Raw genomic sequence first — 230,686 nt, 5'->3', positions numbered from 1 at the left:
ATCGGAGGAAATACCATTCATCCTAAGCGGAGACAGCAAAATAAGCCCGTTTAAGGAACGTAAACGCGAAAGAGCTACATAGGCCTGCCCAGGGGCAAAAACCTGCGATACATCAAGCACAGCTTTGTCAAAGGTCAGGCCCTGGCTTTTATGAACCGTGATCGCCCACGCCAATTTGATAGGGAAGTGGGTAAACGTTCCTAAAAGTTCCTCTTCGACTTCCTTGGAATTTTCATTGATTTTGTATCTAATGTTCTGCCATTCATAGCGTTCCACTTCGATGGTCTTATTTTCGTCCGGAAAATGGACCAAAATTTCATTTTCGGCCAGCGATTTGACAATCCCCATCTTTCCGTTGAAGAACTGTTTTTCCGGCGAAATATCATTCTTGATGAACATGATCTGGGCTCCGACTTTAAGCTGCAGATTCGGATCAACCGGGTAGATTTTCTCTGCGAACTCGTCTACAATCAAGGGTTTATAGGTGTATTGTTTTCCTGCCAATGCCGCAAGTGATTCCGAGTTAATGGCATCCGCTTTAGCATTGTGCGTGGTCAGAATAATGTATCCTTTATTGGCCTTGACATCAAAATCTGGCTTGACAAACCGATTTAAAATTTCGATATCATTTTGTTGGATCGTATTGTTCCGAAGGTTGTTCAATACCGAAATGAACTGATCGTCAGTCTGTCGGAAAATCTTATCCAATTCGATGTACAACGGCGGATACTGCTGAACAACGTGTGAATGGAAAAAGAACATTCCCCGGTAGTAGTTCTTCAAAACCTGCCATTCATCCTGTTTGACAACGGGAGGTAATTGTAATAAATCTCCTATAAATAATGCTTGCACGCCACCGAATGGACGCTCGTCTCGCCGCACTTTACGCATCATAAAATCAATCGCATCAAGTGTATCGGCACGGAGCATACTTACTTCATCAATAACCAGGAGTTCCATGTTTCGGATCACGGCGCTTTTCTGACCGCTCATTTTGAAATGACGGGTTAAGGAAATTGGATTTTCAAATTTCACCATCTCCGAAAAATGGGGCAGTGGTTTGGTATCCGGAACAAAAGCAGCGAAAGGCAGTTGAAACATCGAATGGATAGTGACTCCGCCCGCATTAAGCGCGGCGATTCCCGTGGGTGCCACAACGACCGTATTTTTATGAGTGGTAGCAATGATTTCACGAAGAAGGGTAGTTTTCCCTGTCCCTGCTTTACCAGTGAGAAAAATTGACTTATTGGTTTGATTAATAAACCGAAGCGTAAAAGAGGCAGCATTAGATAGTTGTTCCATATGGCGTATAAATTAGCGTGTGAAAGTACTAAAAATCAAAAGAAGTACCAATAAAAAAGCCCCCAATCGGAGGCTTCTACATTATTTTTTTTCTTCTTCTTTCTTAGCTGGTTCCGGACCTTTGTAGTTGTCATTCAGCTCTTTAATAAGAATTTCGGTGATATCATAACCGTCTTTTGCATACAAAACTGTAGCCGACATATCTCCTGTTCCGTAGATATAATCGTAACCGTTCTTCTTGCCATATTCCTTGATATAGGTTTTGATACGTTTTACCAAACTATCGTTTTCCTTACCGCTTTCCTCCTGAATCGTACGGATCATGGATTCCTGTTTCATGCCTAATTGCTGCTCTCTTTTCTGCAGTTCAGCGCCCTTAGCCTGCGCCCAAGCCGGTCCCTTTAACTGTGCGTTTTGCTGAAAAGCAGCTGCCTCGCTTTGAAATTGAGAAGCTTCACCACGAAGTTCGCGGCCCATTTCTTCCGACTTTACCTTGTATTTATCTTCTATGCTTTTCGCTTCCTTGTTTTCTTTCAACAATTTTGAAATATCTACATAAGCTGTTTTCGTTTTTTCAGCAGAAGGTGCGGATTCTTTGTTACATGAAATAATTGCCAAAGAAGCAATCGATAGTAAGATCAGTTTTTTCATTTTTATAAATCAGTTAATTTTTATGTAAAAGTAATAATTCCTTTTAAAGTTCCAAATTTTGAAAAATTTCAGTTTTCAAAAGAAAATTTTAGTAAAAAATGCAATATAAATTTTATTTATCACCTTTGAAATGGATATAAATTCACTTTATCGAAACAGGATTAATATAAAGCCTTTTAAGACACTTTTAAAAATCTGTCATAATTTGATATACCAAAGCGCGTTTTCGCTAAAAATAACGGCTTATTTCGATTTTTAGTTGTTTTTAATGACGTAAATATGCGAAGAATACTCAAAATTTTGCTTTGCCTTCAAATTTGACTGCAATCCGATAAAAAATCCTTTGATAAAATTCATTTTTCCATTTTTGTATTTTTCGGACAAAAGCGAAACATAAAAACTATCGAAAATCATCGGAAGCACTTTTACCAGTTTCATATTTTGCTTCACAAATAATTTTTCGATCGCAATTTTTGAAAAATGCCAAAGGTGTCTTGGTACATCATAGGCAGCCCAAAATTTCCCGTAATAATGCGCATCATACGACTTATAGTTCGGGACCGCAATTAAGATCGTTCCTGAAGGTTTCAATAAACGCTTTAACTCTGCAATCTGATTTTCCAAATCGGGTACGTGTTCTAAAACGTGCCACATTGTGATTACATCAAAAGAATTATTTTCCAGCGATGCCAAATCTGTAGCGAACAATACACCTTTACTTAGCGCGATTGTTTTTGCTTTTTCACTTGGTTCGACTCCGGTACAGTTCCAGTTTTGATTTTTTGCTTCCTGAAGAAAATCTCCGGTTCCGGCACCAATATCTAAAAGTTTTCCTTTTTGCGGTTGCAATGAAGTGATCAATGCCACTTTATCACGAATTGCTTTTCGTTTTATAAAGTGATATGCCTTTTCAAACAACGAACGCTTTCCATCGGTATGAGAAATATAATCCTCACTTTCGTAATATCCGGAAAGTCTATCCAATGCCGGTTGTGGGTGCGTTTTTAAAAGTTGCAATTCTTCATCCAAAAGCAACTCAAAATTTTCTCCCGATACCGAATAATCTTTTACGCTGATAAAAACCTTATTGTTTGAAAAATTCATTTATAAAAATATTTATTTTATAGATTCTCTTTATTTACAGGGCTTACTGCCGTAGTTTCACGTGGAACATTTACGAAGGCAGCAAGCATCAAACAGCATTCAGTGATCAGTGTACTGCTAATTTGCGCACTACAAAGATCACTCCTTTCTGTTTTATCTACCCATGTGGATTAGTAATATGGAAATATCGGCAGGCGAGACCCCACTGATTCGTGATGCCTGTGAAATGGTAACCGGACGAATTTTTTTTAATTTTTCACGGGCTTCAAAAGAAAGTGATTTTACCACATCATAATCAAAATCGTCGCGGATTTTCAAATCTTCCAAACGATTTAATTTATCGGCATTATTTTTTTCCTTTTCAATGTAGCCCGAATATTTTACCAAAATTTCCGCTTGCTCGATTACTTCACGATCCAAATTGTGTTCGTCGATATAATCGGTTACTTTTTCGAATTTTACAAAATCTTCCAAATCCAATTGTGGTCTTGAAAATACTTTGAACATTTTATCCGGCTGCACCATAGGTGATGAACCTTTACTTTCCAAAACCGGATTTGCTTCTTCGGGCTTCAAACTCGTTTCTTTAAAGAAAGTGACAAAAGCTTCCGCCTGGTCGCGTTTCTTTTCCATACGACGGATTCGCTCTTCGCTGGCCAGTCCAATTTCATACGATTTCGGCGTTAAACGATCATCCGCATTATCCTGACGTAATAAAGTTCTATATTCTGCTCTTGACGTAAACATTCTATAAGGTTCTTCGGTTCCTTTGGTAATTAAGTCGTCAATAAGCACACCTATATAAGCTTCGTTACGTTTTAATATAAAAGGATCACGTTCCTGTGATTTTAAACCGGCATTGATTCCGGCCATCAGTCCCTGGGCAGCAGCTTCTTCATATCCGGTAGTTCCGTTAATCTGACCGGCAAAAAACAACCCGTCGATTAATTTGGTTTCTAAAGTATGTTGCAACTGCGTAGGAGGGAAGTAGTCATATTCGATGGCATAACCAGGTCGGAAGAATTTAACGTTTTCAAATCCTTCCACGGAACGCAACGCTTTAAACTGAACTTCTTCAGGGAGCGAAGTTGAGAATCCGTTCACATAAACTTCTACGGTATTCCATCCTTCCGGTTCTACGAACAACTGATGACGATCCTTATCCGCAAAGCGGTTTATTTTATCTTCAATCGACGGACAATAACGCGGGCCTAAACTTTTGATCCGTCCGTTAAACATTGGCGAACGATCGAAACCTTCTCTTAATAAATCATGTACCAATTCAGAAGTATAGGTCATATGACAATCCTTCTGAGCAGTCAAAGGTTTAATTCTTTCTAAATACGAGAACTTATCCGGATTCTCATCACCGGGTTGAACGATCATTTTGGAATAATCCAACGAACGTCCATCTACTCGGGGAGGCGTACCTGTTTTCATACGACCCGACTCAAAACCAAGTTTTACCAAATCTTCGGTGATTCCGTAGGCTGCACTTTCACCCGCACGTCCACCTCCAAATTGTTTATCTCCGATATGAATCAGTCCATTTAAAAAAGTTCCATTGGTCAGCACCACCGTTTTGGCTTTGATTTCAATTCCCAATGAAGTTCTGATTCCCGTCACTTTTCCATTCTCGGTCAAAATTCCGGAAACCATTTCCTGATAGAAATCCAGGTTCGGGGTCTGCTCCAACATTAAACGCCACTCTTCAGCAAAACGCATACGGTCCGATTGCACACGTGGTGACCACATCGCAGGACCTTTGGATTTGTTCAACATCTTGAACTGGATGGCCGTTTTATCCGAAACGATTCCCGAATACCCACCCAAGGCATCAATCTCACGAACGATCTGTCCTTTTGCAATTCCACCCATGGCAGGATTACACGACATTTGAGCAATGTTCTGCAAACTCATTGTAACCAATAGTGTTTTTGAACCCAGATTCGCAGCCGCAGCCGCAGCCTCTGAACCGGCATGACCGGCACCCACTACGATTACATCATATACATCTTGAAATAAACTCATTGTTCCACGTGGAACGTTTCACCGTTCCAATATTAATTTAAATTATATCTCTATTGTTCCACGTGGAACAATAAAACTTTTTCATCTTCTTTGGAGCGCATTAACTTCTCGTCCTGCTCGCTCTTGTCTTTATAACCACAGTAGTGTAATACCCCGTGTATAACGACTCTTTTTAATTCGTCCCCGAAACTTACCCCGAAATCCTGTGCATTTTCCTTTACACGCTCCACAGAGATAAAAATATCACCTTGTAATATATTTCCTTCAGAATAATCGAAACTTATGATATCGGTCAAATCATCGTGATTAAGGTACTCTACGTTGATTTTATGCAGGTATTCATCGTCACAAAAGATGTAACTTATCTCTCCTTCTTCCTTGTTCTCAGAGGCAATAACACGCGAAATCCAATTTTCGAATTGTTCTTCATTCTCTAATTGGAACTCCGTTTCGTAATTAAAATTTATCATTATTTCTAAAATAGGTTTGCACCTTTTGATTAAAATTTGGGCGCAAAGGTAAGGTTTGTCTATTTAAAATCTCAACACTGTTTAAATAATCTTTCAGCGCCGGCGGAATTTGATTCGCCTGATTATTAAATACTTTCTGATTGCTTTGCGACTGGCGCTTGTTCTCTTCACCCTGTTGCTGGATCGCTTTATCTAATTTCAAAAGTTCATGATTCAGGTTAAGCATCTTCTGCAAGGTTTCGTTTTTAAATCCTTTATTCAGTAATTGCTTTTCAATATCCTGCATCTGCTTGGCCGCATTCTGACCCATTCCACCCATACCTTCTTTTTCCATCGCTTTTTGCAAAGCTTCCCGAAGACGTTGTTGTTCTTTGTAAATTTCCAGTACTTCTCCCGCATCACCTTCACCATCCTGACCGCCCTCACCAGGCTTACTGCCTTTTGTACCATTTTTATCAGGCTGCCCTTCGCCGGGTTTTTGCCCCTTCTTCATACCCTGTTGCATTTTCTCAGCTAGACCTTCCTGCTTTTTAATGATATCTTTCAACTGCATTCCTCCTGAACCTTGTCCTGGTTTCGGTTTTCCTTTACCTTGTCCCTGTCCGGGCATTTCCATCTCCATTTCCATCTGCATCTGATTCATTGCGTCACTCAAAAAATCAGCCAGTTTATTAGCAGAACTTATCGTATATTGTTGATGTGAAACCCCTTTTGAAATATTATTTTCTGATAAATTATCAATGGATTTATCCACATTGTACTGCACATTACCAACCTCTTTCGTAATCATTTCAGAAATCTTTGGATTACGTAACGACATCGCGAATAAACTATCATCTACGTGCTTAAACTGATTTTTAAGATCCTGTTGTTTCTTTAAAAGCTTATTAAAACCGATAGTTCGTGAGGAACTGGATTTAAAATCTCGCATTACATCTTCTTGGGTAAACGAAAAGGCCAAAAGGTTATCCAGAATCTGACGCAACATTTTTACATCTTCTTCCATCTGCTCCATGTCGCCCATCTGCATTTGCATCTTCATCTTCTGACCCATCTGCTGCATCTTCTTGGCAGCTGATTTTTGCTTTGGTTTAGCGCCGGACGGGCTCTTTTTTTGTAATTCTTCCGATGCTTTCTTTAAATCTTCCTCAATACTCTGCTGTTCTTCCTTGTCATTTGGAATATCCATCGGCGCTTTAAGTTCCTTGTTTTCCTTTTCGAGTTCATTCAGTTCTTCCTGCAACTTATCGAAATCTTTATTGATTGCATCCTGTTCCTTTTCAGAATTCTCTTTACTGTCCGATAATTTATCTTCCTTCTTGGAAAGCTCATCTAATTTATCGGCAAGCTGCTCCGCCTTCTTCTCAACATAAAAACGTTTGGTAAGCTCCACCAACTGCTCAAGACTTTTCGTCTGATCCTTAGTATTCTGCTTTAACTTATCTACATTTTCAAAAAGCTCTTCTTCTTTAAGTTTATTGGTTAATTCCTCCAATTCTTTCAAGAGCTTCTCGTTCTTTTCAATTTCTTTCTCATTTTTATCCAGACGTTTCAACAACTCGTCTTTGAATTCATCTTTCTTTTCCGGATTGAATTCCTTTAAATTGTCTTCCATTTTCTTGGAAAACTCCTTCATCATCTGATCTTGCTGCTTCTGACGGTTGATGAAATCCTGAACTTTCTTCTGATCTTTAAAATCAAGATTGGCTTTCTCTTTACCCATCTTCTGCAGCTTATCCAACTCGGATAATTGCTTGTCCTGATTTTTGATCGATTTCTCTAAACTATTGATATTAGAATTCTGTTCCTGCAGGTGTTCTTCAACTTTTTCATTCTCCGTTAATTCGCGATGACTGAAAACCGATGACTTCGTACTTTTGAAATTGTGCAGCGCATCATTATCAAAAATCTCAAAGTAGTAATCATAATCAACACCCTGCTGTAAGCTTAACCCCGAAGGAAAACTATACACAAACTGATCAAAGGAACTTGCTTTAGCCGGTAGGTTTCCACGACGCGCCAGTTTCGGATTATCCTTCGGATAAAACACAACCTGAAGTTTTGACAATCCGTAATCATCAGAAACCTGACCCAAAATCATATTACCTTTCAGTTTCAGACTATCCGGTGCCTGTTCAATCGATATCGTAGGATACTGATCTTTTATAACTGTAATCTGATAATGAAGTTTTTCGTGGTTTCTAACGGCTCTGTTCGATGTAAAAATTTCATAATCAGTATTCAATGAAACATTCTTCGATAAGGCAAAATGAGATTCCGACTTAACAAACGGCACTGATTGCTCATTACTTTTCCAAACCACCTCAGTTGTAGTTAAGGTATTCATCTTCCACGTAACTTTAGAACCCTCCGGAAGTACAGCATTTCCCGTACCTTGAATAACTTCAGACTTTCTTCCCAAATACGACGGAAAATTCACCACCATTTCAAAACTGGCTATCGTAGGAACTGCAACCACCTGTAATTCAAATAAATGCGAAGTAACCTCGTTAGCTGTTAGTTGAAATTCAGTTGTAGATGTAGGTTTTTCAAACTTATATTGAAACACTCCAGGCTTTAACGACTCCAGATAATAACTTTCATCACCAATGTTGATCATTACATTTTCAGGAACGATCTTTCCCTTGGTCTTTACCTGTAAAAGGAAATCCTGACCTTGTTCTGCTGTCAAAGCATTGTTTACAATTTCAAATTCGAATGGGGCAGGAGGTATGTATTGTTTTTGAAAATGAACCATTCGGTCAAAACTCTGCGTAATAACTCCCGAATTACCGCTCACAAAAAATAACAGTAATAACAATAAAGGAATTATAGCATAAGGCAGAAATCTGATGTTCTTTTTAAAGTTGATGGCATTTCCGAAAGGGATTGGTTTCAAAGCACCGGCTTTTTGTTCAATGGACGCCACTAATAATTCGGAAGGTTCTGACTGACTGTTCAGCTGCAGAAAATTAGTCAGCTTATCACTCACTTCCGAAAAATGGTTACCGATAATCTTCGATGCTTCGGCATAATCGATTCCTTTCTGAAGTTTGAACAATTTAAAAACCGGAAACAATATAAAGCGAAGTAACAGGAAAAGTTCAACCGCAATAAACAACCAGAAAAGCACGGTTCTTCCTGATGGCGATAACCACAGAAAGTATTCGACTAGCAGCGTACCTATAAAATACAGCAATCCCAATCCAATAAAAAGCAATGAACCTTTGAGTAACTCATTGGTATAAAACTTTTTAATGAAGTCTTCCAGTTTTTGAAATATCAGATTTTTGCTTTCCAAAATCACTTTTATCTTTATAACCGATAAAACTACAATATAAATCGAAACGAAAGTCAAAAAATTAAGTTAAACCCGGCAAGCAAAATTCTATTCTCTTTTCTCTTTCTTCTATTCTCTGGATTTCAAAACTCAGAAGTTGTCAACATACATTAAAAACAACAAAAAAATATTTTTAAAATTTAAATTAATTGATTTGTTATTATAGCTTGTTAATAGTTGGCATAACTTTATTTTTAAAGGCTTTGATTTGGGTTTATACTTTTTTATACCGGTTTATTAACAATGCTATTTTGGGTTAAAACTTTGTAAATCAATACGGCCTTTTAGGTTATTAACAATCGTTGAAATGTATTTTTTTATCGATGATCTTAATAATTAACAGTGTTGATTTATGTTAATAACCCTGCTTTTTCTTTTGATAAATAAAAAGTAAAATATAAAAACTTCACTAGGATTTTTCATTCGTCTTTTTGATTAGAAAAATATCCGATACCAACAAAAAACAGTTGTAAATTTCTTTCTTAAGTTATCAACAAATGTTGTTAATCGGTAAAAGCCTGTTTTTCAACGATTACAATATTTTAATTAACATCATGAATTTCCCATGTTAATTTGATATAAAATTCATTATAAATAAGAGGTTTTATTAACAATATGGAATATTAAATTCAGGTAAAGGTTATGTAAATCACTTGAAATAAACAGGTTGCTGTTACTTTACGGTTATTAACAAATGTGAAGATCTAATTGTTAAACGTAAAAAACTGTATACTGTAAACTATAAACTGTAAACTTAAAAGTATCTTTGCATAAAATTTACTAAAAAATGTCAAAACCGGTTAGAGTGCGTTTTGCACCCAGCCCGACGGGGCCTTTACATATAGGTGGTGTAAGAACTGCCTTATTCAATTATTTATTTGCCAAAAAACACGGCGGAACCTTTTATTTACGTGTGGAAGATACCGACCAAACCCGATTCGTTCCCGGAGCCGAACAGTATATTATGGAAGCTTTGGAATGGTTGGGCATCGCACCGGATGAAACGGTAGGTAAAAATGAAAAATTCGGACCATACCGTCAAAGCGAGCGTAAACCTTTATATAAACAATATGCCGATCAGTTAATTGAAAACGGTTGGGCGTATTATGCCTTTGATTCGGCTTCTGATTTGGATCAATTACGTAAAAATGCAGAAGAAGAAGGTAAAACATTCATTTACAACCATACGGTTCGTGAACATTTGGATAATTCACTTACGAATTCGGCTGAAAAAGTGGCGGAACGAATTGCGGCGGGTGAAGAATATGTGATCCGATTCAAAACTCCGGTTAATGAAACCTTGCATCTGAAAGACATTATCCGTGGTGACATTAAGTTTGATACTAATTTATTGGATGATAAAGTATTGTTTAAAAGTGACGGAATGCCGACCTATCACTTAGCGAACATTGTAGATGACCACTTAATGGAAACTTCCCACGTGATTCGCGGAGAAGAATGGTTGCCTTCACTACCGTTGCATGAATTATTGTATAGAGCATTCAGTTGGGATGCGCCTCAATTTGCGCATTTGCCATTGATATTAAAGCCGGTGGGTAATGGTAAATTATCCAAACGTGATGGGGATAAATTAGGATTCCCGGTTTTCCCGTTGGATTGGAATGATCCGATTTCTGGAGAAAAATCATCCGGGTACAGAGAAAAGGGTTTTTTCCCGGAAGCCGTGGTGAACTTTCTTGCTTTATTAGGCTGGAATGACGGAACAGAGCAGGAATTGTTCGGATTAGAAGAGTTGGTGACGAAATTTGATTTGAACCGTGTGCACAAGGCAGGAGCGAAATTTGATCCGGAGAAAAACAAATGGTTCAATCAGCATTACCTTAAATTACAGTCGGATGTTTCTTTAGCGGAAAAATTTCTTCCGATACTAACGGAAAAAGAAATAGTTACCAATATCGATTATGTTACCAAAGTCGTTGCTTCGGTAAAAGAACGTGCCACTTTCGTAACCGATTTGTATGAGTTGAGCGACTTCTTCTTTGTGGGGCCAACTTCATATGATGAAAAAGCATCAAAAAACTGGAAAGAAGAAACACCACATTTGATGCAGGAATTGATTTCAGTATTAGAAAATATTGGTGATTTTAGTTCGCTAAACATCGAAACGATAGTAAAAGACTGGATGACGAAAAACGAAATTGGAATGGGGAAAGTAATGCAGCCGTTCCGTTTAAGTTTGGTGGGCGCTTTGAAAGGCCCGCATCTTTTTGACATCGTGGAAATGATTGGAAAAGAAGAGACAACTTTACGATTACAGAAAGCGATCGCAACATTATAAAAAGAAAAAGCCCCGAAAATCTCGGGGCTTTTTTTATAGATTAAATAATAGTTGTCCGGTGAAAATACCTATGTGACCTTTGAAACTGCCGCCATTTTTGGCTTTGATTTCTTCTTCGTTATTAAGGTTGTTCAGAATGTTGTTCAGACCGTACTGGTAATTCAATAAAACACGGACACGTCGGCTACCCGCACTGATCCCCATATAAAGGTTACCGTTGATCTTGGTAATGTCTACAATGTCTTTTGTCGTTAAGTTGATGTTGTTTGCCAAAAGATTGCTCTCATACTTACTATCGAATTTTAATTTATCATTGAACTGAAGTACCGGACCTAGATCTATGGAAACATGATCTTTAATCACATTATAACTAAGCAATAATCGGATTTGTCCATTCATCAGTTTGTATTTCACATCTTCGTTTTGCATCGTAGGGGAAAGTGTAGCTACTGAAAAATTATATTCTGAAAACTGCATCCCGAAAATCATGCTGAAATCATTATAATAATTACCGCGAACCTGCATTCCGGCCGACCAGCCCATTTCGGGTGTGACATCAAAATCCGATGTCGTTATGGTAGCCTGATTCACGCCGGCATAAATACCGATACGGTTTCCGTCACGGTAACCATATTGCGCAAAAATAGGGGAACTGATCATCAGAAGTAAGGCAATCTGTAGCTTTTTCATTTGGAGAAAATCATTAAATTTTGGCAAATGTAAACTTATTTCATCAACAATTGTAACATTTATCTGAAGCATCCGTATAATCTTATAAAATAACTAAACTCATTATGATGGTACCTATTTCTATTTTAGCAGTGATCGGATTCTTTTTGTTTCTGGCCTCTTTTTTTACTGTTAAGCAACAGACCGCAGTTATTGTGGAGCGCTTCGGAAAGTTTAATAGCATAAGACAATCGGGTCTGCAGATTAAAATTCCGGTTTTCGATCGTATTGCCGGACGTGTAAATCTGAGAATTCAGCAATTGGATGTTATCATCGAAACAAAAACCAAAGACAACGTATTCGTAAAAATGAAAGTTTCGGTTCAGTTTAAGGTTTTACAGGAGAAAGTATACGATGCATTTTACAAACTGGAATTTCCTCATGATCAGATTACTTCCTATGTGTTTGACGTAGTTCGTGCCGAAGTGCCGAAGTTGATCTTGGATGACGTTTTCGAAAGAAAAGATGATATCGCCATTGCAGTAAAGCGTGAACTGAACGAGGCAATGACCACGTATGGATATGAAATCATCAATACGTTGGTAACCGATATCGATCCGGACATCCAGGTAAAAAATGCAATGAACCGAATCAACGCGGCCGATCGTGAAAAAACTGCTGCGGAATACGAAGCGGAAGCACAACGAATCCGAATCGTAGCCAAAGCCAAAGCGGAAGCAGAAAGTAAACGTTTGCAGGGACAGGGTATTGCTGATCAGCGTCGTGAGATTGCACGTGGTTTGGTGGAGTCTGTAAATCAGTTGAATGAAGTGGGAATTAATTCTCAGGAAGCATCTGCATTGATTGTAGTTACCCAACATTATGATACGCTACAGGCCGTTGGTGCGGATACAAATTCGAATTTGATTTTGTTACCTAACTCTCCTCAGGCAGCGAGCGACATGTTAAACAACATGGTGGTTTCTTTCGCAGCCAGCAATCAGGTAGGTGAAGCAATGAAAAATGCACCGAAGCGTCTTAAGAAAAAAGACGATCCTACGTCTACGGATTTTAATCCATCCGATCCGCAGTAAGCCGGAAATTAAATAAAGAAAAGAGGTCGAAAGGCCTCTTTTTTATTTTGTGAACTTGTTGATTAGAAACGGAATAATTACATTTTTCAATAATCCTGATTTGCTCACCATTGATCCGGCGTTTTCTATTATATTATGAAGTATACCCATAGGCGTTAGACTTTCCATGGTTTTTTCTACTGTCAGTGATAGTTTGAGCGTAGCAATCTCTTTCTGCAGTTTGAGTATTTTCAAGTCACGGTCAATTTCTTCATAGGAAGAATATACTTTTGGTTTCATAAATCAGTTGTCGTTAAAATAGATTTTTGAAAATTTTTTAAGAACGGTTCCTTCCACAACCTTGTCTTTTATAAGGTAGATGATAAAGCAAAGCACAACGTATATGCCACCAACTGCTAAGAATCCTAGAATATTACTGTTCAGTAACTGTCCCAGATGCAGTGCCAGGGCTATGGAAACAAAAAATAAAAACATCATAAAAAATAGCAACATCAACAGTACTTTTACGACCATTGATGTTGATTTCATCAGTACTTTGAACAACCAAAGTTTGTAATAAGCGATACTGCTATCGATTGCATTTTTAAGGTTGTCCTGAATACTTTCTGCTTTTTCTTTAAGATTTTCAGACGGCATACTTAATTTTTAGCGGTTTCAGCCTGTTTTTTCAAATCGGCTAATTTTCTTTCTAAGGTGTCAATCAGTTCTTCTTTTTTATGATGACTATGTGCAACTAAATGGTCGAATTCGCTTTCAAAATCCGCTTTCGCTCTTGAAAATTTTGCTTTGATATTTTCAGTAACGTCGTGAAGTTTGTGTTTTAAATTGTCTTTTTCGTGATCAATACCTTCTTTGATCTTTCTTCTCGTTTCCGAACCTTTGTCTGGGGCAAACAAAATTCCGAGTCCGGCTCCAATTGCCGCTCCGGCTAAAAGGGCCAATACTGTTTTTCCTGTGTTGTCTGACATGATATTAGATTTTAGTTACTCCCTATAAATTTACGTATTCGGAAACAGGTTTTCTGTTAATCGGCAGTTAATTATTGACCAAAAAAAGCAAAAATCGATTTAAGGCGTTTTTTAGGAGATAAACTACACAGGAATATGGAAACACCTTCGCTATTTTTTTAAGTTAATTAGAATTTATTTATGGAAGTTACTTTTAATAAATAAATTTGATAATTATTTTATTTATAATCGATATTTATAATAATAAAAAAACCTGCCGTTAAAGCAGGTTTTTGATTGATAAAATCTATAATTGTATTTTCTTAGACCATTTCAGAAAGTAAGTGTAAAACTTCTTCATTTTTTTCAGTCGCTTTCATTTCCGAAAGTAAGCTTTTGAAAGTATCAAAATTTTTATAGTCCTTTTTCAGATTTTGAATTCCTTCCAATCGTACAAACGGTGATTCACTTTTCAAGGACATTGTATACAATTTTTGAAGCAGTTCGCTATCCACTTCCGAAGGCACGATCATTTCAGAATGCTTAAGAAGGAAATTCGAAAACAGAAGGGAACTCTTATTATTGGCAACATTTTTCTTCAGCGAATTTTGAAGCAAACTGTAATTGGCGATGGTTTTGATGTTTTCACCAATAGCGTTTTCGATCGCTGCTCTTTCTTCTAAAGTGTTTACCTTGAAGTATTTATTGATTTCCTTCAACGAATTATTGATGGTATTTTCTTCTTTTTTGCCTTTTTCTTCCCAGGAATCTTTCAGGTCTACGGTTTTGTTGAAAACCAAAGCCTCCGGTTTACTGTCTCGGTCTACACAGAAATAACCAACACGTTGGAACTGGAAACTGTTGCCTTCCAAAGCAGTTGATAAGCTCGGTTCTACAAATCCGGTAACCGTTTTTAAGGAATTCGGATTTACAAAATCAAGGAAGTTCTTGTCCTTATGAGTATCCGGTGATTCATCGATGAACAAACGGTCATACAAACGAATCTCTGCCGGAAGGGCATGCGCCACAGAAACCCAGTGAATGGTTCCGGATACTTTACGGTTACTGGCTTCACTTCCGCTTCCGCTTCGGCTGTCGTCATCATAAGTTACATGGATTTCCGTAATTTTTCCATCTGCATCTTTGACAACGCTCTCACCTTTAATTATATAGGCATTTTTCAAACGCACTTCTTTCCCTAAAGTCAAACGGAAAAATTTGTTGCTTGCTTCTTCCAAAAAGTCTTCTCTTTCGATGTAAAGTTCTTTTGAAAAAGGCACTTGTCGGAAGGTCATGGTTTCTTCTTCCGGATTGTTTTCTGCTTCAAGCCATTCGGTTTTTCCTTCCGGATAGTTGGTAATCACCAATTTTACAGGATCGATAACCGCCATTACACGAGGCGCAACTTTGTTCAGATCTTCACGAACGCAGAATTCCAACAAAGAAACGTCAATCAGGTTATCGCGTTTTGCAATTCCGATGGTTTCCGCAAAATTTCGGATGGAAGTCGGCGTATAACCTCTTCTTCGCATTCCGGAAATGGTTGACATTCTGGGATCATCCCATCCGGTCACGAAATTTTCCTGTACCAATTGCAGTAACTTACGTTTTGAAACCACGGTATGTGACAGGTTTCTTCTTGCAAATTCGCGTTGTTTTGGTCTGGTTTTCGCAGGATCATAAACCTGATCAAGGAACCAATCATATAATTCTCTGTGAGGTAAAAATTCTAATGTACAGAAAGAATGTGAAATCTGTTCAAGATAATCACTTTCTCCGTGCGCCCAGTCATACATAGGATAAACGCACCATTTATCACCAGTTCTGTGATGGTGTTTGTGTAATATTCTGTAAATGATAGGGTCACGCATCAGCATGTTGGTCGAAGCCATATCGATTTTAGCTCTCAAAATATGGGTACCCTCTTCGAATTCACCGTTTTTCATACGCTCGAACAAATCCAGGTTTTCTTCTACCGAACGGTTTCTGTACGGACCTTCAACACCCGGTTGAGTCGGTGTACCTTTTTGTTTGGCCATATCTTCAGAAGACTGGCTGTCTACGTAAGCTTTCCCTTTTTTGATCAGTTCAATCGCCCAGTCATATAATTGTTGGAAATAATCCGAAGCATAACATTCCTCTGCCCATTTAAATCCTAACCATTCCACATCACGTTTGATGGCATCTACATATTCCTGCTCTTCTTTGGCCGGATTGGTATCGTCAAAACGCAGGTTTACAGGAGCATTATAATCTATTCCTAAACCAAAATTCAAGCAGATCGCACTGGCATGACCCAAGTGAAGATAGCCGTTTGGTTCAGGTGGAAAACGGAAACGTAATTTATCGTTGGACAAACCATTTTTTAAATCGTCTTCAATGATTTGTTCTATAAAATTCAATGATTTTTCTTTCGTAGACATAGATTTTATGTAATTTTAGCAAAGATAAGTTTAATTCGTCAATTTAGAAATCAGAAGATTTGAAAATGACGGTGAAAAGTAAGTATGGGAGTTATTAAATTAAAAAACATAAGAACGTTTTCTTTCCACGGTTGCCTGGTGGAAGAAGCAAAAATAGGATCGGATTATTCGGTGGATTTGGAAATCAAAGCTGATTTGCGAAAATCCTCATTTTCAGACGAACTGACTGATACAGTGGATTATGTACATCTGAACAAAATCGTAGTCGAAGAAATGGATATCCGTTCCAAATTACTGGAACATGTGGCGCAGCGGATCATTGCCCGTATTTTTAAGGAAATCCCTCAGGTTTCAAGAATTATTGTGGGCGTATCCAAACTAAATCCTCCTATTGGTGGTGACGTTGAGGCGGTTACCATCCAGATTGAAGAATACAGAAGTTAAAAAGTAAAAAACTTTGCAACTCTTGGCGGTTGTGGCTTTGGAACTATAAAAAATTATCCTATATTTGCCGTCCATATGAAGGGCATCGTGTCCGAGTGGCTAGGAAGCGGTCTGCAAAACCGTCTACAGCGGTTCGAATCCGCTCGATGCCTCAAAGAAGAGTTACAGTAATGTAGCTCTTTTTTTTTTATCTAATTTTTAGTAAAAATTAATTAAAGATATCGCGGTTCAAATCCGCACGATACGTCATAGAAGAGTTATAGTAATGTAGCTCTTTTTTTTATCTAATTTTTAGGAAAAATTAATTAAAGATATCGCGGTTCGAATCCGCTCGATGCCTCAAAGAAGAGTTACAGTAATGTAGCTCTTTTTTTTATCTAATTTTTAGTAAAAATTAATTAAAGATATCGCGGTTCAAATCCTCCCGATGTCTCAAAGGAGTTCCGGAAATAAAGTTCTTTTTTATGTTTAATTTTTGAATGAAATTAAAGAAAGAGGATGCGATTCAAAACTCCTTTGCTTCTAAGAAAGAGCTTTATAAATGTTGTTTTGTTTACCAATGGAAGTTTTTGCAGTTGAATTTTGTGACTTCTCCTTTGTCGAAATGACTTTCGCTACTATTTTTAACTATCTTCCTTCCAAAAAAATGTAACTTTTCGTGAATACTATCACTAATTGTTTTAAAGAGTCAACGGAAGCATATTTTCTTTATTAAACCAAAATTTTATTCAAGATGAAATTAAAGCCGCTACTACTGCTGACACTGTTATCAGCAGTATTACTTATAAGTTGGAACAAATTTGAGCAGGAGTGGATAACCGAGAAGCACAAACAATACAAACTGTTATACACGTCAGGCGATAAGAAAAACAAGAAAGAATATCGAAAACTCATTGAAAACGGAATGGCTTCGGTAACCTTTTTTTTCAGTGGGGACTTCAAAAAAGAATTTGCGGTTTTCATACATCCGAGTAGAACTTCTTTGGAAAAAGCCTGGCAAAAAGATTGGAAGATGCCCGATTTCAAATCGGAATGCTGGATGGTGGCCAGCGGTGTGGCAACCAAACTGGATCTGATCTCTCCAAAAAGATGGGATACGGAAGCGTGCGAACACAGTTATTCGGACGGCAAAAAAACACAACATTTGATCACGCACGAGTTGGTCCACGTGTATCATGGCCAGCTAAATGTCAGCCCGGATTTCAGCGATGTTCAGGATATGGACTGGTTCGTGGAGGGTTTGGCGACGTACGCTTCAGGACAATGTGATTCGGACCGGATTTCAGAGGTAAAGAAGGCAATCTCGGAAAATAAATTTCCTAAAAGTCTAGATCAGTTCTGGACCGGAAAAATCAAGTACGGACTGTCCGGTTCGGTAGTGATGTATATTGACAATAAATACGGAAGGGAAACACTTAAAAAACTTTTACCGTTAAATAAAAAAACAGAAGTACTGGCCATCTTAAATTCAACCGAATCAGAATTACTTGCCGGATGGAGAACCTATATGGAGAATTTTTCGGTCACACATTAGGTATAAAAAGAAAAAAGCCCTTACTACAAGGGCTTTTTATATGAATGCAAGTTTAAATTGCTTACTGGGTCTGTTCAATTTTTTCAAGTTGATCTTTAACAAATTCCTTTTCTTTCGGGAACCACCCCTGCAGCATCAGTACCATTCCAAAAACGATCAACAGTATGCTGCTGGCTTTTTTGACTTTAATAATGTTGACCGGTGTTAATTTGCTTCGTAATTGTTTTGCCAGAAGAACTTTTCCGATATCAGTAATAAGATAAGAACCAATTACCGCGGAAAAGAATACCGCCATTCTGGACGTTTCCATACCTAATTTAGGTCCAAAAGTTATGATGATAGCCAGCCAGAAGCCAAGCACACCGATATTGATGAAATTCAACAGAAATCCTTTCATGAACAGATTTAAATAGTTCTTTTTAAGGATGATTTCCTCTACCTCTTCATCCGGGTCAATCAGCTTGTGTGCTTTTCGAAGTTTAAGGAACGTAATCATTCCATAGGTAAACATAATAATGCCACCGAAAATAAACAACGCCGGATCATCTTTAATACTCTGGATAAGTCGGTAACTACTGAAATAGGCCACCGCAATGAAGAAAATATCGGCAATAACCACTCCGAAATCAAAGGACATAGCCGCGCGGAAACCCTTGGTAATACTGGTTTCAAGAAGTACAAAAAAAACAGGTCCGATCATAAAACTCAGAAAGAACCCTAAAGGAATTCCGGTTAGGATATCGTCGATCATTCAAAAAGGTTATATGGGCAAAGGTAAGAAAAATAAAATCCCAAATCTTAAACTCCAAATACCAATAAGGTTTTCGAGTACGATTTGGGATCCGTTGTTTTGAATTTTATTTGGAAGTTTTTTCCAGATTGTGCTGACGGATTGTTCCTCCGGCAATCGTTTTTTGGTTGATCTGGCGCGGATTACCGTAAATGGTAATAATTCCGCCGGCTCTGGTTTTTGCTTCCACAAGATCGGTAGCGGTAACATCAGCCTCCCCGCCGGCGTTAACAGCCACCACGGTTTGTGAACCTTCTAAACCACTGGCTCTTACAATGCCGCCCGAAGAAACTACGATGTCCTGATTTTGGGCCTTTCCGGTTAAACGCAGTTGTCCTCCCGAAGTTGCTTTTATGATGGCTTTTTTCACATCCAGGGTTAGTTTAATTTCCGCACCTTCTTTCGCATTTACCGAAAATTCAACTCCGTCAAAAGTAACCGGACTCGAAACGTAAGAACCTTCACTAGCTTCAACGGTGTCAATTTTTTTAAAATAAACAATCGCTGTTATTTCTTCGCCTTTTAACAATTTGTCTACCGACATTCGGATCTTCAGCTCTCCGTTTTTGTTGACCAATTCCACATCGTCACTGCGGTCTCCGGAAAGTTCTACTTTGGTTTCGGTTCCTTGTACCAACTGCACGGAAATTTTATCAAAAACTTTAACAGTGGTAAAATCGCCTACATTTTTGGTGATTTTTTTTTGTGAAAAACCCAATTGCACTGCAAAAAGCACTGCTACTAAAATTAATTTTCTCATAACCTGAATTTTATTCTTGTTTTCTGATATAATGGAAATCCAATTGTTTTTTAACTAAATCGGCATTCTTCACTTTAACGTAAACTTCGTCTCCTAATTGTAAAATATTATGGGAAACTTCACCTACCAACGCATATTGTTTGTCATCAAAAGTGTAATAATCATCGCGTATTTCTCGGATACGAACCATGCCTTCACATTTGTTTTCAATGATTTCGACATAAATACCCCATTCGGTCACACCGGAAATCACACCAAGGAATTCCTGATCTTTGTGGTCCTGCATGTACTTTACCTGCATGTATTTGACCGAATCACGCTCGGCATTGGCAGCTAAGCTTTCCATTTGGGAAGAGTGCACACATTTTTCTTCGTAATCTTCTTCGCTCACACTTTTTCCGCCGTCGAGGTAATGCTGCAACAAACGGTGTGCCATTACATCGGGATAACGACGGATGGGCGAGGTAAAATGCGAATAATAATCAAACGCCAATCCGTAATGCCCGATGTTTTCCGTAGAATAACTCGCCTTACTCATGCTTCGGATGGCTAAAGTGTCAATTAAATTCTGCTCTTTTTTCCCATTCACATTTTCCAACAAGCTGTTTAGCGATTTAGAAATCCCTTGCTTCGATTTTAAATCAAGCGTATATCCGAATTTAGAAATAACAGTTTGCATGTTGATCAGTTTATCTTCGTTCGGTTCGTCGTGTACACGATAAACGAAAGTTTTCTTTTGCTTTCCGATGAACTCGGCCACTTTTCGGTTGGCTAAAAGCATGAATTCCTCAATCAGGTGATTCGCGTCTTTGGATACTTTAAAGTAAACGCCCACCGGTTCGGCTTCTTCGTTCAGGTTGAATTTCACTTCCACCTTGTCAAAAGAGATAGCACCGGCGGCCATACGTTTTCTGCGCAGGATTTTTGCCAGGTCATCCATTTTCAGTGTCGCATTTACGATGGAATCATCAACAACATATTCTTTTCCGGTGATGGAAATTTCAGTCGGAATTGTATTGTTTCCTTTGGTTTCAATGATATGCTGGGCTTCTTCGTAGGCAAAACGCTGATCCGAATAAATCACCGTTCTTCCGAACCATTGGTTGATTAATTCAGCCTTGTCATTTAGTTCGAAAACCGCGGAAAACGTATATTTTTCTTCATGCGGACGAAGGGAACACGCAAAGTTACTCAGCACCTCGGGAAGCATCGGAACTACACGGTCTACCAAATAGACAGAGGTTGCGCGGTTGTAGGCTTCATCATCCAGAATCGTTCCTTCTTTAAGATAGTGCGACACATCGGCGATGTGAATTCCGATTTCGTAATTGCCGTTTTCCAATAGCTGAAATGAAAGGGCATCGTCAAAATCCTTGGCGTCTTTCGGGTCGATGGTGAAGGTTAAGGTTTCACGCATGTCACGGCGTTTGGCAATTTCTTCAGCCGTAATGGAAGTGTCAATCTTTTTCGCATAAGCTTCCACTTCTAAAGGGAAATCGTATGGCAAACCATATTCGGCCAAAATCGCATGGATCTCGGTATCATGTTCCCCTGGTTTTCCTAAGACTTTAATTACTGAACCAAACGGAGAATCGGCTTTTTTAGGCCAGTCTTCCATTTTTACCAAAACGACGTCACCGTGTTCGGCTTCCCCCAATTTATTTTTCGGAATGAAAATATCGGTATACATTTTGGCGTTGGCTGTGGTTACGAAAGCAAAATTTTTCTGCACGTCGATAACGCCAACGAACTCTTCTTTTTTACGTTCCAGAATTTCGAGTACTTCAGCTTCCGGTCTGCGGGAACTTCTGCGATTATAAATGTAAGCCCTTACCTTGTCACCATCCAGCGCGTGGTTGAGGTTCTGAAACGGAACAAAAACATCGTGTTCCAGATCCGGAGAAACCAAATAACCTGTCTTCCGGCTGGTCATGTCGATAGTGCCTTCGTAATATTCCGCTTTGGAAATCATCTGGTATTTCCCGATTTCGGTTTCCTGAATTCTGTCCTGCGCTTTTAGCAGTTTCAGATCCCGGATGATTTCATTTCGGCTTTTGGTATCGTTGAGCTGCAAGACAGCAGCAATTTGTTTGTAGTTGAAAGTTTTACTCGGTTCTTTAGACAGTATCTTAAATATCTGAGCGGTAAAATCGTGTTGTTTTTTTCCTAATTTTTTAGGTCTCTTACTCATAGTTCATTTCTTAATAATGCTGAAAATTACGAATAAGTATTAAGATTTTTAAGGTTAAAGCTTAATATTTATACTAAAAATAACTTTTGTATCTTTAGGCAAAGCTTTTTTATGATCGAATTTATAACCGTTGCCGTTTTTGATTATCCGCACGAAATTACGGTACTCAAACACCTTTTGGACCAGTCGGAACTTCAGTACTTCTTTGAAAATGAAACCATGACCAACATTGCACCCATGTATTCGCAGGCGCTGGGGGGAATCAAACTGAAAGTGCATCCGGAGGATGTGGAAACAGTTCGCGAAATTTTAAAAAAATTAAAGGACGATTCAAATTTGAGAATCGTTTGATTTATCTTTGTATAAATTAATTGCACATAAATTATCAGTGCAGAAAGACAAAATAAACACAACACAACAATGAAAATCTCCATCGGAAACGACCACGCCGGACCAGACTACAAAAAAGCCATCATAGCACATTTGGAAGCAAATGGGCACACTATCATCAATCACGGAACCGACACTTTTGACAGTGTAGATTACCCGGATTTTGGTCATGCCGTAGCCAATGATGTGGAAAACGGAATGGCCGATTTCGGGATCATCATCTGCGGAAGCGGAAACGGAATTGCCATTACAGCCAACAAACATCAGGGTGTACGCGCGGCTTTGTGCTGGATCAACGAAATTGCGGCTTTGGCCCGTCAGCACAACGATGCTAACATAATTAGTATTCCGGCACGTTATACCAATATCAAACAGGCAGTGGAAATGGTAGATACTTTTTTAACTACCGATTTTGAAGGTGGAAGACACGCCACCAGGGTAAATAAAATTGCTTGTCAGTAAAAAATATGAAAATCCGGTTCCGTTAGCGAATCGGATTTTTTTTAAAATATACTTCAACAATGGAACTGCATCACGACCACAGCATTCACAAACACCACGTGGAAGGCAAAAACCTGGTGTACTCCATTTTGCTGAACGTCGTAATTACGCTGGCACAGCTGGTAGGAGGCATTTTATCAGGCAGTCTGGCGCTGATTTCCGATGCCTTGCACAACTTCAGTGACGTACTTTCACTCCTATTCAGTCTCGTGGCCCATAAATTGTCCCGAAGAAAAGCGACTACAGGTCAGACCTTCGGACTGAAACGCGCCGAGTTGATTGCGGCGTTTGTCAATGCTTTTACTTTGGTTGCCGTCGCCTTGTACTTGATTTATGAGGCGATAAACCGTTTTTTTCATCCAAAGGAAATTGCTTCCGATACGGTAATTTGGCTGGCCTTGTTAGGAATCGTGGTCAATGGTATTTCGGCTTTACTGCTTAAGAAAGATGCCGACCATAACCTGAATATGAAATCGGCTTACCTGCATTTATTCTCCGATATGTTAGCTTCGGTAGCCGTTTTGATCGGGGGGGTGCTGATGAAATACTACCATATTTATTGGATTGACAGCGTGCTGACTTTGGTCATCGCCATTTACTTAATTTTTGTCAGTGCCGATTTACTAAAAAAATCCACCAAAATGCTGATGCTTTTCACTCCGGAACATATTAATATCGAAGAAATTGTTTTTGAAGTGCAGAAAATTCAAGGTGTAAAGCAGCTACACAATATCCACGTTTGGCACCTCAATGAAGAAGAAATACTGCTCGAAGCCCGTTTGGCATGTTCTCATGACTTTTCTGTAAGTCAGTTTAATGCAATCTCCGTTGAGATCGAAAAAATGTTGTTGGAAAAGTTCGGAATCACCAATGTAACGATTCAACCGACATTTCGTGACGATGACCTATAAGTTGATGGTTTAAAAAAATAAATCATTAAATTAGGGTTCAAGTTTCCTTTTAAAATTTCTGTTTGCAGGAAAAATGGAAGACAGTGCTATGCTGCCTTTTTGTTTTTTGTGCTATTCCCAAAGTGCTATTGTCTTAAATCGGCTAATTGTTAAAATATTGTACTATTGGCAATTTAAGATTTGTTTTAAGACGTAAATTTGATTAATTGTCAAATTATACACTAATTTATTCGCAATAATTAAAAAAATAATAGATTTTAATCGGTTTTACAGCGATTTATTGTTTTATTTTGTGAAAGTGCAACACACAACAACTAGTAAGCCTTAACACAACATTTTAAATTTTCTCAACATGATCGGAAATCCAACAATCAACAAATTATTAGTGGCTAACAGAGGAGAAATTGCAATCCGCGTTTTCAGAGCAGCATCTGAATTAAAAATCGATACGGTTGCTGTTTTTACACATGAAGACCGATATTCACTTCACAGATTTAAAGCTGATCAGAGTTTTCAGATTGGGGACGAATCGGAACCACTGAAGCCTTACCTTGATATCGAGGAAATTATCAGAGTAGCCAAAGCCAATCAGGTGGATGCCATCCATCCCGGATATGGATTCTTATCAGAGAACGTAGACTTTGTGCGACGATGCGAAGAAGAAGGAATCATCTTTATTGGTCCGCGCAAGGAAGCCATGATGCAATTGGGCGACAAAGTAGCGGCCAAAAAAGTGGCTATGGAAATAGAGGTTCCCATTATCGCCGACTCCAAAAAAGACCTGAATGTCATCGAAGATGCACTTTCCGAAGCCGAGAGAATTACCTATCCCGTAATGCTGAAAGCCGCTGCGGGTGGCGGAGGCAGGGGAATGCGTGTGGTACGTAATGCCGATGAAATGAAAACCGCCTTTAATAATGCCAAAGGCGAAGCTTTAAAGGCATTTGGTGATGACACCGTTTTCCTCGAAAAATTTATCGATAACCCGAAACACGTTGAGGTGCAGATCCTGGGCGATAATTTCGGAAACATTGTGCACTTATACGAACGCGACTGTTCGGTGCAACGCCGTTTTCAGAAGGTCATCGAAATCGCACCTTCCATTCTTAAAGACGAAACAAAGCAAAAACTATATGATTACGCTTTAAAAATTGCGAAGTACGTTAATTATAACAATGCCGGAACCGTTGAATTCCTGGTGGATAAAGATGAACATGTTTACTTCATCGAGGTAAATCCAAGGATCCAGGTAGAGCATACCATCACCGAAGAGATTACCGGAATCGACATTGTACGTTCACAGATTATTATTGCGGCTGGCTATCCGTTGACACACCGACAGATTTTTATTCACAATCAGGGAGATATTAAATGCAACGGTTGGGCGATTCAATGTCGTATTACTACCGAAGATATCGAGCACGATTTCAAACCGGATTACGGAACCATCATCGCCTACCGAAATGCGGGAGGTTATGGGATTCGTCTGGATGAAGGGAATTGCTATACCGGCGTAACGGTATCTCCGTTCTTCGATTCCATGCTGGTGAAAGTTTCCTCCAGCGGAAGAACCTTAAAAGGCGCTTCCGACCGTTTGCGAAGAACGCTGGAAGAGTTCAGAATCCGAGGGGTGAAAACCAATATGCCTTTCCTTTTGAATGTACTTTCCAATCCTGTTTTCCGCGATGGAAAAGCTACGGTGAATTTCATTCAGGATAATCCGCAACTTACGATACCCGATCCGGAATACTTCAATGACCGAGGTACCAAAATGCTGAAATACCTTGCCGAACTAAAAGTAAATGGGCATCCGGACGTAAAAGAATTCGATGCCGATAAAGTTTTCAGAACTCCGGTTGTTCCTGAAGTAACCCAGACGGATTATCCAAAAGGAACCAAGGATTTGCTTACCGAAATGGGAAGGGAAGCTTTCCTGGATTATATTAAAAACGAAAAGAAAATTTTCTTTACCGATACCACTTTACGTGACGCGCATCAGTCGTTGTTTGCGACGCGTTTGCGTAATTACGACATACTGAAAGTTACCGAAGGTTTCGCTAAGAATTTCCCGCAATTGTTTTCAATGGAAGTTTGGGGAGGCGCCACTTTTGACGTGACCATGCGTTTCTTACACGAAGATCCGTGGGAGCGTTTGCGTCTGATCCGTAAATCGGTGCCGAACATTTTATTACAGATGTTGATCCGAGGAAGCAACGCGGTGGGTTATGCGGCTTACCCGGACAATGTGCTGGAGCAATTCATTATCAAAAGTGCTGAAAACGGAATTGATGTTTTCCGAATTTTCGATTCACTGAACTGGATCGAGGGAATGACCCACAGCATAAAAACGGTTCGCGAAAAAACCAATTCAATAGCCGAAGCCTGTATTTGTTATACGGGAGATTTCATGAATCCGGACCGACAAAAATTCAACCTTCAGTATTATATTGACCTGGCTAAACAACTGGAAGCAGCCGGAGCGCATATGCTAGCTATTAAAGACATGGCCGGACTACTGAAACCATACGCTGCTGAAATTTTAATCAAGGAACTGAAAAAGAATATTTCCATTCCGATTCACCTGCATACGCATGACACGTCATCGGTACAATCCACAACTTATTTGAAAGCAATTGAAGCGGGTGTTGACGTAGTGGATGTTGCTCTTGCTTCTATGAGCGGACTAACGTCGCAGCCTAATTTTAATTCGCTGGTAGCCGTTTTACACGGAACGGAAAGAGAAAATCCGATTAATCTTAAGAAGTTAAACGAATACTCCAACTATTTTGAAGTGGTTCGTGAATATTACTATCCGTTTGAAAGCGAACTTAAAGCAGGAACTGCTGAGGTTTATGATCATGAAATTCCGGGCGGACAGTATTCCAATTTGTTACCGCAGGCACAATCATTGGGGTTGTTGGACAAATTTGAAACCATCAAACAGAATTATGTGGTGGTAAACGAAATGTTCGGCGATATCGTTAAAGTAACTCCGTCTTCGAAAGTGGTGGGTGATATGGCCTTGTTCATGACCTCAAATAATCTAACCGCAGCCGACGTATTAGAGAAAGGCGATACGCTTGCTTTCCCGGAATCGGTGAAGCAGTTATTTAGAGGAGATTTAGGTCAGCCCTACGGCGGATTTCCAAAAAAATTACAGGAAATAATTCTGAAAAAGGAAATTCCATACACGGAAAAACCTAACGCACATATTAAACCGATTGATTTCGATCTGGAATTACAACTGTTCCATCAGAAATTTGATGACAAACTAACCACGGAAGATTTGTTATCGTACATTATGTTTCCTAAGGTTTTTGAAGATTTTTACAGTTTCAGAAAGTATTTCGGTAAGGTGGAAAAACTTCCTACGCCGTATTTTTACTATCCGTTGAAAACCAACGAAGAACTGATTATCAATCTCGATTTAGGGAAAAACATGATGATCGATTTCCGCTATATGAGCGAGCCTAATGAAGAAGGTTTCAGAGAAGTGTATTTCCAGATCAACGGGCAGACCCGAAATATCATGATCAAAGACAATTCGGTTCAATCTGCTAAGGAGACCAATGCGAAAGTTGCGGGATCTGATGATATCGGAGCACCGCTGCAGGGCCGATTGGTAAAAATACTCGTGAACGAAAATGAAGAAGTGGAAAAAGACCATCCATTGTTTGTGATCGAAGCCATGAAAATGGAAACGACCATCTGCGCTCCTAAAAATGGAACCGTAGCTAAAATAATACTGAAGCAGAATATGATGATCGAGCAGGATGATTGTGTAATGCAGATTAAGTAATTTAGTGATGCGGTTGTTGTTCTTACAGCAACCGCAATCACTTTTGAAAATATAAAACCGGTTATGAGTGATCCTCCGTTATTAAAAAAACAATATTATCCCATCAACGAGGAGCTTTATGCTTATCTGGAAAAGTACAAACGCGTGGCAAGAACGAATGTTTTTTACGATGATTTGTTGCGTTTTCAGGGAAGTGTTGTCGTCTATGATAACAACAATGAGGATACCTTATGGGTTCGTGTTTATTACAACGAACTTGAAAAAAAAGAAATCGATTTAAGTCTGAAGAAGATATATACGCTGCTTCATTCCGACGGAGATGAGCGAAACATTATTAATTTGACGGTCGACTACATCGATTTTTGCACCTTCGGAAATTCAAAGCCGTTTCGGGTAAAAATCCGAAACCTTCTGAATGATAATTACACGCACTTTTACGTGAAAATTGCCGATGCTTCCCGAATTTTCGGATTGGAGCTGGAACACATCATGTCGCCGAACAGTATCAATTTTCTGGTGTATAAAGAAACCCTGATCGAAGAACATATTGTGGGCATTCCCGGAGATGTCTTTCTGAAACATCATTTGGATAAATGTACGGAAAACGAAAAAGCACAAATCGCAAAGGAGTTTGTAAAATTCAACGAACGTTGCATGATCGGACTTTTGGGCGATATGCGTTCGTATAATTTTGTAGTCATTCCGATTTACGATTACGACCATATCGTGTATAAAATCCGGGCGATCGATTTTGACCAGCAATGCTATGAAGGCAATTTCAAACTTTACAAACCGCATCTTTTTAAGGAGAATTTTCGTTTTACCCAATTGGTAAAAGACAAGCTTACCAAAGGTTCCATCGAACAATATCAAAACGAGGAGCGATCCATACTGGTGAGAAGAATTGCCGGCTTTGAGGAACGTTTAAGTGAATTATTACAGGCAATGAAAACCAGTGAATTGTCTCCGACCATTAATCTTGAACGTCTGAAACAGGAAACCTATGAGGTGACCTTCGACAAAAATTTCAAAAATGCTAACTCGATGGTTGATATTGTGGAAGCGGCCCTGAATTTCATCAAACGGAATTACCACAGTCACGGCGGATAATCTGTTATTTTATCTGAGGAAAAGAAAATAGTAAACTGCTATAACCTGAATAATAACAATTCCGAAAAACTTCCACAAAAAGGAAAACTTCGAGATTTTATGACGGAATAGTAACATTCCTCCTAAGGCGCCAATGCTTCCTCCAACCAATGCAAAACCCAATAAGGATCTTTCGGAAAATCTCGATTTTTGGTTGATGGCCAACCATTTGTCGATTCCGTTGATCAGAAAAGTAACTGCATTCACCGCTAAGAGATAGATGAAAATTAGAGGCATTTAAAAAACTTTAACGCAAAGATACTATAGCCAATTTAATTTGATACTAATTGGCCAAGTCTCCTTGCGATAAGAATGTTTTCCGTGATTTAGATTTATAAAAAAAGCTATTTCTATAAGTTTGATTTTGTTTAATTTTCGAAATCTAGGTTTGCAGGTTCATTGATTACCTGCAGTTTTTGCGGTTTTTTACCGGTTACCGGTACCGAAGGATCTACTACCTGAAACGACAGATTGTCAAACCACATTTGTCCGGTTCCTCTCAAATAGGCGCCATATGATATTTTTGAGGTGTGTGACGGGACGTCCAAAACAAGTTCATATTTTGTCCAGTCGCTGGTACCGCCAACCGCACGATTGCGCATATTGTCAAAGGAGATAAAGTTTTGTGAATTGGCCTGCTCGATTTTAAACCAGAAACCGGCTCTACCGTCCACGTCTTGCGTTTTAATGTATCCTGATAAACGAACCCGTTGGCCCATAAATTTGTCTGGTTTAAAACTTTGCATCAATGTACCGTAACCGTCGATTAATTTGTCCATGGATTTGATGGTAGCCGCATTTTTTCCGTCCATTCCGGCGCCCTTATCAATTCCCATATCATAACTTTCTGCTTTTGTTCCTGTTTTATACCATCCGGCAGGAATTTCAAAAGAACCGAGATCTGTAAAAGAAATTAGTGTTCCTATAAGCCCCAATAACAGAAAAATTTTAAGAGTAGTGGTTTTCATGTTATAAGATTTTAATTAATATTAGGTTTTTACAGCCAGTAGATTATTGTTGTTAACTCCTGTAAATCAGGGACTTATAAAGTTAAGGAAAATCTGGAAATTTACATTTAGGCGGTCGGTTAATATCGGTAAATGGTAAAAGTTTCGGATTATCTGTACAAGAGAAGATAAAGAAGGAGGAATGCAGAAATTAATTCCAAAAGATGTTATTTTAGCATTCTTATTTCAAAATAAAATGACACTGACCGAATACATCCTGAAGTTCGTTCCGACGGCTTCTAAAAACATAGAGGCGACCCTTCAATTATTGGCTGAAGACTGCACCATTCCGTTTATTGCCCGTTACCGAAAAGACAAAACCGGGAACCTTGATGAGGTTCAGATTGAAGCTATTGCCAAGTACAGCAAACAGTTTTCCGAAATCGTAAAACGTAAGGAAAGCATCTTGAAATCGATTGAAGAGCAAAATGCGCTTACATCCGAACTGAAACAAAAAATAGAAAACAGCTTCGACTTGCAGGAGTTGGAAGATTTCTACCTTCCTTATAAAAAGAAAAAGAAAACCAAGGCCGATACTGCCCGCGAAAATGGATTGGAACCATTGGCGAAAATCATCATGGCGCAAAATTCGGATGATATCGAGTACATCGCTTCGAAATATCTGAACGATAAAGTGGCGAATGAAGACGAAGCTTTACAAGGTGCCCGCGACATCATTGCCGAATGGATCAACGAAAATATCTTCATCCGTAAGAACCTCCGAAGAATGTTTCAGCGTAAAGCTACTATCGCAACGAAAGTGGTAAAAGCAAAAAAAGAAGAGGAAGGTGCAAAGAAATTCGAACAGTATTTTGACTGGAGTGAACCGGTTTCCAAAGCCCCGGCCCACCGATTGCTGGCCATGCTTCGTGCTGAGAATGAAGGTTTCATCAAACTTTCCGTGGAAGTGGAAAAAGAAGAAGCCTTGGATTTTATCGAAGAAAACATCATCAAAAAAAACAACGAGACTACGGGTCAGCTGAAACTGGCCATCAAAGACAGTTACAAGCGTTTGCTGGAACCGGCCATTTCAAACGAAACCCTTCAGGAAGCCAAAGCGAAAGCGGATGTGAATTCCATTCAGGTTTTTGCGGCTAATTTGAGTCAGCTTTTGTTGGCATCTCCGCTGGGTGAGAAACGAATTCTGGCTATCGACCCGGGATTCCGAACCGGTTGTAAAGTGGTTTGTCTGGATGAGAAAGGCGATCTGTTGTACAACGAAACCATTTTCCCGCACGCACCTCAGAACGAAACGGCAATGGCCATGAAGAAAATCCGTTCGATGGTGAATGCTTATAATGTAGAAGCCATTTCAATCGGAAACGGGACTGCCTCCCGTGAAACGGAATTCTTCATCAAGAAAATTGCGTTTGACAAACCGGTACAGGTTTTTGTGGTTTCCGAAGCAGGAGCGTCTGTGTATTCGGCATCGAAAATCGCAAGAGAAGAGTTTCCAAGTTATGATGTGACTGTTCGTGGAGCGGTTTCCATCGGAAGACGTTTATCGGATCCTTTGGCCGAGCTGGTAAAGATCGATCCGAAATCCATCGGAGTGGGGCAGTACCAGCACGATGTGGATCAGTCCAAACTAAAGGAAGAATTAGACAATACCGTGATCCGTTGCGTAAACTCGGTGGGTATAAATATTAATACGGCCAGTAAATCGTTGCTGAGTTATGTTTCGGGTATCGGCGAAAAAATGGCCGAGAACATTGTTACATTCCGAAGTGAAAACGGCCCGTTCGAAGACCGAAAGCAACTGAAAAAAGTACCGCGTTTGGGTGAAAAAGCGTTTCAGCAGGCCGCGGCTTTTATCCGAATCAAAGAGGGTAAAAATCCTTTAGATAATTCGGCGGTACATCCGGAAGCTTATGGCATCGTGGAAAAAATGGCAAAAGATTTAGGGATAAAAGTTGGTGAACTTGTAGCCAACAAAGAAAAGATTAGTCTGATCAAACCGGAAAATTACATTACGAACGATATTGGTATTTTAGGATTGAAAGACATCCTGAAAGAATTGGAAAAACCGGGATTGGATCCTAGAAAAGCGGCAAAAGTATTTGAATTTGATCCGAACGTGAAAACCATAAAAGACTTACGAACCGGAATGGTCCTGCCGGGTATTGTGAACAACATTACCAATTTTGGCTGTTTCGTGGATGTCGGAATCAAGGAAAGTGGTTTGGTTCACATTTCGCAATTGAAGGAAGGTTTTGTTTCCGATGTGAATGAAGTGGTGAAACTGCATCAGCATGTTCAGGTAAAAGTCACCGAAGTGGATGAAGACCGAAAACGAATCCAGCTGACGATGATATTGTAAAAAAAGAATCCCAAACGCCGTAAAGGTGTTTGGGATTTTAATTTGTATAGAAAAAACTATTATTTGTTTTCTTCGTTTTCTTTTTTTGCAGCAGGAGCATCATCTTCTCCTTTAGACGCTTTTTTGAATTCGTTGATTCCGCTTCCTAACCCTTTCATTAATTCTGGAATTTTTTTACCTCCAAAAAGTAAAACTATCACTACAACGATTAAAATTATTTCGGTTGCCCCTAATTTTCCCATGACTATTAAATAATTATGTTTTTGATATTTTAATGCAAAACTGTCGGACAAAGGTATACATAAAAACTATTTGTCAAACAACCAGACAGTTGTTTTTGAGAAAACCGAACTAAATTTATGTTTTCTTTAACCAAAAGAAGAAAAGGATAAAGGAAACCCCACACAATGCATGGCGATATTTTTTATATTTGTGAATCAAACCCGAAGGCATGTCCGGAAAACGACTGAAACGACAATTACTCAAGAAAAAACTCTTCAGCAAGAACCGATTGGTGATACTGAACGAAGATACGTTCGCAGAGATTTTTTCACTGCGGCTGACGCTGATGAATGTCTTCATCGTGGCAACGGTGGGCGCCTTACTGATTATATTCGTGACGACCTATATCATTGCTTTTACGCCGCTACGCGAATACATTCCTGGTTATGCTTCGACAGAATTGAAACGACAGGCGGTCGAATTGGCTATAAAATCCGATTCGCTAGAAAAAGCCATGAAGCGGAACAATGTGTATGTCGAGTCAATTAAAAAAGTACTTAACGGCGATCTGGAATATGCCAAACTCAATGTAGATTCCATTATCGCTGCTGAAAAAATCGATCCGGAAACGTTGGTCATGGAACCTTCCAAAAGTGAAATGGAATTGCGAAAAGAAATGGATAATAAAAACAAGAAGAACTGATGGAGTGGACCGCCGATTTATTGCAGATGCCCCTGTTATGTAGTGTAATTTTTATGCTTGGCGGACTGGTCATGTACCTTTTTCCGCCCAAAAACATAAATTCCCTCTACGGATACCGAACTTCCGGTTCCATGAAATCGATGGAGCGCTGGCATTTTGCCCAACGGTTTTCAGCCTTAAAAATGATGCAGGGCAGTGTTTTACTGTTCTTTTCCTCTTTTTTAGGATTGCTTATAAAAATTAAAGGAGAATTGGCGCTGATTCCAGGAATCCTGCTTCCGTTACTCGTAGTTTTCTTTATTCTTTTTTCCACTGAAAATGCCCTTAAAAATAAATTTCCAAACAACTGATCCGAATGTCTTTAAAAGCTTTCATGGCCAAACAGTTCGCAGCCATCATCCATTATAGAACGCAAAAATGGGTCACTAACCCAGTGGAAACCCAACAACAGGTTTTCAATGATTTAATCGCCGATGCAAAAAACACCCAGTTTGGAAAAGATCATGATTTTTCCGGAATAAAAACCGTTGCCGATTTTGCGGATAAAGTCCCTGTTCGCGATTACGAAGCCCTGCGTCCGTACGTGGACCGAGTGGTGAAAGGGGAAGAAGATATTTTATGGAAAGGCAAACCGATTTATTTTGCCAAAACTTCCGGAACGACTTCGGGAGCAAAGTATATTCCGCTTACCAAGGAATCCATGCCTTATCACATTGAAGCGGCGAGAAATGCGATTCTGAGTTACATTCACGAAACCGGAAAAGCAGATTTTGTAGATGGAAAAATGATTTTCCTGCAAGGAAGCCCCATCCTGGAAGAGAAAAACGGAATTAAGTTTGGACGTCTTTCGGGAATCGTAGCGCATTTTGTGCCCAATTATCTGCAAAAAAACCGCATGCCCAGTTGGGAAACCAATTGCATTGAAGATTGGGAAACCAAAGTAGACGCCATAGTCAATGAAACCTTCCACGAAAACATGGCGGTCATTTCCGGTATCCCGTCGTGGGTGCAGATGTACTTCGAAAAGCTTAAAGAGAAAGCTGATAAACCGGTTGGCGATTTGTTCAAAAACTTCAATCTGTTTATTTACGGCGGAGTGAATTACGAACCCTATCGGGCAAAATTTGAAAGTCTGATCGGAAGAAAAGTCGATTCGATTGAATTGTTTCCAGCATCCGAAGGTTTTTTCGCCTATCAGGATTCCCAAAAGGAAAAAGGGATGTTGCTACTATTGAATTCCGGTATTTTCTACGAATTCATCAAAGCTGACGAATTTTTCACCGAAAATCCAAAACGTTACACTATCGGCGAAGTGGAATTGGGGATTAATTACGTCTTGATTTTATCTTCCAACGCCGGACTTTGGGCGTATAATATCGGTGACACGATTCAGTTTACGAGTTTAAAGCCTTATCGAATTATCGTTTCCGGCCGTATCAAACATTATATTTCTGCTTTTGGCGAACACGTTATCGGGAAAGAAGTGGAAGCAGCTTTACAGGAAGCGATGGAAGGAACCGAAGTACATATCAATGAATTCACCGTTGCACCGCAAGTTAATCCAACGGAGGGCCTGCCTTATCACGAATGGTTCATCGAATTTGATAACGAGCCAAAGAATATGGACGAGTTTGCCTCACGGGTAGATCAGGCCATGCGAAAGCAAAATGTATATTACGATGATCTGATCGCCGGACACGTTTTACGCACCTTGGTAATTAAAAAAGTACCTAAAAATGGATTTCAGAACTATATGAAATCCATAGGTAAACTGGGTGGGCAGAATAAACTGCCACGACTGTGCAATGACCGCAAGATTGCCGATGAACTCGAACAACTTTAGTCAGAAAATGAAGCAATTGATCTTCTTTTTGTTTTTATCAACCCTAGGTTTTGCCCAAACCAAAGGAATCGTTGTCGATGAAAACAACGCACCCATTTCGTTTGTCAGCATTTGGGTGGAGAATGAAAACATCGGAACCACTTCGGAAGAAAACGGTCAGTTTGAGATAAAAGTTTCGGATGAAAACAAGAACCTGATTTTTTCGGCTTTGGGTTTTGAAAAGAAAATTGTAAAAGCTACGGAAGCTGCTACGGTGAAGTTAAAAGCAACGTCTTACGATCTTAAAGAAGTGGTTGTCGTAAACAAAAAAGAAACCAAAACAAGAGAGATCGGAAACGTCGAAAGTGGCTTTCTTCAGGCCTTTGACAATGGTCCGCGAATGGATGCCAAGTTTTTTCCTTACGATCCGTCCTATAAAAAAACGAGGTTTATAAAAAAGGTGACCATCCAGACCGACAGCGGTATCGAAAACGCCACACTTAAAATCCATCTGTATGCCGTTGCGGATGACGGTTCGCCAGGAGAAGATCTTCTGGGAAAAGATTTCATTGTTCCCATAAAAAAGGGCGTGCTAAATCATAAAATCGATGTTTCGGGACTTAATTTAACCATGCCTGTGACCGGTATTTTTGCCTCTTTTGAAAAATTAATGATTGAAAGCAATAAAAAGGAAACTAAGATAGCAGACGGCAACACGCAAAAAATAAAAATACAGCCCACCTATTTCCCCTTCATTTTATACAATTTTACGGAGCGGGATTTTATATATACCTTCTCGGGCGGGAAATGGTTAAAACAAACCAGTGACAACGATGCATCTTCACACAAAAAAGTCTTTGAACCTGCAATAAATCTAATCCTCACCAACTAAAAAATAAAAAACTATATTTGTGGGTTAGAAAATAAAAAAGTTCATGAGAGAATTTAAGAACATTTCGCGCTCACGGGCGCAAGAGTCGTCGGCAGCTATTGAACGACTGTACATTACCATGCGTCATTTGTTTAACCGTGGTTTTTATAAACCGATGGGAGTTTCAGGGGAAACTTTACGTGAAGCATTATTATCATTACGACCGGAAATTTACGGTTCCATCGCCGAAGAAAAGGTAGAATTAAACGGATTGTTGTATGTGATAGAACGACTACCGGTGGGAATCGAAGAATGCCGGTACATCAATTTAACTTCAGACGAAGGGTATTCAAAATCGCATTTTCAGCCCATCGTTCCTCCAAAAAGAAAAAGAAACTGTTACCGCATTGACGACGAACAGATGAACATCGAAATTACGAGAGGACGTTCGGATATCTATGACATTTTAACGCATTTGACCTTCATCTTTATCGAATCGCACAAAATCAAAGACCGCGTGATGATCGATGAAGACGGAAAATTGACCCGCGATTGGGAAAAGCTTGAGCAGGTCGTTCTTCAGAACAAGAAACTGACTTTAATTGACCGCGAGAAAGCCATCTCCCACGCTTCAAGTATTCTGGGACGGACTTTCGCCGAGGTAATCGACATTTATGAAGGTTTCGGAACCAAAGAAAAACCGGATCGTTTTCTGCATGTGATCTATTGGTTAGGGAAACTGGCCATTGAAGAAATTATAGACAACAATAAAAGGACCATTACGTTCAGTCCGATTTTAAGGGAACGTTTGGGACACCATATTTACGGTGAAATCTGGGCGAACAATATCAAAGAAGTTTTAGAACAGAATGATTTGCTGGTTCGACCGATCCACATCATCAGTGCGAACATGCACAGCGTAATGAATTCGATTTTTGCCGAACCGGTGCTGGGAAGCAAATATAAAGGAAGCGATGATTTTCAGATTTTTGGGGATTTGAGTAAATCCGGAAATGATACCTTACGCAAGAAAGTGGAAGAATTTGCGTTACTACACGGAATGATTTCACTGCCGGATACATCAGGAACCAATATCGACGTTCAGATATTTGATACAGCGAAAGTCAACCTGAAGAAATCAGCATTTCCAAGCGCAAAATTCGGGAAAGAACAGCCCGTTCTGATTGTAATGGATTATGCCTTCGGTGAGCAGGCTTTTGAAACGATTGATGAATTGCTGAAGCCTTATAAAACCGGAGACGGAAAAATATTTCTGAATGTGGAATCGGTGTCTATTATGGGTAAAGCCGGAATTCTGCAGGGCGGAAAAGGAGATATTATGATTCCGAACGCCCATGTGAATGAAGGAACGGCGGATAATTATCCGTTTGAAAACGAATTGACAGCCGAGATGTTTGAAGGGAACGGTATTCCTGTTTTTGCCGGACCAATGGTGACGGTTTTGGGAACATCACTTCAGAATAAAGATTTATTGCAGTTTTTCCATGATTCGACTTGGGGTGCCATCGGTCTGGAAATGGAAGGTGCTTATTATCAGAAAGCAGTACAGTCGGCCTCGAAAATACGCAAGAGCATTAATCCGAATGTAAAAGTGCGTTATGCGTACTATGCTTCGGATAATCCTTTGGAAACAGGAAGTACATTAGCATCCGGCGGATTGGGGACCACTGGCGTAAAACCGACTTACCTCATTACAATTAAAATATTAGAACAGATTTTTAACATACATTAATTCATTTTTATGAGCAATAGCCCTCAGGTCAACCCGAATGATCAGGAAATCGATTTAAGTCAACTTTCAAAAAAAATAGGAGATAAGATTCAGTCGTTTATCGATTGGTTGTTTGACGGAATTTTATTCGTCCGAAGAAACATCATAATCATCGGAATTTTATTTGTTGTTGGTGCCGGATTGGGTTTTTATCTGGATACAAGTAGCAAAGTCTATGACCATCAGGTGATAGTGACGCCTAATTTCGGGAGCACGGATTATTTATATGCAAAAATCGACCTGATCAATGCGAAGATCAAAGAAGGCGATACTGTTTTCTTAAAGAAGATCGGAATTCAAAAGCCAAAGAAATTTTCCAAAATAGAAGTTGAACCTATTGTGGATGTTTACCGTTTCATAAACAACAACGAGCAAAATTTCGAAATGTTGAAGTTAATGGCGGAAGACGGTGACTTAAAGAAGATCGTCGAGGATAATCTGACCAGTAAAAACTATACTTTCCATACCATTTCTTTCACTACAAAAGGTCAGACTACCGAAGAAATGACGCTTAAGCCTTTATTGAATTATTTGAATGAAAGCGAATTCTATCAGAAACTCCAAAAAGAATACCTTAATAATATCGGCGAAAAAATTAAGGAAAACGACAGTATAATTGCTCAGATTAACGGCGTAATGGATCAATTTTCGCATGCAGTTGGCACTAATCAGAAAAGTGATAAACTGGTGTACTACAACGAAAATACGCAGTTGAATGATGTAATTAAAACCAAGGAAGAATTGATCACCGAACAAGGATCGAAGCGATTAGAGTTGGTCACTTCTGATAAAATAGTAAAAGACAGCAGTTTCACCTTAAATGTTCAAAACAACGAAATGGTGAACGGTAAGATGAAATTGATAATTCCGTTAGTGTTCATAGGGGTTTTCGTGTTCCTGGGCTGGGCCAGAGATTTTTACAGAAGACAATTGAAAAAGAGAAACCTAATCTAATGAAGAATATTTTAGTAACAGGTGGAGCCGGATTCATCGGAGCCAATTTTGTTCCCCATTTTATAGAAAACAATCCGGAGTATCATCTTGTAAATCTGGATTTACTGACTTATGCCGGAGATTTGGACAACGTAAAAGAAGTAGAAAATCATCCGCGACACACTTTTGTCAAAGGTGATATTTGCGATCGTGCTTTTATAGAAAATCTTTTTCATGAATATGATTTTAAAGATGTGATCCACTTCGCAGCCGAAAGCCACGTTGACAATTCGATTTCAGGACCGGAAGCCTTCATCAAAACCAATGTGATCGGGACATTCAATCTTTTGGATGTGGCGAGAAAACATTGGATGAGCGTGCCTAATCAATATAAAGAAGGTTATGAAAATTGCCGCTTCCACCATGTGTCGACCGATGAGGTTTATGGCACTTTGGGAGAGACCGGTTTATTCTCGGAAACCACGCCTTATGCTCCTAACAGTCCCTACTCTGCTTCAAAAGCGGCTTCGGACATGATTGTAAGAAGCTATTTCCATACGTACGGAATGGATGTGGTTACAACAAACTGTTCCAACAATTACGGTCCAAAACAGCATAATGAAAAGCTGATCCCGACGATTATCCGTAAAGCGATCACAGGAGAAAGCATTCCGATCTACGGCGACGGGAAAAACGTACGCGACTGGTTATATGTGCTGGATCATTGTAAGGGAATCGAACTGGCTTTTCATAAAGGAAAATCGGGTGAGACTTATAATGTGGGAGGAAGAAATGAACGAAACAATTTGTACATTGCCAACACGATCTGTGAACTTCTGAACGAGTTAAAGCCAAAATCAGAAGGACGCTACCAGGATCAGATCACTTTTGTGAAAGACCGTCCGGGGCATGATTTGCGTTATGCCATCGACGCCACAAAGATTGAGACAGAATTAGGCTGGAAAGCCGACGAGAATTTCGAAACCGGAATCCGTAAAACCATTGCTTGGTACTTGGAACGATTGGCTTAAATTTAAAATTTTCGGATCTCATCATTATATAAACTTTAAATTTCGACTTTGCAGCTTTGCAACTTTGAGACTTTGCAACTTAAAAAATGAAAGGAATTATATTAGCCGGAGGCTCAGGAACGCGTCTGCATCCGTTAACATTAGCAGTCAGCAAGCAGTTGATGCCTATTTATGACAAACCGATGATTTACTACCCACTGTCAACCTTGATGTGGGCGGGAATCCGTGAAATCCTGATTATTTCAACGCCGCATGATTTGCCTTTGTTCCGACAATTGTTGGGTGACGGAAGTAATTTAGGATGCCGTTTTGAATATGCAGTACAGGAACATCCAAACGGACTGGCGGAAGCGTTCATCATCGGAAAAGAATTTGTCGGTAATGATAAAGTGGCATTGATTCTGGGTGACAATATTTTCTACGGAACAGGTTTGGCGGAATTGCTTCAGGCCAACAACAATCCTGATGGCGGTATTATTTACGCTTATCACGTGCATGACCCGGAGCGTTACGGGGTTGTTGATTTTGATGCGGAAGGAAAAGTCCTTTCCATCGAGGAAAAACCTTTGCAGCCTAAATCCAATTATGCCGTTCCCGGAATTTATTTCTATGACAACGATGTTTTAGACATTGCCGCCAATATAATGCCAAGCCACCGGGGCGAGCTGGAGATTACCGATGTCAACAAAGAATACCTCAACCGCGGAAAACTTCAGGTGAGTATTCTGGACCGCGGAACCGCCTGGCTGGATACCGGAACATTCCAGTCGCTGATGCAGGCCGGACAGTTTGTGGAGGTGATTGAAGAACGTCAGGGATTAAAAATCGGCGCCATTGAAGAAGCCGCTTATAAAATGGGCTTCATCGATGCAGGTCAGCTAAGAACATTAGCCTCTCCTTTGTTGAAAAGTGGTTATGGCAAGCATTTGATGAGCTTAGTTTCTAATTAATAAACAGTAATTACCCAACATCTTTAATTGGGAATTTTTAAAATAAAATGAATTTCATAGCGACTAAATTATCCGGCTGTTTTATCCTGGAGCCCAAAATAATTAATGATGCCCGTGGTTATTTCATGGAAAGTTTTAATGAACAGACATTCCAAAACGGAACCGGACAACCGACCCATTTTGTACAGGATAATCAGTCTTATTCCACTAAAGGTGTGTTGCGCGGATTGCACTATCAGTGTGGCGAACATGCACAGGCAAAGTTGGTGCGCGTGCTGCAGGGAGAGGTTTTGGACGTGGCAGTAGACATTCGTCCGGAATCGGAAACCTACGGACAGTATGTGGCCGAAATTTTATCGGCAGAAAACCAAAGACAATTGTTTATACCGCGAGGCTTTGCGCATGGATTTCTGGTGTTGAGCGAAACAGCCACGTTCTTCTACAAATGCGATAATTTTTATAATAAGGAATCGGAAGGGGGTCTTATCTACAATGATCCGGCTTTGAACATTGATTGGGGTTTTCCCGAAAGCGAACTGCTGATTTCCGAAAAAGACATGATATTACCTAATCTGGAAAATGCAAGGAAAGTATGGTAGTTCTGGTTACAGGCGCTAATGGACAATTAGGACAGGCATTGCAGTTTATATCCGAGAAGTATTCGGGTATTGATTTTGTTTTTTGCTCTTCTTCCGAGTTAGATATTACAGACAGTGATGTATGCGAATCCGTTTTTGTGAAACACAGTCCGCAGTTTTGTATCAATGCTGCAGCTTATACAGCTGTTGATAAGGCTGAAAGCGAATACGAAAAAGCACATGCAGTTAATGTCGGCGGAGCCAAAAATTTAGCGCAAGCCTGTAAAAAACACAATAGCATTTTATTTCATATTTCTACTGATTTTGTATTTGACGGTGAAAAAACAACACCCTATTCGGAAGAAGATCTTCCCAATCCAACCGGTGTATACGGTCTGACCAAACTGGACGGTGAAGAAGCCATTCAAACCATTTTGGAACAGCATTTTATCATTAGAACATCTTGGGTTTATTCGCAATTCGGAAATAATTTCATGAAAACCATGTTGCGACTGGCTTCAGAGCGAGATAGTTTGTCAGTGGTTAGTGACCAAATCGGTACGCCTACCAATTCGGTTGATCTGGCGGAAGCACTTGTTAAAATGATCACATTTTGCGAAGATCATTCAGATTCAAATGCATATGGAATTTATAACTTCAGTAACGAAGGACAATGCAGTTGGTACGATTTTGCTCAAAAGATATTCGCCGTCAACAAGATTGAAATTACGTTAAATCCGATTCCGACTACAAGTTATCCAACGCCCGCAAGAAGGCCGAAATACAGTGTATTGGACAAAACCAAGATAAAAAAAACCTTTGGAATCGACATAAAAAAATGGGAAGAAGCTTTGCAACCCTCCCCATCTGCTGTGTAGTTTAGGATATTATTTTTTGACTATTTTCTTAGTGATCGATTTTCCGTCGACAGTCTCCAGCTGCAGTAAATACAAGCCTGAAGGCAATGGCGACAGATTAATTTCATTGTTTTGCAGTTTTCCGTTTTGGATTTTTCTTCCGTCAATTCCGTATAGGGTATAGTCTAGCGATTCCGATCCGTTTAAAACATATACGATGTCTGTTATTGGATTCGGATACACAACAAGTCTGTTCAACGCATTATCATCGGCCGTCAATGTTTCTGCTACACCCTGAATACTGATGTTGTTAAAAACCACCTGATCTCCGGTATCGGCCGTCAAATTCGGGCCGGTAAAACGGATACGAAGTTTCAGATTCGGATTATGGTTTACTGCGAGAATCTGTGATAAATCAATTTCTAATTTCTGGTAGGTGGTTGTAATTGGGTAAGAGGACGTTGTCATTCCCGTAGTTATCCAGATCGGTGTTCCCGGGTTAATGGAATAATCGACCGTGATACCTGTGGCCGCACCTTCATCAATAACCGCAAAGGCCAATTTGATATCCTTATAGCCCATTGTCGAAATGTGCAACTGTATTGCATTGTCCAGATTACCACTTTTGAAAGGCTGTTTGATCTGGATGCCTCGCATATTGGAATTTTCATATGTTAAGTTCTGGTTTACGATCGGAATGTAGTTTATCGGACTCGGGTCGTTTCGTCTTTCCATGGAAGCTTTTCGATAGCTCGGATTACCGGTAGCGAAGGGATAACCAACCAAACAGGATTCATAATGAAGCGTTCCTTCTGAAGCTATTTCGAAAGTCGAAGCGATATCGGTTAAAGGTACATCGTTCGGAAGGTCGGTATTCATCATCCAGAAATAAATAACTTGCGGAAGATTTGAATTGCCTGCTGGTGCAAAGTGGGCTGTCACAGAAAAATTTCCGTTAGGTGTAAGGGTTATTTCTTCGGTGGTGGCGGAAGAAGCCCCGCTCCAATGACTGAACACATAGCCCGGCAAAGCGATGGCTTTTATTTTAACCGGAATGTTGTGGAAATAAATTCCGGTCCAGGGATAAGGATTTGCCGTTATTCCCGGGGTACCGTATTTGATATCTATAGTGTTCATTTTTATGTATCCATGAGAGGCATCATCAACATCTAGGGTCGCATTGATGTTCTGACTGATATTGAATTTTTGTCGGATGTGCTGACGCTGGTAACCAGGACGGTCGGTGGCAAATGTTCTTTCGCGGTTCAGATGATAATTCCAATCCGAGTTATTTTCAGGACCTTTCCATCGGAAATACTGATCGTTCATTTCCGGAGCAATAACGGCTGCCATGGCATTGATCTGGCCCACAACTCTGGTGGTGAGGAAATTTGTATTCATCAAATCGGCAAAACGATTGATAAAATCATTTTTAAACGTAGTGTTGGTCAAAAGTTTACGAAGTACCTGTGTTGCCCAAAGTGGCTGGACGTTCGCATCTGTCGTGGTAGCGTCAGCTAAGGTGTTGAAGTCAGCATCGTCAAAAGTACTGGTCACATCGTGGAAGGCCCAACGCCAACGGCCATCATGAGGATAGGGAGCATTTGGATTCAGCGTTGTTCTTTTTCTCCAATACAGCGTGTTATTGGTTAGCCAATCGTCGTTATTCAGATAGATATTACTGATGAAATAGTCCATGAAATTTGCAGTATCCATTCGGGTTTGGATATAGGCGTAATTAGTGCTTGTTGACAAATCTCTTGTTTCAATTTCATTTATGAAAGAAAGGTAATCCACACGGTCTCCTTCATCAATGGAATAATGGTCGTGCAGCAAATCAACCGCATCGATGTCATAGACCAACTTAAAATAGTTGTCATCATAACGTTCCCTCAGGGCTAAAATTCCCCAATATTCTCCATTGACAATGGAAATAACCTGTTGATGTGCTTCGGTTTCCATTCGAAGGTCTTTCACCAGTTCGTTGCATAAGCAATCCCTGAACATGGTATTGTTCCAGTCGCCTCCCTGATTTTTTATAAGTACGCGTTCGTATGCAGTATACGGCTGATCAGAAAACAGCGGATACTCTAATTCGTCTTTCCCATAATTTGATCTTGCATATACACGCAGGGATTTATTGGGATACTCCCTGGAATGGTCCCCATGGATACGAAGGCCCACCTTTTGGTTAATGACTTCCTCACCATTTACAAAATAGTTTAGGTTAGCTATTCGTTCGGTTTCTTCGCCATGCAGACCCCAATTTGCTTCATCATTGTCGGGTTCATCATTGGGATGGGCTGCACGCCAATCGTCGAAGATTTTGCCTGCCACAGAAATACCGTCGACATAATCATAAAATTCGTTTTCATTAAAACTTATGGAAACGACCGGAAGCGTAAATCTATTTTCTCCCTGCGGCGAAATGAAGTAATTTCGGGTCACGGTTTCGCTGGGCAGCGCTCCTGCTTTTATGACTTTTGCTCTTACGACCGTAGCTTTAAAGATGGGGCCGTCAGGAAAGTAATCCGGTGCAAAATCCCAGGTGGTGGATATATTGGCAAGTTTATTGGGTTGCGATGTGCGATCGGCAATTGCAATAGGTCCGCTATAAGTAAGCGTTCTGAAACTGTTTTGATAGAGAGGACCGTAAGGTTGCCCCGGCAGTTCAGGATAGCTTTTTTTATAGGAATATGTTGTTCCTCCAAGGTTATTGGGATTGGGTTCTGATCCGTCCAGCGTATAAAGTATGGTTGCGCCGGAACTGTTGGAAGTTATCGAAAGATTAAATCCGGTGGTTCTGAATTCGGAAGGATGCGAAAATACGGGAGCACTTAAAGCCTCGCTGTAACCGGTCGTCGTATTCACGGCATTTGGCGTTGGTGATGAGAAGAAAGCGAACGTACTGCTTCCGTTTGGAGATCTTCCATACGAAACATCAACTTGTAAAGCGGGCTGAACCACAGTATTTATATTACCTCCCGAAGGGTTGGTAAGTATCAGGGTTTCGCCTGAAATACTGAGTTTAAAATTTGTGTGGAGCGGACTTCCGGCAACGGCCCTGTTTTTATCGGAAGCCCAAACGATCAGATATTGTCCGGAATTCAAGGTGACGCTGGGAAACGTCCACTTATAAAGTGCGGCAGGATCATCGGATAAACCGTGGCCCAGCAGATTTACCGGACTTGACCCCGCGTTATACAATTCGATCCAATCCTCATGACTGCCATTTTCGTCGGTTACAGAAGTACTGTTTGAGGCCATTAGTTCGTTAATGACTATATTTTGGGAAAATAGAGAATCGTAGCTTAGAACAACCATTGCGGTTAGTATCCAAAAAGTAATTTTTTTCATGCGAACAGAATTTACACAAAGTTACTAAATACCTAAATGTCAATTAATTATATCCGACACAGTGCGGTTATAAACGACAATTTACATTTTTTGTCTGACGTTTTTTAAGACCTCATCAGAGGGCTCGAAAACGACTTTTATGACAGGCTGTTCGGCTGGATTAACGTTTCAGGATTTTTTTGGTTTCTGATTTTCCGTCGGATTCCAGTTGAAGTAAATACATGCCGGATGTCAAATGAGACAGGTCAATGGTGTTCTGTTCGATTTGCCCCTGCTGAATCAATTTTCCTTCAATTCCGAACAGTTTATAGTTGATACTGCCCAACTGATGGACAATATGGACGGCATTTGTGACAGGGTTCGGATAGACGACAAAAGCAGAAGTCGAGTGCTCTTCATTGGTTAATGTTTGCGCTGTTCCTTCCACACTGATATTGTTGAAAGTAACATTCTTCCCGGTATCTTCCGTCATGTTAGAACCGGTGAAACGCAAACGTATTTTAAAATTAGGATTGTTGTTTACGGTCGGAATCATTTTCAGATCGGCTTCGATACGTTGATAGGTCGCCGAAATCGGAAAAGCGGAGGTTGTCATTCCCGAAGTGATCCAGATCGGAGCGCCCGGGTTTGTAGCATATTCCAATGTAATCCCGGTTGCGGCTCCTTCATCCATAATTGAAAAAGCGAACTTAATGTCTTTGTAACCTGCTGTCGAAAGATTAAATATCATGGTGTTTTGCAATCCGCCACTTTGAAAAGGCTGTCTTATTTCTAAACCCCTCATGTTTGAATTCGGATAAGCAATGTTTTGGTTCACTTCCGGATAATAATTAAGCGGTGTAGGATTGTTTCGTCGCTCCATACATGCTTTGCGCCAACTCGGACTTGAACTGTCAAAAGGATATCCTGCCAGAGCGGATTGGAACTGCAGGACTCCGGTTGCCGAAATTTCAAAGGTTGATGAAAGGTTTGTCAATGGAGTGTCATTGGGGATGTTGGTATCCATCATCCAGAAATAAATTATTTTAGGAATTTCTGTGCCGGTGTATGGAACGAAATGCGCTGTCAGGGAAACAGCTGCGGTTGGTGTAACAGTGATCTCAGCCGTCGTACTGGTACTGGCACCGCTCCAGTGACTAAATACATAACCAGGTTTTGGTGTTGCTTTTAATTTTATCGGGATACTGTGAAAGTAAATTCCGGTCCACGGATAGGCATCTGCCGGTACTCCCGGAGTGGACGGAAGAATATCGATCGTATTTATTTTGATATAGCCATGGGCTTCATTGGAAACATCTAAGGTTACATTGACATTGCTGCTGATTCCGAATTTATTTCGGATGTGCAGTCTCTGATTGGCCGGGCGGGTGTTTCCAAAATCGTTCACGACATTAACGGCATCCTGCCACCAGAGATACTGGGTGGTTTTCCATCGGTCAAGATGCTCCTGCATTTCAGGTTGTATCCTGTTTTTCATCGCTGTTGAGACTGCTGTAAACCTACTTGGAAGAAAATAGGTATTCATTAAATCGGCAAAGCGATTGATAAAGTCGTTTTTGAAAGTAGGATTGGCCAACAGACTTCTAAGCACTAATGTATATTTAGGTCGGTTAGGATAAGTGGTACTGTTAGGTGCTGTGGCCTGCGCTAAATTATCATGAAGGCTGTTTCCTTGTGAAAAACCAAAGGAATCATCATTGTCCCTTAAGGCAGCGCGCCAGCGTCCGTCCAAGCCATACAAAGCATTCGGGTTATAGGGGGTTCTTTTTCTCCAGTATGTCAGGTTCCAGCCCGGCCAGTCGTTATTGTCATAATAAATGTTGGCAATATAGTAATCTCTCATGTTCTCAACATCCATCATTGTTTTTATAGTCTCATAATTTTCCGGGATCTCCAGGCTGTTATTGTTTAAGAATGTCTCCATATTGTCATAGAAAACCTTATCTCCTTCCGTCGCTCTCAGATCGTCTTCCAGCAAATCCAATTCCGTTTCACCAATTCCGCAGAGATTTTTAAAGTAATATTTATCAATGCGTTCTCTAAGGTTTAATATGCCCCAGTACTCTCCGTTAACAAAAGCTACAGTGGGTTGGTAGGCCATGCTTTCCAGCCCGGTCCCTTTCATTAGTTCATCAGCAAGTTCATCTCGGTACATGATACTGATAAAGTCACTGCCTCCGTTTCTTAAAATCAAGCGGTTAAAAACAGTCTGGTTTTCGTCGGCGAAAAAATGATAATCCATGGTTTCGTCTCCGTAATCCGAATCGGCTATCAATCGGAACGATTTGCTTTGCCAGCTTCTTGAGTTGCCCCCATTGATTCGTACTCCGATATCCTGATTTAAAACTTCCACACCGTTTATAAAGTAGTTTATGTTTGCGGACCGTTCCGAAGGATCATCCTCAATTTTATAGTTTGCGTTGAAATTATAATTGGTGGCATCGACCGTTGGGTGGTCATTGCGCCATTGGTCGAACAATGCTCCCGCTACGAAAATTCCGTTGGTGTAGTCAAAGAGTTTGCTTTCGGTTATACTTAAAGAGGCTACCGGTAATGAGAATTCACTGGCTCCGTTTGGGGTTATAAAATAGGTTCTGGTGGCTGTTTTGCTGGGCAGGGAACCATTTTTAATTACCTTGGCCCTTACCACGGTCCCTTTGAAAATCGGACTTGTGGGTATATAAAAGGGATTGTTATGATGCGTGGATGACATGGACGCCAGCTTGTTCGGGAGTGACGAACGGTTGGCAATGGAAATCGGTCCGCTATACGTAAAGGAACGGTAATTGTTTTGCAATAGAGGACCATCCTGATCATTTGCCATCTCTCGGTATTTGTTTTTATAGGAATAGGTAGTGCCCCCCAAATTATTCGGGTCAGGATCGGAACCGTCTAACGTATAGATAATGGTGGCTCCCGAAGCAGCACTGCTAATACTCAGATTAAATCCGGTACTGGAGAATCCCCCCGCTCTTGAAAATGTTGGAGGATCTAATATTCCGGAATAGGCTGTTGTTGAATTCGGCTGCCCCGGTGTTGGGGCGCTGAAATAAAAGTAGCTGCCTGTTCCGTTAGGAGACTTTCCGTAGGAGACATTGTCCGGTAATGAAGTAGCCGGAAAAGTGGCCAAGGTCGTTGTTGACTGGTTGGTAAGATACAACGCTTCCCCGGTAGCATTAATTTTGAAATTGGTATGCAACGGGTTTAGGGGATTTGTTCTGTTTTTGTCGGAACACCAAACCAAGAGGTACTGCCCTGCATTTAGAGTAACGGCAGGAAACGACCATTTATGCCGTAAAGCCGCGTCATCTGAAAGACCGAAGCCATTCAGATTTACCGGTGTTGCACCGTAGTTGTATATTTCCACCCAATCTTCATAGTTTCCGTCTTCATCTTGGTTCACGGATATGTTGCTGGAAAGGACTTCATTGATGGTGATGCTTTGAGCAGATAGTGGATTGTAGTTTAGGACAACCATTACGGCTAGTATCCAGAATGTAATTTTTTTCATGGCTACTGAATTTGTGTAAATTACTAACAACCTCATTTTTAATAAATTATATCCGAAACAGTATTGCTGGAAATGGGAATTGGCATTTCTTTTGTGTCGGATATTCAAGAGCTGAAGGGAATGTTTTCTAAGCATCCCCTTTTGAGTTTCTGCATCGCTGAATTATCGTTTCAGGATCTTTTTTGTTTCCGATTTCCCGTCTCCTTCCAATTGAAGCAGGTATAAACCGGCTGTTAAATGAGACAGATTTATTTCACCGCCTTCAATAGGACCATTCTCAATCAGTTTCCCGTCAATACCGAATAATTTGTAATCTAAATGGCTTAATCGATGGTTTATGTGAAGCACATCAGTGATCGGGTTCGGATATACTACGAAGTCCGGGGCTGTAATTTCTTCATTTGTTAATGTTTGTTGTACACCTTCCAGGCTGATGTTGTTGAATATGACTTTCTTTTCATTATCCGCTGTCAGATTGGGACCGGTGAAACGAAGACGTATTTTAAAATTAACGTTGTTATTTACCGTCGGAATTGTTTTTAAATCCGTTTGGATTAGCTGATAGCCTGTGGAAATCGGAAAAGCGGAGGCCGTCATTCCTGCGCTGGTCCATACCGGTGTTCCCGAGTTTGTTGCATATTCCAGCGTAATTCCGGTCGGGGCATCTACTTCTGAAATAACAGCAAAAGAGAATTTAATATCCTTGTAATTCAATGTCGACATGTTAAAAATCATAGTGTTCTGTAAACTTCCGCTTTGGAAAGGAGGCCTTACCTGAAGTCCTCGCATATTGGAATATGGGTAGGCGATATTATTGTTGACTTCCGAATAATAATTAAGAGGTGTTGGCTCGTTGGCTCGTTCCATAGAGGCTTTTCGCCAGCTCGGACTTGAACTGGTAAAAGGATATCCGACCAGCGAAGACTGATATTGGATAGAACCTTTGCCGGTTGGTCCGTACGGAAAAGTGGAAGCCAAGGTAGTCAACGGTGTATCGTTTGGAATATCAGTATTCATCGTCCAGAAGTAAACTATTTTCGGTGTAGTCGTATTTGTCGTAGGGACGAAATTTGCTCGAAGCGTGATATTCGCAGTTGGTGTTACTGTTATTTCAGCGTTCGTACTGGTGGAAGCCCCGCTCCAGTTGCTAAAGGCATAGCCGGGTAGCGGAATGGCTTTTACTTTAACCGGGATGTTGTGAAAATAAACACCGGTCCACGGATAAGGAGTCGCCGGTACTCCCGGTGTGGAAGCAAGAATATCAATCGTATTCATTTTGATATAGCCGTGCGCTGAATTGGAGACTTCGAGTGTGACATTGATGTTACTGTTGATTCCGAATTTTTGGCGTATGTGTTGGCGTTGATAACCTGGACGTTCATTCGCAAAATCATGCATATTGTTGATGCTTTCTTCCCACCAGCCATAATCGGCGGCTTTCCAACGGTCCAAATGTTCCTGCATTTCGGGTTGGAGTTGTGCTTTCATCGCTGTGGAAACGGCTATGAAACGGCTTGGAAGATAATAGGTATTCATTAGGTCGGCAAAACGATTGATGAAGTCGTTTTTAAATGCGGGATTGGCTAACAGGCTTCGTAACACTAAAGTCGATTCCGGCGGATTACCCGGATCATTACTGTTCGAATCTGTGGCCACTGCCAAATTATTGTGATTGTTGGTGCCGGTTGTCGAACCGAAGCAATCGTCATTATCCTTCATGGCTGCACGCCAACGACCATCCAATCCGTATAAGGCATTGGGATTGTAGGCGGTTTTTTTTCTCCAAAAGATGGTGTTGTAATGAGGCCAGTCCGTATTGTCGAAATAAATATTTGCAATGTAGTAATCGCGCATATTGTCAACATCCATCTGCGTTTTTATATAATCGAAATTGGCCTGTATGGTCAGTGAATTGTTATTTAGATAATTATAGATATTGGTGTTGTAATGACTTCCAACAGATCCTCTCTGATCATTTTCCATGTAATCCAGATCCGCTTCATCTATCCCGATTACGTTTTTGAAGTAATATTCGTCAAATCGTTCACGGATGCCTAATATGCCCCAATATTCCCCATTGATAAAAGTAATGGCGGGCTGATAAGCTGCGGTCTCCATGCCGGTACCTTTCATCAGTTCGTCGGCAAGGGCATCACGGTAGTAAGTGTCGAAAAAATCACCGCCGGCATTTCGCAAAACCAATCGGTTAAAAACGGCTAAGTTTTCACCGCTGTCATTAAAGAACGGATAATTCATGCTTTCCTTTCCGTAATCGGAACGCGCTAAAAGACGCAGTGATTTGCTTTGCCAGCCTCTTGAGTAGCCTCCGTGTATGCGAATTCCGATATCCTGATTAAGGACTTCAGCGCCGTTTTTAAAATAGTTTATATTTCCGGTTCGTTCCCATGGATCGCCTTCGAGTCTGAAATTGGCATCAAAATTATAAGGGTCGGCATTTACGGTCGGATTGGCATCGCGCCACATGTCGAATGTTATCCCAGCCACATAAATTCCGGTGGTATAATCAAAAAGCTTGCTTTCGGTTAAACTCAGAGAAACTACCGGCAACGAAAACTGATTGCTTCCCGCAGAAGTTATGAAATAGGTTTTTGTTACTGTTTTACTAGGTATAAATCCTGCTTTAGTGGCTTTCGCCCGGACCACAGTTCCTTTGAAAATTGGGCCTGTGGGAATGTAAAAGGGCACGTGGTGATGTGTCGAAGACATCTTGGCCAGATCATTAGGCTGCGACGAACGATCGACTATGGAAATGGGAGCCGTATAGGTATAAGACCGATAATTGTTTGTCAATAAAGGACCGTCTGAATCCGAAGCAAATTCCTGATAGGTATTTTTATACGAATAATTGGTACCGCCTAAATTGTTGGGATTGGGATCGGAACCATCCACAGTATAAGTAATGGTAGTGCCGCTAACCGTATTGGTTATACCCAGCGTTTTACCGGTGGTGTAAAATCCGCCTGCCACTGAGAACACGGGATCCGGTAGTACCCCAGAATAGGTAGTTGTGTTATTCGGTTGTCCTGGGGTGGGCACGTCAAAGTAAAAGTAATTTCCGGTGCCGTTGGGCGACTTTCCGTACGATACATTGTCGGGTAGGGAAGTGGCCGGAAATGTGGACAGTGTTGTCGTAGTCTGATTGGTAAGATACAGCGCTTCACCGGACGCACTGATTTTGAAATTGGTGTGCAGCGGATTAGCAGGATTGGTTCTGTTTTTGTCGGAACACCATACCAGCAGGTATTGACCCGGATTTATGGTGATGGCCGGGAACGACCATTTGTGTCGTAAGGCCGCATCGTCGGAGAGGCCGTAGCCGCTTAAATTAATGGCTGTACTTCCATAATTGTAGATTTCCACCCAGTCTTCGTAGTTTCCGTCTTCATCCTGATTTATGGAAGTGTTGGAAGCAAGTACTTCATTTATGGTGAGGCTTTGGGAGAACGCTATATTGGAGAAAAGGAGTATGACCAGGAGCCGTGTAAATATCGGTTTCATATTCTAACATATTGAAAATTAACTACATAAATTTATTTAATATAAATGGTAGTTGTTGTTTTTTTCGGTTAACAGGTGATATTTACGATGAATGGGATTCGGTAGATTGTGAGTTAATACAAGGCCGGGGGTATTTTTTTAATAAATGAAGCGACTTATGTGTTTTAAGTATTGGCATTTTTTATAGATTTACACCGGTTTTAATCATTAACCATAAGATTTTGCTCATAAATAATCGCGAATGGCTCCAATTAAAAAGATATTTTGTTTAACGCCTGTCTATAATGATTGGGAGAGTTTTTCATTTTTAATTCAGGAAATTAATGAATTGAGAAAGAAAGCCCCCGAATATGATTTTTCTGTAGTAGCCGTTAATGATGGTTCCAGTGAAGAGACTCCCGATGATTTCGGAGCCTTAGGCCTGTCGGTTACCGTTTTAGATCTTAAGATTAATATTGGTCATCAAAGGGCTATTGCCGTTGGGTTGCAGTATCTGTTCAATGAGGTTGAAGATTTTGATTTTGTAGTTGTGATGGATGGTGACGGAGAGGATAAACCAAAAGATATTTTCAGTTTATTGGAAAAGGCGGAAAAGGAGAACAGTAAGAAAATAATTTTTGCGCAACGTCAGAAAAGACAGGAATCGGTGTTGTTTAAAACGGGTTACTTTTTCTACAAATATCTGTTCTATTTTTTAACGGGACAAAAAATCAGCTTTGGCAATTTCAGTGTTATTCCAAAACGATTATTGGGCAAAGTGGTGCATCAGAATAACATCTGGAACCACTATTCCGGCGGAATAATCCAATCGAAAATACCTTTTGACAAAGTGCTTTTGGATAGAGGAAAACGTTATAAAGGGGTTTCTAAAATGAATTTCAGCAGTTTGATTATTCACGGGTTGAGTTCCATTGCGGTTTATTTTGATTTTCTCTCGTTGCGGATCCTGCGTTATTCTTTGTATGGCATCGCCATCTGTTGCATATCGGTTCTGTATGTGCTCTACCAGAAGTTATTTACAGACAACGCCATTCCGGGTTGGGCTTCAAGTCTTATTCTGATTATATCCGGAATCATTTTGCAGTTGTTTTCGGTTACGTTGATTGTTTTGTTATTGCAATTGAGTTCCCGAAAGAACATTACACCACCGGATGCCAAAACATATTTGAATTTTATTGAAAATAGAGAAAATGAATAATATTATCCACTATATAAAGGAGAAGAAAGTATATTTTATATCTTTTGGTTTAATCCTGTTTGGTTTTCATATTTGTTATGGTCTAGGAGTGATTTTGCCAGCTAACATAAATTGGTTAATGTCTGCCTACCATGATTGGGGTCAGCATTACTTGGGCTGGGCCTATTTTAAGGAGGAACCCTGGCATTTTCCTTTAGGGCATATAGAGAACTTTAATTATCCGGCTGGAACCAATGTAGGGTATACGGATTCAATCCCACTATTAGCCATTTTTTTTAAACTTTTTTCGTTTCTGTTGCCAGATACTTTTCAGTATTTAGGATTTTGGTTATTTGCCTGTCATATTTTGGCGGGATATTTTACTGTAAAAATACTTGAAGAATTTAAGGTTAAAAACATTTATATTATTCTTGCGGCTGTTGTTTTAGTTGCCTTTAATCCTGTATTAATTTACCGAGGACTCCATCCGGCTTTATGTGGCCATTGGCTGATTTTGGCCTCGATCTATCTTTATTTTAAAAAATCAACAAATGAAAATGCGAATCAAATCAACAGGAATCAGGTTTTTATATTGATATTAAGCGCATTGATTAACCCGTATCTTTTTTTAATGGTGCTGGGTTTTAATGTGATTCTTCCTTTCCGAAATTATTTTTATGATAAAACAATCTCTATCTGGAGGATGCTAAGTTATATTGTAGTTTCATTAATTTCAGTATTATTAAGTTGGTTTGTTTTGGGAATGATTTCTGTAGGCAACGATGTAAATATGGAAGTTGCTAACAGTTATGGGCTGTACAGTTTCAACCTTAACTCGTTTTATAATTCAAGTGGATTTTCTACTTTTTTGCCACAATTAAAACAAGTAACAGAGCATCAGTATGAAGGGTATGCTTATATGGGGCTTGGAATGATTGTTATTCTGGCAATCAGCGTGTTCTATTCCTTAGTGATGCTGCTTTTTAAAAAGCAAAATATACTCAAAAATAAAGCATTACTGCCTCTTGTAATAATCAGTTTGTTGATTACCTTTTTTGCAATAACCAATAAGGTGACATTAGATGATAAAATAATTTTGGAGTTTGCATTGCCTGAACTGATTTTGAAATTAGGAGGTGTTTTCAGGGCTTGCGGCAGATTTATATGGGTGTTGTATTATATCCTGTTTTTATTTGGAATTATTGTATTTGCAAAAATGAGAATCAGCAATAAGATAAAATTACCTGTTTTAATGGTTTTAGTTGCGTTGCAGATTTATGACACCAAGTTGTTTTTTACTTTCAGAGATTTGCCTGACGGAGATTTTGTATCCGAAAAAATCAACTCGAAAAAACTTTTGGATTTATCATCAAACTTCAAAAGAATCATTACTTATCCCCCTTTTGAAAACAACATGAATTATCATTTGGATTATCAGGACTTGTGTTTTGTTGCATTAAAAAATAATTTGCCAATCACAACGGGTTATGTTGCTAGGGAAACGGGGGAACTAAACAGAAAATTCAGGGACTCGTTAAAAATTAATCTGGACGAAGCTGTAATCAACAAAAATGATTTGTTTATCACTACTGCTAAATATCTGGACGCATTTTACCCACTTATATACAAGAACAAGGTAACGATCAATTATTCAGACGGATTTTATTATTTGTATTCCAAAGAAACTCCGGCCAAGTTTACATTTAAGCAATCCGGGTTTGAAATGATGAAAATAGATTCCGTTTATAAAGAAATTAAGAAAGCCAACAAGATTGAAAAAATAAACAAACCAGTATTCCAAAAGCAAAAAATAAAATACAGTTTGGAAAGCAACAGTTTTGCGAATGACATTTTACAGTTACGCGGTTGGGCTTATTCGACTAACTCCGGAAACAATTTGCAGGATTCAATTTATGTGCTTTTAACCAATGATAAAAGCACGTATCTGATTAAAACAAAATCTTTTGAAAGACCCGACGTTGCCGATGTATTCAAAAATCAGAATTTGAAAAACGCGGGATTTTCAGCTAGTATTTTCACCAGCGGTTTGGGGAATAACCAGTATAAATTAGGTTTGGGAATAAAAGATAAAAACGGTAATTGGACTTATGAGCTTGTGGAGCAAGCTCCGGTGATCGATTTAAAAAAACCTAGTCTTCCGAGAGTAATTTCAGAAAAAATCATCGCTAAGGGCAAGGTAATTGGAAATGTTGAAAAAGCAGAAGAGCAGGTAGGAAATATTTATGTGAGAGGCTGGGCCGCTGTAGAAAATAAGCCGGCCACAAACTCTGTGATAACGCTTGTTTTTATCGGTAAAGATGCAACATACGAAATGGATACGGATAAAATCTTTAGGGAAGATGTTACTGCTTATTACGGAAGCAAGTATAACTACAACGAGTCAGGTTATAATCTGAAAGTAAAAAAGACAAATTTCAAGAGCGGAGTTTATACTATCGCCATCAGGATTACCGACAAATCAAATGTGGTATCTACCTATATTTCTGATAAAAATATTGTCATAAAATAAAAATTCACAAAAAATAAAATATTTTTTAATAGATACTGTAAATATGTATATTTGCAAAAAAAAACGACAACGATGAATAATAAATTTTTGTTAGCAATTTTAGTGGTTTCCACAACTTTTTTTTCCTGTAAAGATGAGAAAACTACAGCGGTTAAAGAAGAGAAAAAAGTAGAAGCAAACAATTCGTTTACTGTAACAATGAACTTGGTTGTTCAGGCCGATGACAACTTCCAGATTTATTACAATGAAGACGGTTCTGATATCTATACTGGTGATAAATTTGTTAATGTTGATGTAAAAGGAAAACCGGAAGCTCAGGAAATAGTTTTTAAATTACCTACTGATGCAGTACCGGCATCATTGCGTTTTGACTTAGGAAGTAATAAAGAACAAAAAGAAGTAAAAATAGTAGATTTTAAAATGGATTATTTGGATAAACATTTTATAGCAAAAGATACTATGTTTGTACATTATTTTGGTAATAATGCTCAGGTTGAATATATAAGAGATAAGGCTATCGCCAAACCTAAACCTATTCCTAACGAAACGTATGATCCGCTTTTTACAGGAACAGAGCAACTGAAGAAAGAAATCGACAAGCTAGTAAAATAATAACATTAAAGGAAGTTCTAAACTTCCTTTTTTCTTTTAAAATCAAGTAGTTGAGATGAACTATAATGACAAAGCCCCGGAGTATTTCAGTAACATCAGAAAAGACCTGATTAATCTGCTGGAGCCGTCACAAAAAAACCTGAAGGTACTTGAGGTTGGTGCGGCATACGGTGAAACCCTAAATTATTTAAAGCAAACAAAGGTAGCCGTTGAAACTGTTGGAATTGATATTTTCGAAGATGTAAAAAACAAACAGAATTATAAAAGTGTTGATCGTTTTATTTTTGGAAATATTGAAGAATTGGAATTATCGGAATTTGAGGATTATTTTGACTTGATACTGCTTCCGGATGTCCTGGAACACCTTATTGATCCGAAAAAGGTGTTGGATAAACTGAATAAAACGCTGAAAAAAGACGGTTGCATAATCGTTAGCATGCCTAATGTCCGTCATTATTCTGCACTATATAAAATCTTTTTCAAAGGGGATTTCCGCTACGAAGAAAGCGGTATTTTCGATTATACTCACCTGCGTTTTTATTGCAGAAAAAACATCAAAGAACTTCTGGAATCCTCCAATTTTGCCGTAATCAAACAGCAGAGTTCCATCAGGAATTATGAGGGAAAATCGATAACCAAAATTATAAACCAGCTTACTTTTGGTATCTTTGAGGAATTCTTTTCTTACCAATACTTTTTTAAAGTAAAAAAAGAGAAGAAATTTGATTAATACAAATGGCGATTCAAGAAAGTACAAGCAACAGCTTTAAAAAGATAATCACTTCCTCAGGAGTAAATTTTCTTTTTCGGATTTTTGGTTTAGGCGCCTCGTTTGTCACCTCACTGTTAATAACACGATTGTTCGGGATTGGCACTTTCGGTAATTATTCGCTTGTCTTTGCCTTATCTCAGATTGTTGCTTTGTTTTTTACGTTAGGTATTCCCAATACGCTGATTAAAATCGTAGGGAACCACAGCTTCGATTATTTGCAGGCAAAACGACTGTTGCTCAACGGCGTAAAAGCTGCATTGTTATTCTCGATTGTCCCGGTTCTTTTTTTTTACTTTGGAAACGGACTCTTGTCAGACGCTGTCTTCAAAAACCCGCAACTGAGCAATTATTTTCTGATTGCAGCGGTTTGTTTGCCTTTATTCGTTTTGCATGAAATCTTTCTTTCTTTTCTGTTAGCGACTAAAAACTTTTTCAAGTACAACCTGTTCATTTTTGTAGTCCCGAATGTCTTACTGATAGGTTTTCTTTTCCTTTTTTCTATTTTGGAATGGAATGACTACTGCACATTTCTGGCTTTTGGATTAGCTGTTTTTTTTACCGTTTTAGCGGAAATAGTGGCAATTTTCGAATTGAAGAAAAACCGCGAAGTAATTCCGTTCAATACAAAGCAGTTGTTAAACGAAGCATCGCCTTTATTGTTCAGTGGTCTGTTTCTGTATTTGCTCAACTATACCAATGTGATCATGTTGGGGATCATGACCGATGAGACCCAGGTGGGAATATATAATTTAGCCTATAAACTTGGCAATGTCGGTTTTTTGGTGATTATCTCCGTAAGCACGATCGTAACGCCGTTAATATCCGAATTATACGGAAAAAAGGACTTTCCTGAACTGAAGAAAGTAATTCACAAGTCGACGAAGCTGGTGGCCGTTTTGTCGGTTCCGCCAGTTTTACTATTGATCCTTTTCAGTAAATTTATTTTGTCCTTATGGGGCGATGAGGTAGTGTCCGGCAGTCTTACTTTGATTCTGGTGTCCTTAGGCGTATTGTTCAGTGCGGTTGCCGGAAATGTGGACCAGATATTAAACATGACCGGAAATCAGAAAATTTTGCGTAACATTATTGCAGTGTGTTTCTTTGTCAACTTGATCTTAAGTTATTTTCTGATTCCGATTTATAATATTGAAGGAGCAGCAATGGCGAGTTTGATCACCAACGTTTTGATTAATGCTTTATGCGTTTTTTACATAAAAAAGAAGCTGGGTTTTTATACTTTATTTTAATATGAAAGTAGAAGTATCTGTAATCATTGTTAATTACAATGGTTTAAAATATCTGAAAGATTGTTTTGATTCTTTGTATGCAAAGCTCAGTTCGGTTTCTTTTGAAATTATCGTGATCGACAATCAGTCAACTGATGCTAGCTGCCGTTTCATTAAAGAAAATTACCCTGCTATTGTTTTGATCGAATCCGCGAAGAATCTCGGTTTTGGTAAAGGAAACAATGAAGCGGTGAAATCGGCTAAAGGTGAATACCTGTTGCTGATTAACAATGATACTATCGTGCTGGACGACATAGCTCCCGTTTTCGATCGTTTGGACGAGAATCCGGAAATTGGGGTTATCGGAATTAACATGCTGGATAAAAACAAAGGTTATCTTCCGGCTTCCGGTAATTTTCCGAATCCGGGAAATATGTTCCAACTGAAAAGGTTGTTAAATACTGCTGGAGAATTCAAAACAGGCGTATTCTCAAAAGACTGCTACGAGGTAGATTGGCTGGGCGGATCGTTTCTTGCCTTATCGAAAGAACTGTATGATGAAATAGGTGGTTTTGATGAAGATTATTTCATGTACGTGGAAGACGTGGATTTCTGCAGAAAAATAGCGGATAAAGGCTTTAAAAGAGTCTTTCTGCCTAATTTCAGTTACATCCACTTTGTTGGTTTTAACAGTTCCAAGAATCCGTTTTTGATCAAAGGATATGAAATCTACATTTCAAAACACTTCCATGGCATGAATAAAATAGTCACCTTACTCGCTTTAAACATCAATAAACGAGTAAAACGGATTAAAAAAGCCTTAAAAATACAGTGATCGTATCAGTTTTAAAATTCGGAAACAATAGCTTTAATTTTTTCACTTGCTGTCCCGTCTCCATACGGATTTGAAGCCTTTGAAATTTGTTGATAGTACGAAGAATCGGTCAGTAATTTTGTGGTTTCCGAAATGATTTTAGCTTTAGATGAACCCACTAAAACAGCTGTTCCGGCTGTTACGCCTTCGGTGCGTTCCGTTACTTCTCTCAGAACCAAAACAGGTTTACCAAGACTTGGCGCTTCTTCCTGAATCCCGCCTGAATCTGTTAAAATAATGCAGCTTTTGTTCATCATCCAGATCAGCTCAGGATAATCCAGCGGCGCTATTAAGTGAATGTTTTTGCGGTTCAGTTTTTTATGTGCAATCTCTTTTATATTGGGATTCAGATGCACCGGATAGCAAATTTCGACGGAATCGTCAAATTGCTCAGCGATTTCAAGGAGTGCCTCACAAATGGATTCAAAAGGTTTGCCGAAATTTTCCCTTCTGTGACAGGTTACCAAAAGAAGCTTTTTTGTGAAATCGATAAAATTGTATTTCTGAAGTAATCTTTCTTCGGACGAAGCATCAAACTTTTGTAAACCGGACAATAAAGCGTCGATGACCGTATTCCCCACAACAAAAACATTCTCCGTCGTACTCTCCGACACTAAATTCTCCTTGGAATTTTCTGTGGGACAAAAATGGATTGCAGCCAATTTAGAAGTCAACACCCGGTTCATTTCTTCAGGAAATGGCGAGTTCATATCGTTGCTTCTTAAACCGGCCTCAATGTGGATCACTTTTATTTTCTGATAAAAAGCGGCCATGGCAGCAGCCAAAACCGTGGTAGTGTCGCCTTGGACAAACACAAAATCAAAATGTTCTTTCAATAGAATTTCATTCGTAATCCGGGAAATCAGGTCCGCCGTCAGCTGATGCAGTGTCTGATTGTGTGTCATGATGTTCAGGTCATAATCCGGCGTGATATCAAAAAAAGACAAAACCTGATCCAGCATTTCACGGTGCTGGGCGGTGACACCAACTTTCACATCATAATGTTCGTCATCAGAAAAAGAATCGATTAACGGAGCCATTTTAATAGCTTCGGGTCGTGTTCCGAACAGGAATAAAATTTTTTTCATTCTTTGTGTTACCCTAAAAAATTAAGAAACGTAAAACTACTAATAAAAACTATATTTGCAATTCATACAAAAATCAAAATGAAGGTACTTTTTCAGACCAGGACGAATTTATATACTGCACCGGGCGGCGATTTAGTTCAGATGCTCAAGACAAAAGAATTTTTGGAGAAACTGGGAGTTCAGGTGGATATATCTTTAGACTTTGAGCCTGATTTGACAGGTTATGATCTGGTACATTTGTTTAATCTGATGGAACCGCAGGATATTTACCTGCAGATGTTAAACGCCAAGCGGCAAAACAAAAAAATTGCTTTATCCACAATTTACGGACTCTATACCGAATTTGAAAGAAAAGCAAGAGGAGGCTTATTTCAAAAAGTGGCCAATGTACTGTCGTCTTATCAGATCGGCTATATCAAAGTGGTAGTGAAGCATTATCACGAAAGCCGTTTTCATAAAGGCGTATTTAAAATGCTTTATAAGGGATATTACGGGTTGATGAAGGAAATTGTGGACAATACCAGCGTTTTTTTGCCCAATTCAGTTTCCGAGATGAACCGCGTGGCCAATGAATTCAAGCTGAAAAAGTATAGTTTTTATAATGTTCCCAATGCCATAGACAGGAAGGTTTTTTCCGGTGATACACAATCGGACATTCCCAATAAATTCGAAAAATATAAAGATTGTATTGTTTGCGCTGCCCGAATCGAAGGCAGAAAATCGACATTAAATTTGGTAAAGGCTGTTAGAGGAACCAATTATACACTGGTTTTGGTGGGTAATGAATCCAAAAACCAGAAAAAATATGTGGAAATGGTTCATCAGGAAGCCGGTGCAAATGTGGTTTTTTTAGGACCGGTGCCGCACGATGATTTGCGGGATCTGTACAAGGTAGCCAAAGTTCATGCCTTAGTAAGCTGGATGGAAACACCCGGTTTGTCTTCGATAGAAGCGGCAGCTATGGGTTGTAATATCGTGGTTACGAAAAAAGGGGACACGTATGATTATTTTGAAGATTTTGCGTTTTATTGTGAACCCGACGATGTGAATTCCATAAAGACGGCCATCGACAAAGCCTACGAAACCCCTTTTGATCCGGAACTGAAAGCAAGGGTTTTGAAAAATTACATTTGGGAAAGGACCGCGGAAGAAACATATAAAGGGTACACAGAAATTACAGGGAGAAAGTGACAAACAGAATGCCGGACACAGTAATACCAGTGGTTTTCGAAAGCACTGCATTAAAACAATAATTTTGAAAAGAAAAAGACATGATTCTTAATGTCAAGCGTACATATTCGTTTTTGTTTATGTTGGTATTGTTATGCCAGCTTTATATGCCGTCATTTCGTTATAATATTGTTTTACAAGGGGCCGTTTTGTTGTTTGTCCTCTTTTTCGAAAAACCAAAAGTTTCGAAATCATTCCTTAGATTGGTTTACCCTATTTTATTCATCCTCTTATTTGGCTTTACAACGACCTTCTTCGCTCCCTATGGAAAAATGGAGATCATAAAGGATTTTACCCACATAATAAAACCGGTTTTTGGAATCGGAATCGGATACTTTTTATTCAGGAGGATTAATGATTTCCGAACTTTTGTTAAGGTCGTAGTAATTGCGGGATTTTTGTGCGCGCTGTATCATTTGATAAAACTTGTTTTATTTGCAGATGAATCGCAAACGGTAAATGATTTAAGAAGACAGGGTTTGGATAATTTCCTCGAATTGTTTGCATTGTTTTTTATCTTTTATACCCCTCGTTTTTTTGAAAAGCCGCTTTTTTCAAAAAGACTCTATACTTTCATAATCAAATTTTTTCTTGTCACTTCCTGTATTTTCTATTTCTCACGGACCATGTTTGTGGTGGGATGGATCATTGCCCTGTCACTTTACGGATACACTAAGTTTACAATGAGAGGTTTAAAGGTGATGGGGCTGGCAGTATTGCTGGTTGCGATGATGTATGCCTATCTTTTCTCAGTAAAATTAAACAGAAACGGATCAGGATTGGAAGCTTTCTTTTTCAAAGTAAAAAACGCCCCTACGGAACTGTTTCAGACCAAAATTGACCGCGAAAACCATAAGGATCTTTGGGATCACTGGAGGGGATACGAAGCGAAACGCGCTCTTGCCCTCATGAACAAGAATCCGTCCAGCTATGTAATAGGAGCAGGATACGGATCGTTGGTGAATTTAAAATTCAAGGCACCTTTAGGAGATGTAAAGGACGGAATGCGGTATATTTCGGAACTGCATAACGGCTATGTCTATATTACGTATAAAACCGGTATCGTCGGGCTGTTTTTTTTAGTGTTTTTCTTATTGAAACTTTATCGGTTCGGCTATAAGTTTCCGAGAAGCGACGAACATTTTTTTCTGATAAAAATGATTTCAGGAATAGGAGTGGTTTATATTTTCACAACACTTACCATCACCGGAATTTACAACCAATCGGATATCATTATCATGCTTTTGGGAGGTTTGATTTTCTTTGAAAACAGTCGGAAAATAGAAAACCATGAAAAAGGTATTTAATTCTGCTTCATTTTTATATTTTTGAGGTTTAGTAAGAATTGAATCAGCGCTTTTGAAAATAGCAATACTTGGGACCCGAGGCGTTCCAAATCATTACGGAGGATTCGAGCAGTTTGCCGAATTTTTTTCAGTTTATCTGGCTCAGAAAGGGCACGAGGTTTTTGTATACAATTCCCATAATCATCCGTATCAGGAGAAGCAGTTCAAAGGGGTCAACATAGTCCACCGGTATGATCCTGAGTTCAAAATTGGGACAGCCGGACAATTTATCTACGACCTGAACTGTATCATGGATTCCCGAAAAAGAAATTTCGATATAATTCTGCAATTAGGATATACCAGTAGTTCCGTTTGGCACTTGCTTCTGCCTAAAAAACCATTGATTATTACCAATATGGACGGATTGGAGTGGAAACGTACCAAGTATTCCAAGCTGGTGCAAAAAGGACTGTTGTATGCCGAGAAACTAGCGGTAAAAAGCAGTGATCATCTGATTTCGGATTCATTGGGAATAAAAAAATACCTGCGCGAAAAGTACAATGAGGATTCCACTTATATTGCTTATGGTGCCAACACGTTCGACCATCCAAACGAATCAGTGATTGCCGGTTACCATGTTGAAAAATACAATTACAACATGATTTTGGCCCGACTGGAACCGGAGAACAACATCGAGACGATTCTTGACGGGATTGTTTTGAGTGAAGATACAACGCCTGTACTTGTCATCGGAAATCATCAGACAAAATTTGGCAACTATCTGAAAGAGAAATTCCACACGCATAAAAACATCAGGTTCATCGGAGCCGTTTATAATCTGGAACACTTGGATAATTTAAGATGGTATTCAAATATTTATTTTCACGGGCATTCTGTAGGAGGCACTAATCCCTCACTGTTGGAGGCAATGGCGTCCAAAGCTTTAATAATTGCTCACGACAACGATTTTAACAGAGCTATTCTTAAAGAAAACGCTTATTATTTTTCCGATGCTGAAGATGTTAAAAAATTAACAATTCGAACCAAAAAAAATGATAACTTGCACCTGATACAAAATAACTTTGATGCTATCGCAAGCGAATTCAACTGGGACAAAATAAATGGCGAATATTTACAATTATTTCAATCAAGCATTTCTCAAAGAAAATAATGTAGCCGTAAAAAAAGAAGGACTGTTAACGTTTCTTCTGGCTGCTATTTTAATATCGATCCCGCTGAATTATGCCTTTAGCAGCATTGCTACCATTGTTTTTATTGTTGTATCGTTCTCTTCCCTGTATAAGATTAAATTTTCATTCAACCGATATTTGATTTTTCCGATCGCATTTTATTTTTTAATGCTGCTTTCCTTATTGTGGACAAGAGATATCGGCCTAACCACGGGTGGTTTAAGGAAAGAACTTGCCTTTCTTTTCATCCCGATCCCGTTTTTCTTTGTGGGGGAATTAAAAAAGATCAACAAAGTACAGATTTTCAGATTATTCAGCTTCGGAATGAGTTTTTTTGGGGTTTACTATCTCTTAAAGGCAGTTTACAGGTATATCGAAACTAAAAACCTATCCGTTTTTTTTTATCACGAACTGGTTACGCAAGACCTTAATGCCATCTACGTTTCGGTTTTCGCCTCCTTTGCCATTTTTTACTTCGTTAGTTTAAAAAACAAAAAACCGTTAGAGAAAACAGCATTCTTCATTTTGATCGCTTTTGTGTTTTTATTGTCTTCCAAAAGCATCATCACGATTGACTTTATTCTGATAGTCTGTTACTATTCCTTTTTTTCGACGATTCCCAATACCGTTAAAATCACGACAGTTATCGCCGTCTTTTTATTTCTTTTTTTCTCGCTGACCTTCGTCAAAGAGGTGAAAGAACGTTTTTTACTGGAATATGAAACGGCTTTTGTCGACAATACCGTTAATAATACGCTGGGCTCTGACAGTGCGAAAGTATACAATGTGAGTTTAAAGCAGGCCTGGTGTAACAGTAAATTCCAACCCAATCAATTTTTTCCGGGAACGGCGCTCAGAGTGTATCAGTTTCGTGTTTTTAAGGAATTACTGATTAGTGACGGCATCTTTTTGACGGGCTATGGACTGGAAGCTTCCCAGAAAAAAATAAAAGACAAAACGGCACAATACGACTTATATTCCGGTTACGGGGATTTTAACTTTCACAACCAATATGTCCAGACTTTTGCCGAACTTGGCATTTTTGGTTTTTTAATTTTAATAGCAATGCTTGCTATTAATCTAAAAAGTGCATGGAGAGATAAAGATTTTCTGCATATTGCTTTTGCAATCACAATGATAGTCCTATTTTTGACAGAATCCTTTTTCTGCCGACAAAGGGGCGTTCTGTTTTTTGTTGTTCTTTACTGTATTTTTGGAGCATCAGTAAGGCCCGCAACAAAAGAGATTACAAATTAAAAATTATGAAGAAAATACTAATTACAGGAGCAGCCGGTTTTTTGGGCTCGCATTTGTGTGATCGATTTATAGCGGAAGGTTACCATGTCATTGGCATGGACAATCTTATAACTGGCGATTTAAAAAATATAGAACATCTCTTTAAATTGGAGAATTTTGAGTTCTATCATCATGATATTACCAAATTTGTACATATTCCGGGCCATTTGGATTATATCCTGCATTTTGCTTCTCCGGCCAGTCCGATAGATTATTTAAAAATTCCAATACAAACGCTGAAAGTAGGGTCTTTGGGGACTCACAATCTTTTAGGTTTGGCACGTGTTAAAAAGGCCAGAATTCTTATTGCATCAACTTCCGAAGTTTATGGAGATCCTTTGGTACATCCGCAGACTGAAGAATACTACGGAAACGTTAACACCATAGGACCGCGAGGTGTTTATGATGAAGCCAAACGTTTTCAGGAATCCATAACGATGGCTTATCACACCTTTCATGGCGTAGAAACCCGTATTGTCCGCATCTTTAATACGTACGGACCAAGAATGCGATTAAATGATGGCCGTGTTATTCCGGCTTTTATCGGTCAGGCGCTTCGTGGCGAAGATTTAACCGTTTTTGGTGATGGGTCACAAACCCGTTCGTTTTGTTATGTGGATGATCAGGTAGAAGGGATTTTCCGCTTACTGCATTCTGACTATCATTTGCCGGTAAACATTGGAAATCCGGATGAGATTACTATTAAGGATTTCGCCGAAGAAATCATTAAACTGACCGGCACCGATCAAAAAATTGTGTATCAGCCATTACCCGTTAATGATCCGATGCAACGACAGCCAGACACTACAAAAGCGAAAGAGATTTTGGGTTGGGAAGCTAAAGTGAGCCGTTCCGAAGGAATGAAAATCACATATGATTATTTCAGGTCTTTATCTGCTGAAGAATTAGCAAAGGAAGAGCACAAAGATTTCTCAAAATATATTTTCTAAAGTGGGTAAAACAGGAAGATATTCAAGCTACTTAAGGCCCTTTTCCTATTTGTTGGACTTAATTATTATTAATGTTCTGGCAAATGTTCTGCTATTGGATTCACTTAATGTTTTTTATTTTCATTTTTTCGTATCCGTTTCCTGGATTATTATAGCCTGGAACGTTGGTTTTTATGAGGTGTACCGCTTTACGAAAGTGGTTGATATTTTTATAAAAATTTTCAATCAGTATGCGTTATTCATCATCCTTAATTTCGCTTATCTGGGGTATTTCCTTAAGTATTCAGAACCTTCCCAAATCATAAAGTTTGTTACCCTTTCGGTAATAATCATCGCAATTGCCAAATTATCGATATTTTATCTTTTGCGACGTTTCCGTGTCGTATTTGGTGGTAATTTCCGAAGAGTAATCATTGTTGGCGACGGGGAAAATGTTTCTGAAATGAGGGATTTTTTTAACGAGAATCTGGATTACGGCTATCATCTTATCTCGGTTTTCGATTTAAAGGAAAACAGGAATGAGGCAATACAGTCTTGTTTTTCATTTGTTCTGGAAAACAGTATTGATGAGATTTATTGTTCTCTTACCGGAATGGATCATGCTGATATTAATCTTTTTATCGATTTTACCGATAATAATCTGAAAGTCTTAAAGTTCTTGCCCGATGATGAAGAAGTCCTGTCGCGGAATATGAAATTTGATTATTACGGCTATATTCCCGTAGCCTCTATCAGGGATATTCCTTTAGATAAGTTGGTGAACATGATTGTAAAAAGGGGATTTGATATTGTATTTTCCTTAATCGTGATTCTGGGTATATTGTCATGGCTGGCTCCAATTCTCGCTATTCTGATCAAAAGGGAATCGTCCGGTCCGGTTTTTTTCAAACAAAAAAGAAATGGACTGAACTACCACGAATTTGACTGCTACAAATTCCGTTCGATGCGGCCTAACGAAATTGCGGATTTGGAACAGGTATCAAAAAATGACCCACGAATAACAAATATCGGACGATTCATCCGCAAAACCAGTATTGATGAATTGCCACAATTCTTAAACGTACTGTTGGGCGATATGTCTGTTGTCGGACCGCGACCTCATATGGTAAGTCATACGGAGATGTACGCCAAAAGTGTCGATAAATTCATGGTACGCCATTTTGTGAAACCGGGAATCACGGGATTAGCACAGACCAACGGATACCGAGGCGAAGTTGAAACCGATACGGATATCATCAACCGAGTGAAATACGATATTTTTTATCTTGAAAACTGGTCTTTGCTGCTGGATCTGAAAATCATTTTTATGACGATATACAATGCGGTCCGCGGTGAAGAGAAAGCCTATTAAAGTTGGCTGATTTCTTCGTTTATGATTTCCATCTGTGTGTCAAAAGAAAAACTTTCCCTGGCGATTTCCTGAATCTGCTTTCTGTGATTTTCATCTGTTTTTTTTAGGTTTGAAAACACGTCGTTAAGTGTTTCGTAGTCTTTCGGAGCGATGACTTCTCCTAATTGATGTTCGGTTATCACATCACCACCTTCACCTCCGGCTATATAGATAATAGGTATTCCGATATGCGCCATCTCAAAAATTTTGGAAGGAACAGAACCATAAATGCGGTTCACCAGCGGAATTAACGCGTAATCTGCTTTTTGGGTTAGTACTTCGTGAAGCGCTGTTCGGGTCAATTCGCCATGAAAGACAATATTTTTATCGGGATGCTCTTTAATAAATTCGATCAGTTCGGCTTTTTCGGCCCCATTCCCGTAGATATCCAGAACCACATTTTCAGGCAAACGGATATTTCTGCAAAGCATCACAATCCCTTGCGCAACGCCTAATAATCCGGCATAAACCACATGGATTTTATCGGATGATTCAATGGTATTCTTTTCCTCCAACTGAAATTTAGGATAGTTACGGTACAAGACGGTTTTCGTTCCGACTCTTTCGTTCACGTGCGTGCAAATTTCCTGGGATTGTCCTAAAATCAAATCCGCTTTTCTGTAATTGTAATTTTCGATTTTTTCCAGCATGCGATAACTGAAACTTTCATTCATAACATTCAGTTCTTTTCCTGCCAAGGGCCACAGATCCGAAACATTCAGGATGATTTTCTTGCTTTTCAGGCGACTCATTGCAACACTAAAAAACGCAACAAAAAGCGGTGGCGACTGAATAATGACCTTCTTCGGGGTTTTCGAAAATAAAAGAAAGATACTTAGCGAAAATGAAAAAGAAAGCATGGAGATCAAGCGGACGATCTTATTTTTGGAATTGCTCGGATAAACCCATGTCCGATAAACGGCAATGCCTTTTTCAACCGATTTGTGTTTCAGCTTTCCCTGATAACCATCAAAAATTTTCCCGTTCGGATAATTGGGTAGCGGACATAAAACCGAGACATTCCAACCTTTATCACGCAGTCCGTGGGCCAATGTTTCAATGCGATTGGCCGCGGCTCCCGTTTCAGGAGGATAATAATTGGATATGATCAGTATGTCGTGCATTACAAGGATAAGTCAAGTAGTACTTGTACAATTCGACTGGCTGTGTGACCATCCCAAAGATCCGGGATCCCAACTTTTTTCCAGTTGTTGTCGGTTATCTTATCCAGGTTTTCTTTAAGGGCATTAAAATCGCTGCCCACTAAGACATTGCTTCCTAAAACACAGGTTTCAGGCCGTTCGGTATTTTCCCTTAAGGTGATGCATGGAATGTGCAAATAGGTAGTTTCCTCAGTGATTCCACCAGAGTCGGTAATTACTCCGGCTGCATTTTTAAGCAGGTAGATAAATTTAAGATAAGGTTGCGGTTCCACAATTTCCAGATTCGGATAGGTTTTACCAAGAGACTCAACAATTGGTCTTGTTCTGGGATGAATCGGAAATACGATAGTGAAATCTTTGGCGAAATCGGTTATGTTGTCCAAATACGATTTCAGGTTTTCTTTATTGTCCACATTCGACGGACGGTGCATGGTTAGTACCAGATATTTCTTTTCCGATAAAGTCAGTGCATCAAAGAAAGTTGGTTTTTCAATGCGTTCCATATTTTTTACCAGGGAATCGATCATGATGTTCCCCACAAAGAAAATGCGGTCGTCTTCAATTCCGGCTTTTCTCAGGTTTTCATTGGCATATTCGGAAGTGGTGAAGAAATAATCGGTAATGCTGTCGGTCACCATACGGTTGATTTCTTCGGGCATGGTCAGGTCAAAGGAACGGATTCCCGCTTCAATGTGCGCTACTTTTATATTGGCTTTTTTTGCCACGATGCTACAGGCCATGGTAGAAGTAACATCGCCTACAACAATCACTAAATCACACGGATTATCTGCCAGTTCCTTTTCAAAACCAATCATGATTCCGGCCGTTTGCTCCGCCTGAGTTCCGCCACCTACCTGAAGATTGGCATCCGGTTTCGGGATGTTGAGTTCTTCAAAAAAAGTTTCGCTCAGGTTTTTATCATAATGTTGTCCGGTATGCACCAAACGGAACGAAATAGCTTTCCCTTCCTTTTGCTGCAGCTGGATCTGATGGATAAGCGGCGCAATTTTCATGAAATTGGGCCTTGCTCCGGCCACTATGGTGAGTTTTATCATTATAGTTCTGATATGAATTGTTTGAGTTTGCCTCGCGCATTGCGAAGTAAACTATTTTTTCTGTTATACGAAAATTGTAGTCCCGGTTCCAGATATTTATCAATGGCTTCCTGAATTCCTTTTATCTGTTCCAAGGTGAGTTCTTTTTCGCTGACATAATCGATTTCAAAGGCATCCGTTTTCGTCTGACGAATGATAAATTCTTTCACATTGCCATCGTCTTCGATGATGCTTTTGGTTACGTAGTAAAAAGTAAGTCCCGGCGATTTTTTTCCGCTTGGCAAAAGTGCAATGTCATTTGTTCTGCCAATCAGTTGCTTCAGAATTGGCTTTTTAGGGGTGCTTTTTTCGTCTAAAATTCCAACATCACCGATATCATAACGAAGAAACGGATGCGCTTTGTTGTATAATGAAGTGATAACGATGCGTCCTTCCTGTCCGTTAGGAACCGGCTGGTTGTCGTCGTCCAAAATTTCAACAAAAAGGGTTTCTGAATTCACCTGCCATTCGCCTTTCGGATTTTGAAACGCGATCAGGTCCAGCTCAGAGGCGCCGTATTCGTTTACGACCGGAATGCCGAATTGTGTTTCCAACAGCTCTTTATCCGAGTCAAAAAGCATTTCCGAAGTCACCATGCACACTTTTAAGGTCGGACAGATGTCTTTCAGTAACAGGTTTTTTTTCTGCAGGAATTTAGCAAACAGAACGATGGAGCTGGTATATCCGTTGATGTAATCAAATTTTTTGGATCTGAAATGTTTCAGCACTTTTTCAAGAAAGCCATCCGACAAATCAAAGATAGGGAAACGGTACCGTTGTCCCAGGAAATCCTTCAGTCGTTCTTTTCTGTAACCGATAAAATCCAATGGAATTCCGTAAAATCGTGCCTGGAAAGACGAATTGAAATCGATTCCGTACCATCCGAAACGGTGAATTATCGAAGCCCAGGTCAGCGCATGTGCCTCTTTATCTTTAGCAAAAACAAAAGGGTCGCCACTGGATCCCGATGTTTTATTGACAAAGACTGATTTTTCGGTATAGCCTTCTGAAAGCCTTTCGGTTAAAGGGCGCTGTAAGTCTCTTTTGGTTAGTACCGGTAAATTGTTCCAGTCCGTACTGTTCTTATCTTCAACCAGTTCTTTGTAAAACAAATTGTTCTCCAGATGAAAGGCCAGGATTTTTTTTCGTTGCGTTTCAATGTACGCCGAATACTCCGCTTCCGGAATAGCTAAAATTGACTCAAAAGCAGCATGGGCTTCCTTCATCGGAAAACCACTCAGTTTTAGCGAAAAGTCGAATAATCGGAACACGTTCAGCGAAATTTTTCCAAAAATAATAAAACAGTATCCATAAACTATCGATATAAACTTTTTTTTCCGTTCAAAACGGACTATTTTTGCACCCAAATCAACAACTCAACAACATGACTATTTTATTGTTAGGCTCAGGCGGAAGAGAACATGCTTTGGCTTGGAAAATGCTTCAGAGTTCTCATTGCTCAAAACTTTTCGTAGCACCGGGAAATGCCGGAACTGCATCAATCGCGACCAATGTTGCCATCAATCCCAATGATTTTGCGGCCGTAAAAAACCTTGTCCTTTCTGAAAACATCGGAATGGTAGTGGTCGGTCCGGAAGATCCTTTGGTAAATGGAGTGTATGATTTCTTTAAAAAGGATGCTGATTTAAAAGACATCCCAGTGATCGGTCCGTCAAAACACGGAGCACAATTAGAGGGAAGTAAAGAGTTCGCCAAAGAATTTTTGGTAAAACACAACATTCCGACCGCACGTTATCAGAGTTTTACAAAAGACACCGTTGAAGCGGGTTGTGAATTCCTAACTACGTTGAATGCGCCGTATGTTTTGAAAGCAGATGGTTTAGCAGCAGGAAAAGGAGTTTTAATTCTGAACGATTTAGCTGAAGCACAACAGGAATTGAGAAACATGTTGGTGGATGCGAAATTCGGAGACGCTTCTTCAAAAGTGGTTATCGAGGAATTTTTGGATGGAATCGAATTGAGCTGTTTCGTACTTACGGACGGAAAAAATTATAAAATATTGCCAACCGCAAAAGATTACAAGCGAATTGGTGAAGGTGATACCGGTTTGAACACAGGTGGAATGGGAGCTGTTTCTCCGGTTCCGTTTGCCGATGCCGAATTCATGCAGAAAATCGAAGAACGTGTTGTAAAACCTACAGTTGCCGGTCTTCAGAAAGATAATATCGAGTACAAAGGTTTTGTGTTTATCGGTTTGATCAAAGTAGGAAATGATCCGTTTGTAATCGAATACAATGTTCGTATGGGAGATCCTGAGACGGAAGTGGTGATGCCGCGTCTGAAATCGGACTTGGTTGAAATTTTCCAGGCGATCGCTACGCAGACTTTAGATCAAGTTGCTTTTGAAATCGACCCAAGAAGTGCAACAACGATTATGGTGGTTTCCGGAGGTTATCCTGAAGATTATGCAAAAGGTAAAGTGATTACAGGTTTGGATAAAGTGGATGGTTCGATTGCTTTTCACGCTGGAACGGCATTAAATGACGGAACGGTTGTGAGCAACGGAGGACGTGTAATCGCGGTAACTTCCTATGGCGAAAACTTTAAGGAAGCTATTGCGAAATCGTATTCGAATATCGAGAAGATCCATTTTGATGGGATGTATTACAGAAAAGACATTGGTTTTGATTTATAATCCAATGTGTCAATACTATATATGGGAAAAGAGCAGAAGTAATTCTGCTCTTTTTTATTTATTGCGGTTTCTGATTTTTAGAAAGTCTCTCCGGCGTTCAGATAGAATGCTTTGGAATTCCTACCCCAGGCATAATTCAGTACTAGATTAGTTCTTGTCGGTTTGTCAAGTAAAATGCGCAGTCCGACACCGGCGGCAGGCTGGATGTACTGGAAAAGTTTGGTTTCGGCATGGGTAACAGGATCGGGATCGTGATCGCTGGCTGTGGTGAAATTGGCAAATACGGTTCCGCTGATGAGTTGATTACAGCTAATCGGGAAACGGTATTCGGTTTCGAAATAAACCAAATCGAAACCCCGGAATAGTCCCTGCGTGTATCCTTTACCAGCCCTGCTGCGCTGATCCCATCCGATAGCCGGTAAATTAAGATACGGAAGATCGCCCTGCACAAGGAATTGTCCGTAAGTCCAAAAGCCCAATACATGTTGTTTATTGGTAGCGCTTAAGGGAATGAAATGGCGGTATTCCGCGAATAGCACCTGGCTTTTTTGCTGTCTGTCGTTCAGACTTGGGTTGAACCGGTAATTAAAGTTGGCAAACCATCCGTTGTTTGGATTGATCTGATTGTCGCGCGAGTCGTGGACCATGTTAAAGCTTACGCCATTCACTACATATTCCAAATTGTCAAAACCATGCTTCTGACTGTAATTATAGTGCTCGGTATATTGTCCTCCCTCGATGTTCAGGTTTTTATCCTCTATATTGGTATAGATGTCAAAGGCAACACCGCCTCCTATGTAATAATCTTTTTTAAATTCCCAGGAGATCGTTTGGTGAAACTTAAAATAGTCGTAATCCATAGGTTGGGTAATAGCGTCCAAACTGAATCCGTCATCGGAACTGTTGGGCGGAATAATGTTAGTACCCAATCCGTAGTTTGATTGCGTAAAGAGGTAGTAACGCCAATCGCCACTCAGGAAGATGGAATTATTCTTAAGCAATACATTATTCTTCAAGTTGATCATCAATTGTTTTTTTGTGGTATAGGTCACATTTAAACTTACGGTGGAATATTTGTCTTTAGGTTGGTCCCCTTTAAAGGTGTACTGGCCAACGGCACCATACATAAAACCTGTTGCAGGCTGGGAGCCGATGATTGGCATCACAATTAAAAAACTGTTCTTGATCGGTTTGAGGAGTGTCGTGGAATCTTTTTTTCGAAAAAGGTCAGGGACCGATTTTATGGGACACTTGCTAAGGGAATCTATATCGGTTTGAGCCGCAGTATGGTCAAGGAATACGAACTCCAAAACTATAATGGCACAAGCAATTTTCAGGAATTTGTGGTTTAAAACAGACATCGCGGGCTTTTTTTTGTTTTTCTGATTAATAAATTTATACAGAAATGCCTTAAGTCTTTCAACATTGTCCTTTTTATCGATAAACCGCTTTTTTTGACGGTCTTTTTAAAATATCGCCTTTTTTTAGTTCGGAAAGGGCAAAAAAAAAATCCCGATCTAAATCGGGATTTTTTCAAGTTCTTATTTTAAGAATGAATGTGCAGTAGTATCCTGCTCATCATCTCCTTTGTCTTTAAACATTTTTAATTCTTTTGTCCAGTACCATGTAGCATAACAGCAGATAACAATAAAAATCCAGTTTAAAATGTTTGCTGTCCACCAGTTAGATAATTCCAATTCTCTCATGAAGTTCATAGGAGCAAAAAGAATCTCTTCGAATACATAGGCTATTCCTTCAAAAAAAGCTTTCATAGTGTTTTGTTTTAGTTTATTTCGAACTCACAAGCAAAGAAAATAAAACTTCTCACCTCTTGTTAGTCTCTTTTTTATACAAGTGTTATCTTTACAGTCACAAAAATATAAAATATCTGCATGATAGCAAGTCTTTTTAATAAATCTCGACCAATTAATTATGTTTTAATCAGTTTATTGCTGATCGGGTTCTATTTTTTATATCTGGCCAAGGATCTTTCTTGGACGGAACACTATTTTACGGTTTCGCAAAAAACGGGACTATTGCTGGTTCTTACCGGTTCATTATTCCTGGTGAGATTCATCACCAAAAGAAACGGATTGAGCAAAGACAACAGTTATGCGCCCTTTATTTTTGTAATTTTTCTGATTCTTTTTCCAACGACCTTAGTCAATACCAACATCATTCTGGCTAATTTTTTCTTGTTACTGGCTTTACGCCGATTGATATCTATGCAGTCGCTGATAACTCCAAAAGAAAAGATATTTGATGCCTCCTTCTGGATTTTTGTAGCCTCGCTGTTTCATTTTTGGTGCATATTGTTTCTGATATTGGTTTTTATTTCCATTATCTTCCACGTATCAAGAGATTATCGCAATTGGATCATTCCGTTTATCGCTTTTTTTGCCGTAGGGATTTTGTTTCTCATGGCCGTGCTATTGCTTGACCATGATCTGCTGGCATTTGTGAAAGAAAAAATGAAGATCAGCTTTGATTTTACTTATTTCGAAAACGTATTCCAAAACATAGCGCTGGCGTTTTTCTCATCTGTTGCCGTATTGTTCTTTTCCACGCAACTTTTGGTACTGCAAAGCCGACCGTTAAACATGCAGTCTTCTTACAAAAAGATCATTTTCACCTTCCTTTTCGGAGTTGGGATTTATGTTTTGTCGGCCAGCAAAAACAATAGTTTTCTGATGTTTACCTTTTTTCCGTTATCGGTTTTAGGAGCTAATTTCCTGGAAGCATTAGACAAAAGGTGGCTAAAGGAAACCATTTTGGGAGGGTTGGTTTTGTTTTCCCTGATTATTTTTCTCGGGCAGTTATAATTTATTTCCGTAAGCCAAATCTCCTGCGTCGCCCAAACCGGGAACGATGTAATTTTTTTCGTCCAGTTTTTCGTCCAGGGCAGCAACCCATAAATGACAGTTTGACGGCAGGTTGCTTTTCAGGTATTCAATTCCTTCCGGAGCCGCAATAACTACCGCAATATGGATTTCCTTAGGGTTTTGTTCCAAATGCAGTTTGTTTAAAACAGCAACCAGCGATTGTCCTGTAGCCAACATCGGATCCACTAAAATCAGGTTCTTCCCTTCAAACGATGGCGCCGCCTGATATTCCACCAGAATTTCAAACTTATCGTCGTTGTCATAGTGATGGCGGTAAGCAGAAACAAAACCGTTTTCAGCAGCGTCAAAAAAGTTCATAAACCCCTGATGTAAAGCCAGACCAGCTCTAAGTATCGAACACAGAACTACAGGTTCGGCAATGGTTGTGGTGTGTTTTATGCCTAACGGAGTCTGAACTGCAACTTCTTTGTATTCCAATGTTTTGCTTAACTCATACGCCATTATCTCTCCGATACGCTCAATATTTTTTCGAAAACGCATGCTGTCTTTCTGGATTGTAACATCGCGAAGTTGCGTTAAAAAGTGGTTCAGAATGCTGTTTTTCTCGGAAATATAATGGATGTGCATAAAATTTGTTTAAAGTTGCCGTTCAAAGGTAAAGGGTAAAAGTATAAAAACTATATTTGTAAATAAAATTAAAAGCTATGTTTGCTGAATTCGCATTTCCTATTTTTGAACAGAGTATCAAGGATTATCACATCATTGACGACGTTTACCAGCCTGCATTGAACCCGCATGAAAAAGGGTCTATCGAACATTTATTGTATGCCAAAAACTGGGTAGATACTGTACAGTGGCATTACGAAGACATCGTTCGTGATCCGAATATCGATCCGGTTGCAGCCTTGGATCTTAAACGTAAAATCGATGCTTCCAATCAGGTTCGTACGGATATGGTTGAGTACATCGACAGTTATTTTCTTCAGAAATACAAAGACATTCAGGTAAAACCAAATGCAAAGATCAACACCGAAAGTCCGGCTTGGGCAATCGACCGTTTATCGATTCTTGCATTAAAGATCTACCACATGAGCGAGGAGGCTAACCGTGCAGAGGCGACTCCGGAACACCGTGCAAAATGTCAGGAAAAATTAAACGTGCTTTTGGATCAGAAGAGCGATATGTTCACATCCATCAGTCAGTTGATTCAGGATATCGAAAGCGGTGACAAGTACATGAAAGTGTACAAACAAATGAAAATGTACAACGACGAAGAGTTGAATCCGGTATTGTATCAGAATAAAAAATAGTCATCCTCACCGATGTCTGTTAAACAACATATTGCTGTAATAAGGCTCTCAGCCATGGGGGATGTCGCAATGACGGTTCCTGTGCTGAGAGCCTTAGTTTTGCAGTATCCAGATGTGGAAATCACCGTGGTTTCCCGACCTTTTTTCAAACCTTTTTTTGACGGAATTCCGAACGTGAATTTCTTTCCAATCGACCTGAGCAAACGTCATAAAGGATTTCCGGGTCTGATGCGCTTGTATTCGGATCTGCGAAAACGGAACATCGACAAAGTAGCCGATCTGCACAATGTTTTACGATCAAAGGTGGTTCGAAATCTCTTTGTGATGAGTGGGAAAAAAGTAGCCGCTACAGATAAAGGACGAGCCGATAAAAAGGCACTTACCCGTTTCGAAAACAAGATTTTTGCACAGGTCAAGCCAATGACGGAACGGCACGTTGAGACCTTTTCAAAATTGGGATTCTCAATGGATCTGTCTAATCCGCAATTCCCGAAAAAAGCTGTTTTATCGGAAGAAACACTTAAGGTAATTGGGAATAAAGAACAAAAATGGATTGGAATAGCTCCTTTTGCACAATACGAAAGCAAAGTCTATCCAATCGATTTAATGCAAGAAGTAATCGACGGTTTAGCTGCCGATTCGAATATGAAAATTCTGTTGTTTGGTGGAGGGGAAAAAGAAATCCAGTTATTGAACCAGCTGAAAGGCAATCATTTTAACGTACAGGTTCTAGCCGGTAAACTGAAATTTAAACAGGAACTTGAAGTCATTTCCAATCTGGACCTGATGCTTTCAATGGATTCCGGAAATGCGCATATTGCTGCGATGTTAGGTGTGAAAGTCGTTACGCTATGGGGCGCCACGCATCCGTATGCGGGTTTCAAACCATTCAATCAACCAGATGATTTTTGTATTACTGCCAATAGGGAAGAATATCCGTTGCTGCCAACATCGGTTTACGGGAATAAAAAAGTGGAAGGCTACGAAAACGCAATGCGGACCATTCTACCGGAAACGGTTATCAATAAAATAAAAAAGGAGCTTTAACGGCTCCTTTTGTTTTTATACATCATCAAAATCGACATAAATTTCATCGGTCGTAGGATGCGCCTGACAGGTTAGGATCAAACCTTCCTCAATTTCAGCATCGGTTAAGATGGAATTCTTTTTCATTTCTGCCGCACCTTTTGTTATTCTTGCCAAGCAACTGCTGCAGATACCGCCCTGACACGAGTATGGTGCATCAATTCCCTGTTTCAAAGCTGCTTCTAAAAGGGTCTGCTTCTGAGCCATTTCGAAGGTCGTTTCCTCATCATCCACCATTACGGTAATTTTGGTATGACCACCCAACGTGTTTTCGACTTTGGTTTCAGTCGTGGAAGGCGCGAACAATTCAAATTTGATGTTTTTCTCCGGGATATTGTGCTCCTTTAGGGTATTGCTTACCGTGGCAATCATGTCTTCCGGACCACAAAGGTAAAATTTCGAAAAGTCTTTTTCAGCGTGTTTGTTATTGATCACAAAATTCACCACCGATTTGTCAACTCTTCCAAACAAAGCCTCTTCCACAGTTGCTTTAGTGTAGACAAACTGCACAAAGAAACGGCCCACATATTTTAACTGCAAATCGTGAAGCTCGTTGTGGAAAATCGTGTTTTCCGGCGTTTTGTTTCCGTAAGTCAGCACAAACGTACTTTTTGGCTCGTTTTCCAGTGCCGATTTTATAATAGACATAATCGGTGTGATACCGCTACCTGCCGCAAATGCTGCATAGTTCTTTTGTGAGTCGGCTTTCGGTTCAAAAGTGAATTTTCCTTCCGGGAAACCAACTTCGATGATATCACCCGGTTTTAGATTCTTATTGGCAAATTGAGAAAAAACACCATCGGAAACAGCTTTGATCGTAACGCGCAAATCGCCACTGTTCGGCGAAGTACATATTGAATAAGCTCTTCTGATCTCATTTCCGTCCAAGGTTAGTTTTAAGGTTACGTACTGACCGGCGATAAAGGTATACGTTGGTTTTAATTCTTCAGGTACATTAAAGGAAACTGAAACGGCTTCCGGTGTCTCTCTGTAGACTTCTTTTATGACTAGTTTATAAAATGTCGACATGATGTAGTTTGTTTAAAGAGCAAAAATAACCATTCTAATTTTTTTAAATATGATAAAATGCAGAAATTAATACCAAAGGAATTTAGGTTTAATTTTTCCAGATTATAAATTAATGAACCGAGTGTAACATTTTTATTTTTTTGCATCTAACTTCTAACAATAAATAAGAAACAGCATATGTTGAAACATTTTATAACCCTGGAATGGAAATCGTTCTTGCGATCGGCATCCCTTTCCACCAATATTGTTCTTAAAATCGTAATGATTTTAGCGGCGATATATTTCGGAGGTTGCTTCCTTATTCTGGGCGCGGCTTCCTATTATATGCTTCAGGAATCCGGTTTGCCGCCATTGGAAACCATCAATAAATTCCTGATTTATTATTTCTTTGCTGACCTGGTCATCCGGTTCTTTCTGCAGAAAACACCGGTTATGAATATTAAACCGCTTTTGTACATCAACATCAAAAGAAAAAGCATTGTGAATTTTGCACTGGGAAAAACAATGTTGTCGTTTTTTAATGTCATTCACGGTTTCTTTTTCATTCCGTTTTCCATCGTGCTTTTAATCGAAGGATTTGATCCTTTAGGGGTATTGTTCTGGGTGATGGCCATGTTTGCGATAGTGATGCTGAACAATTTCTTAAATATCCTGATTGATAAAAAAGACAGTGTTTTTTACACAGCACTTATCATTGTTGCAGGTTTGGGAATCTTACAATATTATGAGGTTTTTGATATAACACAGTACACAGCATCCTTTTTCAGTCTGATTTATGAAACGAAATGGATGGTGTTGTTCCCATTGCTTCTTTTTGCCGGAATATATATCGTGACTTTTAATTTCTTCCGAAAAAACCTTTATCTCGATCAGGGACTTTCCGTAAAAGAAGCCATTGCCAAAACCGAAGAGTTCACCTGGCTTAATCAGTTTGGAACCTTGGGAACCTTCCTTAAAAACGACATCAAACTTCTGAAAAGAAACAAACGTTCCCGTACCACGGTAATTATGAGTGTTGTTTTCATTTTCTATGGATTATTGTTTTTCAGCGGCGGTATTGAAACTTATCAGGGCCCGATGATGCAGGTTTTTGGAGGCATTTTTGTTTCGGGCGGTTTCCTTTTTACCTTCGGACAGTTTGTGCCGAGCTGGGACAGTTCCTATTACCCTTTAATGATGAGTCAAAATATTCAGTATCGGGATTACCTGAATTCAAAGTGGTTTCTAATGGTGATGGCTACGATCTTTTCAACGCTTGTGGCTTCTTTTTACCTTTATTTCGGCTGGCAGACTTATTTGCTGATTGTGGTGGGAGCCATCTATAATATCGGTGTAAACGCACACTTGGTTCTTTTAGGCGGGGCTTATGTTAAAACACCAATCGATCTGACTGCAGCCAAAGGCGCTTTTGGTAACAAGCAAGGATTCAATGTACAGACGATGCTGATTTCCATTCCGAAATTATTGCTGCCGATGGCGCTGTACACCATTGGGACATTTTTCTTCGGTTTTGAGATCGGATTGCTTTTTGTGGCATCGGCGGGTATCATTGGTTTTGCTTTCCGTAACAAAATGTTCCGCGTCATCGAAAATGTGTACAAAAAAGAAAAATATAAAACGATTGCGGCTTATTCTCAAAGAGACTAATTTCTAAAAAAACAAACCATGATACAAGCAACCAATTTATCAAAAACATATAACGGAATTACCGTACTGAATATCGAAAACCTGGAAATCAAAAAAGGAGAAAGTTTTGGTCTGGTCGGAAACAACGGTGCCGGGAAAACCACTTTCTTCAGTTTGTTGTTGGATCTGATTCAGCCGTCGACCGGAAAAATCACCAGCAATGGCATTCAGATCAATACCAGTGAAGCCTGGAAACCATTCACGGCTGCCTTTTTGGATGAAAGTTTCCTAATCGGTTACCTGACTCCGGAAGAGTATTTTTATTTCATCGGCGAGCTGCGCGGACAAAATAAAGCGGATGTGGATGCCTTGCTTGAAAAACATGAGGATTTTTTCAACGGGGAAATTCTTAAAAAGAAAAAATACCTGCGCGATCTGTCCAAAGGGAACATGAAAAAAGTGGGTATTATTGCGACCCTGATCGGGAATCCGGAAGTGATCATTTTGGACGAACCTTTTGCCAATCTTGATCCTACCACACAAATCCGTTTAAAGAAAATCATTAAGGAACTGGCCGCCACGCCAGAGGTTACCATTTTGGTTTCCAGCCATGATCTGCAACATACGGTGGAAGTTTCAGACCGGATTGTAACGCTGGACAAGGGAAAAATTGTGGGAGACATCAAGACCTCTCCGGAAACACTGAAAGAACTGGAAGCATTCTTCGCCATATAATTTTAAATCCTCTGAAAATTCAGGGGATTTTTTTTCCGTTGAGCCGATTTTTATCCGCAAATTTCCCACATATTAAAAAGAAACGTATTTTTACCCTATAGTATACTAAAAAAAGAGTTTAAAAGTTAAAGGAATAAAACGTTTTGCCTTGAAAAACACACAGTTAAAATATTTGCTTGCGGTTGGATTTTTAGCATTGTTGATCGCCTGCTCCACAAAAAAGAATACGTTCGTCAGTCGCAATATGCATGCGTTAGCGACCAAGGATAATATTTTGTACAACGGACGGATCGCTTTTGACAAAGGGATTGAAGATTTAAAAACCACCTATAAAGATAATTTCTGGGACATCCTTCCGGTAGAACGTATGCAGGAAAAAACCGAAGCCATGCTTCCGGGGCAGACCAAAAATCCGAATTTCGAAAGAGCCGAAGATAAGGCGATCAAAGCGATCCAGAAGCATTCCATGTATATTGACGGAGGAGAAAAAAATCCGCAGATGGATGAAGCGCACCTGCTTTTAGGAAAGGCAAGGTATTTTGATAACCGTTTTCTTCCGGCGTTGGAAGCTTTTAACTACATCTTATATAAGTATTCCGACAGCGATAAAATTTTTGAGGCCAAGATCTGGAGAGAGAAAACCAATGTCCGTTTGGAAAATGATGCGCAGGCCATAAAAAATTTAAAATTACTTCTTAAAGGTAACGATAAAAGATTAGATGATCAGCTAAATGCGGATGCGAATGCGATTCTGGCGCAGGCTTATCTGCACACCAATGTTAAAGATACTGCCATTGCCAAATTGAAAGTAGCGCGTCAACTAACTAAGCACAAAGAGGAGAAGGCCCGTTACAGTTTTATCCTTGGTCAATTGTACGAAAGCCTAGATTATCCGGACAGTGCCTATGCCGCTTTTCAGGAAGTGATCGATATGAAACGCAAGTCGCCGCGTCGCTATGTGATTTGGGCGCACGCGAAGCAGGCACAACAGTTTGATTTCCAAAAAGGAGATACGCTGGCTTTTTCTGAAAAATTTGATGATCTGATTAAAGACAGGGAAAACCGACCGTATCTGGATGTGGTTTATCATCAAAAAGGTTTGTTTTATGATAAGCTGGGTAAGAATCGCGAAGCTAAAAAATACTATAACAAATCATTGCGTTCCCCTTCGCAGGACAATTATATGTTCGCTTCGAATTATCGCAATCTTGCGGCTATTTATTTTGATGAGGCAAAATACAGAACGGCCGGTCAGTATTACGACAGTACGTTGCTTCGTTTGGATGTAAAATCCAGAGAACATTACAGTATTAAAAAGAAAGTGGAGAATTTGGCTGATGTTATTAAGTACGAAGACATAATCCATAATAACGACAGTATTCTCAGGGTTGTGGCCATGAGCGAAAACGAAAGAAGAAATTACTTCGAAGCTTACATTGCTAAACTAAAGGTTGAAAACGAGAGAAAGGCTTTGGAAGCTGCTAAAAAAGCAGAAGAAGGTCAAAAGCAAAATCCCAACAACCCTCAGACGATGCTGCCAGGAGGAGGTAATCCGCCACAGATGAAGAACGGAAAAACAGCACCGGTGACTTCAGAGCCGGTTGCTATGCAGCCTCCTACGATGCAACCGCCAACAACGCAGCCACCGGCGGGAATGGAGAACCAGTCAAGTTTTTATTTTTATAACCCTACCACGGTTGCTTACGGGAAAAGTGAATTCCGTAAAAAATGGGGCAACCGAACGCTAAAAGACAATTGGCGCTGGTCGTCGGCGGAAGAATCGGCTGATGCAAATGAAGAAAAGGTGGAGCCGACGGAAGAAGTGGTGAAAGTGGATGAAAATCCTGAAGTTAAAGTTGATAACCCGGCTTACACGGTAGAATTCTACACCACTCAGTTGCCTACCGATCAGAAGGTGCTGGATGATATGGTCCGAGACCGCAATTTTGCCTATTTCCAGTTGGGAAACATTTATAAGGAGAAATTCAAAGAATATGAATTGGCTGCAGCACGATTGGAAACCCTTCTGACCAAGAATCCGGAAGAGCGTCTGGTGTTGCCTGCCATGTACAATCTCTATAAAATATATGAGATCATCAATCCGGCTAAAGCGGAAGCGATGAAAAATGCCATCATTTCCGGTTATCCGAACAGCCATTATGCTAAGATTTTATCGAACTCAGCCATCGATCAGATTACCGATACGCCTGAGGTGGCGTATGGCAACCTGTTTAAAGAATATGAAAAGGGTCTTTATCAGGAGGCTTTGGCGCAATCGGATCGTATGATTCAGAATTTTGCCGGAGACCCAATGGCACCGAAATTTGAATTGCTGCGTGCAAGAATTATTGCCCGTCTGGAAGGTTTGGATCGTTACAAAAATGAATTGATGCTCATTGCCAAAAATTATCCGACGTTGGACGAAGGTAAAGAAGCTGATGCTTTGGTGAAAAATGACATTCCGAAACTGGAACAGCTTCAGTTGGGTAAAGGAACACCGGTGAGCTGGAAAATCGTGTACCAGATCCCGTATCCAAATGCCGGTGATGCAAAAGTTAAAGTCTTGACCGATAAACTGGCTACCTATATTAAGGATAGGAACAGTTCCAAAATTGTAATGTCCAATGATATTTATCTGAAGGATAAAAGTTTTATTGTGATCCACGGGTTTGCGAGCAAAGAAGGGGCCGAGTCGACCATTTCTGTTTTAAAGGATTTTAAAGGTTATAAAATTGGTGATCCTGCTTTTGTGATTTCGAATGAAGATTATAAAGTGATCCAGATCAAGAAGAATCTTCCGGAGTATTTAGCAACACTTAAACCAGTGGTTAAATAATTATGTTTGACAAACCTCAAAAATCATATACGGATTTATTAGGTAAGACCAATAGAATCGTAGAAGGAACCACTATTGAAGGGAATGTTGTTTCGCAGGCGGATTTTCGTCTGGACGGACAGTTGAAAGGTAATTTTTCCTCGCAAGGACGTTTGGTTATCGGACCGGCCGGAAGCGTTACGGGAGATGTTGTCTGCAAAACGGCTGACATTGAAGGAAGTTTTAACGGAAAGATCGACGTCACTGAAATTTTGAATGTGCGTTCAAAGGCTTCTATTAAGGGAGAGGCTATCGTTGGAAAACTCTCGGTGGAGCCCGGTGCCGATTTCAGTGCTTCCTGCGTGATGCGCAACACCGAAAAAAAATAGAAGATATTATGGAAGATCCGAAAAAAAAATCGTTTAACAAATGGCTGGTGCTGATCAATATCCCTTTTCAGATGGGCCTGATTATAGGAGCTGGTGTATTTTTTGGAAGTTGGCTGGATGATAAATTTAGCAACCAAGGATCTCTTTTTACGATTATATTTTCGCTCTTAGCAGTATTTTTGGCGCTCTATAATGTATTGTTGCAAGTCAAAAAATTAAATAAAGAATAATTTTACCCTATAATGAAAGAAAAAATAGTACCCTTTTTAAAACAATTTCTCCCTTTTTCTGTTTTCCTGTTCTTTATTCAAAAAACGCTTGTTGAAACCTACTTCACTGACTATACTTTTTATTACGGAACGTTGAGTATCTATCTGTTCCATTCTATCTGCACCTTGTTGTTTTTTATCTGTTTGGTATTTGTAAATCAAACCTTTTTCGATAAAACAGGGTACACCTTTTTGGCTACCGGAATTTTAAAAATGATGGCTTCCATTGTTTTTTTACTGCCTTTAATTCAATCGGATTTGGCCGATAAAAAACCGGATGTGATTGCTTTTTTCATTCCGTTTTTCCTTTTTTTATTCTTTGAAACTATCCACTCCGTAAGGCTTTTAGGGCAGAATTGAACTTTAAACCAAAGATTTAAAGAGAATTAGCTTGGTTTATTAAAATTTGTGCTCATATATTTTCGTTTATTAATTTAATATGTACCTTTGCACAAAATTTATAGACCGTAAAAATTAAGATATTTAATAAGGTATGGCGATTTCAAAAAAACCTGTTAGTTTTATCGTAGCAACTTTTGTAGGACTTGTTTCTTCTATTGCTTTTGCAAACCCAACAACTGATTCAGTTCAAGTAAAAACAGAAGTAGCTCATGAAGAGCATAATGTTAGTGCTCATGGTGGAGAAAAAGAGTTCAGCGCTACAGAATTGATTAATTCGCACATCGGTGATGCGCATGATTTTCACGTCGCGGATTGGGACGGTCACCCAATATCGTTTTCCCTTCCTATTATTTTATGGACAGATAACGGTTTAAAAGTTTTTTCTTCTGCGGAATTTCATCATGACAATACAGGACATCACGTGGTAACTGTTGACGGAGAGAATTTTGTTCGCCATAATGAAGTGATTTATTACGCGGATAAGTTTGAACAGTTGAAAGAAGAAGATAAAAGTGCTTTCAATTTTGACGCACGTCCTTTGAATTTTTCTATTACCAAAAATGTTTTCTCGATGTTATTGTCTGTAATAGTATTGTTCTTATTGTTTACGGCAATGGCACGTTCTTATAAAAAGAACGACAGAGCACCGAAAGGATTGGCTGGTTTCTTAGAGCCATTGGTACTTTTTGTTAGAGATGACATTGCTATTCCGAACATCGGATCTAAAAAATACGCTAAATATATGCCGTATTTGTTAACGATATTTTTCTTTATCTGGATTAATAACCTGATCGGTTTGATTCCTTTCTTCCCGTTCAGTTCAAATTTAACAGGTAACATTTACTTTACCTTTGTAATGGCTTTTATTACTTTTGCGATTACTACGTTTAGCGGTAATAAAGCATATTGGGGACACATCTTTGCGCCGCCTGTGCCTAAATTATTGTATCCTATTATGTGGCCAGTTGAAATTATCGGTATGTTTACAAAACCATTCGCATTGATGATACGTTTATTCGCAAACATCACTGCAGGTCACATTATTATTTTGAGTTTAATTTCGTTGATATACATCTTTAAAACGGTTGCCATTGCGCCGGTTTCAGGAGCATTCGTATTGTTCATGAGTGTATTGGAAATGTTGGTTGCAGCATTACAGGCTTATGTTTTCACTTTGTTATCAGCATTATTTATTGGTCAGGCCGTAGAAGAGCACGATCATCATTAATAGCGAGTTTTATTAATTATTAACTATATAAATTTATTCTTATGGTATTAGCTGGAATCGGTGCTGGATTAGCTGTAATTGGAGCAGGAATCGGTATTGGGAAAATTGGTGGATCTGCTATGGATGGTATGGCAAGACAACCAGAAGCTGCTGGAAAAATTCAAACTGCAATGATTATTGCTGCTGCTCTTATCGAGGGTGTAGCTTTATTTGCTGTTGTAGTAGCATTAATTGCTAAGTAATTAAAGACAAAAGTTTCGCAACGGTTGGTTGCGAAACTTTTTAAAAAGTAAAACATAATTTAATAATATAAGAATATGAACTTCACTTCACCGGAAAGTTTAATTTTTTGGACAACTGTAATCTTCTTAGTTTTCTTTTTACTAATGAAGAAATTAGCTTGGAGACCAATCTTGAACGCTGTTAACAGCAGAGAGGAATCTATTAATAATGCGTTGGCTAGTGCGGAAATCGCAAGAAAAGAACTATTGAACCTTAAAGCGGATAATCAAAGATTATTAGATGAAGCACGTGCTGAAAGAGATACAATGCTTAAAGAAGCTCGTGAAATCAAAGAAAAAATGATCGCTGATGCAAAATCAGAAGCGCAGCTTCAGGGTGCTAAGATGATCGATCAGGCGAAAGCTTCTATCGAAAGCGAGAAAAATGCTGCTTTAGCTGAATTGAAAAATCAGGTTTCTGGTCTTTCTGTAGAAATCGCTGAAAAATTATTAAGAAGTGAACTTTCTAACAAAACATCGCAAACCGAATTGGTTGAGAGAATGTTAGAGGACGTAAAATTAAATTAATCGTATATGTCAAGAGCAGCGATTAGATATGCAAAAGCAATTTTAGATATTGCGAACTCGAACGGAAAAGCGGCAAACGTTAACGAAGACATGAAGTCTATCGTTGCGACTGTAGCAGAAAGTAATGAGTTGAGAGAGTTTTTATCTAACCCGACAGTGAAGGGTAATGTAAAAGTTTCTGCGATATCCGAAGTATTTGCTTCTGTTCAAAACGAAACAAAAAGTTTGTTCCGCTTGTTATTGGAAAACAAAAGATTCGAGATTTTACCGGCGATAGCATCTCAGTACAATCTGTTGTTTGATGAGTTAAACGGTGTGGAAGTGGCAAAAGTAACAACTGCTTTTCCAATCACTCCGGAATTGGAAGCTAAAGTATTGGCAAAAGTTAAAGAATTTTCAAATAAATCGGTAACCATAAAAAATGTGGTGGATGAGTCAATCATCGGCGGATTTATTCTGAGAATCGGAGACAAACAATACAATGCTTCGGTAGCAAACAGTCTACAAACATTAAAAAGAGAACTTTTAAATTAGTATTTACCACACCGAAAGGTGTTTAAATTATAAACAGAATGGCAGAAATTAAAGCTGCTGAAATTTCAGCAATATTAAAGAAACAATTATCTGGTTTTGAATCAGGTGCTACGTTAGAGGAAGTAGGAACAGTTCTTCAGGTAGGTGACGGTATCGCTCGTGTTTACGGTTTGTCTAACGCTCAATACGGTGAGTTAGTACAATTCGACAACGGGTTGGAAGCTATTGTATTGAACTTAGAAGAAGACAACGTAGGGGTAGTATTATTAGGGCCGTCTACAGGAATCAAAGAAGGTTCAACTGTAAAAAGAACTCAGCGTATCGCTTCTTTAAAAGTTGGTGAGCAAATGGTAGGACGTGTTGTGGATACTTTAGGTAACCCAATCGACGGTAAAGGACCTATCGGTGGTGACCTTTACGAAATGCCATTGGAAAGAAAAGCTCCTGGAGTTATCTTCCGTCAGCCGGTAAACGAACCATTACAAACAGGTATCAAATCTATCGATGCGATGATCCCTGTAGGTCGTGGACAACGTGAGTTGGTTATCGGTGACCGTCAGACTGGTAAAACTACTGTATGTATTGATACCATTTTGAATCAAAAAGAATTCTATGATGCTGGTAAACCAGTATTCTGTATATATGTTGCTGTTGGACAGAAAGCGTCTACAGTAGCTGGTATCGCAAAAACATTAGAAGAAAAAGGCGCAATGGCTTATACAGTTATCGTTGCTGCTAATGCTTCTGACCCTGCTCCAATGCAGGTATATGCTCCAATGGCGGGTGCTGCAATTGGTGAGTATTTCCGTGATTCAGGTCGTCCTGCATTGATCATCTATGATGATTTATCAAAACAAGCGGTGGCTTACCGTGAGGTGTCTTTGTTATTAAGAAGACCACCGGGACGTGAGGCTTATCCTGGAGACGTATTCTACCTACACTCTCGTTTATTAGAGAGAGCTTGTAAAGTAATCGCGGACGACAGCATTGCTAAAAACATGAATGACTTACCGGAATCGTTAAGACCAATCGTTAAAGGTGGAGGATCGTTAACAGCGTTACCAATCATCGAAACACAGGCGGGTGACGTTTCTGCTTATATCCCAACAAACGTAATTTCGATTACTGACGGACAGATTTTCTTGGAGTCTGATTTATTCAACTCTGGGGTTCGTCCTGCGATCAACGTAGGTATCTCTGTATCTCGTGTAGGAGGTAACGCGCAGATCAAATCAATGAAAAAAGTATCAGGTACTTTGAAATTAGACCAGGCACAATTCCGTGAGCTTGAAGCGTTCGCGAAATTCGGATCTGATTTGGATGCAGTTACTTTGAACGTAATTGAAAAAGGTAGACGTAACGTAGAAATCCTTAAACAAGCGGTAAACACTCCGTTTACAGTTGAGGAGCAGGTTGCGATTATCTATGCTGGAACTAAAAACTTATTGAGAAACGTTCCGGTTAACAAAGTAAAAGAATTTGAAAAAGATTTCTTGGAATACTTAAACGCTAAACACAGAGATGTGTTAAACGCTTTAAAAGCTGGTAAATTCGATGATAACATCACTGATGTATTAGAGAAAGCAGCAAAAGAGATTTCTGCAAAATATTAATAATTTGACGGTTTGACGATTTGAAGATGTGAGATCACATCTTCAAATTTTCAGACTATCACATTTTTCAAATTAAAAATGGCAAACTTAAAGGAAATACGTAACAGGATTACTTCCGTTTCATCTACGATGCAGATAACGTCGGCGATGAAAATGGTATCTGCTGCAAAGTTGAAAAAAGCACAGGATGCAATTACAGCGATGCGCCCTTATGCCGAAAAATTAACCGAGTTAATCCAAAATCTTAGCGCTTCATTGGAAGGCGATTTCGCCGGACAGTATACGGAGCAGAGAGAGGTTAAAAAAGTATTGTTGGTAGTGGTTACATCAAACAGAGGTTTGTGTGGTGCTTTCAATGCTAACGTACTTAAACAGGTTAAAAATCTATCCGAAACAACTTATGCCGGTAAAGAAGTAGGTGTGGTTGCCATCGGAAAGAAAGCAAACGATGCTTTGGTTAAAACAAACACAATTGTGGCTAACTACAGCCCAATTTTTGATGACCTTACATTTGATAACGCTGCAGCTATCGCGGAGTCGTTAACGCAATTATTTGTGGACGGTGAGTACGATAAAATTGAATTGGTATACAACCAATTTAAAAATGCCGCTACTCAACTTGTGGTAACCGAGCAATTCTTGCCATTGGCGCCTATCGAAAATAAAGAAGTAGCTACTTCGGATTATATTTTCGAGCCGACAAAAGAAGAAATTGTGTTAACATTAATACCAAAGTCATTAAAAACACAATTGTACAAAGCAGTGAGAGATTCTTTCGCAGCTGAGCACGGAGCACGTATGACCGCTATGCATAAAGCAACGGACAACGCCACCGAATTGAGAAATCAATTGAAATTAACTTACAACAAAGCGCGTCAGGCTGCCATTACAAACGAGATCTTAGAAATCGTTGGTGGAGCGGAAGCTTTGAAAAACTAAGCTGATTTTGAAATAAATAGGAAGAGCCAACATCTGTTGGCTCTTTTTTTGTTTACATTTATTCGAAAATAGAAATACTAGTGGAAATCAAAGAACTTACCACGGTTACCGAAATGACGGCACAACTGGAATTGATCCGTCAGCTATACCCAAAAATGACACTTGCCAAATACGAATCGTTTTTAGAAGAAATGGTTCCGTATAACTATACCCAAATTGCTGTTTTCGATGGGGACAAATGTGTCGGAATTACGGGCTGTTGGTTTTCTACAAAACTCTGGAGCGGGAAATACCTCGAAATAGATAATTTTGTAGTGGATGAGGCGCATCGTTCGCAAGGTATCGGTAAAATGCTAACGGATTTTGTTGAGCAAAAAGCATTGGATTTAGGCTGTACCAACATCGTTTTAGATGCATTCACAACAAATTTCGGGGCACATCGTTTTTATTACAATCAGGGTTATGCACCTAAAGGGTTTCACTTTGTGAAAATCCTCGATAAAGAAGGGCTTACATAATATTTCTTTTACAAAGAAACCGCAGGATTGCTTATTTTTGCTTATCATTTGTCAAAACAAAATACATTGAGTTTATATAAAAATCTTTTCAAACAGACTTTCATCTACGGTATCGCCACTGTGCTTCCGCGAATGATAAGTTTTTTGCTTAACCCATTATATGTTAAGTATCTTCCAAACAAAAGTGAATTCGGAGAAATAACCGTCATTTTTTCATGGATGGTATTTTTCAATGTGATCCTGTCATATGGGATGGAAACGGCTTTTTTTCGTTTTTACAATAAGGGGGAAGATAAGAAAAGTGTCATAGAAACTACTACAATTTCTTTAGTCTGGTCAACAATCATTTTTTTACTGATTTCCATTTTGTTCAAAGGCAGTATCGCAAACGCAATCGAAGTTGATCCGCAATACATTATCTACACTATCTGGATTTTGGCACTGGATGCTTTAGTTGTCGTGCCTTTTTCAAAATTAAGAGCCGAACAGCGCCCGATGAAGTATGCAACCATAAAAATTGGAAATGTTTGTATTAATTTGGTGCTTAATATTTTCTTCTTGGTATTCCTTCCTAAAATTGTAGCGACACATCCGGAGGGTTTCTGGGCGAGTATTTATATTCCTAAGTTTCAGATCGGTTATATATTCATCGCCAATCTGATCGCAAGTCTGGCAACTTTACTGGTTTTTCTTCCCGATTATTTTACTATGAAATGGCATTTTAATAAAGTGCTTTGGAACGAAATGATGCGTTATGGAGGACCTATTTTATTTGCCGGAATCGCATTTGGGATCAATGAGCATTTTGATAAGATTCTTTTGAAATTTATGAATGTTAGCCTGTCCGATATTGGAGCTTACGGCGCCTGTTATAAAATCGGACTGTTTATGGTTTTGTTCCGAACCGCTTATACTTTAGGGATCGAGCCGTTCTTTTTCAGTCATGCGGGGAACGAAAACGCGCCGCAAACCTATGCAACGGTAACCAAGTACTTTGTGATTTTCGGTTCGTTGATTTTTCTGGGTGTGGTTGTTTTTTCGGACGTCATAAAATTGTTTTTAGTGCCGAACAGTGACTATTGGGACGCAATGAAAGTGGTGCCCTTAATCGTTTTAGCGAATTTCTTTCTGGGTATTTACACCAATCTTTCGGTGTGGTACAAGTTGATTGACAAAACAAAAGTAGGGGCATATATATCTGCCTTTGGTGCGGTGGTGACACTGGCTTTAAACTTTTTACTGATTCGACCTTTCGGATATATGGGTTCGGCCGTTGCTACTTTGGCGGCATATGGAACCATGATGATCATTTCCTATTATCTGGGGAACAAACACTATCCGATTCCTTACGACAAAAAAAGAATATTCGGCTATTTGGGGGTTTCCACGCTTTTGGCCGGACTTTCATTTTACATCGACATTTTCCGCGAAAGCTATCTTTTCGGAATCGCCGCCATTTTGCTTTTTACTTATTTCATCTATTACAACGAAAAAGAAACTTTGTTGCGCATTATCCGCCGAAAAGTGGCTTAATTTTTTTATTTTTAGACTTTCATTACATTAACAGTTATCCGCGATGACAATCAAAATCATTAATAAATCACAACACCCGTTACCTAATTACGAAACAAATGCTTCGGCAGGAATGGATCTTAGGGCAAATATTTCCGAACCTATAACCTTAAAACCACTGGAGAGAGCCTTGGTAAAAACCGGTCTTTTCATCGAATTGCCTATCGGATATGAAGCGCAGGTACGCCCGAGAAGTGGACTGGCATTCAAAAAAGGGATCACCGTACTGAATTCGCCGGGAACAGTAGATGCAGATTATCGCGGTGAAATCGGAGTGATTTTAGTAAATTTATCCAACGAGTCTTTTGTAGTCGAAAACGGAGAACGAATTGCACAGCTGATCATTGCAAAACACGAACGTGCGGAATGGGAGGAAACCATTGAGTTGACTGAAACTTCCCGTGGTGAAGGCGGCTTCGGAAGCACCGGAGTAAAATAAGGGAGCAGATTACAGTGTTCAGTCTGCAGTCCAAATATCAAAAAAATTAAAAAACACCGCTTTGCGCATTTGGCGGAAAACCTTTGCGGACGTTGCGGTTAAATTGAAATAAAATCATGAAAATTATAGTTCCGATGGCCGGACGCGGTTCACGTCTCCGCCCACATACATTAACAATACCAAAACCATTGATTCCCATCGCAGGAAAACCGATCGTACACCGTTTGGTGGAAGATATTGCCGGTGTGATCAATCAGGAAATTGAAGAAATTGCCTTCATCATCCATGAAAGTTTCGGGAAACAGGTGGAAACCGATCTGATTGCCATTGCCGAAAAATTGGGATCCAAAGGAAGGATCTATTACCAGAATGAAGCTTTAGGAACAGCCCATGCCATCATGTGCGCTAAAGACAGTATGAGCGGTCCAATCGTTGTTGCTTATGCGGATACTTTATTCCGTGCGGATTTTACACTTGACACATCAGCCGACAGTGTAATTTGGGTAAAACAGGTGGAGGATCCAAGCGCTTTCGGAGTCGTACAATTAAACGGAAACAATCAGATCGTGGATTTCGTGGAAAAACCGAAGGAATTTGTTTCGGATTTGGCCATTATCGGAATCTACTATTTCAAAAGCGGCGAAACTTTACGTTCCGAATTACAATATTTGTTGGATAATAATGTTGTTAAAGGTGGTGAGTACCAGTTAACGGACGGATTGGAAAACATGAAACAAAAAGGCATGAAATTTGTGCCTGGAAAAGTTGACGAATGGATGGATTGTGGCAACAAGGAAGTCACGGTGGATACTAATACAAGAATGTTGCGTTTTCTGTACAATGACGGTATAAACCTGGTTTCAGCTTCGGCGAAAATTGAAAATTCTACGATTATCCCACCTTGTTTCATTGGTGAGGATGTGGTTTTAATCGATTCAACCGTAGGACCGAATGTGTCTTTAGGAAGAGCAACGCACCTTACCAATACGACAATCAAGAATAGTTTGGTACAAACGCATTCGCACATCAAAAATGCAGATTTGGATAATGCCATGATTGGAAATCACGCTGCATTTGACGGAAATTTTAAAGCGGTAAGCATCGGAGATTACTCCGTATTAGAATAAGATATGAAGGGAAAAGTTTGGATAAAAAGTGTACTTGTTTTGGGAATCGGACTGTTCTCAAGCCTGACTTTTGCCCAGACCGAACCGGATTCAATAGCGATTGCCAAAAATGTATTTGAGGAGCATTTCTTTGAAGCGTTAAAGCAAAAAGGAATCGAGAATTACGATAAAGCAATAATTGAACTCCAGCAATGTCTTGCCAAAGAACCAAACAATCCGGTATTGCATCACGAGTTGGGAAAAAACTACCTGGCACTGAAAAAATATCCTGAAGCACAAAGGGCTTTTCAGAAAGCGGTCGACCTAAATCCGAAAGAACGCTGGTACTGGAACGGCTTGTATGATGTTTTCTATGAAACAAAAGATTATCCGAATTCGATTTTAGTGGTTCAGAAACTGATCGAATTTGATAAGGATTTCCAGGATGATCTGGTGTCGCTTTACATGTACACCCATCAGTTTGAAAAAGCATTGGCATTGATCGAGGAAATGGAGCGGACTTCAAATATCTCTCAGATGATGGAGACCTATAAACTTCAGATCCTGAGCGAAAGTCAGTTCAAAAAACCGGAAAAAGAGCAACTGGAAGCGGCAATTACGAAATTTCCGCAGGTGGAAGAAAATTACATTCAGTTGATTTATCTCTATACGGAAAGCAATCAGGAGGAAAAAGCTTTGGAAGTGGCCAAGAAATTGGAACAGAACATTCCGAATTCGGATTGGGCGCAGGTGAGTCTGTTCAAACTTCGTCTGAATGAAGGCAATGGTGAAAAAGCAGCTCAGGCTATGCACGCCATTCTGAAGAGTTCTAAAATCGAACAAAAAATCAAACACCGCGTTTTAAACGAATTTCTGATTTTTGTAAACAATACCAATACATTTGACAAAGAACTGGAACAGGCAGTTGATTATTTCAGCAATGAAACCACTGTTAATGTTCCCAAGGAAATAGGTATTTTTTTTCTAAACAAAAAGAAAACGGATAAAGCCATTTATTATTTTGAGAAGTGTTTGCTGAAACAAAAAGACGATATACTCGTTATAGAATTATTGTTGCAGGCATATACCGACAAAAACCAGTTTGATAAAGTGTACAAACGTGCCGAAGAATCGCTGGAGATATTCCCAACTCAGGCCCGATTGTATTACTATGCAGGACTGGCCCAGAATCAGTTGAAGAATTATAAAAAGGCGGTAACGATTTTAAATTCGGGTATGGATTTTGTTGTCGATGACCTTGATCTGGAAATTAATTTTAATATTCAATTGGGGGAGGCCTACAATGGATTGGGTGATCAAAGCAAAAAATACACCTATTTCAACAGAGCGGAACAATTGTTAAAACAAAAAAAATAATGCAAAAGTGGCTAGCGGTCTTCGGACTCCTTTTTATATTTTCATGTAAACCGAAACAGTTGGTTGCCGAGCAAGGTGCTTCCGAGAATGTGGTGATGTCCAAAGTTATTTCCGGTCATTATGCCAACAAAAAGGACTTTGAAACCATAAACATCAAGGCCAACGCCCGTTACGAGGACGACAAACAAACCCAAAATGTCAGTACGGAAATCCGAATCAAGAAAGACGAGAAAATATTGGTTATTGTTCGTTTTTTAGGGATTACCATGGCGAAAGCACTGATTACGCCTGAAAAAGTGAGTTACTATGAAAAAATCAACGGGAAATATTTTGAAGGGAATTATTCGCTTTTAAGCCGTTGGCTGGGAACGGAACTTGACTTTCAGAAAGTACAGAACCTGTTGCTGGGTCTGGCAATAGATGATCTCACCAAAGGAAAGTTTGAAGAATCCGTTGAAAACGATCTTTACAAGTTAAAAAGCAAAGGCGACGGAAACACCGAAAAAGAATTTTTGTTTGAAGGCGCCAATTTTTTGCTGAAAAAAGAAGTTCTTACGCAAAAGCGAGAAGGTCGTTCTTTGGTCATCGCTTATTTGTCTCATAAAGCATCTTCTAAAGGTATTATGCCGTTCGATATTGCAATTCAGGCACTGCAGGAAAACAAGGTCAACATAGAAATCGGATACAATACCGTTATTTTTGACGAGTCATTATCTTTTCCTTATGATGTGCCGGATGGCTACGAACAAATTTTTATTGATTAAATTTGCCAAAATTATTTTACAATGCATAAACTACTGCTCTCTATATTTTTCTTTTGTTTGGCAACTGTTGCCTGGGCACAACCCAATGACGATAAGCAACGCCAGTTAGAAGAACGAAAAGCACAACTTCAGAAGGAAATTCAGGAGGTGCAGATCCGTCTTTCGGAAGAAAGGAAAAAAGAGAAAAATATTTTGGGCCAGATTGCGCAGCAGAACAAGAAAATTCAGCTGAGCCAGAAACTTATCAATACCACTTCCAAGCAAAAGCGCATGCTTTCGGATGATATTTATCTGAAACAGTTGGAAATCAACAAGCTCAACCGCGAGCTGAAAGACCTGAAAACGGATTATGCCAACATGATCGTTAAGTCCTATAAAAGCCGTTCGGAGCAGAGTCGTTATATGTTCCTTCTGTCTTCGCAAAATTTCCTTCAGGCTTACAAACGTATGCAGTACATGAAACAATATGCCAGTTTCAGGAAAATGCAGGGTGATGAAATCAAGTTAAAGACCAATCAGCTTTCGCAGGCCACTGCCGTACTTGAAGTGAAGAAGCAGGAAAAGGAGAAGGTGATCAAAGAAAGCGAGCAGGAGAAAAAGGAGTTTGAAAAGGACAAAGCCGAGCAACAACGTTTGGCCAAAATCGTTCAGAAAGATAAAAAGCAACTTACCGCCGAAATCAAGAAAAAACAAGCCGAATCAAGAGCTATCGATAAACAGATCCAAAGAATGATCCGTGAAGCGATTGCTGCAGCTAACAAGAAAGCGGCCGCTTCAGGAAAAACGATAGTGAATAAATCGTCTTCCGGCGCTGCCGACCCGGCAAAATTTGTTTTAACCACAGAAGGAAAAGAATTGGCGGACAACTTCAAAGCCAGCCGCGGGAAATTGCCTTGGCCGGTTCAAAAAGGATATGTTTCGTTAGGTTACGGAGACCAGCCACACCCGGCGTATCCGGATTTAACAGTACACAACAGTGGAGTAGAGATCACCACGGAAAGCGGTTCCAATGCCCGAGCGGTTTTCGCCGGCGAAGTGTTACAGGTGCAGGTAATCAACGCGAACAACAAAGCGGTTTATATCCAGCACGGAGATTATATTACAGTTTATCTTAACTTGTCCAGCGTGACGGTTGGTAAAGGGGATAAGGTTAGTGCTAAACAAAATATCGGTAGGATTCACACCAACTCCTCGGGGAAATCAGTGATGAAATTCCTGGTGTTGCAAAACACGACAACGCTTAATCCGCAGAGTTGGATTAGTAATATGTAAAATAAAAAGCCGCTTGATTTAAGCGGCTTTTTATTTTACATGAAATTAGAATGTTTTTTTTAATTTATTAATGTCATTATTATTTTCTGCTAGACTAGAATAAAAATTGACTCTTTTTAATTTTATTTTTCCCCAACATTTTTCTTTTTTATCTATTAGAAAGATAACCTTATTGTATGGATATCACATCAAATTTGTGCTTTTCTCGAAGCCAAGTTTCATTAATAAATTTCCGTCAATAATCTTGTCTTTGTTTTTCTTTAGAAACGATTTCTTCTTTATTTCAATTACTTCCACCGGAAGGGATTGATTATCCTTAAAATTTGGCTTTTCGGTGAATTGTATAAAAGCGGCTTTATTTTCTGAAAAGTAGAAGTAATATCCGTCTGAAGGGACATTTACTTGTGACGGTATTTTTAATTTTTTCTTCGAATCAATTTTGATTTGATGCTCTTTATGTTCAAAATATACGTAGAGCGTGTCTGTTTCTTTTAACGAAGTAAGTTTGTCTTGAGAATAAGTATTAATATAAATCAAGACTATGATTAAAATGAATTTATTCATTATTTTGATTTTTTAAGGTATAAAAATTCCGTTTCCTGCATTTAGCACATCAATAACGTAAATAATTTATTACAAAAAAAAGCGTTCACCTATTGAACGCTTTTTTTAATGTATATATCTTCTTTTATCCTCCTGCAAACAATGCTTTCAGTTCCGTAGCATCGGAAGGTTTCATTTTGCCGGCAAGAATCAGACTCAATTGTTTTCTTCGCAGAGCCGCTTCAAAACGTTTGTGCTCCTCTTCGGTTTCCGGAACAATTTGGGGAACCGGTACCGGACTTCCCGTGTCGTCTACCGCAACAAAAGTATAAATGGCCTGACCCGCACTGTTTCTGATGCCCGACTCACGATCCTCAGTCCAAACATCACTTACAATTTCCATCGAACTGGTAAAAGTTCTTGAAACCCGGGCCTCAATAGTAACCACGGCACCCAAAGGAATGGATCTGATAAAAGCCACATGGTTCACCGAAGCGGTCACACAGATTCTGCGCGAATGCCTACGGGCAGTGATACTCGCCGCACGGTCAATACGGGCTAACAATTCACCTCCAAAAAGATTATTTAGCGGATTGGTTTCACCAGGCAAAACCAAGTCAGTAATGACGGTCACAGAGTCGGATGGTTTTTTCTCTTGCATAGCGTGTGTGTTTTTGCAAAGTTAGCAATAAAAGTATAAAAAAATCCTCAAAAATTGAGGATTTAATAATTTTAAAGTTCTTTAATCAGCACCCAGGCTTCTTTGTTGTGTGATTTTTGAATTTCTTTCATTTTGGCTTGTGCTTCTGTATAGCTGGAAAAACTTCCATATATAACCGGGAACAATCCAAATTGATTCTGTTCCAAACGAATCGGTTCAAAGCCCAAAGCTTTCAATTCATCAAATATCTTAGTAGCATTTTCCTCATTGCGGAACGAACCCGCTACAACATGATATGGTTTTTTTGCATTTTCCGATACGTTCAGCGTAACGGCCGGCAGCGGATTTTCAATAAAGAAAGTGGCCTGTTGGATTTTATTCTCTACTTTTTGCTGAACGGCTTTTTCCACCATCAGACTATCACTGGCAAATTGCTGCTCGTATTGATATTTATAAGCGGCTCCACCGGCACCAAGAGTAATCACAATAGCGGCGGCATATTTAAGGAACGAGTAATTTTTCTTTCTTTCCGGAGTGAAAACAATAGGCGCTTTCTCTTCCAAAGCTTCCACTTGCGCTTTTAAAACTTCGCGTTGAATCGAAGGCGTAACCACAGCGCTAAGTCCAAATGCATCTGCAAGATAATTTACGGAAGTAATCGGTTCAAAAACCCAGTTCCATTCCGCATTTACCGAAATTTCACCGATGTTTTTCAACGTCAGGATCTCTCTTCGCTGCAATTGGTCTTTCCAAAGCGCTACTTCATTCTGAACCGCAACAACAGCCTCATCATAGGAAATTTTTTCTTGTAACGAAACGTGGTTAGCTAACAATCCATCATTGTTTTTCAAGTGCGGATTAAACGAAATAACCTTCTTTGGCGGAAAAAACGTATTGGTATTTTCATCCAAATGCGCCGATTTGATTTCGGTAAGAAATGCCCCGAAACCAGGCACGGTTACGCACTGATAACGGTAAAGTAAAGCGGAGATGTAGTTTTCAATCTTCATATTTACAAATTTAAATATTCAAGAGTCATAATCAAAAATTATCAACAAATGTTATTAACAATCTCGATTTTGTTATAAAGAATTGGGAGCGAATAGCTTGGGCATTCCGGTAATCCATTTTCCTGCTTTCTCTTCAATCTTTTTTTGGGAGATTGCCGGACAATCTCCCAAAAAAAGGATTTCCGTTCTATCAGGGCTAGGGAAAATCGAATTTATTTTTTGTAATCTTTTTATTTCAAATTAAAGAAAAATTGATTTCCTTTGGGCTTTATTATACGCCATGACAACATCTGATTTATATTATACGCTGGCACTTTTAAAAGTGGAAGGCGTAGGAGACATCGTCGCCAAAAAACTCATCAATCATTGTGGTTCCGCGGAAGCGGTCTTCGCGGCCAAAAAATCTGATCTTCGAGCCATCGACGGCATAGGAGAGGTGCTTTTAAAGAATCTCAGAAGCAATTCTGTGTTTGATTTAGCCAAAGCCGAACTCCGGTTCATCGAAAGAGAAGATGTTGAGTTTATCTTTTATCAGGAACGGCTTTACCCCGAACGACTCAAGCATTGCATCGACAGTCCGACCCTATTGTTTCAATCCGGTAATATCGATCTACAGAACCGGAAACTTATTTCCATAGTAGGAACAAGACAAATTACCAATTACGGCGCCGATTTTACAAGAAAACTAATAGAGGATTTAGCTCCTTTAAATCCTGTCATTGTTAGCGGTTTTGCCTATGGTGTGGATATAGTAGCGCATCAGACAGCCATCGATTGCGGTCTGCAAACCGTCGGCGTGCTTGCCCACGGACTAAATCAGATCTATCCAAAAATGCACAAAAAATATATCGGAAAAATGGAACAAAACGGTGGGTTTATGACCGAGTTTTGGAGCAGTTCCAGTCCGGAACGAGAAAATTTTTTGAAACGCAACCGTATAGTTGCCGGCATCACGGAAGCGACCATCGTAATCGAAAGTGCTGAAAAAGGAGGCTCGCTGAGCACTGCGAACATAGCTAATGATTATAATCGGGATGTGTTCGCCGTGCCGGGAAGAAGCGGTGATAAATACAGTCAGGGTTGCAACAATCTGATAAAAACGCAACGCGCACATTTACTCACATCGGCCGCAGATATCATTTACATGCTCAATTGGGAACTGGAACAAAAAAATAGAAAAGCCGTTCAAAAACAACTGTTCATTTCGCTGGAATCCGAAGAGCAAAAAGTGTATGATTTTCTTCAGAAGAACGGGAAAGAGCTTCTTGACATTATTGCGCTGGAATGTGGTTTCCCGATCTTTAAAATTTCATCATTGCTTTTGCAAATGGAATTGAAAGGTGTGATTCGACCGCTTCCCGGAAAACTCTTTGAAGCGGTATAAAAAAAGCGACAGTAATGTCGCTTTTCTATTTATTCAAATCCTAATTTTTCTCGCACTCGGGCCAAAACGGCATCGGCTATTTTGTGTGCTTTTTCGGCACCTATTTTTAACAGGCGGTCTACTTCCTCCAAGTTATTGATATAGTGATTGTATTTTGCTCTTTCGGTTTCGAATTTGGTAATGATCAGTTCGAAAAGCTCCTGTTTGGCGTGTCCGTATCCGTAATTTCCACCCAAATAGTTGGCTCTCATTTTTTCGGTTTGCTCCGGTGTAGCCAGCAAGCTGTATAGCGCAAATGCGTTACAGGTATCCGGGTTTTTTGGCTCTTCCAGTGGCGTACTGTCCGTCTGGATGTTCATCACCTGTTTGCGGAGTGCTTTATCGTCAAGGAAGATATTGATGAAGTTGTTGCGGGATTTGCTCATTTTTTCGCCATCAGTTCCCGGAACGATCATCGTATTCTCGTCCGTTTTTGCCTGAGGCAATACAAAGGTTTCTCCCATTTGAAAATTGAAACGGGAAGCCACGTCGCGGGTAATTTCAACATGTTGCAACTGGTCTTTTCCTACCGGAACGAATTCGGCATCATATAATAAAATATCTGCTGCCATTAACATCGGATAAGTGAACAATCCGGCATTAACATCTTCCAGACGATCGGCTTTGTCTTTGAAAGAATGCGCCAACGTCAGTCGTTGGAATGGAAAAAAACAACTTAAATACCAGGATAGTTCAGCGGTTTGCGGTACATCACTCTGACGATAGAAAACCACTTTGTCAATGTCCAGGCCACAGGCAAGCCAGGCAGCTGCCGTACTATAGGTGTTTTCACGTAACGTTTTTCCGTCTTTGATCTGTGTCACCGAATGAAAATCGGCAATAAAAAGAAACGGTTCGTTTTCGGGTTGATTCGCCATTTCGATAGCGGGTAAAATCGCACCCAAAAGATTTCCTAAGTGTGGCGTTCCTGTACTTTGAACTCCGGTTAATATTTTTGCCATTTGTAAAAAAATTTACGCAAAGGTAAACGTTTTACTAAAATGTTTACCCTGAATTGTTACATTTGGTACTATGAAAATTTTCAAGATTCTTTTCTGGACCCTTTGGCGCATTTGGTTCTATATATTGGTGGTGGTACCGATCCTGGTGTTGTTCCCTTTGTTGTTTCTGTCCATTCTTTCTGAAAAAACCTATCCTCAATTTTTTGTGCTGGCTCGCGTTTGGGCCAGGATCATCTTATATGGAATGGGATTCTATTATGAACTGGAAAAGGATTATGAGTTAGAAGAAGGCAAAAGTTATATGTTGGTGGCCAACCATACCTCGATGATGGATATTATGCTAATGCTGCTTTTGGTAGAAAAACATCCGTTCGTTTTTGTGGGAAAAAAAGAACTGGCCAAACTGCCTATTTTCGGATTTTTTTACAAACGGACCTGTATTTTAGTAGATCGGAACAGTTCCAAGAGCCGATTTGAAGTTTTTGAACGTGCGCAAAAGAGGATCAATCAGGGTTTGAGCATCTGTATTTTTCCCGAAGGCGGTGTCCCGGAAGATGAAAGAGTTGTTTTGGACGAGTTTAAGGACGGTGCTTTCCGTATCGCGATTGAGCACCAATTGCCCATTTTGCCGATGACCTTCGGAGACGTTAAAGAAAGATTTTCATTTACTTTCTTCAGTGGAAGTCCGGGTAAAATGCGAATTAAGATTCATCAGCCGGTAGAAACAGCCGGTAAAACGATGGAAGATAAAAAGGAATTAAAAGACAATGTCAGACATGTTATTTTGGAACAGCTTTTAAAATATGAAAGCACAAAATAATAGAAATAAAAAAGCACTCTAACCCAAAAGAGTGCTTTTTACGCCATTTCCCACCACAGAAAATGACTGACTTAACTAAAACTTAACTAACTTAAAAACTATAGCTTATTCCACTGTAAACACCTATGAAATAGGGTTTAAAGTTTCCGACATTGTTATCATACGTATTGATTTGGTACTTTAGGATCGGTTCTACGTTCGCATGAAGATTTTTCAGGAAACTGTAGCTTAAACCTAATCCCACATTAGTACTGAAATGTAATTTATTCAGATTGTTTGCCTCTCCGATAACAAGACTGGAACCGGATGAAACTAATGAAACTTTGTTGTCATTCAGCAATAAGGAACTCATTCCGGCGATTGCATCAATGCTGAATTTTTTGTTTAGGATTTTATAAGTAACCTCTAAAGGAACTTCGATATAATTCATTTTATGATCTAAATTTCCTTTATATCTTGTAGTTACAATTCCGTTTTCATTATAGGCAATTCCTTTTGGATCCGGATTTTCAATTACCACGCCGCCACCGTTGCCATTTTCATTAACGTACTGTAAACCGGCTCCATTGGTAGAATTGTAATAAGTAATATCGTTAGTACTGTATTCAAAATTCAGAAGGTTTACACCGGTGCGAACTGACCATTTTTTATTTAATGCATATTTTAATCCGACACCGTAACTCATGCTGGTCTGGTAACTTTTGGAATTTGCATCAAACTTAGCATCTAAAGAAGATCCGGAACCATTCAAATTCATATATACCGGAGCAAAATTGGTGCTGACAATCCATTTCGATTTTTTCTCATTTTTGTCCATGGAATCTTTGTCTTCAGCTTCTTTTTTAGCTTCCGCTTTGGCATCTCTTCCTTCAGCAACTTTGTTTTGTTTCGTTGCGACAGTATCTTTTATTATTGCAGGACTGGTAGTATCTTTCGAATTGAAATTTGTTTTGTTGTTTCCGCTTTTCGGGTACGTATCTTTTACTGCGGTTTTTGTTTTTGAGTTTTCACCTGATTCGACAACAGTAATTCCTGTATTTCGGATTACGTTCGGCTGCTCTTTTTTCTGCGTATATTTTGTACCTACTTCATGGGCTACTTTCGAGGTATTGTCGTAAGGGTCAAAATTGTTGTCAAAGTCATCTGCGTCGGTATCGGTATCTGTGTCGGAATCCGAAATTCTGTTGTTTTGCAAACGAATGTCATTTGTGGAAAACGAACCGTTTTTAGCAACCGTATCTGTGTTTGCTATAATGTTAGTACTGTTTTTATGGCTATTACTGTTGTTGTTGTGATCACTGGTATTGTTGTTGTCTGAAGCAGCAATTTTATTTTTGTCATCCGAAAACAGAGATTTCTGAGTCAGCAGCGTTTGAGATTCTCCGGTATTTTTTTTAGTTGAAGTTTTGGAAGCAGCATGGTTATTATGCGACGCATAACTTCTGGTTTTTGAATCCGGATTTTCAGAACGGTTTAAATGATTTTTTGAAAAAGGCACATCAGAAACAACACTCTTATTACTTTTTCCGATGGAATTAGCGCTGTTCTCAGAACTGTTGGTTTTTTCCGTATCGTTAGCCACAATGGCACTGTTCTGATTGATAGAACTTTCCACAGCATTTGATTTTACGACAGCATTTTTGCCTTTGTTATCGATAGCGCCGGATCCTTCTCCAACTTCAGATTTGCCATCCGTTTTTTTGGTGAAATGATGTGATATCCCAAACGGGCCTGCAATAAAAGTAGTGGCAAGCGAAAAACCTATTAGAAAAACAGCAATGAAACTGCATAGTCGCGACCACATCGGAAGAAATTTGGTTTCTTTTTCCCCCGTCGTCTGCATTTTGGACTGGATGTTCTCCCATACCTTATCGGAAGGAGTAACTTCAAAGTCCTTGAACTTTTCTTGAAAAAGGCGGTCTATGTTATTTAATTCGCTCATTTTATGGATGAGAATTTTTTATTTGCTTGAAGCGATTCAATTTTATCTTTTAAAATCATTCGGGCACGGGCCAGATTTGATTTGGAGGTTCCGACAGTTATCTTGAGCATTTCGGCTATTTCTTTATGGGAGTAATCATCTACGACATAAAGATTGAAAACTAATCGGTAGCGATCGGGTAGTTGCTGGATTATGGAAACCAGAAAATCCATTGTTAGTGAATCTTCTTCTATTTCCACATCGGGCGAATCAGGGATATTTTCATGAATTATTTCAAAAATGCCTTCGGTTCGGTATTTCTGCAATATGTGATTGATTAGCACCCGCTTTGCCCAGCCTTCAAAAGAACCTTTAAATTCAAACTTGTTTATTTTTTCAAAAATCAACATAAAACCGTCTTGCAAATTGTCTTCGGCCTCTGTGTAATTTCTTGAATATTTCAAACTGACACCGAATAATTTGGGAGCAAGGAGTCTGTACAGCTGCTCTTGCGCGGCTGTATCATTCCTTTGACAATTATATATGATTTGTTCTATCCCCAAAGTTCTATTCTATTTTTATTCGACCTCGATGGTATAGGTCAAAAACAAATCAACATCATTAGCATCTTTTCCTTTCCAAAATTTCAACGTATATTCTCCTAACTCTGTAGGTGTAAATTTCAAATTTTGGGTTGCCACATTATTACTCTGTAACGTAGCACAATTTCCATTGGAATACTTAAACACAGTCGATTCAACTGCAATGGTATTTGTGGAGCCGTTTTTTTCAGAATAGAATTTGTTAAACGAGTGGCATTCCGTTGGTCTTACAAATTTTATTTTAATAACGTTTTCTTTGTTGACATTAAAATGTTGAGGCAGATTTACCTCGCTAACAGGCAACAATTCATACGCCACATCATCTGTTTCCGGCTCAGTACTGCAGGACAAATAAAGAAAAGGAATCAGAAGCAATAAAAAAATCTTTCTCATTTTATAGGTTGTTGTTACTAGTAAGATGAAATTAAGGGCAAAAGGTTGCGTGTAAAAAATAAAAATCCCGAAAAATTTCCGGGATTTTTTTATTTAGTTGTTGTTGATTTTGATCAGCTCTTTAATTTTTTGCTCCAGTTCGTCCATTAATTCCGGATTGTCTTTGATCAAAGCTTTTACAGCATCGCGTCCCTGACCTAATTTGGTTTCGCCGTAACTAAACCATGAACCGCTTTTCTTGATGATCTCAAATTCTACCGCTAAGTCTAAAACTTCCCCGGTTTTTGAAATTCCTTCACCATACATGATGTCGAATTCTGCCGTACGGAAGGGTGGCGCTACTTTGTTTTTTACAATTTTCACTTTGGTGCGGTTCCCCAACACATTTTCCCCGTCTTTAATTTGGGTCGATTTACGGATGTCGATACGCACCGAAGCATAGAATTTCAACGCGTTACCTCCGGTTGTAGTTTCAGGATTTCCGAACATCACCCCGATTTTTTCACGCAACTGGTTGATGAAGAAAACGGTACAGTTCGTTTTGTTGATGGTACCGGTTAATTTTCGTAATGCCTGTGACATCAAACGCGCGTGTAATCCCATTTTGGAATCACCCATTTCGCCTTCGATCTCACTTTTAGGAGTTAAGGCAGCAACCGAGTCGATTACCACAATGTCAATCGCTCCCGAACGGATTAGGTTTTCGGCAATTTCCAATGCCTGCTCCCCGTTGTCCGGCTGCGAAATGATAAGGTTGTCGATGTCAACACCCAATTTTTGAGCATAAAAACGATCGAATGCGTGCTCCGCATCAATGAAGGCGGCAATTCCTCCTGCTTTCTGAGCTTCAGCAATGGCGTGTAAGGTTAACGTGGTTTTACCCGAAGACTCCGGACCGTAAATTTCTATGATTCTTCCGCGAGGGTAACCATTTACGCCAAGGGCTAAATCGACACCTAATGAACCTGACGAAATTGCTTCCACTTCTTCCACGGCAGCATCTCCCATTTTCATTACGGTACCTTTTCCATAGGTTTTATCCAGTTTGTCTAATGTTAATTGAAGGGCTTTTAATTTGGCTTCTTTTTCTGAACTCATAACTATCTATTTTGCGTAAAAATAGTGCTTTTTTTTAATTTCAAATAAGATATTTTCAAAGGGAAATTAAAAATTAACGGAGATTGGTGTTTATCGGCAGAGTGTAATGCAGCACCCGTTAACATTGTAGTTTTTAAATTGTTAAAAGAGGGAAATGGGGTCGTTTTCCGAAAAAGTATTTTACTACACTTTTGTTTTTTTATGTTTCGGACAGTATAAATCGTCGTTTTCAATAAAATAATTTAGCCGCAGATTCACAAATTCAGCGGATTGCCTTTTTGTGAATCTGCGGCCATAGTTGGCTATTGGATTTGTCGAACTGTTTTATCAGTTCCAGCCACCACCCAAAGCTCTGTATAAGTCTACTGTCGAACTTAATTGCTGCTGCGTCAGTCTTGAAAGTTCCAGTTCGGCTTCATATAAGTTACGCTGAACATCCAGTACTTCCAAATAGGAAACATAGCCGTTATAGTATCGGGCATTCGACAGTTCAAGGTTTTTTCTGGCCGCCATCACCTGTTTATTGCGAGCCTGCCATTCTTCTTTATAGGTTTTTACATCTTTTAGTGATTGTTCCACTTCGGAAACAGCAATCAGATAAGCTTTCTGATAAAAAAGTTTGGATTGTTCCGCTTCCTGTCTGAAGATTTCCACCCTGCGTTTGTTTTTTCCAAAGTTAAAAATCGGACCAACGACGCCCGCCGAAGCATTTTGCATATAAGAACTGCCTAAAAAAAGATCGCTTAATTCCGAATTGGCAAAACCGGCAATGGCGGCGATGTTGAACGAAGGAAAACGCATGGCCTGGGCAACACCGATTCGTTCGTTAGCCGCCATATAGCGAAGTTCGGCTTCTCTGATATCGGGTCTGTTTTCCAACAATTGTGATGGCAACGAAAGTGGAATTTCGGCAGATATTCTTTGATCATTATTGGATTTGCCTCGTTCAATCGGTCCCGGAATCTGTCCCAATAAAATGGATATGGTATTTTCCAGAAAAGAGATTTGTCTTTCAATGCGCGGAATTCCGGCTTCTGCAATGGCTACCTGTTGTTCGATCTGAACTTTGTCAACTTCGGAAACATACCCTTTTACAAATCGTTCGTTGATGATGTTGAAGGATTCCTGTCTGGCAATTAGGGTTTTCTTCGTGATGTCCAATTGATTGTCTAGATCTCTCAATTGAAAATAGGAAACCGCTATGTCGGAGACAATTCCGGTCAGTATCACTTTTCGGGCTTCGTCCGTGGCTAATAATTCGGCTTGGAAGGCTTTGTTTTCATGACGTACTTTTCCCCAGAAGTCCAACTCCCAATTCATATTCGCATTCACATTCGACGGGATGATGGCTTTTTTATTGGAGTTTACGGTGCCCTGATAATAGAACGATGGAAGCAGATCAGCTTTCGAATATCCTAATTCAGCTCGGGCGCGTTCCAATCTGGCCAAAGCGATTTTCATATCATAATTGTTTTCGATGCCTTTATTGATAAGGCCTTTGAGAACATCGTCGTCAAATAAGTCGAACCATTTCAGATTGACAACAGATTTGGCCGTGTCGATGGGAATCTCCGTATTTTTATACGCTTCCGCTTTCTGTTCCTCCGGTCTTGAATATTTCGGGCCTACCATACAACCCATAGGAAGTAATGCCAGAACGGAAATAACAATACCTATTTTATATCTCTTAATCATGGCTTGCAGCATTTGGTTCACTATTATTTTCAGACGCTATAGCTTCCTTCTTCTTTTTTCCGAAGTTTTCTATCATCACAAAAAACGCCGGCACAAAACAAACCCCTAGTATGGTAGCGATCAGCATCCCACTGAATACCGCCGTTCCCATAACTTTTCTAGCCTGTGCTCCGGCACCGGAGGCTGTCAATAACGGCACTACTCCCAAGATGAATGCAAAAGCCGTCATGAGGATTGGTCGGAAACGCAATTTGGCTGCGGTCAGAGCCGAATCCAGGAGCGGTTCACCTTTCTCGTATTCCGCCTTGGCAAATTCGACAATCAGAATGGCATTCTTAGCCGCCAGACCAATCAGCAAGACTAGTCCGATTTGCGCAAAAACATTATTTACATAGTCCGGGCTGAATAATTTACAGAGATACAGTCCCAGGAAAGCGCCAAAAACCGCAAACGGGGTTCCCAATAAAACACTGAATGGCAGTTTCCAGCTTTCGTACTGTGCTGCCAGAATCAGGAACACAAAGATCAACGCCATGGCGAAAACCACATTCCCTTTTCCTTCAGCCGCTCTTTCCTGAAAACTCATGGCCGACCATTCATAGCCCATGCTTTGTGGCAGTACTTCCTTGGCTGTTGCTTCCAAAGCATCCAAAGCTTGTGTAGAACTGTAGCCGGGAGCAGGTGTCCCTCCGATTTCCGCCGAACGGTATAAATTGAATCGCGTTGTAAATTCCGGACCGGTTTCACGGACGATAGTGGCTATGGAAGACAGCGGAACCATATTGCCGTCCTTCGATTTCAGGAATATTTTGCTGATATCGGTCGGATTGATGAATTCATCCGGATTACCCTGAATCAGTACAATATACTGACGGCCGTATCTATTGAACTCATTAATGTATTGTCCTCCTAGATTAGCTCCCACGGTCATATTTACGTCCGACAGGGAAAGATTTAGCTCTTTTACTTTGTCACGGTCGATTTCCAGACGAATTTGCGGCACATTCGCATTGAATGTAGTTCGTATGGTTCCGATCTCAGGACGTTTTTTGGCCGCAGCCATGAAATTTTTGGTGTTCTCAGCCAAATACTGAGGTGTATTACCTCCTTTGTCCTGCAACATCATGGTAAATCCTGCGGCATTCCCAATACCGGCAATCGGAGGAGGCCCGAAGGCAAACACCGTAGCTTCTGTAATTTGCGACTGGAATTTAGCATTCAGCTCCTTCATGAGTTCGGCCACACTTTTATCCCGGTGACTCCATTCCACGGGAGAAATGAAAATCAGTGCGTTGTTTGTCGCATTCGAGTTTTTCAATAAACTGAAACCTGCATTGGTAGTATAGAATTCAATGTTTTTGTCCTGCGCAAGTATGCTTTCCACTTTTTTACAGACGTCGCTGGTTCTTTCCAAAGACGAGGCCGAAGGAAGTTCGACATTGATATAGAAATAGCCTTCATCTTCTTCCGGAACGAAACCGGTCGGGATTTTAGCACCTAATAATACTACGACCCCAACAACAATCCCGACGAAAATCATGCTTCGCATCGCCTTTTTGATCAAAAAACCGGCTAATCCCGTGTATTTTACGGTTACCGAATCGAATATTTTGTTAAATCCAGCGTAAAAGCGGCCCAGCCATCCTTTCTGTTCTTTGGCAGGTTTAAGCAACAGGGAGCACAAAGCGGGACTCAGCGTTAAGGCGCTTATGGCGGAGAAAATAACCGATATTGCAATGGTAATGGCGAACTGCTGGTACAATCGTCCCGTAATTCCCGGCGTCATTGCTACCGGGATGAATACGGCCGTAAGTACCACCGCGATTGCGATTACCGGCCCGGATACTTCTTTCATAGCCTGATTTGTTGCTTCTCTTGGCGTCATACCATGTTCGATATGGTGTATCACCGCCTCGACGACGACTATGGCATCATCAACCACAATTCCGATTGCTAATACCAATCCCAAAAGGGAAAGTACATTCACTGAGAATCCCAAAAGGGGGAATAACATGAATACCCCAATTAATGAAATCGGTACGGTAATCAGCGGAATCAAAGTCGCCCGCCAGTTCTGAAGGAAAATGAAAACCACCAGGATTACCAAAATGATAGCTTCAACTAGCGTATGAACAATTTCATTGATTCCTTCGGAAACCGCTAAAGTGGTATCTAAGGAAACATCGTATTTTAAGTCGTTCGGGAATCGTTCGCTTAACTTGGCCATCGTATTTTTTACGTTCTCTGCCACTTCCAAGGCATTAGAACCGGGCATTTGTTTGATCCCGATTACCCCCGCCGGTTTACCGTTTAGTCTTGCCTGAGTAAAATAGTTTTCAGTTCCTAAGGATACCGTAGCTACGTCTTTCAGTCGGATCTGCTGATTTTTTATATTCGATTTGATAATGATATTTTCAAAATCCTCCTGCATTACCAATCGGTCACTCAACATTACATTATAGGTGAATTCGTTTCCGTTTTTGGCAGGTGGTCCTCCGAATTTTCCACCGGGAGCAATGGCGTTTTGCTCCTGAATGGCGTTCATGATGTCCAAGGCAGTCAAATCGTATTTTGACAACACATCGGGTTTGATCCATATCCTCATGGCGTAATTACTACCACCATAAAGCAAAACTTCTCCAACTCCTTTGATACGGGCTAAGGCATCCACCACGTTGATGGTTGCGTAGTTGTTCAGGAAGTCGGCATCATAGGTGTTTTTTGGTGAATGCAAGGAAATAAGCAACATCGGAACCAACAACGATTTTTTTGTGGAAACCCCTGTGGTTCTAACATCCTGCGGCAATTTCGGTGTGGCTTCGGCAACCCTGTTTTGGGTAAGCATGGTGGCAATATCCAGATTGGTTCCGATATCAAATGTCACCGAAAGCCCCATATTTCCGTCTCCGGCATTGGTAGACTGCATGTAAAGCATGTTCTCCACGCCATTTACCTTTTGTTCTATAGGTGTGGCAACGGCCTGTTCCACATTGATGGCATTGGCCCCACGATAACTACCGTTGATGTTGATAATCGGCGGTGCGATATCCGGATATTTTGAGATCGGAGTACCTCTAAGTGAAATCAACCCGATAATTACGATTAAAATCGAAAGCACGATGGCAACGATCGGCCTTCTTATGAAAAAATTATCCATAACTAATTCGTTTGATTTGAGACATTTTTTTCACTGTTTTCGGCAAAAGGCACCGGTTCAACCACTGAGCCCGGCTGAACAAATAAAGTGCCGACTATTGCCACGCGGTCTCCGGATTCCAATCCTTTGGATACGATCCAGTCGGTTCCTATTTTTTCGCCAACTTCCACCACTTTCACCTGAATTTTTTTGGCCTGGTCAATGGCATAGACCTGATAAATGCCCTGCATTTCGGTGACGGCTTTTTGTGGGATTATGATGGCGTCTTTTTGTGTGCTTACTACCAAACGGATTTTTACAAACTGTCCGGAGCGCAATATTCCTTCGGGGTTTGGAAACTGGGCTTCAAACGTGACGGTTCCTGTGGAGGGATCCACGCTGGCGTCGGAGAAATTCATTTTCCCTTTATGGGAGTATGTACTTCCGTCGGACAGAATTAATTCCAGATCCGTGAGACCGGTATGTGTTTTTCCGAATTTTTTCTGATACTGTAAAAAAGAGGCTTCACTGACCGCGAAACGCACTCTCACTTCATTTAATTTGGAAACAGTATTGAGATGCGCCGTATTTCCTATTCTTGAAATGTAATCTCCTATTCGGGCATTGCTGATACCAATGACACCGTCTACCGGCGCATAAATATTACAGTACCCGCGTTCTATCTGTTGGTTTCTCAGACTAGCCTGGGCGCTTTCCAGGCTGGATTTTGTAGTTTTTACCCGGGCTATGGCTGCGTCCAGTTCTCTCTGACTTACCGCGTTCATTTCGGCCAAAGGTTTGACTCTTTTTAATTCTTCTTCGGCATTTACATAGTTACTGTTAAAAGCGGCCACCTGTCCTTTTTCGCGTTCAACTTTGGTGTCGTATTCGATGGGATCGATGGAGTATAAAAGTTGCCCTTTGTGCACTCTGTCGCCTTCTTTGAAATGAATGCCCTGCAGAATTCCGTCCACACGAGCCACCAGATCAACATCCAGATCCCCAAAAGTCTGGGCAGGGTATTCCCTGAAAACCGGGACATCGTTTTTTTGGACTACTATAAATGGAACTTGTATCGGTGGCGGTACTTTTTCTTCTTTTTTACAGGAAATCCAAATACATGACAGGAAGAAAAGGATAAACAAGACTTTTGATTTTTTTAGAGCATTCATCGTAGTTTCATTTTTAAAAATTATTAATAGCCGAACTATTATTTCTTACCATGGTAAGGGCATATACTTACCAAAGGGCACTTCTTTTTCCAGGTATCAGATAACCGAAAAATTAAGTTTTAGAAATAATTTCAATATTTATGGGGCAATAACTTTAAAAAATGCCGTGAGCGGCATTGTGAATTCTTAAAAAAATATTCTGTATGGGGTGTATACAAATATAAAAAATCTTACAATAGGATGATAATTTTGTTGATGTTATGTGTTGATTTTGATCATGTTATAATATTATTTAGTCACGTTTCATATCTGTTCCGGAATGAAATAAAACAATAACGCAATGAGCATATATAGGGTAATCATCTGTATTCCTTTGTACCAGTTGGATTTTCCGTCGTTAGATACTACCGTCGTCAATAGGACCGCCATAAACATAGCTCCGGTTTCGGCCCGGTTAAAGTTTAAGAACATCGGTTTTGGTCCGACAACAAAACTCAGTAATATTAGAATCGGAGCGATAAACAAGGCAATCTGAATGGAACTTCCTAAGGCGATTCCGATGGTAAGATCTACTTTGTTTTTGGCTGCCATGGCAATAGCCGACAGACTTTCGGCCGCGCCGCCAATCACTGCGACAAACACAATTCCGATAAAAGCAGCGCTCATGCCCAATTCTTTTCCGGTCCCTTCAGCGGCTCCCACAAGAATTTCACTCATGAAAGCGGCTGCAACCGAGGCAGCAATGAGGGTTCCGGAAGCTTTTCCTTTGCTCCAGATATCGTGTTCTTCTTCATCATCATGCTCTTCGGTCGGTTTTTTTATGCTTTTAAACTGGTCCGGGTGTGTTTTGATCATAAAGAAAAGGTAGGCGATATAAGCTGCCAACAAACCGATGGCAAGGTACATGTTTAAACTGCTCTCATTCTCTTTGTAAATAGTGCCCATATCGGTAATAAAAAAACGATGAAAGGCACTGGGAATAAGCATGCTGCATACGGCCAGAAACATCATTGAATTATAAGTTTGAATAGTTACCGGATTATATTCCTGAACATGATTCTTCATGCCGCCAATGAAAAAAGCGACACCTGTGGCCAATAATAAGTTGGAGAGAATTGCTCCTGCGAGTGACGCCAGTACCATTTCATGTAAACCTGCGTTCAGTGCAATAACAGCGATGATTAATTCGGGGGCATTGCCAAATGTAGCATTCAATAGGCCTCCAACGGTGTCTCCGGTATAGTGGGCGAGATTTTCGGTGGATTCTCCAATTAATTTTGCAATGGGAATAATGGAGAGCGCCGATGAGAAAAAAATCAGCGAATCGCCTACAGCCATTTTTTCCAATACGATAGTTATCGGAATAAAAATGAAAAGCCAAAAAACAGAAGGTTGTAGTAGTTTTTTCATTTTAAAAAATTGGTTTTCAGCCTAATAAAGATAGCGAAATAATTTACAGAGGAGAGATTCTTCTTATGTTTTGCATTTTTTATCGATGAAAGACAACTATCTGAAAGTTTTGGATTTAAATAACTTTGAGAAAAATATTTCTTACAAAATGTGATATTTTTATGTTGTATCGTAACATACTGATAATCAATTTGTTTTGAAATTATCCTAAAATGTGTATTTTTGCACCGGAATTCTTCCATTTAGAATTCATAACAACTATTTCTCACTTAAAGTTTATAGCATGCAACTGTATAACACCTTAAGCGCAGAAGAAAGAGCCGAGCTTATCGACCAAGCCGGAAAACAGCGTCTTACGTTGTCTTTCTACGCCTATGCGCACATTGAAGATCCAAAAAAATTCAGAGACGATTTATTTATTGAGTGGAACAAGCTTGATGCTTTGGGGCGTACTTATGTAGCCAAAGAAGGTATCAATGCCCAAATGTCGGTTCCAGCCGAAAATTTCGAAGCCTTCCGTGCTACTTTGGAAGCTTATGATTTCATGAAAGGCATCCGTCTAAATGTGGCGGTAGAGCATGATGATCACTCGTTCTTAAAATTAACCGTAAAAGTGCGTCACAAAATTGTGGCTGACGGTCTGAATGACGAAACCTTCGATGTAACCAACAAAGGGGTACACTTAAATGCCAAAGATTTCAATGCCATTCTTGATGATCCAAATACAATAGTAGTAGATTTCAGAAATCACTATGAAAGTGAAGTGGGGCATTTCAAAGGAGCAATTACGCCGGATGTGGAAACCTTCCGTGAATCGCTGCCGATCATCAACGAACAGTTAAAAGACTTCAAAGAAGATAAAAATCTGGTGATGTACTGCACCGGTGGAATCCGTTGTGAAAAAGCTTCGGCTTATTTTAAACATCAGGGTTTCAAAAACGTTTTTCAGTTGGAAGGCGGTATCATCAATTACGCCAAACAGATTAAGGAAGAAGAACTGGAAAGCAAATTCATCGGTAAGAACTTCGTATTCGACCACCGTTTGGGAGAGCGCATCACCGATGATATCATTTCACAATGTCACCAATGCGGGAAACCGTGCGACAATCATACGAATTGCGAAAACGACGCTTGTCACCTTTTGTTCATCCAATGCGATGAATGTAAAGAAGCAATGGATAATTGTTGTTCCGTGGATTGTTTGGAAACTACCCGTTTACCTTTGGTAGATCAAATAAAGAAAAGAAAAGGAATACAGGTAGGGAATAAAGTTTTCCGAAAGGGGAAAGCAGATTCCTTAGTATTCAAGAAATCAGGTGAACTGACTGATATTGTGCTTGCGACAGCAGAAAAACCAAAGACAATCCGTCAGAAAATAAAAATCAAAAAAGTAGTACTTGGCAAAGTAGAACATTATTATGTAAAAGCGCAAGTAGGACTTTTCATTATCGAAAACCAAGAACTTAATATTGGCGATAAAATCCTTATTTCGGGACCAACGACCGGGAATGAAGAATTGATTTTAGAGAAAATGTTCGTAAACGGAGCTGAAGCCACTCAGGCGAAACCGGGTGACAAAGTTACGTTTGCCGTTCCGTTCCGAGTTCGATTATCTGATAAATTATTCAAGGTTATCAGCTAATGACCACCTCGGGAAGAATTGAGCTAATGGCTCCGGCAGGCAACTTCGAATCGATGCAGGCTGCATTGGACAATGGTTGCGATTCCATTTATTTTGGAGTAGAACAGTTAAACATGCGTGCGCGTGCCACGGTAAATTTCGTAATGGATGATTTGCCTGAGATTGCCCGCCGCTGTAACGAGAAAAACGTCAGAACTTATCTGACTTTAAATACAATCATTTACGATCATGATCTTTCGGTGGTGAAAACCTTGCTGACCAAAGCCAAAGAAGCAGGAATAACTGCGGTAATTGCTTCGGACCAAGCGGTAATCATGACGGCGAAAACGATGGGAATTGAAGTGCATATTTCGACCCAACTGAACGTAACCAACATAGAAACCGTAAAATTTTATAGTCTGTTTGCCGATACAATAGTATTGTCGCGGGAACTGAGTTTACGCCAGGTTAAGAAAATTACGGATGAAATAGAAAAGGAACAGATCATAGGTCCTTCAGGTAATCTGGTGGAAATTGAAATCTTCGGGCACGGAGCTTTATGTATGGCGGTTTCGGGGAAATGTTATCTGAGCCTGCATTCGCACAATTCATCGGCAAACCGTGGAGCCTGCAAACAAAATTGCCGTAAAAAATATACGGTGATCGATCAGGAAAGCGGATTTGAGATCGAGATCGATAACGAATACATGATGTCGCCCAAAGATTTGTGTACGATTGATTTTCTGGATCAGGTAATCGATTCAGGGATTAAAGTACTGAAAATCGAAGGCCGCGGAAGAGCAGCAGATTATGTTGCCACTGTGATCAAAACCTACCGCGACGCCATTGATTCGTATTATGATGGGACATTTACCAAAGAAAAAATCGGTGTTTGGATGGAGGATTTGTCAACTGTTTATAACCGCGGATTTTGGTCAGGCTATTATTTAGGACAAAAATTAGGCGAATGGTCTGATAATCCTGGATCGAGTGCCACTCAGAAAAAAGTTTATGTTGGAAAAGGGATGCATTATTTCCCGAAATCCAATGTGGCCGAATTTAAGATTGAAGCCTACGATATCAAAAAAGGTGATAAACTTTTGATTACAGGTCCGAGTACCGGAGCACAGGAATTGGTTTTGGAAGAAATGCTGGTAAACGATCACGCTTCTGACAAAGCAACAAAAGGCGACAGTTGTACGCTGAAAGTACCGTTCCGTATCCGTTTATCGGACAAAATGTATAAAATCGTTGAAAACTAATGGTCATCGTCACCTTACAAAGAGACAAATGCATTGGTTGTAATTATTGTGTGGAAATGGCGCCGGCGCAGTTTCAGATGTCGAAAAAAGACGGGAAAACGGTGTTGTTGAAATCAGTAGACACCAAAGGATTTCATACTTTAAAATCGCCCGATCATTCTATCGTTGAAAATTGTGAACTGGCAGAAAAAGCCTGCCCGGTGAAAATAATTTCGGTAAAGGAGGTCTGAGACAAAAATACCGCAATACAAATTAAAAAACCTGTCCTGTATAAATACGGGGCAGGTTTTTTTATGAAATAGTTTTAGTTGGCGCAGAAAATCAGATTCAGAGCTCAACCCCTTCGTACGATTCTCCCTCAACAGGTGAAGTTTCTTTTACAGTCTCTTTTCCCTCATGCATCCAGGCGTCAAATAATCGGTAGCCGATGGAAAATACGATCGGACCCACAAACAAACCTATAAATCCGGACATCATGAATCCGCCGATAACCCCGAGGAAAATAACCAGCATCGGAACGGAAGCCCCTTTGCCCAGAAGCAGTGGTTTCAGTATATTGTCGGATAGTCCACTCACCGCGAAAAATATTGTCCATAAAATAGCGGTAGTAGTACTGTCGCCACTTGAAAAAAGATAAACGATTACCCCTATATTGACTATTATGGGACCGATTTGTAAAATGGATAATATAAGGCAGATCAGGGTGAGGACACCCGCAAAAGGCACACCACAGAGAAACAATCCAAAGGCCTGGATGATCGTCTGTATTACCGCTACGCCTAAAATTCCTTTCACCACCTGATATACGGTAGATACCGATATGTTTATAATTTCTTCTCCTTTTGTGGGTCCGGCGACTCTCATGATTAAATCTGTGGCCAGGTTTTGAGAGCTTTTGGACGTCATCAGGAATCCGGCAATAATAAGCGAGAGGATGATTTGAAGGAATGTAAGACCGGAGCTGACAATGCTTCCCAATACTATTTTGGAAACTTCCGTTATTTGTTCTTTGTAGTCCATCACGGCTTTTTCAATATTAACCGATGCCGAATGGAGGAAGTTGTATATTTTGTCTCCGATAATGGGCCAGTCCTTCATTTTTTCGGCTGGAGTGTCTATTTTTAAGGTGCCGGCTTCCATTTGGTCTTTTACATCAATAATGCTGCCTACAACCGAATTGAAAAAAGTAATGGTAGGCACAATGATAAGCAGCAATATGACCGTTATTATTAAAAAAGAAGCCAGACCTCTGCGTCCCTTTAATTTTTTCTGGACAAAATTATATAAGGGGTGTATCATAATGGCAAAGATGATTGCCCAAAGGATAGGCATCATAAAAGGTAGTAGTAGCCTAATACAAAATCCCATGATAAGGAATATCATTCCTAACTGTAGGATGAGGTCGAATAGCGTTTTGCTATTAAATTCGGAATTGTTTTTCATGCCCTTTGGTTTTTAAAAGTTAGTGAAACGGATAAAAGTTGATTCGTCATGTTTTGTTTTTTCTGAGATCAGGGGTATTGCTGTCTGATACCAGGCGTCCGATCAGGATTACGGGATACAGCACGCCGAAGATGGCTTCCAACTGTACCATGGAGCGTGCAAAAGGATGAAGCGGAAGAATTTCTCCATAACCTGTCGTAGTGATAGTGATATAACTGAAATATAAAAAATTGGCTTCCAGGCTGTTTCGTTCAAATGGCGGCAGGGTAACCTGGAATGCGCCCTCGATACGTTGGTAAAGAAATAGGTAAATGATAGACCAGAGGCTTGCCATCAGCATATAAACTACCACAGATCCTACTACCCGGAATATAGTTACGGGCCCGGGTTCAAATACTTTTATAAGGACCAATGTGATTAATAGTAAGAGGGCTGCGATCGAAAGGACGAAGTCTGAAACTACTATGAAATTACTGGTATCGAAAAGACTGATCCAGCCAACGACTACAAACAAAACAGGAATAATGGAAATCAGCTTGGCCTGCTTTTTAGTGGTTTCCAATGCAAAAATACCCGACAAAAGAAAGAGTACCCAAAAGATCTGCATGGCTAACTTTAAAAAGGAATAGCTGCCAAACAACGGAATAAAAAGGAAGTGCATGATGAAAAGCAAAACCAGCATGCTAAAAAGCCCGTCTTCTTTATCCCATAAATGATTGAATAAATGATATTTTTTTGCTTTGACCATAAGGTTTTATTTTTAAATGGAAATCAATCCGTAATTGCAAAAAATCAAAAAGAGCGAGCTGTCTTTAAATAGGTATGGGTTCGACTTCAACGCTTCCGAGCGGCCTTCTTCCCAATCGGAATAACAGAATTATCAAAACCGGTAAAAAACAAATGGCAGCCATTGCCAGATAAATATCTTTGTATGCAAGCAGGATTGCGGCTTGGGATGTTTGATTGGAAAGACTTTTTTCGGCCTTTTTTTGTGCTTCTTTTTCCGACAATCCTTTCAGTAAATATACGTTTTTTGTTTGAATTAACTGATCTTCAGCAAGTTGATTTGTGTGGGATAGCTGCTGACTCAAACCGGTTTTATGCTGAATATTCGCGTTGGAAATCAATGTTCCCAGAACCGCACCACCTAACATCGTGGCGAAAATAATTCTACAAATGACACCACTCATCATTCGGGAATCGCCTAATTTTTTGGAAACACCTTCCGCAATGTAAAGCGCCGATATCGGATAAAGAAAACCGACTGCCAGTCCTTTGATGATGAGCGGCAGTAAAAAATCGGAGGGACTGACTTCCGGATAAAAGAGGAAGAAGAGCATGATGTGATACAGTCCGTAACAGACAAAACCCATAATCCAGATTGTGGCGATATAAGTCCGTTTGTATAAAAGATAGGTTGATAGCGGAATGGCAATGAAAATCCCAATCAGTATGATCAAGTTTGTTCTTGCTTCATATAAAGGATCAAAACCAAGGACATTGGACATGTATCCGGCCACAATGCTTCCCGTTCCGTTCATTATTCCGATGTAAAAATAAAGGAAAGATCCTATGGCTACGTTCCGGTATTTGAAAACATCCGGATCAATGATCGGGTCTTTGGTAAAACGGGTGTGAAGAATATAAATTCCGATGATAACCAACAGAAAAGCAACTGAAATGGCAATTTTCCGATCATTGAACCAATTACGGGTCTGTCCTTCGGCACAAAGAAACAGTATAACGGTGAAGAACAAGACGATCAGGAACCAGCCTCTCCAGTCGAACTGAAAAACGCCTTTCATCGGTGCCACATCTTTTTTGTAGAAAATCCAGGCCAGCGCAATTCCGATCAGAAAATTGATATTCAAAAAATAGATACTGAAAGTCCAGTCGTGAATACTGGTGAAATTCGTACCCATATATTTATAAATATGCTGGCTTCCCTGAAGGATAAATTGCATAATACCATACATGATCGCCATGTTGAATGCCGGATTGTATTTCAGGATGATGGGAATCATGGTGGCAAATATTCCGACGATGGAAATGATGGATAAAAGCGAACGCCAAACCGTAAACCACACAATGGATGTAGTGTATAAGGAAACGGTATTGAATACTATCGACAAAAAACTAACGGATAAGACCATCGTCCGCAGCGGAAGTTGTTTGGAGATCTTTAAGGCTAAAGGCAAAAACGCCAACATGGCAAAAGCCGGAATATAACTCGAATAGGTGAATGCCGTGGTCGATTCTCCGAAGTGTCCTAATATCTGTGAATTATCGTATGCGGTAACGTTCAGGGTATTAAAAAAGGGAATGGTCAGAACATAAAGTCCGACAAGAGTAAAAATGCTTCCTTTTTTAATTCCGAACATGGTTTATTTTTTTACTTCAACAGTTACGTTCATACCGGGTTTTACTTCCTGTAGTTCTTCTGCGCCGGCATTGAATGCAATTTTTACGGGAATCCGTTGGGTTATCTTCACAAAATTCCCGGTGGAATTATCCGGTTCGACCATTGAAAATTTGGATCCGGTTGCCGGTGAAAAACCAACTACTTTACCATCGAATTCTTTATCGTCAAGCGCATCAATCGAAATGGTAACGGGTTGTCCGACCTTAAATTTTTCCACCTGAGTTTCCTTGAAATTAGCGATTACCCATATTTTTTGCTTCAAGACGATGGACGCAATAACCTGATTGGCATTTACCAGATCACCCACAGAAAGTTCCCGTTCGCCCACAAAACCATCGATCGGAGCGGTTATTATGGTGTAGGATAATTTGAGTTTGGCGTCATCCAGATCGGCTTGTTTTCGCAGAACGGTTGCTTTAGCGGCTTCCAGGTTGGTTTTGCTTTGTTGGGTTACCGAACCGCTGGCCAGTAATTCATCTTCGCCGGCTTTGAGATAAGCTTCCGCAGATTTCATTTTTGCCAATACCTGATCGTACTGGTTGCGCGTTACGGCCGAATCGGCAAACATTTTTTCAAAACGTTGGTAGTCTTTTCGTGCTTTTTCCAGTTCCGCCATATCACCGGCCAGTTTTTCTTTGGAGGCCGACTGCTTGGATGCTGAGGTAACAATATTCTGTTCCAGGGAATGCAGATTTCCTTCGGCAACGGCTAAATCAGCTTCCGCTTGTTTGACTTTGATGCGGTATTCGATATCATCCAAAATTATCAGCGTATCGCCTTTACGCACAGGCTGATGTGATTCGAAACGGATTTCTTTTATATGTCCGCTTGCCCTTGCCGCAATATTGTTTATATAGGATTCTACCTGAGCATTATTGGTGGTTTCATACCGACTGAAATCGAAAAATAAACTCAATATCCAAAAAACGCCGCCCAGCAGAAAAACAAAGGAAAGAATCGTCAGCAGCCGGTTTCTTTTCTGTTCCGTTTTTTGAGTTGTTTCGTTGTTTGCATTTTCCTGGCTCATAATCGCTGCATTTAAAGTTTTCCCATCGTGTACTGAAGGGTGTAGTATTGGATGATCAGATCTAAGTTGGCATTGATCAGGGAGATTTTTGCACCGTTCACCTGTAATTCGGCATCGACCATATCACTGATCAAGGCAAAGTCATTGTCATATCGGCTTTTTACAATTCGATAGTTGCTCAGTGAAAGCTCAACGTCTTTTTTAAAAGTCGCTATGTTTTTTTTGCTTTCCATGAAGCGGACAAATACCGTTTTCACTTCTTTGTCGATCTGGTCTTTGGTGATGTCCAAAATGGTTTTGCTTTTGTCGATGTCCAGTTTGTCACCGCTCACCTGATGTTTTAAATTATAAAAACTGGAAATATCCCAATGCAATGTAAGTCCGGCCGACCAGAAGTTGACAATGTTGGGATAGTCGGGCCATTGCGCGGGATATTGTGTATTCAGCATTAGACCGGCAAACAGATTGGGTTTGTAACCGCTTCGGGTAATGTCTAAGGCAGATTCGGATAATTTTACATTCAACTCGGATTGTTGGATTTCAATTCGGTTTTGAAAGGCTTCCGCCTGACAAGTTTTGAAATCGAGTTCTTCCATAGGAATCGTGGTTTCCGCCAGCTCCGGTTTCAGTACGGTATCGGTCGGAATTCCGATAAGAATGTCGAGATAATTGCTAACCAGCTTGATACTGTTCGTATCCTCAAATACAGAAACTTCAAAACGGGATTGCTGTAATTCGGTTCGCAACAGATCACTTTTCAAGTTTTGTCCGTTGGCAACCCTCGATTGCAGTTGTTTGATCCTCAGATTGGTGTTGATGATATTTTGTTTGGTAACCTCGATCTGACGGTACAGTTTTTCAAGTGTGAAATATTGCTGGACGATGGCAAGTTTGATTTCCGATTCGGTCATTTTAACTGTGGCTTGTTCCAGTTGACGGATGAGTTCCTGACGGCTGATCCGGTTGTTGATGAGGTTTCCGGTATACACAGGCATGCTGGCCAGAATGTTGGTAGAAGCTGAATAATCGAAGTAATCCACACTAATGCTTTTTTCATAAAAACCTTCGTATATTTTTGGGTTACCGATATGATTGTAATTTGCATTCAGTCCGACCACCGGCATTTTAGCCATTTTTATCTGGCTTACATTTTCGTCGGCAATGGCCACATCGGTGTTGGCGATTTTGATTTGTCGGTTGTTTTCGATGCCGAGTTTTAGCGCTTCCTCTAATGTTATGCTGCGGACATTTGCTAAAGTGTCATTCTGGCCGTATCCGGTTTCCATGCCGCATAAGGCAACCATCAGTAGCACAAAAGCATGTTTAAAGCGTGGTAAGAGGGTACTAGTTATCAATTCTTTTACTTTTTAAAATATTAATAACAAATCGCTTTCAGGAATCACAATAAAAACACGGGGAACTGTGTTAATATCCTGGTTATCAAATATAAATAATTTAACAATAAAAACCTTCTGTTACTTGTTAAAATTGATTGCGGATGTCGTTAGGCAGTCAGAAATTGCTTTTGAACGGAAAAACAGCAAACAAATGGCTTTCAGTGGTTTAAAAAGAATTGGATCAGGTGTTTTTTTGAGCTTGCGATTTTAATAATTCCGAATAAAAGGCATATTGGGTCAACAGTCAAAGTAAGTAGAGTTCAAGCTTATCGTTAAACCCTTCAATCCAAAAATAAAAAAACACTATCTTTACGCACAAAATCTAATTAAGAACCAGTAGTCTCGTCAAAAAAAGAGACGATCAAGATATATTCAAATATGGCATGTAACAGTTGTTCCACTTCCGACGGTAGCGCACCGAAGGGGTGTAAAAATAATGGGACTTGCGGCACCGATAGCTGCAACAAATTAACTGTATTCGATTGGCTTTCCAATATGTCGCTTCCCGGAGGACAGGAGGTTTTCGACTGCGTTGAGGTTCGTTTTAAAAACGGACGAAAAGAATTTTACCGCAATCCTGAAAAATTAACGTTAAGTATCGGAGATATCGTGGCTACGGAGTCTTCTCCCGGTCATGACGTTGGAATTGTGACCCTCACAGGGGAACTGGTAAAAGTACAAATGAAGAAAAAGGGAGTGAACCACGAAGGTGAAGTTCCTAAAATATACAGAAAGGCATCCCAAAAAGATATCGATATCTGGAGTGATGCAAGGGATAAGGAAGAACCCATGAAAGTTCGCGCACGTGAATTGGCAATCGCCTTAAAACTGGAAATGAAGATCTCCGATATTGAATTTCAGGGCGACGGTTCAAAAGCGACTTTCTATTACACGGCAAACGACCGTGTCGATTTCCGTCAGCTGATCAAGGATTTCGCTAAGGAATTCAGTACGAGAATTGAGATGAAACAGGTCGGTTTCCGTCAGGAAGCAGCCCGTTTGGGCGGAATTGGTTCGTGCGGGCGCGAATTGTGCTGTTCTACGTGGCTTACCGATTTCCGAAGCGTAAATACATCGGCGGCGCGTTATCAGCAATTGTCATTGAATCCGCAAAAACTGGCGGGTCAGTGTGGTAAGTTAAAATGTTGTCTGAATTATGAACTGGATACGTATCTGGACGCCTTGAAAGACTTTCCGGATATGGAAACCAAGTTATATACTGAAAAAGGCGATGCGCTTTGTCAGAAGGTAGACATCTTCAAAGGATTAATGTGGTTTGCCTATACCAATAATTTTGCCCAATGGCACGTTTTAAAGGTAGAGCAGGTGCGAGAAATCGTAGCCTTAAACAAAGAAAAAAAACGTATCGCAGCCATAGAGGACTATACCGTGGAAACCGTTGTTGAAGAAGAGAAAAACTTCCAAAATGCAGTTGGACAGGATAGTTTGACCCGTTTTGATCAGCCTAAGAAAAAGAAACGTCCGAACAAAAAACGCTCTACTGCTGAGGCAGAAAAATCAAAAAGTTCGGGTGAACGACAAAACAAAGCGGCGGGACAAGGACAAGGCGGACAGAGCAAAACAGCTCCTGAAGGACAAAGCGGACAGAAAAAAACTGCTTCGGAAGGACAGGGTGGGCAAAACAAACCTGCTTCGGAAGGACAGCCAAAAAATAATAATCGCAGACATCGACCAAATAGAAACAAACCATCGAACAATAAAAATGATTCAAAACAATAAATTATTAATTTTTGGATTGGCCTTGTCATTATCGCTCTTTTCCTGCGATAAAAAAAGGGTTTTTGATGAATACCGTGAAATTGACGGTTCCTGGCATAAAAAACAAAAAGTGTCGTTTACTTTTGAACAGAAGGATACGATTCAGGATTACAATATGTTTGTAAACATCAGAAATAACAGTGATTATCCTTACAGTAATCTGTTCCTGATTGTTTCCATGCTGCAGCCTGACGGACGCACCAAAGTAGATACCTTGGAATACCAAATGGCGAATCCGGACGGTACACTGATGGGTGAAGGGTTTTCTGATGTAAAAGAAAACAAACTTTGGTACAAGGAAAACACTAAGTTCTCCAAGCCGGGAAAATATGTGGTCAGTATCCAGCAGGCAGTGCGCGAAACCGGAAAGGTAGCCGGAGTAGAGCAGCTGCAAGGTATTTCGGAAGTAGGTTTTAGAATAGAAAAAACGAATTAAAATGGCTCAGATCAATAATAAAAAAGAAGATTTTTCTCCATACGTAAAGAAATTCTGGAAACTGTTTTTTTACTGTTTTGGAGGCGTGATTTTATTTTTCCTTTTTGCATCGTGGGGACTTTTCGGATCGATGCCTTCGTTTGACGAACTGGAAAATCCAAATTCCAATGTAGCGACGGAAATCATTTCTTCCGACGGAGTGACCATTGGTAAATTTTACCTTGAAAACAGAACACCGGTTAAATTTGCCGAATTACCGGATCATTTGGTGAAGGCCTTGGTGGCTACGGAAGACGAGCGTTTTTACGAACATTCCGGTATCGACACCAAAGGTACGCTACGTGCTATGCTGAGCCTTGGAAGAAGCGGCGGAGCGAGTACATTAACCCAACAGTTGGCTAAAAATCTTTTCCACGGAGAAGGGTCTAAATTCCTTCCTTTCCGTATTATTCAGAAAGCAAAGGAGTGGATCATTGCAACCAAACTGGAAAGACAATATACCAAACAGGAAATCATTGCTCACTATTTAAATACGGTTGATTTCGTAAATACGGCTGTGGGAATCCGTTCGGCTTCCAAAGTATATTTCGGGAAAGAACCAAAAGACCTTACCGTAGATGAAGCGGCAATGTTTGTGGGAATGTTGAAAAACCCATCGTTGTTCAATCCGGTGCGTCGTCTTAAGAAAGTAACCGACCGACGCAATGTGGTGTTGCATCAAATGGAGAAAAATAAATTCTTAACCAAGGAACGTAAAGAATTTTACCAGTCACAGCCTATCGTTTTAAAATTTACTCCGGAAAGTCATATTGAAGGAAGCGCTACGTATTTCAGAGAATACCTGCGTGATTTCATGAAAAAATGGGTGAAAGATAATCCGAAAAAAGACGGTGACGGGGAATATGATATTTACCGTGACGGTTTGAAAATCTACACCACAATCGATTCCAGAATGCAGCAATATGCAGAGGAAGCGGCTGCGGAACACTTAGCGAACCTGCAACAGGAATTTAATAAAAGACAGAAAGATAATCCAAATGCCCCTTTCGTTGGGATTACCGCGGAAGAAACAAAATCGATCATGGAACGTTCCATGAAAAATACGGAGCGTTGGCGCATCATGAGTGAAAAAGGTTTTGATGAGAAAAAGATCATAAAATCGTTCGAAGTTCCGACAAAAATGCAAATCTTTACCTGGAAAGGAGAAAAAGATACGCTGTTAACACCTCGTGATTCCATCTTATATTACAAACATTTCCTTCAGACAGGGATGATGGCGATGGAGCCGCAGACCGGTCATGTTAAAGCTTGGGTCGGAGGAATCAATTACAAGCATTTCCAATACGATCACGTCGCACAGGGGGCAAGACAGGTAGGTTCTACTTTCAAACCGTTTTTGTACGCCACGGTTATTGAACAGTTGAAGATGTCACCATGTGATTCCATTATGGATTCGCCATTCACAATGCCAAAAGGGCGTTACAATATCGATGCAGACTGGACACCTAAAAACTCAACAGGTAATTACCGGGGAATGGTGAATCTGAAATCGGCTTTAGCCAATTCCATCAACACGGTTTCAGCAAAACTTATTGACAAAGTAGGTCCTGAAGCGGTAGTAGATATGACTAAGAAATTGGGAGTTACTTCCGATATCCCGGTTCAGCCTTCCATTGCCTTGGGAGCAGTTGATATTACCGTGGAACAGATGGTAGCAGCTTTCAGTACATTTGCCAACCAGGGAGTTTATATGAAACCTCAGGTAATTGCGAAAATTGTAGATAAAAACGGTGTGGTTTTATACGAACCGACACCTGAATCTAAAGACGTAATGAGTAAAGACATTGCTTATACCATGATCAAGTTGATGGAAGGAGTTACCGAATACGGAACGGGTTCCCGTTTACGTTGGGGAAGCGCTCCGGAATCGGCGAGAGTGACCGGTGTTCCTTATAATTTGAGAAACCCGATTGCCGGTAAAACGGGAACTTCGCAAAACAATTCCGACGGATGGTTTATTGGTATGGTGCCGAATTTATGTGCGGGAGTATGGGTCGGAAATGAAGACCGATCAGCGCACTTCGAACAGACCAATATGGGACAGGGAGCTACCATGGCTTTACCTATTTGGGGGATTTTTATGAAAAAATGTTATGAAGATGAGACACTGAATATTTCTCAAAAACCGTTTGAAAAACCGGAAAATTTCTCGATCAAGGTAGATTGTTATACGCCTAGAAAAGCCGTAGTGGACAGTCTCGCCGTCGAGGAAGAGACACAAACCGAGGAATTCGATTTCTAAATAGAAAACGCCTTTTAAAAAAGGCGTTTTTTTTATACTTTTAAGGCCAAAATTAAACAAACGCAATTACCATATGATTAATAAAAAAGTAGGTAATGTTCAGGAGGCATTACACGATATAAATGACGGGCAAACCATCATGTTGGGTGGTTTCGGACTTTGCGGAATCCCCGAGAACAGTATTGCCGAACTTGTCCGAAAAGATGTAAAAGAATTAACCTGTATTTCCAATAATGCAGGCGTTGATGATTTCGGATTGGGATTGTTGTTACAGAAACGTCAGATCAATAAAATGATTTCTTCTTATGTGGGTGAGAATGCCGAATTCGAACGCCAGATGTTAAGCGGCGAATTGGACGTGGAATTGACTCCGCAAGGAACCCTAGCCGAAAAATGCCGTGCGGCTCAAGCTGGAATTCCTGCTTTTTTCACACCGGCAGGTTATGGTACCGAAGTGGCTGAAGGAAAAGAAGTACGTGAGTTTAATGGTAAAATGCACGTGATGGAATTGGCATATAAAGCCGATTTCTCGATCGTAAAAGCCTGGAAAGGCGATGAAGCCGGAAACCTTATTTTCAAAGGGACGGCCAGAAATTTCAACAGTTGCATGGCGGGTGCCGGAAAAATCACTATTGCTGAAGTAGAAGAATTAGTGCCGGCAGGAACTTTAGATCCGAACCAAATCCACATTCCGGGAATCATGGTGCAACGCATCTTCCAGGGAGAGAAATTTGAAAAACGAATTGAACAACGTACAACCCGTAAAAGAGAAGAATAACCATGGCTTTAGATAAAAATCAGATTGCAAAACGTATTGCGAAGGAAGTAAAAGACCGTTACTTTGTAAACTTAGGAATCGGTATACCAACTTTGGTTGCGAATTATGTACGTCATGATATTTCTGTTGAATTCCAAAGTGAGAACGGAGTATTGGGTATGGGACCATTCCCATTTGAAGGGGAAGAAGATGCGGACATCATCAACGCCGGAAAACAAACCATCACCACATTACCGGGAGCCAGTTTCTTTGATTCGGCCTTCAGTTTTGGGATGATCCGTGCGCAGAAAGTCGACTTAACGATTTTAGGAGCAATGGAAGTTTCAGAAAACGGAGACATTGCGAATTGGAAAATTCCGGGCAAAATGGTAAAAGGTATGGGAGGCGCCATGGATTTGGTAGCTTCTGCAGAAAATATCATCGTGGCCATGATGCACGTAAATAAAGCAGGTGAATCCAAAATCCTTAAAAAGTGTACTTTACCTTTAACAGGAGTTGGATGTGTGAAAAAAGTAGTGACCGAATTGGCCGTTATGGAAGTTACGCCAAAAGGATTCAAACTTCTTGAAAGAGCGCCCGGCGTTTCTGTGGAAGAGATCATCAAGGCTACCGAAGCCGAATTAATCATTGAGGGAGATGTTCCTGAAATGATAATTGATTAATAACATTATAAAAAAAAGATATTATGAAAGATGGATTAATGACGTATGAATTTGCGGATGGATATTTGAACATTGGCGATTATGTCCAGAGTATTGCTGCAAAACAGTTTTTAAACGATAAGAGCAATTTTATTTATGTGGACAGGGAGCATCTGAATAGCTATGCCGGTGAAGAGATGAAACTGATCATGAATGGTTGGTTCTTAATGACACCCGAAAACTTTCCGCCGTCAGATAAAATCAAACCGGTCATAGTATCGCATCATATTAACGTAACGGTTCAGGAAATTTTTGCCAAAAACCAAGCGGTAATTGACTTTTATAAAGCTAACGAGCCAGTAGGCTGCCGTGATTTCTTTACGATGGATTTCTTAAAGGGATTAGGTATTGAAGCTTTTTATACAGGATGTCTGACCTTAACAATCGGAGATACTTTTAAGTCAGAAGAAAAGTCAGACAAGATCTATTTTGTGGATCCGAGATACAGAAAGGAACGCTTTAAGAAGAACAGACTTAAAAATATCGGCCTGTTACTAACTAAGTTTTCCACTATTAATGCCATCCGAAAAAAATTCAAAAAGAAAGGGGATTGGGAAAGCTGGTGGAAAACAATGGAATTCTATAAATCCTATTCACAGATTTTTGATGATAACGTACTTATAAATGCGGAGTATATAAAGCATTTCATTCCGGCAAGTCAATTTAAGAACGAGGATGAAATTTTTGCTTACGGTGAAGATCTGTTGCGACAGTATGCCAAGGCGAATTTTGTGGTTACCTCGAGAATCCATTGTGCCTTACCGAGTTTATCCATGGGTACACCGATGCTATATGTTGATATTCCGGATGACGGTGAGGTGAGTTACTGCCGTTTGAACGGTATCAAGGAATATTTCCATGTAGTAGAAAATCACAAAGGAATTCTAACTACCGACCTACTTCAAAAAGGCGAAAAATTTAAATGGAACAGCAAGTTCGAAAACAAGAAAACCTTTATTCCTGTAAAGGAAAACATAGCTAAGCTCGTGAAGGAAAAAATGGGTCAGGTTAAAACAGAGCAGGCATAAATTATGAGTTATCCGAAAGTAATATTAAAACCGGGAAAGGAAAAATCAGTGCAACGCCGTCACCCTTGGGTGTTCAGCGGCGCTGTTTATGGTGTGAGCCAGGAATTGAAGGACGGGGAAATGGTGGATGTAGTGGATTCCAAAAACAACCATCTGGCAACCGGCTATTTCAGTGACCGTGGCAGTATTGTGGTGCGAATTCTGACTTTCGGAGACGAGACATTTACCGAAAATTACTGGGCCGACCGTTTGAAGAACGCCTGGGAATTGCGAATGAAATTAGTAGATCTGAATGTTACCAATGCCTTCCGTCTGATTCACGGGGAAGGCGACGGTATTCCGGGTCTGATTATCGATTATTATGATAAGAACTGGGTTTTGCAAGCACATTCGACCGGAATTTTTAATGAGATCGGAAAAGTTGCCGATGCCATAAAATCAAATTTCAAAGAATACTGCGAAACCATTTATTGCAAAAGCAGTGGTACCTTACCGCAAACCGGCAGGGATTTTTTCCTCTTGGGAGATACACCGGAAACCACAGCTAAAGAAAACAATATTCTGTTTGCCGTAAACTGGGTGGAGGGACAAAAAACCGGTTTCTTTCTGGATCAGCGCGATAACCGAAAATTATTGGGACAATATGCTAAAGGGAAACGCGTGTTGAACACGTTCTGTTATACCGGAGGTTTTTCTGTGTATGCGATGAGTGCAGGAGCTGAGTTAGTTACTTCTGTGGATATTTCGGAAAAAGCAGTGGCTTTGGCAGAAAAAAACATGGAACTGAACCATGACGATTGCAACCACGAAGCAGTAGCGTCAGACGTTTTTACGTTCATGAAAGAGCATACCAAGCAATACGACTTGATTGTTTTGGATCCGCCGGCATTCGCGAAAAGCATCAAAAGCAAGCATACCGCAACCCAAGCTTACAAACGTTTGAATATCGCCGGTATGAAAGCCTTGGCACCGAAAGGGATTTTATTCACGTTCTCCTGCTCTCAGGTAATCGATGATGTTTTGTTTTATAATACGGTTGCTGCAGCGGCTATTGAAAGCGGCAGGAATATCCGAGTATTGCACAAATTATCGCAAGGACCGGATCATCCCACCAATATTTACCATCCCGAAGGTCATTACTTAAAAGGATTGGTTTTGTATATCGAATAAATTCCAGTTTGAAATAATTGAAAGAAAAGTTTCGGATGATAACAACAAATCAATATTTAGAGAAATATCCGATTCTGAAAGAAAGTGAAAAACTGATTGTAGGCACCATTCATCCGCACAATCACGCCGATTTCGAAATTCCTTTTTTCTACGGAAATGTGACCAGCATCTGGAGAATTCTGAGTGACGCATTTCCGGATGATATTCCGAAACCGTTGACACTCGAAGGGATATTGTCTTTTCTGAAGAAGAAAAAGATAGCCGTAAGTGACACCATCGTAAGATGCGAAAGAACTAAGCCGACGGCCTTTGATAATGATTTAATTCCATTGGAACTCAATACCCGAATCATCGGGGACATTAGGAATTCGAACATAACGGAGATAATGTTCACAAGCGGTTTTCAGAAAAACGCTGCTTTTTGGCTCTTCTATACGAAGATATTGGGAAAGAAAATCACAGCGGAAATCCGGCACAACAGAGAAGTCATGGAAGAAAACGCTTTTGGACGTCCGGTTAAATTAACGGTTCTGTATTCGCCGTCGGGAAGTTCAAACATCGGGCTTTCAAAGTCGAAAGTGTTTTTGGAAAATAAGGAGAAGTATGAAAAATCAAAACGACCGGTGCATGATTTCAGAGTTGATTATTACCGCGAAATGTTTGACAAAAAATAAAACCCGCTTCAACTACTGAAGCGGGTTTTCTATTTTCTATTCTCTTTTTTCTATCTTCTTTAAGATTACAGATTCTCAAAAAAGTCATTCCCTTTGTCATCCGTAATGATAAACGCTGGGAAATCTTTAATCGTGATTTTACGAACCGCTTCCATGCCTAATTCTTCGAAGTCGACCACTTCAACGGAAAGGATGTTTTCTTTGGCTAAAATCGCAGCAGGGCCACCAATCGAACCTAAATAGAAACCGCCGTATTTATTACAGGCATTGGTTACATCTTTGGAACGGTTTCCTTTGGCCAACATGATCATGCTTCCGCCATTCTTCTGGAATTCATCCACATACACGTCCATACGTCCGGCTGTGGTTGGTCCGAAACTTCCTGATGGCATTCCTTCCGGAGTTTTTGCAGGACCAGCGTAATAGATTGGGTGGTTTTTGAAATATTCCGGCATTGGTTTTCCGGCATCCAGTAGTTCTTTGATTTTAGCATGAGCGATATCACGTGCCACAATCAACGTTCCGTTCAGTTTCAAACGGGTTTTGATTGGGTATTTGGATAATTCTGCCAAAACTTCTGACATTGGTCGGTTCAAATCGATTTCAATCGGATCTTCCAAATGCGGTGCCGTTTCCGGTAAGAACTGTTTCGGATTCACTTCCAACTGCTCTACGAAAATACCGTCTTTGGTAATCTTTCCTTTGATGTTTCTGTCCGCCGAACAGGAAACACCCATTCCAACCGGACATGAGGCAGCGTGACGCGGTAAACGGATCACACGCACATCATGCGTTAAATATTTTCCGCCGAACTGCGCTCCGATATGGCTTTCTTCACAGATTTTCTGTACGCGTTTTTCCCACTCCAGATCACGGAACGCCTGACCGGCCATATTTCCGCTGGTTGGTAAATTGTCGAAATATCCCGCGGATGCTTTTTTCACGGCAGCAAGATTCGCTTCCGCAGAAGTTCCTCCAATCACGATCGCTAAGTGGTAGGGAGGACAAGCCGAAGTTCCCAAATCCATGATACGCTCGCGAACGAACTCATCTAAGGATTTTTCGTTTAATAGTGATTTTGTTTTTTGGTATAAGAAGGTCTTGTTAGCTGATCCTCCTCCTTTAGCCAGGAACAGGAATTCATATGAATTTCCTTTTTTAGCATAAATATCGATCTGCGCCGGAAGGTTTGAACCGGAGTTCTTTTCTTCAAACATCGAAATAGGAACAATCTGTGAGTAGCGTAAATTTCTTTTTTCGTAAGTGTTGAAAATCCCTTTTGACAACCATTCGCCGTCATCAGCTCCGGTATAAATATTTTCCCCTTTTTTAGCCATTACGATAGCTGTTCCGGTGTCTTGGCACGAAGGCAATTGTCCGTCCACGGCCACCACAGCATTTTGCAATAAGTTATAGGCCACGAAACGATCGTTATCGGTCGCTTCAGGATCTTCGATAATGTTTCTTAATTTTTGTAAATGCGACGAACGCAGCATGAACGAAACATCGGTCATCGCTTCTTCGGCTAATAATTCCAACCCTTTCGGATCTACCGTTAAGATTTCTCGGTCGCCCAATTGTTCTACTTTAACGTAGTCGGAAGTAATTTTTCGGTATTGCGTATCGTCTTTTTGAATCGGATACGGGTCTTGATATATAAAATCCATTATAACAGTAATTTTAAGGAGCGTAAATATAAGGAATATTGGGGGAATGGAAAACGGATTCTAGTTGTTTTCCTGCAAGGTTTTTGAAACCTTGTAGGTATTCCTTAGGTTACTCCAAAGCAAATTTTTCAGTTAAAAAATCATTTTTTTGATTATGACAAAATATAAAATTCTCTCTGTTTTCAAATAATATAAGGGCATCAACTCTTTTTATCTTTGTTTCATTATCGGATAAAAAAGCGTTGTAGGATGAGAATCTGTAGTTTTCAAAAGGAATATCCAAATGGTGTTTTGGATTTAAATGAACATAAAGAATTAGCTGCCTTAAGTAAGTTTCATCAGATAATTTAATCCTTTTAAAGTGTTTCTCAAACAAACTTCCAGTTCGTTGGTTCTGCTTGTTAAAAGCTTTTGCATAGGCATTAAAAAAATTAGAAAAAGCCTGGGTCACGACTTTTTCATCATCATTTACTTTTATGACTAAATGGAAATGATTGTCCATAAGACAATAAGCAAATATGTCAATCCCACTGATTAAATATTTTGAAAGTAGCTTTAGAAAATAAATTTTGTTTTCGTCTGACAGAAAAATGCTTTCGCTATTAATTCCCCTGTTGTAAATGTGATAATAACAATCCTTTTCTAAAATTTCTAACTTCATGTTTGGAATTTTTTTTAGAATAATGAATACCTACAAGGTTTTGAAAACCTTGCAGGAAGCGATTAAAAAAACAAGCTCGCTACCATAATCGCCGTAACCACACAGATCAAATCCACCAACAGCATCGTTCCTAAAGCGTACCGGGTATTTTTTATATTGATCGAACCGAAGTAAACTGCAATCACATAAAAAGTACTTTCGGCACTGCATTGAAAAATACTGCTTAATCTTCCGGTTAAGGAATCGGCTCCAAAAGTATTCATCGAATCAATCAAAAAACCTCGGGAACCCGCAGAACTAAAGGGTCTAAGCAATGCCACCGGTAAAGCATCTGTGATTTCTTTGCTTACGCCCATATTGGAGAAAACAAACGCTATCCCGTTGCTGATAATTTCAAAGAATCCGCTGTTTCGGAATACAGAAATGGCAACCAACATTCCCAAAACATAAGGAAAAATCGTAACTCCGGTTTTAATTCCATTATTGGCTCCTGTTACAAAAGCCTCAAAGACGGTTGTGCCGGCCTCGGTAAATTTCGTTTCCTTAGCGAATGAAAAAATCAGTACAAAAGCAATAATACCAACCAATATCAACCCTGAAAGATTGGAAGTGAAATAGTTTTTGCCAATTAAATCCAAATGATTTACATACATTAATAAACCAACTATTGCAGCAATTAACACCATTAAAGACACCACTAAAGAAGCGCTCTTGAAATTAATTTTTTGTTTGACTCCAACAATTAAAAAAGCAGCTATCGTACCGATGAAAGAAGTGATAATACACGGCAGCATGACATCGGCCGGATTGCTGGCATTTGCAGCAGCGCGATAACCAATAATAGAAGTAGCGATTAATGTTAGCCCTGAAGCGTGCAAACACATAAACATAATTTGCGCATCGCTGGCTTTGTCTTTATCCGGATTGATGGTTTGTAAACTTTCCATGGCTTTTAACCCAAAGGGAGTGGCTGCAGAATCCAATCCGAGGAAATTAGCAGCAAAGTTTAAAGTCATATAGGAAATAGACGGGTGGTTTTTTGGAATACTGGGAAACACTTTAACAAACACGGGACTTAATACTTTAGCTAATCTTCCGGAAGCACCGGAAATAATTAAAAGTTCCATTAATCCGCAGAAAAATGCCAAATAGGCAATAAGCGGAAGAACCAAATCCATTATTGTGGTTTTGCACGTTGGCAATAATCCATCCGATTTTTGCACACCGCTGTAAATTTTCACCGTTTGGTTTTTGTAAACGTAGGTGGTATCCGGATCGCTTTCTTTTTTATTGATTATGATGATATTCTCCGGCGCTTTTTCAATACTGTCTTTGATAAAAGCAGGGACTTCTTTCAGGTATTTTTCTGAGATCAAAAGAGGTTCGTCTTTCTTTCCGTTCAGTACATAATCGATGGAATAACTGTTTCCGGAAAATAAACTGATGACAATAAAAGCAATTGAAGAAATAAAAATGGCGAGCCAGAATCTGCTTAATACCATGAGATTTGAATTTTAAATTACAGGCTAAAAATACACAATATATCGTATCTCTTTTTTAAATTTTGTTTTACCTTTCAGAGTTTCCCTTTCTGTCCAATTTCCAAAGGAATCATATTTACAGGTAACAGTATATTGTCCCTCAATATTTTCATCTTCAAACATTTCCCGTTCCCAGTTGAAATATCTGATATGATCGGGATACATGTCGCGGCTGTTTTTTATTGCGTAGTCGGTATATCCTGTCATGTTTCCCTTTTCGTCGTAGTCGAATTCCTTTCCTTCATTACGCATTAGGTCAAGCGTCATGACCCGTTTCCCCATGTTGTTATATTTTGTGATGTAAGTTTGATTTAAATCATAACGCAGATTTTCAATGCTGACGTTTTTGAGACCGGAGAAATAGGCTTCACCATCTTCATTTATCTCATCCCTTCCATTTTGCAGCGTATCAACATGACCTTCATATTCAATGGATTTGTATAGCTTGTTGTCGTGGTCGTATTCTAAAACTTCATAATATTGGATGCGACCCGCAAATTGTTTTACGTACTTTCCTTCTTTATAGTATGCGGTTTTTGAGATCTTGTTGTTGTTTTTATCGTACGCGTATTGGTATCCTTTTTCCTTTTCGGTAGGGATTTTATAAGTAGCTGTCTTTTTACGGTTTGTTTTGGTTTCGTCGAATTCCCACTCACCAGCGGCTATAGGTTCTCCATTTATATCATACTCAGTAAATACGTTTCTTGTTCTGTTGAAAATCTCTGTTGTTTCCACATAGGTCTCTTTTATTTTTTTGGTGCTGTTTTGTGAATTGCTGAAAGTGGCCAGAAGTAAAAGCGCAAGAAGAAAACTGTTTTTCATAGGCTAATTTTTGAACAGGTAGTTTTGCCAAAGGGCAGGATCGTATGCGATTTCACCAAACAGATATTCTAACGGTTGGTTGTCCTCTTTCTTTTTTGAAAAATAATGTTTTCCTGCATAAATACCTAAATGCAGCTTACCGCGTGTTTCATAAAAGATACCTCTGTAATTATATCCGTCTTTTGTTTTACCATTAAAATCACTGACAAATTTATAGCGTTCACCTTCTAAAACTTCTGATAAAATATCTTTGTTCACTCCATTGGTGTTTTTTATTTTTTTCATGGATTTTAAAAACTGCGTAGACGTGTATTTTTTTTCAATATACTCCCTGAAAGCATAATGGAGGTAATAATTCTTTGCTTCCTGGTATTTTTTTGGAGACCTGGTGTTTTTAAATTCGATATCAATTTTGTTGGAAATCAGGGTAATTGGAGTAATTCCGAATTTCTTCAGATCATTTTCCTTGCCGAAAAAATCACTTTCCGAAGCTTCGATGCGGTAAATGAAATAAACTTTCAGCGACGCATCATCGAGGAGGTTGAACCACAAAGAAAGACCTCTGTTTCTGTAAAGATGTCCTATTTCTATAGTTTCTCCCGGTTTTATCGTTATGATATAATTTTCAACTTTTGAAACGAAATAATCAATTTGGGGTACTTTAGGATCTTTAAATTTTTTCCATTTTCCGTCAACAAATGTTTCCGCTACAAATTCAATTGCTGGTGCTCCGACGTTCATAAAGCTATATTCATTAGACTTTAAAAATGGGGCGGGCTTAGTGCCATTGTTTTTTACACTAAGGGTGTAGTCGATTTCCCATGCGGAATCCTCATTTTTTACCGCAATCAACTCTAAATTGTTTGGGGCGGCAAAAGCAGTAAATCCTAACAGGCAAAAGCAGAAAAGTATAAATTTCATAGTATGATTGGGATCTGATTATACATGAATAATCTCCTCTTCAATAAGCAAATCTTCTCGTCGCAACCGCAACAATACCTGTGCTACGGCAATCACATCTTTCTCGCAATAAGTGATGATGCGGTCGATGTCTTTTTCGACGTAAAACGTATGCGCTACTTCGCTGCCATCGATATCGTCTTTGGGTGAGGGAATGCCTAGGACATTCGTTAATAACTTCAATGAAGTAAAGGTTTTGTAATCGCCGAATTTCCATAGTTCCATTGTGTCCAGATGCGGAATTTCCCATGGCTTTTTACCGAATAAATTCAGTTTCAACGGAATGGCAAGCTGATGGATGATCATGCGTCGTGCAATGAAGGGGAAGTCGAATTCCTTCGCATTATGTCCGCACAAAATATGCTGTGGCTGACTAAAATGATTGTTGAGCAGGTTGCTGAAATCTTTCAGGATTTTGACTTCCTCGCCAAAAAACGAAGTTACCCGAAAATGACGGATGTCGCCTTTCAAGGTAAAATAGCCTACTGAAATACAGATGATTTTTCCGAATTCGGCCCAAATACCGGCGCGTTCGTAAAATTCTTCAGCGGTAAAATCGTCTTTGCGCTGGTATTTTGTTTTTTGGTCGAAAAGCGATTGTTTCGTTTCGTCCAGACTACCGAAATGCTCTTGTTCCGGAACGGTTTCGATGTCTAAAAAGAGAATATTTTCGAGGTTAACTTTCTCAATCATGTGGAATGGTTTGTATTCGATTCATTTGGCTTATATCAGAAAATTATTACAAATAAAAGAATTATTTTCTTTTCTCCAACATTTTATAGGCTTCATTTAAATAAACATACAAGTCATTGCTGTGCGGATCGGTTTCAGTTTGTAATCCCTTGACGTGACCTAAGCGAACAATAATTACATTGTCTTGCGGAACCACGATCACGAATTGCCCCAAGTGGCCTCGCATGTAAAACAATTGCTTGCCGTTGATGTTGTGCAACCAGAATCCGTATCCATACTGCGGACTGTTGGCAAAACGAGGTTTTATGGATTTAGCAACAAAGGCGCTGTCCAGAATTTGTTTTCCGTTCCATTTTCCGAAGTCCCTGTATAATTTTCCGAAGCGCGCAAAATCCCTGGCGTTGCTGGCGATACAACAATAGGCTTTTTCGATGCCGTCGCCATTGTGGTCCAATTGCCATAGCGCATCGTTTTCTGCGCCCATCGGCTGCCAGAAGTTTTTAGAAACATAATCCGAGACATGTTCTCCGGTTGCTTTTTCGATGCACATTGCCAGTAATTCGGTGGCACCGCTCAAATATTTAAAGGATTGACCCGGTTTTTCGTTGATGTCCAAACCTAAGATCACTTTTTTCAGATCATTGTCGAAATACGCGCGGGTTACAATTGAAAACGGGCTGTAGTATTTCTCATCCCAGCTCAATCCGGAAGCCATTGACGATAAATCACCCACGGTTACTTCTTTGGCGTATTTTCCCTTTAGTTCCGGGAAAAAATCGGCTACTTTCTGATCCAGACTTTTGATTTTTCCGTCCATGATGGCTTTGCCCAAAGCGGCGGAAATCACACTTTTCGCCATGGAAAATGAATTCGATTTGGAATTTTTTCCGTAGCCATCAAAATAACTTTCGTGCCAGATACTGTCGTTTTTGATGATAAGATAGGCCACGGTTCCCAACGCTTTATGTTCTTTGTTCAGTGTTTCGGTAGCGGGAACGGAATTGTAATCTTTCGCAATGGCCCACGGTTGTGCCGTTCCTTTTTTGATTTCGCGGTTCGGGAAATGGGTATAATCATCCAAAAAAGCTGTCGTATGACCTCTGAAATAAATGGTTCGTACCGCGCGAAGTATATAATCGACATCAAAAATGTACATCAAAAGAACAATGGTTGCCAAAATGATCACCGTCCATTTTAGGAAGCTTTTCAGAAATTTCATGGTTTAGGGTTTTCCGTGTTTATACGAATTTAAGCAAAATCGGGATATTTTTTTTATTTTTTTGGAGGGAAAGGTTTGGGCGTTTTTGCGATCCCTATTCCCGCTGTCCGTTGCAATCTTTTTCGTTTTCAAAAAAAACGAAAAAGGATTTCCACTACCATCGGGGCTATACGGGTTTTCATAGTTTTTTTGGAACTTAGAAAAGGCTTTGTTGGGCGGAAGGACACTCATGTTCCAACAGCCATTTCTTGCGCCAAAGCCCGCCGGCATAACCGGTAAGCGAACCATCAGAACCGATGACTCTGTGACAGGGAACCACAATCCACAACGGGTTTTTTCCATTGGCGGAAGCTACTGCGCGAATAGCTTTGACATCGCCCAGTTTTTTGCTCAGATCCATGTAAGAAGTGGTTTTACCAAACGGAATTTCCAATAAGGCTTTCCAGACTTTCTGTTGAAAATCGGTGCCCTTCGGATTTAAAGTGAAAGTGAATTCGGTGCGTTTTCCGTTAAAATACTCCTGAAGTTGCTGAACTGCCTGTTTCAATGTATTTGGAATTTCTTCAGAGACTTCCCCTTCAGACAAAACTGAAATTACGGCAATACCGTTTTCATCACCCTGAATTTTGGTAATGCCCAACGGAGAATGTATGAAAACGGTATCCATGCGATAAAAGTAATGAATTAATCGCCGGCTTCCAATTCGAAAATATCGTTGACCGGTTTTTCAAACAATCTGGAAATCTTCAAAGCCAATACGGTCGATGGAACATATTTTCCGGCTTCGATCGCGTTGATGGTCTGTCGGCTTACCCCGATTTTTTCTGCCAGCTCGGCCTGGGTGATATTGGCGATGGCGCGTTGTACTTTTACGTTATTCTTCATCGCAATTTGTTTTTCTAATTTGATACATTTTCCAATTAAATCGGATAATGAAAAACAATAAATGGGTGAAAATAGCAAATAGTAATACAGTGAGAAATGAAGTTCCGTACACGAACCATGTACAAAGTAAAAATACTGTATAATTGAAATATGTTGCCCACACTAAACTCTCTAATCGTACTTTTTCGGTCATTTCATCTTCTACTTTTTCTTTGCTGAAAGCATATATTAATCCGGATAATATGAAAATGGTCATCGTTATTTCATCAATGATATTGTTTTCAATAAAAGAAAATGATTTTTTCTGCCCCATGATCCCGGTTTCGATAAACGCAAATACAGTTGTTTTTAGTTCGAATGTTTCAAATAAAATGCCATCATCAGTTAATACATCTGTCATGAGTAGGAAAGCTGTAATAATAAATATAACACAACTTATAAATTTAAATCGATGCGGGAATAAATATGTCAGTTTCATAATAAATGATTTTAAATTCAAAGCAAATGTAAAACATAATTTCCAAAAAGACAAGTATTCTTTACATTTTGTCAAATAAAAATGTCCTCAAAAGAGGACAGGTGTTTTATTTTGCCAAACTTAAAATGTAGGTTTCCAGACCTTTACGCTCTTCATCCGTCATTTTTTTTGTGTTCGGAAAGTTGGTTTTCATTACGCTGTATTGCGAAGGATCTACTATCGGGCCGTGTTTCTCGGTTAAGAAATCCGGAATGCTGGCGCCTTTTTCTTTATAGATTGTCGCAATCTTCCTCATAGGCGGACCCACGAGTTTTTCATCAATTTTGTGGCAGGTGTGGCATAACCCTCTGCCTTCAAAAATTTCCTTGCCCAATTCAAAAGAAACTTCTTCATCCGATTTTTTTACTTCCGGATACAGCGATTCTTCTTTTTCTTCCTTTTCTTCCTTTTTTTCTTTGCCACAAGACACCAACGCGTTTGAACTGACTAAAAAAACTAATATCAAGAAAGAAAAACTGCGTACTTTCTTTTTCATTTTTTAAACTTTTTAAACGTTAGCAACGTCTTTCAAAGTTAAGAAAAATCCTTGTAAATCAGAGATTTAGAATCTTATTTGTTCAATAAGATTGCCGCCTCTTTGGCGAAATAGGTGGAGATTAAACTCGCGCCGGCACGTTTGATACACATCAGTTGCTCCATCATGATTTTATCGTTATCCAGCCAACCTCTTTCCGCTGCCGCTTTGATCATCGCATATTCACCCGACACGTGAAAAACAGTCACCGGAACAGTCACCGCATTTTTTACTTCACGGACAATATCCAGATAGGCGATTCCCGGTTTTACCATCACCATGTCAGCGCCTTCTTCCACATCCATTAAAGCTTCTTTCACGGCTTCGATGCGGTTTGCGTAGTCCATTTGGTAGGTTTTTTTGTCTTTCGGTACTTCCACATCGGCTTCTTTCGGAGCACTGTCCAAAGCATCACGGAACGGCCCATAAAACGCAGAAGCATATTTCGCCGAATAGCTCATGATCCCCACATTATGGAAACCGGCTGCATCCAAACCTTCTCGTAAACGCAGTACGCGTCCGTCCATCATGTCACTCGGGGCCACAAAATCAGCTCCGGCCTGTGCGTGGGAAACAGCCATTTTTACTAAGGCTGCTACGGTTTTGTCGTTTTCGATATCACCGTTTTCAATGATGCCGTCGTGTCCGTAAATCGAATAGGGATCCAAGGCCACATCCGGCATTACAATCATCTCCGGGCAAGCGGTTTTGATCGCACGAATCGCCTGCTGCATCAATCCGTTTGGGTTCCAGGCTTCTTTTCCGGTATTGTCTTTAAGATCGTCGTTTACTTTTACATAAATGTTCACCGCGCGAATGCCCAAAGCGAACAATTCTTTCACTTCTTCCACCGTCAAATCAATGGAACGACGAAAAATGCCTGGCATGGATGGAATTTCCACTTTTACGTTTTCCCCTTCTGCAATGAACATCGGGAACATAAAATCTGCCGGACTTAAACTGGTTTCACGCACTAAACTTCTTATCGATTCGTTGACTCTTAGTCTTCTGCCTCTGTGTAATGGGAACATGTTTTTATAGCTTTAAGCTGTAAGCAATAAGCTTTCAGCATTTTTTAAATTATACCTCTAAATCCAATCAACTGGATTGGTCAATACTTTAATTAATTTTTCTTCTTTGCTTCCTGCTTCCGGATGATGGTCGTACACCCACTGGACATGGGGAGGCAAACTCATCAGTATGGATTCGATTCGGCCGTTGGTTTTTAATCCGAACAGTGTCCCCTTATCGTGAACCAGGTTGAATTCCACATAGCGGCCACGACGGATTTCCTGCCAGGTTCTGCTTTCTTCAGAATAAGGTAAATCTTTTCTTTTTTCGACGATAGGTAAGTAAGCAGCTAAGAAACTGTTGCCTACTTCGGTTACGAAATTGAACCAGTTTTCCATCGACATACTTTCAGTTGCCTTTAAATGATCGAAAAACAGACCGCCAATACCTCGGGCTTCATCGCGATGGGCGTTCCAGAAATATTCGTCGCATTGTTTTTTGAACTTCGGATAAAATTCGGGATTGTGCTTATCGCAAGCGGTTTTACAGGTTTGATGGAAGTGTTTCGCATCTTCTTCAAACAGATAATACGGAGTCAGATCCTGTCCGCCGCCAAACCATTGGTTGACGATATTTCCTTGTTTGTCATACATTTCAAAATAACGCCAGTTAGCATGAACAGTAGGGACCATAGGGTTTTTCGGATGGATTACGAGACTCAGTCCGCAAGCAAAAAAATCGACTTCACCTACGCCAAAGTAAGTCTGCATCGCGACAGGTAAAGCCCCGTGCACCGCAGAAATATTCACACCGCCTTTTTCAAAAACGTTTCCGTTTTCAATTACGCGGGTTCTCCCTCCGCCACCTTCGGGACGTTCCCATAAATCCTGACGGAATTTCGCTGAGCCATCCAGGTCTTCCAAACCTTTACAGATTTGGTCCTGAAGGATTTGTATGTATTGATAGAATTGTTCTTTCATCTGTTGATATGCTGCAAGTTTTTTAAAACCTTGCAGGACTAGTATTGCTACTTTTGATATTCTTTAACCGCTTCCACAAATGCTTTAGCATGATCTACCGGAATATTCGGTAAAATTCCATGACCTAAATTCACGATATATTTGTCTTTTCCGAATTCGTCGATCATTTCGTGAACCATTTTTTTGATGGTCGGGATCGGAGATAACAATCGGCTAGGATCGAAATTTCCTTGTAGGGTAATATTTCCGCCTGTTAAATAACGTGCGTTTCTTGCCGAACAAGTCCAATCCACGCCTAAAGCAGAAGCTTTTGATTTCGACATTTCATTCAAAGCGAACCAACAACCTTTTCCGAAAACGATAACTTCAGTTTCATCAGCTAAGGCATCCACAATCTGGTTGATGTATTTCCATGAAAATTCCTGATAATCAACAGGAGATAACATGCCGCCCCAAGAATCGAAAATCTGTACGGCGTTCACTCCCGCTTTTACTTTCTCCTTTAAATATAAGATGGTTGTATCGGTAATTTTTTGCAATAATGTATGTGCTGCAACCGGGTTTGAGAAGCAGAAACCTTTTGCTGTATCGAAGCTTTTAGATCCTTTTCCTTCCACAGCATAGCAGAAGATTGTCCACGGAGAACCTGCGAAACCGATCAACGGCACTTCGTCGTTCAGCATTTCTTTGGTCAGTTTGATGGCATCCATCACATAACCTAAACTTTCCTCGATGTTTGGGATGAACACTTTTTCCACTTGCTCCATCGAACGGATCGGATCCGGGATAATCGGACCTAAATTGTCTTTCAATTCCACGTGAATCCCCATCGCTCTTGGTACTACTAAGATATCGGAGAATAAAATTGCCGCATCCGGTTTTACGATACGGATTGGTTGTACAGTGATTTCCGCCGCCAATTCAGGAGTTTCACAACGGGTGAAAAAATCGTATTTGTCGCGCAAAGCACGGAATTCCGGTAAATATCTTCCCGCCTGACGCATCATCCAAACTGGTGGGCGTTCTACGGTTTCTCCTTTTAAAGCTCTTAGAAATAGGTCGTTCTTTATCATAAGTATACAGTTCGCAGTTTACAGTTTACAGTTGTTGAAAATGTAAAAAGAAATGCTATTTATTTAAATTCATTTATACATTGGATAATCGTGTTCTCAACGGTAGGTTGATTAGCGATTACGATATTTTTGATTCCCCATCGATGGGCTGCTTCTGCTGTTGTATTTCCGATGCAGAACGCAAATTCTTTGGTGATTTTATTTTGTTTCAGATAACTTTCCACGCCCGACGGACTGAAAAACAAAATGCCGTCCGGTTTGGTGTCTATTTTTTGTGGCGTCAGTACCGTTTCATACACTGTAATTTCGTTGAAAACCACGCCGGCTTCTTCCAGCATTTGCGGTAAAGTATCACGACGAAGATTTCCGCTGAAAAAAGTGTATTTATTGTTCGGATAGACCAAAGTGATGATTTCCGCTAAATCTTCGGCATAACCCGTGTGAGCGGTTACTTTAAAACCGTTGGCTTCCAATAAAGCTTTGGTTTTTTGTCCGACACAAAACACTTCTTTGGATTTCAGTTCGTTCACTTTCGGATGTTCCAAAATACTTTGTACTCCGTTCTGACTGCTGAAAATTAGCGAATCATTTATGTTTTTTAAGTCGAAAGCAATGGGTTTTGTGGTGATGAAATCCGCTTCAATTACTGAAAATCCGGCATTCAACAGATACTGCTTCTGATTGGATAACAGTTTTTTGGTGGATAGTATGCGAAGGGAATCACTCATTATTTTTTCAGTTTCGATTTAATATCGGCCATCAGTTCGTTTCCGCCATCGTTTAAAACTTCCTGGGCTGAATGAAACCCTAATTTCTTCCATTCTGATATGTCAACGGTTTTATCGATTTCGATTTTCTGCTGTCCGTCGATCGAGAACAAAACGCCTTGGAAATGAATGGTGTCGTCGGTCTCGTCATATCTTGCCAAAGCGCCGATTGGAGCAGTACAGCCACCTTCCAAGGTTCTTAAAAACTGGCGTTCGATATAAGTACAGATTTCGGTTTCAATATGATTTAATTGGGCCAAAGCATCCAACGCAAATTCGTCGTTTTCCATTGCTACAACCATCATGGCGCCTTGTGCAGGTGCAGGAATCATCCAATCCAAATCGATATAAGTTTCGGGTTTTAGGTTGATGCGCTCCAGTCCGGCTGCCGCAAAAACAGCTCCGCTCCAGTCGCTCTCCTGTAATTTCTGCATGCGGGTGTTTACATTTCCTCGCAAATCAACTACGGTATGATTCGGATATTTGTTTAGCCATTGTGCCTGGCGACGTAAACTTCCGGTGGCAACGGTTCCGGTTCCGTTTAGGAAATCCAGATTTCCTTTGTGTACCAGAATGTCAACAGTATTGGCGCGTTCCAAAACGGCTGCCTGTACGATGCCTTGCGGTAAAGCGGTCGGAACGTCTTTCATGGAGTGTACCGCGATGTCGATCTGACCCGAAATCATGGCTACGTCCAAAGTTTTTGTGAAGATGCCGGTAATGCCTAATTCGTATAAAGGCTTGTCCAGAATAATGTCGCCTGTGGATTTCACGGCTACGATTTCTGTGGAATACCCGAGCTGTTGCAGTTGATGCTGAACAGTATGCGCCTGCCATAAGGCCAATTCGCTGTCGCGGGTTCCGATACGGATGGTTTTAGTCATTTTTTTCGGTTTCTATCTGAAAGATTTTTTCAATCCACTCGATGCTTTCGTCTACCATGGTGGCATCGTCTTTGAGGTGATTGGCAAAATGGTTTGTTATTTTCTGAATGATGCGGCTGCTGATGATCTCCGCCTGTTCTTCATCAAAATTGTTGAATTTTTTGCGCTGGAACGTCAATTCTTTTTCTTTGATGTTGTTCAGCTTTTCTTTTAAGGCATGGATGGTCGGCGCAAATTTTCGGGCTTTGGTCCAACCTAAGAATTCATCTTTAATTTCTTCGATGATAGCTTCTGCCGCAGGAATGTGTTTTCTTCTGTTTTCCAGCGTTTCGTCAGTCATCTGTGATAAATGGTCCATGTGTATCAATGTCACATTTTCCAATGCCTGGACATTTTCGTTTACGTTTTTCGGAACGGATAAATCCAGAATTAATAACGGTTTTTTCAGGTTCAGGATCGCTTTGTCTATGGTTGGATTCTGCGCTCCGGTTGCGACTACCAAAACGTCGGCTTTTTGGATTTCAGCTTCAAGATTTGCATAATCTTTTACGATTACATCTAGTTTGCGGGCTAATTTCTCGGCTTTGTCTTTGGTTCGGTTGATTAAAGTGATCTGCTCGTGTTTGGTATGTTTTACCAGATTCTCGCAGGTATTTCTTCCTATTTTTCCGGTTCCGAAAAGAAGGATGTTTTTATTGGAAATGTCTTCGACGTTATTGAAAATGTAGCGAACGGCGGCAAATGAAACGGAAGTGGCTCCCGAGGAAATTTCGGTTTCCGTTTTAATGCGTTTGCTGGCCTGAATCACAGCGTTACACAAACGCTCAAGGTAATTGTTAACCAGGTTATGGCTTTTGCTTTCTACAAAACTGTTTTTTATTTGGCTGATGATTTCAAAATCACCTAAAATCTGACTGTCCAAACCGGTTCCAACGCGGAACATGTGTCCAATCGCTTCGGTATTTTTGTGAACGTAAGCTACTTTTTGAAAATCTTCTATGGTACCCTGACTATTTTCACATAATAATTTGATCAATTGAAAAGGGTGTTGTGCAAATCCGTATATTTCGGTCCGGTTACAAGTGGAAGTAACGATCAGACTTTCGATTCCTTCCCTTTGCGCTTGTTGTAATAAGGCTTCTTTAGCCTCTTGGTTAAGACTAAATTTTCCCCTGATCTCGGCATCTGCTTTCTTGTAACTCAATCCAACGACATAGAATGAAGCAGGCTTTGAAATAGTATTATTTTCCATGCTTTTTCACTTTTGACTAAAAGTTAAACAAATGTATTACTAAGTCATTTATTAAAATAACGCTGTAGGTGCTTTTTGTGTCGCTCAGAGATTTTTTGCCAAGAAAATGGTTCTTTAGCGTTATTTCCTTTAAATTTGTATAAAAATCAAGCAGTTCGAAGACTTTTATTTAGAGTGATTCTAAATAAATTTCATTTAACTTTCAAAATTGCTTTAAAAAAAATACCGCTATGGGTTCTATGGAAGAGATAAAAATCGAAGAAGATTTCATTTTGCTTCGGTTTGAGAATGATTCAGAAGAAGTGGTTCGTTTCGAACGGCCTGTAAATATGGGACTTATACAGTTTCATTTCGGATTGAAGGGAAGCGCGAAGTTTATTTTCAATCAGGGTAATTATTCGCTGGAACTGAAGGAGGAGAAATCGCTATTGTTGTATAATCCGCAAAAGGAATTGCCGCTTCAGATGGAAATTGCGCCTAAATCATGGGTGATTACGGTTTTGGTATCCATCAAAAAATTTCACGGTTTGTTTTCCGAACAGGCCGAACATATTCCGTTTTTAAGTGATGAGAACCGGGATAAAAAGTACTATGGCGAAGAAAATATCAGTCCGTCAATGGCCATTGTGCTCAATCAGATGTTTAACTATTCGCTCAATCCTTCGATAAAAAACATGTATTACAAAGGAAAAGGGTATGAATTGCTGAGTTTATTTTTCAACAGAAATGAAGACCCTAATGCCGAACAATGTCCGTTTTTGATCGACGAGGAAAATGTGCTGAAGCTCAAAAAAGCAAAAGAAATCGTCATCGCCAATATGGGCGAACCGCCGGGATTGCAGGAATTGGCCGATCAGGTGGGCTTGAATCTGAAGAAATTAAAAATGGGTTTTAAGCAAATTTACGGCGATACGGTGTATGGCTTTTTGTTTGATTACAAGATGGAATATGCCAGACGTTTGCTGGACTCCGGTTCGTATAACGTAAATGAAGTCGGTTTGAAAATAGGTTACAGTACAGCAAGCCATTTCATTGCAGGTTTTAAAAAGAAATACGGAACCACACCAAAAAAGTATTTGCTTGAAAAGACGATATAAAAAAACACCCTTTTGGGTGTTTTTTTATTTAATGATAATAGTGTGCAATGATTTGGACTTCGTCGTTTCCTGTGCCGACATACATTTTCATGGCTCCGGATCCATTCGCGTTAGATACGGCCAGTTGGACTGAGAACATTGGGCAATAGGTTCCCGGAGGTAATTTTACATAGTCACTACCGGAATTGTGATAGTTGTTGGTTTCCCCTCGGTTTGCTTCGTGGTTGGTGTAAAATTGGCCACTTAATCCTAAAGCGCCACCGATGGTGGAAGTACCATTGTCTATCTCAAAACCGCCTCCGATTAAATTTCCGTCTAAGTCGGTTGTCACAACGGGACCAAGATAGCTTCCCTGTCTGAAATACATTAAGGTCTGTACTACCCGGGCGTGACCGTCGTTTACCCTGATGGTGGCATTTTTTTCAATATCCCAGGAAAGTGAGTAGTTAATTTCGATAATTGCCGGTTCAGTCAATGTGAAGGTTGAATTCGGAATGTCTCTTGGAATTCCCGAGTAATCAAATCCATCACCGTAACCGTGTTGGGTAATTTGGTTAATGCTGGGATCTCTTTCGTCCTTGATGTAATTTTCAGCATCAAACAAGATAGCAATGTTATTCTGAGCTGTGCCTAAAATAAGATCACCGTTTGCGTCCACAAAAACACGGGAAGAATTTCCGGGACCTAAATTATTAGGATTGGTTGGATAAGCTAATCCGTCTATTTTAACTGTAGAAGTAGCGCCTCCTACATGCAAACCTTGTTGAGGGTTCGTAGTGTTGATTCCGACTTGTGCAAAGATGCAAAACGGAGCCAATAGTAAAATTGGGTAGATATATTTTTTCATAGCCTTTCGTCCTTTTAGTTGTAAACTCTCACTTTTAATGAATCTTCGGCCCCTCCAAAACTCACAGCAGTGGTTTTAAGAGGGCCATCATTTATTTCTGTAAAGAAGTAAATGCGATGGTTGCCGGGAGGCACAGTGGTGTATCCGTGACCATTGGTAAAAGCATAACCAAGTATCCCAAGGTTATAGGAAGCATAACTCTGTGCGTTTAAACCATACTTTTTTGAAAGTTCTAAAGGACTTAATCCGTCATCGTTAATGTCTATGCAAAAGTAGACTTTGACTACTCTGGCAGAAATATCGTTAAAAGGAAGGATCGATAGTATTAAATCTGCAGAAGGGGACAGTAAGGTAGAGATGGTGTATTTTACCTCAACCAAAGCAGTTCCCGGTGCAGTAAAATCAACTGTTTTAATTAGTCCGACCGCGGTTGTTGTTAAAGCGCTATTATAAACAACGTTCCCTAAATTCATCGGACCGTCCGGAATGAAATTTGGTACGTTCAATAAAAAATTGATAGGTGCTATTGTTCCGCCAGGTCCGGATCCATTGTTTGCTGAAGGGTTTAAAGTAACATCTCCCAACGCAGTTACAAAAGCAAACGAAGGTTTTACGCCGTCATTATAGGTCGGGCTGTTTATTGCGTTTAGACTTTCAATTCGTATTGTGGAGGCGTCGCCCGCAACATGTAGGTCTGCTAACGGATTGGTGGTTCCGATCCCAACTTGTGCATATAGGAAAGTCGGAATAACTGTTAAGAGTAGAAATAGTTTCATGGCTAGGGGGTTTTAATATAATCTCATGAATACTGAATCCGTGTCAATGGCCATTTTTACGTAGGTTGCCATTGCAGGTAGATTTGATGATATCTCAGCTTTAAATTTCAGAGTGTGAACTCCTGGAGTAAGCTGAACATAGGTTGTACTTGAATTGTACAGGTTACCAACAGAACCTAGTCGGTCCAAAGAAGTGTAAGGAGCAGGATTGTTAATGTTGTTGTTCAAGTAGTTTCTCGAAGCCTGACCATATTTTCTTGGTGCTGCATCAACTGTGTAGTAGGTTGATACACGTCTTGCACCTCCGTCTCGAATCATGGTTAGGGTTCCAGAAGCTTCGCTTTGATACACCTGAAAACTTACGCTGTACTTAACTTCAAGGATAGCAGCTCTGGTAACATTAATAGTGTAAGTAAAAAAAGTAGTCTCAACTTTTCCGTCAGCATCACCAGTCGTCATTCTGATGTTGGATGCAGGAATCGTTGTGTGGTCGATAGCATCACTTCCGTCACTATTGGTTATGGTTTGCAATTGTAAAGAAAGTACTCCGTTACTGTCCACATAAAGTGGGTAAGTGCCGGTAGGGGTCACATTTCCACCGTTGGCTATGTTATTGTCTTTGTCCAGACTTTCAACACGCAGCGTTCCTACGCTGTTTCCAAGGTGAAGTTTTTGTTGAGGGTTAGTTGTTCCTATTCCTACCGCGGCAGTTTGAGCCTGTAGGAAAAAACAAAGGAGCAATGCGGTAATCAAGTAGGTATTTCTCATGCTCTTTAGGTTTTAGGGTTAATAATTGTGGGGGCTTTGTTTTTATTAGATGCAATTTAATTCATATGGTTGCGTTATGTTTTAAATAAATATTAATTTTCTTTTAATAATACAACAAATCATTGCTAGAGGTATAAATATAGCAATAAATGTCAGCTTTCATTGAAAATAATGAAAAACTAACTTTTTTGTTGTTTTTTGTTATAAATGATAAAAATATCTGAAGTAAAACCGATTTGGGGCTCGGAGGAACAGATGTAGTACAAATATGATGAAATAAAACAAGCGAGGATGTTATTGTAGGCTTTTTATTATAACAATTTTAGACTAATATTTTAAAATTTTATCAATTATAAGTAGTGATTACAAAAAAACTGAGATTTTGTCATCAATAGTACTAATTGTTTAACATGATGTTACAAAAAAAGGCAACTCAAACGAGTTGCCTTTTTTATGTTGGAAGTGGTTTTTAATTGTAATAGTGGGCAATAACCTGTACTTCGTCCTGACCGCCGCCCAAAAACATTTTTACGGCACCTGTTCCTCCGGTATTGCCTACAGCTAATTGAGCTGCAAACATTGGGGTATAGGTTCCGGGCCCTAATTTAACGTAATCGGTGCCGGTATTGAAACCGTGTCGGTTTGCTCCCGACATCGACCCGCTGGTATAAAACTGACCGTTTAATCCTAATGCGAAGCCTATTGTTAAAGGAACGCCGTCTAAGTCGTTGGTTACTATAGGTCCGGCTGGCCCGCCCTGTCTTAAATACATAAGGGTTTGTACTACTCTGGCGTGTTGGTCGTCCACAGGAACACCTGATTTTTCAACTTCCCAACTGAGCGAATAATTGATTTCCACAATAGCATTGCGGGTTAATGTAAAAGAATCCAACCCAGGCCCCGATTGTCGAGGCCATCCGGCTGTAGTATATCCGGATCCGGTACCGGTCTGATTGACTACATTGGCATCGATTCCTCCTGTATCCTGGGGATCGGAAAGATAATTAAACGGATTGAACAAAACTTCGATATTGTTAGTCGCGGCACCAAGTACCAAATCGCCGTCAGCATCAACGAAAACGCGTGTAGAGTTGCCGGTTCCTAAATTAGCGGGATTGTTTACTGCATTCAATCCTTCTACTCTAATTGTAGTGGTGCTTCCTGCTATGTGTACTTCTTCTTGAGGTGTATTGGTTTTGATTCCGATTTGCGAAAATAGTGCGGATGGGAATACCAAAAGTAAATAGTATATTTTTTTCATAAGTTAATTGTAAAGTCTGATTTTTAAATAATCCAAGTCGCCTCCAAAACCAACGCTGGTGTATTTGCCGGTCCCGTCGGAGGTTTTTGCAAAGAATTTCAAGGAGTGATTTCCTGCAGGGATATTGGCATAGCCGTGTGCATTCATATAGGGATAACCCATGATTCCCTGAATAGATGAAGCTACAGCCTGTCCTTTGTTGCCATATTGTTTCGAAAGTTCTGTGGCATCGAGTCCGTCATTATTCAAATCAATGCAAAAATAAACTTCAAAGGTTCTTGTCGACCTGTCGTCAAGTGGTGATCCGGCCGGCGTCGTAATCATATCTACATCGGAAACAACGATCGTGATGCCGTATTTTACCTCGATTAAGGCGCTTTGAGGTGCATTGAAAGGAACTGAAATCAGTTGCATAGACGCTGTCGTGGTGGTAAGGTCGTTATTTAATACAATTCCGTTAAAATCGGCGCCATCAGGAATAAAATTCCCAACATTAATAAGAAAGTTTAAAGGAACGATCCCTGAAGGAGAACCTCCTCCCGCGATGTAATTGGATGGATAAAGGGTCAGTTCGCCGTCTTTGTCAACATACACAGGTGCTAATTTTACTCCGTCATTGAGAGGGGCACTGTTTACAGCGTTAAGTTTTTCGATTCGTATGGTTGACGTTGCCCCTGCAATATGAAGATCCTTTTGTGGGTTTGCGGTGCCAATACCAACCGAGCCGACTTGCGCATAAGTGCAAGCGGAAAGTAGCAATAGTAAGTATTTGATATTTTTCATAGACTTAAATTTTAGTATAATCTCATAAATACGGAATCGTTCCCGATGGCAAAATTTACAACGGTTGCCATAGAGGCGGCTCCGGTTTTTAATTCGCCGTAAAACCGCAACGTGTGTGTACCGGGTGTCAGCGTGATATAAGTTGTACTGCAATTGTACATTGTCATGTCTGCCGCGTTAGCAACCGATGCTGCCAAATCGTTATTGTTGTAGTAACATTTTGATGCCTGTCCGTATCTCGGAGTTGTTGTTGCTAAAACCGGAGTATCAAGCGTGTAGAAAGTCGAGATCATCCTTGGTCTGTTGTCTTTTATTTTTGTTGATGCGTCTTTCAATACCTGAAAACTGATGTTGTACTTTACCTCTAGGACCGCATCTCTGTTTACAGTGATGGTATAGGGCAGGATGACCGTATTGCGTGAACCGATAGGGGAACTTCCTGCTAACATGGAAAGTGTTGTGCCGGATAAGGGAGTGGAAGATGTTATAGCGTCTGTTCCGTCACTGTTTTGGAAGGTTGAAACGCTTAAGGTAAGGTCTCCGTTTTCGTTTACGTAAAGCGGATAAGTTTTGTCCGCGCCTCCTCCGTTGTACGGATTGTTTGGGGAGTTTAGTCCCTCCACTCGGATGGTTCCTGTTGGTGATGCCAAATGCAATTTTTGCTGCGGGTTGGTGGTTCCTATTCCAACACCGGAAACTTGAGCACGAAGAGAAAAGTTCAGCAATACGAGGATGGGGATAATGTAAAGTTTCGTCATAATTCAAGCTCATTATTAGGTTAATTTTTAAAAACTAGACACTTATTAGATGTAATAATATCACAAAGGCTGCGTCAAATGTTATAAATAATATATTTTTTCTACTTCAAAATACTGAATGCAAGTGTTTTGTCTATTTTTTTCGTCTTTTCGTCTAAATTAAGTAAAATTTAACAAAAATCAACATTTTAGTATAAAAAAAATTAATTAATAAGAAAACACCTCTAATTGTAATCAATATTGTTATAAAAATCTTAAAACATAAGAAAATTTGTAATTTCCAATGTCGCTAATAAGTAGTACTTTTGAAAAAAAATAGAAATGAGAGGAGTGTTATTGGTTAATCTTGGTTCTCCTGAGAGCCCGACACCAAAAGATATCAAGCCGTATTTGGACGAGTTTTTAATGGATAAATACGTAATAGATGTACCTTACTTATTGCGCGCTTTCCTGGTTCGGGGAATTATATTGCGAAAACGCCCCGAAAATGCTGCGGAAGCCTACCAAAAAATATGGTGGAAAGAAGGATCTCCACTAATAGTGCTTTCGAAAAGAATGCACGAAAAAGTAGCAGAAAAAGCAGCTATTCCTGTTTCATTGGCCATGCGCTATGGAAAACCGTCTATTGAAGCCGGATTACAGGAATTGTATGATAAAGGAGTCAGAGATGTGTTGCTTTTTCCGCTCTATCCACAGTATGCTATGGCGTCGACCTTAACGATTTTAGTTTTGGCCGAAGAAATCCGTAAGAAGAAGTTTCCGGATATGAGAATTACCGACGTACCGGCATTCTACAATAAACCGGATTATATCAAGGTGCTTGCCGATTCCATCAAAAAACATTTAGGGGATTTCCCGTTCGATAAATTGGTGTTCTCTTACCACGGAATTCCTGAAAGACATGTCCGCAAGACCGATCCAACCGGAAAGCATAAGAAATTTGTAACGGATCAAATGTGCTGCGAAGTAGGAACAACGGAATCGGAATTCTGTTATCGTACCCACTGTTATGAAACGACTCGATTGGTAGTGGAACAGCTTCAGATCCCGAAAGATAAATATTATGTAACGTTCCAGTCGCGATTGGCTGGAGACAAATGGCTGGAGCCTTATACCGATGTCGTTTTAAACGATTATCCGAAACACGGAATTAAAAAAGTGGCTGTCGTGACGCCTGCTTTTGTAACGGATTGTTTGGAAACACTTGAGGAAATTGCCATGCGCGCCAACGAGGAATTCATCGAGCACGGCGGAGAGTCGTTCTTAACGATCCCTTGTCTTAACGACGACGAGCAGTGGTGTCAGGTAGTATCCAACTGGATTAACGATTGGGCTAAAAACTAATCATGGATCAATATTATAATTACATAAAGTCCCTGCATCTTATCTTTGTGATCACATGGTTTGCAGGGCTTTTTTATATTGTGCGCCTTTTCGTTTATCACGCCGAAGCGAAATTAAAACCACAACCGGAACAGGATATCCTCATTAAACAATACCAATTGATGTCCTACCGACTTTGGTATATCATAACCTGGCCGTCAGCAATCCTTGCAAGTATTTTTGCGTTTTGGATGTTATTCGGAACAACTCTCGGAAATGCCTGGCTGAAGATGCCGTGGATGCACATGAAATTAGGCTTTGTTTTCTTATTATATTTATACCACCTGAAATGCCATCAGATTTTCCTGCAATTGCAAAAAGACGAAGTCAGACATTCTTCCGCCTTTTTCAGATTGTGGAATGAAGGAGCGACTCTTATTCTTTTTGCCGTGGTTTTTCTGGTGATATTAAAAGACGCTTTCAATTGGATATATGGCGTTATCGGAATTTTTCTTTTTTCGGTTATTCTGATGTTGGGCTATAGGTTTTATAAAAAGATCAGAGAGAAAAATCAGTCGTAAAGATGGCGAAAACAATTAAAATAACGCAGTTGTCCCTTCGATTAAGGATTTTCCTGTCGATGGTATTGCTAACACTGATTGCGTCTGTTTTAATTGCTGCGGTTTCCATTTATCAGTTTAAAAAAGAAGCACGCGATTACCATCAGGATCGTCTGGAGCGAAAAGAAGATGCTATTACAGAGCACATCAATTATATCCTTTCCACTACGACTTATCCGCTTACGACCAAAAATCTGCCATTGATTTTTAAAGAAAGAATTTATGAATTGGCGAACATCCACAGTCTTGAAATCAATATCCACGATTTAAACGGAAACCTGCTGATTTCTTCCAAAGGCGCCTTTTCGGTGGATAAAGTAGCAAAACCGATTCCACCGATCATTCTTAAAATAATACAGTCTTCAACGAGCAAACGTTTTGTAGATCTGCAGATGATCAACGGACAGAAATACCGCTCGTCCTATAGCTATTTAAAAGATACAAAATTCAAACCACTCGGAATTCTGAACCTTCCGTACGTGGAAGAAACCAGTTTCTATCAGAATGAACTCCGCAATTTCCTGTTGCGATTCGGACAGGTATATTTGTTCATGTTGCTGATTTCATTTGTAATCGCTTATTTTCTTTCGAGTTACATCACCAAATCACTCCAAACCATAAGTGATAAAATCCGTGAGACACAACTTAATAAGAAGAACGAAAAAATCCAGTTGGAGTACACCAGTCATGAGATCAAATCGCTGGTAGACGCTTACAACGGAATGGTAGATAAATTGGAAGAAAGTGCACTGCTTTTGGCGCAGAGTGAAAGGGAAGAAGCCTGGCGTGAAATGGCGAAACAGGTCGCGCATGAGATTAAAAATCCACTGACACCAATGCGATTGACGGTGCAAAGTTTCCAACGCAAGTTCGACCCGACCGATCCGAATGTCTACCAAAAAATGGACGATTATTCCAAAACGCTGATTCAGCAGATCGACACCATGAGTTCCGTGGCTTCGGCGTTCTCTAATTTTGCCTCGCTTCCGGCCCAACAAAATGAGACTTTAAATATTGTGTATGTTGTGCAGTTGGCACTGGATATTTTCAACGAACATTTTATCGAATTCACAGCGGAAGAAAAGGAAATCATCACCAAAATAGACCGAACACAGGTCATCCGGATCATTACAAATCTGGTCAAGAACGCCATTGAGGCTATTCCGAATGAACAAACCACGCCGCTTGTTTCCGTTAAGGTTTTCCGAGAAGGGGAGGCCGCAAAAATTGTGGTCAAAGACAACGGAAAAGGAATCAGCATTGAAGATAAAAATCGTATTTTCGAACCAAAATTTACCACCAAAACCAGTGGAATGGGGTTGGGATTGGGAATCATAAAAAATATCGTGGAAAGTTACCACGGAACCATAACATTAGAAAGCGAATTAGGCGTGGGAACCGAATTTACGGTGACACTTCCTATAATAAACACTTAAGAGAATGAACTACGAAAACATTTTAATCGAAAAAGAAAACGGTATTGCGGTTATCACCATTAACCGTCCGACAAAGTTAAATGCGTTAAATAAGGCGACAATCGAAGAATTGCACTATGCATTTAAAGCAGAAAATGAAGATGCAGCTACCAAAGTGATCATCATTACCGGAAGCGGGGAAAAAGCTTTCGTGGCAGGTGCGGATATTTCGGAATTTGCAAGTTTTTCTGTTGAGCAGGGTGCGCAATTGGCGGCGAAAGGTCAGGAATTGTTGTTCGACTTCGTGCAGAATTTAACCACGCCCGTAATTGCAGCAGTAAACGGATTTGCCTTAGGAGGCGGATTGGAACTGGCGATGGCGGCGCACTTTAGAATAGCATCGGACAATGCAAAAATGGGATTGCCGGAAGTGACTCTTGGTGTAATTCCGGGTTATGGCGGAACACAGCGTTTGCCACAATTAATCGGTAAAGGAAGAGCGATGGAACTGATCATGACCGCCGGCATGGTTGACGCGACTACGGCATTGAACTACGGCTTGGTGAATCATGTGGTTCCTCAGGCAGAACTGCTAGATTTCGCAAAAGGGATCGCTGCTAAGATTGCCAAAAATTCAAGTGTTGCCATTTCCTATGCAATCAAAGTCATCAACGATAATTACGTAGACGGTGTAAACGGGTTCCAATCGGAGATCAGAGCCTTCGGAGAATGTTTCGGAACGGAAGATTTCAAGGAAGGAACAACGGCCTTTCTGGAGAAAAGAAAAGCGGAATTTCCGGGTAAATAATTTTAAAGCGAACCAATTTTGGTTCGCTTTTTTTTGGTACTTTTATTAACATCACAATAAACTAACCCACTATTATGTCGCAAAAAGTTAAAGAGTTTTTAGATATGGTTGCGCTGAGAAACCCGAATGAACCGGAGTTTTTGCAGGCCGTAAGGGAAGTTGCCGAAACGGTAATCCCTTTTATTGAAGAAAATAAAAAGTACCAGGATAAAATGCTTTTGGAGCGAATGGTAGAACCGGAAAGGGTTTTAATGTTTCGTATCGCGTGGATAGATGACTCCGGGAAAATCCACGTAAACAAAGGGTACCGTATCCAGATGAATTCGGCTATCGGACCTTACAAAGGCGGATTGCGTTTTCACCCTTCCGTGAATTTAAGTATTTTGAAATTCCTGGCGTTTGAACAGGTTTTCAAGAATAGTCTGACCACGTTGCCGATGGGTGGTGGAAAAGGAGGTTCCGATTTTGATCCGAAAGGGAAATCCGATGTGGAAATCATGCGTTTCTGCCAGGCGTTCATGACCGAATTAGCGCGTCACATCGGTGCGGATACCGATGTACCTGCAGGCGATATTGGTGTAGGAGGAAGAGAAGTGGGTTATATGTACGGACAGTATAAAAAATTGCGCAATGAGTTTACGGGCGTATTGACCGGTAAGGGAATCACTTTCGGGGGATCATTGATCCGTCCGGAAGCAACTGGCTACGGCGATGTGTATTTTGCCCAAAGTATGCTGGCTACCCGAGGCGAGAGTTTTGCCGATAAAACCGTGGTGATTTCAGGTTCCGGAAACGTGGCCCAGTACGCGATTGAGAAAGCAACCCAATTGGGAGGAAAAGTAGTTACGGCTTCGGATTCTTCCGGATATATTTATGATGCTGACGGTATTGATGCTGAGAAATTGGCGTACATCATGGACATCAAAAACGTGCGCTACGGGCGTATCAAGGAATACCTTGACAACTATCCGAATGCGAAATTCGTAGCAGGAAAACACCCTTGGGAAGTGAAATGCGACATTGCCTTGCCTTGCGCCACGCAAAACGAATTGAACGGTGAAGAGGCAAAAACCTTAATTGCCAATGGATGTTTCTGCGTAGCGGAAGGGGCGAACATGCCGTGTACTCCCGAAGCGGTGGAAGCTTTTCACAAGGCTAAAATATTGTTTGCTCCCGGGAAAGCATCCAATGCGGGAGGAGTTGCCACATCCGGTTTGGAAATGTCGCAAAACTCCTTGCGCCTAAGCTGGACCCGAGAAGAGGTAGACGAAAGACTGAAAGCGATTATGGAAGACATTCACGAAGCTTGTGTATTGTACGGAACCAATCCGGATGGGTACATTGATTACGTGAAAGGTGCCAATATAGCCGGTTTCGTAAAAGTTGCCGATGCGATGTTAGCGCAGGGGGTTGTATAGCTAATAGTTTTATAATTACAATTAAATAAGGCGGTCATCAGTTGCAGAATTGATGACCGTTTTTTTATTGTACAGATTTGGTAGATTTTGTTAGTATTTGATTTTTTGTAAATATTTTCACATGAACCCGAAAATGAATTGGATTGTAAAGATTAATTTACAAGCCAATTTGTAATACCGCTTTGTTTATGGTCCATAAAGTAAAAATTATAGTGCTCTTGTTTTACCTGAATGTTTCTTTTGGTCAAAGTTTTGTTCCTTTAGATAAGGATACGTTCGAGTTTGTTGAAGATGTTAACTACAGATTATTTTCAAATAAAGTAACTGTTTTTTCAGGAGTTTGCAGCAATGACAAAGCGACTACTTTGCCGGTAAATATTGCCTTCGATTCAATAGCTTTTACTAAGATTAATTATGAGACGTTAGGTGTGAAAAGTAATAACATTACTCAAACTACATTGCTGACTAAGAACATTATTACTCTTGATGAAGTAGTGGTGTCATTATCGCAGAGACGAGATATGATTTTAGGGGAAGAAAATAGATTTGTAAAAAGAAGCAGCAATTCGATTTCAAAAGAGTTATCATATGGAATTGCTGTTAAAAATCAATTTAATTCAGATTTAGAGATTAATAAAATACGTTTCTATGTTGATAAGGTTAAATACAAAACGGCCTACAAAATAAATTTTTATGAATACAATCAAGTTCCAATAAGTATAGGTCATCAGTATGCTGAAATAGGCAAATTGATTTTTTCGACTGATATTTTATACCTTGAAGCAAAACAAAAAGATGCGGTGGAAATTAAATTAGAGGAAAGAAAAACCATTTTAAAAGAAGAATCAGTTTTTATCGCTTTAGAATTGATTTCTCATTATGATGAAAACAATAACGAAATTGCACCGTCATTTGAAGATTCAAGTAAATTGAAATTTCAATTGTCAAACCAGACTAATTATTATGCAAAAATGAGTGATGCGACTACGGGAAAAGAAACATCACATTTAATTAATATAAACGCTATGATTAATTACGATTTTGCGTTTGCCTTTTTCAGAAAACCACACAAAAGTATTTTAGTTGCCCCAGCTTTAATTCTTTATGCAACTAAAGTACAATAAAGCTGCAGGCAGAAAGACTTTTGCCGGTGGGGACAACTTTCTTTGGTTTCACAAAAGAAAAGGGCAATTCGAATTGTTGCAAAAAAAATAAAATAAAAAAATTGAAACACGAGGAAACGGAATCGCATTTAACACTGACGACAGTTGGAGAAATTTGTTTTATAGCGGATTATTTTTGTCAGTGACCCTAATTTTTTTGAAAAAGGTATGTAAAGGATTTTTTTATTTCTAATTTTAAGGTATTCGATTGTGTTACAATGGTATATAAAATCGACTTGTGCTTGTCGTACCCGATTTAAAAAAGAGAAAACTTTAAAATTATTAAACGATGAAAAATATTTTATTGTTCCTGTTATTTTTAAATAGTTCCCTCCTTGTCGCGCAGCATAGTGTCTCGGTGAAAGATAAATCCACAAATAAGGCCATAGCCTATGCCAGTGTATTCAAAGGGGATCAAATGTATACCACGAGTGATTCCCTGGGCGTCTTCCATATTGACTTTAAAAGCCTAAAGAGCAATTTTACAATTTCGAGTGTTGGATATACAGCAAAGACCCAGTCCATAAGTGCCAGGGATACGGTGGTATATTTGGAAAAGGAAATTGTGCAGTTGGAAGAAATGAAAATTCTGGCCCGGAAGAACAAAAATAAATTCACACTGGGCAAAGCGAAGCACGGGGATGTAGTTGTGGTATGTGGACAAAGCGAGAACCGGACGGAAGAACTGGGCAAATTTTTTATGAATCCGATGAAAGAAGTACTCTTTGTGAAGAAATTTAAATTCAACACCTTTACCTCTTCTAAAAACCGGATCGTCAATATTCTGTTTTATTCGGTTAACAAAAAAGGCGAGCCTGATAAGATCCTTAATTTTGAAAACATCATTTGCAGACTGAAAAAAGGCAGCCATGTAACGGAAGTCGATGTGAGCAACATGGATATTCAGGTACCCAAAGAAGGTGTTTTTGTGGTGGTGCAATATCTTTTGTTGGAGGAGAATAAGCAGTTTGCAGATAAGAAGAAAACGTCGTTTTTTTATGAACCCTCTATTGAGGCCAATTATACGGACGGTTATACCGACTCATGGTATAAACAGGATACTACATGGAGAAAGAACCAAGGGATCTCTCTTAATTTTCAGTTGGTACTGACGGATTGATTGTTTCGAAAATCCCGGAGCTTTTATTATGGTTATAACAGCAAAGACGTTTTTTGTTGTTAATTCGGTTTCGCGCAATATTCCTGTCAGAATTGAATTTCATTTTTAATATTTTAGCCCAAATCAAATAGGGAATTTCTGAAAAATGGGAAATGGGTTTCCGTTTTGTCAGTATTCCGAAATTTAATTATGTCTAAGAAACTCATTTTACTTTTATCGTTAGTCTGTTCCTCCATTAATTTTGCGCAGGTTTCGGCAAAAATTACTAACTCGGCGGATAAAAACCCGGTAGCCTATGCCACCATCTGGAAAGGTAAAAACATGTATAAAACGGCCGATTCCTTAGGTCGTTTTGTTGTAGAGAAAAGCGATCTTGAAGCTGAATTTAAAATTTCGGCCATCGGTTTTCAGGAAAAAAGTTTCAAAATGGAAAGTGATGAGAACGAGATTTTTTTGGAACCGAAAGCAGTCCAACTTGAAGAAGTCAAGATCGTAAAAAGAAATCATAAAAAAAGTCAGAAACTTGGAAAAGTCAAGGGCGGTGATTCTGCTTATGCCTTTCCATACAATTCTAAAAATGGCAGGGTAGCAAGGTTTTTTTCTAATGATGGGAGCAAAAATGGTTTCCTTAAATCAATAAAATTTGAAGCAGGCTCCAGTGAAGGTACCCGTCTTTTAAATTTGCAATTTTATTCGGTTGATGAAAACGGCGCTCCCGGGGAACCGCTTTATAATGAAAATTTGATCTGTAAAGTTAAGAAAGGAACGAGAAAGGTCAGTTTTGATGTTGATGATTTAAACATCAAGTTGCCCGAAAATGGAATCTTCGTGGTTATTGAACATTTGTTGCTGGAGCAAAATAAGCAATATTATAAAGGTCCGGGTTTTCTCCCCACTTCCTTTATCTACGAACCATATATTTCGATAAATTTTATTGATGAAAACTTTGATACCTGGTCTTTCAAGGATGATAAATGGACTATAAACAATAAGTACTCGGTAAATATGGAACTGGTTGTTTCGGATTAACCGCAAAACTGTGGTAGTGAAGCACTGGTAATGAATAAAACTAAAAGCGGTTTCCAAATTCTGGAAACCGCTTTTTAATTTCTGTCAACTGCGACTGCTAGCTGCAAGCTATTTCTCCCCGTCCCATTCCGCATAAAACTCACCCAGGAAATTCTGCATATAGGCATGACGTTTCTCTGCGATTTGCTTTCCGGTTTCGGTATTCATTTTGTCTTTTAACAATAAAAGTTTTTCGTAGAAATGATTCAGAGTCGGTGCGGTGGAGTTTTTATATTCTTCCTTGCTCATGTTGAGGTTGGGCTGAATATTTGGATTATACAACGCGCGGTTTTTGAATCCGCCATAATTAAAAGCCCGTGCAATCCCAATCGCTCCCAAAGCATCCAATCGGTCCGCATCCTGAACGATTTCAAGTTCTTTAGAAGTGAATTTCTTTTCAAAATTACCGCCTTTAAATGAAATGTTTTCGATGATGTGGATCACATGCCGGATCACATCTTCAGTTACATTCTGGCTTTCCAGAAAAGTGCGTGCGGTTTTGGGTCCGATGCTTTCATCGCCCTCATGAAATTTGCTGTCGGCGACATCGTGAAGCAGAGCGCCTAATTTTACCACAGTTAAATCACAGTTTTCGCCTTGGGCAATTAAAAGTGCATTTTTATAAACGCGTTCGGTGTGGAACCAGTCGTGACCGCCTTCTGCATTTTGAAGTTGCTGCTTTACGAATAGGATGGTATTGTCGATTACTGTCATGATGTTGGGATTAAAAAAAATCCTTTCGGTGAGGAAAGGATTTGATCATTATATTATTCTCTTTGCTCTATTTTCTCAAAGAAATTATTTTACCAAGGCAGGTGTTACCCATTTGAAGATTTTTTCTTCGCTCGGAACTACCATGCGCTCTGCGATTCTTGCCATTCTTGCCGGTAATTTCAATAAGTAATCACGTGCTTTTTCAGCTTCATCCGTTAGGTTAGTGATCTTATCGATTTCCCATCTGGTGTTTAATTTTTCAAGGATTTCAACATAATCCATTGCGGTATACACTCCGATACGTTGTGCTGATTCTGAGAATTTTTCAAAAGCTGTTCCAATGCTATCTCCGGATTCGCGGATCAGGTTGGCCGGCATCGTGATTTTCTTTTTCATCATGTATTCGAAGGACAGCATCATCTGACTTGGGTCCACTTTAAAAATTCGGTCCACAAATTCACTGTACGCCAAATGGTGGCGCATCTCGTCTCCAGCAATGATTTTACAGATTTTAGACAGCTTTTTGTCGCCGTATTTTTTAGCCAATATCGACACACGGTTGTGGGAAATATAAGTGGCTAATTCCTGAAAACTCGTAAATACGAAATTTTTATACGGATCTCTGTCGGTTCCCGGATCGAAACCGTCATTGATTAAGTGCTGCGTAGTCATTTCCACTTCACGCATATTTACACGGCCTGATAAATACAGGTATTTGTTTAATAAGTCACCATGGCGGTTTTCTTCACCGGTCCAGTGGCGGATCCATTTCGCCCAGCCGTTGTCGCCGTAGGAATCCTTCTGATTTACACCTTCAACATCCATTAACCAGGATTCATAAGTAGGCAGGGCTTCTTCCGTGATGGTATCACCAACAAGTACCACCCAGAAATCATAGGGTAGGTCTTTGGCTAACTCACGTAATTCGGTAACTTCTTCCAGGAAGGTTTCTTTTTCTGAATTAGGCAATAAATCGGTTGGTTGCCAAATTTGCTCAACCGGAATAAGATAGTTTTCCACAAAACTGTCAATATTCTTTTCCAGAAACTGCATTACTTCCAGACGCACATTTTGTACTGACATAATTTTAATTTTTTATTCCCTGAACCACTGCATTTTCAGTCTTCTCCATTAGTTCTGCAAAAGCGTAGTCTTTAACAGCCAAAGGTTCATGAATGGTGAATTGTAATCGGTTGCCCAATCCCATGGGAAATTTTCCATAACGAAGCATTTTCCAGGAATTGTTTATTGATACGGGTACAATATACGCTGATGGCGCATATTTACACAAAATTTTTATTCCGTTTTCCGAGAAACGTTTCGGAACTCCGTTTCTGCTTCTTGTTCCTTCCGGAAAAATCACGGCAGAACGACGGTGTTTTTCAATATATTCGCCTAAACCTTTAATCACCGGCAAGGCTTGTTTTGGATCTTTTCTGTCGATCAGAACAGAACCTCCGTGACGCAAATTATAGGACACGCTCGGAATCCCTTTTCCCAACTCTTTTTTGCTGACAAATTTCGGATGCGAACGACGCAAATACCAAATCATTCCGATGACGTCATACATACTCTGGTGGTTGGCCACAAAAATAACAGGAACGTCTTTTGGGATCAAATTTATATTTTTAACATGGTAAGTGGTTCCTAAAATAGTAGTACACTTCACCAGTAAAAAGTTCAGATAATCGACACTTTTTTTGTGTGCCTGATAACCAAATAAATTTAAACAAATCCATTGTATCGGATGAAATAACAACAGACATAACGCAAAAGCCAAATAGAAAACAATGGTTATTGGGTATGATATTATTTTTTGCATTTAAAATGGTATTTGCTACAAAGATAAGTCATTAAATAAAAAAACCACGTAAAACGTGGTTTCAATTGTGAATATTTTATGCATTAGCAATATTCGTTGAATGCGTCTTTTAGGTTTTCTGCGATTAATTCTGCAGGACGGCCTTCGATATGGTGGCGCTCCAACATGTGAACCAATTCTCCGTTTTTAAACAAAGCCATACTCGGCGATGATGGAGGGAAAGGGAACATGTGCTGACGTGCTGCATCTACCGCTTCTTTGTCAACTCCCGCGAAAACCGTGATCAGATTGTCCGGTTTTTTGCTGTTGTCCAAACTCATTTTAGCTCCCGGACGTGCATTTCTTGCCGCACAACCGCAAACCGAGTTTACCACTACCAATGTAGTGCCTTCTTTTGCTAAAGCGTTTTCTACTTCTTCAGCGCTATATAAATCCTGAAAACCAGCTTCTGTTAATTCAGCGCGCATTGGTTTTACCATTTCTTCTGGATACATAATTTGAATTTCTAAGTTAATGTGCGGCAAAGTTACAAAGTAAAATTGTAATTTCTGTTAGAATGTTGTTAATGAAAATCAGCAGCTTCTTTCAATAGGCCTATCATTGTTTTGGCATCGGTAAAATCGCTGATTTGCAGCAGGATAGTATTGTCTTTGTCGAGAATGGAAAAAGTCGGATAACTAACCCGGCCGTCTACCGTTGCCAGTTCTTCGGCCAGTTGGTGAATGCCTGTGTTTTTGCCTTTCGGTTTGAATTCGAAAGTCCGGTTTTTGAAGACAATAGGCGATTTGGTTTCAGCATCTAAAGAAATGTAATAGAAATTGTCATTCAGCAGTTGAATGACCTCCGGATTTTTAAAAGTGGAATTCTCCATCATTTTACAGTATTTGCACCAGGACGTGTGTACAAATACAAAAATGGGTTTCGATTGTTGCAGTTCTAATTTTTCCGCTTCCTCAAACGAATAGGTTTTCAGTTGGGCAAAGCCGTTCAGCGATGCCCAAAAGAAAAAGAGAAGTATGAGATTTCGTTGTTTCATTTATTTCAAGGTGTAGCGCAAACCGAAAAAGCCTCGTATGCCCTGATTTGGTCCATAAACATAACCGGTGTCAAAGGTTAGGGCATAAGGATTATAATACTGGCTCGTCGGGTCCGTTACCTGTACAACGTGACCATTAGCATCATATTGTACATTCTCGTCAAACGGATCATTTGCTCGTGCAATGATAAACGGATTGCCTTTATTTGGGGTCCAATTTAATAAATTTTTGACTCCGCCGTAAAATTCAAAGTTTTTTAACTTGTTAAACGTGAGCTGGATATTCTGAATACTCCATGTGGGCGAGTACTCCTGTCTCGGATCCAAATCACCTGCTAACGGCAAACGCATCGGACCATAAAGATTTCCTGTGTAATCGATATCAAGGAATAATTTTCTTAGACGATAGGAAACGGCCCAGGTTCCTGAGAATTTTTCCGTTAGGATTTGGTCGTTTGTTACGCCATGTTCCGTTTTCGTAACATCCATGAAAGTGGCTCCTAGAATGACTTTTATTCCATTTTGAAAAACGGCATCAACATTTATGCTAACCCCTTTAGTAACGGCGTATCCGTCAAGATTTTTATAAATGATCTTGTTCGGATCCGTGTCGTAATCCGGTTTGATCGTGTTTGTGAAATGCGTGTACCAGGCGGAAGTCTCCAAAGCAATATAATCTCCGTCTTTGGAATAGAATTTCTTCAGATAGTTGATGTTCATGTTATAGGATTGTTCCGGTTTTAAGTCCTCAAGAACAACCACTTCGCGGGAGCCTGTCAGCGCGGCGTGTTCTTCGGTGAACAGATTTACGATTCGAAATCCGGTACCGGCATTAAATCGTAGTATGGAGCTGTCATTCGGCGCCCACTTGTACGCAAGACGCGGTGTGAAAATGTTTCCGTGGTTGTCATTGTAATCGTAACGGATGCCAAACAAAGTGGTGTGTTTCGGAGCAATACGGATTTCGTCCTGAACAAATAGACTCGGTATCCAGTTTTCATCCGCAACGGTTGTAGCTGGAGTATTATCATTGTAAAACTGATAACGGATCGCAGTTCCGAGAAGAAAATCGTGGCGATTGATTTTTTTATCCCAGGTAAGTTGGCTGAATCCGATTTTTTGTTGCGCCAGAAATGGAACAATTCCGTAAACCGAATTTTGGTCATGATCCGTATAAGAAAATGACAATAGCATTTTTTCCGAAACCGGAAGTTCATACGCGCCTAAAACTTCCCAGCGCGTGGTGTAAATGCTTTCTCCATAATATTCGTTTCCACCGCGGTATTTTTTCTCCCACTGCATCTCACCACCCCAACGGTCTTCGTAAAAGAAACGTCCGGCCATGGAAAGAAGCTTTTTGCTTTTGCGATTGAAATTCCACTTTTGGAAAAGGGAAATACGATCCTGCAAAGTAACATCGGTAAAATTATCGTGATTGTTGTCGACGGGATTGCTGTAGTTAAAATAATTTATTCCGGTCAACATTGAAGCGGCTTCTCCAACATTCGCTTTGAAACCTAGATCTACATTTGCTTCGCCCCAAGTATTGACAAAAGAATCGGCAAACAAAGTGGGGGCATTTTTAGTACTTTTGGTTATGATGTTGATCAATCCTCCTACCGCCTCACTTCCATATAGAGAGGAAGCCGGACCTTTAACGATTTCCACGCGTTCCAAAAGGGAATTCGGAATACCTGATAGGCCGTATACGGTGGACAATCCGCTCACGATCGGCATACCATCAATAAGTACCAAAGTATAAGGGCCTTCAAGACCGTTGATATGAATGTCTCCGGTGTTGCAGATGTTACAGTTTAGCTGTGGTCGTACACCGTTAACATTTTGGAGTGCTTCAAAAATGGATGCAGTCGGATTTTTTTTGAAGAAAGTGGGTTTGTAAACTTCAACAGGAACCGGACTCTCGAGTCGGTTTACCGCTTTTAGGGTTCCGGTCACCACCACTTCGTCCAGCGAATTGGTCTCCTTAAGATCAAAATCCATGATGATTTCAGTCGTATCGGTAAGCGTTATCTTCTGGCGAAGCGGTCGGAATCCGGAGTGGGAAATGACAACTTCATATTTTCCTTTCGGAATGTTGGCTATAAGATAATTTCCAAGACTATCGGTCGCTGCCCGAAGATTCGTTTTGTTCAGCGTCACATTGGCCAATTCAAGGGGAGTCCCTAAAGAGGTGATTTTTCCCTTAAGGGTTGTCTGACCGAAAGTTACAAGAGTCAGGAAAAAAGAACTTATTATAATTAGATTTTTCACAATTAAAATTTAGTTACTGCAATAATTAAAATTTAGGCAAATCTAAAAATATATTTTGAATCAAAAAAATTTGTATTTTTGAAATCGTAAAAAAAATGTAATGACGTATTCTGAAGAAAATTACCTGAAAGCCATTTATCATCTTTCATTGTCCCAAAAACAAGGAGTGAGCACGAATTCTATTGCGGCGATGGTAGAAAGTAAAGCTTCATCGGTCACCGACATGATCAAGAAGCTGGCGGAGAAAGAATTGGTGATCTATCAGAAATACCAAGGCGTTTCATTAACGGAGCAAGGTTTGCTGGCGGCTAAAATGATTGTGCGCAAACACCGTTTGTGGGAAGTTTTTTTAGTGGAAAAATTGGATTTTTCCTGGGATGAGGTACATGACGTGGCAGAAGAACTGGAGCACATTAAATCGGAAAAACTGATCAACAAATTAGATGCTTTTTTAGGATTCCCTACGGAAGATCCGCATGGCGACCCGATTCCGGACCGAAACGGAAACATCAAAAAAGTGGAAAAACAGTTGTTGTCTGAGTTTGAAGTCGGTCAAACAGGCATTTGCGTTGGCGTAAAAGATTCGTCTTCCAGTTTTTTACAGTATTTGGACAAACAGCAGATTGCCCTCGGATCTAAAATAAAAATAATTGCAAAAGAAAGTTTCGATATGTCGCTGACCATTGAAGTGGAGAAGAAACACATCATTATTTCGAATAAAATTGCCAGCAATCTTTTTGCAAAAATCGTTTCATAAAGTAAGATGACAACAAAAACTAAATCATTAGAAGAAGTACACGAGTCGGTATCCATTGTTCACAATACCTCAATCTGGAAAAAAATAGTGGCTTTTTTCGGACCGGCTTACATGGTAAGTGTGGGATATATGGACCCTGGGAACTGGGCGACGGATATTGCCGGGGGAAGCCAGTTCGGTTATACTTTGATTTGGGTTTTACTGATGTCGAACATCATGGCCCTGCTTCTGCAAAGTCTTAGTGCGCGATTGGGAATCGTGCGTCAGCGTGACTTAGCGCAGGCTTCAAGGGATACCTATTCCCGTCCGGTGAATTTTGTTTTGTATTTTTTAGCTGAAATCGCCATCGCGGCTTGTGATTTGGCCGAGGTTTTAGGGATGGCCATCGGATTGCAGCTGCTTTTCGATATTCCATTGCTTTGGGGTGTGAGCATCACCATGTTGGATACATTCTTATTGCTGTTTCTTATGAATAAAGGAATTAAGAAAATGGAGGCGTTCATAATAGTGCTGGTTGCGATTATCGGACTTTCCTTCCTTGTGGAAATGTTTTTGGCCAAACCGGAAATTACCGAAATCGCAAAGGGGATAGTTCCATCGATTCCGAACAGCACCGCACTTTATATCGCTATCGGAATTATCGGGGCTACCGTGATGCCGCACAATCTCTATTTGCATTCGTCTTTGGTGCAGACCCGAAAATTCGACCGAAGCGCAAAAGGGATAAAACAGGCAATCCGTTATAATTTCTTCGATTCGTTAATTGCTTTAAACCTTGCGTTTTTGGTAAATTCTGCCATCTTAATTCTGGCAGCAGCCACCTTTTATAAAAGCGGAATGTTTGATGTGGCCGAAATTCAGGATGCCTACAAATTTTTGGAGCCGTTATTGGGAAGTCATTGGGCACCTACATTATTCGCAGTGGCCTTGATTGCCGCGGGACAGAGTTCAACAATTACAGGGACGCTTGCAGGACAGATTGTAATGGAAGGGTACCTGAATCTGAGAATTCAACCTTGGGTACGCCGAATTATTACACGTTTGATTGCTATCGTTCCGGCGTTTATTGCGATTGTCTATTTTGGGGAATCCGCAACGGGAAAATTACTAATTTTAAGTCAGGTAATTTTGAGTCTGCAATTGGGATTCGCGATTATTCCGCTGATCCATTTTGTTAGTGATGATAAAAAGATGCGTGGTTTCGCCATTGGGAAATACACCAAAATTGCTTCATGGTTAATTGCGCTTGTAATTGTATCCTTGAACGCCCGATTGGTGTTTGATGAGATCAAAGGCTGGATCGAAACATCCGAAAATCCGGTTTATGTTTGGGTTTTTGTGGTTCCGTTAGCGGTTGCTGCCGCACTGCTGTTAATTTATATCATTGTCAAACCTTTCCTTGAGAAGAGTATGGCGACACCAACGTTGGTACCTCACATAAAAGAAATTGTTGTGAAAGAAGCCGAAAAACCGATCGTTTATTCGAAAATCGCCATCGCTTTGGATTTCTCTAAAACCGATCAGAAAAGTATCGAAAGTGCTTTGCAGCTGGGTGGAAAAGAAGGACAATATACCATTATGCATGTGGTGGAATCGGTAGGAGCCATGGTGTATGGAGAAGAGATCGAGGATTTTGAAACTACGAGCGATTTAGGTTATCTGAAAAAATACAAAGCCGTTTTGGAGGAGAAAGGATATATGGTAAACATCCAATTGGATTTCGGAAGCCCTAAAACGAGTATCCCGAAAATGGTCAACGAAGGCGACTTTGATATCCTGATTCTTGGCGCGCACGGCCACAGCTGGTTCAAAGACCTGCTTTTCGGAACTACGGTGAATGCGGTGCGACATGCGATCAATATTCCTTTGCTGATCATCAAAAATTAAGAAGATGAAAAAAATAGTTTTGGCTGGTTTTGTATTGCTGCTGATGGGTTGCAAATCCGTTAAGGAAAACCCGAATGAAATCAATCAGAAACTGGATTCAAAGTCCGGTAAGGAAATTATTCTTGTTCAAGTCGAAAACGATTCACGCTGTCCCGAAAATGTCCAATGTGTCTGGGCCGGAGAAGTGACCGTTGAGGTCGCGGCTTATGACAATAAAAAACTGGTCGAACAAAAGAGATTTACTTTCAATAAAGAAAATATCGAGGAAATAAAAAAATGGTTTACCGAACATCTTCCGAAGGAAAACGAAACTTTAAAGAATGTCAGCGTAGCGCCTTATCCGAAAGATGGTGTAGTAATTCAACCCTCGGATTATAAACTTGTGCTCAAGTATTAACTACAACCGCAGCCATTGTCGCTGCCGCACTGCTTGTCTTTTTTCTTTTTGATGAAGAATTTTTTCCACAGAAAAGATATGGCGAATCCGAGCAGTAAGTAGACTATTATTTCCTGAAATGATATCATTTATTTGAGTATTTGATAAGCAATAAGGGAAACGGTATAAGCCAGTCCGCTCATGAAAACCAACTGTATTAATGGCCATTTCCAGGAATTGGTTTCTTTTTTCGTAATGGCAAGCGTAGAAACACACTGCATTGCAAAAGCATAGAACAGTACTAAGGAAACACCGGTTGCGAGATTGAATATTTTTTTACCGTTAACCGGATGTACTTCGGCGGCCAATCGGTTTTTAATGGTGGTTTCTTCTTGGGAATGACTTCCCACACTGTAAATCGTGGCCAGTGTGCCGACAAAAACTTCACGCGCTGCAAACGAACTGATTACCGCGATTCCGATTTTCCAGTCATAGCCCAACGGTTTAATAATAGGTTCGATGGATTTTCCAACGATGCCGATATAGGAATTCTCCAGTTTATAAGAAGCTACCAAATCGTCTTTATCTCCTTTGACAGTATTGTTTTCCAATTGGGTGGTAACGGTTTTTTCAGCATCCTTGAAGGTTTTTCCTGGGCCGTGTGACCCTAAAAACCATAAAATCACTGATAGTGCTAAAATAATTTTGCCGGCTCCAAAAACAAACGATTTTGTCTTTTCAATAATGTTGATTGCCACGTTTTTGAACAGCGGGATCTTATAGCTCGGCATTTCCACCACAAAGTAGGATTGCGATTTGATCTTTAGGATTTTGTTCAGAATACTGGCCGAAAATATCGCCATTCCGAATCCTAAAAGATATAATAACATTAAGGTCAATCCTTGCATATTAAAGATCCCGAACAAACGTCTCTCCGGAATAATCAATGAAATCAGGATGGCATATACCGGCAAACGTGCCGAACAGGTAGTGAAAGGCGTGACTAAAATGGTGATTAGTCGTTCTTTCCAGTTTTCAATGTTACGGGTGGCCATAATCGCCGGAATAGCACAGGCCGTACCCGAAATTAAGGGAACGACACTTTTTCCGCTCAAGCCAAATTTCCGCATGATCTTATCCATCAGAAAAACCACACGGCTCATGTATCCGCTTTCTTCCAGGACTGAAATGAACAGGAATAAAAAGGCAATCTGCGGAATGAATATTACTATACCGCCCAACCCCGGAATAATTCCTTCCGAAATCAAATCGGTTAAAACGCCGGCTGGCAAATGGGTTTTGGCATACGTACTTAAAGTCGCGAAAGTGCTGTCTATAAAATCCATCGGAATGCTGGACCAGTCAAAAATCGACTGGAATATAATCAGCATAATGGAAAAGAAGATCACATACCCGAAAACTTTATGGGTCAGAACCCGGTCTAATCGTTCTCTTATATCGGTGGCTTGTGATTTGTCTACTTTATATCCTGTTTTCAACGTATCGTTTATAAACTGATAACGTTTGATGGTTTCTTTTTGCTGAAGCCTTTTTAAATCCGCTTGCGATTTGGCAAACGAATTTGCTTCCAGGGTATTACGCTGTAAGTTGGCAAAATTCACATCCTGCGTGATGACCAGCCACAATTTGTATAATAACTGATTCGGAAACGCACGACGCAGATTGCCAAAATACTCCGGATCGATACTGGAGGCATTAAGACAAGGCTCTGTTGGAAGTTCGTGATAGTTGATGATTAGCTTTTTCAACTCATCGATTCCTGTTTTTTTACGGGAACTTACCAAAGCGATCTTCGTTTTCAGCTGTTCTTCTAAAAACGGAATATCAATCGATATGCCTTTCGGACCCATTCGATCCGCCATGTTGATTACTAAGATTGCCGGTATTTCAAGGTCCTTGATCTGAGTGAAAAGCAACAGGTTTCGCTTTAAGTTTTCCACTTCCGAAACCACTACGGCAACATCGGGGAAATTCGCGTCATTTTTATTCATCAGCAACTCGATTACCACGCTTTCGTCCATCGAACTTGCATTCAGACTGTACGTTCCGGGTAAATCAAGAATCGTTGCTTTGGTGTATTCGGATAGTTTTGCAACCCCTACTTTTTTATCAACGGTAATACCGGGATAGTTGCCCACCTGTTGGTTCAGTCCGGTCAATTCATTGAAAACAGAAGTTTTTCCAACATTCGGATTTCCTATCAGGGCTACTTTTATGGTATTGCGGTTCATAAACTAGGGCTGCGGTATGATTTCAATACTAATTTCTTTTGCCGTTTCCAATCGAATGGCAACGTGACTGTCGTTAACGGTAACATACAACGGATCGCCGAACGGAGCCACTTGTAAAAGCATAACTTCGTTTCCGGGCAGGCAACCCATTTCGATTAATTTTAACGGAATGGCATCGACGTTAAAATCCTCGATTACGGCTTTTTGCCCGCGTTGTAAATGTGCTAATGTGAGAGCCAAATTTTATTTAGATTGAATTTAGATTGCAAATCTAAGGATAATAATGGTTTAAAAGGTGACAAAAGTCAATTTTGCCAAATTTTAAGATATGTTTAGCTATTCTTCTTCCTGGCTAAGGAAATTGATATCGGCCAACAAACGCTGTACTTCTTCTTTTTTGGTGCCATCATAAAATCCGCGTACACGACGTTTGCTGTCTACCAGAACGAAATTTTCGGTGTGGACCATATCGTATAATTCTTCCGGTCTTCCGGTTTTTACGGCCAGATAGGATTTTCGGGCGATGTAGTAGATGTCTTTTTTGTTCCCGGTTACCAGATTCCACTTGCCGTCGATAACTCCTTTCAGTTCGGCATAGTTTTTCAGTACGGAAACACTATCGATATCAGGCGTAACCGAATGCGAAAGCAGCATTACCTTCGGATTGTTTTTAATCTGGTTCTGCAGCCAAACCATGTTGTTAGTCATCATCGGGCAGATGGTCTGACAAGAGGTGAAGAAAAAATCGGCTACATAGATTTTGCCTTCATAATCTTTCTGGGTAATGGTTTTTCCATTCTGATTGGTGAAAGCAAAATCGGCAATATGATGCTCATTTTTATTGGCAATATGTTGAATGGTGGAATCCACCAATTCCGGATTTACCATCGAAGGGGTATAGATCGGTAAGGTTTTCTTCGGTTTGAGGGCAGTGTAAAATAACCCTATGATAATAACCGATAAAATTCCGAGTATGACGAAAAAGGGAATGTATTTTTTAAAAAATGAGAGCATGCGTATTTTTTTTTGCAAATGTACAATTTGTCACAAAAAAACAGTCAAAACGTTTTATTACAATATGTTAAATATTGTCAGCGTATGTTATAATTTATAAATTTGGCTTTCGTTGTAACAAATCAGAAGGTTATGATACCTATTTGACTGTGAGTGATTTATAATTTGAATTTCAAAGGACTGAATTGCTTTTGTTACCAAGAACCAAAAACAAACTATAAGCTTATGAAGAAAAAGATGGTGGCAGCAGGTTCGCTTGCTGTTCTTTCGATGTTAAGTCTGGATGCTTTGGCCCAGAGTCCGAAACCTAAAAATCCGGGGATCAATCTGGATTTGATGGATAAAACCGTAAAACCGGGAGATGATTTCTTTCGTTATGTAAACGGAACGTGGTATGACAAAACGGAAATCCCGGCTGACAAGACCCGTTGGGGAAGTTTTGACGAATTGCGTCAGAATACCGATAATGATGCTTTGGCGATTCTGAAAGCGGCTGCGGCTAACAAAAACCTGGATCCGAAATCCGACCAGGCGAAAGCGGTGAACGTGTACAAAACGTATATGGATACCATCAGCAGAAATAAATTGGGGATTACACCATTGAAGCCCTATCTGGCTAAGATCAATGCCGTGAAAACCGTTGCTGATCTAAACAAGTTAATGATTGAGATGGAATCTCAGGGCGGTTTAGGTTTTTACGGAATCGGAATCAGTGCTGATGCTAAAAACAGTAACCGTAATGTAGTTTATCTTGGAACGGGAAGTTTAGGCTTACCGGACAGGGATTATTATGTTTCGGATGATAAAGATTCAAAAGAAAAACGTGAAAAATATATAGCTCACGTGGCAAGAATGCTTCAGTTTTTGGGTGTAAAACCGGCTGACGCAAAAATTCAGGCAGAAAAAGTATTAGCGCTTGAAACGGAAATGGCACGTCCTCGTTTAGACCGAGTTGAGCGTCGCGACCGAAGAAAAACCTACAACCCGATGACCGTAGCCGACCTTCAAAAATTGACGCCGTCAGTAAACTGGAACAACTATATGGTAGGTGTGGGTATCGGTAAAATCGATTCACTAATCGTTTCTCAGCCTAAATACATGACGGCTTTGGAAGGTATTTTCAAAGCGAACAAAGTTGAAGACTGGAAAGCTTACATGCGTTGGATGTTGATCAACAAATCTACGGGTGTACTGACAACCGATATCGAAACGGCAAACTGGGAGTTCTACAGCAAAACATTAACAGGAGCTTTAAAGCAACGTCCGCGTGAGGAAAGAGCATTACAGGTAGTTAACGGAACGGTAGGAGAGGCTTTGGGTAAATTATACGTAGAGCAAAAATTCCCTGCAGAAGCTAAAGCTAAAGCTAAAGCGATGATCGAAAATGTATTCCTTGCATTCGAAAACCGTATCAACAACCTGCCTTGGATGACCCCGGCTACACGTAAGGGAGCAATTGACAAGTTGCATAAAACAAGCATCAAAATCGGTTATCCTGACAAATGGAAAGACTATTCAGGATTGACAATCAAAGGAATTGAGCAAGGCGGAAGTTACTATGAGAACATGAAAAATGTTGCTAAATGGGGCTTTGCTGAAAATATCGCCGATCTGAAAAAACCGGTGGACAAAACCGAATGGGGAATGTCACCGCAAACGGTAAACGCATATTACAACCCATCGTATAATGAAATCGTTTTCCCTGCAGCTATCTTACAACCGCCATTCTACGATTACAAAGCGGATGATGCTGTAAACTATGGCGGAATCGGAGCGGTAATCGGTCACGAGATTTCTCACGGTTTTGACGATTCAGGTGCACGTTACAATGCAGACGGGAATCTTGTTAACTGGTGGACCGAAGACGATTTGAAACAATTCACGGGTCTTGGAGGTGCTCTAGCTGCTCAGTACAGTGCGTTAGAGCCACTACCGGGCACTTTCGTAGACGGTAAATTCACTTTAGGTGAAAATATTGGTGACTTAGGCGGAGTAAATGCAGCGTATGACGGTTTGCAAATCGCCTTAAAGAAAAACGGAAATCCGGGCTTGATCGACGGATATACTCCGGAACAGCGTTTCTACATTTCTTGGGCGACAATCTGGCGTTCTAAGATGAGAGACGAGGCAATCAAGAACCAAGTGAAAACAGATCCGCATACACCGGGGATGTTCCGCGCTTTCGTTCCGTTACAGAATGTGGATTCTTTCTATCAGGCATTTGATATCAAAGAAGGACAGAAATTATATGTAAAACCGGAGAACCGAGTGAAGATCTGGTAATCTGATGTAATACTAAAAAATCCCGAGTATGAGCTCGGGATTTTTTTTTGGAATTACTTCAGTAAATATTCTTCCATAAAACGTATCACTGCGAGACGCTGATAATCGATATTTGCTTTTTTCTTAAAACCATGTCCTTCATCTTTCGCTTCTAAGTACCAAACCGTGTTTCCCTGTTTTTTCAGTTTGTCACGCATTTGCGTTGCTTCGGTAACCGGTACGCGGGGATCGTTCGTTCCCTGAATGATAAACATAGGTTTTTTGATTTTGTCGGTATTATTCAACGGCGAAATTTTATCCAGGAAGGCGTACATCTTTTCATCTCTTTCATCTCCGTATTCCACCCTGCGCAAATCGCGACGGTATTCTTCGGTGTTTTTTAAGAAGGTGTTGAAATTGGAAATCCCTACGATGTCCACCGAACAACGGATCTTATCGGCATAATGAAAAGCAGTGGCCAAAGTCATGTATCCGCCATAGCTTCCGCCCATAATCATGATTCGGTCCTTATCCAGTTCCGGCTGCTGGGCAATCCAGTCTAAAAGTGCACCGATATCTTTTACCGAATTTTCTCGTGAAAAACCATTATCCGAAGCGATGTATGTTTTCCCAAAACCGGAGGAACCACGAACATTGGGACTTATTACAGCCACTCCCATTTCATTTGTAAAATAGTTGTTGGCCCCTAAAAAAGCAGCTTTGGATTGTCCTTCCGGACCTCCGTGAATGTTAATCAACACAGGTCTTTTTCCAGTGAATTTTGGCGAAGCAGGATAATAGAAACCTGAAATTTTCAGATTGTCAAAACTTTTCCATTCGATGAATTTCGGTGAGGACATGTCTTCTTTCTGCATTTCTCCCAATTCGCTTTCTGTCCAGCGTTCAATTTTCCCTGTTTTTATTGCAAGTTTATAAATGTCGGATGAAGAATCCGCGGTAGATTGCGTGAAGAACAAATTTTGTCCGTCTTTCGAGAAGGCTAATCCACCCATTAAACCTACGGGAATGTTTTTTACTTCTTTATAAGTTTTTGCTATCGGATTCATAAGATACAATTTGCTTACACCTCCTTCATTGGTGGAGAAAGCCAACTGTGTTTTGTCTTCCGAAAGGAAATAACCGTCAACATCCCACGGAATGTTGGAAGTATGATACGTTGTTTTTTTAGTATTCAGATTGAAGGTCGCCAAACGCTGAAATTCATTGTCCCTATCTGTGATATAGAATATTTCGTCATTGTTTTTTGAAAAACGGGCACTGCTTTGTACGATGCGTTTATCAGCTCGGTTTGTCACTTCAGATAGTTTACCGGTTCTTGCATCCAACATCCAGATGTGCGATTCGTTTGCCGAAATGTATTCACCGATCAGCAATTTTTTACCGTCAGGGGAAATGTCCTGAATGCCCCAACCGCCGCCTTTTACTTCCAAGATCAATTTCACGGATTTCGGATCGTTGGGATTCATATAGTAAATGTCCCTGTCACCACCGTTTCTTTTGGTCGATGCAAAGTAAAATCCGGAGCCGTCTTTTTTCCAGGTGATATTACCGTTTTGCGAACGGCCGCCATCGGTGAGTAAGGTAGATTTTAAAGTTTTTAAATCTAATTTGTATAGCTGTCCGAATTCATTCCCGCCGGTATCTTTGGAATAGATAATGAAGTCGCCTTTCACAGGTTCATAACTGGCGTCGCTTACCGGTTCATCAAAAAAAGTGATTTGTTTTCGTGCCCCCATGGGCTGACTCACTTTATGCAATTGTGAAGTCGAACCGAAACGGGTTGCGATCATGATTTCATTTCTAACGGGATTGACGGCGGCTAAAGAAGCCGCTCTGGCTTCCGAGTATTTTTTCACCTGAACCGCTAATTCTTTCGGGATATCAGCGATGTTTTCGGTGATTAAATTTTCATTGGGTGAAATTTGATTCTTTTTTTCCTGAGCCTGTGCGCTAAGTACGACAAGCAAGGCAAACAAACTGATTCTTGTTTTTTTCATGATTCAGAATTGATTTTATTTTAGCTCTACAATTTAGGGAATAAATTCGCTATAAAAACTAAAAATCGTCAACATGAAAAAGCCGATGAATTCTGTTTTTTTACCCGTTAAATAGTTTGTTTTTTTTAAATGGTATATTCTTCCTGATAAGATAGGCGTGGTAGGCACTAGGAATATCGTGTGTCCATTTGGGAAGGATGAGAATGATCAGAATGACATCCAATTGAGAGATTATGCCCAGAAAAACGGTAATCTGAAACGGAAGACCGGCATGATTGAATCCGATAAGGGAAGTAAAAGCTACAATTAAGGTTATCCCCCACATTTTTGACAGAAAAGCATGGGTGCAGGTTTCTTTTCCGAATTTTATCAAACTGACAGCATAACAGGCCGCTTCCATTGCGATAATGGCAAGTAATCCGAAACGGTTTTCATGGATCAGTTGTGGAAATATTATCCAGGTGGCAAGACCGATGGCAATCCAAAAAATCACATCCACTTGACTGTCGAGCCGTCTTAATTTTTCGGTGGAAATGTTTTGTTTTCGGGCAATAATCCCATCGAAGATATCGGATATAAGTCCGAGATACATCAACACAACTATGGGAATCCGACTGTCCTGCTTAAGGTAACAGGCCAACAAAACAATCATCGGGGCAGCCACAAGGCGGAATAATATCAGATAATGCGGAACTTTTAGATTTTTCATTTGTGGTTGCTACCGTTTTTTGATCGATCGGTTTACCAAATATAATCCAAAAATCGTTACGCTGCCTCCCACCATGATCATTGCTGTCAGTGGTTCGTCGAAAATTATTGAGCCTAAGACCAAGGCGACAATTGGGTTTATGTAAGCATAAATACTGCTTACTTCAGCCGGAAGATGTTGCAAGGCGTAAATAAAAGCGATAAAAGTGAATACCGATCCGAAAACAACCAGATAAGCGATCGACCACCAGGATTCAGACGGAATCAACATAATATTTATTGCAGTTCCCGTGGCACCGGTATAGGCGAAAAGTAAAATACTGGAGATAAGCATTTGCAGCCCCAAACTGAAATACGGATTAAAACTCGCAGCTTTTTTCTTGGTATATACGCTTCCGAAGGCCCAGGTAAAAGTCGCGATGACGGAGAGGATTATTCCGAAGCGGAAATCAGGATTAAGAAAATCAGCCAGATAATCATAGAAAATCAGGCAGACGCCCGCGAAGGAAATCAATAATCCCATGATCGACCACTTTGACGGTCTGTCGCCTTTAAACCAACTGATGACCACAATCCATAAAGGGAAAATGGTGCCGATGATCGCTCCCAGTCCGCTGGAAATGTATTTCACACCCCAGGTACTCAGTCCGTTGCTCAAAGCAAAATTAAGGATACTCAGAATAACAATCGTATTCCATTGTTTGCCTTTGGGCCAGGGTGTTCTTTTGAAAAGAAAATACGTAATGTAAACTAATGCACCGAGAAACTGTCGGATTCCCGCCAGTTGCAAAGCAGGCATGTGCTTAACGCCTTCCTTAGAAGCCAGCCAAGTGGTTCCCCAAAAGAAGCTCACCCAGATTAAAGCCAGCATCGGCATTCCTATGGATTGTAATTTGTTTTTCGCCGTTATATGTAGGTTAGAGATTCTGGGCACGTTAGAGGTTCTTTTTTGCGAATGAATAATTCAGGGTGTTCTCAATTTTGGCACTGGAAATGTATTTTCCTACGGAAGGTTTCCCGGTTGTAAATTTAGGGATTGCCAGATTCATTTCCGAAGCTTTTCCGGTATAGTACTCTTTTCGCGTCGGATGGTAGGGCGTTACCGCGTTGAAGACGGTATTCCAAGCTTCTTTTTCAATTATTTTCAAAATGATACCGATGCAGTCCTCCTGATGGATCATATTGATAACCGCATCGGGGTTGTCAAGGTTTTCTCTTCCTGCCAGTATTTTTATGGGATGTCGGTCACCTCCGATCAGTCCGCCAAAACGGAGAACTGTAGTTTTGAAATTTGGGTTTTGTTGCAGTAGTTTTTCGACTTCGGCCAATTGCCTGCCGCTTTCGGTATCGGAATCCGGAAGCGTTTCTTCGGTTATGGTTTCTTCGGAATCCGAATAGACCGATGTCGAACTGACAAACACTACTTTATTTACCGATGACTGTTCTATATAAGGCAATAACTTTTCGATTTTGGCAACAAACGCTTTTGTAGAATCGTTTGGGATAACGTTCCGCAGGCTTGGCGGTATATCGATAATCAGGATTTCGGTATTTTCCAAAAAAGAGGTCACAGCTCCTTGGACTTCTTTTTCGGTTAATATTAGCTGAAAGGGATGGATTCCGATATCTCGTAGTTGATTTATTTTATTTTCGGAAGTTGTTGATCCTTTTACAGGGAATCCTTCCGAAATCATCCTCTCAGCTAAAGGAAGGCCTAACCATCCACAGCCCAGAACGGCTATCTGCGGTTTATTTGTCTTCATTTGTAGGCTTGATCTTAACCTTTATATGTCCCCAATTTTCCCCGGATTTGATTCGGTACAACTGCATTTCACTTACCCCGAACTGCTTGGCAAGAATCTTTATGCGGGTTTTTCGGTTGGGATCCAACAGGATTTTTTTAAGGCGTATGACAGTTGTTTCAGTCAGTTTCGATCCGTTGGCTTTGATGTTGTGCTCGATCAGTTTCTTTTTAGCGGCGATAACTTTGGGACTGCTTCTGTAGTGTTGCATTTTTCCTTCGTAGTTGACCCACTTCAGGTTTTTAACATGATCGTGGTCTTTTTTACGATCGATGTGAATCACATACTGTTGGTCTTCTGAAGTTTTCGGAATAAAAAGTTCGGCAACCAGTTTATAAAGCAGGATGGCTTTTTGTTTTCGTTTACCCTCGACGGCAGGATAGTACAGCCGAAGCGTGCGATAACCATCAGTTAAAGTGCCTTTTAGTAATTTTCCGTGCTTTATATTGTCGGTAAAACTCATTAAACGCCCATAGTTGGAAAGCGCGTAGCGAAACTCGAATTTTTTTTCCGTAACCGGATCTTTGAAGATTTCTTCAGGAATTTCTTTGAAAACTTCATCGGGGTAAAATCGTATCATAGTCAAACAGGTTATCGTCTTTTTTCACCAAAATAAACCCGTCATTTTCTATTGCCCTGTAACCTTGGTCATATATAAAATGATAAGTGTTACCGTTTTTTGCTTGGTACACAGACGTGAAAAAAGTGAAATCGAAATTTTTGGCGATTAACTTCGATCTTGTTGTTTTTGATTTTTCACTTGGGTTTAGTTCAGACAAAATTCGGTAATTTTTCCGTAACTTGTTGTTAATGTTGCGCATCAAATTCGTATTATCCTTGTTTATCTTGTTGTTGTAAGAATTCCTGCATCCGTCTTCACAAAATTTTTTGTCCTCCCTGCCCGTAAAGGAGTCGCCACATTCTAAGCATTTCTTCATTTTCTAAAAATTAAATTCTCCTTTATACGATAAGGCTTGTTCGATATGTGCGAAATGATGCCTACAATGCCAATCGTAAATGCCTAGGCCTTCTTCAACCGTAAACAAACGCTGATGCTGCGGATGATAGTACATGCGGTGCCAATCGTTCGCCGTTAGGTTTTCTAACAGTTCTGACCAACGTTGGTGAACGCCCTCAATGATTTTTAGAGACGCAGTAATATCGTCCTGCAGGCCATCTGCCAGTTCGGCCCAAAGCGCTTCCTCATAGGGGCGGATTACGGGAGTATCTTCTGTTAGCGTAAGTTTCAGGCGGAAGATCGCATTCATATGACTATCGGCCAAGTGGTGAACCACTTGTTTAATGGTCCAGCCTTTGGGACGATATCTCCAATTTTTTTCAGCTGCTGTAAGGGGTTCAGTATTTTTCTTCAGCTGTTGGGGAAATTCCCGTATTGTTTTTTTCCAGGTTTCAATACGCTCCTGTGTAATTTCTTCTGGGCAAATGAAGCGCCCAATTGGAAATTTTAAGCTCTCGATGTCGGTATAGTTGTTCATTGGGAATATAATTAAGTTGTTATGTAAGATTCTGAACCTGAAATGTTTTATTGCTTTTTTGTAATGGCTTACTGTTTTTTTAAATTTTAACTACTTGATATGTAGTATTTTAAAATTTTAAAACTTATTCAAATATAGGAAAATTCTTGGAAACAAACGACAACAAATGACTACAAACGAAAGTAAACGACTTGTTACCGACTATTTTTTGCCCAACGAAACAATTTTGTCCTGTCAAATCGTCAATCATAATTCGGACAAGATTTTCAACAGAAACATTTAAATTTTATACGCCATGAAAAACAGAGTACAATTAATCGGAAATGTGGGACAGGATCCCGAAGTAAAAACCATCAACGGAGATCGTAAGGTAGCCAATGTCACTATTGCTACTAATGATTATTACTACAACGAAAAAGGGGACAAGATTGAACAAACCGAATGGCATCGGATCACCGCCTGGGGCAAGACTGCGGAGATTATCGAAAAGTTCGTTGTCAAAGGAAAAGAGATCGGTATCGAAGGCAAACTGACGCATCGTAGTTATGACGATAAGGAGGGCAATAAAAAGTACATCACCGAGATTGTCGCCACTGAAGTTTTGCTTTTGGGAACTAAATAAACCATGTTAGTTCGTTTATTTACCATTAGGGTAGCTCAAGCTCATTTTTTAGAGGATCAGCAAACGCTAAATGATTTTCTGCAAAATGTGAAATTTGTAAAATCCGCGACACATTTTTTGGAATCCACGGAAGAACCGCATTGGTCCGTTTTACTTCATTATGAAGATAAAAATACAATTAAAGCAAAAGAAAACATGCTAGCTGTAGCAGAAGCGGACCTGACGCCCGGAAGTCTTTACGTACTGGAATGCTTAAAACAATGGAGAACCGAAAAAGCGGAAGAATTAAACATACCGAAATTCATGATCTGTCATAATTCGGAGCTGGTAAACATTGCTTTCCATCATCCTAAAGACAAAGGAGCGCTTAAGAATATCAAAGGTTTTGGTGCCAAGAAAATTGAAAAATACGGGGATGATATTATTGGGGTTTTAACTGTAGTTTAAACCGAACGGGCCATCAGCAATGCTGGTGGTTTGTTTTTTTAATAGATGGAAGCAGCGACGCGATAGGTGTTGGCATGGGCTTCGATAATGGTTTTGATGTCCGGAGAATACCCGCCGCCCATACTGACTTGCACCGGAATTTCATAGTGACTGCAAAGCGAAAAAACGATTTCGTCTCTTTGTTTGCATCCGTTTAATGTGCAACTGAGTTTCCCCAATTTATCGGAAGCCAGAATGTCCACCCCACTAAGATAAAAGATGAAATCGGGTTTTTGGGTTTCGATTAAATAAGGTAATGTATTTTGCAGAATTTCCAAAAACTTGGCATCTTCGGTACGGTCGTTAAGGGCAATGTCCAAATCGGAGGTTTCCTTCCTGAACGGGTAATTTGATTTTCCGTGCATGGAAAAGGTAAAAACCTTGTCGTTGTTTTGGAAGATTTCGGCAGTTCCGTTGCCTTGGTGTACATCTAAATCGACAATCAGGATCTTTTTCGCCAGTTTGTTATCCAAAAGATACTGCGCGCCAATGGCTTGGTCGTTTAGTAGGCAAAAAGCCTCTCCACGATTGGAGTAGGCATGGTGAGTTCCTCCGGCGATATTGAAAGCGATTCCGGTTTGCAACGCTTTCCCCGCTCCCAGTATGGTCCCTTGGGATAAACGTAATTCCCGTTCCACCAATTCGGCTGAAAGAGGAAAGCCAATTTTTCGGACCGCACGCGGATCTAAACTCAGATTGACCAGATTATTGACATATTCTTTTTGATGGACCGCTAATACGTGTTGCATTTCCGGTAAGCCAGGTTCAAAGAAGGCTGCAGGCGAAACAATTCCCTCATGTAAAAGTTGTTGTGGCAACAGCTCATATTTCATCATCGGAAAGCGGTGCCCTTCCGGTAACGGGTGTTTGTAAATGGGATGAAAAGCGATCGGGAACATTATGAGTCCATTTGCTTCTGGAATTCATCAATGAAAAGACTCACATGATAGCCATCCATCAGACCATGATGTACGTGAATTGACATCGACATCGTTTTATTACCATTCACTTCGGTCATTTTTCCAAAAGAAATTTTCGGACAGCTGTCGGGAAAGGTAAAACTCCTGGAATGCGAAATAGAAGTGAAGTTAATCCATGGCAGGGATGAAAAATGGATGAGATTGAATTCTCCGTCGAAATTTCGGGTTATAAGTCCGCTGGTATTGCGTACGCGTTCGATTTCAGCTGAAGCGTTTTCATTAAAATCGCTCAAATCAGGAAAGTACTCTACCAAGGAAAATCCAAAAGTCGTATCGTCACGCATTATGGTCGGCGATGCATTGATTTTGTCGTACACAAAAACCTCTCCGTCAACTATTCGATATCTGAAATTCTCAATTGTATTTAAGGCTGCGAGGGTTTTATGCAGATAATACACGAAAAAGGAAATACCCAACGCTTTTGAAGTTTCGTAGGCTTTGGTGCAATCTATATTAATTGTTACGCCAAAGAAAGGTTCTTCAAATTGGCTGAAAAATTCGAAGTGGGTTTTTCGGTTCCAGGAGGAAAGGTCTAATTTCTTTTTCATTACAACATCGGTAAAATATCCGTAATTTTTGAAACGGCTTTAAAGTTGGGGTGTACGATTTCGTGATCGATTTTCTCATGAGCCCATGTTGTGTGAAAAGGAACATGAATAGCATAACCGCCAATGTTCAAAACCGGTAGCACATCGGATTTCAGTGAATTTCCGATCATTAGTAAGTCGGCTGCCTCGATTTCCAGACGCTGCAGTAGTTTTTCATAATTTAATTCCTGCTTGTCAGCCATCACTTCAATATGGTGAAAATAATGTCCTAAACCCGAGTCGTGCAATTTGCGCTGCTGATCTTTCAGATCACCTTTGGTTGCCACCACCAATTTGTATTTTCCGTGAAGCGACTCTAGTGTTTCTTCTACACCGTCCAGTAATTCAATGGGTTTTTGGATAAGTTCTTTTCCTAATTCGGTGATTTTCTGAATTCCCTTTGATCCAATTGTCCCGTCAGAAACCTTAATGGCGGTTTCGATCATGGAAAGAATATAGCCCTTAATTCCATAACCGTATAACGGCAGATTGTCGACCTGTGTCCGTAGTAATTCCTGTGAAAGTGTCTGATAGGAATGATAATCACTCATCATGCCGCAAAATTTCCTTTCGGTTTCCTCGAAATACGGTTCGTTGATGAACAGGGTGTCGTCGGCGTCGAAGGCAATTACTTTTGGATTCATGGGATTGTATATTAAAAAACCCTTTCAAGATTTTATTCCGAAAGGGTTATGTGTTTCACTTTAGCTTATCATCGCTCCGTTGATCACGCCTTCAGTATCCGGATTCACGAAAACCAGTTTGCCTTCCGCCGTGTTGCTTAATAATAGCATTCCTTCGCTTTCCACGCCGCGTAAGGCTCTTGGCGCTAAATTAACCAATACCGTAACGCGTTTTCCGATCACTTCTTCCGGAGAGAAATGCTCTGCAATTCCGGAAACAATCGTACGTACATCAATTCCGGTATCCACTTTCAAAACCAATAACTTATTGGCTTTCGGCATTTTTTCTGCTTCGATGATGGTTCCGATACGAAGATCCACTTTTGCAAAATCTTCAAAGGCAATGATGTCTTTTTGGGGCTCCGCTTTAGCGTTTTCTGCTTTGTTGGCTACTTTAGTTGCTTCCAATCTGTCAATTTGTTTTTGAATTTCTTCGTCTTCTATTTTTGCAAATAATAATTCCGCCTCCCCAATTTGGTGGCCTGCCGGAAGTAAATCAGAGGTTGAGCTAATGGTGTTCCAGTCGAAATTATTGTTTACTTTTAAAATGTTTTTCAGTTTGTCGGCCGTGAACGGTAAAAAAGGTTCGGCTAAAACGCTCAATGCAGCAGCAATTTGTAAGGCCACATACATTTGCGTCTGAACACGGGCCGGATTCTCTTTTACGATTTTCCACGGCTCTTCATCGGCCAAATATTTATTACCTAAACGCGCTACGTTCATCAGTTCACCCAGAGCTTCTCTGAAACGGTATCGTTCCACAGAACTTGCAATTACTGCAGGATAAGCTTTAAGTTCGGTTAACGTAGCTTCATCCACGTCTGTTAATTCATTCGGTTGCGGGATAACACCGTCATAATATTTGTTGGTAAGCACCACCACGCGGTTGATGAAGTTTCCGAAGATCGCCACCAATTCGTTGTTGTTTCTTGCCTGGAAATCTTTCCATGTAAAGTCGTTGTCTTTGGTTTCCGGTGCATTGGCAGTCAAAGCGTAACGCAAAACGTCCTGCTTTTCAGGGAAATCCAATAGGTATTCGTGTAACCAAACTGCCCAGTTTTTAGAAGTCGACAGTTTGTTCCCTTCTAAATTCAGGAATTCGTTGGCCGGTACGTTATCCGGTAAAATATAACTTCCTTCCGCTTTCAACATTGCAGGGAAAATCACGCAATGGAAAACGATATTGTCTTTTCCGATGAAATGCACCAATTTAGTATCGACCGATTTCCAATAAGGTTCCCAGTCTTTTCCTTCTTTGGCAGCCCATTCTTTAGTGGAAGAAATGTATCCGATAGGCGCGTCAAACCAAACATACAGTTTTTTTCCTTCGGCACCTTCGACGGGAACGTCGATTCCCCAATCCAGATCACGGGTTACCGCACGCGGACGCAAACCGTCTTCCAGCCAGGATTTTACCTGTCCGTACACGTTAGGTTTCCAATCATTTTTATGGCCTTCCAGAATCCATTCTCTTAGGAATGCATCATATTGGTCTAAAGGTAAAAACCAGTGTTTTGTTGATTTTAAAACCGGTTTTGTGCCGGTGATGGTTGATTTCGGATTGATTAAATCAGTAGCATTTAAAGACGATCCGCATTTCTCGCATTGGTCACCATACGCTTCTTCATTACCACATTTCGGACAGGTTCCCATTACGAAACGATCCGCTAAAAACTGATCCGCTTTTTCATCATACAATTGCTCGGTTACTTCCTCGATGAATTTCCCTTCGTCGTACAGTTTTCTGAAAAATTCGGAAGCCGTGTCGTGATGGATTTTCGCTGAAGTACGCGAATAATTGTCAAAAGATATTCCGAAATCGGCAAACGATTTACGAATGATTCCGTCGTATTTATCGATTACCTGTTGCGGGGTGATCCCTTCTTTTTTGGCTTTCATGGAGATGGCTACCCCGTGTTCGTCGCTTCCGCAGATGAAGGCCACATCTTTTCCCTGCAATCGAAGGAAACGGGCATAAATATCGGAAGGCACATAAACGCCGGCCAGGTGACCAATGTGAATAGGGCCGTTAGTATAAGGTAAAGCGGCAGTTATCGTATATCGTTTTGGATCTTGTATCATAAAATTGCGTCAATTTGACTGCAAAAATAATCTATTGTGTACGAATTCACGAATTTCCGTGAAATTTTCTGTCTGATTTTCATGCGGAAAATGATTTTTTATAGCTTTTTATTGAGATTATTCTTTAAATTTGTTAATGTTGATTTCAAAATTCGGTTATGAAAACAATGAAACTATTTTTCGAATCCTTATTTTTGAAATCAATTTTAATTCTGTCTGCATTATTTTTTTGTGTGGCATCCTATTCTCAAAAACGCATGAAGATTCCTCCTTATCTAAAAAAAGGCGATACTGTTGCTTTAGTTTGTACCGCCCGAAAATTTTTTCCTGAAGAAGCACAACCGGCCATTGATTTGTTGAAATCGTGGGGGTTGGAAGTGAAACTGGGGAAAACCATTGGATTGGACAGTTGTCAGTTGGGCGGAACAGATGAGGAGCGAACGGCGGATCTTCAGAAAATGCTGGATGATGATAATATCAAAGCGATCTGGTGCGCACGCGGCGGATATGGAACGGTTCGGATTATTGATACGCTGGACTTTACCAAATTCAAAAAACATCCGAAGTGGATCATGGGCTTTAGTGACGTTACGGTTTTGCACAGTCATTTGAATATGATGGGGATTGCAACATTGCATTCTATCATGCCGTTTACGGTGCCGAAAGCGCCGGATGAGGTTAAAGAGACGCTGCGAAAAGCATTGTTTGGTGAAAGTCTGAAATATGTGGTTCCTGCGAAAGGATATGAGATTAAGGGCAAGGCAAAAGGACAACTGGTAGGAGGCAATCTTTCGATCCTATATAGTTTGTTGGGTTCGAAATCGTCATTGAATACCGACGGGAAAATCCTTTTTATAGAAGATCTGGATGAATACTTGTATCATATCGACAGAATGATGCAGAATCTGAAGCGCAACGGCTATTTCGAAAATCTGAAGGGGCTGATTGTTGGGAGTATGACCGACATGCATGATAATGAAATTCCGTTCGGGCAGAATGAGGTGGGGATCATCACAGAAATAGCTAGGAAATATCATTTTCCGGTTTGTTTCTATTTTCCTGCGGGACATCAGAAAGACAACCGTACACTGATTCTTGGGAAGGAAGTGGAATTTGAAGTTAATGCAGAGGAAATCATCCTGGAATTCAAAAAATAATGGCGGAGCATAACGAATTAGGTAAGCTGGGTGAAGATTTGGCCGTGGATTATTTGAAGAAAGAGGGTTATGAAATTGTCGAAAGAAATTGGTTTTTTCAAAAAGCGGAAATCGATATTATTGCTCAAAAAAATAACATTTTAGCGATAATTGAGGTAAAGACTAGATCGAATGTGGAGTTTGGAGACCCTGAAATTTTCGTAAATGAAAAAAAAATAAAATTATTGGTAAAGGCTGCAGATGAGTACATTAACGTGAAAAATCTCGATTTTACTGTCCGTTTTGATGTAATTTCTGTAACAAAAGGCGCAACCAATTGTGAAATTTCGCATCTAAAAGATGCATTTTATTATTTTTAACATTGTTATAATTGTAACATAATGTTTTTATTTGTAAATTTGCCGAAATTTTTTTAAATAATAGTTTAATTTATGAAAACGATTTCTTCTGTTGTTGAGAATTATATTAAATCTAAACCGTTTCTACTTAACGGATTAACGCTCGGAATTGTTAACCTGACTTCATTAGCCAGAATAATTCAGCACGATTTAGAGAATGAAATGGATAAGGAAGTAAAGCAGGGTGCGATTGTAATGGCTTTGAAGCGTTTGTCTGAAGAGCTGGATTTCCGAATCAATCATAAGATTGAGAAAACCTTAAAAGGGATGGGAGAGATTACAGTACGTTCCTCATTAGTAAATTACAACTTTCCAATTAATCCAAGGGTTTTAAACAGACAGGCCGATTTTTTAACAGAAATCAGTTCTCTTAAAGATGTTTTTTATACTTCTTCCAGAGGTGTTAACGAAACAAACATCATTTTAAGTGAATCGATCAGTGATATTCTTGAAAAACATTTTGAGGATGAGAAATGGTTGGTGAAAACGGACAAGTTAGCATCAATCACAGTTAAGCTGCCTAAAGACAACGTGGGTACACCGGGTCTTTTTTACTTCGTTTTCCAACGTTTGGCTTGGGACGGTATCAATATCAACGAGGTGATTTCAACGAATTTCGAAATTACTATCGTAGTTAGCGAAGAGCATATCGACAATGCATTCAAGGTTATTAAAGACCTGAAAAAAGTATAAAAGTAAGTTTATTAGGATTTTTATTTTTTTTAGTTATTTTTGGGACAACCAAAACCTAACTAACTAAAAATGAAAAAACTAATTACTATTTCAGTATTATGCTGCGGCCTTTTTGCATTTTCGCAAAATAGAGTAGCATCAAAAATACGGGAACTGAATTTGTCCAAGACAGAATTCGTTCCCGTTTTTCCTTTAAATTCGTCGGATAAACAGCCAAACACTCAGATTGAGCAAACCGTAGAGGACGCTCAGTTGGCTACGATGAAAACACAAGTGGTTAACGATGTTGCCCAAAAAGGTTATCAGGCAATCGAATTGCAATTACCTTACCACGGAGTTATATTGCAAGTGCAGCTTTATAAGGTCGATTTGTTTGCAGCAGGGTTTCACGTTGACACAGACAAGCAAAAAAACATCAGCTATACTAAAGGGGTTTATTACAGAGGGATAATTAAAAATGACCCGACTTCCCTAGCTTCCTTTAATTTTTTCAATGGGGAATTTAATGGTATGGTTTCAAGCTCGCTTCTGAGCAATTTGGTAATCGGAAAAATCGATAAACCCGGAAATACTTCAGAATACATCATTTACGAAGATCAGAAAATGAAAGTGGTATCTACAAATGACTGCCACACTTCCGATGACGTTAAAGACGAAAATGAAAAACAGTCAGATGATCACAGATCACCAAGCAGTACAAAATGCGTTGCGACTTATTTTGAAATTGACAATAACTTATTTATTTCAAACGGTAATAGTACCACGACTACTTCCAATTGGATGACTTCTGTTTTTAATAACATGCAGACGCTTTATACTAATGACGGAATTACGCTTGCCTTAAAATCCATTTATATTTGGACAACACCGGATCCTTATGAGGGAATCGGAACAGGGTCAAGTGATTATTTGTATAAGTTTAAAGATGTCCGACCGGTTTTCGATGGAGATGTAGGACAGCTTGTAGGAATAGACCCGGGAGGCCTTGGAGGTGTATCGATGGGGATCGGCGGGCTGTGTACCACCAATAATTATGTTTATTCGGATGTTAATTTAAGCTACTCAACAGTTCCGACCTATTCATGGACTGTTCAGGTAGTTACCCACGAATTTGGGCACAATGTTGGTTCCAGACACACGCACGCCTGCGCGTGGAATGGTAACAATACCGCTATAGATAACTGTGCACCTTATGCCATCGGATCAAGTGCGGAAGGTTATTCCTGTATGACCACACCGCCAACCATTCCGAGCGGTGCTGTGAAAGGATCCATTATGAGTTATTGTCATTTGGTAGGGGGTGTTGGAATCAGTTTTGCCAACGGATTTGGTCCTCAGCCAAGCGCTGCCATTTTGAATTTTGTCAACTCCAGAGGATGTTTAAGCACGGATTGTGTCGCTGTTTGTGTCAACGGCGTTGGTGCAATCGATACCCAGTATAATGCAGCTGCCACTTCGGCGGTTATTAACTGGACCGATGTAACAGCAGAAGATACATGGCAGGTGGCTGTATTGCCGTTCGGAAGCAATTTACCAACCTGGACGACTGTAACAGCACCAACATTTACTGCCAACGGACTATTGTCTAATACGTATTACAAGTTCCGCGTAAAACCTAATTGTGGCAGCTTGACACCGTTGACCAGAGAATATGTTTTCCTAACTGCGGCAAATTATTGTGACGGAATCACTATGACGGATACGGGAGGGGCCTCCGGAAGCTATACGGACAATCAGAATTTCGTGAGAACGATAATTCCTAACTTGCCGAATAAGAAAATCAAATTGACATTTACCGGTTTCTCGTTGGAGCAGGATTACGATTACCTTTATATTTATAATGGTTCAAGTACAGCTTCACCTGCATTTGCTGCTGGCGGTTATACAGGAACAACCGTACCGGGTCCGTTTGAATCAACTGCACCGGATGGCGCTCTGACGCTTAGGTTTTTCTCAGACGGCGGAGTGACTGATCAGGGTTGGGTTGCAACGACATCATGCCTTACTACGCTTGGCGTTAATGAAAGCAGTTATATTGATTATTCATATTACCCGAATCCGACCAATGGGGTAGTGACCATCAATTCCAAAGACATGATTTCAAATGTGATGGTTTATAATGTGGAAGGAAGATTATTATTCTCCGGAGATGTAAATAACCTGATAACACAAGTAGATATTTCAAGATATGCTGCGGGAACCTATTTCTTTAAAATGAAAATTGATAATCAGACAGTTAACTTCAAAATCGTGAAATTGTAATCCATTTTGTACATGAAATAAAAACCTGTTACACAAAAAAAGTAGCAGGTTTTGTTTTTTATTCAATATATTTGTTTGATTAATAAATCGAAACTATGTTAGAAATTATTCAAAAAGCACATTCCGGAGTAGCTTATTTGGCCCTTGGAATGTTAGTAGTTGCAGTGATTAATGCCTTCATGGGAGTTTCATCCGGAAGAGGGTTTAGTGATAAAGACAGAAAGATTTCTTTGTTCGCTTTAATTTTCTGTCACATTCAGTTGCTTTTAGGATTGGCGGTTTATTTCGTTTCTCCTTATGGAATGGCAAGTCTGGGTAACATGAGCGATGCCGGGTTACGATTGACTTCTTTAGAACATCCGCTTATCAACATACTAGCCATCGTTTTAATTACTGTTGGTTGGTCAAAACACAAAAAAGAGGAAAGCGGTAATGGTAAGTTTAAGAAAATTGCTTACTTGTACCTTGCCGGATTGCTTTTCATATTAAGTAGAATTCCTTGGAACCTTTGGTTCTAAATCCATAAAAGCCCTTTTAGGGCTTTTTCTTTCTGTGGCATATTTCTTGTTAGTTCTATAGTAAAAAAATAAAAAATATGAAAAAAATTATTGCCCCAACTTTATTGCTTTTCATTTTTGTATTCTTTGCCAGTAGTTTTACCAGCGAAAAAATGTTATTGAACGAAAAGGAAAAGGCCCAGAAAATCCTCCAGGATAGTTTAAAGGCCGATTCAACGCAATTCCGTTTAAATTACAAACCTTACAAAAAAGGAGTTCACGCTTCCTACTATCATGACAGGTTCAATGGCAGGAAAACGGCAAGCGGAAAGCGTTTCGATAATACAAAACTGACTGCAGCCCATAAGAAATTACCTTTCGGAACGGCTTTAAGAGTGACCAATCCCATTAACAACAAGTCCGTTATCGTTACGGTTATCGACCGTGGACCATTTACCAGAGGACGTGAGATCGATTTGTCCAAAAAAGCTTTCATGGAGATTTCGCATGCCAAAGGACGCGGATTTATCGATGTTAACTTAGAAATCGTAAAAGAATAGTTTACCAGGTATTATACGGATGGTTGCTTAGATAAGCATTGTAATAACGCTGATCGCCGGTAACTTCACTTCCCAGCCAGTACGGTTTCTCAAAAGGTTCTGTTTCTGAAGCGAGTTCTATTTCGGCAATGATAAGACCTTCATTTTCGGCGGAAAAGACGTCTACTTCATACACATGATTTCCTACGGATATCTCGTACCTGATTTTGTCGATGGTTCCGGGTTCACAGAGCGGCAGTAACTGTTCGGCTTCCACTAGTGGGATTTCCCGGTCCCATTCCAAACGTGTAGTTCCGGATTCATTCCCCTTTCCTTTTATGGTCAGAAATCCTTTGTCGCCTTTGATTCGGATGCGAACCGTGCGCTCCGGATGCGAGTTCAGATAGCCTTGAACAATTCGGTTTTGGGTAAAAGCCAGTGTTTTGAAGTCGTCTGAAGTGACCAGAAATTTTCGCTCGGTTTCCTGCATCTGCTGATGAAATTGATGTGAGGACAAGGTAAGAAAATTAAAGCTTAAAAGTTCAAGCGGATTGTGAAATGTCGTAAATTTCATTTGAAGTAATAATCGTTTTCGGATATTCATTCTTCGAAAGGTACCACATGGCTTTAACAATGTTCTCCGGTGCGATACTTCGAAATTTTTTCAGTTTTCCGATTAACAGCGGATTGATCATTTTCATCAGATAAATGCCCATCATTTCTCCAATGCGCGCTTCGGTACGGTCGCCGGCAATCAGGGAAGGTCTGAGAATGTACGTTTTGGCGATTCCCGATGCGAGAGTTTCATTTTCCATTTCCCCTTTGATGCGATTGTAAAAAACAGGACTTTTAGCGTTTGCGCCCAGAGCAGAAATTACTATAAACGTCTGAATGTTGTTCTGTTTGGCTAATTGTGCTGCACTCGCTGGAATTCCGAAATCGATGGATCTGTATTCCGCTTCCTCCGGCGTTTTACTTTTGGTAGTTCCGATGCAACAAAATACAACATCACCGGTAAAATCACCGGCATGACTTTCCAGATGATGGACATCGACCACATATTCGACAATTTTCGGATTTAAGATTCCCAATTCCTTTCTTGAAAACAGTTTTATCGTGTCAAAATCCGGATCGGAAAGCAATAATTCCAATAGCAAACCGCCGGTCAGTCCTGAGGCTCCCAAAAGTATGGCTGTTTTTTTCATCGGCTTCGAAATGTTACCTGAATATACATAAATTTACGGTATGGAACCAGAATCCCTTCAAAGAAAAATTATCCATGTCGACATGGATGCTTTTTATGCTTCCGTGGAGCAGATGGATAATCCGTTGCTGAAAGGAAAGCCCATCGCGGTTGGAGGGAGTGAAGTTCGCGGTGTGGTTTCAGCCGCAAGTTATGAGGCCAGAAAATTCGGTGTTCGAAGTGCAATGAGCGGTTATCTGGCGCGAAAGTTATGCCCGGAACTGATTTTTGTACGCCCGCGTTTTGACAGATACAAAGAAATCTCGAATAAAATCCGTAAAATATTCCTCGATTATACCGATCTGGTGGAACCGCTTTCGCTCGATGAAGCTTATCTCGATGTTACGGAAAACAAAAAAGGGAATCCAAGTGCCACGCTAATCGCCCAGGAAATCCGAAAACGCATTTTTGACGAAGTTGGATTAACAGCTTCAGCAGGAATTTCGGTTAATAAATTTGTGGCCAAAATCGCTTCCGATTACAACAAACCTAACGGGCAAAAAACGGTTAATCCTGATGAAGTAGAACCTTTTCTGGAAGAACTGGATGTGAAGAAATTTTACGGTGTGGGGAAAGTTACGGCCGAACGGATGTATCAGTTGGGAATATTTACTGGAGCCGATTTAAAAAGCAAATCGATCGAGTATCTGGAACAGCATTTTGGTAACAGCGGAAAATCGTTTTACAATCTGGCTCGCGGCATCAGTTACAGCAAAGTTAAACCGAACCGCACGTTAAAGTCGGTTGGTGCGGAACGTACTTTCAATGTAAATCTGTCGTCCGAAATCTTCATGGAAGAACGATTGGAAAACATCGCGAATGAGTTGGAGCGCCGACTTAAGAAAAGCAAAATCGCCGGAAAAACGGTCACTCTTAAAATTAAGTACTCCGACTTTACGCTTCAAACCAGAAGTAAAACCCTTCTTTATTTTATCTCCGATAAGAGTCTTATTTTTGAAGCGGCCAAAGAATTACTGTATCAGGAAAAAATGAAAGATTCCGTCCGCTTACTTGGAATTTCGCTCCACAATCTGAATACCGAAATCAAAAAATCAGTGGTCGTGCAATTGAAATTTGATTTTTAACCATAAAAAAAACCGACTTCAAACTGAAATCGGTTTCTGTTATGTTTTTTGAAAATTAATCTCTCATCTTTGCAAGTAAGCGTAAAAATTCGATGTACAACCAAATCAAGGTAATCATCAATCCCATTGCACCAAACCATTCCATATATTTCGGAAGACTTCTTTGTGCTCCTTTTTCAATTTGATCAAAATCAAGAAATAAGTTCAAAGCGGCTATCACAATTACAAACGCACTGATTCCGATGCTCATCAAACTATTGCCTTGGTGTATCGGCTGGAAATTGATAAACAGGGAAAGCAACCATGTGATAAGATAAAAACTAAAAATAGCCAAAGTTGCTGCCACTACTACGGAACGGAAACGATCGGTGACCTGAACAACATTGTATTTGTACAATCCGAAAGAAACGAGAAAGGTTACAAAAGTAGCGCTCACTGCCTGAATAACTAACCCTGGGTATCTTGCTTCTAAAATAGCTGAAAATCCTCCAATGAAAAGACCTTTAAAAATGGCATAACCCGGTGCTAAATAGGAGGAATATTGTGGTCTGAAAGAAGTAATAAGTACTGCTACAAAGCCAAGAATGGCACCTCCAACAGTTAAAACAAGTGGGTTGTAGCCACTGAAAGTCATTGTCCAGGTTACAGCTGCTCCGGCGACCAACAAAAGCAGCATCAAGAAACTTTTGTTGATGGTGCCCTGAATGGTCATGGTGTTATTATAATTGATCGCAGTCGTTTGACTATCGTTTACATTGTAAGTGGAGTAGCGAGAAGTGTTGGTAAACGATTTGTTCTTAAAAAACGGATTGTTTGAATTCATGCTTTTTCTTTTTAATTATTCAAATATAATTTTTTTATTCAATTTCAGAAATGCGAAGGGTGTTTACCATTCCTTTGGCGGTCACCGGCATAGCGGCAAGGTTTACCAGCATATCGCCGTTTTTCACAAAGCCTTTTTCTTTACAGATATTGTTGATATCATCTATGGTGTCATCAGTGCTCACAAATTTATCGTACAGGAATGCATTTACGCCCCAAAGCAAGTTCAACTGTGTCAGAATTCGTTTGTTGGAAGTAAATACCAAAATGTGTGCATGTGGTCGCCATGCCGAAACCTGAAAGGCCGTATAGCCACTGTTTGTAAGGGTTGTGATGGCTTTGGCATTGATATCGTTGGCTAAAAGCGCACCGTGATAGCAAATGTTTTTGGTGATATAACGGTTTGTCTTGATCTGAGGTTGGTTTTGTGGTACCTGGATTATTGGCGAATCTTCCACCGCTTCAATGATCTGAGTCATTTTTTCGATTACCTGAACAGGATAATTTCCAACTGATGTTTCTCCGGATAACATCACAGCATCGGCACCATCCATTACCGAGTTGGCAACGTCGTTAACTTCAGCACGGGTTGGTGTTAAACTGGTGATCATAGTTTCCATCATTTGTGTGGCGATAATCACGGGAATCCGGGCTGTTTTTGCACGATAAACCAGTTTCTTCTGAATCAACGGTACTTCCTGAGCGGGAATTTCAACGCCCAAATCACCGCGCGCTACCATCAATCCGTCGCAATACGCTACAATCTTATCAATGTTTTCCACGGCTTCCGGTTTTTCGATTTTAGCGATAATCGGAATTTTATGAGTGGAGTTAGCCGAAATCAGATCGCGTAAATCTTTCAGATCTTCCTGTGTTCTAACGAATGACAGTGCAATCCAGTCGACTTCACATTTAATGGCAAAAAGCGCATCACGGATATCTTTTTCCGTTAAGGCCGGTAAGGAAACTTTCGTATGCGGAAGATTTACTCCTTTTTTTGATTTTAATGGACCACCCTGAATTACAAGCGCCTCTACTTCCGTGTTCTTGTCGGTGGACAATACTTCGAAAATAAGTTTACCGTCGTCCAGCAATATGCGTTCGCCGGGATTTACGTCTTTCGGAAATTCTTTGTAGTTCATGTAAACCCTTTCAGAAGTTCCCGGAATATCTTCCGCAGTTGTGAAAGTGATAATATCACCTTTGCTTACAACGACATCTTCCTTCATAACGCCTACCCGTAATTTTGGACCTTGTAGATCGGCCAAAATGGAAGTCGTATAACCGTATTCTTTATTCAGTTCCTTGATAATGTCGATACGTTCCTGTACATCAGTATAATCGGCATGGGAAAAGTTGATTCTAAAAACATTTACCCCGGCATCTACCATTTCTTTAAGGACTTCTTTAGTGCTGCAGGCAGGGCCAAGGGTTGCTACAATTTTTGTTTTTTTTCTTGTTGGCATTGTATCAGAAAATTAAATTGTTTTTCGATTTGAGTGTATTCTGTTCGATTTTATAGGCCGTGGTAATCTGTTTGATCGTGAGCAAGTCGTCGATTAAACCCTCGGAATTAAAAAAATCGTCTGTATTTTCAATTTTTAGGAAGTAGTCCACTTTCTTGAGTTCGGGAAGCAAAAAGATATTGGTGGTAATATCCATTTCTGTTTCTTCGAAAAGGGAAGTAGCTTTGGTCTGCCGGCTTACGACAGTGGTTTTATTGGGAATTAAATTCCAATATAGTTCATGTTTTTCATCATCAAAAACAAAGCGTGTAAAGTGGCTTTTGCCTTCGGGAATCTGGATGCCGATATAATTCTCACTTTTTTTAAAAGAAACCTCCAGTTTTTGATTGATAAAATAGGCCAAACGGTAATCTTCCAGCGAAGAATGTATCGCGACTAATTGATAGTCAATCGAAATAAAATCGTCAATCTGGATTTTGTGGATGGCCATGCTGTTTTTTAAAGATAATGTAAATATAGCACATTATAGTCGGAAAAAAACAGCAAAAGTAAGTTGTTAACTATAATTTAGCGAACGCAGAATCAGGGGTTATGAGTTCATTTTTTCCTGAAAAGCAAAATAAGCCCGTTGCGATGCTTTTTCTTCTGCTTTTTTCTTGGAAGTAGCCCTTGCTTTGGCGACTATTTTGTTGTCAATTTTTAGTTTTACGCCGAAATATTTCACACCTTCATTCCCATTGTCCTCATAAACGTCATAATAGAACGATTTCTTCTCTTTCTGACACCATTCGATAACGAGACTTTTATAGCTGATTACCTTGCCTTCGAGTTTAGGAATGTCAACATAAGGAACAATAACCTTTTTATGGATGAATTTTTCGCAGTAAACAAAACCTCGGTCCAGATAGATGGCGCCGATCAAAGCTTCGAAAAGATTTCCGTGTATATTTTCGCCGAAGTGCTGGGTTGCCACTTTACTTTCGACATATTTAATGAGGTTCAGGTCTTTTCCCAATTCGTTCAGGTGGTCACGGCTGACAATCTTTGAACGCATTTTTGTTAAATATCCTTCATCTCCGGTAGGGACCTCGCTGAAGAGATGGGCTGCGATTACCGAGCCCAGCATGGCATCTCCGAGGAATTCCAATCGCTCGTAATTTACGGGATTCCCTTTTTCGTCCACTTTATTTAACGAGCGATGGGTAAAGGCTTTGCGGTAATTGCTCAGATCGAGCGGTTGAAAGCCTAATATTTTGTGAATAGCATCAAAAAAAATCCCGTCTTCAGGAGAGCGGGAATTTGAAAATATTTTCTTGATGATTCTTTTCATAGCAACAGATTACTCCTCTAATTTTTTAAATAGAACGCATGCGTTGTGGCCACCAAATCCAAACGTGTTGCTCATAGCAACTTTGACGTCTCTTTTTTGCGGTTTATTCAGCGTTAAATTTAAACTAGGATCAATATTTTCATCAACAACAGAATGGTTGATCGTTGGAGGAACAATACCGTGTGTCATGGCTAAGATAGAAGCGATGGCTTCGATAGCTCCGGCAGCACCAAGCAAGTGACCCGTCATTGATTTTGTTGAGTTGATATTGATGTTTTTTGCATGATCTCCAAACACAGCGCTGATCGCTTTTAATTCAGCAACATCGCCAAGTGGGGTTGAAGTTCCGTGTGTGTTGATGTGATCAACATCTTCAGGTTTCATGCCTGCATCGCGTAATGTATTGTTCATCACCGCAATAACACCGATTCCTTCCGGATGCGGAGCCGTTAAGTGATAAGCATCGGATGACATTCCGCCACCACCGATTTCGCAATAGATTTTTGCGCCACGTGCTTTCGCGTGTTCGTATTCTTCCAATACCAAGGCACCTGCTCCTTCACCTAAAACGAATCCGTCACGGGTAGCGTCAAAAGGTCTTGAAGCGGTTTCCGGACTGTCATTTCGGGTTGACAACGCGTGCATGGAATTGAATCCGCCCATTCCGGCAATGGTTACCGCTGCCTCAGAACCACCTGATATAATCACGTCGCACATTCCCAAACGAATATAGTTGAATGCGTCGATCAAGGCGTTAGCTGAAGAGGCACAAGCCGAAACAGTAGTATAATTTGGACCCATAAAGCCGTTACGCATGGAAATGTGCGCAGGAGCAATATCGGCGATCATTTTTGGTATAAAGAAAGGATTGAATTTAGGCGTGCCATCACCTTTAGCGTAGTACATAACCTCTTCCTGGAAAGTCTCCAGTCCGCCAATTCCGGCGCCCCAGATAACACCCACGCGGTATTTGTCTACATTCTCATTAGTGATTCCGGCGTCTTTAATAGCTTCGTCACTGGCTGCAACGGCATATTGCGCAAATTTATCCAATCTACGAGCTTCCTTACGATCCATATACGCTTCGATATTGAAGTTTTTTACTTCACATGCGAATTTTGTTTTGTGTTTTTCGGTATCGTAATATGTTATTGGGGCAGCACCGCTTTTTCCATTAACCAAACCATCCCAATATTCTTCGATGGAATTTCCAATGGGTGTAAGAGCGCCTAAACCTGTTACTACAACTCGTTTTAATGCCATAATATTTTTTTTACAATGTATTTAAACAAATAATACCCATGTTGCTTTTCTTTAGTCTGTAAAGGAAACATGGGTACTATGGATTGTATTTTTTTTTGATTGCTTCCAATCAGTTTTTTCAGATGGGAAAATAATAACACCCATGCATTCCGGAGAATGCATGAGGGATATGTAAGTTATTATTTTTTAGCTTCTTCGATGTAAGAAATAGCTTGACCAACAGTAGCAATGTTTTCAGCTTGATCGTCTGGAATTTGGATATCAAATTCTTTTTCGAACTCCATGATAAGCTCAACAGTGTCTAATGAATCAGCTCCTAAGTCGTTTGTGAAGCTAGCTTCTGTTACAACTTCATTTTCGTCAACACCTAATTTGTCTACGATAATCGCTTTTACTCTTGATGCAATGTCTGACATAATCTTTGATTTTAAATTTAATTTGTTGGCAAAAATAAAAAACTTTATTTTAAAACAACGGTTTAGTAAAAAAATGTGACTACGAAATTAAAAAATTAATTTTACAAAGCCCGCGTTTTTTTATTTATTATCATTTATTATTCTTTTTTTTGCAGTGTGAAAACAATGTTTTTTCACCTATTTAAATGGTACAGGGTCAGATGAAAAAAATAGTGATTTTTGCTTCGGGAGCGGGTTCAAATGCTGAAAATATCATAGTTCACTTCAACAACAGCGATAAGGCAAAGGTGGTTGCGGTGTTAACTAATAACGCAGCGGCTAAAGTCATCGATCGTGCAGAAAATAACGGAGTTCCCGCCATTGTTTTTACTAAAGAGGAGTTGGCTAACGGAACGGTTTCGCAAAAAATTAATGACTTGCAACCCGATCTGATCGTGCTTGCCGGCTTCCTTTTGATGTTTCCGAAAGACATTATCGAAAATTATCCGGATAAGGTCATTAATATCCACCCTGCATTATTGCCAAAATATGGCGGGAAAGGTATGTATGGTATGAAAGTGCATCAGACGATTTTAGAAAGTGATGACACTGAAACCGGTATTACCATCCATTATGTAAATGAGAAGTATGACGAGGGTGCGGTAATTTTTCAGGCTACAACAGTTATCGGTGGTTGTGCAACCGCTGAAGAAATTGCTCAGAAAGTGCACGAATTGGAATATAAGTATTTCCCCGAAGTAATCGAAAAACTCATAAATCAATAATATCCCATAACTTGAAATCGTACGAAGTTCATATTTATACTGACGGCGCCGCTAAAGGTAATCCGGGACCTGCTGGTTATGGTGTGATTATGGAGATGGTGGGTACGCCTTATAAAAAGGAATTTTATGAAGGATTCCGTTTGTCTACCAACAACCGCATGGAATTGCTGGCCGTGATTGTGGGGCTTGAGAAATTAAAAAAGCAGGGAACCTCGGTTTTAATCACTTCTGATTCCAAATATGTTATCGATTCGGTGCTGAAAGGCTGGGTTTTCGGTTGGGAAAAGAAAAATTTCAGCGGAAAGAAAAATCCCGATCTGTGGATGCGCTTCCTTAAGATTTACCGTAAACATAATGTGGATTTCCAATGGATCAAAGGACATAGCAGTCATCCCCAAAATGAGCGTTGTGACGCATTGGCCGTAATGGCTTCCCAGCAGGAAAAACTTTCAATTGATATTTTTTACGAAAAAGAAGAAGGTCATTTATTCTGATTTTCATAACTTTAAGGAATGAAACGGTTCCTTACACACTTTTTCTATCCGCTTTTTTTTCTGCTGATGGGTATTTATGGCCAGGCACAAAAAAATAATACCGAGCTTGCTCTCGATAAAGAGGGTATAAAGGTGTATTTGACCAAATTCGACACTACAGCTTTTAAGGAGTACCGTGCTGTTATGACGGTTAATGCGAACATTGATACCGTGGTGAGTCAGTTGGTGGAGGTAAAGAATCTGCAAAAATGGAACTGTAAAACCCGAAGCAGTGAACTGCTGAAAAAAGTCTCAGACACCTGTTGGATTTTTTATATCGTACACCGTTTGGGCTGGCCAATACAGGATCGCGATCATGTTTCAAGGGTTACCTTAATAAGAAAAGGAAACGAGCAAATCATCACTTTACATCCTTATAACAAGTATTTAAAAGAAAAAGAAGGGCGGGTGCGGCTTACAAATTTCAAGGGATTTTGGTATCTGAAGCGAATAAATGCCAATCAAACACTGGTGATTCAACAGATATACGGAAACCCTGAAGGGAATCTTCCGCCTTTTATGGTTAATATGGTCGTGACCAAAGGACCATTCGATTCTTTTAAAGAACTTCGGAAGCGCGTCGAAAATCTTAACAAAAAATAGGCTTTTTATAACGAAAACTATGTCGTACATTTGCAAATTCAAAAGTAGGACTATTTTATGAATAAATTATTGATTGTAGGGACGGTAGCGTTTGATGCGATTGAAACACCCTTCGGAAAAACCGACAAAATTTTAGGTGGCGCAGGAACGTATATCGGACTTTCAGCTTCGCATTTCAATTTGAAATCAGCCATTGTTTCTGTGGTAGGAGACGATTTTCCACAAGAATATTTAGATTTGTTAAAAGCCAAGAACATTGATATTTCAGGTCTTGAAGTGGTTCAGGGCGGAAAAACATTTTTCTGGAGCGGACGTTACCACAACGATTTGAATTCCAGAGATACTTTGGAAACGCAGTTGAATGTATTGGCCGATTTTCAGCCAAAAGTTCCGGCCGATTTCAAAAACGCCGATGTGGTAATGTTAGGAAACCTTCACCCGTTGGTTCAAAGCAGTGTTTTGGATCAGATGGAAGCAAAGCCAAAATTAGTGGTTTTGGATACGATGAATTTCTGGATGGATTGTGCATTGCCTGAATTGATGGACGTAATCAAACGCGTAGATGTGATCACCATCAATGATGAAGAAGCTCGTCAGTTATCCGGAGAGTACTCTTTGGTGAAAGCAGCTGCTAAAATTCACGGAATGGGTCCGAAATTTGTGGTGATCAAAAAAGGAGAGCATGGCGCTTTACTTTTCAATAATTCAAAAGTATTTTTTGCACCGGCATTGCCTTTGGAAGAAGTTTTCGACCCGACAGGAGCCGGAGACACTTTCGCAGGAGGTTTCGCAGGATTCATTACGCAAAGCGAAAACATTTCGTTTGACAACATGAAAAATGCGATCATTTACGGTTCAAATTTAGCCTCTTTCTGTGTGGAGAAATTCGGAACGGAAAGAATGGAAAAGTTAGAAAAATCCGAGGTTTCGGCTCGTTTGCGCGAGTTTAAGGCCTTAACACAATTTGATATTGCGCTGGAAAACTAGCAGATACATACGAGCCTCGGAAACGGGGCTCTTTTGATTAATACAACACACAACAACAACACAATAAATTATGAGCGACGCTTTAAAACACGAGTGTGGCATTGCACTTTTAAGATTGAAAAAGCCATTGGAATTCTACAAAGAGAAATATGGCACTGCTTTTTACGGGGTACAGAAAATGTACCTTTTAATGGAGAAGCAACACAATCGCGGTCAGGACGGAGCAGGTCTTGCCAGTATTAAATTAGATATGGAACCTGGCGAGCGCTACATCAGTCGTGTACGTTCCAACCAAGCACAGCCTATACAGGATATCTTTGCGCAAATCAATCAGCGTATCAACGAAGAGCTAAAACAGCATCCTGAGTATCAGGAAAATGTTGCGCTTCAGAAAGCAAATGTTCCTTACATCGGCGAATTGTTTTTAGGACACGTTCGTTACGGGACTTTCGGAAAAAACAGCATTGAAAGCGTACACCCGTTCTTACGTCAGAACAACTGGATGCATCGCAATCTGATCGTAGCCGGAAACTTTAACATGACAAATGTTAAAGAGCTTTTCGAAGATTTGGTACGTTTGGGACAGCATCCTAAAGAAATGGCGGATACCGTTACCGTAATGGAGAAAATCGGTCATTTCCTTGATGATGAAGTTACCGACTTGTATCAGGAATGTAAAAATGAAGGTTTAAGCAAAAGAGAAGCTTCACCGGTTATTGCCGAGCGATTGGATATCGGAAGAATTTTAAGAAGAGCTTCCAAAAACTGGGATGGTGGTTATGCCATGGCAGGATTGTTAGGACACGGAGATGCTTTCGTAACACGTGATCCGGCAGGAATTCGTCCGGCGTTCTACTATCAGGATGATGAAATTGTCGTAGTAGCTTCGGAAAGACCGGTGATCCAAACGGTTTTCAATGTGCCTTTCGAATCTATTAAAGAAATTACTCCGGGACACGCTATTATCGTAAAAAAAGACGGAAGTGTTATCGACGAGAAGATCCGTGAGGCCTTGCCTTTGAAAGCCTGTTCGTTTGAAAGAATCTATTTCTCCCGTGGCAGTGATGCCGAAATTTATCAGGAGCGCAAGGATTTAGGAAAATTAATCATGCCGGCCGTTTTAGAAGCGGTTGAAAATGATACGGACAATACTGTATTCTCCTATATTCCAAATACTGCTGAAACTTCTTTCTACGGAATGGTTGAAGCGGCTAACGATTTCCTGAACCAACGTAAGATCAATGATATTTTAGCCAATAAAGAATCACTTTCGGCTGAAAAATTACAGGAGATTTTGTCTGTGAAATTACGTTCGGAGAAAATAGCGATTAAAGACGTTAAACTTAGAACCTTTATCACGGAAGACAGCAGTCGCGATGATATGGTGGCGCACGTATATGATGTTACTTATGGGGTGGTTAAACCAACAGATAATTTGGTAATCATCGATGACAGTATCGTTCGTGGTACAACATTGAAGCAAAGTATCATCAAAATGATGGATCGCTTACAGCCTAAAAAACTGGTGATTGTTTCTTCGGCGCCGCAAATCCGTTATCCGGACTGTTATGGTATTGACATGGCAAAACTGGAAGGATTGGTAGCGTTTCGTGCAGCAATGGAATTACTGAAAGAGCGTAATCTGATGCATATCGTGGAAGACGTTTATAAAAAATCAAAAGCGCAGGAGAATTTCCATGACAGTGAAGTGGTGAATTATGTAAAAGAAATTTACGCACCATTCACCGACCAGGAGATCTCTGATAAAATAGCACAGATGTTAACGGAAAGTTCGGTAAAAGCAGACGTGAAAATTATCTTCCAAACGGTAGAAAATCTTCACAAAGCCTGTCCTAAAAATTTAGGAGATTGGTATTTTACGGGAGATTATCCAACCGATGGAGGTAATCGCGTGGTGAATCGCGCCTTCATGAATTTCTATGAAGGTAAGGATGCCCGTGCATACTAAAAAACAGACAAAAGTGCATTTCGTCGATTTTTTTTGCATTTTATCTGGTTTTTTTGAAGGATGAAAAGCATCGCAATACATTCGTACTACCATAGCATTAGTAGGTTAAGTTTATGGTAGATTTGGGGCAAAAAGGGTGGAAGAAATTCCACCTTTTTTATTTTACACCAACCAGAAATTGCGAGCGGTTCTTCGCTCTGTTTTTATAACAAAAAAATCCAAAAAAAGCACTTTATCGAGAAAAACTGCAGTATGTCCGATTTATTTGAAACGGAATGACATTCGCCATACATTCGTATCACCATAGCATTAGTAGGTTAAGTTTATGGTAGATTTGGGGCAAAAAGGGTGGAAGCAATTCCACCTTTTTTATTGGAATAAAGTGAAGGACAGCAGAAGAGAGAAAATAGGGCAAAGAACAAAGAAAATAGAGTAGAGAAAGTAAAAAAAATAGACAAACAAACCGAAGTTCATTTGCCTATTCTCAAAATTCTATATTCTTTTTTCTTATTTAGCTGCTGCGTAACGTTTTGCTACTTCCGCCCAATTGATCACGTTAAAGAACGCTTCAATATAATCTGGTCTTCTGTTTTGGTAGTTTAAGTAGTAAGCATGTTCCCAAACATCCATTCCTAAAATTGGCTGACCTCCGCAAGGTACACCCGGCATGATTGGGTTGTCTTGATTTGGCGTAGAACAAACTTCTAATTTTCCGTCTTTTACACATAACCAAGCCCATCCTGAACCAAAACGCGTTGCTCCTGCTTTCGCGAATTCAGCTTTAAATTGCTCAAAAGAACCAAAAGCATTATTGATTGCGTCTGCTAATTCTCCTGTTGGAAGACCGCCTGCGTTTGGTGCCATGATTTCCCAAAACATAGTGTGATTATAGTGTCCGCCACCATTGTTACGAACGGCCATGTTGTTCATGTCAAGATTTTTCAGGATATCTTCAATTGATTTTCCTTCCAAATCCGTTCCCACGATAGCGGCATTTAAGTTTGTAATGTAAGCATTGTGGTGTTTAGAATGATGGATTTCCATCGTACGTGCGTCAATATGAGGCTCTAAGGCTTCATAAGCATATGGTAATTGTGGTAATTCGAATGCCATGATGTTTTATATTTAAGATTAATAATTAAATTCATTCAAAATTATAAATTTATCTTCGTAAAAGAAAATAGTAATTTTCTATTTGAACATTGCGAAATTCAATTAATGTGATTTTATTAGTCCGATGAAAAAACACTTCTGTATTTTAATTCTCTTATTTGCCGTAACTAAAAGTTATTCCTGTTTAAACGGCGAAACAAAAGTTGTGGGAAATAATTTTCTTGTTTATGAAGATTATCGTGGAATAGTACCCCACGGTCATGAATTTCTTCTTGATAATTTTGAGAACGTCAAAAAGGAGCTGGATAGTCTGTATCGAAAAACAGCTAACATCGAATATCTGTCTGATAAAGGGTATGTCCTGATTGTTGAGGGAAAATACCAGGAAGCATTACAGTTGTATTTGAAGATTGAAGAAACAAATCCCAACAGGTATTCCACTGCATCGAATATCGGGACCCTGTATGAATTACTGGGGGAAAATAAAAAAGCTTTAGAATGGATAAATAAAGCAATAAAAATTAATCCCAATTCTCATGTGGGTTCAGAATGGCTGCATTCCAGAATTCTGGAAGCGAAAATTAGTGGAGCGGTAAATTATAATGGGCGTTTTTTTGTAAATGAAGATTTCGGAATTTATGAAACTCCTGTTTCTAATTTAAGTCAGCTTCGCATTGAAAAACTGATTTCTTCGTTGTATTATCAGTTGAACGAAAGAATATCATTCATAAAACCTAAAGACAAAATTATTGGAATTCTTTTGTTCGAATTGGGAAATTTGAGCATGTTGAACAAAGATTTTCGAAGTGCTAACGAAATTCTGAAAATGGCAAAAGACTATGGTTTTGAAAGTCCTGTTTTGGATTTGAGAATAGCTTATACAAATGGTTTTTTAGCCTCTGAAGTATTATCCGATCACAATAATTACCGTACGACCCGAGTTGTGGAACGATACAATATTGAAAAGACAATCCTCTTAATCATTTGCTTACTGCTTATTTCAATTCTGTTGCTATATTTCATCAGAAAAAGAATGAGGGATTTTAAATCTAACGTTGCAAATTAAATGCAAAAAACAGCCTTCACCATATACGATGCTTCAGCCGGTTCAGGAAAAACCTATACACTGGTAAAAGAATATTTAAAAATTCTGATGCTGGCCGATACGAACGATGCCTACAAAAAAATCCTTGCCATTACCTTTACCAATAAGGCGGTGGAGGAAATGAAGTCGCGTATTGTGAATTCCCTGCATGAGTTTTCGAAAGACGATCCGAACCCGAAAGTGCTGGATTTCATGAAACAAATAGCGTCGGAAACCAAACTTTCCGTAGCTACGATCAAAGAAAAATCGAAAGCGATCATTAAAAATATCATTCATAATTATGCTGCGTTTGATATTTCCACCATCGATAAATTCACGCATAAAGTTATCCGTGCTTTTGCCCACGATTTGAATCTTCCCGTGACTTTTGAAGTGTCGCTGGAAACCGATTTGCTGTTGCAGGAAGCGGTGGATGCCATCATTGCCAAAGCCGGTGAAGATGAAGTACTGACGAAAATATTGGTTGATTTCTCCGTGGATAAAGCCGATAATGACAAAAGTTGGGATGTGACGCACGAATTGCTTGATGTGAGTAAATTATTGGTGAATGAAAACAACCGGAATGAAATCGCTCATTTTAATCAAAAGACGATTGATGAATTTTTGGTGATCCGTGAAAAATTATCGGAAGCCATAAAACAATTGGAGGCGGACTGTGTGGCTTTTGCCAATGAAGCAATGCAGCTGATAGAAAAAAACGGTATTGATCTTAGCTCATTTTCCCGAGGAACATTTCCGAATCATATAGGCTATATTCAAAAAGGAGAATTGAAGAGTTCGCATAAAAAGTTTTTTGAGCCGGAAGATATTGCGGTGAACAAAACGGCTAAGGATAAAGCGATAATCGAAAGCATTGCCCCGGAACTGATTTCGATTCTGGCCAAAGTGTATAAAAATTACGAAAAGAAGAATTTCTATTCGGCATTTCAAAAAAACATCACACCGTTGTCTTTATTGAATTCGATTGCCCAGGAATTGGAAGCGATTCAGAAAGACCAGAACATTTTATCGATTTCCGAATTCAATGCCATCATTTACAATGAGATTCAGAACCAGCCTGCACCGTTTATTTATGAACGATTGGGGGAACGTTATCGGCACTTTTTCATTGATGAATTTCAGGATACGTCGGAAATGCAGTGGCATAATCTGGTTCCTTTGATTGATAATGCTCTTGCTTCGGAAGATCTGTCGGGAGTACAGGGTTCACTGATGATTGTTGGCGATCCTAAACAGGCAATCTACCGTTGGCGCGGCGGAAAAGCAGAGCAGTTCATCAGTCTGAGTAAAGACGAACAGCCGTTTTCGAATCCGGGTAAGCAACTGATCCGGTTGGGGAAAAACTATCGAAGTTATTCGGAAGTCATCGAATTCAACAATGCTTTTTTTGCGATGCTGGCCGATGAGTTTTCCAATGAAGATTATCAGGACCTGTACCGAAATAAAAGCGCTCAGGAAGTCAACGACAAACAAGGCGGTTATGTGAACATTTCGTTTATTCCGAAAGTGGAAAAGGGAGATGAAACTTCCGATGAAGAAGCGGACGACAAAGAACAGCTTTATCTGAAAGCTACTTTAGCCACCATTGAAAAGGCGAGGGCGAAAGGATTTCAATATCGTGACATTGTTCTGCTTACAAGAAAAAGAGCTTCCGGTGTTGCATTGGCAAACTATCTGACAGAAAATGACGTTCCGATTTTGTCTTCGGAAACCTTGCTGATCGATAATGCCACGGAAGTAAAATTGATTTTAAACGTGCTTCGTTATCTCAAAAACAATAACGATAAAGAAGCTAAGGCGGCCATTTTATATTTTATCGCGAAGAATAAACAAAGCGAACTGCCGATTCATGATTTCATTGAACTCGGCATGACCAAATTTTTGGAAAGCGAATTTGAAAAATGGCTGGAGGAATTCGGCATCGATATTTCGTTTAAGAACTGCCGTAAAAAATCGTTGTATGAAGCGGTGGAGATTATCGTGTCGACTTTCATGAAAGAGAAAAGCACGGTTTCCTACGTGCAATATTTTATGGATTTGGTTCTGGAACGTGATGTCCGGACGCAGGCAGGTGTTTCGGATTTTCTGGAATATTGGGAAAATAACGGTGCCAAATTCAGTATCCCGTCTCCGGAAGGGAATGACGCTGTCCGGATTATGACGATCCATAAATCAAAAGGACTGGAATTTCCGGTGGTGATTTTCCCGTTTGCCGAAGAAGATTATTCGCGTTCGCCCAGAGCTAAAATGTGGCTTGAGTTGGAAGATACAACTTTGGATATCCCAAAAGCCCTGGTAGATACTAAAAAAGAAGTGGCGGAATATGGCGAATCTGCCGCTCAGATATACGAAGTTAAAAGTCAGGAGGAGCTTCTGGATAATATCAATGTCCTCTATGTGGCTTTGACAAGAGCCGAAGAGCAGTTGTATGTTATTTCCAATAAAAACCTGACCAGTAAAGGTGAGCTTACCAATAATATGTCGTCGTATTTCATTAAATACCTTGATTTTAAAGGTGTCTATCGCGATGAGCAATCGGAATTTGAATTTGGCGACAGTAACCGGCTTTCCCAGTCGAAAGGAGAAAAAGAAAAGCAGCCGACTATCGAAATTGTGAAGGAAGTTTTTAATCCGAAGAAAATCAAAATCGCACAGCGAGAGGCTTTGATGTGGGGAACCGATCGGATGAAGGCTATTGAATTCGGAACCGTACTGCACGAAATCTTGTCTTTTGTCAAAACTAAAGACGACGTGGAACTGGCATTGATGAAAGCGATTGAAAGCGCGTTGATAACCGAATCCCAAAAAGACGAAGTAAGGGAAACAGTACTTCAGATCGTAAACCATCCGGAACTGGAGCTTTTTTTTGAAGCTGATAAAAAAGTATATAATGAGCAGAACATTATCAAAAAAGGCACAACTACCATTAAACCGGATCGTGTTTCCGTTAAAGGAGCACAGGCTTATCTGCTGGATTATAAAACCGGAGCCCATCAGAAGAAATACGAAATGCAATTAGCGGAATATGAAAAAGCGTTAGAGGAGATGGGTTTTGCTGTTGAGAAAAAAACGCTGGTTTATATAGGAGAGAAGTTAGAAGTAGTACATTTGTAATCTTGAAAAAAGAAGCAAGAGTCAAGAAAAAAGAGTCAGACAAACAATCAATAATACAATAAACACACAATACTATGTACGGTAAAATTAAAGAGCATTTGCAAAACGAACTGAACTCGATTCAGGAAAACGGGTTGTATAAAAAGGAACGCATTATTACTTCGCCTCAGGGAGCGGAGATTACGATTTCGACCGGAGAAACGGTTTTGAATTTTTGTGCCAACAATTATTTAGGATTGTCATCGCATCCGGAAGTGGTTCAGGCGGCAAAAGATGCTTTGGATACACATGGTTTCGGAATGTCATCGGTGCGTTTCATTTGCGGTACTCAGGATATTCACAAAACCCTTGAAAAAAAGATCGCTGATTTTTACGGTACGGAAGACACTATATTATATGCTGCTGCTTTTGATGCAAACGGTGGTGTTTTCGAACCTTTATTAGGAGAAGAAGATTGTATTATTTCCGACAGTCTGAACCATGCTTCCATTATTGACGGGGTGCGTTTGTGTAAAGCCGGACGTTATCGTTATGAGAATAATAATATGGAAGATTTGGAGCAACAATTGATCAAGGCGACTCAGGATGGACGCCGTTTCAAATTGATTGTGACTGACGGGGTATTCTCTATGGATGGATTGGTGGCACCTTTGGATAAAATCTGTGACTTGGCTGATAAATATGATGCTATGGTAATGGTAGACGAGTGTCATGCGGCCGGTTTCATCGGGGCAACAGGAAAAGGAACTCTGGAAGCTAAGGGAGTAATGGGTCGTGTTGATATCATTACGGGAACTTTAGGAAAAGCGCTTGGTGGTGCAATGGGCGGTTATACGACTGCTAAAAAAGAGATTATTGAGATTCTGCGTCAGCGTTCCCGTCCGTATTTGTTTTCGAACTCGTTAGCGCCTTCTATTGTAGGAGCATCCATTAAGGTTTTTGAATTATTGGAAAAAGACACTGCCTTACGTGATAAATTAGAGTGGAATACCAATTACTTTAAAGACGGAATGAAGAAAGCCGGATTTGATATCATTGACGGCGATTCTGCGATCGTACCCGTTATGTTATATGACGCGAAACTGTCTCAGGTTATGGCTGATGAATTACTTAAGAAAGGAATTTATGTGATCGGATTCTTCTTCCCGGTAGTTCCTAAAGACAAAGCAAGAATCCGTGTGCAGTTATCGGCGGCTCACAGTCAGGAACATCTTGATAAGGCAATTGCCGCATTTACTGAGGTTGGTAAAATGTTAAATGTGATATAAATATAGTTTTTTTTTAGTAAGAAAATGTATTTTTTTTAACAAAACTCTTTGTAGTTAATAATTAACCTATTATTTTTGTCTTGATTATAACGTATTGTAATTAAATAAAAAAAGTATGAAACATCTAAACAAATTATTTGTTGCTGCCCTTATGTTTGCTGGATTGAGTTCTCAAGCACAGGATAGTAACAATCCATGGGCTATCACATTCGGGGTTAACGCGATGGATGGAGGTAGAGTGAGTGCGGCTTCTAAAGTAGAAGATCAGTTCTCAGAGTATTTTAATGCAAAAGATTATTGGAACATTATTCCTTCAGTGTCTTACTTTAATGTGTCAAGACTTGTTGGTAATAACATTTCATTTGGTATCACAGGATCAGTAAACAAAATTGATAAATTTGTTAGCGAAAGAACCTATGATCCAGCTACAAACACTAACGATTACAGAGTTTCTAACCCTGGGGATTTAATGTATTATGCAGTTGACGGGATCATCAAATACAACTTCCTGAAAGGTTGGTTTGATCCGTACGTTCACGTTGGTGGAGGTTATACTTTCATGGGTGATGCTTCTGCAGGTACTGTGAATGGAGGTCTAGGTCTTAACTTCTGGTTTACTGACCAAGTTGGTTTGACATTACAGTCAACTTACAAACAATCATTTGATGATACAAGAACACCGGATGTGGATATTGCTTCTCACATGCAACATTTTGCGGGTATTACCTTCAAAATCGGTGGTAAAGATACTGACGGTGACGGAATCTATGATAAAGATGACGCTTGTCCGGAAGAAAAAGGTCTAAAAGAATTCAACGGTTGTCCTGATTCAGATGCTGACGGAATCGCTGATAAAGACGATGCTTGTCCACAAGAGGCAGGTCCAAAAGAATTAAACGGTTGTCCTGATACAGACGGTGACGGAATCGCAAATGTAAACGATGAATGTCCTGAAGTAGCTGGTCCGGCTTCTATGAAAGGTTGTCCTGATACAGACGGTGACGGTGTTGCTGATAATGTTGACAAATGTGTTGACGTTAAAGGTCCTGCTGAAAACGCTGGTTGTCCTTGGCCAGATACTGACAAAGACGGTGTAGCTGATAAAGATGACAAGTGTCCAGATGTAATGGGTACAGTTGCTAACAACGGATGTCCTGAGTTAAGCGAGGCTGTAATGAAGTCATTGAATGATTACGCTAAAACAATCTTGTTCGTAACTAACAAGGCTACATTCCAACAAAGATCTTACGCTGTATTACAGAACATCGTATCAATCTTGAAAGAATACCCAGAGGCTAAATTCTCAATCGAAGGTCACACAGACAGCGACGGTAACGACAAATACAACATGAAGTTATCAGAAGACAGAGCTGCTGCAGTTAAAAACTACTTCATCGAGAACGGAATCGCTGCTGACAGATTATCATCTAAAGGTTTTGGTGAAACTAAACCAATCGATTCTAACAAAACGAAAGCTGGTAAAGCTAACAACAGACGTGTAGAAGTTAAATTAGTAAAATAATTTATTTCCTCACAAATAAGTAAAACGCCTCGATTTATCGGGGCGTTTTTTTTATTTTTATGGCATGACACATTTTTCATTCCTCGATAAAGTAAGCCATGAGATCGTTTCTCAATTTGGGAATCGTCTTTCCGAAATAACCATAATACTTCCAAACAAACGAGCTCGTGTTTTCCTCTTGGAAGCTTTGAAAAAGCAGCTGGATCAGACGGTCTTCGCTCCGGATATTATCAGTATTGAAGATTTTATTCAGGACGTGGCTGGTATACGTTCGGTTGATTCCATAGAATTGCTTTTCGAATTCTATGAGGTTTATCGTTCCGTAACACCTTCCGAAAAACAACAGGAATTCGAGTTGTTTGCCAATTGGGGTAAAACCTTACTTCAGGATTTTAATGAAATTGACCGTTATTTACTAAAGCCGGATCATGTTTTTACGTATCTGAAAGACATTGAGGTATTGAAACGTTGGGATTTACAGCCGTCCCAGACAACTGAGCTAATCGATAATCATCTGGAATTCTGGAGCAAACTTCCGGAATATTATGAAACCTTATACCTTCATCTGAAAAACAAGGGAATTGGCTACCAGGGCTTGATTTATCGCGAAGCCGTTGAAAACCTTCATTATTTCTCAGAAACGTTAGGGAATAAAAAGCTGATTTTTGCCGGATTTAATGCGCTGAATCAGGCAGAAGAGAAAATCATTCAGCAACTTCTTTTTAACGAGCAGGCTAAAATTTACTGGGATATCGATGCGGTGTTCCTGAACGACGGTATGCACGATGCCGGACTTTTCATCCGCCGATTTAAGAAGGAATGGAAACAGTTTGTGAATCAGCCATTCGAGTGGATCACCAGCGAATTCAGTCAAAACAAGAATATCAAAATCATTGGTACACCTAAAACGATCGGTCAGGGAAAGATCGCTGGTAAAATTATCGAACAAATTACCGAAAAAGGAGAAAGCCTGGATAAAACCGCGCTTGTTCTGGGGGAAGAAAACCTTTTGTTGCCGACTTTGTATGCACTGCCTGATACGGTGGAAAGCCTTAATATCACCATGGGTTACGGTAGCAAAAACAACCCTGCCCAAATCTTAATCAACAAACTTTTTAAACTGCATGTTAATGCAATGCAGCGTAGTGAGACGAGTTATACATTCTACTATAAAGAAGTCCTGGATATACTTACCCATCCTTTGGTGGAACCCTACAATGACGCTTCTGCGGTAATTAGGGTCATCAATCAAAATAATATCACATTTCTTTCACAGAAAAAATTCCTGGAACTCAATCAGCATGCTTCTGAATTATTCCGGTTATTGTTCGAGCGTTGGGATAATAATGTTATTGCCGTTTTAAATCGGTTGTCTGAAGTTATTTTAACAATAAAATCTTTTTTAGGAGAAGACTCCGAAGAGGAAAAAGTTGCCAAGGCCTTCTTGTACGCGATTTTCAAAACCATCAACAAACTGATCAACTATCAGGAAAAATACGGTCAAATCGATTCGGTCGCCATGCTGCACAGTATTTACAAGCAGATAATCGATCTGGCAGAAGTTTCTTTTGAAGGTGAACCGCTTTCCGGACTGCAGATCATGGGCGTTTTGGAAAGTAGGGTTTTGGACTTCGATAACGTGATTATTACGTCCATGAATGAAGGTGTTTTTCCGGCCGGAAAGTCGACGAACTCCTTTATTCCTTATGATGTTAAACGCGAATTGGGGCTGCCGACCTACAAAGAGAAAGATGCTATTTACTGCTACCATTTCTATCATCTACTGCTGCGAGCCAAGAATATTTATCTGTTGTACAATACCGAAAGCGAAGGTTTGGATGCAGGTGAAAAAAGCCGTTTCATAACGCAACTGGAAATTGAAAAACAGCCCAATCATACCATCACACATCAGATTTACAATGCCTATTTGCCGGATAAAGCCTATGAGCCGATAGTAGTTCCGAAATCCGAAAAGGTTGTCCAACGATTAAAGGAAATTGCAACCGGTAAAGGATTTTCGCCTTCGGGTCTGACGAGTTACATTAGAAATCCGATACAGTTTTACAATCAACGTATACTGCGAATTTCCGAAATGGAAGAGGTAGAGGAAAATATAGCTTTGAATACGCTCGGAACCATTATTCATGGAGCGTTAGAGGAATTATACAAGCCATTTTTGAACCGTTTTCTGTCGGATGATATCATAAAGGAAATGCTTTCCAAGGCCAATGGTGAAGTCGAAAAACAATTCCGGGAAGTCTATAAAGAAGGTGAAATCAAGAAAGGGAAAAACCTTCTGGCTTTTGAAGTGGCCAAGCGCAATGTCTATAATTTTTTAAATGAAGAAAAGAAGCTGATCGAAAACGGGGATGCTGTAAAAGTATTGGCTTTGGAAACTTCTTTGGAGCGAATTCTGGAAGATGATCGTTTGCCTTATCCCGTAAAAATTGCCGGAAATGTCGATCGTATCGAGCAACGCAATGGTAAAATCAGAATCATCGATTATAAAACCGGAAAAGTTGATTTGAGAAACGTCCAGCTGAAAGACTGGAACGGCTTGACATCCGATATAAAAAATGATAAAATCATTCAATTGTTGTGCTATGCCTTCATGTACGAAAACCAAAAGAACGGGATGGAACTGGAAGCGGGAATTGTTTCGTTCAAAAACATGCGCGCGGGATTTTTGCCTTTTGGAGTGAAAGAAGACAAAAATGTGGATGTAGTGATAAACGCTGAAATTTTGGAATCGTTTACTACGGAAATAGTCGGTTTGATCAATGAGATTTTGGATGTGTCCGTTCCGTTCGAAGAAAAGGTTTAACATTTTATTGTAATTTTCCTACATGGTTTTTTATTTCTTTACGAAGAATAAAATATAGGTTAATTATTTTAAAACTTTCTCAATCCGCTTCGCGCTTATGAAAAACCTTTTTACACTTCTTGCAGTTATTTGGGTATCCCAATTGTTTTCCCAAAATGGCACTCCAAAATTCAACCTCGATTTCGAACAAGTAACCACAGGGGGAAAATTACCCAAAGACTGGATTAAATGGGGTAGTTATAATCTGGAAAAAGATTCTTTAACACCGCAGTCAGGAAAATATTCAATGCGGATTGAGGCAGAAAACGGGGAATCTTTCGGAAGTGTGGCTTATGAATTGCCGGCCAATTATGCAGGAAAAAAAATCAGGTTGGAAGGTTATATGAAGTACGAAAATGCCCGTGACGGCTTTGTGGGCTTATTGATGCGTTTGGATAAGAATGGTGGGTCAGTTGGTTTTGATAATATGCAAAGGCTGAAATTACAAGGAACCCAAGACTGGAAGAAATATTCGATAGACCTGAGCTTCAATGATAGTCCTGAAAAGATTTTCATTGGCGGTATCATGGTGGGAAAGGGGAAAGCCTGGTTTGATAATTTTAAAGTTTTTATTGACGGAAAGCCTATCGAAAGTTTAAAACCAATTATAAAAGAGCTTTCTGTCGTAGACAAAGACAACGAATTTGATAATGGTTCAAAGTTCAATACTACTGTTTTGAACGACACCCAGAAAAGAAATCTGTTTGTTTTAGGTAAGGTGTGGGGATTCGTAAAATACCACCATCCGACAATTGCTAAAGGGACTATCAGTTGGGATTATGAATTATTTCGAATGCTTCCAAAGATAAACGGGAAAAATTTCGACAATGAATTAGTGCAATGGATCGACAAACTGGGAACCTTTAAAACCAAGGAACGAAAATTTCCCAGTGCAGCTGAGACTAAATTACTGCCCAACACCAATTGGATTTCGGATGCTCGTTTACTTTCTCCCGAATTGGCTGCATTGTTGCAAAAAATAAATACTGCAAACCGAAGCAGTTCCAATTATTACATAGATTTTCACAGTGGCGTAAACAATCCCGATTTTAAGAATGAAAAAACATATGCTTCCATGGAATATGACGACAGCGGTATAAAACTATTGGCGTTATTCCGCTATTGGAATATGATCGAATATTTTTTTCCGAACCGACATTTAATGGATGAAAATTGGGATGCAGTGTTAATGGATTTTATTCCGAGAATGGCCGCTTCAAGAGATCAAAGGGAATATACTTTGACGCTGTTGGAGTTAATCGGAAAAGTCCAGGATACACATGCCAATATCTGGCGCTCAAACAAAGCATTGGATGAATTCTTTGGTGAAAATACAGTTCCGATCACCGTGAATTTTATAGAAGGCAAGGCTGTTGTTGTGAAGTTGCAGCCTGAATTTAAAGACAATTCAGTTAAGATAGGTGACATTTTAACAGAAATCAACGGTGTAAAAGTGGGAGACTGGGTTGCAAACAACAAAAAGTACTTTCCGGCTTCCAATTTCCCAACCCAATTGCGGGATATGGGCAGAAAATTGTTGCGAACCAATCAGAAAAGTTTCGAGGTAATGGTTGATGCCGGCTCTGAAACCAAAAAAGTAACGCTTGCCACAATTCCATATAAATATTTAAAAGAAGCACCTGCATCGCATAAAGTGATTAATGAGAACATTGGCTATATCTATCCCGGGACATTAAAAGAAGGGGAAATTGATGAGATCATGCCAAAGTTTTTGGATAAAAAAGGATTGATTATTGATTTACGCTGTTATCCTTCTGATTTCATAGTTTTCAGTTTGTCTAAATACCTGTTGAATGAGAAAAAGGACTTTGTGAAATTTACGGAAGGCAGTAGTAAAATACCAGGATTGTTTACTTACAGAGAAGGCAGTGCTATAGGAGGCAGCAACAAAGATTATTTTAAGGGTAAGGTGGTTATTTTAGTTAACGAAACCACACAGAGCAACGCGGAGTATACTGCAATGGCGTTACGAACAGCTCCTAAATCTGTTGTTTTGGGAAGTACGACGGCGGGTGCTGACGGTAATGTTTCGGCTATTTACTTGCCGGGGAATATCTTTACCTATATCTCAGGAATTGGTGTTTTAACACCAGACGGATCCGAAACACAACGTGTCGGTATTGTGCCGGATGTTAAAGTCGAGCCTACTGTTAAAGGTATCCGCGAAGGAAAAGACGAAGTATTGGAAAGAGCTGTTACAATGATTAACGAATAACTTTTTAAATCGGCAACAATCAGAAAATTAAACAACCTTATCGCTTTTTACTTTAGCACTTTGCCGGTGAATTTGGCTATCTCACTACTTCCTTTGCTTTTTTTAAAAGTTTTAGAAGCAGTCTTACTTTTTATTAGTTTCGGATTTGGAATTAGTCTTCTGTTTAAGGAGGTAAAAGGTAAAGAAGATTATTTATTTTATCATAACAACGGACTTTCCAAAAAACACTTGCTTATTTATGCTGTTTTGCTGAATGTCGTTTTTGGAATGATCCTACTTACGCTTTGCTATTTTTTTATATGAAACATATTCTGGAAATTGACAGTGTTCAGAAATACTATCAGCATAAACTAGTAGTTTCCGATGTCTATCTAAAATGCGAAACCGGTGATATAATAGGATTGCTGGGACGAAACGGTTCCGGGAAGTCGACCTTATTAAAAATAATCTTCGGAGTAGTCACAGCCGATTATAAGTTTGTCCGCATCAACGGAACATTAAAACAGAAAACTTCTGAGCTGTTGAAAGAAATAAGCTATCTGTCGCAGGAGAACTTCATTCCAAAGCAACTTTCGGTTGAAAAGACAATTCAATTGTCAATTGCAAAAGAGCAGCAAAACAGTTTTTGTAATGATCCGATGATCCAATCGATTCTAACTAAAAAGATAAATCACTTATCCGGTGGTGAATTGAGATACCTTGAAATAAAATTGATCTTGTCCAATCCTTCGAAATTTGTTTTGCTCGATGAACCTTACAACGGATTGGCACCGGTTATGGTGGAAAAAGTGAATCACTTAATACAGGAAAACGCAAAACACAAAGGCATTATCATCACCGATCATAATTACCGAAACGTAATTGAAGTGTCGAGCAGATTAATTTTGATGGTGGGCGGGAAAACCCATCATCTGAAAGATAAAAACGAGTTAATTGACAGGGGTTATTTAAAAGAAGGTATGTTTTAAACGGATTTGAAAAAATCCAAAAGTACTTTCCCCAGTTTGTCTTTGTTTTCGATATGGCTCATATGTCCGTCGGGAAACGTAACCAATTGCGCGTCGGTTCCTTCAATTTGTCCGATATTGTCTTCGTATGATAGTACCGGGTCTTTTTTGCCTAAAATCAACAAAATGGGATAAGGGGCGAAATGCAGGATTACTTCACGATCATTGCGTATTTTCATGCCTTCCGAAGCGGCAACAATTCCCTGAAGCGGCGTTTTCAGTGCTTCATCTTTAACATGTTCGATTTCATCGACTAATTTCTCGCGGTTGTCCTCACTGAAAAGATTGGCAATTGCCATGCTGATAAATACTGAATAATTCTGTTTTACCGCGATAATGGCACGGTCGCGATTCAGTTTTCGTTCCTCACTGTCGGCTCTCGAAGTTGAGTTTAAAAGCACAAGCCCTTTAATATTGTCGGGATACAGTTCGGCGAAAGCCAAAGCAACATAACCACCCATGGAATGTCCGACAAAAAAAGCTTTTCGGATGCGTAATTCGTGCAACACAGCATGAACAGCATCGGCCATATCTTCCATGGTGTGTACATAGCCCATGCATTCAGTTTCCCCGTGGCCCAGTAAATCAATGGTAATGACACGGTATTTTTTTGCAAATTCATCCACGTAAAAATCCCACATACTTGAATTTTCGATAAAACCGTGAAGCAGGACCACAGCGGTTCCTTTTCCGGTTTCGGAATAAGCGATTTTGGTGTTTTTGTATAGGATGTGATTCATGCGGAAACAAAAGTAATGTATAAAAACCTAAAAGAAAAACGGCCTACTTTCGTAAACCGTCTATTTTCTTTATTCTATTTTCTTTTCTCCATTTACGAATTCATCAGACTTTCGATTTCGTCCGCTTCAATCGGAATATTACGCATTAAGTTGAACGGCTCGCCTTTCTCCTGGATCACCACGTCATCTTCCAAACGGATTCCGAAACCTTCCGCCGGAACGTAAATTCCGGGCTCTACTGTGAAGACCATGTTGGCTTCCATTTTCTCGTGTAATAGTCCGTAATCATGCGTGTCCAAGCCCATGTGGTGAGACGTGCCGTGCATGAAATATTTTTTGTAAGCCGGCCAATCCGGATTTTCGTTTTGCACATCGGCTCTGTCAATCAGTCCTAATCCCAATAATTCCGAAGTCATGATTTTACCCACTTCCACGTGGTATTGTTTCCAGTAATTACCGGGAACCAGCATTTTTGTGGCTTCGTTCTTCACGCGTAAAACAGCATTGTAAACGTCGCGCTGTCTGTCGGAAAAACGACCTGAAACCGGAATGGTACGGGATAAATCACTGGAGTAATTCGCATATTCTGCACCTACGTCCAAAAGCAATAAATCGCCGGCTTTACACTGTTGGTTGTTTTCGATGTAGTGCAAAACATTGGCATTGGCACCTGAAGCGATAATTGGTGTATAAGCAAATCCTTTGGAACGGTTTCTAAGGAATTCGTGCGCCAGTTCGGCTTCGATTTCATACTCCATTACATTAGGTTTCACGAACGGTAAAATTCTTCGGATCCCTTTTTCGGTAATGTCGCACGCGTGTTGGATCAAATCGAGTTCTTCGCTCTCTTTTACAGAACGCAAACGCTGTAAGATCGGATTGGATTTTTCCACTTTGTGCGCTGGATAGTTTTCTCTCCACCATTTCACAAAACGGGCTTCGCGGGTTTCTGTTTCAATAACGGCGCGGTAATGTTCGTTAGTATTGATGTAAATCGTATCAGAATAAGCCATGATCTCCTTCAGTGTTTTGTGGAAATCCTGCAGCCAAATCACCGTTTTTACTCCGGAAACTTCAAATGCGCGCTCTTTGGTTAGTTTTTCGCCTTCCCAAACCGCAATGTGTTCGTTGGTTTCTTTTAGGAATAAAATTTCTTTCAAGTGCTCGTAAGGCGCGTCCGGGAAAAGTAAAAGGATGCTTTCTTCCTGATCAACACCCGATAAATAAAAAATATCACGGTGTTGCGCAAAAGGTAAAGTACTGTCTGCAGAAACAGGGTAGATGTCATTTGAGTTGAAAACAGCTACACTGTTGGGTTTCATGTTTGCCGTGAATTTCTGTCTGTTTTTAACAAATAAATCACGGGATATCTGATGGTATTTCATAGCTAGAAATGAATTTAAAAATGTACAAGATTTCAAATTTATAAACTTTAAAAGCAAATAAGTCGGTAATCCTGATTTTTTTATGATATTTTAATATATTGCATCAAATTGAAATCGGCAATCATTTATGTTGCTTGGTTTTTCAAGACTTTGTTTACCCTAAATAAGCTACTATGACTTTAAAAAACTTATTATTCTTCACGGCGTTATCGTTTTCGCTGTTTTCGTGTACTGATAAGGATGATTCTCTGGTGATTACGCCTCATGAACCGCAATTAATTGTAAAATTTAAGTTTGATCCGACTCAGGTTCGTCTGAACAATTTGGGTCAGCCATCTGCCGTAGCGGCCGGGAATGCAGCACAGTCCCCGATTTTTAACGCAATAAGTTCGCATTATCTTGAATTGGCTCCAAACGCCAATACGGCGTTGGGTGCGGGAACCATATTATATCATGCGCCGGAGACCACTGCAGGAGGGGTAAACGCGATTGATTTCAGCAAAGCAAAAATTGTTGGAGAGAATGAAGCTTTTCTGTCGATTCCACTTAAAGATGTTGCTGCAGGAAGTTACGAATGGGTGAGATGCTCGCTTTCATATCAGGATTACAATATTAATGTTTTAAGTGGAGGAAACAACTATGTAGGTACGTTAGCCAGTTTTGTTGGTTTCAGGACTTATATCACCACTTTTAATTCGGGAGGTTATCCTTTTACGGTTAACGCAAACAGGGATCAGGGATACTGGGCTTTCGGATTGCAGGGTGTTTCGTATTCAACATCGGGACAGGCACCGGCAGGAGCTACCACAGTTCCTAATCCTTTGTTTGCAACATCGCCGATTCCTTCCGGTTCGTGCGTGGTAACCGGGAAATTTGATTCCAATCTGGTTATTGCAGGAAATGAAACGCAGGATATTGTGGTGACGCTTTCTTTGTCGGTTAACAATAGTTTTGAATGGCATGAAGTGAATGCGGACGGTAAATACGAGCCGGGCGCCGGTGAAAATGTGGTCGATATGGGGCTGCGCGGTCTTATCCCAAGCTTTCAGTAAAAATAGCTAAAACCACTCAGAACGAGTGGTTTTCTTTTTAAGGTAAGCAGTGACATTTTATATTCATTATAAATAAGAGGCAAACATTTGTGGTTAAATTGAAATAGCCTTATTTTTGTTTGATTTTTTAAAAACTATTACACTCAATCTAACACTATGGCAAAATCTGCACTTTTAAAGTCATCTATCGCGAAGAAGTACTGGATGGCTCTTACGGGTTTATTTTTATGCTTGTTTTTGGCGGGTCACTTGGCCGGGAATCTTCAGTTGATTTTTGGCGATGCGATACAGTTTAACCAGTATGCATTATTCATGACTTCCAATCCGGCGGTAAAATTACTTTCTTACTTAACTTACTTTTCAATTCTTTTCCACGCTGTCGACGGAATTATGTTGGCCATTCAAAACAAGAATGCGCGTCCGGTAGCTTATGCAATGAATAATCCAAGTAAGAACAGTACTTCAGCATCAAGAAACATGGCTGTTTTAGGAACATTGATATTAGTGTTCATCGTTACACACATGGTTAACTTCTGGGCAGTAATGCATTTTGATAAAAATATGCCACTAGTGGCAAGAGAAGCTTCTGAAATGGGAATGAGTCAAAAAGTAGCGGTAGGCGTTTTAGGTTCGCAGGCTCCTTATTTTCCCCTAGATAAAGAAGGAAGGCTTAGTGAAGAAATTATAAAAAGAAACACATTGACTCAAAAAAGCGTAACAACTGTTGTTGATAAAGACGGATATGTTGTTTTTGAAGGACAGAAAGATTTACATAAAATCACTTTTGCATTCTTCCAAAATCCTAAAACGGGATTGATTGCAACTATTTTGTATGTATTGGCAATGGTGGTTTTGGCGTTCCACTTATTACACGGATTCCAAAGTGCATTCCAATCGTTGGGAGTGAATAATAAGTTTACTCCAAGCATTAAAGCTTTCGGAACATTGTTTGCGATCATCGTTCCTTTGTTGTTCGCCATTATTCCGGTTTACATTCACTTTGTTAAATAATCAACATCAAAATTATGAAGTTAGATTCTCAAATACCAGAAGGACACATTTCTGAGAAATGGACCAAATATAAAGACCATTTAAGATTGGTCGCTCCAAATAACAGACCAAAAATTGACATTATCGTTGTAGGAACTGGATTGGCCGGTGCTTCCGCTGCTGCGTCATTTGCTGAGATGGGTTACAACGTGAAAGCATTTTGTTATCAGGATTCACCTCGTCGTGCACACTCTATTGCCGCACAAGGGGGTATCAATGCTGCTAAAAACTATCAAAATGACGGTGACAGTACGTTCAGATTGTTTTACGATACGATCAAAGGTGGTGACTACCGTGCCCGTGAAGCAAACGTTCACCGTTTAGCTGAAGTTTCGGGAAACATCATCGACCAATGTGTTGCTCAGGGTGTTCCTTTTGCACGTGATTACGGCGGATTACTTGATAACCGTTCTTTCGGTGGTACTCAGGTTCAGCGTACGTTCTATGCTGCGGGACAAACAGGTCAGCAATTATTATTGGGAGCCTATTCGGCTTTATCAAGACAAATCGGATTAGGACGTGTTGAAATGTACAACCGTCACGAAATGTTAGAATTGGTAAAAGTGGACGGAAAAGCGCGTGGTATCATTGCCCGTGATTTGATCACAGGTAAAATCGAAAGACATTCTGCTCACGCAGTTATCATTGCTACCGGAGGTTACGGAAACGTGTATTTCCTTTCAACAAATGCAATGGGATCTAACGTAACTGCAGGTTGGAAAATTCACAAACAGGGCGCTTTGTTCGCAAACCCTTGCTATGTACAAATTCACCCGACTTGTATTCCGGTTCACGGAACAAATCAGTCAAAACTGACTTTGATGTCTGAGTCGTTAAGAAACTCAGGACGTATCTGGGTTCCGAAGAAAAAAGAAGATGCTGAGGCAATTCGTGCAGGTAAATTGAAGCCGGTACAAATCGCTGAAGAAGACAGAGATTACTACTTAGAGAGAAGATATCCTGCTTTTGGTAACCTTGTACCGCGTGACGTGGCTTCAAGGGCAGCAAAAGAGCGTTGTGATGTTGGTTTCGGAATCGAGGCTAATGACACTAACGAGGGAGTTTACTTAGATTTCTCTACTGAGATTCAAAATAAAGGTAAGCAAACTGCTTATGCAAAAGGAAACCACAACCCAACTCCGGAAGAAATTACGAAGTTAGGAAAAGCATGGTTGGAAGAGAAATACGGTAACTTGTTTACCATGTACCAAAAAATCACTGACGAGAATCCATATGAGACTCCGATGAAGATTTATCCGGCGGTTCACTACACTATGGGTGGTGTATGGGTTGATTATAACTTACAGTCTACAATCCCTGGCTGTTTCGTAGCCGGAGAGGCTAACTTCTCTGATCACGGCGCGAACCGTTTGGGAGCTTCTGCTTTGATGCAAGGTTTGGCTGATGGTTATTTCGTATTGCCTTATACGGTTTCTAATTACTTAGCTGACGATATCCGTACAGGAAAAATCTCTACAGATCTACCTGAGTTTGAAGCGGCTGAAAAAAGTGTTAGAGATGCTATCAATAACTTCCTAAACAATAACGGAACTAAATCTGTGGATCACTTCCACAAGCGTTTAGGAAACATTATGTGGAACAAAGTTGGTATGGGCCGTAACGAGCAGGGCTTAACTGAAGCTATTTCTGAAATCGCTGCCTTGAAAGAAGAATTCTTCAGAGACGTATACGTTCCGGGAAGCAACGACGAAATGAACCCTGAATTAGAAAAAGCGCTTCGTGTAGCGGATTTCATCGAATTAGGTCAATTAATGGCAATGGATGCTTTGCAACGTAAAGAATCTTGTGGAGGTCACTTCCGTGAAGAGTATCAGGATGCTGAAGGTGAAACGTTGCGTGACGACGAGAACTTCAAATTTGTTGGCGCTTGGGAATACAAAGGCTACGATATCAGCAAAGAAGAACTTCATAAAGAAGAGTTGAAATACGAGTTTATCAAAATCGCAGCTAGAAATTACAAATAACAGAATTATGTCTTCAGCAAAAAATATCAATATAAACCTTAAAATTTGGCGTCAGAAAAACGCTAAAACAAAAGGTAGCATGGAAACTTATAAATTGGATAATGTTTCTACTGCAAGTTCGTTCTTGGAAATGTTAGACCAATTGAACGAACAGTTAATTAGCGAAAGAAAAGAACCGGTTGCTTTCGATCATGACTGTCGTGAGGGAATCTGCGGGATGTGTTCGTTATATATCAACGGACGCGCTCACGGACCGGATACAGGAATCACAACGTGTCAGTTGCACATGCGTATGTTCAACGATGGAGACACGATTTATATCGAGCCATGGAGAAGTAAAGCCTTCCCGGTAATCAAAGATTTAGTGGTTGACAGAACGGCTTTCGACAGAATCCAGCAAGCGGGTGGTTTCGTTTCAGTAAATACCTCAGGAAACACTATCGATGCTAACGCTACTCCAATTCCTAAAGACGATGCAGACAAAGCGTTTGAAGCTGCTGCTTGTATCGGATGTGGCGCTTGTGTGGCTACGTGTAAAAACGGTTCAGCGATGTTATTCGTTGGAGCAAAAGTATCTCAGTATGCTTTGTTGCCGCAAGGTAAGGTGGAAGCTGCAACACGTGTTTTAAACATGGTGCGTCAGATGGATGAAGAAGGATTCGGTAACTGTACCAATACCGGGGCATGTGAAGTAGAATGTCCGAAAGGAATTTCTTTGGAGAATATCGCGCGTATGAACCGTGAGTTCCTTAAAGCAAGTTTAAAATAAACAAAGTCTGGTATGAAAAAGTTTTTGACACTAATGCTTGTGGCTGCATTTGCAGTTTCATGCAATTCTGACGATGATAATTCCGGAGGAGGAAATCCTTCAACATCTCCGATGACAGCTACAGTTGATGGTCAGGCTTATTCAATGGGACCGGAAATTGGTGGCAATTACAGTGATCCTTCAGGAGGAATGTTCGGATCGGATTATCAATTGTTGGAAGGACATAAAGTGGTAAATGTTGTTGGGACATTGAACGGCAAAGAACCACTGATTTCATATGATTATTACATCCGATTGGCTATTCCGAAAATCGGGATCAGTGAAGGAAGCTATGGTTTTAGCAACGTACAATTACCCGATGGTTATTTTGCCGATTTGGAAATTAAGTCGGATTCGGCCGGTGAAGGTGAGGATGAAGATACGGCCGGCGGTAGTATTGAGATTACCAGTTGGGATGCCACCACAAATAGATTGAAAGGAACTTTTCAGTTCAGGACCAATGATGGTGTGACGGCTACACAAACACATCTTGTTAGTGGTTCATTCAATTATATTTTAACAGACAATTAAACCTTATTATAGGTAAAATTTTATAAAACGCATCCGGCACTGTTGGATGCGTTTTTTGTTTTTATTACTTTTAACAAAAAGAAAAGTTCAGCTATGCAAATTTCAATTATCCAGGCACCTCTTTTTTGGGAAAATCCCGAAGTTAACCGTAATTACTTTTCGGCCAAGATTCAAATCCTTCCAGAGGAAACATTGTTAGTCGTGTTACCGGAAATGTTTACCTCCGGATTCACCATGAATCCACACGAAGTAGCGGAGGATATGAACGGTGAGACGGTGCAGTGGATGAAAGCAACAGCTGCGAACAGAAACATCGCCATTACCGGAAGCGTGATCATCCGCGAAGACGGTAATTATTATAACCGGCTGCTGTTTGTATTTCCGACCGGTGAAATTGAATATTATGACAAACGCCACTTGTTTTCTTTAGCCGGCGAAGATAAAGTCTATACCAAGGGGAATGAACGAAAGATCATCAATTATCTGGGCTGGCGTATTTGTCCGCTCATATGTTATGATTTACGCTTCCCTGTTTTTTCCCGCTTTGATGACGATTACGATTTACTCATCTATGTTGCCAATTGGCCGCAGCCAAGAATTAATGCATGGGATACGCTGTTAAGAGCCCGCGCCATTGAAAATATGACCTATGTGATTGGGGTGAACCGGGTAGGCGAAGATGAAAATGACAACAACTATCCTGGGCATTCCCAAATTTTGGATTATCTGGGTGCTTATATGATTGAGCCTTCCGAAAAAGAGATGGTTTTTTCCGTTCGTCTGGATAAAGAGCTGATGCTGGCTAACCGAAACAAATTCGGGTTCTTAAGGGACCGCGATAGTTTTAGTTTGACAGATTGAAAGTTTCGTCCATAAACCAATTGGCATGAACATCGATTGGTTTTGGAAAGTAAATTACTTCCTCAGCTTGTCTTTTTTCAAGGAAATTCCCTGAAGTCCATTCGCCGTCCTTGTTGTCATCATAAATAATACGAACAGTGTACTTTTCGGGTTCCAATGCCTCAAAATTTATGACGGTTTCCTTTTCGGAATAAGTAGAGACCAATACTTTTTCCTTGGCATCCAGTAATTGTATGATGATGGGGAATCGTTTTACATTTTCCAGATTCAGTTTTATAGTGCCATAATCGGCTAAGCTTTTTGTGCTGAGGGAAAACTGTAAGGAATCGTTTTCTTTCTCATAGAAATCTTTTATAGCCCCCGGGAGCAATCGGATATTGTATTTCTGATTCTCTTCCCTCTTAAAGTCAAGGGTGATTTCCTGATCCATTTCCCTGTAATCCGCTGTAAAAGGAACGGCAATGGTGTCTTTTTTGGTCACGCGAATTTTGGTGGGATCGACTTTAGACAAAGGTACTGAGGTAGTCAGGACGAAAGGTTCCCTGAAAGACAACGTTCCCCTTTGTTTGGTATTGATATTCAACGTGTCAATAGCTTTCATTTCCTTAAGTCTCGAGGTGAAAGTTTTTGAGTAATTGTCATTGGTTACATCAATTTGAAGGGAATCGGCCTTAATTCTCGGAATCCAGATCTGCAACGAATCTTTTCCGGGAAAATGCGTTATTTTCGATGGAATTACTTCAGTTTCTTTACGGACCGTTACTTGCGTGTTTTTCGGATTTCCTTCATAGCCCATAAGCAATCGGTTGCTGCTGACCTGTGCAGGTTTATTGGCCTTAAAAGCCCGCTTCTCTTTAAATAATTCCAACTGGTATAAGGTATCGGTCGGAACTGTGATTTCCTGGTTTAAAAATCCTATTTTGTCTTCCTTCGGATCAAATTTGTAGTTGTTATTGTGGTCTTTCAGGGCTATTAAGCGGTATTTTCCTGGTTTAAGGTTTTCAAAAGCATAAGCTTTTAAACTGTCCAACGTATTGGTAACATAATGTGGTGGTTTCTTATACACAGTAGAATCAGTGTAAGTTTCCGCTTCATAAAGTCCAAC

Annotated in this window: 208 protein-coding genes and 1 tRNA gene (2 of these 209 cut by a window edge); 109 read left to right on the top strand and 100 right to left on the bottom strand. The window is 40.0% G+C overall.

Going from position 1 to position 230,686, the window contains the following annotated elements:
• From AC3E9U_RS09335 to AC3E9U_RS09310, 6 genes are all read right to left on the bottom strand, one after another.
• Positions 1 to 1,302, bottom strand: the 5' portion of a protein-coding gene (locus AC3E9U_RS09335; protein WP_488746632.1) for a helix-turn-helix domain-containing protein. The gene continues 972 nt to the left of window position 1, outside the view; only the first 1,302 of its 2,274 coding nucleotides appear in the window; its start codon is at positions 1,300 to 1,302; the stop codon falls past the left edge of the window.
• A gap of 81 nt (positions 1,303 to 1,383) precedes the next feature.
• The gene (locus AC3E9U_RS09330) at positions 1,384 to 1,953 is read right to left on the bottom strand and encodes an OmpH/Skp family outer membrane protein (protein ID WP_488746631.1); all 570 of its coding nucleotides are present in this window, start codon (positions 1,951 to 1,953) and stop codon (positions 1,384 to 1,386) included.
• Positions 1,954 to 2,208: 255 nt separating this feature from the next.
• Positions 2,209 to 3,057: a class I SAM-dependent methyltransferase gene (locus tag AC3E9U_RS09325; protein ID WP_488746630.1), complete on the bottom strand. Its 849-nt coding sequence runs from the start codon at positions 3,055 to 3,057 to the stop codon at positions 2,209 to 2,211.
• Between the two features lie 153 nt (positions 3,058 to 3,210).
• Complete coding sequence (gene mnmG, locus AC3E9U_RS09320) at positions 3,211 to 5,088, bottom strand: tRNA uridine-5-carboxymethylaminomethyl(34) synthesis enzyme MnmG (RefSeq protein ID WP_488746629.1); 1,878 nt, start codon at positions 5,086 to 5,088, stop codon at positions 3,211 to 3,213.
• A 50-nt stretch (positions 5,089 to 5,138) separates the two neighbouring features.
• Positions 5,139 to 5,558, bottom strand: coding sequence for an rRNA maturation RNase YbeY (gene ybeY / locus AC3E9U_RS09315; RefSeq protein ID WP_488746628.1), 420 nt, complete (start codon positions 5,556 to 5,558; stop codon positions 5,139 to 5,141).
• The gene (locus AC3E9U_RS09310) at positions 5,545 to 8,916 is read right to left on the bottom strand and encodes a DUF4175 family protein (protein WP_488746627.1); all 3,372 of its coding nucleotides are present in this window, start codon (positions 8,914 to 8,916) and stop codon (positions 5,545 to 5,547) included. The genes ybeY and AC3E9U_RS09310 overlap by 14 nt, the downstream gene beginning before the upstream one ends.
• 769 nt (positions 8,917 to 9,685) lie before the next feature.
• Between AC3E9U_RS09310 and gltX the strand changes: the two genes are divergently transcribed.
• Positions 9,686 to 11,197, top strand: a complete 1,512-nt coding sequence (gene gltX, locus AC3E9U_RS09305) for a glutamate--tRNA ligase (protein ID WP_488746626.1) — start codon at positions 9,686 to 9,688, stop codon at positions 11,195 to 11,197.
• Positions 11,198 to 11,230: 33 nt separating this feature from the next.
• On the opposite strand, the gene AC3E9U_RS09300 is transcribed toward gltX, so the two are convergent.
• Positions 11,231 to 11,887 carry an outer membrane beta-barrel protein gene (locus AC3E9U_RS09300; RefSeq protein ID WP_488746625.1) on the bottom strand — a complete coding sequence of 219 codons (657 nt, stop codon included), beginning with the start codon at positions 11,885 to 11,887 and terminating at the stop codon, positions 11,231 to 11,233.
• Between the two features lie 104 nt (positions 11,888 to 11,991).
• Here AC3E9U_RS09300 and AC3E9U_RS09295 point away from each other — a divergent pair, with 104 nt between their 5' ends.
• On the top strand, positions 11,992 to 12,960 hold the full coding sequence (locus AC3E9U_RS09295; protein ID WP_488746624.1) for an SPFH domain-containing protein: 969 nt from the start codon (positions 11,992 to 11,994) through the stop codon (positions 12,958 to 12,960).
• Positions 12,961 to 13,002: 42 nt separating this feature from the next.
• Here AC3E9U_RS09295 and AC3E9U_RS09290 read toward each other — a convergent pair whose 3' ends face one another.
• From AC3E9U_RS09290 to AC3E9U_RS09275, 4 genes are all read right to left on the bottom strand, one after another.
• The gene (locus AC3E9U_RS09290; RefSeq protein WP_488746623.1) at positions 13,003 to 13,239 is read right to left on the bottom strand and encodes a DUF6327 family protein; all 237 of its coding nucleotides are present in this window, start codon (positions 13,237 to 13,239) and stop codon (positions 13,003 to 13,005) included.
• A 3-nt stretch (positions 13,240 to 13,242) separates the two neighbouring features.
• A complete protein-coding gene (locus tag AC3E9U_RS09285; RefSeq protein WP_488746622.1) occupies positions 13,243 to 13,596 on the bottom strand; it encodes a competence protein in 354 nt (117 codons plus the stop codon).
• A 2-nt stretch (positions 13,597 to 13,598) separates the two neighbouring features.
• Positions 13,599 to 13,928, bottom strand: a complete 330-nt coding sequence (locus AC3E9U_RS09280) for a YtxH domain-containing protein (protein WP_488746621.1) — start codon at positions 13,926 to 13,928, stop codon at positions 13,599 to 13,601.
• A 302-nt stretch (positions 13,929 to 14,230) separates the two neighbouring features.
• The gene (locus AC3E9U_RS09275; RefSeq protein WP_488746620.1) at positions 14,231 to 16,330 is read right to left on the bottom strand and encodes a glutamine--tRNA ligase/YqeY domain fusion protein; all 2,100 of its coding nucleotides are present in this window, start codon (positions 16,328 to 16,330) and stop codon (positions 14,231 to 14,233) included.
• 84 nt (positions 16,331 to 16,414) lie between these two features.
• Here AC3E9U_RS09275 and folB point away from each other — a divergent pair, with 84 nt between their 5' ends.
• The 3 genes from folB to AC3E9U_RS09260 all read left to right on the top strand — a co-directional run bounded on the left by folB (position 16,415) and on the right by AC3E9U_RS09260 (position 18,308).
• Positions 16,415 to 16,774: a dihydroneopterin aldolase gene (folB, locus tag AC3E9U_RS09270; protein ID WP_488746619.1), complete on the top strand. Its 360-nt coding sequence runs from the start codon at positions 16,415 to 16,417 to the stop codon at positions 16,772 to 16,774.
• An 81-nt stretch (positions 16,775 to 16,855) separates the two neighbouring features.
• A tRNA-Cys gene (locus AC3E9U_RS09265) sits at positions 16,856 to 16,926 on the top strand.
• Positions 16,927 to 17,507: 581 nt separating this feature from the next.
• Positions 17,508 to 18,308 carry a hypothetical protein gene (locus AC3E9U_RS09260; protein ID WP_488746618.1) on the top strand — a complete coding sequence of 267 codons (801 nt, stop codon included), beginning with the start codon at positions 17,508 to 17,510 and terminating at the stop codon, positions 18,306 to 18,308.
• Between the two features lie 61 nt (positions 18,309 to 18,369).
• Here AC3E9U_RS09260 and AC3E9U_RS09255 read toward each other — a convergent pair whose 3' ends face one another.
• The 3 genes from AC3E9U_RS09255 to rnr form a co-directional block, all read right to left on the bottom strand.
• Complete coding sequence (locus AC3E9U_RS09255; RefSeq protein WP_488746617.1) at positions 18,370 to 19,059, bottom strand: LysE family translocator; 690 nt, start codon at positions 19,057 to 19,059, stop codon at positions 18,370 to 18,372.
• Between the two features lie 106 nt (positions 19,060 to 19,165).
• Entirely contained in the window at positions 19,166 to 19,858 is a 693-nt protein-coding gene (locus AC3E9U_RS09250; protein WP_488746616.1) for a head GIN domain-containing protein, read from the bottom strand.
• A 10-nt stretch (positions 19,859 to 19,868) separates the two neighbouring features.
• On the bottom strand, positions 19,869 to 22,049 hold the full coding sequence (gene rnr / locus AC3E9U_RS09245; RefSeq protein WP_488746615.1) for a ribonuclease R: 2,181 nt from the start codon (positions 22,047 to 22,049) through the stop codon (positions 19,869 to 19,871).
• A gap of 111 nt (positions 22,050 to 22,160) precedes the next feature.
• On the opposite strand from rnr, the gene AC3E9U_RS09240 reads away from it, so the two are divergent.
• The 5 genes from AC3E9U_RS09240 to AC3E9U_RS09220 all read left to right on the top strand — a co-directional run bounded on the left by AC3E9U_RS09240 (position 22,161) and on the right by AC3E9U_RS09220 (position 28,760).
• Positions 22,161 to 22,400 carry a DUF2007 domain-containing protein gene (locus tag AC3E9U_RS09240; protein WP_488746614.1) on the top strand — a complete coding sequence of 80 codons (240 nt, stop codon included), beginning with the start codon at positions 22,161 to 22,163 and terminating at the stop codon, positions 22,398 to 22,400.
• Between the two features lie 69 nt (positions 22,401 to 22,469).
• The gene (rpiB, locus tag AC3E9U_RS09235; RefSeq protein WP_488746613.1) at positions 22,470 to 22,901 is read left to right on the top strand and encodes a ribose 5-phosphate isomerase B; all 432 of its coding nucleotides are present in this window, start codon (positions 22,470 to 22,472) and stop codon (positions 22,899 to 22,901) included.
• A 59-nt stretch (positions 22,902 to 22,960) separates the two neighbouring features.
• Positions 22,961 to 23,851 carry a cation diffusion facilitator family transporter gene (locus tag AC3E9U_RS09230; RefSeq protein WP_488746612.1) on the top strand — a complete coding sequence of 297 codons (891 nt, stop codon included), beginning with the start codon at positions 22,961 to 22,963 and terminating at the stop codon, positions 23,849 to 23,851.
• Between the two features lie 352 nt (positions 23,852 to 24,203).
• The gene (locus tag AC3E9U_RS09225; RefSeq protein WP_488746611.1) at positions 24,204 to 27,650 is read left to right on the top strand and encodes a pyruvate carboxylase; all 3,447 of its coding nucleotides are present in this window, start codon (positions 24,204 to 24,206) and stop codon (positions 27,648 to 27,650) included.
• A gap of 63 nt (positions 27,651 to 27,713) precedes the next feature.
• Complete coding sequence (locus tag AC3E9U_RS09220; protein WP_488746610.1) at positions 27,714 to 28,760, top strand: hypothetical protein; 1,047 nt, start codon at positions 27,714 to 27,716, stop codon at positions 28,758 to 28,760.
• Positions 28,761 to 28,769: 9 nt separating this feature from the next.
• On the opposite strand, the gene AC3E9U_RS09215 is transcribed toward AC3E9U_RS09220, so the two are convergent.
• Positions 28,770 to 29,036, bottom strand: coding sequence for a DUF1294 domain-containing protein (locus AC3E9U_RS09215; protein WP_488746609.1), 267 nt, complete (start codon positions 29,034 to 29,036; stop codon positions 28,770 to 28,772).
• A 131-nt stretch (positions 29,037 to 29,167) separates the two neighbouring features.
• Positions 29,168 to 29,767, bottom strand: coding sequence for a hypothetical protein (locus AC3E9U_RS09210; RefSeq protein WP_488746608.1), 600 nt, complete (start codon positions 29,765 to 29,767; stop codon positions 29,168 to 29,170).
• A 235-nt stretch (positions 29,768 to 30,002) separates the two neighbouring features.
• Here AC3E9U_RS09210 and AC3E9U_RS09205 point away from each other — a divergent pair, with 235 nt between their 5' ends.
• Positions 30,003 to 32,126: a Tex family protein gene (locus AC3E9U_RS09205; RefSeq protein WP_488746685.1), complete on the top strand. Its 2,124-nt coding sequence runs from the start codon at positions 30,003 to 30,005 to the stop codon at positions 32,124 to 32,126.
• Positions 32,127 to 32,185: 59 nt separating this feature from the next.
• Here AC3E9U_RS09205 and tatA read toward each other — a convergent pair whose 3' ends face one another.
• Positions 32,186 to 32,368, bottom strand: coding sequence for a twin-arginine translocase TatA/TatE family subunit (tatA, locus tag AC3E9U_RS09200; RefSeq protein WP_488746607.1), 183 nt, complete (start codon positions 32,366 to 32,368; stop codon positions 32,186 to 32,188).
• 209 nt (positions 32,369 to 32,577) lie between these two features.
• On the opposite strand from tatA, the gene AC3E9U_RS09195 reads away from it, so the two are divergent.
• From AC3E9U_RS09195 to rfbD, 10 genes are all read left to right on the top strand, one after another.
• On the top strand, positions 32,578 to 33,051 hold the full coding sequence (locus AC3E9U_RS09195; protein WP_488746606.1) for a peptidase: 474 nt from the start codon (positions 32,578 to 32,580) through the stop codon (positions 33,049 to 33,051).
• The gene (locus AC3E9U_RS09190; protein ID WP_488746605.1) at positions 33,051 to 33,401 is read left to right on the top strand and encodes an SdpI family protein; all 351 of its coding nucleotides are present in this window, start codon (positions 33,051 to 33,053) and stop codon (positions 33,399 to 33,401) included. Before AC3E9U_RS09195 ends, AC3E9U_RS09190 begins: the two co-directional genes overlap by 1 nt.
• Positions 33,402 to 33,406: 5 nt before the next feature.
• Positions 33,407 to 34,894, top strand: coding sequence for a GH3 auxin-responsive promoter family protein (locus AC3E9U_RS09185; protein WP_488746604.1), 1,488 nt, complete (start codon positions 33,407 to 33,409; stop codon positions 34,892 to 34,894).
• Positions 34,857 to 35,765 carry a carboxypeptidase-like regulatory domain-containing protein gene (locus AC3E9U_RS09180; protein ID WP_488746603.1) on the top strand — a complete coding sequence of 303 codons (909 nt, stop codon included), beginning with the start codon at positions 34,857 to 34,859 and terminating at the stop codon, positions 35,763 to 35,765. Before AC3E9U_RS09185 ends, AC3E9U_RS09180 begins: the two co-directional genes overlap by 38 nt.
• A 43-nt stretch (positions 35,766 to 35,808) precedes the next feature.
• Positions 35,809 to 37,497 carry a DUF6909 family protein gene (locus AC3E9U_RS09175; RefSeq protein ID WP_488746602.1) on the top strand — a complete coding sequence of 563 codons (1,689 nt, stop codon included), beginning with the start codon at positions 35,809 to 35,811 and terminating at the stop codon, positions 37,495 to 37,497.
• 9 nt (positions 37,498 to 37,506) lie between these two features.
• Positions 37,507 to 38,490 carry a hypothetical protein gene (locus tag AC3E9U_RS09170; protein ID WP_488746601.1) on the top strand — a complete coding sequence of 328 codons (984 nt, stop codon included), beginning with the start codon at positions 37,507 to 37,509 and terminating at the stop codon, positions 38,488 to 38,490.
• Positions 38,490 to 39,500 (top strand): dTDP-glucose 4,6-dehydratase, encoded by a 1,011-nt coding sequence (gene rfbB / locus AC3E9U_RS09165; protein ID WP_488746600.1) that lies wholly within the window; start codon positions 38,490 to 38,492, stop codon positions 39,498 to 39,500. The genes AC3E9U_RS09170 and rfbB overlap by 1 nt, the downstream gene beginning before the upstream one ends.
• Positions 39,501 to 39,586: 86 nt before the next feature.
• Complete coding sequence (gene rfbA / locus AC3E9U_RS09160; RefSeq protein WP_488746599.1) at positions 39,587 to 40,450, top strand: glucose-1-phosphate thymidylyltransferase RfbA; 864 nt, start codon at positions 39,587 to 39,589, stop codon at positions 40,448 to 40,450.
• Positions 40,451 to 40,497: 47 nt separating this feature from the next.
• Positions 40,498 to 41,049 carry a dTDP-4-dehydrorhamnose 3,5-epimerase gene (rfbC, locus tag AC3E9U_RS09155; protein ID WP_488746598.1) on the top strand — a complete coding sequence of 184 codons (552 nt, stop codon included), beginning with the start codon at positions 40,498 to 40,500 and terminating at the stop codon, positions 41,047 to 41,049.
• A complete protein-coding gene (gene rfbD / locus AC3E9U_RS09150; protein WP_488746597.1) occupies positions 41,043 to 41,906 on the top strand; it encodes a dTDP-4-dehydrorhamnose reductase in 864 nt (287 codons plus the stop codon). The genes rfbC and rfbD overlap by 7 nt, the downstream gene beginning before the upstream one ends.
• Positions 41,907 to 41,915: 9 nt before the next feature.
• Here the strand turns inward: rfbD and AC3E9U_RS09145 are convergent, their stop codons facing one another.
• The 3 genes from AC3E9U_RS09145 to AC3E9U_RS09135 form a co-directional block, all read right to left on the bottom strand.
• Positions 41,916 to 45,242, bottom strand: a complete 3,327-nt coding sequence (locus AC3E9U_RS09145; protein WP_488746596.1) for a CotH kinase family protein — start codon at positions 45,240 to 45,242, stop codon at positions 41,916 to 41,918.
• Positions 45,243 to 45,402: 160 nt separating this feature from the next.
• A complete protein-coding gene (locus AC3E9U_RS09140; protein ID WP_488746595.1) occupies positions 45,403 to 48,753 on the bottom strand; it encodes a CotH kinase family protein in 3,351 nt (1,116 codons plus the stop codon).
• 162 nt (positions 48,754 to 48,915) lie between these two features.
• A complete protein-coding gene (locus tag AC3E9U_RS09135; protein WP_488746594.1) occupies positions 48,916 to 52,272 on the bottom strand; it encodes a CotH kinase family protein in 3,357 nt (1,118 codons plus the stop codon).
• 241 nt (positions 52,273 to 52,513) lie between these two features.
• Here AC3E9U_RS09135 and AC3E9U_RS09130 point away from each other — a divergent pair, with 241 nt between their 5' ends.
• The 6 genes from AC3E9U_RS09130 (at position 52,514) to AC3E9U_RS09105 (ending at position 59,424) form a co-directional block, all read left to right on the top strand.
• Positions 52,514 to 53,470: a glycosyltransferase gene (locus AC3E9U_RS09130; RefSeq protein WP_488746593.1), complete on the top strand. Its 957-nt coding sequence runs from the start codon at positions 52,514 to 52,516 to the stop codon at positions 53,468 to 53,470.
• Complete coding sequence (locus AC3E9U_RS09125; protein ID WP_488746592.1) at positions 53,463 to 55,979, top strand: DUF6311 domain-containing protein; 2,517 nt, start codon at positions 53,463 to 53,465, stop codon at positions 55,977 to 55,979. The genes AC3E9U_RS09130 and AC3E9U_RS09125 overlap by 8 nt, the downstream gene beginning before the upstream one ends.
• A gap of 72 nt (positions 55,980 to 56,051) precedes the next feature.
• Positions 56,052 to 56,591 carry a hypothetical protein gene (locus AC3E9U_RS09120; protein WP_488746591.1) on the top strand — a complete coding sequence of 180 codons (540 nt, stop codon included), beginning with the start codon at positions 56,052 to 56,054 and terminating at the stop codon, positions 56,589 to 56,591.
• A gap of 55 nt (positions 56,592 to 56,646) precedes the next feature.
• Positions 56,647 to 57,321: a class I SAM-dependent methyltransferase gene (locus AC3E9U_RS09115; protein WP_488746590.1), complete on the top strand. Its 675-nt coding sequence runs from the start codon at positions 56,647 to 56,649 to the stop codon at positions 57,319 to 57,321.
• 5 nt (positions 57,322 to 57,326) lie between these two features.
• Positions 57,327 to 58,610: a flippase gene (locus AC3E9U_RS09110; protein WP_488746589.1), complete on the top strand. Its 1,284-nt coding sequence runs from the start codon at positions 57,327 to 57,329 to the stop codon at positions 58,608 to 58,610.
• A 1-nt stretch (position 58,611) separates the two neighbouring features.
• Positions 58,612 to 59,424: a glycosyltransferase family 2 protein gene (locus tag AC3E9U_RS09105; RefSeq protein WP_488746588.1), complete on the top strand. Its 813-nt coding sequence runs from the start codon at positions 58,612 to 58,614 to the stop codon at positions 59,422 to 59,424.
• A gap of 11 nt (positions 59,425 to 59,435) precedes the next feature.
• Here AC3E9U_RS09105 and wecB (AC3E9U_RS09100) read toward each other — a convergent pair whose 3' ends face one another.
• Positions 59,436 to 60,551 (bottom strand): non-hydrolyzing UDP-N-acetylglucosamine 2-epimerase, encoded by a 1,116-nt coding sequence (gene wecB, locus AC3E9U_RS09100; protein WP_488746587.1) that lies wholly within the window; start codon positions 60,549 to 60,551, stop codon positions 59,436 to 59,438.
• Between the two features lie 78 nt (positions 60,552 to 60,629).
• Between wecB (AC3E9U_RS09100) and AC3E9U_RS09095 the strand changes: the two genes are divergently transcribed.
• The 6 genes from AC3E9U_RS09095 to AC3E9U_RS09070 all read left to right on the top strand — a co-directional run bounded on the left by AC3E9U_RS09095 (position 60,630) and on the right by AC3E9U_RS09070 (position 67,854).
• Complete coding sequence (locus AC3E9U_RS09095; RefSeq protein ID WP_488746586.1) at positions 60,630 to 61,742, top strand: glycosyltransferase family 4 protein; 1,113 nt, start codon at positions 60,630 to 60,632, stop codon at positions 61,740 to 61,742.
• A 311-nt stretch (positions 61,743 to 62,053) separates the two neighbouring features.
• A complete protein-coding gene (locus AC3E9U_RS09090) occupies positions 62,054 to 63,088 on the top strand; it encodes an O-antigen ligase family protein (RefSeq protein WP_488746585.1) in 1,035 nt (344 codons plus the stop codon).
• Positions 63,089 to 63,140: 52 nt separating this feature from the next.
• Positions 63,141 to 64,238, top strand: coding sequence for a DUF1972 domain-containing protein (locus tag AC3E9U_RS09085; RefSeq protein ID WP_488746584.1), 1,098 nt, complete (start codon positions 63,141 to 63,143; stop codon positions 64,236 to 64,238).
• A complete protein-coding gene (locus tag AC3E9U_RS09080; RefSeq protein ID WP_488746583.1) occupies positions 64,189 to 65,514 on the top strand; it encodes an O-antigen ligase family protein in 1,326 nt (441 codons plus the stop codon). The genes AC3E9U_RS09085 and AC3E9U_RS09080 overlap by 50 nt, the downstream gene beginning before the upstream one ends.
• A gap of 5 nt (positions 65,515 to 65,519) precedes the next feature.
• The gene (locus AC3E9U_RS09075) at positions 65,520 to 66,503 is read left to right on the top strand and encodes a UDP-glucuronic acid decarboxylase family protein (RefSeq protein ID WP_488746582.1); all 984 of its coding nucleotides are present in this window, start codon (positions 65,520 to 65,522) and stop codon (positions 66,501 to 66,503) included.
• A 94-nt stretch (positions 66,504 to 66,597) separates the two neighbouring features.
• Positions 66,598 to 67,854, top strand: a complete 1,257-nt coding sequence (locus AC3E9U_RS09070; protein ID WP_488746581.1) for an exopolysaccharide biosynthesis polyprenyl glycosylphosphotransferase — start codon at positions 66,598 to 66,600, stop codon at positions 67,852 to 67,854.
• Here the strand turns inward: AC3E9U_RS09070 and AC3E9U_RS09065 are convergent.
• The 3 genes from AC3E9U_RS09065 to AC3E9U_RS09055 are packed head-to-tail and all read right to left on the bottom strand — an operon-like array spanning position 67,851 to position 71,421.
• Positions 67,851 to 69,017, bottom strand: coding sequence for a glycosyltransferase family 4 protein (locus tag AC3E9U_RS09065; protein WP_488746580.1), 1,167 nt, complete (start codon positions 69,015 to 69,017; stop codon positions 67,851 to 67,853). The two genes, AC3E9U_RS09070 and AC3E9U_RS09065, sit on opposite strands and share 4 nt — an antisense overlap.
• On the bottom strand, positions 69,017 to 70,108 hold the full coding sequence (gene wecB, locus AC3E9U_RS09060) for a non-hydrolyzing UDP-N-acetylglucosamine 2-epimerase (protein ID WP_488746684.1): 1,092 nt from the start codon (positions 70,106 to 70,108) through the stop codon (positions 69,017 to 69,019). Before wecB (AC3E9U_RS09060) ends, AC3E9U_RS09065 begins: the two co-directional genes overlap by 1 nt.
• Before the next feature lie 2 nt (positions 70,109 to 70,110).
• The gene (locus AC3E9U_RS09055; protein ID WP_488746579.1) at positions 70,111 to 71,421 is read right to left on the bottom strand and encodes a phenylacetate--CoA ligase family protein; all 1,311 of its coding nucleotides are present in this window, start codon (positions 71,419 to 71,421) and stop codon (positions 70,111 to 70,113) included.
• Between the two features lie 113 nt (positions 71,422 to 71,534).
• Between AC3E9U_RS09055 and purD the strand changes: the two genes are divergently transcribed.
• Entirely contained in the window at positions 71,535 to 72,806 is a 1,272-nt protein-coding gene (gene purD / locus AC3E9U_RS09050) for a phosphoribosylamine--glycine ligase (RefSeq protein ID WP_488746578.1), read from the top strand.
• 77 nt (positions 72,807 to 72,883) lie between these two features.
• Here purD and AC3E9U_RS09045 read toward each other — a convergent pair whose 3' ends face one another.
• Together AC3E9U_RS09045 and AC3E9U_RS09040 are read right to left on the bottom strand one after the other, a co-directional pair.
• On the bottom strand, positions 72,884 to 74,167 hold the full coding sequence (locus AC3E9U_RS09045) for a BamA/TamA family outer membrane protein (protein ID WP_488746577.1): 1,284 nt from the start codon (positions 74,165 to 74,167) through the stop codon (positions 72,884 to 72,886).
• A gap of 180 nt (positions 74,168 to 74,347) precedes the next feature.
• A complete protein-coding gene (locus tag AC3E9U_RS09040) occupies positions 74,348 to 74,578 on the bottom strand; it encodes a DUF6341 family protein (protein ID WP_488746576.1) in 231 nt (76 codons plus the stop codon).
• 120 nt (positions 74,579 to 74,698) lie between these two features.
• Between AC3E9U_RS09040 and AC3E9U_RS09035 the strand changes: the two genes are divergently transcribed.
• On the top strand, positions 74,699 to 75,628 hold the full coding sequence (locus tag AC3E9U_RS09035) for a DUF6427 family protein (protein ID WP_488746575.1): 930 nt from the start codon (positions 74,699 to 74,701) through the stop codon (positions 75,626 to 75,628).
• On the opposite strand, the gene upp is transcribed toward AC3E9U_RS09035, so the two are convergent.
• Positions 75,623 to 76,276 (bottom strand): uracil phosphoribosyltransferase, encoded by a 654-nt coding sequence (gene upp / locus AC3E9U_RS09030; RefSeq protein ID WP_488746574.1) that lies wholly within the window; start codon positions 76,274 to 76,276, stop codon positions 75,623 to 75,625. The two genes, AC3E9U_RS09035 and upp, sit on opposite strands and share 6 nt — an antisense overlap.
• Positions 76,277 to 76,353: 77 nt before the next feature.
• On the opposite strand from upp, the gene AC3E9U_RS09025 reads away from it, so the two are divergent.
• Positions 76,354 to 76,959 carry a DUF4254 domain-containing protein gene (locus AC3E9U_RS09025; protein WP_488746573.1) on the top strand — a complete coding sequence of 202 codons (606 nt, stop codon included), beginning with the start codon at positions 76,354 to 76,356 and terminating at the stop codon, positions 76,957 to 76,959.
• 12 nt (positions 76,960 to 76,971) lie between these two features.
• Entirely contained in the window at positions 76,972 to 78,006 is a 1,035-nt protein-coding gene (locus AC3E9U_RS09020) for a glycosyltransferase family 9 protein (RefSeq protein WP_488746572.1), read from the top strand.
• A gap of 15 nt (positions 78,007 to 78,021) precedes the next feature.
• Here AC3E9U_RS09020 and AC3E9U_RS09015 read toward each other — a convergent pair whose 3' ends face one another.
• Complete coding sequence (locus tag AC3E9U_RS09015; protein ID WP_488746571.1) at positions 78,022 to 79,074, bottom strand: 2Fe-2S iron-sulfur cluster-binding protein; 1,053 nt, start codon at positions 79,072 to 79,074, stop codon at positions 78,022 to 78,024.
• Positions 79,075 to 79,251: 177 nt separating this feature from the next.
• On the opposite strand from AC3E9U_RS09015, the gene AC3E9U_RS09010 reads away from it, so the two are divergent.
• From AC3E9U_RS09010 to AC3E9U_RS08920, 19 genes are all read left to right on the top strand, one after another.
• Positions 79,252 to 80,721 carry a DUF5687 family protein gene (locus AC3E9U_RS09010; RefSeq protein WP_488746570.1) on the top strand — a complete coding sequence of 490 codons (1,470 nt, stop codon included), beginning with the start codon at positions 79,252 to 79,254 and terminating at the stop codon, positions 80,719 to 80,721.
• Between the two features lie 18 nt (positions 80,722 to 80,739).
• Entirely contained in the window at positions 80,740 to 81,435 is a 696-nt protein-coding gene (locus tag AC3E9U_RS09005; protein WP_488746569.1) for an ABC transporter ATP-binding protein, read from the top strand.
• 148 nt (positions 81,436 to 81,583) lie between these two features.
• On the top strand, positions 81,584 to 84,271 hold the full coding sequence (porW, locus tag AC3E9U_RS09000; protein WP_488746568.1) for a type IX secretion system periplasmic lipoprotein PorW/SprE: 2,688 nt from the start codon (positions 81,584 to 81,586) through the stop codon (positions 84,269 to 84,271).
• Between the two features lie 2 nt (positions 84,272 to 84,273).
• On the top strand, positions 84,274 to 84,639 hold the full coding sequence (locus tag AC3E9U_RS08995) for a bactofilin family protein (protein WP_488746567.1): 366 nt from the start codon (positions 84,274 to 84,276) through the stop codon (positions 84,637 to 84,639).
• 8 nt (positions 84,640 to 84,647) lie between these two features.
• Positions 84,648 to 84,869, top strand: coding sequence for an AtpZ/AtpI family protein (locus AC3E9U_RS08990; RefSeq protein ID WP_488746566.1), 222 nt, complete (start codon positions 84,648 to 84,650; stop codon positions 84,867 to 84,869).
• Between the two features lie 12 nt (positions 84,870 to 84,881).
• A complete protein-coding gene (locus tag AC3E9U_RS08985) occupies positions 84,882 to 85,268 on the top strand; it encodes a hypothetical protein (protein WP_488746565.1) in 387 nt (128 codons plus the stop codon).
• Positions 85,269 to 85,401: 133 nt separating this feature from the next.
• Positions 85,402 to 86,538 carry a F0F1 ATP synthase subunit A gene (atpB, locus tag AC3E9U_RS08980; RefSeq protein WP_488746564.1) on the top strand — a complete coding sequence of 379 codons (1,137 nt, stop codon included), beginning with the start codon at positions 85,402 to 85,404 and terminating at the stop codon, positions 86,536 to 86,538.
• Positions 86,539 to 86,579: 41 nt separating this feature from the next.
• Entirely contained in the window at positions 86,580 to 86,780 is a 201-nt protein-coding gene (gene atpE / locus AC3E9U_RS08975; RefSeq protein WP_290844513.1) for an ATP synthase F0 subunit C, read from the top strand.
• Between the two features lie 75 nt (positions 86,781 to 86,855).
• A complete protein-coding gene (locus AC3E9U_RS08970; RefSeq protein WP_488746563.1) occupies positions 86,856 to 87,347 on the top strand; it encodes a F0F1 ATP synthase subunit B in 492 nt (163 codons plus the stop codon).
• A 6-nt stretch (positions 87,348 to 87,353) separates the two neighbouring features.
• Complete coding sequence (gene atpH / locus AC3E9U_RS08965; protein ID WP_488746562.1) at positions 87,354 to 87,881, top strand: ATP synthase F1 subunit delta; 528 nt, start codon at positions 87,354 to 87,356, stop codon at positions 87,879 to 87,881.
• 38 nt (positions 87,882 to 87,919) lie between these two features.
• A complete protein-coding gene (atpA, locus tag AC3E9U_RS08960; RefSeq protein ID WP_488746561.1) occupies positions 87,920 to 89,494 on the top strand; it encodes a F0F1 ATP synthase subunit alpha in 1,575 nt (524 codons plus the stop codon).
• Between the two features lie 78 nt (positions 89,495 to 89,572).
• Positions 89,573 to 90,433 (top strand): ATP synthase F1 subunit gamma, encoded by an 861-nt coding sequence (gene atpG, locus AC3E9U_RS08955; RefSeq protein WP_488746560.1) that lies wholly within the window; start codon positions 89,573 to 89,575, stop codon positions 90,431 to 90,433.
• Positions 90,434 to 90,507: 74 nt separating this feature from the next.
• Entirely contained in the window at positions 90,508 to 90,951 is a 444-nt protein-coding gene (locus tag AC3E9U_RS08950; protein ID WP_488746683.1) for a GNAT family N-acetyltransferase, read from the top strand.
• 66 nt (positions 90,952 to 91,017) lie between these two features.
• Entirely contained in the window at positions 91,018 to 92,484 is a 1,467-nt protein-coding gene (locus AC3E9U_RS08945) for a lipopolysaccharide biosynthesis protein (protein WP_488746559.1), read from the top strand.
• 43 nt (positions 92,485 to 92,527) lie between these two features.
• Positions 92,528 to 92,962, top strand: a complete 435-nt coding sequence (dut, locus tag AC3E9U_RS08940; RefSeq protein WP_488746558.1) for a dUTP diphosphatase — start codon at positions 92,528 to 92,530, stop codon at positions 92,960 to 92,962.
• Between the two features lie 116 nt (positions 92,963 to 93,078).
• Positions 93,079 to 94,089, top strand: a complete 1,011-nt coding sequence (locus tag AC3E9U_RS08935) for a sugar phosphate nucleotidyltransferase (RefSeq protein WP_488746557.1) — start codon at positions 93,079 to 93,081, stop codon at positions 94,087 to 94,089.
• A 3-nt stretch (positions 94,090 to 94,092) separates the two neighbouring features.
• Complete coding sequence (locus AC3E9U_RS08930) at positions 94,093 to 95,445, top strand: tetratricopeptide repeat protein (protein WP_488746556.1); 1,353 nt, start codon at positions 94,093 to 94,095, stop codon at positions 95,443 to 95,445.
• Positions 95,445 to 96,209 (top strand): lipoprotein insertase outer membrane protein LolB1, encoded by a 765-nt coding sequence (gene lolB1 / locus AC3E9U_RS08925; RefSeq protein ID WP_488746555.1) that lies wholly within the window; start codon positions 95,445 to 95,447, stop codon positions 96,207 to 96,209. The genes AC3E9U_RS08930 and lolB1 overlap by 1 nt, the downstream gene beginning before the upstream one ends.
• A gap of 21 nt (positions 96,210 to 96,230) precedes the next feature.
• A complete protein-coding gene (locus AC3E9U_RS08920) occupies positions 96,231 to 97,481 on the top strand; it encodes a murein hydrolase activator EnvC family protein (protein ID WP_488746554.1) in 1,251 nt (416 codons plus the stop codon).
• A gap of 183 nt (positions 97,482 to 97,664) precedes the next feature.
• Here AC3E9U_RS08920 and AC3E9U_RS08915 read toward each other — a convergent pair whose 3' ends face one another.
• The 3 genes from AC3E9U_RS08915 to AC3E9U_RS08905 form a co-directional block, all read right to left on the bottom strand.
• Complete coding sequence (locus AC3E9U_RS08915; protein ID WP_488746553.1) at positions 97,665 to 98,045, bottom strand: hypothetical protein; 381 nt, start codon at positions 98,043 to 98,045, stop codon at positions 97,665 to 97,667.
• Between the two features lie 124 nt (positions 98,046 to 98,169).
• Complete coding sequence (locus tag AC3E9U_RS08910) at positions 98,170 to 98,685, bottom strand: acyl-CoA thioesterase (protein WP_488746552.1); 516 nt, start codon at positions 98,683 to 98,685, stop codon at positions 98,170 to 98,172.
• A gap of 71 nt (positions 98,686 to 98,756) precedes the next feature.
• Positions 98,757 to 99,695: an HU domain-containing protein gene (locus AC3E9U_RS08905; RefSeq protein WP_488746551.1), complete on the bottom strand. Its 939-nt coding sequence runs from the start codon at positions 99,693 to 99,695 to the stop codon at positions 98,757 to 98,759.
• 280 nt (positions 99,696 to 99,975) lie between these two features.
• Here AC3E9U_RS08905 and dprA point away from each other — a divergent pair, with 280 nt between their 5' ends.
• The gene (gene dprA / locus AC3E9U_RS08900) at positions 99,976 to 101,079 is read left to right on the top strand and encodes a DNA-processing protein DprA (RefSeq protein WP_488746550.1); all 1,104 of its coding nucleotides are present in this window, start codon (positions 99,976 to 99,978) and stop codon (positions 101,077 to 101,079) included.
• Positions 101,080 to 101,108: 29 nt separating this feature from the next.
• On the opposite strand, the gene trpS is transcribed toward dprA, so the two are convergent.
• Positions 101,109 to 102,080: a tryptophan--tRNA ligase gene (gene trpS, locus AC3E9U_RS08895; protein WP_488746549.1), complete on the bottom strand. Its 972-nt coding sequence runs from the start codon at positions 102,078 to 102,080 to the stop codon at positions 101,109 to 101,111.
• Between the two features lie 70 nt (positions 102,081 to 102,150).
• On the opposite strand from trpS, the gene AC3E9U_RS08890 reads away from it, so the two are divergent.
• Positions 102,151 to 102,900 carry a lysophospholipid acyltransferase family protein gene (locus AC3E9U_RS08890; RefSeq protein ID WP_488746548.1) on the top strand — a complete coding sequence of 250 codons (750 nt, stop codon included), beginning with the start codon at positions 102,151 to 102,153 and terminating at the stop codon, positions 102,898 to 102,900.
• Between the two features lie 91 nt (positions 102,901 to 102,991).
• Here AC3E9U_RS08890 and AC3E9U_RS08885 read toward each other — a convergent pair whose 3' ends face one another.
• The 8 genes from AC3E9U_RS08885 to cax form a co-directional block, all read right to left on the bottom strand.
• Positions 102,992 to 104,842 carry an outer membrane beta-barrel protein gene (locus AC3E9U_RS08885; RefSeq protein WP_488746547.1) on the bottom strand — a complete coding sequence of 617 codons (1,851 nt, stop codon included), beginning with the start codon at positions 104,840 to 104,842 and terminating at the stop codon, positions 102,992 to 102,994.
• A complete protein-coding gene (locus AC3E9U_RS08880; protein WP_488746546.1) occupies positions 104,839 to 105,384 on the bottom strand; it encodes an RNA polymerase sigma factor in 546 nt (181 codons plus the stop codon). The genes AC3E9U_RS08885 and AC3E9U_RS08880 overlap by 4 nt, the downstream gene beginning before the upstream one ends.
• 15 nt (positions 105,385 to 105,399) lie before the next feature.
• Positions 105,400 to 105,816, bottom strand: a complete 417-nt coding sequence (locus AC3E9U_RS08875; protein WP_488746545.1) for a hypothetical protein — start codon at positions 105,814 to 105,816, stop codon at positions 105,400 to 105,402.
• A gap of 93 nt (positions 105,817 to 105,909) precedes the next feature.
• Positions 105,910 to 106,914, bottom strand: a complete 1,005-nt coding sequence (recA, locus tag AC3E9U_RS08870) for a recombinase RecA (protein ID WP_488746544.1) — start codon at positions 106,912 to 106,914, stop codon at positions 105,910 to 105,912.
• A gap of 327 nt (positions 106,915 to 107,241) precedes the next feature.
• Positions 107,242 to 108,609 (bottom strand): efflux transporter outer membrane subunit, encoded by a 1,368-nt coding sequence (locus AC3E9U_RS08865; protein WP_488746543.1) that lies wholly within the window; start codon positions 108,607 to 108,609, stop codon positions 107,242 to 107,244.
• On the bottom strand, positions 108,602 to 111,766 hold the full coding sequence (locus tag AC3E9U_RS08860) for an efflux RND transporter permease subunit (protein WP_488746542.1): 3,165 nt from the start codon (positions 111,764 to 111,766) through the stop codon (positions 108,602 to 108,604). The genes AC3E9U_RS08865 and AC3E9U_RS08860 overlap by 8 nt, the downstream gene beginning before the upstream one ends.
• 2 nt (positions 111,767 to 111,768) lie before the next feature.
• Positions 111,769 to 112,917 carry an efflux RND transporter periplasmic adaptor subunit gene (locus tag AC3E9U_RS08855; protein ID WP_488746541.1) on the bottom strand — a complete coding sequence of 383 codons (1,149 nt, stop codon included), beginning with the start codon at positions 112,915 to 112,917 and terminating at the stop codon, positions 111,769 to 111,771.
• A gap of 303 nt (positions 112,918 to 113,220) precedes the next feature.
• Positions 113,221 to 114,327: a calcium/proton exchanger gene (gene cax, locus AC3E9U_RS08850; RefSeq protein ID WP_488746540.1), complete on the bottom strand. Its 1,107-nt coding sequence runs from the start codon at positions 114,325 to 114,327 to the stop codon at positions 113,221 to 113,223.
• 283 nt (positions 114,328 to 114,610) lie between these two features.
• Here cax and trhO point away from each other — a divergent pair, with 283 nt between their 5' ends.
• Genes trhO through AC3E9U_RS08835 form a run of 3 tightly spaced genes read left to right on the top strand, consistent with a single transcriptional unit; the run spans position 114,611 to position 117,440 of the window.
• The gene (gene trhO, locus AC3E9U_RS08845; RefSeq protein WP_488746539.1) at positions 114,611 to 115,969 is read left to right on the top strand and encodes an oxygen-dependent tRNA uridine(34) hydroxylase TrhO; all 1,359 of its coding nucleotides are present in this window, start codon (positions 114,611 to 114,613) and stop codon (positions 115,967 to 115,969) included.
• Positions 115,969 to 117,210 (top strand): peptidase U32 family protein, encoded by a 1,242-nt coding sequence (locus AC3E9U_RS08840; RefSeq protein ID WP_488746538.1) that lies wholly within the window; start codon positions 115,969 to 115,971, stop codon positions 117,208 to 117,210. The genes trhO and AC3E9U_RS08840 overlap by 1 nt, the downstream gene beginning before the upstream one ends.
• Positions 117,210 to 117,440, top strand: coding sequence for a ferredoxin (locus tag AC3E9U_RS08835; protein ID WP_488746537.1), 231 nt, complete (start codon positions 117,210 to 117,212; stop codon positions 117,438 to 117,440). The genes AC3E9U_RS08840 and AC3E9U_RS08835 overlap by 1 nt, the downstream gene beginning before the upstream one ends.
• Positions 117,441 to 117,537: 97 nt before the next feature.
• On the opposite strand, the gene AC3E9U_RS08830 is transcribed toward AC3E9U_RS08835, so the two are convergent.
• The 5 genes from AC3E9U_RS08830 to AC3E9U_RS08810 all read right to left on the bottom strand — a co-directional run bounded on the left by AC3E9U_RS08830 (position 117,538) and on the right by AC3E9U_RS08810 (position 123,406).
• Positions 117,538 to 118,653 carry an AI-2E family transporter gene (locus AC3E9U_RS08830; protein WP_488746536.1) on the bottom strand — a complete coding sequence of 372 codons (1,116 nt, stop codon included), beginning with the start codon at positions 118,651 to 118,653 and terminating at the stop codon, positions 117,538 to 117,540.
• Between the two features lie 46 nt (positions 118,654 to 118,699).
• Entirely contained in the window at positions 118,700 to 119,401 is a 702-nt protein-coding gene (locus AC3E9U_RS08825) for an ion channel (RefSeq protein ID WP_488746535.1), read from the bottom strand.
• A gap of 64 nt (positions 119,402 to 119,465) precedes the next feature.
• Positions 119,466 to 121,034: an efflux MFS transporter permease gene (locus AC3E9U_RS08820; RefSeq protein ID WP_488746534.1), complete on the bottom strand. Its 1,569-nt coding sequence runs from the start codon at positions 121,032 to 121,034 to the stop codon at positions 119,466 to 119,468.
• Between the two features lie 3 nt (positions 121,035 to 121,037).
• Complete coding sequence (locus AC3E9U_RS08815; RefSeq protein WP_488746533.1) at positions 121,038 to 122,102, bottom strand: HlyD family secretion protein; 1,065 nt, start codon at positions 122,100 to 122,102, stop codon at positions 121,038 to 121,040.
• Between the two features lie 11 nt (positions 122,103 to 122,113).
• Entirely contained in the window at positions 122,114 to 123,406 is a 1,293-nt protein-coding gene (locus AC3E9U_RS08810; protein WP_488746682.1) for a TolC family protein, read from the bottom strand.
• A gap of 471 nt (positions 123,407 to 123,877) precedes the next feature.
• Between AC3E9U_RS08810 and AC3E9U_RS08805 the strand changes: the two genes are divergently transcribed.
• The 8 genes from AC3E9U_RS08805 (at position 123,878) to AC3E9U_RS08770 (ending at position 132,367) form a co-directional block, all read left to right on the top strand.
• Complete coding sequence (locus tag AC3E9U_RS08805; protein WP_488746532.1) at positions 123,878 to 125,239, top strand: PSP1 domain-containing protein; 1,362 nt, start codon at positions 123,878 to 123,880, stop codon at positions 125,237 to 125,239.
• Positions 125,223 to 125,714, top strand: a complete 492-nt coding sequence (locus AC3E9U_RS08800; RefSeq protein ID WP_488746531.1) for a gliding motility lipoprotein GldH — start codon at positions 125,223 to 125,225, stop codon at positions 125,712 to 125,714. The genes AC3E9U_RS08805 and AC3E9U_RS08800 overlap by 17 nt, the downstream gene beginning before the upstream one ends.
• 1 nt (position 125,715) lies before the next feature.
• Positions 125,716 to 128,016, top strand: a complete 2,301-nt coding sequence (locus tag AC3E9U_RS08795; RefSeq protein WP_488746530.1) for a penicillin-binding protein 1A — start codon at positions 125,716 to 125,718, stop codon at positions 128,014 to 128,016.
• Positions 128,017 to 128,089: 73 nt separating this feature from the next.
• Positions 128,090 to 128,794, top strand: coding sequence for a CoA transferase subunit A (locus AC3E9U_RS08790; RefSeq protein WP_488746529.1), 705 nt, complete (start codon positions 128,090 to 128,092; stop codon positions 128,792 to 128,794).
• A 2-nt stretch (positions 128,795 to 128,796) separates the two neighbouring features.
• The gene (locus AC3E9U_RS08785) at positions 128,797 to 129,456 is read left to right on the top strand and encodes a CoA transferase subunit B (RefSeq protein WP_488746528.1); all 660 of its coding nucleotides are present in this window, start codon (positions 128,797 to 128,799) and stop codon (positions 129,454 to 129,456) included.
• Positions 129,457 to 129,479: 23 nt separating this feature from the next.
• A complete protein-coding gene (locus AC3E9U_RS08780; RefSeq protein WP_488746527.1) occupies positions 129,480 to 130,523 on the top strand; it encodes a polysaccharide pyruvyl transferase family protein in 1,044 nt (347 codons plus the stop codon).
• 3 nt (positions 130,524 to 130,526) lie between these two features.
• Complete coding sequence (locus AC3E9U_RS08775; RefSeq protein WP_488746526.1) at positions 130,527 to 131,693, top strand: class I SAM-dependent rRNA methyltransferase; 1,167 nt, start codon at positions 130,527 to 130,529, stop codon at positions 131,691 to 131,693.
• Between the two features lie 35 nt (positions 131,694 to 131,728).
• Positions 131,729 to 132,367: a uracil-DNA glycosylase family protein gene (locus AC3E9U_RS08770; RefSeq protein ID WP_488746525.1), complete on the top strand. Its 639-nt coding sequence runs from the start codon at positions 131,729 to 131,731 to the stop codon at positions 132,365 to 132,367.
• Between the two features lie 65 nt (positions 132,368 to 132,432).
• Here AC3E9U_RS08770 and AC3E9U_RS08765 read toward each other — a convergent pair whose 3' ends face one another.
• From AC3E9U_RS08765 to hemA, 17 genes are all read right to left on the bottom strand, one after another.
• Positions 132,433 to 134,034 (bottom strand): fumarate hydratase, encoded by a 1,602-nt coding sequence (locus AC3E9U_RS08765; RefSeq protein WP_488746524.1) that lies wholly within the window; start codon positions 134,032 to 134,034, stop codon positions 132,433 to 132,435.
• A 109-nt stretch (positions 134,035 to 134,143) separates the two neighbouring features.
• Positions 134,144 to 134,695, bottom strand: coding sequence for a transposase (locus tag AC3E9U_RS08760; RefSeq protein ID WP_488746523.1), 552 nt, complete (start codon positions 134,693 to 134,695; stop codon positions 134,144 to 134,146).
• Positions 134,696 to 134,757: 62 nt separating this feature from the next.
• Complete coding sequence (locus tag AC3E9U_RS08755) at positions 134,758 to 136,197, bottom strand: nucleoside recognition domain-containing protein (RefSeq protein WP_488746522.1); 1,440 nt, start codon at positions 136,195 to 136,197, stop codon at positions 134,758 to 134,760.
• 24 nt (positions 136,198 to 136,221) lie between these two features.
• Positions 136,222 to 137,058, bottom strand: coding sequence for a hypothetical protein (locus tag AC3E9U_RS08750; protein WP_488746521.1), 837 nt, complete (start codon positions 137,056 to 137,058; stop codon positions 136,222 to 136,224).
• Positions 137,059 to 137,061: 3 nt separating this feature from the next.
• A complete protein-coding gene (locus AC3E9U_RS08745) occupies positions 137,062 to 137,979 on the bottom strand; it encodes a hypothetical protein (protein WP_488746520.1) in 918 nt (305 codons plus the stop codon).
• A gap of 18 nt (positions 137,980 to 137,997) precedes the next feature.
• On the bottom strand, positions 137,998 to 138,711 hold the full coding sequence (locus tag AC3E9U_RS08740) for a 3'-5' exonuclease (protein ID WP_488746519.1): 714 nt from the start codon (positions 138,709 to 138,711) through the stop codon (positions 137,998 to 138,000).
• Between the two features lie 61 nt (positions 138,712 to 138,772).
• On the bottom strand, positions 138,773 to 139,930 hold the full coding sequence (locus tag AC3E9U_RS08735) for a serine hydrolase domain-containing protein (protein ID WP_488746518.1): 1,158 nt from the start codon (positions 139,928 to 139,930) through the stop codon (positions 138,773 to 138,775).
• A 196-nt stretch (positions 139,931 to 140,126) separates the two neighbouring features.
• Complete coding sequence (locus AC3E9U_RS08730) at positions 140,127 to 140,597, bottom strand: methylated-DNA--[protein]-cysteine S-methyltransferase (RefSeq protein WP_488746517.1); 471 nt, start codon at positions 140,595 to 140,597, stop codon at positions 140,127 to 140,129.
• 17 nt (positions 140,598 to 140,614) lie between these two features.
• Complete coding sequence (locus tag AC3E9U_RS08725) at positions 140,615 to 140,815, bottom strand: helix-turn-helix transcriptional regulator (RefSeq protein ID WP_488746516.1); 201 nt, start codon at positions 140,813 to 140,815, stop codon at positions 140,615 to 140,617.
• Entirely contained in the window at positions 140,805 to 141,215 is a 411-nt protein-coding gene (locus AC3E9U_RS08720) for a hypothetical protein (RefSeq protein WP_488746515.1), read from the bottom strand. Before AC3E9U_RS08720 ends, AC3E9U_RS08725 begins: the two co-directional genes overlap by 11 nt.
• A 184-nt stretch (positions 141,216 to 141,399) precedes the next feature.
• Complete coding sequence (locus tag AC3E9U_RS08715; RefSeq protein WP_488746514.1) at positions 141,400 to 141,828, bottom strand: c-type cytochrome; 429 nt, start codon at positions 141,826 to 141,828, stop codon at positions 141,400 to 141,402.
• A 74-nt stretch (positions 141,829 to 141,902) separates the two neighbouring features.
• On the bottom strand, positions 141,903 to 142,898 hold the full coding sequence (gene hemB, locus AC3E9U_RS08710; RefSeq protein WP_488746513.1) for a porphobilinogen synthase: 996 nt from the start codon (positions 142,896 to 142,898) through the stop codon (positions 141,903 to 141,905).
• Positions 142,899 to 142,955: 57 nt separating this feature from the next.
• Positions 142,956 to 143,858: an oxygen-dependent coproporphyrinogen oxidase gene (gene hemF, locus AC3E9U_RS08705; RefSeq protein WP_488746512.1), complete on the bottom strand. Its 903-nt coding sequence runs from the start codon at positions 143,856 to 143,858 to the stop codon at positions 142,956 to 142,958.
• 47 nt (positions 143,859 to 143,905) lie between these two features.
• Positions 143,906 to 144,931: a uroporphyrinogen decarboxylase gene (gene hemE / locus AC3E9U_RS08700; protein WP_488746511.1), complete on the bottom strand. Its 1,026-nt coding sequence runs from the start codon at positions 144,929 to 144,931 to the stop codon at positions 143,906 to 143,908.
• A gap of 59 nt (positions 144,932 to 144,990) precedes the next feature.
• Positions 144,991 to 145,659: a uroporphyrinogen-III synthase gene (locus tag AC3E9U_RS08695; RefSeq protein ID WP_488746510.1), complete on the bottom strand. Its 669-nt coding sequence runs from the start codon at positions 145,657 to 145,659 to the stop codon at positions 144,991 to 144,993.
• A complete protein-coding gene (gene hemC / locus AC3E9U_RS08690) occupies positions 145,659 to 146,582 on the bottom strand; it encodes a hydroxymethylbilane synthase (RefSeq protein ID WP_488746509.1) in 924 nt (307 codons plus the stop codon). The genes AC3E9U_RS08695 and hemC overlap by 1 nt, the downstream gene beginning before the upstream one ends.
• Complete coding sequence (gene hemA, locus AC3E9U_RS08685) at positions 146,575 to 147,834, bottom strand: glutamyl-tRNA reductase (protein WP_488746508.1); 1,260 nt, start codon at positions 147,832 to 147,834, stop codon at positions 146,575 to 146,577. Before hemA ends, hemC begins: the two co-directional genes overlap by 8 nt.
• 230 nt (positions 147,835 to 148,064) lie before the next feature.
• On the opposite strand from hemA, the gene AC3E9U_RS08680 reads away from it, so the two are divergent.
• Positions 148,065 to 148,931 carry a helix-turn-helix transcriptional regulator gene (locus AC3E9U_RS08680; protein ID WP_488746507.1) on the top strand — a complete coding sequence of 289 codons (867 nt, stop codon included), beginning with the start codon at positions 148,065 to 148,067 and terminating at the stop codon, positions 148,929 to 148,931.
• A gap of 28 nt (positions 148,932 to 148,959) precedes the next feature.
• Here AC3E9U_RS08680 and AC3E9U_RS08675 read toward each other — a convergent pair whose 3' ends face one another.
• From AC3E9U_RS08675 to AC3E9U_RS08650, 6 genes are all read right to left on the bottom strand, one after another.
• Positions 148,960 to 149,778 carry a hypothetical protein gene (locus tag AC3E9U_RS08675; protein WP_488746506.1) on the bottom strand — a complete coding sequence of 273 codons (819 nt, stop codon included), beginning with the start codon at positions 149,776 to 149,778 and terminating at the stop codon, positions 148,960 to 148,962.
• Positions 149,779 to 149,792: 14 nt separating this feature from the next.
• Positions 149,793 to 150,554 (bottom strand): hypothetical protein, encoded by a 762-nt coding sequence (locus AC3E9U_RS08670; protein ID WP_488746505.1) that lies wholly within the window; start codon positions 150,552 to 150,554, stop codon positions 149,793 to 149,795.
• Positions 150,555 to 150,566: 12 nt separating this feature from the next.
• The gene (locus AC3E9U_RS08665) at positions 150,567 to 151,322 is read right to left on the bottom strand and encodes a hypothetical protein (protein ID WP_488746504.1); all 756 of its coding nucleotides are present in this window, start codon (positions 151,320 to 151,322) and stop codon (positions 150,567 to 150,569) included.
• Positions 151,323 to 151,791: 469 nt separating this feature from the next.
• Positions 151,792 to 152,583 carry a hypothetical protein gene (locus AC3E9U_RS08660; protein WP_488746503.1) on the bottom strand — a complete coding sequence of 264 codons (792 nt, stop codon included), beginning with the start codon at positions 152,581 to 152,583 and terminating at the stop codon, positions 151,792 to 151,794.
• Positions 152,584 to 152,586: 3 nt separating this feature from the next.
• On the bottom strand, positions 152,587 to 153,366 hold the full coding sequence (locus AC3E9U_RS08655) for a hypothetical protein (protein WP_488746502.1): 780 nt from the start codon (positions 153,364 to 153,366) through the stop codon (positions 152,587 to 152,589).
• An 11-nt stretch (positions 153,367 to 153,377) separates the two neighbouring features.
• Positions 153,378 to 154,124 carry a hypothetical protein gene (locus tag AC3E9U_RS08650; protein WP_488746501.1) on the bottom strand — a complete coding sequence of 249 codons (747 nt, stop codon included), beginning with the start codon at positions 154,122 to 154,124 and terminating at the stop codon, positions 153,378 to 153,380.
• A gap of 321 nt (positions 154,125 to 154,445) precedes the next feature.
• Between AC3E9U_RS08650 and hemH the strand changes: the two genes are divergently transcribed.
• The 8 genes from hemH to AC3E9U_RS08610 all read left to right on the top strand — a co-directional run bounded on the left by hemH (position 154,446) and on the right by AC3E9U_RS08610 (position 163,020).
• Positions 154,446 to 155,468 (top strand): ferrochelatase, encoded by a 1,023-nt coding sequence (gene hemH, locus AC3E9U_RS08645; protein WP_488746500.1) that lies wholly within the window; start codon positions 154,446 to 154,448, stop codon positions 155,466 to 155,468.
• 2 nt (positions 155,469 to 155,470) lie between these two features.
• Positions 155,471 to 156,028, top strand: a complete 558-nt coding sequence (locus AC3E9U_RS08640) for a CopD family protein (RefSeq protein ID WP_488746499.1) — start codon at positions 155,471 to 155,473, stop codon at positions 156,026 to 156,028.
• Positions 156,029 to 156,087: 59 nt separating this feature from the next.
• Complete coding sequence (locus tag AC3E9U_RS08635) at positions 156,088 to 157,503, top strand: sensor histidine kinase (RefSeq protein ID WP_488746681.1); 1,416 nt, start codon at positions 156,088 to 156,090, stop codon at positions 157,501 to 157,503.
• Between the two features lie 4 nt (positions 157,504 to 157,507).
• Positions 157,508 to 158,290 (top strand): enoyl-CoA hydratase/isomerase family protein, encoded by a 783-nt coding sequence (locus tag AC3E9U_RS08630; protein ID WP_488746498.1) that lies wholly within the window; start codon positions 157,508 to 157,510, stop codon positions 158,288 to 158,290.
• A gap of 74 nt (positions 158,291 to 158,364) precedes the next feature.
• Positions 158,365 to 159,708, top strand: a complete 1,344-nt coding sequence (gene gdhA, locus AC3E9U_RS08625) for an NADP-specific glutamate dehydrogenase (RefSeq protein ID WP_488746497.1) — start codon at positions 158,365 to 158,367, stop codon at positions 159,706 to 159,708.
• A gap of 188 nt (positions 159,709 to 159,896) precedes the next feature.
• Complete coding sequence (locus AC3E9U_RS08620; RefSeq protein WP_488746496.1) at positions 159,897 to 160,832, top strand: hypothetical protein; 936 nt, start codon at positions 159,897 to 159,899, stop codon at positions 160,830 to 160,832.
• 328 nt (positions 160,833 to 161,160) lie between these two features.
• Positions 161,161 to 161,991, top strand: a complete 831-nt coding sequence (locus tag AC3E9U_RS08615) for a peptidase associated/transthyretin-like domain-containing protein (RefSeq protein WP_488746495.1) — start codon at positions 161,161 to 161,163, stop codon at positions 161,989 to 161,991.
• A gap of 189 nt (positions 161,992 to 162,180) precedes the next feature.
• The gene (locus tag AC3E9U_RS08610) at positions 162,181 to 163,020 is read left to right on the top strand and encodes a hypothetical protein (RefSeq protein WP_488746494.1); all 840 of its coding nucleotides are present in this window, start codon (positions 162,181 to 162,183) and stop codon (positions 163,018 to 163,020) included.
• Between the two features lie 108 nt (positions 163,021 to 163,128).
• Here the strand turns inward: AC3E9U_RS08610 and AC3E9U_RS08605 are convergent, their stop codons facing one another.
• The 6 genes from AC3E9U_RS08605 to AC3E9U_RS08580 form a co-directional block, all read right to left on the bottom strand.
• The gene (locus AC3E9U_RS08605) at positions 163,129 to 163,773 is read right to left on the bottom strand and encodes an HD domain-containing protein (protein ID WP_488746493.1); all 645 of its coding nucleotides are present in this window, start codon (positions 163,771 to 163,773) and stop codon (positions 163,129 to 163,131) included.
• Positions 163,774 to 163,857: 84 nt separating this feature from the next.
• A complete protein-coding gene (locus AC3E9U_RS08600; protein WP_488746492.1) occupies positions 163,858 to 164,856 on the bottom strand; it encodes an acyl-ACP desaturase in 999 nt (332 codons plus the stop codon).
• Between the two features lie 4 nt (positions 164,857 to 164,860).
• Positions 164,861 to 165,595: a lysophospholipid acyltransferase family protein gene (locus AC3E9U_RS08595; protein ID WP_488746491.1), complete on the bottom strand. Its 735-nt coding sequence runs from the start codon at positions 165,593 to 165,595 to the stop codon at positions 164,861 to 164,863.
• Positions 165,596 to 165,678: 83 nt separating this feature from the next.
• Entirely contained in the window at positions 165,679 to 166,089 is a 411-nt protein-coding gene (locus AC3E9U_RS08590; RefSeq protein ID WP_488746490.1) for a BrxA/BrxB family bacilliredoxin, read from the bottom strand.
• Positions 166,090 to 166,157: 68 nt separating this feature from the next.
• A complete protein-coding gene (locus AC3E9U_RS08585; protein ID WP_488746489.1) occupies positions 166,158 to 166,631 on the bottom strand; it encodes a thioredoxin family protein in 474 nt (157 codons plus the stop codon).
• A complete protein-coding gene (locus AC3E9U_RS08580) occupies positions 166,632 to 168,902 on the bottom strand; it encodes a TonB-dependent receptor (protein WP_488746488.1) in 2,271 nt (756 codons plus the stop codon).
• 100 nt (positions 168,903 to 169,002) lie between these two features.
• On the opposite strand from AC3E9U_RS08580, the gene AC3E9U_RS08575 reads away from it, so the two are divergent.
• Genes AC3E9U_RS08575 through AC3E9U_RS08565 form a run of 3 tightly spaced genes read left to right on the top strand, consistent with a single transcriptional unit; the run spans position 169,003 to position 171,943 of the window.
• Positions 169,003 to 169,659, top strand: coding sequence for a metal-dependent transcriptional regulator (locus AC3E9U_RS08575; protein WP_488746487.1), 657 nt, complete (start codon positions 169,003 to 169,005; stop codon positions 169,657 to 169,659).
• A 6-nt stretch (positions 169,660 to 169,665) separates the two neighbouring features.
• Positions 169,666 to 171,546, top strand: coding sequence for an Nramp family divalent metal transporter (locus AC3E9U_RS08570; RefSeq protein WP_488746486.1), 1,881 nt, complete (start codon positions 169,666 to 169,668; stop codon positions 171,544 to 171,546).
• Between the two features lie 4 nt (positions 171,547 to 171,550).
• Positions 171,551 to 171,943 carry a hypothetical protein gene (locus AC3E9U_RS08565; protein ID WP_488746485.1) on the top strand — a complete coding sequence of 131 codons (393 nt, stop codon included), beginning with the start codon at positions 171,551 to 171,553 and terminating at the stop codon, positions 171,941 to 171,943.
• Between the two features lie 128 nt (positions 171,944 to 172,071).
• Here the strand turns inward: AC3E9U_RS08565 and feoB are convergent, their stop codons facing one another.
• The 3 genes from feoB to AC3E9U_RS08550 all read right to left on the bottom strand — a co-directional run bounded on the left by feoB (position 172,072) and on the right by AC3E9U_RS08550 (position 175,188).
• Positions 172,072 to 174,174 (bottom strand): ferrous iron transport protein B, encoded by a 2,103-nt coding sequence (gene feoB / locus AC3E9U_RS08560; protein ID WP_488746484.1) that lies wholly within the window; start codon positions 174,172 to 174,174, stop codon positions 172,072 to 172,074.
• 3 nt (positions 174,175 to 174,177) lie between these two features.
• The gene (locus AC3E9U_RS08555) at positions 174,178 to 174,414 is read right to left on the bottom strand and encodes a FeoA family protein (protein ID WP_488746483.1); all 237 of its coding nucleotides are present in this window, start codon (positions 174,412 to 174,414) and stop codon (positions 174,178 to 174,180) included.
• A gap of 96 nt (positions 174,415 to 174,510) precedes the next feature.
• The gene (locus AC3E9U_RS08550; RefSeq protein WP_488746482.1) at positions 174,511 to 175,188 is read right to left on the bottom strand and encodes an SCO family protein; all 678 of its coding nucleotides are present in this window, start codon (positions 175,186 to 175,188) and stop codon (positions 174,511 to 174,513) included.
• A gap of 225 nt (positions 175,189 to 175,413) precedes the next feature.
• Here AC3E9U_RS08550 and AC3E9U_RS08545 point away from each other — a divergent pair, with 225 nt between their 5' ends.
• Positions 175,414 to 177,471, top strand: a complete 2,058-nt coding sequence (locus AC3E9U_RS08545; RefSeq protein WP_488746481.1) for a M13 family metallopeptidase — start codon at positions 175,414 to 175,416, stop codon at positions 177,469 to 177,471.
• 53 nt (positions 177,472 to 177,524) lie between these two features.
• Here AC3E9U_RS08545 and AC3E9U_RS08540 read toward each other — a convergent pair whose 3' ends face one another.
• The 7 genes from AC3E9U_RS08540 to AC3E9U_RS08510 all read right to left on the bottom strand — a co-directional run bounded on the left by AC3E9U_RS08540 (position 177,525) and on the right by AC3E9U_RS08510 (position 183,474).
• A complete protein-coding gene (locus tag AC3E9U_RS08540; RefSeq protein ID WP_488746480.1) occupies positions 177,525 to 179,468 on the bottom strand; it encodes a S9 family peptidase in 1,944 nt (647 codons plus the stop codon).
• Positions 179,469 to 179,568: 100 nt separating this feature from the next.
• Positions 179,569 to 180,177 carry a CDP-alcohol phosphatidyltransferase family protein gene (locus AC3E9U_RS08535; protein ID WP_488746479.1) on the bottom strand — a complete coding sequence of 203 codons (609 nt, stop codon included), beginning with the start codon at positions 180,175 to 180,177 and terminating at the stop codon, positions 179,569 to 179,571.
• A gap of 9 nt (positions 180,178 to 180,186) precedes the next feature.
• Positions 180,187 to 181,053, bottom strand: a complete 867-nt coding sequence (locus AC3E9U_RS08530; protein WP_488746680.1) for a DMT family transporter — start codon at positions 181,051 to 181,053, stop codon at positions 180,187 to 180,189.
• 58 nt (positions 181,054 to 181,111) lie between these two features.
• The gene (locus AC3E9U_RS08525; RefSeq protein ID WP_488746478.1) at positions 181,112 to 181,939 is read right to left on the bottom strand and encodes an SDR family oxidoreductase; all 828 of its coding nucleotides are present in this window, start codon (positions 181,937 to 181,939) and stop codon (positions 181,112 to 181,114) included.
• Positions 181,926 to 182,558 (bottom strand): NUMOD4 domain-containing protein, encoded by a 633-nt coding sequence (locus AC3E9U_RS08520; RefSeq protein ID WP_488746477.1) that lies wholly within the window; start codon positions 182,556 to 182,558, stop codon positions 181,926 to 181,928. The genes AC3E9U_RS08525 and AC3E9U_RS08520 overlap by 14 nt, the downstream gene beginning before the upstream one ends.
• Positions 182,536 to 182,916 (bottom strand): hypothetical protein, encoded by a 381-nt coding sequence (locus AC3E9U_RS08515; protein WP_488746476.1) that lies wholly within the window; start codon positions 182,914 to 182,916, stop codon positions 182,536 to 182,538. The genes AC3E9U_RS08520 and AC3E9U_RS08515 overlap by 23 nt, the downstream gene beginning before the upstream one ends.
• A gap of 3 nt (positions 182,917 to 182,919) precedes the next feature.
• Positions 182,920 to 183,474, bottom strand: a complete 555-nt coding sequence (locus tag AC3E9U_RS08510) for a YfiT family bacillithiol transferase (protein ID WP_488746475.1) — start codon at positions 183,472 to 183,474, stop codon at positions 182,920 to 182,922.
• A gap of 295 nt (positions 183,475 to 183,769) precedes the next feature.
• On the opposite strand from AC3E9U_RS08510, the gene AC3E9U_RS08505 reads away from it, so the two are divergent.
• Positions 183,770 to 184,096 (top strand): single-stranded DNA-binding protein, encoded by a 327-nt coding sequence (locus tag AC3E9U_RS08505; RefSeq protein WP_488746474.1) that lies wholly within the window; start codon positions 183,770 to 183,772, stop codon positions 184,094 to 184,096.
• A 3-nt stretch (positions 184,097 to 184,099) separates the two neighbouring features.
• On the top strand, positions 184,100 to 184,543 hold the full coding sequence (locus AC3E9U_RS08500; RefSeq protein WP_488746473.1) for an HRDC domain-containing protein: 444 nt from the start codon (positions 184,100 to 184,102) through the stop codon (positions 184,541 to 184,543).
• Between the two features lie 38 nt (positions 184,544 to 184,581).
• Here the strand turns inward: AC3E9U_RS08500 and AC3E9U_RS08495 are convergent, their stop codons facing one another.
• The 4 genes from AC3E9U_RS08495 to metG are packed head-to-tail and all read right to left on the bottom strand — an operon-like array spanning position 184,582 to position 188,914.
• On the bottom strand, positions 184,582 to 185,481 hold the full coding sequence (locus AC3E9U_RS08495) for a histone deacetylase family protein (RefSeq protein WP_488746472.1): 900 nt from the start codon (positions 185,479 to 185,481) through the stop codon (positions 184,582 to 184,584).
• Positions 185,481 to 186,110 (bottom strand): CatA-like O-acetyltransferase, encoded by a 630-nt coding sequence (locus AC3E9U_RS08490; RefSeq protein ID WP_488746471.1) that lies wholly within the window; start codon positions 186,108 to 186,110, stop codon positions 185,481 to 185,483. Before AC3E9U_RS08490 ends, AC3E9U_RS08495 begins: the two co-directional genes overlap by 1 nt.
• Complete coding sequence (locus tag AC3E9U_RS08485; RefSeq protein ID WP_488746470.1) at positions 186,110 to 186,793, bottom strand: HAD family hydrolase; 684 nt, start codon at positions 186,791 to 186,793, stop codon at positions 186,110 to 186,112. Before AC3E9U_RS08485 ends, AC3E9U_RS08490 begins: the two co-directional genes overlap by 1 nt.
• Positions 186,794 to 186,853: 60 nt before the next feature.
• Positions 186,854 to 188,914 (bottom strand): methionine--tRNA ligase, encoded by a 2,061-nt coding sequence (gene metG, locus AC3E9U_RS08480; RefSeq protein WP_488746469.1) that lies wholly within the window; start codon positions 188,912 to 188,914, stop codon positions 186,854 to 186,856.
• Positions 188,915 to 189,171: 257 nt separating this feature from the next.
• Here metG and AC3E9U_RS08475 point away from each other — a divergent pair, with 257 nt between their 5' ends.
• The 6 genes from AC3E9U_RS08475 to AC3E9U_RS08450 all read left to right on the top strand — a co-directional run bounded on the left by AC3E9U_RS08475 (position 189,172) and on the right by AC3E9U_RS08450 (position 194,481).
• Complete coding sequence (locus AC3E9U_RS08475) at positions 189,172 to 190,071, top strand: S66 peptidase family protein (protein ID WP_488746468.1); 900 nt, start codon at positions 189,172 to 189,174, stop codon at positions 190,069 to 190,071.
• Complete coding sequence (locus tag AC3E9U_RS08470; RefSeq protein WP_488746467.1) at positions 190,071 to 190,430, top strand: YraN family protein; 360 nt, start codon at positions 190,071 to 190,073, stop codon at positions 190,428 to 190,430. The genes AC3E9U_RS08475 and AC3E9U_RS08470 overlap by 1 nt, the downstream gene beginning before the upstream one ends.
• A 72-nt stretch (positions 190,431 to 190,502) precedes the next feature.
• Positions 190,503 to 191,162, top strand: coding sequence for an aspartate kinase (locus AC3E9U_RS08465; protein ID WP_325203910.1), 660 nt, complete (start codon positions 190,503 to 190,505; stop codon positions 191,160 to 191,162).
• A gap of 69 nt (positions 191,163 to 191,231) precedes the next feature.
• Complete coding sequence (locus AC3E9U_RS08460; RefSeq protein WP_488746466.1) at positions 191,232 to 193,424, top strand: M12 family metallo-peptidase; 2,193 nt, start codon at positions 191,232 to 191,234, stop codon at positions 193,422 to 193,424.
• A 95-nt stretch (positions 193,425 to 193,519) separates the two neighbouring features.
• Entirely contained in the window at positions 193,520 to 193,942 is a 423-nt protein-coding gene (locus AC3E9U_RS08455) for a hypothetical protein (RefSeq protein ID WP_488746465.1), read from the top strand.
• A 77-nt stretch (positions 193,943 to 194,019) separates the two neighbouring features.
• Positions 194,020 to 194,481: a septal ring lytic transglycosylase RlpA family protein gene (locus AC3E9U_RS08450; protein ID WP_488746464.1), complete on the top strand. Its 462-nt coding sequence runs from the start codon at positions 194,020 to 194,022 to the stop codon at positions 194,479 to 194,481.
• A 1-nt stretch (position 194,482) separates the two neighbouring features.
• On the opposite strand, the gene AC3E9U_RS08445 is transcribed toward AC3E9U_RS08450, so the two are convergent.
• Positions 194,483 to 194,950: a CYTH domain-containing protein gene (locus AC3E9U_RS08445; protein ID WP_488746679.1), complete on the bottom strand. Its 468-nt coding sequence runs from the start codon at positions 194,948 to 194,950 to the stop codon at positions 194,483 to 194,485.
• Positions 194,951 to 195,002: 52 nt separating this feature from the next.
• Positions 195,003 to 195,665 (bottom strand): NAD(P)H-binding protein, encoded by a 663-nt coding sequence (locus tag AC3E9U_RS08440; RefSeq protein ID WP_488746463.1) that lies wholly within the window; start codon positions 195,663 to 195,665, stop codon positions 195,003 to 195,005.
• Positions 195,666 to 195,705: 40 nt separating this feature from the next.
• On the opposite strand from AC3E9U_RS08440, the gene dinB reads away from it, so the two are divergent.
• Entirely contained in the window at positions 195,706 to 196,788 is a 1,083-nt protein-coding gene (gene dinB, locus AC3E9U_RS08435; protein WP_488746462.1) for a DNA polymerase IV, read from the top strand.
• Positions 196,789 to 196,843: 55 nt separating this feature from the next.
• Here dinB and AC3E9U_RS08430 read toward each other — a convergent pair whose 3' ends face one another.
• The 6 genes from AC3E9U_RS08430 to AC3E9U_RS08405 form a co-directional block, all read right to left on the bottom strand.
• Positions 196,844 to 197,611 carry a Bax inhibitor-1/YccA family protein gene (locus AC3E9U_RS08430; RefSeq protein ID WP_488746461.1) on the bottom strand — a complete coding sequence of 256 codons (768 nt, stop codon included), beginning with the start codon at positions 197,609 to 197,611 and terminating at the stop codon, positions 196,844 to 196,846.
• A 34-nt stretch (positions 197,612 to 197,645) separates the two neighbouring features.
• On the bottom strand, positions 197,646 to 199,076 hold the full coding sequence (pyk, locus tag AC3E9U_RS08425; protein ID WP_488746460.1) for a pyruvate kinase: 1,431 nt from the start codon (positions 199,074 to 199,076) through the stop codon (positions 197,646 to 197,648).
• 4 nt (positions 199,077 to 199,080) lie between these two features.
• Positions 199,081 to 199,566 (bottom strand): IPExxxVDY family protein, encoded by a 486-nt coding sequence (locus tag AC3E9U_RS08420; RefSeq protein WP_488746459.1) that lies wholly within the window; start codon positions 199,564 to 199,566, stop codon positions 199,081 to 199,083.
• 99 nt (positions 199,567 to 199,665) lie between these two features.
• Entirely contained in the window at positions 199,666 to 200,406 is a 741-nt protein-coding gene (rnc, locus tag AC3E9U_RS08415; protein WP_488746458.1) for a ribonuclease III, read from the bottom strand.
• 9 nt (positions 200,407 to 200,415) lie between these two features.
• Complete coding sequence (gene fabF / locus AC3E9U_RS08410) at positions 200,416 to 201,669, bottom strand: beta-ketoacyl-ACP synthase II (RefSeq protein WP_488746457.1); 1,254 nt, start codon at positions 201,667 to 201,669, stop codon at positions 200,416 to 200,418.
• 179 nt (positions 201,670 to 201,848) lie between these two features.
• Positions 201,849 to 202,085, bottom strand: a complete 237-nt coding sequence (locus AC3E9U_RS08405) for an acyl carrier protein (protein WP_007137004.1) — start codon at positions 202,083 to 202,085, stop codon at positions 201,849 to 201,851.
• Between the two features lie 200 nt (positions 202,086 to 202,285).
• On the opposite strand from AC3E9U_RS08405, the gene purN reads away from it, so the two are divergent.
• The 5 genes from purN to AC3E9U_RS08380 all read left to right on the top strand — a co-directional run bounded on the left by purN (position 202,286) and on the right by AC3E9U_RS08380 (position 206,941).
• Positions 202,286 to 202,849 carry a phosphoribosylglycinamide formyltransferase gene (gene purN / locus AC3E9U_RS08400; protein WP_488746456.1) on the top strand — a complete coding sequence of 188 codons (564 nt, stop codon included), beginning with the start codon at positions 202,286 to 202,288 and terminating at the stop codon, positions 202,847 to 202,849.
• A gap of 11 nt (positions 202,850 to 202,860) precedes the next feature.
• Positions 202,861 to 203,343, top strand: a complete 483-nt coding sequence (locus AC3E9U_RS08395) for a ribonuclease HI (RefSeq protein WP_488746455.1) — start codon at positions 202,861 to 202,863, stop codon at positions 203,341 to 203,343.
• An 18-nt stretch (positions 203,344 to 203,361) separates the two neighbouring features.
• Positions 203,362 to 203,985, top strand: a complete 624-nt coding sequence (locus AC3E9U_RS08390) for an START domain-containing protein (RefSeq protein ID WP_488746454.1) — start codon at positions 203,362 to 203,364, stop codon at positions 203,983 to 203,985.
• A 57-nt stretch (positions 203,986 to 204,042) separates the two neighbouring features.
• Positions 204,043 to 204,972: a PfkB family carbohydrate kinase gene (locus tag AC3E9U_RS08385; RefSeq protein ID WP_488746453.1), complete on the top strand. Its 930-nt coding sequence runs from the start codon at positions 204,043 to 204,045 to the stop codon at positions 204,970 to 204,972.
• Between the two features lie 70 nt (positions 204,973 to 205,042).
• Entirely contained in the window at positions 205,043 to 206,941 is a 1,899-nt protein-coding gene (locus AC3E9U_RS08380) for an amidophosphoribosyltransferase (RefSeq protein WP_488746452.1), read from the top strand.
• A gap of 507 nt (positions 206,942 to 207,448) precedes the next feature.
• Here AC3E9U_RS08380 and AC3E9U_RS08375 read toward each other — a convergent pair.
• Positions 207,449 to 208,054, bottom strand: coding sequence for a superoxide dismutase (locus AC3E9U_RS08375; RefSeq protein WP_488746451.1), 606 nt, complete (start codon positions 208,052 to 208,054; stop codon positions 207,449 to 207,451).
• A 205-nt stretch (positions 208,055 to 208,259) separates the two neighbouring features.
• Here AC3E9U_RS08375 and AC3E9U_RS08370 point away from each other — a divergent pair, with 205 nt between their 5' ends.
• From AC3E9U_RS08370 to AC3E9U_RS08340, 7 genes are all read left to right on the top strand, one after another.
• Positions 208,260 to 209,120 (top strand): tetratricopeptide repeat protein, encoded by an 861-nt coding sequence (locus AC3E9U_RS08370; RefSeq protein WP_488746450.1) that lies wholly within the window; start codon positions 208,260 to 208,262, stop codon positions 209,118 to 209,120.
• On the top strand, positions 209,121 to 212,273 hold the full coding sequence (locus AC3E9U_RS08365; RefSeq protein WP_488746449.1) for a UvrD-helicase domain-containing protein: 3,153 nt from the start codon (positions 209,121 to 209,123) through the stop codon (positions 212,271 to 212,273).
• Between the two features lie 74 nt (positions 212,274 to 212,347).
• Positions 212,348 to 213,541 carry a glycine C-acetyltransferase gene (gene kbl / locus AC3E9U_RS08360; protein WP_488746448.1) on the top strand — a complete coding sequence of 398 codons (1,194 nt, stop codon included), beginning with the start codon at positions 212,348 to 212,350 and terminating at the stop codon, positions 213,539 to 213,541.
• A 115-nt stretch (positions 213,542 to 213,656) separates the two neighbouring features.
• A complete protein-coding gene (locus tag AC3E9U_RS08355) occupies positions 213,657 to 215,063 on the top strand; it encodes an OmpA family protein (protein WP_488746447.1) in 1,407 nt (468 codons plus the stop codon).
• Between the two features lie 64 nt (positions 215,064 to 215,127).
• Positions 215,128 to 217,887: a PD-(D/E)XK nuclease family protein gene (locus AC3E9U_RS08350; protein WP_488746446.1), complete on the top strand. Its 2,760-nt coding sequence runs from the start codon at positions 215,128 to 215,130 to the stop codon at positions 217,885 to 217,887.
• 97 nt (positions 217,888 to 217,984) lie between these two features.
• Positions 217,985 to 220,162 (top strand): S41 family peptidase, encoded by a 2,178-nt coding sequence (locus AC3E9U_RS08345; protein WP_488746445.1) that lies wholly within the window; start codon positions 217,985 to 217,987, stop codon positions 220,160 to 220,162.
• A gap of 299 nt (positions 220,163 to 220,461) precedes the next feature.
• Positions 220,462 to 221,130 carry an ATP-binding cassette domain-containing protein gene (locus tag AC3E9U_RS08340; protein WP_488746444.1) on the top strand — a complete coding sequence of 223 codons (669 nt, stop codon included), beginning with the start codon at positions 220,462 to 220,464 and terminating at the stop codon, positions 221,128 to 221,130.
• Here the strand turns inward: AC3E9U_RS08340 and AC3E9U_RS08335 are convergent.
• Entirely contained in the window at positions 221,127 to 221,909 is a 783-nt protein-coding gene (locus tag AC3E9U_RS08335) for an alpha/beta fold hydrolase (RefSeq protein ID WP_488746443.1), read from the bottom strand. The two genes, AC3E9U_RS08340 and AC3E9U_RS08335, sit on opposite strands and share 4 nt — an antisense overlap.
• A 92-nt stretch (positions 221,910 to 222,001) precedes the next feature.
• Complete coding sequence (locus AC3E9U_RS08330; RefSeq protein ID WP_488746442.1) at positions 222,002 to 223,294, bottom strand: aminopeptidase P family protein; 1,293 nt, start codon at positions 223,292 to 223,294, stop codon at positions 222,002 to 222,004.
• 173 nt (positions 223,295 to 223,467) lie between these two features.
• Here AC3E9U_RS08330 and AC3E9U_RS08325 point away from each other — a divergent pair, with 173 nt between their 5' ends.
• The 6 genes from AC3E9U_RS08325 to AC3E9U_RS08300 all read left to right on the top strand — a co-directional run bounded on the left by AC3E9U_RS08325 (position 223,468) and on the right by AC3E9U_RS08300 (position 229,581).
• Entirely contained in the window at positions 223,468 to 224,346 is an 879-nt protein-coding gene (locus AC3E9U_RS08325; RefSeq protein ID WP_488746441.1) for a hypothetical protein, read from the top strand.
• Between the two features lie 156 nt (positions 224,347 to 224,502).
• Complete coding sequence (locus AC3E9U_RS08320; protein WP_488746440.1) at positions 224,503 to 225,357, top strand: succinate dehydrogenase cytochrome b subunit; 855 nt, start codon at positions 224,503 to 224,505, stop codon at positions 225,355 to 225,357.
• Between the two features lie 14 nt (positions 225,358 to 225,371).
• On the top strand, positions 225,372 to 227,381 hold the full coding sequence (locus AC3E9U_RS08315) for a fumarate reductase/succinate dehydrogenase flavoprotein subunit (protein ID WP_488746439.1): 2,010 nt from the start codon (positions 225,372 to 225,374) through the stop codon (positions 227,379 to 227,381).
• Positions 227,382 to 227,388: 7 nt separating this feature from the next.
• Entirely contained in the window at positions 227,389 to 228,150 is a 762-nt protein-coding gene (locus tag AC3E9U_RS08310; protein ID WP_488746438.1) for a succinate dehydrogenase/fumarate reductase iron-sulfur subunit, read from the top strand.
• Positions 228,151 to 228,162: 12 nt separating this feature from the next.
• The gene (locus tag AC3E9U_RS08305; RefSeq protein WP_488746437.1) at positions 228,163 to 228,720 is read left to right on the top strand and encodes a hypothetical protein; all 558 of its coding nucleotides are present in this window, start codon (positions 228,163 to 228,165) and stop codon (positions 228,718 to 228,720) included.
• 93 nt (positions 228,721 to 228,813) lie between these two features.
• Positions 228,814 to 229,581 (top strand): amidohydrolase, encoded by a 768-nt coding sequence (locus AC3E9U_RS08300; RefSeq protein WP_488746436.1) that lies wholly within the window; start codon positions 228,814 to 228,816, stop codon positions 229,579 to 229,581.
• Here AC3E9U_RS08300 and AC3E9U_RS08295 read toward each other — a convergent pair.
• Positions 229,565 to 230,686, bottom strand: partial view of an Ig-like domain-containing domain gene (locus AC3E9U_RS08295; RefSeq protein WP_488746435.1) — the 3' portion only. It continues 480 nt past the right edge of the window; only the last 1,122 of its 1,602 coding nucleotides appear in the window; its start codon lies off the right edge, out of view — the gene reads right to left on this strand; the stop codon is at positions 229,565 to 229,567. The genes AC3E9U_RS08300 and AC3E9U_RS08295 overlap by 17 nt on opposite strands.

Source organism: Flavobacterium sp. 21.1, from assembly GCF_057801535.1.
Note: the sequence above shows the minus strand (reverse complement) of the source record. Positions and strands in the feature narration are given on the sequence as shown.

What these genes read in the sequence shown, in the direction of transcription:
- AC3E9U_RS09260 (WP_488746618.1), top strand. Translation starts at nt 17,508, where the DNA reads ATGAAATTAAAGCCGCTACTACTGCTGACACTGTTATCAGCAGTATTA.
- AC3E9U_RS09280 (WP_488746621.1), bottom strand. Translation starts at nt 13,928, where the DNA reads ATGTCAGACAACACAGGAAAAACAGTATTGGCCCTTTTAGCCGGAGCG.
- AC3E9U_RS09240 (WP_488746614.1), top strand. Translation starts at nt 22,161, where the DNA reads ATGATCGAATTTATAACCGTTGCCGTTTTTGATTATCCGCACGAAATT.
- AC3E9U_RS08675 (WP_488746506.1), bottom strand. Translation starts at nt 149,778, where the DNA reads ATGAAAAAATATATCTACCCAATTTTACTATTGGCTCCGTTTTGCATC.
- AC3E9U_RS09175 (WP_488746602.1), top strand. Translation starts at nt 35,809, where the DNA reads ATGAGAGAATTTAAGAACATTTCGCGCTCACGGGCGCAAGAGTCGTCG.
- AC3E9U_RS09040 (WP_488746576.1), bottom strand. Translation starts at nt 74,578, where the DNA reads ATGAAAGCTTTTTTTGAAGGAATAGCCTATGTATTCGAAGAGATTCTT.
- purD (WP_488746578.1), top strand. Translation starts at nt 71,535, where the DNA reads ATGACTATTTTATTGTTAGGCTCAGGCGGAAGAGAACATGCTTTGGCT.
- AC3E9U_RS08665 (WP_488746504.1), bottom strand. Translation starts at nt 151,322, where the DNA reads ATGAGAAATACCTACTTGATTACCGCATTGCTCCTTTGTTTTTTCCTA.
- AC3E9U_RS08495 (WP_488746472.1), bottom strand. Translation starts at nt 185,481, where the DNA reads ATGTTCCCGATCGCTTTTCATCCCATTTACAAACACCCGTTACCGGAA.
- AC3E9U_RS08915 (WP_488746553.1), bottom strand. Translation starts at nt 98,045, where the DNA reads ATGAATAAATTCATTTTAATCATAGTCTTGATTTATATTAATACTTAT.
- AC3E9U_RS09130 (WP_488746593.1), top strand. Translation starts at nt 52,514, where the DNA reads ATGGCTCCAATTAAAAAGATATTTTGTTTAACGCCTGTCTATAATGAT.
- trpS (WP_488746549.1), bottom strand. Translation starts at nt 102,080, where the DNA reads ATGGCAAAAATATTAACCGGAGTTCAAAGTACAGGAACGCCACACTTA.
- AC3E9U_RS09115 (WP_488746590.1), top strand. Translation starts at nt 56,647, where the DNA reads ATGAACTATAATGACAAAGCCCCGGAGTATTTCAGTAACATCAGAAAA.
- AC3E9U_RS08725 (WP_488746516.1), bottom strand. Translation starts at nt 140,815, where the DNA reads ATGAAGAATAACGTAAAAGTACAACGCGCCATCGCCAATATCACCCAG.
- AC3E9U_RS08615 (WP_488746495.1), top strand. Translation starts at nt 161,161, where the DNA reads ATGAAAAATATTTTATTGTTCCTGTTATTTTTAAATAGTTCCCTCCTT.
- rfbB (WP_488746600.1), top strand. Translation starts at nt 38,490, where the DNA reads ATGAAGAATATTTTAGTAACAGGTGGAGCCGGATTCATCGGAGCCAAT.
- AC3E9U_RS08855 (WP_488746541.1), bottom strand. Translation starts at nt 112,917, where the DNA reads ATGAATGCTCTAAAAAAATCAAAAGTCTTGTTTATCCTTTTCTTCCTG.
- AC3E9U_RS08430 (WP_488746461.1), bottom strand. Translation starts at nt 197,611, where the DNA reads ATGAATTCAAACAATCCGTTTTTTAAGAACAAATCGTTTACCAACACT.
- AC3E9U_RS08405 (WP_007137004.1), bottom strand. Translation starts at nt 202,085, where the DNA reads ATGTCAGACATTGCATCAAGAGTAAAAGCGATTATCGTAGACAAATTA.
- AC3E9U_RS08995 (WP_488746567.1), top strand. Translation starts at nt 84,274, where the DNA reads ATGTTTGACAAACCTCAAAAATCATATACGGATTTATTAGGTAAGACC.
- dut (WP_488746558.1), top strand. Translation starts at nt 92,528, where the DNA reads ATGACAATCAAAATCATTAATAAATCACAACACCCGTTACCTAATTAC.
- AC3E9U_RS08330 (WP_488746442.1), bottom strand. Translation starts at nt 223,294, where the DNA reads ATGAAATACCATCAGATATCCCGTGATTTATTTGTTAAAAACAGACAG.
- AC3E9U_RS09275 (WP_488746620.1), bottom strand. Translation starts at nt 16,330, where the DNA reads ATGTCTACGAAAGAAAAATCATTGAATTTTATAGAACAAATCATTGAA.
- AC3E9U_RS09170 (WP_488746601.1), top strand. Translation starts at nt 37,507, where the DNA reads ATGAGCAATAGCCCTCAGGTCAACCCGAATGATCAGGAAATCGATTTA.
- AC3E9U_RS08535 (WP_488746479.1), bottom strand. Translation starts at nt 180,177, where the DNA reads ATGAAAAATCTAAAAGTTCCGCATTATCTGATATTATTCCGCCTTGTG.
- AC3E9U_RS09145 (WP_488746596.1), bottom strand. Translation starts at nt 45,242, where the DNA reads ATGAAAAAAATTACTTTTTGGATACTAACCGCAATGGTTGTTCTAAGC.
- AC3E9U_RS09105 (WP_488746588.1), top strand. Translation starts at nt 58,612, where the DNA reads ATGAAAGTAGAAGTATCTGTAATCATTGTTAATTACAATGGTTTAAAA.
- AC3E9U_RS08765 (WP_488746524.1), bottom strand. Translation starts at nt 134,034, where the DNA reads ATGGATTTTATATATCAAGACCCGTATCCGATTCAAAAAGACGATACG.
- AC3E9U_RS09215 (WP_488746609.1), bottom strand. Translation starts at nt 29,036, where the DNA reads ATGCCTCTAATTTTCATCTATCTCTTAGCGGTGAATGCAGTTACTTTT.
- AC3E9U_RS09110 (WP_488746589.1), top strand. Translation starts at nt 57,327, where the DNA reads ATGGCGATTCAAGAAAGTACAAGCAACAGCTTTAAAAAGATAATCACT.
- AC3E9U_RS08970 (WP_488746563.1), top strand. Translation starts at nt 86,856, where the DNA reads ATGAACTTCACTTCACCGGAAAGTTTAATTTTTTGGACAACTGTAATC.
- metG (WP_488746469.1), bottom strand. Translation starts at nt 188,914, where the DNA reads ATGATACAAGATCCAAAACGATATACGATAACTGCCGCTTTACCTTAT.
- hemE (WP_488746511.1), bottom strand. Translation starts at nt 144,931, where the DNA reads ATGATAAAGAACGACCTATTTCTAAGAGCTTTAAAAGGAGAAACCGTA.
- AC3E9U_RS08385 (WP_488746453.1), top strand. Translation starts at nt 204,043, where the DNA reads ATGAATAAATTATTGATTGTAGGGACGGTAGCGTTTGATGCGATTGAA.
- AC3E9U_RS08545 (WP_488746481.1), top strand. Translation starts at nt 175,414, where the DNA reads ATGAAGAAAAAGATGGTGGCAGCAGGTTCGCTTGCTGTTCTTTCGATG.
- AC3E9U_RS08455 (WP_488746465.1), top strand. Translation starts at nt 193,520, where the DNA reads ATGTTAGAAATTATTCAAAAAGCACATTCCGGAGTAGCTTATTTGGCC.
- AC3E9U_RS08775 (WP_488746526.1), top strand. Translation starts at nt 130,527, where the DNA reads ATGAGTTATCCGAAAGTAATATTAAAACCGGGAAAGGAAAAATCAGTG.
- pyk (WP_488746460.1), bottom strand. Translation starts at nt 199,076, where the DNA reads ATGCCAACAAGAAAAAAAACAAAAATTGTAGCAACCCTTGGCCCTGCC.
- AC3E9U_RS09300 (WP_488746625.1), bottom strand. Translation starts at nt 11,887, where the DNA reads ATGAAAAAGCTACAGATTGCCTTACTTCTGATGATCAGTTCCCCTATT.
- tatA (WP_488746607.1), bottom strand. Translation starts at nt 32,368, where the DNA reads ATGGGAAAATTAGGGGCAACCGAAATAATTTTAATCGTTGTAGTGATA.
- AC3E9U_RS08465 (WP_325203910.1), top strand. Translation starts at nt 190,503, where the DNA reads ATGAAAACGATTTCTTCTGTTGTTGAGAATTATATTAAATCTAAACCG.
- AC3E9U_RS08375 (WP_488746451.1), bottom strand. Translation starts at nt 208,054, where the DNA reads ATGGCATTCGAATTACCACAATTACCATATGCTTATGAAGCCTTAGAG.
- AC3E9U_RS08835 (WP_488746537.1), top strand. Translation starts at nt 117,210, where the DNA reads ATGGTCATCGTCACCTTACAAAGAGACAAATGCATTGGTTGTAATTAT.
- AC3E9U_RS08620 (WP_488746496.1), top strand. Translation starts at nt 159,897, where the DNA reads ATGGTCCATAAAGTAAAAATTATAGTGCTCTTGTTTTACCTGAATGTT.
- AC3E9U_RS08920 (WP_488746554.1), top strand. Translation starts at nt 96,231, where the DNA reads ATGCATAAACTACTGCTCTCTATATTTTTCTTTTGTTTGGCAACTGTT.
- AC3E9U_RS08890 (WP_488746548.1), top strand. Translation starts at nt 102,151, where the DNA reads ATGAAAATTTTCAAGATTCTTTTCTGGACCCTTTGGCGCATTTGGTTC.
- AC3E9U_RS08470 (WP_488746467.1), top strand. Translation starts at nt 190,071, where the DNA reads ATGGCGGAGCATAACGAATTAGGTAAGCTGGGTGAAGATTTGGCCGTG.
- dinB (WP_488746462.1), top strand. Translation starts at nt 195,706, where the DNA reads ATGGAACCAGAATCCCTTCAAAGAAAAATTATCCATGTCGACATGGAT.
- AC3E9U_RS08800 (WP_488746531.1), top strand. Translation starts at nt 125,223, where the DNA reads ATGATTCAAAACAATAAATTATTAATTTTTGGATTGGCCTTGTCATTA.
- mnmG (WP_488746629.1), bottom strand. Translation starts at nt 5,088, where the DNA reads ATGAGTTTATTTCAAGATGTATATGATGTAATCGTAGTGGGTGCCGGT.
- AC3E9U_RS08460 (WP_488746466.1), top strand. Translation starts at nt 191,232, where the DNA reads ATGAAAAAACTAATTACTATTTCAGTATTATGCTGCGGCCTTTTTGCA.
- AC3E9U_RS08785 (WP_488746528.1), top strand. Translation starts at nt 128,797, where the DNA reads ATGGCTTTAGATAAAAATCAGATTGCAAAACGTATTGCGAAGGAAGTA.
- AC3E9U_RS08320 (WP_488746440.1), top strand. Translation starts at nt 224,503, where the DNA reads ATGGCAAAATCTGCACTTTTAAAGTCATCTATCGCGAAGAAGTACTGG.
- feoB (WP_488746484.1), bottom strand. Translation starts at nt 174,174, where the DNA reads ATGAACCGCAATACCATAAAAGTAGCCCTGATAGGAAATCCGAATGTT.
- AC3E9U_RS09210 (WP_488746608.1), bottom strand. Translation starts at nt 29,767, where the DNA reads ATGAAAACCACTACTCTTAAAATTTTTCTGTTATTGGGGCTTATAGGA.
- AC3E9U_RS09045 (WP_488746577.1), bottom strand. Translation starts at nt 74,167, where the DNA reads ATGTCTGTTTTAAACCACAAATTCCTGAAAATTGCTTGTGCCATTATA.
- AC3E9U_RS08885 (WP_488746547.1), bottom strand. Translation starts at nt 104,842, where the DNA reads ATGAGCGAATTAAATAACATAGACCGCCTTTTTCAAGAAAAGTTCAAG.
- AC3E9U_RS09075 (WP_488746582.1), top strand. Translation starts at nt 65,520, where the DNA reads ATGAAGAAAATACTAATTACAGGAGCAGCCGGTTTTTTGGGCTCGCAT.
- AC3E9U_RS08990 (WP_488746566.1), top strand. Translation starts at nt 84,648, where the DNA reads ATGGAAGATCCGAAAAAAAAATCGTTTAACAAATGGCTGGTGCTGATC.
- AC3E9U_RS08595 (WP_488746491.1), bottom strand. Translation starts at nt 165,595, where the DNA reads ATGCAAAAAATAATATCATACCCAATAACCATTGTTTTCTATTTGGCT.
- AC3E9U_RS09135 (WP_488746594.1), bottom strand. Translation starts at nt 52,272, where the DNA reads ATGAAACCGATATTTACACGGCTCCTGGTCATACTCCTTTTCTCCAAT.
- AC3E9U_RS08475 (WP_488746468.1), top strand. Translation starts at nt 189,172, where the DNA reads ATGAAGATTCCTCCTTATCTAAAAAAAGGCGATACTGTTGCTTTAGTT.
- AC3E9U_RS08810 (WP_488746682.1), bottom strand. Translation starts at nt 123,406, where the DNA reads ATGGTTGCCTTATGCGGCATGGAAACCGGATACGGCCAGAATGACACT.
- atpA (WP_488746561.1), top strand. Translation starts at nt 87,920, where the DNA reads ATGGCAGAAATTAAAGCTGCTGAAATTTCAGCAATATTAAAGAAACAA.
- AC3E9U_RS08760 (WP_488746523.1), bottom strand. Translation starts at nt 134,695, where the DNA reads ATGAAGTTAGAAATTTTAGAAAAGGATTGTTATTATCACATTTACAAC.
- AC3E9U_RS08820 (WP_488746534.1), bottom strand. Translation starts at nt 121,034, where the DNA reads ATGTTCGGAATTAAAAAAGGAAGCATTTTTACTCTTGTCGGACTTTAT.
- AC3E9U_RS09020 (WP_488746572.1), top strand. Translation starts at nt 76,972, where the DNA reads ATGTCTGTTAAACAACATATTGCTGTAATAAGGCTCTCAGCCATGGGG.
- AC3E9U_RS09250 (WP_488746616.1), bottom strand. Translation starts at nt 19,858, where the DNA reads ATGAGAAAATTAATTTTAGTAGCAGTGCTTTTTGCAGTGCAATTGGGT.
- AC3E9U_RS08655 (WP_488746502.1), bottom strand. Translation starts at nt 153,366, where the DNA reads ATGAAAAATATCAAATACTTACTATTGCTACTTTCCGCTTGCACTTAT.
- kbl (WP_488746448.1), top strand. Translation starts at nt 212,348, where the DNA reads ATGTACGGTAAAATTAAAGAGCATTTGCAAAACGAACTGAACTCGATT.
- AC3E9U_RS08755 (WP_488746522.1), bottom strand. Translation starts at nt 136,197, where the DNA reads ATGGTATTAAGCAGATTCTGGCTCGCCATTTTTATTTCTTCAATTGCT.
- AC3E9U_RS08345 (WP_488746445.1), top strand. Translation starts at nt 217,985, where the DNA reads ATGAAAAACCTTTTTACACTTCTTGCAGTTATTTGGGTATCCCAATTG.
- AC3E9U_RS08830 (WP_488746536.1), bottom strand. Translation starts at nt 118,653, where the DNA reads ATGAAAAACAATTCCGAATTTAATAGCAAAACGCTATTCGACCTCATC.
- AC3E9U_RS08590 (WP_488746490.1), bottom strand. Translation starts at nt 166,089, where the DNA reads ATGTATCCAGAAGAAATGGTAAAACCAATGCGCGCTGAATTAACAGAA.
- rfbA (WP_488746599.1), top strand. Translation starts at nt 39,587, where the DNA reads ATGAAAGGAATTATATTAGCCGGAGGCTCAGGAACGCGTCTGCATCCG.
- AC3E9U_RS09080 (WP_488746583.1), top strand. Translation starts at nt 64,189, where the DNA reads ATGGCGAATATTTACAATTATTTCAATCAAGCATTTCTCAAAGAAAAT.
- AC3E9U_RS08485 (WP_488746470.1), bottom strand. Translation starts at nt 186,793, where the DNA reads ATGAATCCAAAAGTAATTGCCTTCGACGCCGACGACACCCTGTTCATC.
- AC3E9U_RS08795 (WP_488746530.1), top strand. Translation starts at nt 125,716, where the DNA reads ATGGCTCAGATCAATAATAAAAAAGAAGATTTTTCTCCATACGTAAAG.
- AC3E9U_RS08505 (WP_488746474.1), top strand. Translation starts at nt 183,770, where the DNA reads ATGAAAAACAGAGTACAATTAATCGGAAATGTGGGACAGGATCCCGAA.
- AC3E9U_RS09230 (WP_488746612.1), top strand. Translation starts at nt 22,961, where the DNA reads ATGGAACTGCATCACGACCACAGCATTCACAAACACCACGTGGAAGGC.
- AC3E9U_RS09090 (WP_488746585.1), top strand. Translation starts at nt 62,054, where the DNA reads ATGGAGATCATAAAGGATTTTACCCACATAATAAAACCGGTTTTTGGA.
- AC3E9U_RS08740 (WP_488746519.1), bottom strand. Translation starts at nt 138,711, where the DNA reads ATGATTGAGAAAGTTAACCTCGAAAATATTCTCTTTTTAGACATCGAA.
- AC3E9U_RS08450 (WP_488746464.1), top strand. Translation starts at nt 194,020, where the DNA reads ATGAAAAAAATTATTGCCCCAACTTTATTGCTTTTCATTTTTGTATTC.
- AC3E9U_RS08720 (WP_488746515.1), bottom strand. Translation starts at nt 141,215, where the DNA reads ATGACAGATGTATTAACTGATGATGGCATTTTATTTGAAACATTCGAA.
- AC3E9U_RS09140 (WP_488746595.1), bottom strand. Translation starts at nt 48,753, where the DNA reads ATGAAAAAAATTACATTCTGGATACTAGCCGTAATGGTTGTCCTAAAC.
- AC3E9U_RS08520 (WP_488746477.1), bottom strand. Translation starts at nt 182,558, where the DNA reads ATGATACGATTTTACCCCGATGAAGTTTTCAAAGAAATTCCTGAAGAA.
- AC3E9U_RS08390 (WP_488746454.1), top strand. Translation starts at nt 203,362, where the DNA reads ATGAAACGGTTCCTTACACACTTTTTCTATCCGCTTTTTTTTCTGCTG.
- AC3E9U_RS09225 (WP_488746611.1), top strand. Translation starts at nt 24,204, where the DNA reads ATGATCGGAAATCCAACAATCAACAAATTATTAGTGGCTAACAGAGGA.
- AC3E9U_RS08355 (WP_488746447.1), top strand. Translation starts at nt 213,657, where the DNA reads ATGAAACATCTAAACAAATTATTTGTTGCTGCCCTTATGTTTGCTGGA.
- AC3E9U_RS09010 (WP_488746570.1), top strand. Translation starts at nt 79,252, where the DNA reads ATGTTGAAACATTTTATAACCCTGGAATGGAAATCGTTCTTGCGATCG.
- AC3E9U_RS09035 (WP_488746575.1), top strand. Translation starts at nt 74,699, where the DNA reads ATGATAGCAAGTCTTTTTAATAAATCTCGACCAATTAATTATGTTTTA.
- AC3E9U_RS08335 (WP_488746443.1), bottom strand. Translation starts at nt 221,909, where the DNA reads ATGAATCACATCCTATACAAAAACACCAAAATCGCTTATTCCGAAACC.
- atpG (WP_488746560.1), top strand. Translation starts at nt 89,573, where the DNA reads ATGGCAAACTTAAAGGAAATACGTAACAGGATTACTTCCGTTTCATCT.
- AC3E9U_RS08745 (WP_488746520.1), bottom strand. Translation starts at nt 137,979, where the DNA reads ATGAAATTTATACTTTTCTGCTTTTGCCTGTTAGGATTTACTGCTTTT.
- AC3E9U_RS09195 (WP_488746606.1), top strand. Translation starts at nt 32,578, where the DNA reads ATGTCCGGAAAACGACTGAAACGACAATTACTCAAGAAAAAACTCTTC.
- AC3E9U_RS08440 (WP_488746463.1), bottom strand. Translation starts at nt 195,665, where the DNA reads ATGAAAAAAACAGCCATACTTTTGGGAGCCTCAGGACTGACCGGCGGT.
- AC3E9U_RS08325 (WP_488746441.1), top strand. Translation starts at nt 223,468, where the DNA reads ATGACTTTAAAAAACTTATTATTCTTCACGGCGTTATCGTTTTCGCTG.
- recA (WP_488746544.1), bottom strand. Translation starts at nt 106,914, where the DNA reads ATGAGTTCAGAAAAAGAAGCCAAATTAAAAGCCCTTCAATTAACATTA.
- AC3E9U_RS08540 (WP_488746480.1), bottom strand. Translation starts at nt 179,468, where the DNA reads ATGAAAAAAACAAGAATCAGTTTGTTTGCCTTGCTTGTCGTACTTAGC.
- AC3E9U_RS08575 (WP_488746487.1), top strand. Translation starts at nt 169,003, where the DNA reads ATGACGTATTCTGAAGAAAATTACCTGAAAGCCATTTATCATCTTTCA.
- AC3E9U_RS08750 (WP_488746521.1), bottom strand. Translation starts at nt 137,058, where the DNA reads ATGAAAAACAGTTTTCTTCTTGCGCTTTTACTTCTGGCCACTTTCAGC.
- atpH (WP_488746562.1), top strand. Translation starts at nt 87,354, where the DNA reads ATGTCAAGAGCAGCGATTAGATATGCAAAAGCAATTTTAGATATTGCG.
- AC3E9U_RS08610 (WP_488746494.1), top strand. Translation starts at nt 162,181, where the DNA reads ATGTCTAAGAAACTCATTTTACTTTTATCGTTAGTCTGTTCCTCCATT.
- AC3E9U_RS08500 (WP_488746473.1), top strand. Translation starts at nt 184,100, where the DNA reads ATGTTAGTTCGTTTATTTACCATTAGGGTAGCTCAAGCTCATTTTTTA.
- atpE (WP_290844513.1), top strand. Translation starts at nt 86,580, where the DNA reads ATGGTATTAGCTGGAATCGGTGCTGGATTAGCTGTAATTGGAGCAGGA.
- AC3E9U_RS09125 (WP_488746592.1), top strand. Translation starts at nt 53,463, where the DNA reads ATGAATAATATTATCCACTATATAAAGGAGAAGAAAGTATATTTTATA.
- AC3E9U_RS08510 (WP_488746475.1), bottom strand. Translation starts at nt 183,474, where the DNA reads ATGAACAACTATACCGACATCGAGAGCTTAAAATTTCCAATTGGGCGC.
- AC3E9U_RS09255 (WP_488746617.1), bottom strand. Translation starts at nt 19,059, where the DNA reads ATGATCGACGATATCCTAACCGGAATTCCTTTAGGGTTCTTTCTGAGT.
- AC3E9U_RS08670 (WP_488746505.1), bottom strand. Translation starts at nt 150,554, where the DNA reads ATGAAACTATTTCTACTCTTAACAGTTATTCCGACTTTCCTATATGCA.
- AC3E9U_RS08860 (WP_488746542.1), bottom strand. Translation starts at nt 111,766, where the DNA reads ATGGATAATTTTTTCATAAGAAGGCCGATCGTTGCCATCGTGCTTTCG.
- AC3E9U_RS09095 (WP_488746586.1), top strand. Translation starts at nt 60,630, where the DNA reads ATGAAGGTACTTTTTCAGACCAGGACGAATTTATATACTGCACCGGGC.
- rnr (WP_488746615.1), bottom strand. Translation starts at nt 22,049, where the DNA reads ATGAGTAAGAGACCTAAAAAATTAGGAAAAAAACAACACGATTTTACC.
- AC3E9U_RS08790 (WP_488746529.1), top strand. Translation starts at nt 128,090, where the DNA reads ATGATTAATAAAAAAGTAGGTAATGTTCAGGAGGCATTACACGATATA.
- fabF (WP_488746457.1), bottom strand. Translation starts at nt 201,669, where the DNA reads ATGGCATTAAAACGAGTTGTAGTAACAGGTTTAGGCGCTCTTACACCC.
- AC3E9U_RS09065 (WP_488746580.1), bottom strand. Translation starts at nt 69,017, where the DNA reads ATGCACGACATACTGATCATATCCAATTATTATCCTCCTGAAACGGGA.
- AC3E9U_RS08515 (WP_488746476.1), bottom strand. Translation starts at nt 182,916, where the DNA reads ATGAAGAAATGCTTAGAATGTGGCGACTCCTTTACGGGCAGGGAGGAC.
- AC3E9U_RS08420 (WP_488746459.1), bottom strand. Translation starts at nt 199,566, where the DNA reads ATGGCCATCCACAAAATCCAGATTGACGATTTTATTTCGATTGACTAT.
- AC3E9U_RS09185 (WP_488746604.1), top strand. Translation starts at nt 33,407, where the DNA reads ATGTCTTTAAAAGCTTTCATGGCCAAACAGTTCGCAGCCATCATCCAT.
- AC3E9U_RS08550 (WP_488746482.1), bottom strand. Translation starts at nt 175,188, where the DNA reads ATGCTCTCATTTTTTAAAAAATACATTCCCTTTTTCGTCATACTCGGA.
- ybeY (WP_488746628.1), bottom strand. Translation starts at nt 5,558, where the DNA reads ATGATAAATTTTAATTACGAAACGGAGTTCCAATTAGAGAATGAAGAA.
- rfbC (WP_488746598.1), top strand. Translation starts at nt 40,498, where the DNA reads ATGAATTTCATAGCGACTAAATTATCCGGCTGTTTTATCCTGGAGCCC.
- rfbD (WP_488746597.1), top strand. Translation starts at nt 41,043, where the DNA reads ATGGTAGTTCTGGTTACAGGCGCTAATGGACAATTAGGACAGGCATTG.
- AC3E9U_RS08930 (WP_488746556.1), top strand. Translation starts at nt 94,093, where the DNA reads ATGAAGGGAAAAGTTTGGATAAAAAGTGTACTTGTTTTGGGAATCGGA.
- AC3E9U_RS08985 (WP_488746565.1), top strand. Translation starts at nt 84,882, where the DNA reads ATGAAAGAAAAAATAGTACCCTTTTTAAAACAATTTCTCCCTTTTTCT.
- hemF (WP_488746512.1), bottom strand. Translation starts at nt 143,858, where the DNA reads ATGAAAGAACAATTCTATCAATACATACAAATCCTTCAGGACCAAATC.
- AC3E9U_RS09220 (WP_488746610.1), top strand. Translation starts at nt 27,714, where the DNA reads ATGAGTGATCCTCCGTTATTAAAAAAACAATATTATCCCATCAACGAG.
- AC3E9U_RS09015 (WP_488746571.1), bottom strand. Translation starts at nt 79,074, where the DNA reads ATGTCGACATTTTATAAACTAGTCATAAAAGAAGTCTACAGAGAGACA.
- trhO (WP_488746539.1), top strand. Translation starts at nt 114,611, where the DNA reads ATGCAACTGTATAACACCTTAAGCGCAGAAGAAAGAGCCGAGCTTATC.
- AC3E9U_RS08445 (WP_488746679.1), bottom strand. Translation starts at nt 194,950, where the DNA reads ATGCAGGAAACCGAGCGAAAATTTCTGGTCACTTCAGACGACTTCAAA.
- AC3E9U_RS08660 (WP_488746503.1), bottom strand. Translation starts at nt 152,583, where the DNA reads ATGAAAAAAATATACTATTTACTTTTGGTATTCCCATCCGCACTATTT.
- wecB (WP_488746587.1), bottom strand. Translation starts at nt 60,551, where the DNA reads ATGAAAAAAATTTTATTCCTGTTCGGAACACGACCCGAAGCTATTAAA.
- AC3E9U_RS08630 (WP_488746498.1), top strand. Translation starts at nt 157,508, where the DNA reads ATGAACTACGAAAACATTTTAATCGAAAAAGAAAACGGTATTGCGGTT.
- AC3E9U_RS09325 (WP_488746630.1), bottom strand. Translation starts at nt 3,057, where the DNA reads ATGAATTTTTCAAACAATAAGGTTTTTATCAGCGTAAAAGATTATTCG.
- AC3E9U_RS08365 (WP_488746449.1), top strand. Translation starts at nt 209,121, where the DNA reads ATGCAAAAAACAGCCTTCACCATATACGATGCTTCAGCCGGTTCAGGA.
- AC3E9U_RS08350 (WP_488746446.1), top strand. Translation starts at nt 215,128, where the DNA reads ATGACACATTTTTCATTCCTCGATAAAGTAAGCCATGAGATCGTTTCT.
- AC3E9U_RS08310 (WP_488746438.1), top strand. Translation starts at nt 227,389, where the DNA reads ATGTCTTCAGCAAAAAATATCAATATAAACCTTAAAATTTGGCGTCAG.
- lolB1 (WP_488746555.1), top strand. Translation starts at nt 95,445, where the DNA reads ATGCAAAAGTGGCTAGCGGTCTTCGGACTCCTTTTTATATTTTCATGT.
- AC3E9U_RS08570 (WP_488746486.1), top strand. Translation starts at nt 169,666, where the DNA reads ATGACAACAAAAACTAAATCATTAGAAGAAGTACACGAGTCGGTATCC.
- hemA (WP_488746508.1), bottom strand. Translation starts at nt 147,834, where the DNA reads ATGGAAAATAATACTATTTCAAAGCCTGCTTCATTCTATGTCGTTGGA.
- hemB (WP_488746513.1), bottom strand. Translation starts at nt 142,898, where the DNA reads ATGTTCCCATTACACAGAGGCAGAAGACTAAGAGTCAACGAATCGATA.
- AC3E9U_RS08680 (WP_488746507.1), top strand. Translation starts at nt 148,065, where the DNA reads ATGGGTTCTATGGAAGAGATAAAAATCGAAGAAGATTTCATTTTGCTT.
- AC3E9U_RS08650 (WP_488746501.1), bottom strand. Translation starts at nt 154,124, where the DNA reads ATGACGAAACTTTACATTATCCCCATCCTCGTATTGCTGAACTTTTCT.
- AC3E9U_RS08530 (WP_488746680.1), bottom strand. Translation starts at nt 181,053, where the DNA reads ATGCCGATGCTGGCTTTAATCTGGGTGAGCTTCTTTTGGGGAACCACT.
- AC3E9U_RS08585 (WP_488746489.1), bottom strand. Translation starts at nt 166,631, where the DNA reads ATGAAACAACGAAATCTCATACTTCTCTTTTTCTTTTGGGCATCGCTG.
- AC3E9U_RS08935 (WP_488746557.1), top strand. Translation starts at nt 93,079, where the DNA reads ATGAAAATTATAGTTCCGATGGCCGGACGCGGTTCACGTCTCCGCCCA.
- AC3E9U_RS08875 (WP_488746545.1), bottom strand. Translation starts at nt 105,816, where the DNA reads ATGAGAAAGATTTTTTTATTGCTTCTGATTCCTTTTCTTTATTTGTCC.
- AC3E9U_RS08605 (WP_488746493.1), bottom strand. Translation starts at nt 163,773, where the DNA reads ATGACAGTAATCGACAATACCATCCTATTCGTAAAGCAGCAACTTCAA.
- AC3E9U_RS08715 (WP_488746514.1), bottom strand. Translation starts at nt 141,828, where the DNA reads ATGAAAAAGAAAGTACGCAGTTTTTCTTTCTTGATATTAGTTTTTTTA.
- atpB (WP_488746564.1), top strand. Translation starts at nt 85,402, where the DNA reads ATGGCGATTTCAAAAAAACCTGTTAGTTTTATCGTAGCAACTTTTGTA.
- AC3E9U_RS08525 (WP_488746478.1), bottom strand. Translation starts at nt 181,939, where the DNA reads ATGAAGACAAATAAACCGCAGATAGCCGTTCTGGGCTGTGGATGGTTA.
- AC3E9U_RS09025 (WP_488746573.1), top strand. Translation starts at nt 76,354, where the DNA reads ATGTTTGCTGAATTCGCATTTCCTATTTTTGAACAGAGTATCAAGGAT.
- AC3E9U_RS08600 (WP_488746492.1), bottom strand. Translation starts at nt 164,856, where the DNA reads ATGTCAGTACAAAATGTGCGTCTGGAAGTAATGCAGTTTCTGGAAAAG.
- AC3E9U_RS09285 (WP_488746622.1), bottom strand. Translation starts at nt 13,596, where the DNA reads ATGCCGTCTGAAAATCTTAAAGAAAAAGCAGAAAGTATTCAGGACAAC.
- AC3E9U_RS08910 (WP_488746552.1), bottom strand. Translation starts at nt 98,685, where the DNA reads ATGCAAGAGAAAAAACCATCCGACTCTGTGACCGTCATTACTGACTTG.
- AC3E9U_RS09290 (WP_488746623.1), bottom strand. Translation starts at nt 13,239, where the DNA reads ATGAAACCAAAAGTATATTCTTCCTATGAAGAAATTGACCGTGACTTG.
- AC3E9U_RS08840 (WP_488746538.1), top strand. Translation starts at nt 115,969, where the DNA reads ATGACCACCTCGGGAAGAATTGAGCTAATGGCTCCGGCAGGCAACTTC.
- AC3E9U_RS09005 (WP_488746569.1), top strand. Translation starts at nt 80,740, where the DNA reads ATGATACAAGCAACCAATTTATCAAAAACATATAACGGAATTACCGTA.
- rnc (WP_488746458.1), bottom strand. Translation starts at nt 200,406, where the DNA reads ATGAAAAGAATCATCAAGAAAATATTTTCAAATTCCCGCTCTCCTGAA.
- AC3E9U_RS08735 (WP_488746518.1), bottom strand. Translation starts at nt 139,930, where the DNA reads ATGAAATTTCTGAAAAGCTTCCTAAAATGGACGGTGATCATTTTGGCA.
- gltX (WP_488746626.1), top strand. Translation starts at nt 9,686, where the DNA reads ATGTCAAAACCGGTTAGAGTGCGTTTTGCACCCAGCCCGACGGGGCCT.
- AC3E9U_RS08780 (WP_488746527.1), top strand. Translation starts at nt 129,480, where the DNA reads ATGAAAGATGGATTAATGACGTATGAATTTGCGGATGGATATTTGAAC.
- AC3E9U_RS08380 (WP_488746452.1), top strand. Translation starts at nt 205,043, where the DNA reads ATGAGCGACGCTTTAAAACACGAGTGTGGCATTGCACTTTTAAGATTG.
- AC3E9U_RS08565 (WP_488746485.1), top strand. Translation starts at nt 171,551, where the DNA reads ATGAAAAAAATAGTTTTGGCTGGTTTTGTATTGCTGCTGATGGGTTGC.
- AC3E9U_RS09120 (WP_488746591.1), top strand. Translation starts at nt 56,052, where the DNA reads ATGAATAATAAATTTTTGTTAGCAATTTTAGTGGTTTCCACAACTTTT.
- AC3E9U_RS08905 (WP_488746551.1), bottom strand. Translation starts at nt 99,695, where the DNA reads ATGAAGATTGAAAACTACATCTCCGCTTTACTTTACCGTTATCAGTGC.
- hemH (WP_488746500.1), top strand. Translation starts at nt 154,446, where the DNA reads ATGAGAGGAGTGTTATTGGTTAATCTTGGTTCTCCTGAGAGCCCGACA.
- AC3E9U_RS08815 (WP_488746533.1), bottom strand. Translation starts at nt 122,102, where the DNA reads ATGAGCCAGGAAAATGCAAACAACGAAACAACTCAAAAAACGGAACAG.
- AC3E9U_RS08730 (WP_488746517.1), bottom strand. Translation starts at nt 140,597, where the DNA reads ATGGATACCGTTTTCATACATTCTCCGTTGGGCATTACCAAAATTCAG.
- hemC (WP_488746509.1), bottom strand. Translation starts at nt 146,582, where the DNA reads ATGACTAAAACCATCCGTATCGGAACCCGCGACAGCGAATTGGCCTTA.
- purN (WP_488746456.1), top strand. Translation starts at nt 202,286, where the DNA reads ATGAAAAAAATAGTGATTTTTGCTTCGGGAGCGGGTTCAAATGCTGAA.
- rpiB (WP_488746613.1), top strand. Translation starts at nt 22,470, where the DNA reads ATGAAAATCTCCATCGGAAACGACCACGCCGGACCAGACTACAAAAAA.
- AC3E9U_RS08770 (WP_488746525.1), top strand. Translation starts at nt 131,729, where the DNA reads ATGATAACAACAAATCAATATTTAGAGAAATATCCGATTCTGAAAGAA.
- AC3E9U_RS08805 (WP_488746532.1), top strand. Translation starts at nt 123,878, where the DNA reads ATGGCATGTAACAGTTGTTCCACTTCCGACGGTAGCGCACCGAAGGGG.
- folB (WP_488746619.1), top strand. Translation starts at nt 16,415, where the DNA reads ATGGGAGTTATTAAATTAAAAAACATAAGAACGTTTTCTTTCCACGGT.
- AC3E9U_RS08490 (WP_488746471.1), bottom strand. Translation starts at nt 186,110, where the DNA reads ATGAAAAAGAAATTAGACCTTTCCTCCTGGAACCGAAAAACCCACTTC.
- AC3E9U_RS08300 (WP_488746436.1), top strand. Translation starts at nt 228,814, where the DNA reads ATGCAAATTTCAATTATCCAGGCACCTCTTTTTTGGGAAAATCCCGAA.
- dprA (WP_488746550.1), top strand. Translation starts at nt 99,976, where the DNA reads ATGACAACATCTGATTTATATTATACGCTGGCACTTTTAAAAGTGGAA.
- AC3E9U_RS09180 (WP_488746603.1), top strand. Translation starts at nt 34,857, where the DNA reads ATGACCGCAAGATTGCCGATGAACTCGAACAACTTTAGTCAGAAAATG.
- AC3E9U_RS09190 (WP_488746605.1), top strand. Translation starts at nt 33,051, where the DNA reads ATGGAGTGGACCGCCGATTTATTGCAGATGCCCCTGTTATGTAGTGTA.
- AC3E9U_RS09330 (WP_488746631.1), bottom strand. Translation starts at nt 1,953, where the DNA reads ATGAAAAAACTGATCTTACTATCGATTGCTTCTTTGGCAATTATTTCA.
- AC3E9U_RS08635 (WP_488746681.1), top strand. Translation starts at nt 156,088, where the DNA reads ATGGTATTGCTAACACTGATTGCGTCTGTTTTAATTGCTGCGGTTTCC.
- gdhA (WP_488746497.1), top strand. Translation starts at nt 158,365, where the DNA reads ATGTCGCAAAAAGTTAAAGAGTTTTTAGATATGGTTGCGCTGAGAAAC.
- upp (WP_488746574.1), bottom strand. Translation starts at nt 76,276, where the DNA reads ATGCACATCCATTATATTTCCGAGAAAAACAGCATTCTGAACCACTTT.
- cax (WP_488746540.1), bottom strand. Translation starts at nt 114,327, where the DNA reads ATGAAAAAACTACTACAACCTTCTGTTTTTTGGCTTTTCATTTTTATT.
- AC3E9U_RS09205 (WP_488746685.1), top strand. Translation starts at nt 30,003, where the DNA reads ATGACACTGACCGAATACATCCTGAAGTTCGTTCCGACGGCTTCTAAA.
- AC3E9U_RS08695 (WP_488746510.1), bottom strand. Translation starts at nt 145,659, where the DNA reads ATGAGTGATTCCCTTCGCATACTATCCACCAAAAAACTGTTATCCAAT.
- AC3E9U_RS08315 (WP_488746439.1), top strand. Translation starts at nt 225,372, where the DNA reads ATGAAGTTAGATTCTCAAATACCAGAAGGACACATTTCTGAGAAATGG.
- AC3E9U_RS08305 (WP_488746437.1), top strand. Translation starts at nt 228,163, where the DNA reads ATGAAAAAGTTTTTGACACTAATGCTTGTGGCTGCATTTGCAGTTTCA.
- AC3E9U_RS09295 (WP_488746624.1), top strand. Translation starts at nt 11,992, where the DNA reads ATGATGGTACCTATTTCTATTTTAGCAGTGATCGGATTCTTTTTGTTT.
- AC3E9U_RS08340 (WP_488746444.1), top strand. Translation starts at nt 220,462, where the DNA reads ATGAAACATATTCTGGAAATTGACAGTGTTCAGAAATACTATCAGCAT.
- AC3E9U_RS08640 (WP_488746499.1), top strand. Translation starts at nt 155,471, where the DNA reads ATGGATCAATATTATAATTACATAAAGTCCCTGCATCTTATCTTTGTG.
- AC3E9U_RS08865 (WP_488746543.1), bottom strand. Translation starts at nt 108,609, where the DNA reads ATGATTAAGAGATATAAAATAGGTATTGTTATTTCCGTTCTGGCATTA.
- AC3E9U_RS08825 (WP_488746535.1), bottom strand. Translation starts at nt 119,401, where the DNA reads ATGGTCAAAGCAAAAAAATATCATTTATTCAATCATTTATGGGATAAA.